The 173,897-nt window shown below is 60.9% G+C and carries 160 protein-coding genes, 1 other RNA gene, 3 pseudogenes and 1 riboswitch; of the genes and pseudogenes, 71 read left to right on the top strand and 93 right to left on the bottom strand.

From position 1 onward, the window contains the following. Positions 1 to 114 precede the first annotated feature (114 nt). From yaaA to HX839_RS12295, 15 genes are all read left to right on the top strand, one after another. Positions 115 to 894, top strand: coding sequence for a peroxide stress protein YaaA (gene yaaA, locus HX839_RS12365; protein ID WP_008435666.1), 780 nt, complete (start codon positions 115 to 117; stop codon positions 892 to 894). 868 nt (positions 895 to 1,762) lie between these two features. Continuing rightward, entirely contained in the window at positions 1,763 to 3,079 is a 1,317-nt protein-coding gene (locus tag HX839_RS12360) for a nucleotide sugar dehydrogenase (protein WP_003216295.1), read from the top strand. An 84-nt stretch (positions 3,080 to 3,163) separates the two neighbouring features. Further along, positions 3,164 to 4,645: a mannuronan synthase gene (gene alg8 / locus HX839_RS12355; RefSeq protein WP_003216294.1), complete on the top strand. Its 1,482-nt coding sequence runs from the start codon at positions 3,164 to 3,166 to the stop codon at positions 4,643 to 4,645. Between the two features lie 36 nt (positions 4,646 to 4,681). Further along, positions 4,682 to 5,851: an alginate biosynthesis protein Alg44 gene (locus HX839_RS12350; protein WP_003216292.1), complete on the top strand. Its 1,170-nt coding sequence runs from the start codon at positions 4,682 to 4,684 to the stop codon at positions 5,849 to 5,851. 135 nt (positions 5,852 to 5,986) lie between these two features. Continuing rightward, on the top strand, positions 5,987 to 7,366 hold the full coding sequence (algK, locus tag HX839_RS12345; protein ID WP_218173615.1) for an alginate biosynthesis TPR repeat lipoprotein AlgK: 1,380 nt from the start codon (positions 5,987 to 5,989) through the stop codon (positions 7,364 to 7,366). Next, positions 7,363 to 8,850 (top strand): alginate export family protein, encoded by a 1,488-nt coding sequence (locus tag HX839_RS12340; protein ID WP_003216288.1) that lies wholly within the window; start codon positions 7,363 to 7,365, stop codon positions 8,848 to 8,850. Before algK ends, HX839_RS12340 begins: the two co-directional genes overlap by 4 nt. Then, the gene (gene algG, locus HX839_RS12335) at positions 8,850 to 10,409 is read left to right on the top strand and encodes a mannuronan 5-epimerase AlgG (RefSeq protein ID WP_177067094.1); all 1,560 of its coding nucleotides are present in this window, start codon (positions 8,850 to 8,852) and stop codon (positions 10,407 to 10,409) included. Before HX839_RS12340 ends, algG begins: the two co-directional genes overlap by 1 nt. Before the next feature lie 11 nt (positions 10,410 to 10,420). Then, positions 10,421 to 11,869, top strand: a complete 1,449-nt coding sequence (locus tag HX839_RS12330; RefSeq protein ID WP_076014451.1) for an alginate O-acetyltransferase — start codon at positions 10,421 to 10,423, stop codon at positions 11,867 to 11,869. Positions 11,870 to 11,877: 8 nt separating this feature from the next. Next, the gene (locus HX839_RS12325) at positions 11,878 to 12,987 is read left to right on the top strand and encodes a mannuronate-specific alginate lyase (protein ID WP_177067093.1); all 1,110 of its coding nucleotides are present in this window, start codon (positions 11,878 to 11,880) and stop codon (positions 12,985 to 12,987) included. Positions 12,988 to 13,177: 190 nt separating this feature from the next. Continuing rightward, positions 13,178 to 14,743: an MBOAT family protein gene (locus tag HX839_RS12320; RefSeq protein WP_177067092.1), complete on the top strand. Its 1,566-nt coding sequence runs from the start codon at positions 13,178 to 13,180 to the stop codon at positions 14,741 to 14,743. Between the two features lie 11 nt (positions 14,744 to 14,754). Further along, positions 14,755 to 15,942 carry an alginate O-acetyltransferase gene (locus tag HX839_RS12315; RefSeq protein ID WP_008434178.1) on the top strand — a complete coding sequence of 396 codons (1,188 nt, stop codon included), beginning with the start codon at positions 14,755 to 14,757 and terminating at the stop codon, positions 15,940 to 15,942. Between the two features lie 16 nt (positions 15,943 to 15,958). Continuing rightward, positions 15,959 to 16,606: an alginate O-acetyltransferase AlgF gene (locus HX839_RS12310; protein ID WP_008434181.1), complete on the top strand. Its 648-nt coding sequence runs from the start codon at positions 15,959 to 15,961 to the stop codon at positions 16,604 to 16,606. 149 nt (positions 16,607 to 16,755) lie between these two features. Beyond that, positions 16,756 to 18,207, top strand: coding sequence for a mannose-1-phosphate guanylyltransferase/mannose-6-phosphate isomerase (locus HX839_RS12305; RefSeq protein ID WP_003216275.1), 1,452 nt, complete (start codon positions 16,756 to 16,758; stop codon positions 18,205 to 18,207). A gap of 154 nt (positions 18,208 to 18,361) precedes the next feature. Next, a complete protein-coding gene (locus HX839_RS12300; protein WP_003216273.1) occupies positions 18,362 to 18,826 on the top strand; it encodes a hypothetical protein in 465 nt (154 codons plus the stop codon). Positions 18,827 to 18,846: 20 nt separating this feature from the next. Beyond that, a complete protein-coding gene (locus tag HX839_RS12295) occupies positions 18,847 to 19,659 on the top strand; it encodes an SDR family oxidoreductase (protein WP_177067091.1) in 813 nt (270 codons plus the stop codon). A 60-nt stretch (positions 19,660 to 19,719) separates the two neighbouring features. Here HX839_RS12295 and HX839_RS12290 read toward each other — a convergent pair whose 3' ends face one another. Next, on the bottom strand, positions 19,720 to 20,583 hold the full coding sequence (locus HX839_RS12290; RefSeq protein WP_177067090.1) for a LysR family transcriptional regulator: 864 nt from the start codon (positions 20,581 to 20,583) through the stop codon (positions 19,720 to 19,722). A 111-nt stretch (positions 20,584 to 20,694) separates the two neighbouring features. On the opposite strand from HX839_RS12290, the gene HX839_RS12285 reads away from it, so the two are divergent. Both HX839_RS12285 and HX839_RS12280 read left to right on the top strand, forming a co-directional pair. Next, entirely contained in the window at positions 20,695 to 21,885 is a 1,191-nt protein-coding gene (locus tag HX839_RS12285) for an MFS transporter (protein ID WP_177049049.1), read from the top strand. Beyond that, positions 21,882 to 22,280: a DUF4440 domain-containing protein gene (locus HX839_RS12280; RefSeq protein WP_177021825.1), complete on the top strand. Its 399-nt coding sequence runs from the start codon at positions 21,882 to 21,884 to the stop codon at positions 22,278 to 22,280. The genes HX839_RS12285 and HX839_RS12280 overlap by 4 nt, the downstream gene beginning before the upstream one ends. A gap of 102 nt (positions 22,281 to 22,382) precedes the next feature. Here HX839_RS12280 and HX839_RS12275 read toward each other — a convergent pair whose 3' ends face one another. Genes HX839_RS12275 through HX839_RS12260 form a run of 4 tightly spaced genes read right to left on the bottom strand, consistent with a single transcriptional unit; the run spans position 22,383 to position 27,149 of the window. Beyond that, on the bottom strand, positions 22,383 to 23,243 hold the full coding sequence (locus HX839_RS12275) for an HlyD family secretion protein (RefSeq protein WP_177067089.1): 861 nt from the start codon (positions 23,241 to 23,243) through the stop codon (positions 22,383 to 22,385). A gap of 10 nt (positions 23,244 to 23,253) precedes the next feature. Beyond that, positions 23,254 to 23,454 (bottom strand): DUF1656 domain-containing protein, encoded by a 201-nt coding sequence (locus tag HX839_RS12270; protein ID WP_003216262.1) that lies wholly within the window; start codon positions 23,452 to 23,454, stop codon positions 23,254 to 23,256. Further along, complete coding sequence (locus tag HX839_RS12265) at positions 23,444 to 25,627, bottom strand: FUSC family protein (protein WP_003216260.1); 2,184 nt, start codon at positions 25,625 to 25,627, stop codon at positions 23,444 to 23,446. Before HX839_RS12265 ends, HX839_RS12270 begins: the two co-directional genes overlap by 11 nt. A gap of 10 nt (positions 25,628 to 25,637) precedes the next feature. Next, positions 25,638 to 27,149, bottom strand: a complete 1,512-nt coding sequence (locus tag HX839_RS12260; RefSeq protein ID WP_177067088.1) for an efflux transporter outer membrane subunit — start codon at positions 27,147 to 27,149, stop codon at positions 25,638 to 25,640. A gap of 182 nt (positions 27,150 to 27,331) precedes the next feature. Between HX839_RS12260 and HX839_RS12255 the strand changes: the two genes are divergently transcribed. Beyond that, positions 27,332 to 28,300, top strand: a complete 969-nt coding sequence (locus tag HX839_RS12255) for a LysR family transcriptional regulator (RefSeq protein ID WP_003216257.1) — start codon at positions 27,332 to 27,334, stop codon at positions 28,298 to 28,300. A gap of 13 nt (positions 28,301 to 28,313) precedes the next feature. Here the strand turns inward: HX839_RS12255 and HX839_RS12250 are convergent, their stop codons facing one another. The 4 genes from HX839_RS12250 to HX839_RS12235 are packed head-to-tail and all read right to left on the bottom strand — an operon-like array spanning position 28,314 to position 34,635. After that, the gene (locus tag HX839_RS12250) at positions 28,314 to 29,678 is read right to left on the bottom strand and encodes a heavy metal sensor histidine kinase (protein ID WP_003216256.1); all 1,365 of its coding nucleotides are present in this window, start codon (positions 29,676 to 29,678) and stop codon (positions 28,314 to 28,316) included. Continuing rightward, entirely contained in the window at positions 29,668 to 30,345 is a 678-nt protein-coding gene (locus HX839_RS12245) for a heavy metal response regulator transcription factor (RefSeq protein WP_003216255.1), read from the bottom strand. The genes HX839_RS12250 and HX839_RS12245 overlap by 11 nt, the downstream gene beginning before the upstream one ends. Positions 30,346 to 30,376: 31 nt before the next feature. Continuing rightward, complete coding sequence (locus tag HX839_RS12240) at positions 30,377 to 33,472, bottom strand: multidrug efflux RND transporter permease subunit (RefSeq protein WP_008434191.1); 3,096 nt, start codon at positions 33,470 to 33,472, stop codon at positions 30,377 to 30,379. After that, positions 33,469 to 34,635, bottom strand: coding sequence for an efflux RND transporter periplasmic adaptor subunit (locus HX839_RS12235; protein WP_003216249.1), 1,167 nt, complete (start codon positions 34,633 to 34,635; stop codon positions 33,469 to 33,471). The genes HX839_RS12240 and HX839_RS12235 overlap by 4 nt, the downstream gene beginning before the upstream one ends. Positions 34,636 to 34,849: 214 nt before the next feature. Here HX839_RS12235 and HX839_RS12230 point away from each other — a divergent pair, with 214 nt between their 5' ends. The 4 genes and pseudogenes from HX839_RS12230 to HX839_RS12220 all read left to right on the top strand — a co-directional run bounded on the left by HX839_RS12230 (position 34,850) and on the right by HX839_RS12220 (position 37,735). Beyond that, positions 34,850 to 35,092: a hypothetical protein gene (locus tag HX839_RS12230; RefSeq protein ID WP_003216247.1), complete on the top strand. Its 243-nt coding sequence runs from the start codon at positions 34,850 to 34,852 to the stop codon at positions 35,090 to 35,092. 169 nt (positions 35,093 to 35,261) lie between these two features. Further along, entirely contained in the window at positions 35,262 to 36,053 is a 792-nt protein-coding gene (locus HX839_RS12225; protein WP_008434195.1) for a transporter substrate-binding domain-containing protein, read from the top strand. Positions 36,054 to 36,160: 107 nt separating this feature from the next. Beyond that, a pseudogene (locus tag HX839_RS31845) lies at positions 36,161 to 36,442 on the top strand (PAS domain-containing protein); the annotation flags it as partial. A 246-nt stretch (positions 36,443 to 36,688) separates the two neighbouring features. Then, positions 36,689 to 37,735 (top strand): methyl-accepting chemotaxis protein, encoded by a 1,047-nt coding sequence (locus HX839_RS12220; RefSeq protein WP_371132889.1) that lies wholly within the window; start codon positions 36,689 to 36,691, stop codon positions 37,733 to 37,735. Positions 37,736 to 37,738: 3 nt separating this feature from the next. Here HX839_RS12220 and HX839_RS12215 read toward each other — a convergent pair whose 3' ends face one another. The 5 genes and pseudogenes from HX839_RS12215 to HX839_RS12200 form a co-directional block, all read right to left on the bottom strand. Then, positions 37,739 to 38,482 carry a YkgJ family cysteine cluster protein gene (locus tag HX839_RS12215; RefSeq protein WP_003216242.1) on the bottom strand — a complete coding sequence of 248 codons (744 nt, stop codon included), beginning with the start codon at positions 38,480 to 38,482 and terminating at the stop codon, positions 37,739 to 37,741. Positions 38,483 to 38,590: 108 nt separating this feature from the next. After that, entirely contained in the window at positions 38,591 to 39,073 is a 483-nt protein-coding gene (locus HX839_RS12210) for an N-acetyltransferase (RefSeq protein ID WP_008434201.1), read from the bottom strand. Between the two features lie 3 nt (positions 39,074 to 39,076). Then, entirely contained in the window at positions 39,077 to 39,979 is a 903-nt protein-coding gene (locus HX839_RS12205; RefSeq protein ID WP_102369883.1) for a chemotaxis protein CheV, read from the bottom strand. A gap of 51 nt (positions 39,980 to 40,030) precedes the next feature. Next, positions 40,031 to 40,129: pseudogene (locus HX839_RS31565) on the bottom strand (outer membrane lipoprotein carrier protein LolA); the annotation flags it as partial. A gap of 24 nt (positions 40,130 to 40,153) precedes the next feature. Further along, positions 40,154 to 41,128 (bottom strand): D-glycerate dehydrogenase, encoded by a 975-nt coding sequence (locus HX839_RS12200; protein WP_177067087.1) that lies wholly within the window; start codon positions 41,126 to 41,128, stop codon positions 40,154 to 40,156. 351 nt (positions 41,129 to 41,479) lie between these two features. On the opposite strand from HX839_RS12200, the gene HX839_RS12195 reads away from it, so the two are divergent. The 3 genes from HX839_RS12195 (at position 41,480) to HX839_RS12185 (ending at position 45,939) form a co-directional block, all read left to right on the top strand. After that, positions 41,480 to 42,802: an OprD family porin gene (locus HX839_RS12195; RefSeq protein ID WP_177067086.1), complete on the top strand. Its 1,323-nt coding sequence runs from the start codon at positions 41,480 to 41,482 to the stop codon at positions 42,800 to 42,802. An 86-nt stretch (positions 42,803 to 42,888) separates the two neighbouring features. Beyond that, a complete protein-coding gene (locus HX839_RS12190; protein ID WP_177027787.1) occupies positions 42,889 to 44,382 on the top strand; it encodes a sensor domain-containing diguanylate cyclase in 1,494 nt (497 codons plus the stop codon). Between the two features lie 51 nt (positions 44,383 to 44,433). After that, positions 44,434 to 45,939: a diguanylate cyclase gene (locus HX839_RS12185; RefSeq protein ID WP_177067085.1), complete on the top strand. Its 1,506-nt coding sequence runs from the start codon at positions 44,434 to 44,436 to the stop codon at positions 45,937 to 45,939. A 103-nt stretch (positions 45,940 to 46,042) separates the two neighbouring features. Here the strand turns inward: HX839_RS12185 and lpxC are convergent, their stop codons facing one another. The 18 genes from lpxC to rsmI all read right to left on the bottom strand — a co-directional run bounded on the left by lpxC (position 46,043) and on the right by rsmI (position 65,551). Continuing rightward, positions 46,043 to 46,954, bottom strand: coding sequence for a UDP-3-O-acyl-N-acetylglucosamine deacetylase (gene lpxC, locus HX839_RS12180; RefSeq protein WP_003216227.1), 912 nt, complete (start codon positions 46,952 to 46,954; stop codon positions 46,043 to 46,045). A gap of 112 nt (positions 46,955 to 47,066) precedes the next feature. Continuing rightward, positions 47,067 to 48,263 (bottom strand): cell division protein FtsZ, encoded by a 1,197-nt coding sequence (gene ftsZ / locus HX839_RS12175; RefSeq protein WP_003216225.1) that lies wholly within the window; start codon positions 48,261 to 48,263, stop codon positions 47,067 to 47,069. 65 nt (positions 48,264 to 48,328) lie between these two features. Beyond that, on the bottom strand, positions 48,329 to 49,591 hold the full coding sequence (gene ftsA / locus HX839_RS12170) for a cell division protein FtsA (protein ID WP_003216224.1): 1,263 nt from the start codon (positions 49,589 to 49,591) through the stop codon (positions 48,329 to 48,331). Between the two features lie 15 nt (positions 49,592 to 49,606). Further along, positions 49,607 to 50,473, bottom strand: coding sequence for a cell division protein FtsQ/DivIB (locus HX839_RS12165; protein ID WP_023659197.1), 867 nt, complete (start codon positions 50,471 to 50,473; stop codon positions 49,607 to 49,609). A gap of 4 nt (positions 50,474 to 50,477) precedes the next feature. Next, positions 50,478 to 51,434 carry a D-alanine--D-alanine ligase gene (locus tag HX839_RS12160; RefSeq protein WP_003216220.1) on the bottom strand — a complete coding sequence of 319 codons (957 nt, stop codon included), beginning with the start codon at positions 51,432 to 51,434 and terminating at the stop codon, positions 50,478 to 50,480. After that, the gene (gene murC, locus HX839_RS12155) at positions 51,431 to 52,876 is read right to left on the bottom strand and encodes a UDP-N-acetylmuramate--L-alanine ligase (protein ID WP_003216219.1); all 1,446 of its coding nucleotides are present in this window, start codon (positions 52,874 to 52,876) and stop codon (positions 51,431 to 51,433) included. Before murC ends, HX839_RS12160 begins: the two co-directional genes overlap by 4 nt. Next, positions 52,869 to 53,939 (bottom strand): undecaprenyldiphospho-muramoylpentapeptide beta-N-acetylglucosaminyltransferase, encoded by a 1,071-nt coding sequence (gene murG / locus HX839_RS12150; protein WP_177067084.1) that lies wholly within the window; start codon positions 53,937 to 53,939, stop codon positions 52,869 to 52,871. Before murG ends, murC begins: the two co-directional genes overlap by 8 nt. After that, positions 53,929 to 55,152: a putative lipid II flippase FtsW gene (gene ftsW, locus HX839_RS12145; protein ID WP_003216215.1), complete on the bottom strand. Its 1,224-nt coding sequence runs from the start codon at positions 55,150 to 55,152 to the stop codon at positions 53,929 to 53,931. The genes murG and ftsW overlap by 11 nt, the downstream gene beginning before the upstream one ends. After that, complete coding sequence (gene murD / locus HX839_RS12140; RefSeq protein ID WP_003216212.1) at positions 55,149 to 56,495, bottom strand: UDP-N-acetylmuramoyl-L-alanine--D-glutamate ligase; 1,347 nt, start codon at positions 56,493 to 56,495, stop codon at positions 55,149 to 55,151. The genes ftsW and murD overlap by 4 nt, the downstream gene beginning before the upstream one ends. Before the next feature lie 6 nt (positions 56,496 to 56,501). Beyond that, entirely contained in the window at positions 56,502 to 57,584 is a 1,083-nt protein-coding gene (gene mraY / locus HX839_RS12135) for a phospho-N-acetylmuramoyl-pentapeptide-transferase (protein ID WP_008434230.1), read from the bottom strand. Further along, positions 57,584 to 58,954 (bottom strand): UDP-N-acetylmuramoyl-tripeptide--D-alanyl-D-alanine ligase, encoded by a 1,371-nt coding sequence (gene murF / locus HX839_RS12130; RefSeq protein WP_177008739.1) that lies wholly within the window; start codon positions 58,952 to 58,954, stop codon positions 57,584 to 57,586. Before murF ends, mraY begins: the two co-directional genes overlap by 1 nt. Beyond that, a complete protein-coding gene (locus HX839_RS12125; protein WP_177067083.1) occupies positions 58,947 to 60,410 on the bottom strand; it encodes a UDP-N-acetylmuramoyl-L-alanyl-D-glutamate--2,6-diaminopimelate ligase in 1,464 nt (487 codons plus the stop codon). The genes murF and HX839_RS12125 overlap by 8 nt, the downstream gene beginning before the upstream one ends. Then, positions 60,410 to 62,152: a penicillin-binding protein 2 gene (locus HX839_RS12120; RefSeq protein WP_166742205.1), complete on the bottom strand. Its 1,743-nt coding sequence runs from the start codon at positions 62,150 to 62,152 to the stop codon at positions 60,410 to 60,412. The genes HX839_RS12125 and HX839_RS12120 overlap by 1 nt, the downstream gene beginning before the upstream one ends. Next, the gene (gene ftsL, locus HX839_RS12115) at positions 62,152 to 62,445 is read right to left on the bottom strand and encodes a cell division protein FtsL (protein ID WP_003216203.1); all 294 of its coding nucleotides are present in this window, start codon (positions 62,443 to 62,445) and stop codon (positions 62,152 to 62,154) included. The genes HX839_RS12120 and ftsL overlap by 1 nt, the downstream gene beginning before the upstream one ends. Continuing rightward, positions 62,442 to 63,389: a 16S rRNA (cytosine(1402)-N(4))-methyltransferase RsmH gene (gene rsmH, locus HX839_RS12110; protein ID WP_003216201.1), complete on the bottom strand. Its 948-nt coding sequence runs from the start codon at positions 63,387 to 63,389 to the stop codon at positions 62,442 to 62,444. The genes ftsL and rsmH overlap by 4 nt, the downstream gene beginning before the upstream one ends. Further along, positions 63,386 to 63,841, bottom strand: a complete 456-nt coding sequence (gene mraZ, locus HX839_RS12105) for a division/cell wall cluster transcriptional repressor MraZ (protein ID WP_003171868.1) — start codon at positions 63,839 to 63,841, stop codon at positions 63,386 to 63,388. The genes rsmH and mraZ overlap by 4 nt, the downstream gene beginning before the upstream one ends. 355 nt (positions 63,842 to 64,196) lie before the next feature. Beyond that, positions 64,197 to 64,550, bottom strand: an RNA gene (gene rnpB, locus HX839_RS12100) — RNase P RNA component class A. A gap of 95 nt (positions 64,551 to 64,645) precedes the next feature. Further along, complete coding sequence (gene rsmI / locus HX839_RS12095; protein WP_177067082.1) at positions 64,646 to 65,551, bottom strand: 16S rRNA (cytidine(1402)-2'-O)-methyltransferase; 906 nt, start codon at positions 65,549 to 65,551, stop codon at positions 64,646 to 64,648. A 176-nt stretch (positions 65,552 to 65,727) separates the two neighbouring features. Between rsmI and HX839_RS12090 the strand changes: the two genes are divergently transcribed. From HX839_RS12090 to HX839_RS12075, 4 genes are all read left to right on the top strand, one after another. After that, on the top strand, positions 65,728 to 67,539 hold the full coding sequence (locus HX839_RS12090; protein WP_017477693.1) for a penicillin-binding protein activator: 1,812 nt from the start codon (positions 65,728 to 65,730) through the stop codon (positions 67,537 to 67,539). Continuing rightward, positions 67,539 to 67,910 carry a YraN family protein gene (locus tag HX839_RS12085; protein ID WP_076014393.1) on the top strand — a complete coding sequence of 124 codons (372 nt, stop codon included), beginning with the start codon at positions 67,539 to 67,541 and terminating at the stop codon, positions 67,908 to 67,910. The genes HX839_RS12090 and HX839_RS12085 overlap by 1 nt, the downstream gene beginning before the upstream one ends. A 92-nt stretch (positions 67,911 to 68,002) precedes the next feature. Next, positions 68,003 to 68,596 carry a phosphoheptose isomerase gene (locus HX839_RS12080; RefSeq protein WP_003216190.1) on the top strand — a complete coding sequence of 198 codons (594 nt, stop codon included), beginning with the start codon at positions 68,003 to 68,005 and terminating at the stop codon, positions 68,594 to 68,596. After that, positions 68,593 to 69,174 carry a BON domain-containing protein gene (locus HX839_RS12075; RefSeq protein WP_003216188.1) on the top strand — a complete coding sequence of 194 codons (582 nt, stop codon included), beginning with the start codon at positions 68,593 to 68,595 and terminating at the stop codon, positions 69,172 to 69,174. Before HX839_RS12080 ends, HX839_RS12075 begins: the two co-directional genes overlap by 4 nt. A gap of 67 nt (positions 69,175 to 69,241) precedes the next feature. Here the strand turns inward: HX839_RS12075 and HX839_RS12070 are convergent, their stop codons facing one another. After that, entirely contained in the window at positions 69,242 to 70,012 is a 771-nt protein-coding gene (locus HX839_RS12070) for an OmpA family protein (protein WP_177067081.1), read from the bottom strand. A gap of 218 nt (positions 70,013 to 70,230) precedes the next feature. Beyond that, complete coding sequence (locus HX839_RS12065; protein WP_177067080.1) at positions 70,231 to 70,875, bottom strand: MBL fold metallo-hydrolase; 645 nt, start codon at positions 70,873 to 70,875, stop codon at positions 70,231 to 70,233. 179 nt (positions 70,876 to 71,054) lie between these two features. Here HX839_RS12065 and HX839_RS12060 point away from each other — a divergent pair, with 179 nt between their 5' ends. Genes HX839_RS12060 through HX839_RS12040 form a run of 5 tightly spaced genes read left to right on the top strand, consistent with a single transcriptional unit; the run spans position 71,055 to position 74,868 of the window. Next, entirely contained in the window at positions 71,055 to 71,651 is a 597-nt protein-coding gene (locus tag HX839_RS12060; RefSeq protein WP_003216183.1) for a paraquat-inducible protein A, read from the top strand. Beyond that, positions 71,648 to 72,292, top strand: coding sequence for a paraquat-inducible protein A (locus tag HX839_RS12055; protein ID WP_003216181.1), 645 nt, complete (start codon positions 71,648 to 71,650; stop codon positions 72,290 to 72,292). The genes HX839_RS12060 and HX839_RS12055 overlap by 4 nt, the downstream gene beginning before the upstream one ends. Continuing rightward, on the top strand, positions 72,273 to 73,928 hold the full coding sequence (locus HX839_RS12050) for an intermembrane transport protein PqiB (protein WP_003216179.1): 1,656 nt from the start codon (positions 72,273 to 72,275) through the stop codon (positions 73,926 to 73,928). The genes HX839_RS12055 and HX839_RS12050 overlap by 20 nt, the downstream gene beginning before the upstream one ends. A 17-nt stretch (positions 73,929 to 73,945) precedes the next feature. After that, positions 73,946 to 74,500 (top strand): membrane integrity-associated transporter subunit PqiC, encoded by a 555-nt coding sequence (locus HX839_RS12045; protein ID WP_008434246.1) that lies wholly within the window; start codon positions 73,946 to 73,948, stop codon positions 74,498 to 74,500. 23 nt (positions 74,501 to 74,523) lie between these two features. Next, positions 74,524 to 74,868: a hypothetical protein gene (locus HX839_RS12040; protein WP_177067079.1), complete on the top strand. Its 345-nt coding sequence runs from the start codon at positions 74,524 to 74,526 to the stop codon at positions 74,866 to 74,868. Positions 74,869 to 74,877: 9 nt separating this feature from the next. On the opposite strand, the gene HX839_RS12035 is transcribed toward HX839_RS12040, so the two are convergent. The 5 genes from HX839_RS12035 to HX839_RS12015 all read right to left on the bottom strand — a co-directional run bounded on the left by HX839_RS12035 (position 74,878) and on the right by HX839_RS12015 (position 83,963). After that, positions 74,878 to 77,607, bottom strand: a complete 2,730-nt coding sequence (locus HX839_RS12035; protein ID WP_177067078.1) for a LuxR C-terminal-related transcriptional regulator — start codon at positions 77,605 to 77,607, stop codon at positions 74,878 to 74,880. Between the two features lie 307 nt (positions 77,608 to 77,914). Then, on the bottom strand, positions 77,915 to 79,279 hold the full coding sequence (locus HX839_RS12030) for a DUF1329 domain-containing protein (RefSeq protein WP_003216172.1): 1,365 nt from the start codon (positions 79,277 to 79,279) through the stop codon (positions 77,915 to 77,917). 43 nt (positions 79,280 to 79,322) lie between these two features. After that, positions 79,323 to 81,185, bottom strand: a complete 1,863-nt coding sequence (locus HX839_RS12025) for a DUF1302 domain-containing protein (RefSeq protein WP_177067077.1) — start codon at positions 81,183 to 81,185, stop codon at positions 79,323 to 79,325. 331 nt (positions 81,186 to 81,516) lie between these two features. Further along, complete coding sequence (locus tag HX839_RS12020) at positions 81,517 to 83,199, bottom strand: fatty acid--CoA ligase (RefSeq protein ID WP_134327311.1); 1,683 nt, start codon at positions 83,197 to 83,199, stop codon at positions 81,517 to 81,519. A gap of 131 nt (positions 83,200 to 83,330) precedes the next feature. Beyond that, positions 83,331 to 83,963 (bottom strand): LysE family translocator, encoded by a 633-nt coding sequence (locus HX839_RS12015; protein ID WP_003216169.1) that lies wholly within the window; start codon positions 83,961 to 83,963, stop codon positions 83,331 to 83,333. A gap of 84 nt (positions 83,964 to 84,047) precedes the next feature. Between HX839_RS12015 and HX839_RS12010 the strand changes: the two genes are divergently transcribed. The 3 genes from HX839_RS12010 (at position 84,048) to HX839_RS12000 (ending at position 86,886) form a co-directional block, all read left to right on the top strand. Next, complete coding sequence (locus HX839_RS12010; protein ID WP_102604708.1) at positions 84,048 to 85,013, top strand: 2-hydroxyacid dehydrogenase; 966 nt, start codon at positions 84,048 to 84,050, stop codon at positions 85,011 to 85,013. Between the two features lie 30 nt (positions 85,014 to 85,043). Next, a complete protein-coding gene (locus tag HX839_RS12005; RefSeq protein ID WP_008434258.1) occupies positions 85,044 to 86,042 on the top strand; it encodes a class I SAM-dependent methyltransferase in 999 nt (332 codons plus the stop codon). Positions 86,043 to 86,093: 51 nt separating this feature from the next. Further along, positions 86,094 to 86,213: riboswitch (yybP-ykoY riboswitch) on the top strand. An 88-nt stretch (positions 86,214 to 86,301) separates the two neighbouring features. Next, positions 86,302 to 86,886 (top strand): TMEM165/GDT1 family protein, encoded by a 585-nt coding sequence (locus HX839_RS12000; RefSeq protein ID WP_003216166.1) that lies wholly within the window; start codon positions 86,302 to 86,304, stop codon positions 86,884 to 86,886. 160 nt (positions 86,887 to 87,046) lie between these two features. Here the strand turns inward: HX839_RS12000 and HX839_RS11995 are convergent, their stop codons facing one another. Next, a complete protein-coding gene (locus tag HX839_RS11995; RefSeq protein WP_003216165.1) occupies positions 87,047 to 87,865 on the bottom strand; it encodes a M48 family metallopeptidase in 819 nt (272 codons plus the stop codon). Between the two features lie 252 nt (positions 87,866 to 88,117). On the opposite strand from HX839_RS11995, the pseudogene HX839_RS31840 reads away from it, so the two are divergent. Continuing rightward, positions 88,118 to 89,398 (top strand): annotated as a pseudogene (locus tag HX839_RS31840) (HAMP domain-containing protein); the annotation flags it as partial. A gap of 15 nt (positions 89,399 to 89,413) precedes the next feature. Beyond that, positions 89,414 to 90,256 carry a methyl-accepting chemotaxis protein gene (locus tag HX839_RS31835; protein ID WP_371132336.1) on the top strand — a complete coding sequence of 281 codons (843 nt, stop codon included), beginning with the start codon at positions 89,414 to 89,416 and terminating at the stop codon, positions 90,254 to 90,256. A 133-nt stretch (positions 90,257 to 90,389) separates the two neighbouring features. Here HX839_RS31835 and HX839_RS11985 read toward each other — a convergent pair whose 3' ends face one another. The 3 genes from HX839_RS11985 to HX839_RS11975 are packed head-to-tail and all read right to left on the bottom strand — an operon-like array spanning position 90,390 to position 91,497. After that, on the bottom strand, positions 90,390 to 91,010 hold the full coding sequence (locus HX839_RS11985; RefSeq protein WP_003216163.1) for an SOS response-associated peptidase: 621 nt from the start codon (positions 91,008 to 91,010) through the stop codon (positions 90,390 to 90,392). Positions 91,011 to 91,046: 36 nt separating this feature from the next. After that, entirely contained in the window at positions 91,047 to 91,307 is a 261-nt protein-coding gene (locus HX839_RS11980; protein WP_017477710.1) for a putative signal transducing protein, read from the bottom strand. 10 nt (positions 91,308 to 91,317) lie between these two features. Continuing rightward, positions 91,318 to 91,497, bottom strand: coding sequence for a CPXCG motif-containing cysteine-rich protein (locus HX839_RS11975; RefSeq protein ID WP_177008734.1), 180 nt, complete (start codon positions 91,495 to 91,497; stop codon positions 91,318 to 91,320). Between the two features lie 144 nt (positions 91,498 to 91,641). Here HX839_RS11975 and HX839_RS11970 point away from each other — a divergent pair, with 144 nt between their 5' ends. Beyond that, on the top strand, positions 91,642 to 92,805 hold the full coding sequence (locus HX839_RS11970; RefSeq protein ID WP_029615884.1) for a 1-acyl-sn-glycerol-3-phosphate acyltransferase: 1,164 nt from the start codon (positions 91,642 to 91,644) through the stop codon (positions 92,803 to 92,805). A gap of 135 nt (positions 92,806 to 92,940) precedes the next feature. Here HX839_RS11970 and HX839_RS11965 read toward each other — a convergent pair whose 3' ends face one another. Further along, positions 92,941 to 93,198 (bottom strand): hypothetical protein, encoded by a 258-nt coding sequence (locus HX839_RS11965; protein ID WP_003216159.1) that lies wholly within the window; start codon positions 93,196 to 93,198, stop codon positions 92,941 to 92,943. Positions 93,199 to 93,379: 181 nt separating this feature from the next. Between HX839_RS11965 and HX839_RS11960 the strand changes: the two genes are divergently transcribed. Further along, positions 93,380 to 93,589, top strand: a complete 210-nt coding sequence (locus tag HX839_RS11960; RefSeq protein ID WP_008434269.1) for a hypothetical protein — start codon at positions 93,380 to 93,382, stop codon at positions 93,587 to 93,589. A gap of 102 nt (positions 93,590 to 93,691) precedes the next feature. On the opposite strand, the gene HX839_RS11955 is transcribed toward HX839_RS11960, so the two are convergent. After that, entirely contained in the window at positions 93,692 to 94,276 is a 585-nt protein-coding gene (locus HX839_RS11955; RefSeq protein WP_003216157.1) for a YajG family lipoprotein, read from the bottom strand. A gap of 184 nt (positions 94,277 to 94,460) precedes the next feature. Between HX839_RS11955 and HX839_RS11950 the strand changes: the two genes are divergently transcribed. Further along, on the top strand, positions 94,461 to 94,694 hold the full coding sequence (locus HX839_RS11950; protein ID WP_003216156.1) for a hypothetical protein: 234 nt from the start codon (positions 94,461 to 94,463) through the stop codon (positions 94,692 to 94,694). A 727-nt stretch (positions 94,695 to 95,421) separates the two neighbouring features. Beyond that, on the top strand, positions 95,422 to 96,930 hold the full coding sequence (gene mqo / locus HX839_RS11945) for a malate dehydrogenase (quinone) (protein WP_003216154.1): 1,509 nt from the start codon (positions 95,422 to 95,424) through the stop codon (positions 96,928 to 96,930). Between the two features lie 94 nt (positions 96,931 to 97,024). Here mqo and HX839_RS11940 read toward each other — a convergent pair whose 3' ends face one another. The 3 genes from HX839_RS11940 to HX839_RS11930 all read right to left on the bottom strand — a co-directional run bounded on the left by HX839_RS11940 (position 97,025) and on the right by HX839_RS11930 (position 98,625). Next, on the bottom strand, positions 97,025 to 97,312 hold the full coding sequence (locus tag HX839_RS11940) for a PA4642 family protein (protein WP_003216153.1): 288 nt from the start codon (positions 97,310 to 97,312) through the stop codon (positions 97,025 to 97,027). A 208-nt stretch (positions 97,313 to 97,520) separates the two neighbouring features. Further along, on the bottom strand, positions 97,521 to 98,006 hold the full coding sequence (locus HX839_RS11935) for a hypothetical protein (protein ID WP_008434279.1): 486 nt from the start codon (positions 98,004 to 98,006) through the stop codon (positions 97,521 to 97,523). 61 nt (positions 98,007 to 98,067) lie between these two features. Beyond that, positions 98,068 to 98,625 carry a hypoxanthine-guanine phosphoribosyltransferase gene (locus HX839_RS11930; RefSeq protein ID WP_003216150.1) on the bottom strand — a complete coding sequence of 186 codons (558 nt, stop codon included), beginning with the start codon at positions 98,623 to 98,625 and terminating at the stop codon, positions 98,068 to 98,070. 165 nt (positions 98,626 to 98,790) lie between these two features. On the opposite strand from HX839_RS11930, the gene upp reads away from it, so the two are divergent. Together upp and HX839_RS11920 are read left to right on the top strand one after the other, a co-directional pair. Then, positions 98,791 to 99,429, top strand: a complete 639-nt coding sequence (gene upp / locus HX839_RS11925) for a uracil phosphoribosyltransferase (RefSeq protein ID WP_003216149.1) — start codon at positions 98,791 to 98,793, stop codon at positions 99,427 to 99,429. 2 nt (positions 99,430 to 99,431) lie between these two features. Continuing rightward, positions 99,432 to 100,706 (top strand): uracil-xanthine permease family protein, encoded by a 1,275-nt coding sequence (locus HX839_RS11920; RefSeq protein ID WP_087692860.1) that lies wholly within the window; start codon positions 99,432 to 99,434, stop codon positions 100,704 to 100,706. Positions 100,707 to 100,835: 129 nt separating this feature from the next. On the opposite strand, the gene hisC is transcribed toward HX839_RS11920, so the two are convergent. From hisC to HX839_RS11870, 10 genes are all read right to left on the bottom strand, one after another. Further along, entirely contained in the window at positions 100,836 to 101,888 is a 1,053-nt protein-coding gene (gene hisC / locus HX839_RS11915) for a histidinol-phosphate transaminase (protein WP_003216145.1), read from the bottom strand. Positions 101,889 to 101,891: 3 nt separating this feature from the next. Further along, on the bottom strand, positions 101,892 to 103,217 hold the full coding sequence (hisD, locus tag HX839_RS11910; protein ID WP_008434283.1) for a histidinol dehydrogenase: 1,326 nt from the start codon (positions 103,215 to 103,217) through the stop codon (positions 101,892 to 101,894). 127 nt (positions 103,218 to 103,344) lie between these two features. Beyond that, on the bottom strand, positions 103,345 to 103,980 hold the full coding sequence (hisG, locus tag HX839_RS11905; protein ID WP_003188599.1) for an ATP phosphoribosyltransferase: 636 nt from the start codon (positions 103,978 to 103,980) through the stop codon (positions 103,345 to 103,347). A gap of 247 nt (positions 103,981 to 104,227) precedes the next feature. Beyond that, positions 104,228 to 105,493, bottom strand: coding sequence for a UDP-N-acetylglucosamine 1-carboxyvinyltransferase (murA, locus tag HX839_RS11900; protein ID WP_003216140.1), 1,266 nt, complete (start codon positions 105,491 to 105,493; stop codon positions 104,228 to 104,230). A gap of 23 nt (positions 105,494 to 105,516) precedes the next feature. Continuing rightward, positions 105,517 to 105,756: a BolA family protein gene (locus HX839_RS11895; protein WP_008434291.1), complete on the bottom strand. Its 240-nt coding sequence runs from the start codon at positions 105,754 to 105,756 to the stop codon at positions 105,517 to 105,519. Positions 105,757 to 105,870: 114 nt separating this feature from the next. Then, entirely contained in the window at positions 105,871 to 106,176 is a 306-nt protein-coding gene (locus HX839_RS11890; protein WP_003216137.1) for a lipid asymmetry maintenance protein MlaB, read from the bottom strand. Further along, positions 106,173 to 106,826 carry a phospholipid-binding protein MlaC gene (locus tag HX839_RS11885; protein WP_003216135.1) on the bottom strand — a complete coding sequence of 218 codons (654 nt, stop codon included), beginning with the start codon at positions 106,824 to 106,826 and terminating at the stop codon, positions 106,173 to 106,175. The genes HX839_RS11890 and HX839_RS11885 overlap by 4 nt, the downstream gene beginning before the upstream one ends. Positions 106,827 to 106,837: 11 nt before the next feature. Further along, positions 106,838 to 107,305 carry an outer membrane lipid asymmetry maintenance protein MlaD gene (gene mlaD / locus HX839_RS11880; protein ID WP_003216133.1) on the bottom strand — a complete coding sequence of 156 codons (468 nt, stop codon included), beginning with the start codon at positions 107,303 to 107,305 and terminating at the stop codon, positions 106,838 to 106,840. Next, entirely contained in the window at positions 107,305 to 108,102 is a 798-nt protein-coding gene (gene mlaE / locus HX839_RS11875; protein ID WP_003216131.1) for a lipid asymmetry maintenance ABC transporter permease subunit MlaE, read from the bottom strand. Before mlaE ends, mlaD begins: the two co-directional genes overlap by 1 nt. After that, positions 108,102 to 108,911: an ATP-binding cassette domain-containing protein gene (locus HX839_RS11870; protein WP_003216128.1), complete on the bottom strand. Its 810-nt coding sequence runs from the start codon at positions 108,909 to 108,911 to the stop codon at positions 108,102 to 108,104. Before HX839_RS11870 ends, mlaE begins: the two co-directional genes overlap by 1 nt. A gap of 292 nt (positions 108,912 to 109,203) precedes the next feature. On the opposite strand from HX839_RS11870, the gene HX839_RS11865 reads away from it, so the two are divergent. The 10 genes from HX839_RS11865 to HX839_RS11820 all read left to right on the top strand — a co-directional run bounded on the left by HX839_RS11865 (position 109,204) and on the right by HX839_RS11820 (position 116,253). Next, positions 109,204 to 110,178, top strand: coding sequence for a KpsF/GutQ family sugar-phosphate isomerase (locus tag HX839_RS11865; RefSeq protein ID WP_003216126.1), 975 nt, complete (start codon positions 109,204 to 109,206; stop codon positions 110,176 to 110,178). After that, positions 110,179 to 110,703: an HAD family hydrolase gene (locus HX839_RS11860; RefSeq protein ID WP_003216124.1), complete on the top strand. Its 525-nt coding sequence runs from the start codon at positions 110,179 to 110,181 to the stop codon at positions 110,701 to 110,703. Positions 110,704 to 110,711: 8 nt separating this feature from the next. Beyond that, entirely contained in the window at positions 110,712 to 111,284 is a 573-nt protein-coding gene (gene lptC, locus HX839_RS11855; protein ID WP_003216122.1) for an LPS export ABC transporter periplasmic protein LptC, read from the top strand. Then, a complete protein-coding gene (gene lptA, locus HX839_RS11850) occupies positions 111,271 to 111,843 on the top strand; it encodes a lipopolysaccharide transport periplasmic protein LptA (protein WP_023659193.1) in 573 nt (190 codons plus the stop codon). Before lptC ends, lptA begins: the two co-directional genes overlap by 14 nt. Next, a complete protein-coding gene (gene lptB, locus HX839_RS11845; protein ID WP_003216119.1) occupies positions 111,843 to 112,568 on the top strand; it encodes an LPS export ABC transporter ATP-binding protein in 726 nt (241 codons plus the stop codon). Before lptA ends, lptB begins: the two co-directional genes overlap by 1 nt. A gap of 184 nt (positions 112,569 to 112,752) precedes the next feature. Next, positions 112,753 to 114,246 carry an RNA polymerase factor sigma-54 gene (locus HX839_RS11840; protein ID WP_003216117.1) on the top strand — a complete coding sequence of 498 codons (1,494 nt, stop codon included), beginning with the start codon at positions 112,753 to 112,755 and terminating at the stop codon, positions 114,244 to 114,246. 75 nt (positions 114,247 to 114,321) lie between these two features. After that, entirely contained in the window at positions 114,322 to 114,627 is a 306-nt protein-coding gene (gene hpf, locus HX839_RS11835; protein ID WP_003216115.1) for a ribosome hibernation-promoting factor, HPF/YfiA family, read from the top strand. Positions 114,628 to 114,639: 12 nt separating this feature from the next. After that, the gene (gene ptsN / locus HX839_RS11830; RefSeq protein ID WP_003216114.1) at positions 114,640 to 115,104 is read left to right on the top strand and encodes a PTS IIA-like nitrogen regulatory protein PtsN; all 465 of its coding nucleotides are present in this window, start codon (positions 114,640 to 114,642) and stop codon (positions 115,102 to 115,104) included. A 2-nt stretch (positions 115,105 to 115,106) separates the two neighbouring features. Beyond that, positions 115,107 to 115,964 carry an RNase adapter RapZ gene (gene rapZ / locus HX839_RS11825; RefSeq protein ID WP_003216111.1) on the top strand — a complete coding sequence of 286 codons (858 nt, stop codon included), beginning with the start codon at positions 115,107 to 115,109 and terminating at the stop codon, positions 115,962 to 115,964. 16 nt (positions 115,965 to 115,980) lie between these two features. Beyond that, on the top strand, positions 115,981 to 116,253 hold the full coding sequence (locus tag HX839_RS11820) for an HPr family phosphocarrier protein (RefSeq protein ID WP_003216108.1): 273 nt from the start codon (positions 115,981 to 115,983) through the stop codon (positions 116,251 to 116,253). A 20-nt stretch (positions 116,254 to 116,273) separates the two neighbouring features. Here HX839_RS11820 and HX839_RS11815 read toward each other — a convergent pair whose 3' ends face one another. Continuing rightward, complete coding sequence (locus tag HX839_RS11815) at positions 116,274 to 117,275, bottom strand: SLAC1 anion channel family protein (protein WP_102369902.1); 1,002 nt, start codon at positions 117,273 to 117,275, stop codon at positions 116,274 to 116,276. Between the two features lie 114 nt (positions 117,276 to 117,389). Between HX839_RS11815 and HX839_RS11810 the strand changes: the two genes are divergently transcribed. Then, positions 117,390 to 118,340 (top strand): GlxA family transcriptional regulator, encoded by a 951-nt coding sequence (locus HX839_RS11810; RefSeq protein ID WP_177067075.1) that lies wholly within the window; start codon positions 117,390 to 117,392, stop codon positions 118,338 to 118,340. 13 nt (positions 118,341 to 118,353) lie between these two features. Here the strand turns inward: HX839_RS11810 and HX839_RS11805 are convergent, their stop codons facing one another. The 6 genes from HX839_RS11805 to pmbA all read right to left on the bottom strand — a co-directional run bounded on the left by HX839_RS11805 (position 118,354) and on the right by pmbA (position 123,623). Next, the gene (locus HX839_RS11805; protein WP_003216102.1) at positions 118,354 to 119,247 is read right to left on the bottom strand and encodes a ZIP family metal transporter; all 894 of its coding nucleotides are present in this window, start codon (positions 119,245 to 119,247) and stop codon (positions 118,354 to 118,356) included. 31 nt (positions 119,248 to 119,278) lie between these two features. After that, positions 119,279 to 119,890 carry a superoxide dismutase gene (locus HX839_RS11800; protein WP_003216101.1) on the bottom strand — a complete coding sequence of 204 codons (612 nt, stop codon included), beginning with the start codon at positions 119,888 to 119,890 and terminating at the stop codon, positions 119,279 to 119,281. Position 119,891: 1 nt separating this feature from the next. Continuing rightward, complete coding sequence (locus HX839_RS11795) at positions 119,892 to 120,335, bottom strand: hypothetical protein (RefSeq protein WP_003216099.1); 444 nt, start codon at positions 120,333 to 120,335, stop codon at positions 119,892 to 119,894. 27 nt (positions 120,336 to 120,362) lie between these two features. Next, a complete protein-coding gene (locus HX839_RS11790) occupies positions 120,363 to 121,739 on the bottom strand; it encodes an aspartate ammonia-lyase (RefSeq protein WP_008434316.1) in 1,377 nt (458 codons plus the stop codon). After that, positions 121,732 to 122,127 (bottom strand): FagA protein, encoded by a 396-nt coding sequence (locus tag HX839_RS11785; protein WP_087692868.1) that lies wholly within the window; start codon positions 122,125 to 122,127, stop codon positions 121,732 to 121,734. The genes HX839_RS11790 and HX839_RS11785 overlap by 8 nt, the downstream gene beginning before the upstream one ends. 149 nt (positions 122,128 to 122,276) lie before the next feature. Then, positions 122,277 to 123,623: a metalloprotease PmbA gene (pmbA, locus tag HX839_RS11780; protein ID WP_003216094.1), complete on the bottom strand. Its 1,347-nt coding sequence runs from the start codon at positions 123,621 to 123,623 to the stop codon at positions 122,277 to 122,279. A gap of 108 nt (positions 123,624 to 123,731) precedes the next feature. Between pmbA and yjgA the strand changes: the two genes are divergently transcribed. After that, positions 123,732 to 124,253 (top strand): ribosome biogenesis factor YjgA, encoded by a 522-nt coding sequence (gene yjgA / locus HX839_RS11775; RefSeq protein WP_003216092.1) that lies wholly within the window; start codon positions 123,732 to 123,734, stop codon positions 124,251 to 124,253. A 45-nt stretch (positions 124,254 to 124,298) separates the two neighbouring features. Here the strand turns inward: yjgA and tldD are convergent, their stop codons facing one another. The 8 genes from tldD to mreB all read right to left on the bottom strand — a co-directional run bounded on the left by tldD (position 124,299) and on the right by mreB (position 135,497). Continuing rightward, the gene (gene tldD, locus HX839_RS11770) at positions 124,299 to 125,741 is read right to left on the bottom strand and encodes a metalloprotease TldD (protein ID WP_003216090.1); all 1,443 of its coding nucleotides are present in this window, start codon (positions 125,739 to 125,741) and stop codon (positions 124,299 to 124,301) included. A 16-nt stretch (positions 125,742 to 125,757) separates the two neighbouring features. Beyond that, complete coding sequence (locus HX839_RS11765; protein WP_008437218.1) at positions 125,758 to 126,606, bottom strand: carbon-nitrogen hydrolase family protein; 849 nt, start codon at positions 126,604 to 126,606, stop codon at positions 125,758 to 125,760. Positions 126,607 to 126,654: 48 nt separating this feature from the next. Continuing rightward, complete coding sequence (locus HX839_RS11760; RefSeq protein ID WP_177067074.1) at positions 126,655 to 130,470, bottom strand: YhdP family protein; 3,816 nt, start codon at positions 130,468 to 130,470, stop codon at positions 126,655 to 126,657. A 76-nt stretch (positions 130,471 to 130,546) separates the two neighbouring features. Beyond that, positions 130,547 to 132,004, bottom strand: coding sequence for a ribonuclease G (gene rng, locus HX839_RS11755; RefSeq protein WP_003216085.1), 1,458 nt, complete (start codon positions 132,002 to 132,004; stop codon positions 130,547 to 130,549). Between the two features lie 70 nt (positions 132,005 to 132,074). Beyond that, entirely contained in the window at positions 132,075 to 132,671 is a 597-nt protein-coding gene (locus HX839_RS11750) for a nucleoside triphosphate pyrophosphatase (RefSeq protein ID WP_003216083.1), read from the bottom strand. A 50-nt stretch (positions 132,672 to 132,721) separates the two neighbouring features. After that, on the bottom strand, positions 132,722 to 133,210 hold the full coding sequence (gene mreD / locus HX839_RS11745) for a rod shape-determining protein MreD (RefSeq protein ID WP_003216081.1): 489 nt from the start codon (positions 133,208 to 133,210) through the stop codon (positions 132,722 to 132,724). Then, positions 133,210 to 134,319, bottom strand: coding sequence for a rod shape-determining protein MreC (gene mreC / locus HX839_RS11740; protein ID WP_080673268.1), 1,110 nt, complete (start codon positions 134,317 to 134,319; stop codon positions 133,210 to 133,212). The genes mreD and mreC overlap by 1 nt, the downstream gene beginning before the upstream one ends. 140 nt (positions 134,320 to 134,459) lie before the next feature. After that, positions 134,460 to 135,497, bottom strand: a complete 1,038-nt coding sequence (mreB, locus tag HX839_RS11735) for a rod shape-determining protein MreB (protein ID WP_002555108.1) — start codon at positions 135,495 to 135,497, stop codon at positions 134,460 to 134,462. 210 nt (positions 135,498 to 135,707) lie between these two features. On the opposite strand from mreB, the gene gatC reads away from it, so the two are divergent. From gatC to HX839_RS11705, 6 genes are all read left to right on the top strand, one after another. Continuing rightward, positions 135,708 to 135,995: an Asp-tRNA(Asn)/Glu-tRNA(Gln) amidotransferase subunit GatC gene (gatC, locus tag HX839_RS11730; RefSeq protein WP_003216077.1), complete on the top strand. Its 288-nt coding sequence runs from the start codon at positions 135,708 to 135,710 to the stop codon at positions 135,993 to 135,995. A gap of 16 nt (positions 135,996 to 136,011) precedes the next feature. Then, positions 136,012 to 137,463 (top strand): Asp-tRNA(Asn)/Glu-tRNA(Gln) amidotransferase subunit GatA, encoded by a 1,452-nt coding sequence (gatA, locus tag HX839_RS11725; protein WP_003216075.1) that lies wholly within the window; start codon positions 136,012 to 136,014, stop codon positions 137,461 to 137,463. A gap of 10 nt (positions 137,464 to 137,473) precedes the next feature. After that, positions 137,474 to 138,919, top strand: coding sequence for an Asp-tRNA(Asn)/Glu-tRNA(Gln) amidotransferase subunit GatB (gene gatB / locus HX839_RS11720; protein WP_177067073.1), 1,446 nt, complete (start codon positions 137,474 to 137,476; stop codon positions 138,917 to 138,919). A gap of 193 nt (positions 138,920 to 139,112) precedes the next feature. Further along, a complete protein-coding gene (locus HX839_RS11715; RefSeq protein ID WP_003216071.1) occupies positions 139,113 to 139,484 on the top strand; it encodes a septal ring lytic transglycosylase RlpA family protein in 372 nt (123 codons plus the stop codon). Between the two features lie 59 nt (positions 139,485 to 139,543). Then, the gene (locus tag HX839_RS11710) at positions 139,544 to 140,590 is read left to right on the top strand and encodes a calcium/sodium antiporter (RefSeq protein ID WP_256344707.1); all 1,047 of its coding nucleotides are present in this window, start codon (positions 139,544 to 139,546) and stop codon (positions 140,588 to 140,590) included. Beyond that, positions 140,587 to 140,967: a carboxymuconolactone decarboxylase family protein gene (locus HX839_RS11705; protein WP_003216068.1), complete on the top strand. Its 381-nt coding sequence runs from the start codon at positions 140,587 to 140,589 to the stop codon at positions 140,965 to 140,967. The genes HX839_RS11710 and HX839_RS11705 overlap by 4 nt, the downstream gene beginning before the upstream one ends. Here HX839_RS11705 and HX839_RS11700 read toward each other — a convergent pair. The 5 genes from HX839_RS11700 to kdgD all read right to left on the bottom strand — a co-directional run bounded on the left by HX839_RS11700 (position 140,964) and on the right by kdgD (position 147,641). Beyond that, complete coding sequence (locus tag HX839_RS11700; protein ID WP_003216066.1) at positions 140,964 to 141,905, bottom strand: AEC family transporter; 942 nt, start codon at positions 141,903 to 141,905, stop codon at positions 140,964 to 140,966. The genes HX839_RS11705 and HX839_RS11700 overlap by 4 nt on opposite strands. A 175-nt stretch (positions 141,906 to 142,080) precedes the next feature. Then, a complete protein-coding gene (gene garD, locus HX839_RS11695) occupies positions 142,081 to 143,634 on the bottom strand; it encodes a galactarate dehydratase (RefSeq protein WP_177067072.1) in 1,554 nt (517 codons plus the stop codon). A gap of 13 nt (positions 143,635 to 143,647) precedes the next feature. Next, on the bottom strand, positions 143,648 to 145,012 hold the full coding sequence (locus tag HX839_RS11690) for an MFS transporter (RefSeq protein ID WP_167662905.1): 1,365 nt from the start codon (positions 145,010 to 145,012) through the stop codon (positions 143,648 to 143,650). A gap of 217 nt (positions 145,013 to 145,229) precedes the next feature. Next, positions 145,230 to 146,675, bottom strand: a complete 1,446-nt coding sequence (locus HX839_RS11685; RefSeq protein ID WP_003216060.1) for an aldehyde dehydrogenase family protein — start codon at positions 146,673 to 146,675, stop codon at positions 145,230 to 145,232. A 54-nt stretch (positions 146,676 to 146,729) separates the two neighbouring features. Next, complete coding sequence (gene kdgD / locus HX839_RS11680) at positions 146,730 to 147,641, bottom strand: 5-dehydro-4-deoxyglucarate dehydratase (protein ID WP_003216058.1); 912 nt, start codon at positions 147,639 to 147,641, stop codon at positions 146,730 to 146,732. A 224-nt stretch (positions 147,642 to 147,865) separates the two neighbouring features. On the opposite strand from kdgD, the gene HX839_RS11675 reads away from it, so the two are divergent. Then, complete coding sequence (locus HX839_RS11675; RefSeq protein ID WP_003216055.1) at positions 147,866 to 149,020, top strand: hypothetical protein; 1,155 nt, start codon at positions 147,866 to 147,868, stop codon at positions 149,018 to 149,020. Between the two features lie 201 nt (positions 149,021 to 149,221). On the opposite strand, the gene HX839_RS11670 is transcribed toward HX839_RS11675, so the two are convergent. From HX839_RS11670 to rplM, 8 genes are all read right to left on the bottom strand, one after another. Next, positions 149,222 to 149,971 carry a FadR/GntR family transcriptional regulator gene (locus HX839_RS11670; RefSeq protein WP_008437251.1) on the bottom strand — a complete coding sequence of 250 codons (750 nt, stop codon included), beginning with the start codon at positions 149,969 to 149,971 and terminating at the stop codon, positions 149,222 to 149,224. Between the two features lie 170 nt (positions 149,972 to 150,141). Beyond that, the gene (locus tag HX839_RS11665; protein WP_003216051.1) at positions 150,142 to 150,561 is read right to left on the bottom strand and encodes a ClpXP protease specificity-enhancing factor; all 420 of its coding nucleotides are present in this window, start codon (positions 150,559 to 150,561) and stop codon (positions 150,142 to 150,144) included. Between the two features lie 17 nt (positions 150,562 to 150,578). Continuing rightward, positions 150,579 to 151,196, bottom strand: a complete 618-nt coding sequence (locus HX839_RS11660; protein WP_003216049.1) for a glutathione S-transferase N-terminal domain-containing protein — start codon at positions 151,194 to 151,196, stop codon at positions 150,579 to 150,581. A gap of 145 nt (positions 151,197 to 151,341) precedes the next feature. After that, positions 151,342 to 152,121, bottom strand: coding sequence for a cytochrome c1 (locus HX839_RS11655; RefSeq protein ID WP_003216044.1), 780 nt, complete (start codon positions 152,119 to 152,121; stop codon positions 151,342 to 151,344). Further along, complete coding sequence (locus HX839_RS11650) at positions 152,121 to 153,332, bottom strand: cytochrome bc complex cytochrome b subunit (protein ID WP_003216042.1); 1,212 nt, start codon at positions 153,330 to 153,332, stop codon at positions 152,121 to 152,123. The genes HX839_RS11655 and HX839_RS11650 overlap by 1 nt, the downstream gene beginning before the upstream one ends. Then, a complete protein-coding gene (gene petA, locus HX839_RS11645; RefSeq protein ID WP_003216040.1) occupies positions 153,332 to 153,928 on the bottom strand; it encodes a ubiquinol-cytochrome c reductase iron-sulfur subunit in 597 nt (198 codons plus the stop codon). The genes HX839_RS11650 and petA overlap by 1 nt, the downstream gene beginning before the upstream one ends. 266 nt (positions 153,929 to 154,194) lie before the next feature. After that, the gene (rpsI, locus tag HX839_RS11640; protein WP_003216038.1) at positions 154,195 to 154,587 is read right to left on the bottom strand and encodes a 30S ribosomal protein S9; all 393 of its coding nucleotides are present in this window, start codon (positions 154,585 to 154,587) and stop codon (positions 154,195 to 154,197) included. A gap of 14 nt (positions 154,588 to 154,601) precedes the next feature. Beyond that, positions 154,602 to 155,030, bottom strand: a complete 429-nt coding sequence (rplM, locus tag HX839_RS11635) for a 50S ribosomal protein L13 (RefSeq protein ID WP_003216032.1) — start codon at positions 155,028 to 155,030, stop codon at positions 154,602 to 154,604. Positions 155,031 to 155,278: 248 nt separating this feature from the next. On the opposite strand from rplM, the gene HX839_RS11630 reads away from it, so the two are divergent. Continuing rightward, the gene (locus tag HX839_RS11630) at positions 155,279 to 156,319 is read left to right on the top strand and encodes an NADP(H)-dependent aldo-keto reductase (protein ID WP_008437253.1); all 1,041 of its coding nucleotides are present in this window, start codon (positions 155,279 to 155,281) and stop codon (positions 156,317 to 156,319) included. A gap of 123 nt (positions 156,320 to 156,442) precedes the next feature. On the opposite strand, the gene HX839_RS11625 is transcribed toward HX839_RS11630, so the two are convergent. Continuing rightward, positions 156,443 to 157,579, bottom strand: a complete 1,137-nt coding sequence (locus tag HX839_RS11625) for an acyl-CoA dehydrogenase family protein (protein WP_003216028.1) — start codon at positions 157,577 to 157,579, stop codon at positions 156,443 to 156,445. A 220-nt stretch (positions 157,580 to 157,799) separates the two neighbouring features. On the opposite strand from HX839_RS11625, the gene HX839_RS11620 reads away from it, so the two are divergent. After that, positions 157,800 to 158,720: a GlxA family transcriptional regulator gene (locus HX839_RS11620; protein WP_173406101.1), complete on the top strand. Its 921-nt coding sequence runs from the start codon at positions 157,800 to 157,802 to the stop codon at positions 158,718 to 158,720. A 193-nt stretch (positions 158,721 to 158,913) separates the two neighbouring features. On the opposite strand, the gene zapE is transcribed toward HX839_RS11620, so the two are convergent. From zapE to HX839_RS11605, 3 genes are all read right to left on the bottom strand, one after another. Continuing rightward, positions 158,914 to 160,008, bottom strand: a complete 1,095-nt coding sequence (gene zapE, locus HX839_RS11615) for a cell division protein ZapE (RefSeq protein ID WP_177067071.1) — start codon at positions 160,006 to 160,008, stop codon at positions 158,914 to 158,916. A gap of 78 nt (positions 160,009 to 160,086) precedes the next feature. Further along, positions 160,087 to 161,442, bottom strand: coding sequence for a tryptophan--tRNA ligase (locus tag HX839_RS11610; protein ID WP_177067070.1), 1,356 nt, complete (start codon positions 161,440 to 161,442; stop codon positions 160,087 to 160,089). Positions 161,443 to 161,458: 16 nt separating this feature from the next. Beyond that, complete coding sequence (locus tag HX839_RS11605; protein WP_023659190.1) at positions 161,459 to 162,088, bottom strand: alpha/beta hydrolase; 630 nt, start codon at positions 162,086 to 162,088, stop codon at positions 161,459 to 161,461. A gap of 147 nt (positions 162,089 to 162,235) precedes the next feature. Between HX839_RS11605 and HX839_RS11600 the strand changes: the two genes are divergently transcribed. After that, complete coding sequence (locus HX839_RS11600) at positions 162,236 to 162,673, top strand: YhcB family protein (protein WP_003216019.1); 438 nt, start codon at positions 162,236 to 162,238, stop codon at positions 162,671 to 162,673. Positions 162,674 to 162,871: 198 nt separating this feature from the next. Here HX839_RS11600 and HX839_RS11595 read toward each other — a convergent pair whose 3' ends face one another. From HX839_RS11595 to HX839_RS11585, 3 genes are all read right to left on the bottom strand, one after another. Then, positions 162,872 to 164,596: an ABC transporter ATP-binding protein/permease gene (locus HX839_RS11595; protein WP_177067069.1), complete on the bottom strand. Its 1,725-nt coding sequence runs from the start codon at positions 164,594 to 164,596 to the stop codon at positions 162,872 to 162,874. Positions 164,597 to 164,695: 99 nt separating this feature from the next. Continuing rightward, positions 164,696 to 165,256: a response regulator transcription factor gene (locus HX839_RS11590; protein ID WP_003216016.1), complete on the bottom strand. Its 561-nt coding sequence runs from the start codon at positions 165,254 to 165,256 to the stop codon at positions 164,696 to 164,698. Next, positions 165,249 to 166,511: an ATP-binding protein gene (locus HX839_RS11585; RefSeq protein WP_003216013.1), complete on the bottom strand. Its 1,263-nt coding sequence runs from the start codon at positions 166,509 to 166,511 to the stop codon at positions 165,249 to 165,251. Before HX839_RS11585 ends, HX839_RS11590 begins: the two co-directional genes overlap by 8 nt. A gap of 206 nt (positions 166,512 to 166,717) precedes the next feature. Between HX839_RS11585 and HX839_RS11580 the strand changes: the two genes are divergently transcribed. The 4 genes from HX839_RS11580 to HX839_RS11565 all read left to right on the top strand — a co-directional run bounded on the left by HX839_RS11580 (position 166,718) and on the right by HX839_RS11565 (position 173,878). Continuing rightward, positions 166,718 to 167,431: an SIMPL domain-containing protein gene (locus HX839_RS11580; protein ID WP_003216012.1), complete on the top strand. Its 714-nt coding sequence runs from the start codon at positions 166,718 to 166,720 to the stop codon at positions 167,429 to 167,431. A 299-nt stretch (positions 167,432 to 167,730) separates the two neighbouring features. Next, the gene (locus HX839_RS11575; protein WP_023659189.1) at positions 167,731 to 171,078 is read left to right on the top strand and encodes a dermonecrotic toxin domain-containing protein; all 3,348 of its coding nucleotides are present in this window, start codon (positions 167,731 to 167,733) and stop codon (positions 171,076 to 171,078) included. Between the two features lie 119 nt (positions 171,079 to 171,197). After that, positions 171,198 to 171,509 carry a hypothetical protein gene (locus HX839_RS11570; RefSeq protein ID WP_177067068.1) on the top strand — a complete coding sequence of 104 codons (312 nt, stop codon included), beginning with the start codon at positions 171,198 to 171,200 and terminating at the stop codon, positions 171,507 to 171,509. Further along, positions 171,506 to 173,878 carry a hypothetical protein gene (locus HX839_RS11565; protein WP_218173609.1) on the top strand — a complete coding sequence of 791 codons (2,373 nt, stop codon included), beginning with the start codon at positions 171,506 to 171,508 and terminating at the stop codon, positions 173,876 to 173,878. The genes HX839_RS11570 and HX839_RS11565 overlap by 4 nt, the downstream gene beginning before the upstream one ends. Positions 173,879 to 173,897 lie beyond the last annotated feature (19 nt).

The raw sequence follows: 173,897 nt of genomic DNA, 5'->3' as shown, positions 1-173,897 counted from the left end.
CCGTTACCTAAATAACGGATATACACACAAACCCACAGGCATCTATCACCATCATAGGTGGAGTCAAACCGCCCTACCCCCTAGAATCCCCCCACGATTAAAGGAGACGACTTCATGCTGACGGTGATTTCCCCCGCCAAAACCCTCGATTTCGAGTCAAAGCCGGTCACCCCGCGCTTCACCCAGCCGCAATACCTCGACCACTCCCAGGAGCTGATCGAACAACTGCGCGAACTCAGCCCGGCGCAAATCAGCGAACTGATGCACGTCTCCGACAAAATCGGCGGCCTCAACGCCGCACGCTTCGGCAGCTGGACCCCCGCCTTCACCCCCGCTAACGCCAAACAAGCCCTGCTGGCATTCAAGGGCGACGTCTACACCGGCCTCAACGCCGAAACCCTCAAGGACGCCGACTTCACCTACGCCCAGGACCACCTGCGCATGCTCTCCGGCCTGTACGGCCTGCTGCGGCCGCTGGACCTGATGATGCCGTACCGCCTCGAAATGGGCACCAAACTGCCCAACGCCCGTGGCAAGGACCTGTACGCTTTCTGGGGCACCCGCATCAGCGAGTGGCTCAACGAAGCCCTGGCCGAACAAGGCGATGACGTGCTGCTCAACCTCGCGTCCAACGAGTACTTCTCGGCAGTCAAACGCCCGGCATTAAATGCGCGAATCATCAACACCGAGTTCAAGGATCTGAAAAACGGCCAGTACAAGATCATCAGCTTCTACGCCAAGAAGGCCCGGGGCATGATGAGCCGCTTTGTGATTGAAGAACGCATCAACGACCCGGCCCGACTCAAGGAGTTTGACGTGCAGGGTTATCGCTTCAATGCGGAGCAGTCGAAGCCGGATAACCTGGTGTTCCTGCGGGATCACGCCCCGGAATAACCTGACAACGAAGATCCAAATGTGGGAGCGGGCTTGCTCGCGAAAGCGGTGGTTCAGTCGATGCCTTTATTGCCTGACACGCCGCTTTCGCGAGCAAGCCCGCTCCCACATTTTGTTTGCATTCCAATTCCGGATTCGCCATTTATTTGGCGTCAAAAATAATTCTTCAGATTCCCTAACATTTATTTCACTCGACATTCGTCAATTTTTTTCGTAGTGGCACCACTTTTTTAAAACAGTAGTGGCACAAAACTATTTACCCCTCGCAACTCCCCGCAACTACTGGCCTAAATAGCAAGTGCTATCAGAATAGTACTAGTGCCATCTTTCCTAATATTTCAAGAAATTTCAGGAAACAGGATGAGTGGACAGGAACTATGTCCTAAAGCACCGCTCATACCACCGGTAACGATTATCTCTGAAGATGTAAGAGATGACTTACGTGGCGACCAAGGAAAGTAGCAAAGTTGTCATATAACTTTGACTCAATGGTCAAATCATCAACTGATTAGTTGAAGGCGGACGCAAAGGTTTCACTACTTTCTCCGACAAGGCCAAGGCTGAGCTCACCTGTATGGGTCAGTGAGACAACCCAAGCCGTTGATATATAAGGGCTAAAAGCCCCTGTCAACGCCTTGCGGCACTGGCGCCAGGCCCTTCCCCAGGAAGGCTGGCTGCATTTCAGGGCAAGCCCCAACAATAAGGCCAAGTTGCGCACAACTTGAGTGCATTAGTTAGTCACTCGACTTTTAGTATGCCTGCACTGGATATACCGACGTTTATTCGTCGCACTTTCCAGTGCCTGGGTGACGCTTCAAAACATGAACTCCGGCCATCTAGTGGCACGATTAACAATGAGGTAAATGCGATGCGCATCAGCATATTTGGTTTGGGTTACGTCGGCGCGGTATGTGCCGGTTGCCTGTCTGCACGGGGCCATGAGGTCGTTGGCGTAGACATCTCCAAGGAAAAGATCGACCTGATCAACGCGGGTAAATCCCCCATCGTTGAACCGGGTCTGGGCGAGCTGTTAAGCCAGGGCGTTCAAACCGGCCGACTGCGCGGCACCACCAATTTCGCCGAGGCAATCCGTGATACCGACCTGTCGATGATTTGCGTCGGCACGCCGAGCAAGAAGAACGGCGACCTGGAACTCAACTACATCGAATCGGTGTGCCGCGAGATCGGTTTTGTCCTGCGTGACAAGACCTCCCGTCACACCATCGTGGTCCGCAGCACCGTGCTGCCAGGTACCGTGGCCAATGTGGTGATTCCGATTCTCGAAGACTGCTCGGGCAAGAAAGCCGGCGTCGACTTCGGCGTCGCCGTAAACCCTGAGTTCCTGCGTGAAAGCACCGCCATCGCCGACTACGACCTGCCGCCGATGACCGTCATCGGTGAATTCGACACCGCTTCCGGCGATGTCCTGCAGTCGCTGTACGAAGAACTCGACGCGCCGATCATCCGCAAGGACATCGCCGTCGCCGAGATGATCAAGTACACCTGCAACGTCTGGCATGCGACCAAAGTGACCTTCGCCAACGAGATCGGCAACATCGCCAAGGCGGTAGGTGTCGACGGTCGCGAAGTGATGGAAGTGGTCTGCCAGGACAAGACCCTCAACCTGTCCCAGTACTACATGCGCCCAGGCTTTGCCTTCGGCGGTTCCTGCCTGCCCAAGGACGTGCGCGCCCTGACATACCGGGCAGGTTCCCTGGACGTGGATGCGCCGCTGCTCAACTCACTGATGCGCAGCAACGAGTCACAGGTGCAAAACGCCTTCGACATCGTCTCCAGCCATGACAAACGCAAAGTCGCCCTGCTGGGCCTGAGCTTCAAGGCCGGCACCGATGACCTGCGCGAAAGCCCGCTGGTGGAACTGGCAGAAATGCTGATCGGCAAGGGTTTCGACCTGAGCATCTACGACAGCAACGTCGAATACGCTCGCGTGCACGGCGCCAACAAGGACTACATCGAAGGCAAGATCCCTCACGTGTCGTCCCTGCTCAACTCGGACTTCGACGAAGTGATCAACAACTCCGACGTGATCATCCTGGGCAACCGCGACGAGAAGTTCCGTGCCCTGGCGCACAACGCCCCCCACGGCAAGCAAGTGGTCGACCTGGTGGGCTTCATGTCCAAGGCCACCAGCGTGAGCGGCCGTACCGAAGGCATTTGCTGGTAACAGCAACGGCAAGTTTCAAGCGGCAAGCGTCCTGATCCCCGGCGCTTGCTGCTTGAAGCCTCCTTCACCTGCGGAATGACGCCTATGTCCAAGTTAAAACACGTACTCCTCCAATCTGCCGGCTGGCTGTTTTTCCTGAGCCTGCTGATGGGACTCGCCCTGCTGTTGCCGGCGAGTACGTTCGACTCAGAGTCGAAGAATTTTATTTTCCTGATTGGCGCCGTCGGTATCTGGCGCTACTCGATGGGTGCTACGCATTTCTTTCGCGGCATGCTGTTCCTGTACGTGGTCTACCCGCACCTGCGGCGCAAAGTGCGCAAGCTGGGCAAGGCGGCAGACCCGTCCCACGTATTCCTGATGGTTACCAGCTTTCGGATCGACGCGCTGACCACGGCCCAGGTCTACAGCTCGGTGATCCGCGAGGCCATCGAATGTGGCTTCCCTACCACCGTGGTCTGCTCCCTGGTGGAAATGTCCGATGAGCTGCTGGTCAAGAGCCTGTGGGCCAGGATGAACCCGCCCGACCACGTCAAGCTGGACTTCGTGCGCATCGCCGGTACCGGCAAGCGTGACGGCCTGGCCTTCGGTTTTCGCGCCATCTCCCGCCACCTGCCGGACAACCGCGCCGTAGTGGCCGTGATCGATGGCGACACCGTGCTCGCCGAGGGCGTAGTGCGCAAGACCGTGCCGTGGTTCCAGCTGTTCGGCAATGTCGGCGGCCTGACCACCAACGAGTTCTGCGAAGTGCGCGGCGGCTACATCATGAGCGAGTGGCACAAGCTGCGCTTCGCCCAGCGCCACATCAACATGTGCTCCATGGCCCTGTCCAAACGCGTGCTGACCATGACCGGCCGCATGTCGGTATTCCGCGCCAACGTGGTCACCGACCCGGGCTTCATTGCCGATGTGGAAAGCGACTCGCTGCAACACTGGCGCCTGGGCCGCTTCAAGTTTTTGACCGGTGACGACAAGTCCAGCTGGTTCAGCCTGATGCGCCTGGGCTACGACACTTTCTACGTACCGGACGCCGCGATCCACACCGTGGAACACCCGCCGGAAAAGAGCTTTATCAAGGCCAGCCGCAAACTGATGTTCCGCTGGTACGGCAACAACCTGCGCCAGAACTCACGTGCCCTGGGCCTGGGTATGCGTCGCCTGGGCCTGTTCACCAGCATCGTGCTGTTTGATCAACGCGTGTCGATGTGGACCTCCCTGCTGGGGCTGACCGTGGCGATCATCGCCACCTTCAAATACGGCGGCGCGTTCATCCTCGCCTACCTGCTGTGGATCGGCATCACCCGCCTGATTCTGACCCTGCTGCTGTCGTGCTCCGGCCACAAGATCGGCCCGGCTTACCCGGTGATTCTCTATTACAACCAGATCATGGGCGCGCTGGTGAAGATCTACGTGTTCTTCCGCCTTGATCAACAGTCCTGGACCCGCCAGGACACCAAACTGACCCGCGATTTGGCCAGCTTTCAACGTTGGTTCAACACCTGGTCGTCTCGGACCATGACCTTCTCCGCCGGCAGCATTTTCGTCGCCGTGTTGCTGATGATGGTTTGACCCTGCCAAGCCTGAATTAACTAGGAACTAAACACCATGAATAGCCCAGTAAACGCCAACGTTGTCCACGAATCCGAAGCCCAGCGCCAACACGCCCGGGTCAAAATCCCGGCCAAGCTGCGCTTCTTCGGCGCCGATCAAACACCGATGGAAGTGCGGGTGATCGACCTGTCCGCCGGCGGCCTGGCCTTCAACGCCCCGCAGCAGCCGCTGAAAGTCGGCGATGTGCACAAGGGTCGCTTGCAATTCGTGATCGACAACCTGGGCCTGGCGATGGACGTCGAGCTGCAGATTCGCTCCTACGACCGCCAGACCGGCCGCACCGGTTGCCAGTTCCAGAACCTCGATGCACAAGACATCTCCACCCTGCGCCACCTGATCACCTCGCACCTGGCCGGTGACATCGTGACCATGGGTGACGTGCTGGCAACCCTGCAACGCGACAACTTCACCAAGGCGCGCAAGGTCAAGGACGGCGGCAGCAACATGAGCGTCGGTGGCCGCCTGCGGGCGGTGACTTTCAGCCTCGGGATCTTCGTGGTGGGCCTGGCGGCATTCGGCTTCGTGGTCAAATCGGTGTACGGCATGTACTTCGTCAGCCACGCCACCTCCGGCCTGGTGAGCGTGCCCGGGATGAACGTGACCATGCCCCGCGATGGCACCGTGCAAAGCCTGATCAAAGGCGATGCGGTCGCCGCCAAAGGCGCGCCATTGGCAACCTTCAGCACCAGCATGCTCGACGTGCTCAAGGGCCATCTGGACGAAGACCAGCTGCAACCGGCCAAGGTCGAAGAGCTGTTCGGCAAGCAAATGACCGGCACCCTCACCTCCCCTTGCGACTGCGTCGTGGCCCAGCAACTGGTCGCCGACGGTCAGTACGCCAGCAAGGGCGACGTGATCTTCCAACTGGTGCCACGCGGCAGCCAGGCCAACGTTGATGCGCGCTTCTCCTATCGCCAGTTTGCCGACGTTCGCCCGGGCACCCGCGTGAACTTCCAGGTAGCGGATGAAGAGCAGGTACGCACCGGCACCATCGTCAGCAGCACCAGCCTGAACAGCAGCGAAATGTCCTCCGACATCCGCGTGCAGATCAAACCCGACGCCCCGCTGGACAGCACCTACGCCGGTCGCCCGGTTGAAGTGACCAGCGATCGCGGCCCGTCCCTGAACTGGCTGATCGACAAAGCCATGGCCAACGGTCTGTAAGCAGAGGACATGCCTGTGATGACTCTCTCAAAAACACCGCAATCCCTGTGGGAGCGGGCTTGCTCGCGAAAGCAGTGTGTCAGCCAACACATGCATCAACTGACAGGGCCCCTTCGCGAACAAGCCCGCTCCTACATGGGAACTGTGGCGTTGCTGGCTGTTGCGGTCAGCCTCGCCGGTTGCGCCGGCCTGCCCGACCAACGCCTGGCCAATGAAGCGCTGAAACGTGGCGACACCGTCACTGCCCAGCAGAACTACCAGCAGCTCGCGGATTTGGGCTACAGCGAGGCCCAAGTGGGCCTGGCGGATATCCAGGTCGGCACCCGCGACCCCGAGCAAATCAAGCAGGCCGAAGCGACGTACCGCGCGGCTGCCGATACCTCGCCCCGTGCCCAGGCACGCCTGGGCCGCCTGCTGGTGGCCAAGCCCGGCGCGACCGAAGCCGAACACCATGAAGCCGAAGGCCTGCTGAAAAAGGCCTTTGCCAATGGCGAAGGCAACACCCTGATCCCGCTGGCAATGCTCTACCTGCAATACCCGCACAGTTTCCCGAACATCAACGCCCAGCAGCAGATCAGCAAATGGCGCGCCTCGGGTTACCCGGAAGCCGGTCTCGCCCAGGTGCTGCTGTATCGCACCCAGGACACCTACGACCAGCACCTGGATGAAGTGGAAAGCATCTGCAAGGCCGCACTGAACACCACCGATATCTGCTACGTCGAGCTGGCCACGGTCTACCAGAAAAAAGCCGAGCCGGAAAAACAGGCCGACTTGCTCAAGCAGATGGAAGCCGGCTACAGCCGCGGCACCGTCACCGCCCAACGGGTCGACAGCGTGGCTCGTGTACTGGATGATGCAAGCCTGGGCAAGACCGACGAAAAAACCGCCCAGGCCCTGCTGGAAAAAATCGCCCCCGGCTACCCGGCCTCCTGGGTCAGCCTGGCGCAACTGCTCTACGACTTCCCGGAACTGGGCGACGTCGACCAGATGATGAAGTACCTCGACAACGGCCGCGCCGCCGACCAGCCCCGCGCCGAACTGTTGCTGGGCAAGCTCTACTACGAAGGCAAGTGGGTCCCGGCTGACGCCAAGGCCGCCGAAGAACACTTCCAGAAAGCCGTCGGCCGCGAAGTCGCCGCCGACTACTACCTCGGCCAGATCTACCGCCGTGGCTACCTGGGCAAGGTCTATTCGCAAAAGGCCCTGGACCATCTGTTGACCGCTGCGCGCAACGGCCAGAACAGCGCCGACTTCGCGATTGCCCAGCTGTTTTCCCAAGGCAAGGGCACCAAGCCCGACCCGCTTAACGCCTATGTCTTCAGCCAGTTGGCCAAGGCCCAGGACACGCCGGAAGCCAACGACCTGGCGACCCAGCTCGAAGCGCCGCTGACCCCGGAACAACGCGCCGAAGGCCAACGCCTGGTGCAACAGGAGCTGGCCGTGCGCGGCACCCTGGCCCAAAGCACGCTGCAATTGCACGCCCTGCAAGAAGAAGACGGCGAGGAATCCCTATGAAGCTCAACCCATTCGTCAAGGCCGGTATCGGCCTGACCTTCGCCCTGCTGTGGTCGTGCCCGACCCTGGCGGCGCTGACCGAAGCCAAGAACTTCGGCCTGGAAGTCAAAGTCACCGGCCAGTCCGAAGATGACCGCGACCTGGGCACCCAGAAAGGCGGCGACGTCAACGGCATCGGCCTTGACCTGCGCCCGTGGATCTACGGTGAAAGCGGCAACTGGAGCGCCTACGCCATGGGCCAGGCCGTGACCTCCAGCGACATCATCGAGACCGACACCCTGCAACAGTCCTCGGATGACGCCACTCAACAGACCAGCAATGACGACCGCAAGAGCAAGAAGAACTACCTGGCGATGCGCGAGTTCTGGGTCGCCTATGGCGGCTTCACGCCCTACCCCGGCGAGATCCTCAAGCTCGGTCGCCAACGCCTGCGCAATGACGACGGCCAATGGCGCGACACCAATATCGAAGCGCTGAACTGGACCTTCGACACCACCTTGCTCAAGGCCAATGTCGGCGTCGCCGAGCGCTTCAGCGAATACCGCACCGACCTCAAGGAACTGTCGCCCAAGGACAAGGACCGTCAGCACCTGTACGCCGACGCCGCCTACCAGTGGACGCCAGGCCAGTGGATCGGCCTGCGCGCTCACCACACCCATGATGACGGCAAGCTCGACTACCCGGAACCGGGCGTGGCCACCGACTCGCTGGACAAGCGCGAGAACGGCGACCTGACCTGGCTCGGCATCGAAGCCAACAGCGACGCCTACAACTGGCGCAACACCAACACCGTCAACTACTGGGCGAGCGTCACCGGCATGCAGGGCGACCGCGACACGGTCAACGCCTTGAACGCCGACGGCACCCGCCCGGCCAACGCCAAGCGCAGCGATGACGTGAATGGCTGGGCCACCGATTTGGGTGTACGCCTGCGCCTCGACCCGCAGTGGCAAGTGGGCGCCGCCTACTCCCGCGCCAGTGCCGAATACGAGCAGAACGGCCTGCAAAGCAACCGTTCGAACTGGACCGGTACCCAGTCCCGCGTCCATCGCTTCGGCGAAGCGTTTCGCGGCGAGATGAACAACATGCAGTCCATGAGCCTGTTCGGGTCCTGGCAGCTGCGCGAGGACTATGACGCAAGCCTTGTGTACCACAAGTTCTGGCGCGTAGACGGCAACAAGCCGGTGGGCAGCAACGGCATCGATGCCGTGCAGAACAACACCGATGACGTGACCGGCGCGATCCTGTCCAGCACGTCCCTGCCGCTTGAAGACGGCAAGAAAGATCTCGGCCAGGAGATGGACCTGGTGGTCACCAAGTACTTCAAGAAAGGCCTGCTGCCGGCCGGGCTCAGCCAGTCGATCGACGAGCCGTCGGCCCTGGTGCGCTTCCGTGCAGGCGTGTTCAAGCCGGGCGACGCCTATGGCAGCCAGGTCGACTCGTACATGCATCGCGCCTTTGTCGACGTGATCTGGAAGTTCTGATGGGAGCCTGCGCAATGAAGCCTCAAAGCCTGCTCGTCGCGGCCATGCTGCTGGCCAGCGCCTCGGCCTTCGCCGACAAAGCGCCGACCATCGCCAAAGAGCTGCAACAGGCCAAGACCTACACCATCTCCAGCCCGCCGACCGAGCCGCTGGAGATGGCCAAGCCTGCGCTGCCGGACGTGTCCGGCTACACCGCGGCCAATATCGCGAAAAAGATCGTGCGTACCAAGCCAGGCAAAATCAGCATCCGCCGGATGATGCAGGAAGACGCCCTGAAGGATTTCATCGGCGGCGACAACAAGATGGCCGAATGGGTAGTGCGCCAGCACGGCATTCCCCAGGCGATCTTTGTCGACGACGGCTACATGAACCTCAAGGACCTGCTGAAGAAAGTGCCCAAGCAGTACTTCAGCGAAACTTCGCCGGGGGTGTTCCTGGCCAAGTTGCCGATCGTGGTGGGCCGTAAAGGCATCCTCGAAATCGACAAGCAGACTCAAGAGCTGCGCCTGTCCCAGGAAGCCGGTTCGTTCCTGATCAACGACGGCCAGTTGTTCGTACGTGACACCAGAATCACCGGCTGGCGCGAGAAGACCAACGGCCCGGCGACCTTCCAGTCGCCCAAGGAATTCCGCCCGTTCCTGCTGGCCTGGGGCGGCACCGAGACCTACATCGCCAACAGCAAGATGGCCAGTTTCGGCTACGCCAACAGTAAGTCGTATGGCGTGAGTATTTCCCAGTACACGCCGAACATGGCCAAGGTGCTCAAGCGCCCCGAGCCGACGGGCTGGATCGTCGACTCCGAGTTCTCGGACATGTGGTACGGCTTCTACTGCTACGAAACCACCGGCTTTGTGCTCAAGGGCAATACCTACAAGGACAACATCGTCTACGGCATTGACCCCCACGACCGTTCACACGGCCTGATCATCACCGACAACACCGTCTACGGCACAAAGAAGAAGCACGGCATCATCATTTCCCGGGAAGTGAACGACAGCTTCATCTTCAACAACCGCAGCTTCGACAACAAGCTCTCGGGCCTGGTGATCGACCGTAACAGCGTCAACAACCTGATCGCCGACAACGAGATCTACCGCAACCACACCGACGGCATCACCCTCTATGAGAGCGGCGATAACCTGCTGTGGGGCAACAAGGTGATCAGCAACCGTCGCCACGGCATCCGCGTGCGTAACAGCGTGAACATTCGCCTGTACGAGAACATTGCCATGGCCAACGGGCTGACCGGCGTGTACGGCCACATCAAGGATTTGACCGACACCGACCGCGACATCGCCCTCGACCCGTTCGACACCAAGGTCTCGCTGATCGTGGTCGGCGGTGAACTGGCCGCCAACGGCAGCGGGCCGCTGTCCATCGACTCGCCGTTGAGCGTCGAGCTGTACCGCGTATCGATGCTTGCGCCGACCAAATCCAGTGGCATCAGCTTCTCGGGCGTTCTTGGCGATCGCCAGGAAGAGATCCTCGACTTGCTGGTACGCCAGAAGAAAGCCGTGCTGATCGACCCTGTCGAACGCCAGACCGAAATGCAGGACTGAGGATGACCTTTATGCACCCACACATGATCAAACTGCTCAGCCTTTCGGGTTTGACCCTCGGCCTGCTTGCGGCCAGCCAGGGCGTGCGCGCCGACGAAATCAAGGCGCCAACCTTCACCGCCGAGCCGTGCTGCAGCCTGTGCCCGGCCGCCCACGACGCGAAGAACTACACCACCCGCTACCAGCAGAACTTCACCACCCTGGTGCAAGCCCAGGGCGACTGGCTGTTCCGGACCCAGGAAGACCTGCGCACCGAATTCGACACCAGCCCCGCCGGCTACAAACGCATGCAGCAGCTGCACGATGCGTTCAAGAGCAAGGGCGTGGAACTGGTGGTGGTCTACCAGCCGACCCGTGGTTTGGTGAACCGCAACAAGCTCAACCCTGAAGAGAAAGCCAGGTTCGATTTCGACAAGGCCCTGGGCAATTACAAGACCATGCTCGGGCGCTTCGCCAAGATGGGCTACGTCGTGCCGGACCTGTCGCCACTGACCAACGAGCAACTGCCGGATGAATTGCCGGCCCACGATTTCTACTTCCGCGGCGACCAACACTGGACGCCATACGGCGCCCAGCGCACCGCCAAAATCGTCGGCGCGAAAGTGCGGGCGATGCCTGAATTTGCCGGCATCCCCCAGCGCGAATTCGAGACCAAACGCTCCGGGCGCATGGGTAAGACCGGCACCCTGCATAACATGGCCGGGCAACTGTGCGGCACCAGCTACGCGATCCAGTACATGGACCAGTTCACCACCGAGCCCAAGGGCGAAGCGGCAGACGGCGACCTGTTCGGTGATTCCGGCAACCCGCAGATCACCCTCGTGGGTACCAGCCACAGTGGCAAGAACTACAATTTCGCCGGCTTCCTGGAACAGGAAATCGGTGCCGACATCCTTAACGTCGCCTTCCCCGGTGGTGGCCTGGAAGGCTCGATGATCCAGTACCTGGGCAGCGAAGAATTCCAGAAGACCCCGCCGAAGATCCTGATCTGGGAATTCTCGCCGCTGTATCGCCTGGACCAGGAGACCATCTACCGCCAGATGATGTCGCTGCTGGACAACGGCTGTGAAGGCAAGACCGCCCAGATGAGCGCCAGCACCACGCTGAAACCCGGCAAGAACGAATTGCTGGTGAACAGTTCGAACAAAGACCTGCGCAACAGCAGTCACCAGGTCGACATCCGCTTCGCCGACCCATCGGTGAAAACCCTGCAAGCCACCCTCTGGTACATGAACGGGCGCCACGAGGACATCAAGATCGAGAAACCCGAAACATCCGATACAGACGGGCGTTTCGCCTTTGAACTGCGCACCGATGAAGACTGGGCCACGCAAAACCTGCTGGCCGTGGAAGTGCAGGGCCCTGAAGCGGGCCAGGCCGCGCAGAAAGTCGAAGCGAAAATTTGCACACGCAACGTATTCCCCGCCGGTGGTCAACAGACTGCTTCAACGGGGCAATGAGGTTACTTATGCAGAAGTTATTGATTCCAACGCTGCTGGGCCTGGCGATGTTTGCCGGCCAAGTCAACGCCGCCGCACCACTGCGTCCGCCCCAGGGTTATTTCGCCCCGGTGGAAGCATTCAAGACCGGCGACTTCAAGAATGACTGCGACGCCATGCCCGCGCCGTACACCGGCTCGCTGCAGTTTCGCAGCAAGTACGAAGGTTCGGACAAGGCTCGTTCCACCCTGAATGTGCAGTCCGAAAAAGCCTTTCGCGACAGCACCGCCGACATCACCAAGCTGGAAAAAGACACCAGCAAGCGCGTGATGCAATTCATGCGCGACGGCCGTCCGGAGCAGTTGGAATGCACGCTGAACTGGCTCACGAGCTGGGCCAAGGCCGATGCATTGATGTCCAAGGACTTCAACCACACCGGCAAGTCCATGCGCAAATGGGCGTTGGGCAGTATGGCGTCGGCCTATGTGCGCCTGAAATTCTCCGATTCCCATCCGCTGGCCAACCACCAGCAGGAGTCGCAGTTGATCGAAGCCTGGTTCAGCAAAATGGCGGATCAGGTGGTGAGCGACTGGGACAACCTGCCACTGGATAAAACCAACAACCACTCCTACTGGGCCGCCTGGTCGGTGATGGCAACCTCCATCGCCACCAACCGTCGCGACCTGTTTGACTGGGCCGTGAAGGAATACAAGGTCGGCGCCAATCAGGTGGATGCCCAAGGCTTCCTGCCCAACGAATTGAAGCGTCAGCAACGGGCTTTGTCGTACCACAACTACGCCCTGCCGCCGCTGGCGATGATTGCCAGTTTTGCCCTGGTCAACGGCGTGGACCTGCGCCAGGAAAACAACGGCGCCTTGAAACGCCTGGGCGACAACGTGCTGGCCGGGGTGAAAGACCCGGAAATCTTCGAGAAGAAGAACGGCAAGGAACAAGACATGAAGGACCTCAAGGAAGACATGAAATTTGCCTGGCTTGAGCCCTTCTGCACCCTCTACACCTGCGCCCCGGATGTGATCGAGCGCAAGCACGGGATGCAGCCGTTCAAGACGTTCCGCCTGGGGGGTGACCTGACCAAGGTCTTCGACCCGGCGCATGAGAAAGGCAACAAAGGCAGCTAGTCGCTGATCGTTCCCACGCTCCGCGTGGGAATGCAGCCAGGGACGCTCCGCGTCCCAAAAGCGGACGCAGAGCGTCCAGTGAGGCATTCCCACGCAGAGCGTGGGAACGATCACATAGCCCTCTCATTTCGGTGGGGGGTTTGGGGGGGCCGTTGGCCCTTGACTGTTGGTTAAACATGGAGAGATCGGGATGGTTTTCTCGTCCAATGTGTTCCTGTTCCTGTTCTTGCCGATCTTCCTCGGCTTGTACTACCTGAGCGGGCAACGCTATCGCAATCTGCTGCTGCTGGTTGCCAGTTATGTGTTCTACGCCTGGTGGCGAGTGGACTTCCTGGCGCTGTTCGCCGCCGTGACGCTGTGGAACTACTGGATCGGCCTCAAGGTCGGTGCGGCAGGCGTGCGCACCAGGCCGGCCCAGCGCTGGCTGCTGCTGGGCGTGGCGGTCGATCTGTGCATCCTCGGCTACTTCAAGTACGCCAACTTCGGTGTCGACAGCATCAACCTGATGATGAAGTCGGCGGGCCTGGAACCCTTCATCCTCACCCACGTGCTGTTGCCAATCGGGATCTCGTTCTACATCTTCGAGTCCATCAGCTACATCATCGACGTGTACCGCGGCGACACCCCGGCCACCCGCAACCTGATCGACTTTGCGGCGTTCGTGGCGATCTTCCCGCATCTGATTGCCGGCCCGGTGTTGCGCTTTCGCGACCTGGCCGACCAGTTCAACAACCGCACCCACACCCTCGATAAATTCTCCGAGGGCTGCACACGGTTCATGCAGGGTTTCATCAAGAAGGTGTTTATCGCCGACACCCTGGCGGTGGTCGCCGATCATTGCTTCGCCCTGCAAAACCCTACGACGGGTGACGCCTGGCTCGGCGCACTGGCGTACACCGCGCAGCTGTACTTCGACTTCTCCGGCTACAGCGACATGGCCATCGGCCTGGGCTTGATGATGGGTTTTCGCTTCATGGAAAACTTCAAGCAGCCGTACATCAGCCAGTCGATCACCGAGTTTTGGCGGCGCTGGCACATCAGCCTGTCCACCTGGCTGCGTGACTACCTGTACATCACCCTGGGCGGCAACCGTAAAGGCACGCTGACCACCTACCGCAACCTGTTCCTGACCATGCTCCTCGGTGGCCTGTGGCACGGTGCGAACATCACCTACATCGTGTGGGGCGCCTGGCACGGCATGTGGCTGGCGATTGAAAAAGCCATCGGCCTCAACACCGCACCGCGCAGTTTCAACGTTGTGCGCTGGGCCTTCACCTTCCTGCTGGTGGTGATGGGCTGGGTGATCTTCCGCTCGGAAAACCTGCACGTCGCCGGCCGTATGTACGGCGCGATGTTCAGCTTCGGCGAGTGGTCGCTGTCGGAACTCAACCGCGCCAGCCTCACCGGCCTGCAAGTGGCAACCCTGGTGGTGGCGTACGCAACCCTGGCGTTCTTCGGCCTGCGGGACTTCTACAGCAACCGCCCATCGGAAAAAACCAAGCCTGCGGTGAACACCCAGGCCGATGGCCCGGCGACTGCGCAACCGGGCTTGATCAAGGCCGTACCGGGCGACAACCCGGGCAGCATCCATGAGCCCGGCTACACCGTGGGCACCGAGGCCACCGTGCAACCGGCCTACTGGAGCGCCACCTGGCCACGCTACGCCATGCGCGCCGCAGTACTGCTGCTGTTCGTGGCGTCGATTCTCAAACTTTCGGCGCAGAGCTTCTCGCCGTTCCTTTACTTCCAGTTCTGAGGGAGCCGACCATGACCCGTTCATTACGCGTCCTCTACATCGCCTTGTTCCTCGCCGTGCTGCTGGCGTTGGGCGCCTGGTCGATGCGCAGTTTCCTGGGCTTCAGCACCAACGCCGACGCCACCGTGCTCAACGGCCGCTGGACCAAGGCCGTCGAGACCCACTACGACGACCAGTTCCCGATCAAGCGCCTGGGCACCAACCTCTGGGCAGCGCTGGACTACAAGCTGTTCAACGAAGGCCGCCCTGGCGTGGTGATTGGCCGCGACCACTGGTTGTACAGCGACGAGGAATTCAACCCGATCGTCAACGAAGACCAGAACCTGCAAGGCAACTATGCCTTGGTGGAAGGCGTGCGCCAGAAGCTCAAGGCCCAGGGTATCCAACTGGTGATGGCGATCGTGCCGGCCAAGGTGCGGCTGTACCCGGAACACCTGGGTGAAGTGCAGCCGGCGAGCATCCACGCCGGTCTGTACCAGGACTTCCATGCCCGCATGGCCGCCGACAAGATCGTCGCCCCTGACCTGATGGGTCCGCTGCAACAGGCCAAGCTGCACGGCCAACAAGTGTTCCTGCGCACCGACACCCACTGGACCCCGGACGGCGCTGAAGTGGCGGCCAAAGAATTGGCCAAGACAATTGCCAACAAAACGCCCCTGAGCGGCGAGCCTCAACGCTTTGTCACCGAAGCCGAGAAGACCGAGCCACACAAGGGCGACCTGCGCCTGTTCCTGCCGCTGGACCCGCTGTTCGAAAACCTGATGCCGCCCAAGGAGCCACTGCAAAAACGCGTGACGCACCTGGCTGAAACCAAAGGCGACGATGCGCTGTTCACCGACAGTGAAACCCCGGTGGCCCTGGTGGGCACCAGCTACAGCGCCAACCCGAACTGGAACTTTGTCGGCGCGCTGAAGCAAGCCCTGGGCAGCGACGTCATCAACTACTCCGAAGACGGCCACGGCCCGATCCTGCCGATGCTCAGCTACCTGAAAAGCGACGACTTCAAGAACAGCCCGCCACAGGTGCTGATCTGGGAGTTTCCCGAGCGTTATCTGCCTGTGAACAACGAAATCGGCGATGCCGACCCGCAGTGGGTTGCGCAGCTCAAACAAGCCGGTATGCGCCAACAGAACATGGCTATCAACACCCCCACCGTTAAAAACATGAACTCCGAGACGCCCGACCGGGCGCAAAACTGAAAGAGAGGTAACTCACATGACTTTCACTACTAACCTCGCAAAAACTTTTGCCCTCGTCGCCGGCATGAGCGTTGTTTCGATGTCCGCCTTCGCCGGTGGCGACGCCGCCCTCTACGGTCCCGTCGCGCCAAAAGGCTCGAGCTTTGTGCGGGTGTACAACGCCAGCAACCAGGAAGTCAGCGCCACCGTTGGCAGCACCAACCTCAACGAGGTTGCACCGCTGGCCAGCAGTGACTTCAGCTTCATGCCGGGCGGTGACTACAGCGCCAAGGTCGGCAGCCAGACCCTGCCGGTCAAGCTCGCCGCCGACCACTACTACACCCTGGTCAGCAGCGGCAGCGGCCAGCCGCAACTGATCGAAGAACCGCCGTTCAAGAACAAGCAGAAATCCCTGGTGCGCGTGCAGAACCTCAGTGACAAGTCGCTGACCCTGAAAACCGCCGATGGCAAGACCGACGTGGTCCAGGCCGTGGCCGCCAAGGGCCGTGGCGAGCGCGAGATCAACCCGGTGAAGGTCAGCCTGGCGCTGTATGAAGGCGATAAAAAAGTCGGCGACGTGAAGCCGGTAGCTCTGGAACGCGGTGAGGCCGCAGTGCTGTACGTCACCGGCACCGGCGCCAACCTGTCGCCAGTGTGGGTGAAACGCCCTGTGTCGACCCGCTGATTAGATTTTCAGATTGACGCTGCCCCCTGTGGGAGCTGGCTTGCCTGCGATGCGGACAACTCGGTGTATCAGGTACACCGAGGTGATGCCATCGCGGGCAAGCCCGGCTCCCACAGGCTCTAACCAAATTTGATTCAAGGAGAAACACCATGATCCCAGTAATCCTTTCCGGTGGTAGCGGCTCACGTCTTTGGCCGCTTTCGCGTAAACAGTTTCCCAAGCAGTTCCTGGCCCTGACCGGCGAGCACACCTTGTTCCAGCAAACCCTGGAGCGCCTGGTGTTCGACGGCATGGACGCGCCCATCGTGGTGTGCAACAAGGACCACCGCTTTATCGTCAACGAGCAACTGGCTGCCCGCAAACTGGAAACCCAGCGCATCCTGATGGAGCCGTTCGGCCGCAATACCGCGCCGGCCGTGGCCCTGACGGCGATGATGCTGGTCAACGAAGGCCGCGACGAACTGATGCTGGTGCTGCCCGCCGACCACGTGCTGGATGACCAGAAAGCCCTGCAACGCGCCCTGGCCCTGGCCACTGTGGCGGCTGAGCGTGGCGAAATGGTGCTGTTCGGTGTGCCGGCCACCCGTCCGGAGACCGGCTACGGCTATATCAAGTCGACCAACGATTCGCTGCTGCCCGAAGGCGTCAGCCGCGTGCAACAGTTCGTGGAAAAACCCGATGAAAAACGCGCCGCCGAATTCGTCAAGAGCGGTGGTTATTTCTGGAACAGCGGCATGTTCCTGTTCCGTGCCAGCCGCTTCCTCGAAGAGCTGAAAAAACACGATCCGGACATCTACGACACCTGCCTGCTGACCCTGGAACGCAGCAACCAAACCGCCGACACCATCGACATCGACGAATCCACCTTCGCCTGCTGCCCGGACAACTCCATCGACTACGCCGTGATGGAAAAAACCCAACTGGCCTGCGTGGTGCCGTTGACTGCCGGCTGGAGCGACGTGGGTTGCTGGGCATCGCTGTGGGACGTGAATGAAAAAGACGCCAACGGTAACGTCAGCAAGGGCGACGTGGTGATCCAGGACAGCAAGAACTGCATGATCCACGGCAACGGCAAGCTGGTGTCGGTGATTGGCCTGGAAAACATCGTGGTGGTGGAAACCAAGGACGCGATGATGATTGCCCACAAGGACAAGGTCCAGGGCGTCAAGCAGATGGTCAACACCCTCAACGAGCAGGGCCGCAGCGAAACCCAGAACCACTGCGAGGTGTACCGTCCATGGGGCTCGTACGACTCGGTGGATATGGGCGGGCGCTTCCAGGTCAAGCACATCTCGGTGAAACCGGGCGCGTGCCTGTCGTTGCAGATGCACCACCACCGCGCAGAACACTGGATCGTGGTCAGCGGCACCGCCGAAGTCACCTGTGACGAGAACGTGTTCCTGCTCACCGAAAACCAGTCCACCTACATCCCGATTGCCTCGGTGCACCGTTTGCGTAACCCGGGCAAGATTCCATTGGAGATTATCGAGGTGCAGTCCGGCAGCTACCTGGGTGAAGACGATATCGAACGCTTTGAAGATATCTACGGTCGATCCACGCCAATCGAGCGTGGCGTTTCGGTGAAAACCATCGCGCAGTAAACAGAGCAGCACAACAAGCCCCCGCCCCACCGACTGCGTCCCCTATCCGCAGCCGGTGGGCCGGGGGCTTTTTCTTTGGGGCCGGGGAACCCGAAGATGGTCAACTCCACCTACGCTTGGTTAGGATGCCCGTTCCGTTTTCGAGGTTGTTGCCATGTTCTTTGGTGTCTTGCTGATTATCACCTGGCTGATCCTCTTGCTGCGCTACCCCGCCAGGGCGTTGCCGGTTTCCCTCGCGGCCGCCGTCGGCCTGGGCCTGGTGGCGGTATGGGTGGTGTGGCTGGACAACCGCGAGGCCCAGCAATTGGCACGCCTGGAACTGCGTACCGTCTACGCGCCGAAAGAATGCCCCGCAGACCGCCCGCTCAAGCTCACCTTGAACAACGGCAACAACGTACCGCTGACCGAACTGCGTTGGCGCATCGCCGCGTATGCGCCGGGCGATACGGTCAACCTGGCAGACAACGTGTACGCTGCCCCGCGCTATCGCGGCCCCGGCGAACTGCAGGCCGGCGCCACCTGGGAAGACTGCCTGCCAGTGCCGCCGCTGCGCCCCGGCTACCGCCCGCAAACCCTGGAATTTCGTGCCGAGCATTTGCAAGGCAGCTTCTCTGACTGATAACGACAAAGGACTGATCCATGCCCAACGTACTGATCACCGGGTGCTCCAGTGGCATTGGCCGTGCCCTGGCGGACGCCTTCAAGCAAGCCGGCTTTGACGTGTGGGCCAGCGCCCGGCGCAGCGAGGATGTGGCGGCACTTGCCAGCGCCGGCTTTAACGCGGTGCAACTGGACGTCAACGACAGCGCTGCACTGGCGCAGTTGGCCGGGCAGGTCGGCGAGCTGGATGTGCTGATCAACAACGCCGGCTATGGCGCCATGGGCCCGTTGCTCGACGGCGGCACCCAGGCGATGCAGCAGCAATTCGAGACCAACGTATTCTCAGTGGTCGGCGTGACTCAGGCGCTGTTCCCGGCCCTGCGTCGCCGTAAAGGGTTGGTGGTGAATATCGGCAGCGTGTCCGGCGTGTTGGTCACACCGTTCGCCGGTGCGTATTGCGCCTCGAAAGCCGCAGTGCATGCCTTGAGTGATGCGTTGCGCATGGAGCTCGCACCGTTTGACGTGCGGGTGATGGAAGTGCAGCCAGGCGCCATCGATACAAGTTTTGCAAAAAACGCCGGCACCCAGGCCGAACTGTTGATCAATGAAAAGTCGCCCTGGTGGCCACTGCGCGAAAGCATCCGCGCCCGGGCCAAGGCCTCCCAGGATCGGCCTACGCCCGCTCGCGATTTTGCCGTGGACGTGCTCAAGGCCGTGCAACAGGGCACGCCGCCGCGCCTGTTGCGCTCGGGTAATGGTTGCCGGGCACTGCCATTGATGGCGGCGTTGCTGCCCAAGGGCTTGCTGGAGACTGTCTTGAAAAAACGCTTTGGCCTGAGCGGCCAGCTCTAAGAGCCCCCGCCTCCCCGTGGCGAGGGAGCTTGCTCCCTCGCCACACGGTTTCTCGGCTGATCAGCCTTTCATGAAATCAATGAAGGCCCGCACTTTCAGGGGCAAATGCCGGGTATCCGGGTACAACGCGTACACCCCCTGCGGCGCAAATCGATACCCCGGCAGCAACCGCACCAAACGCCCCGCATCCAGGTCTTCCTGCACCAGCCACTGGGGCAGGATCGCCACGCCATGCCCGCGCACGGCAAACGCCTGGAGAATGGCGGCACTGTCGGCAACCAGTGAAGCCTTGCCGGGGCCTGGACGGTACAGGTGCTCATGGCCGGCCGGGTCGAGCACCGTCAACTCCGTCAGCCGCCAGTGCCCCAGCTTGGGCAGTTGCTCCAGTTCTTCCAGCGTGGCGACCCCGGCAAACCCCGGTGCAGCCACGGCGAGGATTTCGTAGCTCGACAGCTGCACCGCCCGATGATTGGAGTCGAGCATCCGCCCCAATCGAATAGCTACATCGAAGCGCTCGGAGATCAGGTCGGCGTGGCTGGAGGAGGTGGATAACTGGATGTTCAATTCCGGGTGCAGGCCGCGAAAGGTTTCCACTGCCGGCACCACCACCGCCAATCCGTATTCGACGGTGGTGGTGATCCGCAATGTGCCCTTGAGCTGGCTGTGCTCCGAACGGGCCTCTTCCACCGCCAGGCGCGCTTCTTCCAGCATGCGCGTGCAGCGCAGGTAAAAGCGTTCGCCCGCATCGGTCAGTGCCAGTTGCCGAGTACTGCGGGTCAGCAGGGTCACGCCCAGCTCGGCTTCCAGGCGCTTGAGGTTGAAGCTCACCACTGCTCGCGTCTGCCCGAGGACATCCGCGGCTGCCGTCAACGAACCGGCCTCGACCACGGCCTTGAAGGTGTCGAAACGATCCAGACTGACCATTGGTCACGCGCTCCTTTGTCAAAATATTTTTGACAAACTAACAGTCAAACCGCTGTTTCCCAAGTGCCCGCACCCGCCTACCCTGCCGCCATCCACAGCAGGAACTGCGCAATGACCTACCGCTCGAAAGTCACCTGGATCTTTCTACTGGGCTTCGCCCTCGACCTGGTGAACATGTTTGTCGCCACCATCGCTTACCCGGACATCGCCCGCGAGTTGCACGCCTCGGTCACGCAACTGGCATGGATCGGCAACGCCTACATGCTCGGCCTGACCGTCGTCATTCCCCTGAGTGTTTGGCTGGCGGCGCTGCTGGGTGAGCGCCGGTTGATTGCAGTCAGCCTGTTGCTGTTCGGCGTAGCCTCGGTGCTGGTGGGCCAGGCCGCCTCGATTGAAGCGCTGATCGGCTGGCGCCTGTTGCAGGGCTTGGGTGGCGGCTTGTTGATTCCGGTGGGGCAAGCCTTGGCCTATCGGCATTTTCCGCCGGCAGAACGCAGCCAACTGACAGCCAGGGTCATGCTGGTGGCGCTGCTGATTCCGGCGTTGTCGCCAGCATTGGGCGGCCTGGTGGTGGACAGCGTGTCGTGGCGCTGGATCTTTTTCGCCAACCTGCCGCTGGCGCTGATCACCGTGATGCTGACCTTGCGCTGGCTGGTGGCAGACACGCCCGCGTCCACACGCCCGGCGCTGGAGCTCGGTCACGTATTGGGCCAGGCTCGCCGCCCGATGCTGCGGGTCGCGATGCTGGTTTACCTGTTCATCCCGGGGGTGTTTATCGGCACCAGCCTGGTGGCGATTCTTTATCTGCACGGCCTCGGCTTTACCGCCAGCCACATCGGCGCGCTGATGCTGCCGTGGGCGCTGGCCTCGGGGCTGGCGATTGCCTTGAGCAAAAAACTGTTCAATCGCTGCGGGCCGAGGCCGCTGCTGCTGGCGGGCATGCTGCTGCAAGCCCTCGGCATCCTGTTGCTGATCGAGCCGCACCCGGTTGTCGTGGTGCTCGCCTACCTCCTGATGGGCCTAGGTGGCAGCCTGTGCAGCAGCACCGCGCAAACCCTGGCCTTTCTCGACATTCCGGCCGAGCGCATGGGGCATGCCAGCGCCTTGTGGAACATCAATCGGCAATTGAGTTTTTGCCTCGGTGCCGCCGTGCTCAGTGGGGTGCTGGCTGCGCTGGACTCGTTCACCGTCACCTTCGCGATTGCCGCAGCCTTGACCCTGTTTCCGTTATTTGCCGTACTGTGCCTGGATGCGTCCAAGGTACGGACACTGCTTCACCCTGCCAGCGAGCCCACACGATGATTGACTACCGCGATTTTTTTGATGAAGTGATCCAGGCCCATGTCGAGATCGAACAATGGTTTGCCGGCACAGCCCCCGAGGGAACACTGGAGGTTTTGCTGAAGCGTTTTTCGCCGGACTTTTCCATGATCACCCCGGCGGGCAAACAACTGGATTTTGCACTGCTCAACCAGCTGTTCAGCCAGGCTGGCGGCAAGCGGCCCGGGTTCAAGATCAGCCTCAGCGAGTTTGCAGGGATTGACCGACATGCCCGTGGCGCGACGGTGAGTTATCGCGAGCAGCAGGTGGATGGCAGCGGTGCCCAAACCGATCGGCGATCGACCGTGGTGTTTGAAAAGCAGGCCAGTGGCGCCCTGCTGTGGCGCCATTTGCACGAGACGTTTCTACAGGCCTGACACGGTCAAAATGTGGGAGCGGGCTTGCTCGCGAATGCGGTGGATCAGTCGATATTTTCGTTGACTGACACACTGCCTTCGCGAGCAAGCCCGCTCCCACATTCAGTTCTGTGTTTGGTTGACGATCACGGTGCAGGTGATCCCCGCCGCCAACAGCACACCTTCCGGCACTTCATCGATATGAATCCGCACCGGCACCCGCTGGGCCAGGCGCACCCAGTTGAACGTCGGGTTCACATCGGCGATCAACTCGCGGCTCTCCGGGTTGTCCCGGTCGTAGATGCCGCGCGAAATGCTTTCCACGTGCCCCTTGAGGGTTTCGCCGCTCATCAACTGCATGTCGGCCTTGTCCCCGACTTTGACGTGGGGCAGCTTGGTTTCTTCGAAGAAGCCGTACACCCAGAACGAGTTCATATCCACCACCGCCATCTTCGCCTCGCCAATACGCGCGTAGTCGCCACGGTGCACGTTGAGGTTGGTGACGTAGCCGTCCACCGCCGCCACCACCTGGGTGCGCTTGAGGTTCAGTTGCGCCGCTTCAAGCTGGGCCAGGGCATGTTGGTAGTCGGCCAGGGCCGAGTCGGCGATGTTACTGGCGTCGTCGCGGTTTTCCTTGGAGATCACCAGGGCGTCGAGGTCGGCGCGGCGGTGGGCGTTGACCTTGCGCATCTCCCAGGTGGCCTTGCGGGACGCCACCAGGGATTGCGCCTGCTTGACCGCAATCTGGTAATGCTCGGGGTCGATCTGCATCAGCAGGTCGCCCTTTTTCACCAACTGGTTGTCACGCACTGAGACATTGACCACCTCGCCCGTAACGTCGGCGGCGACGTTGATGATGTCGGCGCGCACCCGGCCATCGCGGGTCCAGGGAGTTTCCATGTAGTGCACCCACAACGTGCGGCCAATCCAGATCGCCAGGGCCAGTACCAGCAAGGTCGCGAGCAGGCTGAAAAACTTTTTCATCGGGGCATTCTCAACGGTAGACGGTCAGCGCCAGGGCGCCGAACAAGCAAGCGAACAGGCTCAGGCGCAGCAGCGCCGGGTGCCAGAAAAAACGGTACAGGTCAAAGCCGGCCAGGAACCGGTCAAGGGCCCAGGCCAGGCCCGCCGCGATCAGAAACATCAGGGTCATGGTGGGCATGTAGACGCCGTGGAAGGCGATTTCACGAGGCATGGGCGGGTCCTTCGGGCTTGAGGGCAGCCAGGGGTGATTGCGGGTCCAGCAATGAGGTGCGGATAAAGTGCAGGTAGCTTTTCACCCGGCGCAGGGCCGAGGTGTCGAAGTGCGGGGCGAAGGGTTCGTCGGTGGCCTGCACCCGGCTGATGGCGTGGTCCACGGCGACCAGGCTGCGCTCCAGGTTGCTGGCGCTGGGTTGCAGGAACAGCCGCACCAGCGAACGGCCCATCACCCGGATCGCCTGGCGCCACGGCTGGGACTCGGCATACGCCGGGTGCACCGGCAGGATCGCCTGTTCCTTGCGCAACTCGATGATCGCGTGGCCGACTTCCAGCACCACGAACATCCAGCGCAGCAGGTTGCGTTGCACCTGGGGTTGCCCGGCGGCAAAGCCGTAGGCCTGGTGCAGCAGGTCGCGGGTGCGGCTTTCGAAACCCGACGCCAGGCCCTTGAGTTTGCCGCTGATGGCGAACACCACTTGCTCGCGCAAGTCCTGCTCCAGCCGACGCCACAACCAGCGGCTGTTGGGCGGCAGGATGATCGCGCCCGCCGCCGCACACACCAGCATGCCGATGACCATGGCGATGTAGTCGTTGATGAAGGTATAGGGGTTGTAGATCGTGAGGTTGTCCGGCACCGAGCCAGTGCTGAAGAAGATCAGCAACCCGACGCCGACTCCCGCGTACTGCGGACGCGAAGCCAGGAACGAACCGAAGATGATCACCGGCGCGAGCATCACGCACAGCAACGGGAAACCGTCGATCCAGGGAAACACGAAGAACATTTCGACAAAGCCCACCAGCGCCCCGATCAAGGTACCGCAAGCCATTTGAAAGGCCATGCGCTTGGGGTTGGGGGTGGCGGCCGACAAACCCACCGTCGCCGCGGCGATCAGGGTCATGGTGGCGCCACTGGGCCAGGCCGTGGCCACCCAGTAACTGCCGAGCACGATCAGGATAAACGAGGCGCGAATCCCCGAGGCGGCGCAGGCCAGCCAGTTGGTTTTCGGGGTGTAGGGTTCGTCCCAGTGTTCGCGCTCGTGGCTGTGATCCGCCAGGGAGGCGTGGGTCTGGGCGTAGTTGTGCAAGTCGTCGACGAAGCGGTACAGCAGCTCATAGGCGGTGTGAAAGTCCAACAGTTCGGCGTCGCTGGGGGCGCTTTCCTGGAAGCGGGTGCGCAGGCTGCGCACCTTGGCGGGCAGGCCTTCCTTGTAGGCGTTCAACTGATTGGCCAGGCGCGCCGCATCGGGGCTGGTGAGCGCACGGCCGGAAAAACCGTCGAGCAGTTCCGCCAGGTCTTGCAGGCCCGGCTTGATCGCAGCCACCACGTGATCGGCCTCCTGGCTGCGCAGGCGCTCGAGCAATTGGTGCAAGGCGTTGAAGCGCGTGGTGATGCCCATGAACTCGCTGTTCAAGCGCGTCAGCCGGCCATTGCGCCGACGCATGTGCGGGTCTTCGAACACGGTGATGCTGCGCAGCCCTTCCAGGCCCACGGCTTCGGCGATAAAGCGCACGTTGCTGCGTTCAAAGCCTTCGCGCTCGCTGCGACCGCGCAGGCCGTCGGTGACGAACAGCGCGAACACACCGAAGCGCTGGTACAGGGCGTTGCGCATCGCAGCGCTGGAGGTTTGCGGCAGGATCGCGGCGCTGACCAGCGTGGAGCAGACAATCCCCAACGAGATTTCCAGGACTCGCCACACCGCCGCCATAAACGCGCCGTCGGGATGGGCCAGGGCCGGCAAGCCAACCATCGCCGCGGTGTAGCCGGCCAGCACAAAACCGTAGGCGCGAAAGTTGCGATTGCGGGTCGCGCCAGCAGTGCAGATGCCGACCCAGATCGCCAGCGAACCGAGGAACAGTTCAGTGTTCTGCGCAAACAACGCGATCAGGAACACCATCACCGCCGAGCCCGCCAGGGTGCCCAGGAAGCGGTAGAAACTCTTGGCGAATACCTGGCCGCTTTGCGGCTGCATCACGATAAATACCGTGATCATCGCGGTACGCGGTTGCGGCAATTCCAGGCGCATGGCCAGCCACAGCGTCAGGAACGCCGCGATCAGCACCTTGAAGATATAGACCCAGGTCACGCCATCACTGCGTGCCCAATCGAAGAAACCACGGCGCCACTCAAGCGAGTGCAACCAGCGCAGCGGTGCAGGCAAGGGAGTCATCGCATCCTACTCAGTGATCAAACACGGCGAGGGCCGCCGGGGTCTTGCTCGGTAAAGTCTGGCTGTCCTGAGGTACATCGCTGCCGGCACCGAGGCCACCGCCCAACGCGGTCACCAGTTCGGCGTGGGCACTCAGGCGTGCGGCCTGGACCTGCTGCTGCACCTGCTGCTGGCGGAACAACAGGCTCTGGGCATTCAGCACGTTGAGGTAGTCGGTGAGGCCGCGCTGGTAGGCGATCATCGCGATGTCATAGGTTTTCTGCGCCGAGGCCACCGATTCGGCGGCGAAGGCTTGCTGCTTGTCCATCGACTCGCGGCGGATCAACTGGTCGCTGATGCCCTTGAGCGCGTTGACCAGGGTCTGGTTGTAGTGCGCGACGGCGATGTCGTAGCCGGCGCTGGCTTCACCCAGTTGCGAGCGCAGGCGGCCACCGTCGAAGATCGGCAGGCTGATGGCAGGGCCGGCGGTGTAGTTGAGTTTCTTGCCGGTCAGGAAACTCAGCATTCCGCCGCCGGTGGCGACGTAGCCGAGGCTGCCCACCAGGTCGACGTTGGGGTAGAAACCGGCGTGGGCCACATCAATGCCACGGGCCTGGGCCGCCACTTGCCAGCGGCTGGCGACCACGTCCGGGCGCTGGCCGAGCAGTTCGGCGGGCAAGCTCGACGGCAGTTTCAGCGGTGCCGCGAGGGACAGGGTGGGCCGCTGCAACTGCGCGCCCGCCCCCGGCCCTTTGCCCGCCAGCGCGGCCAACTGGTTGCGACTCAGGGCGATCTGTTCATCCAGGGCGTCCATCTGGCGATGGGTTTCCGGCAGCGGCGTCTCGGCCTGGCTGACTTCGAAGTGGGTGCCGATCCCACCATTCAAACGCTTTTGCGCCAGGTCGAGAATCTGTTGTTGCTGGGCCAGGGTGGCGGCCACGATATCGCGCTGGGCGAAGTGCAACGACAGCTGGATATAGGCGCGCACCACGTTGTTCTGCAATTCGAGCTGCGTCTGGCGCGCTTCGGCGGCGCTCATGTGGGCCATGTCCACGGCGCGCTCGGTGGCGTTGCTTTCGCGGCCCCAGAGGTCGAGGGCATAGCTCAAGCCCAGGGACGCGTTGTTGTCCCAGGTGGTGGAATTGTCTAGCGCGCCTGGGCCGTAGAATTGGTCGCTCGGCCAGTTATGGCGCTTGAGCGCGGCGTCGCCATTGACCTGCAACGACTCGGCCGACTCGGCGATCCCGGCCATGGCCCGGGCTTCACGCACACGTGCAGCGGCCATGGCCATGCTCGGGCTGCCTTGCACGGCGAGGTCGATCCAGTGGTTGAGTTGCGGGTCGCCGTAGGCTTGCCACCATTGCGCGGTGGGCCAGTGGGCGTCCTGGGCGGCGCTTTTGATCGCTTCGTCGGTGGCCAATGTATTGGCGACGAGTGACTGGCCTTGAGGGGAGATTCCTCCGGTTCCGATGCAGCCGCTGATTGCTAACGATAAGGCCCAAACACTGAGAGTCTTCAGCTCTCTGCTGATGCGACGCGGCACTGCTGCGAATTCCTGAGAGGGTGTTGCGGGGAAGGTGGCGCAATTCTAAGGGGCGGGCCGGATGGCGATAAGGTGGGATTCTTGTGAATCTTTGTTACCGTTCAGGCGATAATCCGTTCGTAGGGATCACTGGATCCTGCAACTTCGTGTCACAATTTGCCATCTCCCCTGAGAGCACCTTAATGGACACCTTGCAAAACATGCGCGCCTTCAGTTGTGTGGCCGAAGCCGGCAGCTTCACCGCCGCCGCCGTGCAACTGGATACCACCACGGCCAACGTCTCGCGCGCGGTCTCCAACCTTGAGGCCCATCTGCAAACCCGTTTGCTCAACCGCACCACCCGCCGCATCGCCCTGACCGAGGCCGGCAAGCGCTATTTGCTGCGTTGCGAGCAGATCCTGGCGTATGTCGAGGAAGCGGAAGCCGAAGCCAGCGACGCCCACGCCCGCCCCGCCGGGCAGCTGAAAGTGCACACCATGACCGGCATCGGCCAGCACTTCGTGATCGATGCGATTGCCCGCTACCGCCGCACCCACCCGGACGTGACCTTTGACCTGACCATGGCCAACCGCGTGCCGGACCTGCTGGATGAGGGTTACGACGTGTCCATCGTGCTCGCCAGCGAGTTGCCGGATTCGGGGTTTGTCTCGCAGCGCCTGGGGATAACTTACAGCATCGCCTGTGCCTCGCCGGCCTACGTCAAGGCCAACGGCTGCGCGCAACGGCCCAGCGACCTGCTCAACCACGCGTGCCTGCGCCTGGTCAGCCCGGTGATTCAGCTGGATAAATGGTCGTTCAATGGCCCTGAAGGCCAGGAAAGTGTGGCGATCAACAGCTCACCGTTCCTGGTGAACTCGGCGGATGCGATGAAGACCGCGATCACCAGCGGCATGGGCGTTGGCCTGTTACCGGTGTATGCGGCGATTGAAGGGCTGCGCAACGGCACCCTGGTGCGGGTGATGCCCAACTACCGCTCCCAGGAGCTCAACCTGTACGCCATCTACCCGTCGCGCCAATACCTGGATGCGAAGATCAAGACGTGGGTGGAATACCTGCGCAGTTCCCTGCCGGAAATCATGGCCGCGCATCAGGCGGAACTGGCGGCCTATGAGCTAAGTGGCAGTTTGGGCGGGGTACGACTGAGTAACTGAGGGGGGGCGGCCGCTACACCGGCAGCGTAATGCCAAAGGTGTTGCCGCCGCCCTCGCTGCGCACAAACACATCTCCGCCGTGCATCAACGCGATCGCCTTGACGATCGCCAGTCCCAACCCGTGATTCGCCCCACTATTGCTGCGGGACGCGTCCACCCGATAGAACCGCTCGAACAACCGGGGCAGATGCTCGCTGGCAATCTCATCGCCCGGGTTGGTCACCCCGATCGCCACGTGGTCCTCCAGCACTTCGATCTTCACCTCGATCACCTGGCCAGGCGCCGTATGCTGCACCGCATTGCTCAACAGGTTGATCAACGCCCGGCGCAAGTGCGCCTTCTCGATCTGCACCTGGGCATCGCCGGTCACACGCACCTGCACCTGGGCGTCCTCGAGGATAAAGTCCAGGTAATCCAGGGTGGTCGCCACTTCATCCGCCAGCGAACTGGTGATCAGTTTGGTGGCCTTGCTGCCCTGGTCTGCACTGGCCAGGAACAGCATGTCATTGATGATCGAGCGCAGCCGTTCCAGCTCTTCGAGGTTCGATTGCAGCACCTCGAAATAATGCTCGGCCGAACGCCCACGGGTCAGCGCCACCTGGGTCTGGCCGATCAGGTTGGTCAGCGGCGAGCGCAGCTCATGGGCCACATCGGCGTTGAATGACTCCAGGCGCGAATAGGCCTGTTCTACCCGGTCGAGGGTCGAGTTGAAGGAGTTGACGAACTGCTTCAGCTCCGGCGGCAATGGCGACAATTGCAGGCGCCCGGAGAGTTTCGGCGGTGCAAGTTTCTGCGCCTCGTCCGACAGCTTGATCAGCGGCTTGAGACCGATGCGCGCCACCCAGAACCCCAGCAGCGAGGCCAGCAGCACGCCGACAAACGCCAGGCCGATCAGCGCCACCAGCAGTTGATGCTGGGTGGCGCGGAAGTTCTCGGTGTCGACCGCGATCAGGAAACGCAGCGGCGGGCGCTGCTCCTTGGCTGGAAACTGGCTGACCAATACTTTGAACGGGTAGGCATGGCCCGGCAGGCGCAAGTCGCGCTTGCCGGTCGGGCCGGCGGCAAAGGCGCGAATCTGCGCGTCCGGGTTGCCGTATTCGTAGGTCGGGTCGCTGCTCACCACCCAGAAGCGAATGCGCTTGTCTTCCTCTCCCAACAACTTGAGCTTGGCGGTGATCTTCGCCCAATGGTCCGGCGTACCGAAGCGATTGACCGAAGACTCCAGCACGCTGTAGCGCGCATCCAGCTCGGCCCCGGGCAGCAGGCCCAGGCCTTTGTCCACCTGCTGGTACAGCGCGCCGCCGATCAACAGGAAGATCAGCAGCGCCACCAGGGTGAACATGCCGCTCAGGCGCAGGGCGATGGAGTTAGCCGACACTGCGGTTCTCCAGCACGTAACCCATGCCACGGATGGTGTGCAGCAGTTTCTGTTCGAACGGCCCGTCGAGCTTGGCCCGCAGGCGTTTGATCGCCACTTCCACCACATTGGCGTCGCTGTCGAAATTGATATCCCAGACCATTTCCGCAATCGAGGTCTTGGACAGGATTTCACCCTGGCGCCGGGCCAATACGCTGAGCAGCGAGAACTCCTTGGCGGTCAGGTCCAGGCGAACGCCGTTGCGACTGGCCTTGCGGCTGATCAGGTCGATCCACAGGTCGGCGATGGTCACCTGCACCGGCTCATGCCCGCCACTGCGACGGGTAAGGGCTTGCAGGCGCGCCACCAGTTCGAGGAACGAGAACGGCTTGCCGAGGTAATCATCCGCGCCTTCGCGCAGGCCGCGAATACGGTCTTCCACGCGCTCGCGGGCGGTGAGCATGATCACCGGCGTCTGCTTGCGCGCCCGCAGCGCGCGCAATACGCCAAAGCCATCCAGGCCGGGCAGCATCACGTCGAGCACGATGACCGCGTAATCGTTCTCCAGGGCCAGGTGCAACCCTTCGACGCCTTCACGGGCGACGTCGACGGTATAGCCTTGCTCCGTCAGGCCGCGGTGCAGGTAGTCGGCGGTTTTTTCTTCGTCTTCAATAATCAGTACACGCATGAGCCTTTTGTTCCAGGACGGGGCCTCAGCCTCAGTGTGTGATTGCCAGCTGGGGAGCTGGTTTGGGTCTGTGGAAAAACTTCTCGAGGTACAAGTATATGACCGGTGTAGTGAACAGCGTCAGCGCCTGGCTCACCAGCAACCCGCCCACCACCGCGATACCCAACGGCTGGCGCATTTCCGCGCCGGGGCCGGAGCCCAGCATCAGCGGCACCGCACCCAGCAGGGCGGCCAGGGTGGTCATGATGATCGGCCGGAACCGCGTGACACACGCCTCATAAATCGCTTCCTCGGGCGGCAGGCCGCGTACGCGCTGGGCGTCCAGGGCGAAGTCGATCATCAGGATACCGTTCTTCTTCACGATCCCGATCAGCAGCACCAGGCCGATCAACGCCATGATCGAAAAGTCCTGGCCCATCAGTGACAACATGATCAGCGCCCCCAACCCCGCCGATGGCAAGGTGGAGATGATCGTCAGCGGGTGCACGAAGCTCTCGTACAGCACACCCAGGATAATGTAGACCGCCACCAGTGCCGCGAGGATCAGCCAGGGCTGGCTGGCCAATGAACTCTGGAACGCCTGGGCCGCGCCCTGGAAGTTGCCGATGATGGTGGTCGGCATGCCGATTTCATTCTTCGCCTGGTTGAGCAGGATCACCGCATCGCCCAACGCGACGCCGGGTGCCAGGTTGAACGACAGGTTGGCCGCCGGGAACATGCCGTCATGGCTGATGGACAAGGGCCCGACGGTGGGCGGGTCGACCTTGGCCACCGCCGACAACGGTACCATCTCGTTGGTCAGCGGCGAGCGCAGGTAGAAGTAGTTCAGGCTTTCGGCCTTGCCGCGTTGCTGGGTGTCCAGTTCCAGCACCACCTGGTACTGGTTGATCTCGGTCTGGAACTCGTTGATCTGGCGCTGGCCGAAGGCGTCGTACAGCGCCTGGTCCACATCGGTGGCGGTGAGGCCAAACCGCGCGGCGGCCTGACGGTCGATGCTGATGTGGGTGATGCTGCCGCCCAGCTGCAAGTCGTTGGACAGGTCGCGGAACGCCGGGTTGGCCCGCAGTTTTTCGGTGAGGCGCTGGGTCCAGGTATTCAGGGTCGGGCCGTCATTGCTCTTGAGCACGTACTGGTACTGGGCGCGGCTGGGGCCGGAGCTCAAGTTGATGTCCTGGCCGGCCCGCAGGTACAGGACGATGCCCGGCACTTTCGCCAGTTTCGGGCGGATCCGGTCGATAAACTGGCTGGCCGACACGTCGCGATCCCCGCGATCTTTCAAGGCAATCCAGAACCGGCCGTTGGCGATGGTCTGGTTGCTGCCGGTCACGCCCACCGAATGGGAGAACGCTTCCACCGCCGGGTCATCCTTGACGATCTCGGCGATTGCCTTGTGCTTGGCAACCATGTCCGGAAACGACACGTCGGCCGCCGCTTCGCTGGTGCCGAGGACGAAGCCGGTGTCTTGTACCGGAAAGAAACCTTTGGGGATAAACACGTAGCCGACCACGGCCAGGGCCAGGGTCACCATGAAGATCGCGGCCATGGTGCGTTGATGGGCCAGGGCGCGGCGCAGATTGCGCGCATAGCCGGCCAGCAGGCGTTCGCTGAAACCGGGTTTGTCGTGGGCATGATGGGTTGGCGCGCGCATGAACAATGCGGCCAGGGTCGGCGCCAGGGTCAGCGAGACCACCACCGAAATCAGGATGGTCGAGGTGGCTGTCAAGGCAAACTCCTTGAACAACCGCCCCACGACACCGCCCATGAACAGCAGCGGGATAAACGCCGCCACCAGCGAGAAGCTGATGGAGACCACGGTAAAACCGATTTCACCCGCGCCCTTGATTGCGGCTTCGCGCTTGTCGAGGCCCGCTTCCAGGTGGCGGTGAATGTTCTCCACCACCACGATCGCATCGTCCACCACAAACCCCACGGCGATCACGATCGCCACCAGGGTCAGGTTGTTCAGGCTGAAGCCCATCAGGTACATCAGGGCAAAACTGGCCACCAGCGACACGCCGAGCACGCTGGACACGATCAACGTGGCCGACAGCTGGCGCAGGAACAGCGCCATCACCGCCACCACCAGCAGGATGGCGATCAGCAGGGTCACTTCCACTTCATGCAGGGACGCGCGGATGGTCTTGGTGCGGTCGGTCAACACGCTGACCTGCACCGAGGCCGGCAGCATGGCTTGCAGGCGCGGCAGTTCGGCTTGAATGCGGTCCACGGTCTCGACGATATTCGCGCCGGGCTGGCGGGAGATCACCAGGTTGACGCCTGGGGTGTCGCCGGACCAGGCCTGCACGTAGGCGTTTTCCGAGCCGTTGATGACTTTGGCGATATCCCGCAGCTGTACAGGTGCCCCGTCCTTGTAGGACACGATCAGTTGGGCGTAATCCTCGGGGTGGAACAACTGGTCGTTGGTCGAGAGGGTCGACACGCTGTTCTCGCCGTAGATCGCGCCCTTGGCCAGGTTCAGGCTCGATTGCTGGATCGCCAGGCGCACGTCCGCCAGGGTCAGACCGATGGCCGCGAGTTTATCGGCCGACGCCTGCACCCGGATGGCCGGGCGTTGCTGGCCGGTAATGTTGATCTGGCCGACCCCATCGATCTGGCTGATCTGCCGGGCCAGCAGGGTTTCCACGTAGTCGCTCAGCTCGGTGCTGGGCATGCTGTCGGAGCTGACGCTGAGGATCAGCACCGGGCTGTCCGCCGGGTTGACCTTCTTCCAGGTCGGCAGGCTCGGCATGTCGCTGGGCAGTTTGCCGGACGCGGTGTTGATCGCCGCCTGCACTTCCTGGGCGGCGGTGTCGATGCTCTTGGTGAGGGTGAATTGCAGGGTCAGCAGGCTGGAGCCCAAGGCACTGCTGGAGGTCATCTGGGTCATGCCGGGGATGGCGCTGAATTGCACCTCCAGCGGCGTTGCCACGGATGAAGCCATGGTGTCCGGGCTGGCGCCGGGCAGCGTGGCACTGACCTGGATCGTCGGAAATTCCGCTTCCGGCAGTGGGGCGATGGCCAGGCGTGGAAAGGCAATCATCCCGAGCAATACCAAAGCGAAGGTCAGCAGCAAGGTGGCGACCGGGTGGTCGACGCACCAGGCCGACGGCGAACGACTGCCACTCATGGCTGCACCTTGGCATCAACGGTCTGGATCACCTGCGGCGGCTCCTTGAGCACATCGACCTGGGCGCCCGCCTTGAGCCGGGACTGGCCGTCGCTGACCAGCACATCGCCGGCCTGCACACCCTGGAGGATGTTCATGTCGCTGTTCTGGTACAGCACCTGCACCGGCACCACCTCAACCTTGTCACCCTTGAGCCGGTACACGAAGTGCGAATCCAGGCCGCGTTGCACCACGGTAGGCGGCACCACCAGGGCATTTTTGTGCAGGGCGGTCTGGATGCGGATCGTCACCAACTGCCCCGGCCAGAGTTTCTGTGCGCCGTTGCTGAACTCGGCCTTGGCGCGGATGGTGCCGGTGGTGCCGCTGATCTGGTTGTCGATCAGGCTCAGGCGGCCCTCCCCCAGCAGGTCGCCGGTCTGGCCGTCGGTGTCGGCGCCCATGTAGGCGTTGACGTCGGCGGGCAGTTGCGCGGCGATCAGGCCTTGCAGGGTCGGCAGCATCTGTTGCGGCAGGGAGAACTCGACGGCAATCGGGTCGATCTGGGTCACGGAGAACAAGCCCTGGGTGTCGCTCATGCGCAGGAAGTTGCCTTCATCCACCGTGCGAATCCCGACGCGACCGGTAACCGGCGAGCGAATCTGGGTGTACGAAAGCTGCACCTGGGCCGAATCAATCGCGGCCTGGTTGCCTTGGGCCGTGGCCTTGAGCTGGTTGACCAGGGCTTGTTGCTGGTCATAGGTCTGCTTGGACACGCCGTCGTCGATGCTCAGTTCCTTGTAGCGCTTGAGGTTGACCAGCGCGACTTGCAGTTGCGCCTGGCTTTCCCCGAGTTGCGCCTTGGCCTGGTCCAGGCTGGCGCGGATCGAGCGGTCATCAATGGTCGCCAGCAGGTCGCCGGCCTTCACCAGTTGACCTTCCTTGACCAGCAATTTGGTAAGGATGCCGTCGATCTGCGGGCGAATCACCACACTGTGCAACGACAGCACCGAGCCGATGCCGCTGACAAACCGCGGGATGTCCTGCTGTTTGACGCTGATCACCCGCACCGGGATCGCCGACGATGCGGTCAGTTTGGTCTTGGCCGGGCGGGTCACCACCCAGGCAACCACGGCCAGTACCACAAGGACGCCCACGATCAAGGCAGGTTTTCGTTGAATGTGCATGGGGTGAGGCGCCAGGGCAAAGGATCGGAAGAATGAAGGCTCTTTATAGCCCGCCAACCGGGTCAGCAAAGTGACTGCTAACTGACAGCGCCGTCAGTAAAGTCCGACCATTCGTACGAGCAGTGGTTAAAGATCCGAGGCGCGCAGGTATACTGCGCGGCGGTGTGGCCTGCAAGTCGGGCCCGCGTCATTTTCAGTACTCCCCGGAGCCACCATGAATTCCCCGACACAACCCGCTGTTGAAGCGGTCGACATCGACCAACAGGCCAACCCTGACAGCGTCGAAGGCGAAACCAAGGCCGAGATCCCGGCGTTCAAGTTTCCGTTCAAGCCGGGCGAACTGGCCGGGGCGAAAAACGCCAGCCAGCCGTGGTACAAAAACGGCGCCAAGAACGGCCACACCAAGAGCCCGGGCATGGCGCCTCCCGGCACCCGTCGCTCGATGGGCAAGCGCTGACCGGTAATAAATCCTCCGCAATGGAGATTTATGCCTACAACAGTTACTGACGTTTCGCCTTGTAGGCCTGCGGCCAATTCTTGAAAGCTTGCATGACACCCGCTTGCCCCGACTCTTTCGCTCGGGGCTGGACGTGGTAAAGCTGGTTTTCTGGAAAAGGACGTCCCCTGTGGTTCTGATACGCACCTGTGTCGTGCTGTTGTTGTCGCTGATGGCCAGCGTTTTCTCCACCACTGCGGCCAGCGGTCAACCACGGCATGAAATTCGTTTCGCCGTTGCTGCGCAATTTCCACCCTTCCAAAGCCGCAATCAACATGGCCAGCTTGCAGGGCTGAACATCGAGCTGGGCAATGCCCTGTGCATACAGCTCAATGTGCGGTGTACCTGGGTCGACCAGGTCCTTGTGGAAAACTTCCCCGCCCTTGAAGCCAGGCAATTCGACGCGATCATGGGCATGGCCCCTACACTGAAACGGCGCCAGCGGGTGAATTTCACCGATAACCTTTATCCGATCACCACGCGCCTGGTGGCCCGCAAGACATCAGGGTTGAAGCCGACCCCACGGTCACTGAAGGGCAAGCGCGTGGGCGTTCTGGTGGGCAGCAACCGCGAAGCCTTCGCCCTGTCGAAGTGGGCGCCCAAGGGGGTCATCGTCAAGGCATTCTGGCGCAATGACGAGCTGATCCGCAGCCTGCTGGCAGGCGACATCGATGCAACATTGCAAGGCACCGTGGAAATCCGTGAGGCGCTGCTCGACACCGCTGATGGTCAGGTTTTCGACTTCCTCGGCCCTCACGTCTCCACCGAACTGCTGGGTAACGGCGTGGCGATCGCACTACGCAAGCCCGACACCGCCTTGCGCAGCGCCCTCAATCACGCCCTCGAGCAACTGAAGCAGAGCGGCGAATACCAACGCATCATCGAGCCCTACCGCCTGGACGCGCCGCTCTCCAGACCGTAATGGCCAATTAATTGCGCGGAACATGAGCTGGATCAGTATTTGCCCAACCGGTGCGCTTAGAGTCGACGCCCTGCCGACTCCTCCAACAATCACGAGCGCGCTTTTCCATGAAGATCAATCTGCCGGTCACCGGTCGAAATGTGGATTTTGCCCCCGACGCCAATATCCTCTCGACCACCGACCTGACCAGCGCAATTACCTACGCCAACCAGGACTTCATCGATATCAGCGGCTACACCCGCGAGGAGCTGCTGGGCACGCCGCACAACCTGCTGCGTCACCCGGACATGCCGGCCGCGGCGTTTGCGCACATGTGGCAGGTATTGAAAAGCGGTCGCTCGTGGATGGGCATGGTGAAAAATCGCTGCAAGAACGGCGATCACTATTGGGTCAGTGCCTATGCCACGCCGGTCACCCGGGACGGCGTGACGGTGGAGTATCAATCGGTGCGCACCAAGCCCGATGCACGGCGGGTGCATCGGGCCGAACGGGCCTATGCCCGCCTGCGTGCCGGCACTCGGCGAGCACGGCCCGTGGTGGGCATGACCTTCAAGCTGTCGGCATGGGTCCTGGGGGCTTGCGCCGCAACCTGGGCATTGGGCCTTGGGCTGGCGACTTATCCGCTGACCTGGCAACTGCTGGCGGGAACGGCGGCCTGCGCCGTGGGGGTAGCGGGTGTGCATGGCTTGTTACGGCCCCTGGCACAGTTGAACCAGCGGGCACGGCTGATTGCCGATAACCCGCTGAGCCAGGCGATCTACACCGGGCGCAAGGACGAGTTCGGGCGTATCGAGTTTGCCATGCAGATGCTGGAGGCCCAGGTGGGCGCAGTGGTCGGCCGGATTGGCGATGCGTCGCAACGTCTGTCCGGCCATGCCGCGGCGCTGGTGCAACAACTGGACAGCAGCCACACCAGCAGCCTCGGCCAACAGACCCAGACGGATCAGGTCGCCGCCGCGATCAATCAAATGGCCGCCAGCGTGGCGCAAGTCGCCGAGCACGCGCTGCAGGCGTCCAGGGCCGCTGACCAGGCCGGCAGCGAAACCCGCGAGGGCCATCAACGGGTGGATGAAAGCCGCGACGCGGTGCTGCGTTTGTCCGAGGAACTGGCGCGGGCCACCGCAGTGATCCATCAACTGGAAAGCCACAGCGGCGATATTTCCGGGGTGCTGGAAGTGATCCGGGCGATTGCCGAACAGACCAACCTGCTGGCGCTGAATGCCGCCATCGAAGCGGCGCGGGCCGGGGAGCAAGGACGCGGGTTTGCTGTGGTGGCCGATGAGGTACGAGGCCTGGCCCAGCGTACGCAGGATTCGACCAATGAGATCCAGCGCATGATCAGCACCCTGCAAGGCGGCGCCCGGGATGCGGTGCAGGCGATGGCGCAAAGCAGCCAGCATGTGGAGGCCAGCGTCGATCAGGCCCAGCGCGCCGCTGCCGCACTGGATGGGATCAGCCAGCGAGTGACCCGAATTACCGCCATGAGCCAGCAGATCGCGGCGGCGGTGGAAGAACAGAGTGCGGTGAGCGAAGACATCAATCGCAACATCATCGGCATTCGCAATGCCGGGGAAGTGACGGTCAGCGCTGGCCAGCAGAGCCAGCTCAGCTCAGGGGACGTGGCGGGGCTGGCGGATGACTTGCGGCGGTTGGCGGAGGAATTCTGGGGCAAGCGGCGCTAGCGCTTAAGCCGCCCGCAATGAAATGAAGGCGTAGTTCGCCGGCACCTCGGTGGCAATCCGGGCGCCGGCATCCAGCAGTTGCTCGGCAATGTCCATCCCGGACACATGAAACACCCACTCATTGGCCTGCACGACTTCTTGCGTCGCCAACTCGATCGCCTGGGCAAACAGGCCCATGTCGGGCAAGTACGCGGTAAACCCATCGCCCTTGAGCGCCGTGGTATGGATGCCCAGCAACCCGCACACGGCTTCCTTGGCCTGGATATCATCGCGGTCAGCCTGGCGTGAGCGGCGGATCAACTCGGCCAGCTCCTTGTCCATCAACTCGCCCCCCACGATCAGCGCCGGCCCCTGCTCCCAGGATTCCGGCGGGCAGTCCTTGGCTGCCGGGTTCAACGGGATGTGCGGATTGATCTCCATCGGGTAGATGCGGCACACCAACGGCCGCCGCTCGTAAATGCGGCAACGGTCGTCTTCGTCAAGATTCCGGCAGCGCCCGGCGTTATAGGCGGCAAAGGTGATTGCCACATACGCCTCGGTATTGCCGCTGGGCACGATGGCGGAACGGCGTTGCGCGTGGTCACGTTGCAACTCGGGCAGCCCCAGGCCACTGCCCAGGAAACCTTCCACCAGCACGATGACATTACCGCCGTCAGCCGCCCAGCTGCGGGCTTCTTCGAGGGTCAAGGGCACATGGTGGTCGGTGCAGCATTTGCCGCAACCGACGCAGGAAAAATGGGTATTCATGGAGGATCTGTCACCAGGCAAGGTCAGAAGGCACTCATGAACGGTGGCGGGTTTTTGCCTCTGTTCACCGTTCTGCCTCTGTGCAAAGCAAGTTATGCGCCAGCGCCGTCAGTCCTCGGGGACAAGGTCGCGAAGCACAAACACCATGCCCGCACGTTCATACAGCTGCCGTGCCCGCAAGTTGGACTCCAGCACCTTGAGGTCGACAAACGCTTCGCCGCGTTGCTTGAACACCTGGAAGGTGTGCAGCAATAACGCACGGCCCAACCCCATGCCCTGGGCACAGGGGTGAATGGCCAGGTTCTTGATGTAGGCGCTGGTCCAGCATTGGGACACACCCAGGATGCCGCTGGCGTTACTCGCCACCAGGCACAGTTTGGGGTCGAACTCGGCATCGGTAACGAACTGCTGGCGCCAGTGCTCAAGGGAGCCGACCCGTCCGCCGCCTTGTTCCTGGGCCAGGCTCAATACCGCATGGATCGCCGGGGCCATGGCTTCGCGGTAATGATCCAGCTGGATATCCGCCGGCCACTGCGGGGCGGGCAGGCTGCCGGTGAGGTCGCGGCGCAGCAGCTGGAAATATTCACCCACCGGTCACAGGCCCTGTTGCGCCACGGTCTGGGCGGCTACCACCAGGCACTTGGTCAGTTCCGGCGAAGAAAACTTGGTGAGTACCGCATTGGCGCCGGCCAAGCGGGCTTTTTCGCTGTTCATCGCACTGTCCAGGGAGGTGTGCAGCAGCACATAGAGGTCCTGGAAGTCCGGGGTTTCCCGCAGGGTGCGGGTAAAGGCGTAGCCGTCCATTTCGGACATTTCGATGTCCGAGACCACCACGTTGATTTGCTCGACGGTGCCTTGCAGCTCCAGCAAACGGTCAATGGCTTCCTTGGCGCTGCGGGCGGTGTGGCACGTGAGGCCGAGGTTGCGCAGGGTGTGCACCGATTGCTGCAGGGCCACCTGGCTGTCGTCCACCACCAGGATTCGGGCGTTGCCCAGCACTTCGGCCTCTTCCATGGTCAGGTCGGTGGGCGCCGCTTCGATCTGCGCCGGGGCGATGCCGTGGATGACTTTCTCGATGTCCAGCACTTGCACCAGGGCGCCTTCGACCTGGGTCACGCCGGTGATAAACGAACGCGTACCGCCGGAACCAAACGGCGGCGGGCGAATGTCGGTGGTCAGGCAGTGCACGATCTTGCTCACCGCCTGCACATGCAGGCCCTGCTTGGAACGGCTGACATCGGTGACGATCAGGCAGCCGCCGTCCGGGTCTTGCAGGGGCATCTCCCCCAGGGCGCGGCTCAGGTCGATCACCGACAACGCGGTGCCGCGCAAGGTGGCGATGCCTTTGACGTGGGGGTGCGACTCCGGCAGCTTGGTCAGCGGTGGGCAGGGAATGATTTCACTGACTTTCAGCAGGTTGATCGCCATCAGCTTGCCGCTGCGCAAGGTAAAGAGCAGAAGCGAGAGTGAATCTGCGCGGGCTTTGGTGGTGGACATAAAAACCTTCTGTGGATCAGGGATGACGATCTATAGACCGTTATCGACTTGCACGCGAAAAACTGTAGGAGCGAGCTTGCTCGCGAAAAACCTGAGGGCGCTGTGTTTATCCAGGATGCCCGCGTTATCGTTGACGCTTTTCGCGAGCAAGCTCGCTCCTACAACAAGCAGTCGTCAGCCCTTCCACACCTGCGGGTTTACCAGATCCTGCGGACGCTCGCCCAGCAAGGCGCTGCGCAGGTTTTCCAGGGCGCGGTTGGCCATGGCTTCGCGGGTCTCGTTGGTGGCCGAGCCGATGTGCGGCAGGGTCACCGCATTGCTCAGTTGGAACAGCGGCGACTCGGACAGCGGCTCCTGCTCGTACACATCCAGGCCGGCACCACGGATTGTGTGGTTTTGCAGGGCCTGGATCAGCGCCGGCTCATCCACCACCGGGCCACGGGAGATGTTCACCAGGATCGCACTGGATTTCATCAGGCCCAGCTCGCGATGGCTGATCAGGTGGCGGGTTTTCTCGCTCAGTGGCACCACCAGGCAGACGAAATCGGCTTCGGCCAGCAACTGGTCGAGGCTGCGAAACTGCGCGCCGAGTTCCTGTTCCAGTTCGGTCTTGCGGCTGTTGCCGCTGTACAGAATCGGCATATTGAAACCCAGGCGACCCCGACGCGCGACGGCCGCGCCGATGTTGCCCATGCCGACGATACCCAGGGTCTTGCCGTGTACATCACAGCCAAACAACGGCGCGCCGACGCTGGCTTTCCACTGGCCGGCCTTGGTCCAGGCGTCCAGTTCGGCGACGCGGCGGGCGCTGCTCATCAGCAGGGCGAAGGCCAGGTCGGCGGTGCTTTCGGTGAGCACATCCGGGGTGTTGGTGAGCATGATCCCGCGCTCATTGAAGTACGCCAGGTCGTAGTTGTCGTAGCCCACCGACACGCTGGAAACCACTTCCAGTTTGCTCGCACCTTCCAGTTGCGCGCGGCCCAGTTTGCGGCCTACGCCGATCAGGCCGTGGGCATGGGGCAAGGCTTCGTTGAACTGGGCGTTGATGTCGCCCTGCTTGGGGTTGGGGGCGATGACATCGAAATCCTGTTGCAGGCGTTCGATCATTTCCGGGGTGGCGCGGCTGAAGGCGAGGACGGTCTTTTTCATGGAAGGCAGGCTCATCGACTACGTGGGAATGGCAAGCACGCTAACATTCTTGGGTAGGGCTTGTCAGGCCGGCCCTCACACCCCACAGCCAGACTGTTGCGATTTGGGCAACAGTCATTATCTTGTTACACTCTGTATCGCACCGCTCACCTGCGCTAATTTGTCGCATCGATGAGCGCAGCGGTTAAGACCGACCCGCTCTCCCCCGATTTCCCTCGACTTATTTCCAGGGCTCTACACTGGGAATCTGTCTTAAAGCCGCTGAGTTCAGCGGCTTTTTTTTGCGCTGAAAAAAGGCCAGGAACCCCAACAACACTGGCCGGTTTCGATTGACCCAAAGGAGCTCCACCGGTGAAAACCTCGCTGACGTTCACCCCGTTATTCCTCGCGATTGCTGCAACGATCGTTCCCCTTGCCCACGCGGCAGACACCCCGGCCACCGACGGCTTCGTCGAAGGTTCCAGCTTCAAGATCAACACCCGCAACTACTACATGAACCGCGACCGTCGCGACATTCACACCGATGACAGCAAGGAATGGGGCCAGGGCTTCATCGGCATCTTCGAATCCGGCTACACCCCCGGCATCGTCGGCTTCGGCCTGGACGCCAACGCCATGCTCGGCCTCAAGCTCGACGGCGGTGGCGGCACCGATGGCTCGAGCATCCTGCCGGTAAGCTCCGGCAACGGCAAAGCGCCCGGCTCGTTCTCCACCGCCGGCGCCACCCTGAAAATGCGCGCCTTCGACACCGAACTGAAAGCCGGCGACCTGTTCCTCAACAACCCGGTGATTGCCGGCGGCATGACCCGCATGCTGCCCCAGACCTTCCGCGGCGTGAGCCTGACCAACCACAGCCTGGACGGCTGGATGTTCGAGGGCGGCCAGGCCAGCTTCACCAAGCTCTACAACCAGAGCGGCCGTCGCCGCATCGGCACCAGCTACGGCGCATTGCCCAATGGCGAAGACAGCCGCCACCTGGACTGGGCCGGCGTGTCCTTCAGCGGCGTGCCGGGGCTGACCAGCAACCTGTACGCGTCCGAACTCAAGGACATCTGGAACCAGTACTACTACGACCTGGACTACACCTGGCAGTTGAACGAGCTGGTCAGCCTGAACCCGGGCCTGCACTACTACCACACCCAGGAGACCGGCAAAGCCTTGCTGGGCAACATCGACAACAACACCTACAGCCTGCATTTCACCGTGGGCGTGGGCAATCACAGCGTTACCGCCGCCTACCAGCGGGTCAACGGCAACACGCCGTTCGACTACATCAGCCAGGGCGACAGCATCTACCTGGACAACTCCCAGCAATACTCCGACTTCAACGGCCCCAACGAGCGCTCGTGGAAGCTCAAGTACGCCTATGACTTCGTCGGGCGGGGCCTGCCGGGCCTGACCTCGGCGGTGTCGTATATCAGCGGCAAGACCGACCTGACCACGGTCGATCCGGACAGCCGTGGTTACTCATCCTGGTACAGTGCCGACGGCAAGAACGCCAAGCACTGGGAACGGGACATCGACCTCAAGTACGTGGTGCAAGGCGGCAAGGCCAAGGACCTGGCCGTGCGCCTGCAATGGGCGACCAATCGCGGCGGCAATGGCTACGCGGCAGTGGACCGGGACGTGGATGAGTACCGCGTGATCGTCGACTATCCGATTGACGTTTTTTAACCTTCAGGCTTTCTTTTAGCGGCGACGACTTATTTTTCACAGCATGGAACTAAACTGCCAGCATCTTGAGTGCCGAAGCCAGTCCCATGAGTCAACGCCGCGCCTTCACCCTGCCTGCACGCCCGGAGCTTTTGCTGATTCTGGGCAGTGGCCTTACTGTCGTGCTGATCGTGGTCATCGTTGCCGTACTGCTGATCCGCGAACACGCCAGCGCCTTGCAGGCAGCCAAGCGTTCCACTAGCAATATCACCCAACTGATCAATGCCGATGTGCTGCGCAACGTCGAGCTCTACGACCTGGCGCTGAACGGCCTGATCACCGCAACCACTCGCGATGACCTGCCCCAGGTTTCCGCCGAAGTCCTGCATATGGTGCAGTTCGACCAGTCCACGGCCGCCCCTTTCAAAGGCGAAGTCCTGCTGCTGGACAAAACCGGCGCGGTCACCGCCGACTCCTCCACGCTGACCCCCACGCCACGTAATTTCGCCAATCGCGACTATTTCCAGATCCACCAGCAGAACCCCGATGCCGGGCTGTTCATCAGTCGGCCCTTCAAGATTCGTTGCGACTGCGATCAAGTCTGGCGCATCGCCTTCAGCCGCCGGGTGCCCGGGCCCAATGGCGAGTTTGCCGGTGTGGCGGTGGCAACCATGCGCCTGGCGTATTTCGACCAGCTGTTCAATAGCCTGACCATCGGCAGCGGCAGCAGCATCAACCTGCTGAATAACGACGGCATCCTGTTGGCCCAGCAGCCGCTGCTCGAAAGAGACATGATCAACAAGGACCTGAGCGCGCGGCCCAACTTCAAGCGAATGCTGCGCGAAGGCAGCGGCAGTTTCAGCGCCATCTCCGCCATCAGTGGCGCGCAACGGCTGTACACCTTCACCAGCGTCGGCGCGCTGCCGCTGATTGTGGTGGTGGCGTTGTCGAGCGATGACGTGTTTGCCGCCTGGAAGCGCGCCGCCCTGCTGATCAGTGGCGCCACCGGCGTACTGTGTGTGGGGCTGTTGTGGCTGACCTGGATGCTGCGCCTGGAACTGCGCCGCCGCTATCGTGCCGAGAAGGTGTTGTCGGAACTGGCGGCCACCGACGGCCTCACCGGCCTGGCCAACCGCCGCACCCTCGACCAGCGCCTGCGCCTGGAATGGGAGCGCGCGCAACGCTCAGGCGAGCCACTGGCCTTGCTGATGATTGATGTCGACCACTTCAAGGCCTTCAACGACCGCCATGGTCACCAGGGAGGCGACGAGGCCTTGCGCAACGTGGCCCGGGTCATCGGCAGCAATATTCGTCGCCCCGCCGACCTGGCCGCGCGCTACGGCGGTGAAGAGTTCGCGGTGATCCTGCCGGATACCGACGGCGAGGGCGCTAGCACCATCGCCGAACATATCCGCAGTGCGGTGGAGCACTTGCCACCGGCAGACGGCGACGCGCTGTCGGTCACCGTCAGCGTCGGGCTCAGTACCTGGGACAAACGCAGCCGTGGCTCGCTGGAAGAGCTGCTGCTGAGTGCCGATCGGGCGCTGTATGACGCCAAGCATTCCGGGCGCAACCGCATCGTTCACAGCCAGGCCACATAAGCCGTTATCAGCAACTACGCTAAGGGCATCCTCGAAGCAGAAGTACGCCCGATGAGCCCAGGCACTACCCGCCCGCCCCGCCCCACCCACCGTCCGGAGCTGCTGCTGATCATCGGCAGTTGCGTCACGGTGCTGCTGATCATGCTGGTGGTCGCGGTGCTGCTGATTCGCGAACACGCCAACACGTTGCAGGCGGCCCAGCGCACGGCCAATAACATCACCCAACTGATCGACGCCGACGTGCTGCGCAACGTCGAGCTGTACGACTTGTCGATCAAAGGCCTGATCGCCGCCACCGAACGCACTGATTTGGCTGGGGTATCGGCCGGCATCCGTCACCTGGTGCTGTTCGACCGTTCCGAAGCGGCGCCCTACAAAGGCGACATCCTGTTGCTGGACAAGGATGGCAACGTGATCGCCGACTCAGCCCTGCAGACACCCAAATCCGCCAACTTCGCCGACCGCGACTACTTCCAGGCCCATCGGCAGAATCCCGACCTGGGCCTGTTCATCAGCCGGCCCTTCACGGCGCGCTGCGTGTGTGACGACCAATGGCGTATCGCTTTCAGCCGCCGGGTTTCCGGGCCGGATGGGCGATTCCTCGGCGTGGCCGTGGCCACCATGCGCCTGTCGTACTTTCAGCAACTGTTCCGCAGCCTGAATATCGGCAGCGACAGCACCATCAACCTGATCAACCAACAAGGCATCCTGCTGGCCCAGCAGCCGTTGCTGGAACGGGACATGATCGACAAGGACCTCAGCCAGCGGCCAAACGTCGCGCGCATATTGCACGAGCGCGACGGCAACTTTCGCGGCACCTCCAGTGTGGATGAGGAGCACCGCCTGTATACCTTCTCAACGGTGGGCGATTTACCGCTGATCGTCGTCGTGGGGCTGTCCACGAATGACATATTCGCCCCCTGGAAGCGCGCAGCACTGGTGATCAGCGGCGCCACCGGGATTTTGTGCATCGGCCTTTTGTGGCTGACCTGGATGCTCTGCATGGAACTGCGCAGGCGCCACCGTGCCGAACAGGTGCTGTCAGAACTGGCAGCCACCGACGCGCTTACCGGCCTGGCCAACCGCCGCACCCTGGACCAGCGCCTGCGCCTGGAATGGGACCGCGCCCAGCGTTCGGCCGAGCCGTTGACGGTGCTGATGATTGACGTGGACCACTTCAAAGCGTTCAACGACCGACATGGCCATCAAGGTGGCGACGAGGCACTGCGCACGGTGGCGCAGGTGATCGAGGGCAATATCCGCCGCCCGGCTGACCTCGCGGCTCGCTATGGCGGGGAAGAATTTGCAGTGGTGCTGCCGCATACCGACAGCCAGGGTGCACGCGTGATTGCTGAACATATCCGCAGCAGTGTCGAACACCTGCCGCGAGTGAGCGGGGATACGGTGCCGATTACCGTCAGCATCGGCCTCAGTACCTGGACCAAAAACAGCCGCACCACGCTGGAGGAATTACTGCTCAACGCCGACCAGGCGCTGTATGAGGCCAAGCATACCGGGCGTAATCGCGTTGTTGATGCCGGCGCTTTAAAGCCGTGACGCGAAGCGTCACAGGAGGCGTTACCACGCAGAGCGTGGGAACGATCAAAAAAAAGGCCACCCGAGGGCGGCCTTTAAAAACAAAAGGAAAGAGAGTTGTTACTTACACCGCCGCGACGGGACGCATGTAAGAGATCGGTGCGGTGCTGGCATCTTCGAAGGTCACGACTTCCCAGGCATCTGTCTGTGCAATCAGCTTGCGCAGCAGTTGGTTGTTCAGGGCGTGGCCAGACTTGAAGCCTTTGAACTCGCCTATCAGGCTATTGCCCAGCAGGTAGAGGTCACCGATTGCATCGAGGATCTTGTGCTTCACGAATTCGTCTTCATAGCGAAGGCCGTCTTCGTTCAGTACACCATCCGCGTCGACCACAATGGCGTTTTCAACGCTGCCGCCGAGTGCGAGGTTGTGCTTGCGCAGGTACTCGATGTCACTCATGAAACCAAAGGTACGGGCGCGGCTGACTTCTTTTACGAACGAAGTGCTGGAAAAATCCACGCTTGCACTTTGGGTGCGGTCACGGAATACCGGGTGATCGAAATCGATCTCAAAGCTCACTTTAAAGCCTTCGAACGGGACGAAGGTGGCGCGCTTGTCGCCGTCTTCTACTGTCACTTCCCGCAGAATGCGAATGAACTTCTTGGCTGCGTCCTGTTCTTCCAGGCCGGCAGATTGAATCAAGAATACGAAGGGTCCGGCGCTGCCATCCATGATCGGGACTTCGGACGCGGAGAGCTCGACGTAGGCGTTATCGATGCCCAGACCGGCCATGGCCGAGAGCAAGTGCTCCACCGTGTCCACTTTGACGTCACCGTTGACCAACGTGGTCGACATCGTGGTTTCGCCAACATTTTCCGCGCGAGCAGGTATCTGCACCACAGGGTCCAGGTCGGCACGAACAAACACGATGCCGGTGTCGACAGGTGCGGGCTTGAGGGTCAGGTATACCTTCTCCCCGGAGTGCAGACCTACACCTGTGGCACGGATAATATTCTTCAGGGTGCGTTGTTTAATCATGGCTTGGACCGCTTCAGCGCAAATTGCGAACTGGTATCAACAAAGGCTGGCGATAATAGCAGACCAGACCTTTGCTGAACACCAATCACCTTCATAGCCCTGATACATTCCATTAATCGGCCTGACGACGCAGGAAAGCCGGGATGTCCAGGTAGTCCAGGTCATCTTGCGGATTCGGGCTGCGGGATGCAGCAGCACCGGCCTGAGCCTGGTTGCGCATCACGGTCGGACGATCCAGGTCACGATAGTTCACAGACGGCAGTTCCTGGCGCGAAGGCGCTGGAGCGGCAGCTTGCTGGCTGGCGTGGCTGGTATGGACGGTGTTGTCGATGACCTTTACAGGCTTCTCGATTTTCGCACCCAGGCCGGTCGCAACAACGGTCACGTGCAGTTCGTCGCGCATGTCCGGATCGATAACGGTACCGACCTTGACCATGGCGTGCTCGGAAGCGAAGGCTTCGATGATGCTACCCACGTCGGAGTACTCACCCAGGGACAGGTCAGGACCGGCGGTGATGTTCACCAGGATGCCGCGTGCGCCTTGCAGGTTCACGTCTTCCAGCAACGGGTTGCGGATCGCCGCTTCGGTAGCTTCACGTGCACGGTTCGGACCGCTGGCGCAGCCAGTGCCCATCATCGCCATGCCCATTTCGCTCATCACGGTACGTACGTCGGCAAAGTCGACGTTGATCATGCCCGGACGCTTGATGATGTCGGAGATACCGCGAACGGCACCGGCCAGTACATCGTCAGCCTTGGCAAACGCAGACAGCAGGCTTGCGTCCTTGCCGAGGATGGTCAGCAGCTTCTCGTTGGGAATGGTGATCAACGAGTCGACGCTTTCGGACAGCAGACGGATGCCTTCATCGGCGATCTGCATGCGCTTGCGACCTTCGAACGGGAATGGACGGGTCACGACGGCAACCGTCAGGATCCCCATTTCCTTGGCCACTTCGGCAATGATCGGCGCAGCACCGGTACCGGTACCACCGCCCATGCCCGTGGTGATGAACACCATGTTGGTGCCTTGCAGCACTTCAGCGATGCGCTCGCGGTCTTCCAGGGCGGCTTGACGGCCGACTTCCGGATTCGCGCCGGCACCCAGGCCCTTGGTCACGGCTGTGCCCAATTGCAGGATGGTGCGTGCACCGATGCTTTTGAGGGCCTGGGCGTCAGTGTTGGCGCAGATGAATTCAACGCCTTCAATGTTGCTCTTGACCATGTGGTTGACAGCGTTGCCGCCGCCACCGCCGACGCCGATCACTTTGATGACCGGGCTTGCGGGGATGTTGTCTACGAGTTCGAACATTTTCCCTCTCCTTTCATTTCTCTAGTTTTTTCGCCTACTACTTGAAACGGTGTTGCGGTAAATCTTTAGAAATTGCCTTTCACCCAAGCCTGCAACCGCTCGAACAACGGCGCTTTCGCTTCGTCGTCGCTTCTGTAGCTGTCGCGGTTGCTCGGGCCCGACAGGGAAATGCCGTCGGTCTGCTTTTGCAGCCCGTACAACAGCAAGCCCACACCGGTGGAATAAATCGGGTTGCGCACTACGTCGCCCAGGCCTTTCACGCCATGGGGCACGCCCAGGCGGACCGGCATGTGGAAGATTTCCTCGGCCAGTTCGACCGCGCCTTCCATCTTCGAGGTGCCACCGGTCAGCACGATGCCGGCCGGGATCAAATCTTCGTAGCCGCTGCGACGCAGTTCAGCCTGGATCAGGGTGAACAGTTCGTCGTAGCGCGGCTCGACCACTTCGGCCAATGCCTGGCGCGACAGTTCGCGCGGTGGACGGTCGCCCACGCTTGGCACCTTGATGGTTTCACCGGCACCGGCCAGCTTGGCCAGGGCGCAGGCGTAACGGATCTTGATTTCTTCGGCGTACTGGGTCGGTGTGCGCAACGCCATGGCGATGTCGTTGGTCACCTGGTCACCGGCAATCGGGATCACGGCGGTGTGACGAATCGCACCCTCGGTGAAGATCGCGATGTCCGTGGTGCCGCCGCCGATGTCCACCAGGCACACGCCCAGTTCTTTTTCGTCGTCGGTCAGTACCGAGTAAGCCGAAGCCAACTGCTCGAGAATGATGTCGTCGATTTCCAGGCCGCAGCGGCGCACGCATTTTTCAATGTTCTGTGCAGCGTTGACGGCGCAGGTCACCACGTGAACCTTGGCTTCCAGACGTACGCCCGACATGCCCAGGGGCTCGCGAACGCCTTCCTGGTTATCGATCACGTAGTCCTGCGGCAGGGTGTGCAGCACGCGCTGGTCAGCCGGGATCGCCACGGCTTGCGCTGCGTCGAGTACCCGCTCCAGGTCAGCCGAGCTGACTTCGCGGTCGCGAATCGCCACGATGCCGTGGGAATTCAGGCTGCGGATGTGGTTGCCGGCAACGCCGACAAATGCCGAGTGAATCCGGCAACCGGCCATCAGCTGCGCTTCTTCGATGGCGCGCTGGATCGATTGCACGGTGGATTCAATATTTACCACCACGCCCTTCTTCAGGCCCCGGGACGGATGCGTGCCGATTCCGACGATTTCCAGCGTGCCGTCGTCCGCGACCTCGCCTACCAGCGCCACCACCTTGGAGGTGCCGATATCCAGACCGACGATCATTTTGCCGCTTTGCACGTTTGCCATGGGTCCTGCCTCTTCTTAATTCTTCGCGACAGCAGGTTGCGCTGCCGTGGGCGCCGCAGGGGCCCGCCAGCCGACGGCAAGGCCGTTGGCGTAACGCAGGTCGATGCTCGCAATGTTCGTAATCTGTTCTTTCAAGGTCTTTTCATAGATGGCGATAAAACGGCGCATCTTTTCCACCAGGTTGCCGCGTCCCAGCAACAACTCGATGCCCGGGCCGGAACTGCCTGCACCCGTGGTCAAAAACCAGCTGCCCCGCTCGCGCAATTCCAGTCGCGCAATCGAGAAGCCCAAGGGCCGCAGCATCTGGCTCAACGCCTGGTACTGCTGCATCACTTGCTGCTGCGCCCGCTGCGGTCCGAACAACTGCGGCAGGTGCTCGTAATTCGCCACTTCGCGAGGTGCAAACGCCTGGCCCTGGTTGTTCAACAGCGCACCATCACCCCAACGGGCCACGGGCAGTTGTTCTTCCAGGCGGATCGTCACTTGATCCGGCCACACGCGACGTACTTCGGCGTGGGCAATCCATGGCATCTGTTCCAGCTCGGAGCGCATGCCTGCCAGGTCGATGGTGAAGAAGCTCGACGCCACAAACGGGGCGATTCGCTGCTGCACGGCTTGCTGGCTGATGTAGCTCAAGTCACCCTGCACGCTGATCTTGGTGATCGGCCGGTCGGCATACGGCAGCAGGCGCTGGGCGCCTTCATACGTACCGAACCCCAGGGCCACCAGGATCACCGGCCAGAACAGCGCCTTGAGAAAACCAAAGTTGGCTTTCGGCATGCGCGCCGACATCGGCTCTTTAGCCACCATTCGGCTGGCACCACGCGGCACCGGCTTGCGGCCGGGAGCGGGTTGCTGATGACGAAGCGATGCGCCGTTCATGGTCTTAGCCTCGTGGCTCTATGCTTGCTGCCAGGATCGCCAGCACCAACTGCTGGAAATCCAGGCCGGCGGCACGAGCGGCCATGGGTACCAGGCTGTGGTCGGTCATCCCGGGTGCAGTGTTGACTTCCAGGAACCAGAAGTTCCCCTGGTCATCCTGCATCACGTCTGCCCGCGCCCAACCGGCGATACCCAGCGCCTCACAGGCTTTCGCCGTGAGGTCCATCAATTCCTGTTCCTTGGCTGCGTCGAGGCCGCACGGGATCCGGTACTGGGTATCGGATGCCACATACTTGGCGTCGTAGTCGTAAAAGGTGTGGGGCGTGCCCAATGCGATGGGCGGCAATACCTGGCCACGCAGAGTAGCGATGGTGAACTCGGGACCTTGAATCCACTGTTCCACCAACACTTGCGAATCGTAGGTACTGGCCGCTTTCCATGCGTCAATCAATTCGGCGGCTGAGTTCACTTTAGCCATGCCGATACTGGAGCCTTCATGGGCTGGTTTGACGATCAAAGGCAGGCCCAGTTCCTTGGCTGCAGAAATACAATCGTCTTCGCTGCACAGCACGCTGTGACGCGGGGTCGGAATACCCAGGCTGTGCCACACCTGCTTGGTGCGCAACTTGTCCATGGCCAGGGCCGAAGCGAGGATGCCGCTGCCGGTATACGGAATGCCCAGGCACTCCAGCAGGCCCTGCATGCTGCCGTCTTCACCGCCACGGCCGTGAAGAATGATGAAGGCGCGGTCGATCTTCTCGGCCTGCAGGCGCGACAGGAAGTCATCACCCACGTCGATGCCGAACGCATTCACACCGGCACTTTGCAGCGCTTCCAGCACGGCATTGCCGGACTTCAGCGACACTTCACGCTCAGCGCTCTTGCCACCGAACAGCACCGCAACCCGGCCGAAGTCGGCAGGTTGAATGGTCGAGAACAGGGAGCCGTAGTCAGTGGTCATTTCGACTTCCCCTGTGCGGCGGCAAACAGCGGGCTTGCCAGCAATTTAGGGGCGAGGCCACCGATGTCACCGGCACCCTGGCACAGCAGGATGTCGCCGGCACGCAGCAGCGGCTTGACGATCGGCGCCAGGTCCACACCACGCTCGATGTAGATCGGGTCCAACTGGCCGCGTTGACGGATGCTGTTGCACAGCTTGCGGCTGTCGGCACCCGGGATCGGTTCTTCACCGGCCGGGTAGACTTCCATGAGCAGCAACACGTTGGCATCCGCCAGCACATTGACGAAATCGTCGTACAGGTCGCGGGTACGGCTGTAGCGGTGCGGCTGGTACACCATCACCAGGCGGCGTTCCGGCCAACCACCGCGTACGGCCTTGATCACCGCTGCCACTTCGGTCGGGTGGTGACCGTAGTCGTCCACCAGCATCACGTTGCCGCCGTCCACCGGCAGTTCGCCGTAGACCTGGAAGCGACGGCCCACGCCGGCAAAACCCGACAGGCCTTCGACGATGGCTTCATCGCTGACGCCTTCGTCGGAGGCGATGCAGATGGTCGCCAGGGAGTTGAGTACATTGTGGTTGCCCGGCATGTTTACCGAGACATCCAGCGGCTCGCGGTCAGGACGCAGCACGGTGAAGAAAGTCTGCATGCCTTGCTGGCGCACATTGATCGCGCGCACGTCACAGTCTTCGCTGAAGCCGTAGGTCACGGTCGGACGCTTCACCAGCGGCAGGATTTCGCGCACCACCGGATCGTCCAGGCACACCACGGCCAGACCGTAGAACGGCAGGTTGTGCAGGAACTCGACGAAGGTTTTCTTCAGTTTGTTGAAGTCACCGTCGTAGGTCGCCATGTGGTCGGCGTCGATGTTGGTCACCACGGCCACCAGCGGTTGCAGGTGCAGGAAGCTGGCGTCGCTTTCATCGGCTTCGGCGATCAGGTAACGGCTGGTCCCCAGTTGTGCATTGGTGCCGGCTGCATTCAGGCGGCCACCGATGACGAACGTCGGGTCCAGGCCACCGGCGGCGAACACCGAGGCGATCAGGCTGGTGGTGGTGGTCTTGCCGTGGGTACCGGCGACGGCGATGCCGTGGCGGTAGCGCATCAGCTCAGCCAGCATTTCGGCACGCGGCACTACGGGAATGCGGCGTTCAAGCGCGGTGGCCACTTCCGGGTTGGAGGTGTTCACAGCGCTGGAGACCACCAGCACGTCGGCTTCGGCAGCGTTCTCGGCGCGGTGGCCGATAAAGATTTTTGCGCCAAACGATTCCAGGCGCTCGGTGACCGGCGACATTTTCAGGTCGGAGCCGGACACCTGGTAACCCAGGTTCAGCAACACTTCGGCGATCCCGCACATGCCCACGCCGCCGATACCGACGAAGTGGATGCGACGGATGCGGCGCATTTCCGGTTGCGGCATGGCTTTCTGATTCTCAACCATGGGCCACCTCCAGGCAGATATCGACCACGGTGCGGGTTGCGTCAGGTTTGGCCAGGCGGCTTGCGGTGCTCGCCATGCTGTTCAGTCGTTCCGGTTGCATCAAAACCTCGGTCAGGCGTGCGGCCAAATCGGCGGCGCCAGTCGTTCTTTGCGGCAGCAGGAAGGCAGCGCCCTCCCCGGCCAAATATTCGGCGTTGCGGGTCTGGTGATCGTCGATCGCGTGGGGCAAAGGCACCAGCAAGGACGGCAAACCGGCGGCGGCCAGTTCACTGACGGTCAACGCACCTGCGCGACAGACCACCAGGTCGGCCCAGCCATAGGCTTGGGCCATGTCTTTGATGAAGGGCTGCACATTCGCCTCCACACCCGCATCGCGATAACGCGTGGTGGTCACTTCATCGTGGTTCTTGCCGGCCTGATGGAAGATCTCCGGGCGCAGCTCCACGGGGAGTTGCGACACCGCTTCAGGCAGCAATTTGTTCAACGGTTCGGCGCCCAGGCTTCCGCCCAGGATCAACAGGTGCGCCTTGCGACCGGCCAATGGCTGGCGGGCGATGTCCATGAACAGTTCGGTACGCACCGGGTTGCCGGTGGTACGCAACTTGTCCGCGGCACCAAAGGTCTTCGGAAACGCCTCGCATACCCGTGCAGCCAAGGGCACCAGCAGGCGGTTGGCAGTGCCGGCCACGGCATTCTGCTCGTGGACGATCACTGGCACGCCGGCGAGTCTTGCCGCAACACCGCCCGGGCCGGTCACGTAGCCACCAAAGCCCAGCACGCACACCGGCTTCACTTCGCGGATCACCTTGCGCGCTTGCCACACGGCCTTGAGCAACACGAACGGCGCCTTCAGCAGGGACAATTTGCCCTTGCCACGCAAGCCGGTGACGTTGATCAAATGCAGCGGCAAGCCGGCATTCGGTACCAGATCGTTTTCGATGCCGCGCGGCGTACCGAGCCAATGCACGGTGTAGCCACGATTCTGGAACTCACGGGCACAGGCCAGCGCCGGGAACACGTGGCCACCGGTGCCGCCTGCCATGATCAGCACGTTAGCGCCCATGGTTCGGCTCCTCGGCGAAGTCGCTTTCGCTGAACTCCATCTCTTCGCTGCCCAGGTGGGTCCGACTCTCCCACTCGATACGCAGCAACAACCCGAGACAGGCGCAGCAAATCACCAACGAGCTGCCGCCGTAGCTGAGGAACGGCAAGGTCAGGCCCTTGGTCGGCAGCAGGCCGACGTTCACCCCGATGTTGATCAGGAACTGGCCGATCCACAGGAACGACAAGCCGTACGCCACGTAGGCGGCGAAATATTGCTTGGCCTTTTCGGCCCACAAGCCGATGTACATGCCGCGAACACACACGAACACGAACAGCGCGACGGTGCACAGCGAACCGACCACGCCCAGCTCTTCGGCGAGTACCGAGAACACGAAGTCGGTGTGGGCTTCCGGCAGGTAGAACTGCTTCTGCACGCTATTGCCCAGGCCCACGCCCAGCCACTCACCGCGACCGAAGGCGATCAACGCCTGGGTCAACTGGTAGCCGGAACCGAACTGATCGGACCACGGGTCGGTAAAGGTAATCAGACGGGCCATCCGGTAGGGTTGCGCCTGCACCAGAATGGTCACGGCGGCCACCGCCAGCACCACCATCAAGGTGAAGCGGAACAGGCCGACGCCACCGAGGAACAGCATCGCCGCCGCCGCCCCCATCATTACAACGGTGGCACCGAAGTCCGGCTCCATCAGCAACAGGCCGGCCATGGGCAGCAGCACGATGAACGGCTTGAAGAAGCCCATCCAGCTTTCGCGTACTTCTTTCTGGCGCCGCACCAGGTAGCCGGCGAGGTAGATCACCACGAACACCTTGGCGATTTCCGACGGCTGCACGTTGAACGCACCGAAGCCGATCCAGCGCATCGAGCCGTTCACCTCACGCCCGATGCCGGGCAGGATCACCATCACCAACAGGCCGAAGGCGCCCACCAGCATCAGCCAACCCAGGCGCTGCCAGGTGGCGATCGGGATCATCATGGTGACGATGCATGCGCCAAGGCCAATCACCAGGTACACCAGGTGACGGATCATCATGTACAGGGTGTTGCCCGATTGCACCGCGGCCACTTCCGAGGAGGCCGAGGTGATCATCACCAGGCCCAGGCCCAGCAACGCGAGGCAACCGGCAAGCATCGGGAAATCAAGGTCGATACCGCGCCCGGTAATGATCGGCGACGGGTACGGCTTGATGATGTTACGGAAATTGATACTCATGCCAAGGCCTCCACGGCGCGGGCGAACAGCTGGCCGCGCTCTTCGTAGTTCTTGAACATGTCGAAACTGGCGCAGGCAGGCGACAGCAGCACCACGTCGCCCGGCTGAGCCAAGGCTTTGGATTGGGCGATGGCATCGTCCAGGGACTGCGCGCGCACCTGCGGTACGGCGTCGCCCAGGGCATCGGCGATCAGGCCGGAATCACGGCCCATCAACACCACGGCGCGGCAGTTGGCGGCGACCGGGCCTTTAAGGTCCTTGAAGTCGGCACCCTTGCCGTCGCCACCGGCGATCAGCACGACCTTGCCCTGAATGTCGGCACCCAAGCCTTCGATGGCAGCGAGTGCCGCACCGACGTTGGTGGCCTTGGAATCGTTGTAATAGCCAACACCAGCCAGCTCGCGAACCCACTGGCAGCGATGCTCAAGGCCGGCAAAGCTGCGCAGGGCCGAGAGCATGGCGTCGAACGGCAAGCCAACTGCGTGACCGAGCGCCAGCGCCGCCAGGGCGTTGGCCTGGTTGTGGGCACCACGGATTTTCAGTTCGCGCACCGGCATCAGGTTCTGGAATTCGAAGGCCAGGTATTTCTCGCCGTTCTCTTCCCGAAGGCCGAAGGCCTTGAAGTCAGGCTTGTTCAGGCCGAAGGTCCAGCACGGCAGACCTTCGCCGATCAGCGGACGGCTCAGGGCATCCTGACGGTTCACCACCACTTGCCGCGCGCCACGGAAGATCCGGTGCTTGGCCAGGTGATACGCCGGCAGGCCGCTGTAGCGGTCCATGTGGTCCTCGCTGACGTTAAGCACGGTGGCCACCTCGGCGTTGAGCTGGTCAGTGGTTTCCAGCTGGAAGCTCGACAGCTCCATCACGTACAGCTCGACGTCGTCGTTGAGCAGGTCCAGCGCCGGCGTGCCGAGGTTGCCGCCCACGGCCACGCGCTTGCCGGCCGCAGCCGCCATCTCGCCCACCAGGGTGGTCACGGTGCTTTTGGCATTGGAACCGCTGATGGCCACGATCGGCGCCTTCGCGTTACGCGCGAACAGCTCGATGTCGCCGGACAACTTCACGCCACGGGCCGCCGCCGCTTGCAGGGCCGGGGTCGCCAGGGCCAGGCCGGGGCTCACGTAGAGCTCATCGGCACGGCACAGAAACTCGACATCCAGCTCGCCACAACGCACTTCCACGTGCGGGTAGTCACGGCGCAGCGTGACCAGCTCCGGTGGATTTTCCCGCGTATCGGCCACGGCAAACGACGTGCCCCGGTTCGCCAGGAAGCGAACCAGGGACATGCCGCTCTTGCCGAGGCCGACAACGATGCGGAAGTGGTCTGAAGCGATCAGGGACACTCGTTTCTACCTCAGTTTCAGGGTGGCAAGGCCAAACAGAACCAGAATCACGGTGATAATCCAGAAACGGACAATCACCCGCGGCTCAGGCCAGCCCTTGAGTTCAAAGTGGTGGTGAATCGGCGCCATGCGAAATACTCGGCGCCCGGTCAATTTGAAGGAGGCAACCTGGATCACCACCGACAGGGTTTCCATCACGAACACACCGCCCATGATGAACAGGACGATTTCCTGGCGGACGATCACCGCGATGGTGCCCAGGGCCGCGCCCAGCGCCAGTGCGCCAACGTCGCCCATGAAGACTTGTGCGGGGTAGGTGTTGAACCACAGGAAGCCCAGGCCCGCACCGATCAACGCGCCGCAGAACACAATCAGTTCGCCTGCGCCCGGTACATACGGGATCAGCAGGTATTCAGCGAATTTCACGTTACCCGACAGGTAGCAGAAGATGCCGAGGGCACCGCCCACCATCACCGTCGGCATGATCGCCAGGCCGTCGAGGCCGTCCGTCAGGTTGACCGCGTTGCTGGAGCCGACGATCACGAAGTAGGTCAGCACCACGAAGCCGACGCCCAGTGGAATGCTGGCGTCCTTGAGCATCGGGATGATCAGGGTGGTTTCCACCGCGCTTGGCGCAGTCATGAACAGGAAGATCGCCGCGCCGAGGCCGAACACCGACTGCCAGAAATACTTCCAGCGGCTAGGCAGCCCCTTGGAGTTCTTCTCGATCACCTTGCGGTAGTCATCTACCCAACCGATGGCGCCGAACAGCAGGGTCACCAGCAGCACGGTCCAGACATAACGGTTATGCAGGTCAGCCCACAGCAGCGTACTGATGCCGATGGACGACAGGATCAACGCACCGCCCATGGTCGGGGTGCCGGACTTGGACAGGTGCGACTGCGGGCCGTCGTTGCGCACGGACTGGCCGATTTGCAGGTTTTGCAAGGTACGGATCATCCATGGCCCGAGGAACAGCGACAACGACAGCGCGGTCAGCACACCCAGGATCCCGCGCAGGGTCAGGTACTGAAAGACCGCGAAGCCTTTGTGGAACTGTTGCAGATACTCAGCCAGCAGCAGCAGCATTAATGTTTCTCCGTACTTGAGCCACACAAGGCCGCGACGACGTTTTCCATCACCGCGCTGCGCGATCCCTTGATCAAAATAGTGGTGTGTTTGTCTTGTTCAGCCGCACTCAGTGCCTGGATCAGTTCGGCCTGGCTGGCGAAATGCCTGGCGCCCGGCCCGAAGGTGTCCACGGCGTGCAGCATGTTCGGGCCAACGGCGTACAGGGCATCGACCTTGCCGGCGGCGTACGCGCCGACTTCACGGTGAGACTGTTCAGCCCACTCGCCCAGCTCGGCGATATCCCCCAGCACCAGCACCTTGCGACCGTCGAAGCTGGTCAGCAGGTCGATGGCGGCACAGATCGAGGACTGGTTGGCGTTGTAGGTGTCATCAATCACGCGCATGCCGTTGCTGGCCAATTGCGCGACGGTACGGCCCTTGACCGGTTGCACGGCACCAAGGCCGGTGGCGATGCCAAACAACGACACGCCCAGCACGTGGGCGGCGGCGGCGGCAGCCAGGGCATTGGCGACGTTGTGGTTGCCCAGCAGGTTCAGTTGTACGTGCTCGTCACCTTGCGGGGTATGCAGGGTGAAGGACGGGCAGCCACGGGCGTCGGCCTTGATATTCGAGGCATGGAAATCGGCAGCGGCGTTGTGCACCGCGAAGCTCAACACCTTGCGACCGGCGGCACGTACACGCCAGGTTTCGAAGGCCTTGTCATCGAGGTTCAGCACGGCAGTGCCGGATGCGTCGAGGCCTTCGATGATTTCGCCCTTGGCTTCGACGATCTTTTCAGGGCCGCCAAACTCGCCGACGTGGGCAGTACCGGCGTTGCTGATCACCGCGACATGAGGCTTGGTCATGGCCACGGTGTAGGCGATTTCGCCGATGCGCGAAGCACCCAGCTCAATGACGGCCGCCGTGTGTTCCGGGGCCAGTTCGAGCAGGGTCAGCGGAGCGCCGAAGTCATTGTTCAGGTTGCCACGGGTCGCCAGGACCGGGCCGCGCGTGCGCAGGATGCCGGCCAGCAGCTCCTTGACCGTGGTCTTGCCGCTGGAACCGGTGATCGCCGCAACAGGCTTGGTGAAGGCGGCACGGTTCAGCGCCCCCAGTTGGCCGAGGGCCAGGCGGGTGTCGGCGACCAGCAATTGTGGCAGCGTAGAGTCAGCGACTTCGCGCTGCACCAGAGCGCCGACAGCGCCTTTGGCAGCGACGTCATTCAGGTAGTCATGGCCATCGAAGCTCGGGCCGGCCAAGGCGACAAACAGTTGCCCGGGCTTGATCGTCCGGCTGTCGATGCTGACGCCATCAAAGCTGCAATCAGCCGACAGCACGCGGGCCGACAAGGCCTGGGTCAGTTCGCTGAATTTAAGCGGCTTAAGCATGGGCCACCTCCCACGCGGTCAGGGCGTGATCAGCCTCGACCAGATCGGAGAAGGCGTGGCGTTCGCCGTTGATTTCCTGATAGTCCTCGTGACCTTTACCGGCCAGCACCACCACGTCGTCAGCACTTGCGCCGGCGATCAATTGGGCGATGGCTGCACCGCGACCGGCAACGAACGTCGCCTTGGACGCGTCTTTAAAGCCGACACGAATGTCATCGAAAATCTGGCTTGGGTCTTCGCTGCGCGGGTTGTCGTCAGTCACGAGCACACCGTCGGCCAGGCGCTCGACGATTTCCGCCATCAGCGGGCGCTTGCCGCGATCGCGGTCACCGCCACAGCCGAACAGGCACAGCAATTTACCCTTGGCGTGGGCGCGCAGGGCCTGCAGGATTTTTTCCAGGGCGTCCGGCGTGTGGGCGTAATCGACCACCACCAGCGGCTGGGTGCCGCCGCCGAGGCGCTGCATGCGACCGGCCGGGCCTTCGAGCTTCGGCAACACCCGCAGGATTTCGTCGAGGGCGTAATCCAGGCCAAGCAAGGCACCCACAGCGGCCAATACGTTGCTCAGGTTGAAACGCCCGAGCAAGGTGCTGCGCAAATGGTGCTCGCCCTGCGGCGTAACCAGCGTGGCGCGCACGCCTTCGTCGTCAAAGGTGGCTTCACGGCAATACAGGTAGGCGCTGGAGTCTTCCAGGCTGTAGCTGATCAGGCGGCCGTCGCCTTTGGCGGCGGCCAGTTGGCGACCGAATTCGTCGTCCAGGTTGACCACCCGGCACTTCAGGTCATTCCAGGCAAACAGCCGGGCCTTGGTGGCGGCGTAGGCCTCCATGGTCCCGTGGTAATCCAGGTGATCGCGGGACAGGTTGGTCATCACCGCCACGTCGAACGCCAGGGCAGTCACGCGCCCCTGGTCCAGACCGTGGGACGAGACTTCCATGGCAACCGCCTTGGCACCGGCCTTTTTCAGGTCGGCCAGGGTCGCTTGCACGGCAATCGGGTTAGGCGTGGTGTGCAGCCCGCTTTGCAGCGCGCCGTAGAAACCGGTGCCCAGGGTGCCCACGATGCCGCAATGCTGACCCAGCAGGTCAAGCGCCTGGGCGACCAGTTGGGTCACGCTAGTCTTGCCGTTGGTACCGGTCACGCCCACCAGGTTCAGGGTGCGGCTCGGGTCGCCATAAAAGCGCCCGGCGATGTCCGACAATTGCGCAGCCAGGCCCTTGACCGGAATCAAAGGCACGTCGGTGATCGGCAGCACGGTGGCGCCTTCCACTTCATAGGCCACTGCCGCAGCGCCGCGTTGCAGCGCGTCGGCGATATGGTCACGGCCGTCGAACTTGCCACCCGGCACTGCCAGGAACAGGTCGCCGGCACGCACATTACGGCTGTCCAGGGTCAACTCGCGAATCAGCAGATCGCGGCCGGCGTGGGCAAAAATCTTGTTCAGGCTCAGAGACATCAGCCGCGCCCTCCATTGGCTTTTACAGCAGCGGCCGGCGGGCCGGCGTTCGCTTGTTGGGTAGCCGGCAGGTTGTCCGGCGTGATGTTCATCAGGCGCAACGTCCCGGACATCACCTTGCTGAACACCGGCGCCGATACCAGGCCACCGAAGTAACCGGCTTTGCTCGGCTCATCGATCACCACGACGATGGCGTAGCGCGGATCGCTCATCGGGCCGAAGCCTGCGAACAGCGAGCGGTAGGAGTTTTCGGCGTAGCCCTTGGTACCCACGGCGGTTTTACGCGCGGTACCGGACTTGCCTGCCACGTGATACGCCGGCACCTGGGCACGGAACACGCCACGTGGTGCTTCGATCACTTGTTGCAGCATGCCTTGCATGGTCTTCGCGACGTTTTCCGGGATCACCTGGGTCGCAGGCGGCGCCTCGTCCAGGTGGATCAGGCTCAGCGGCACCATGCGGCCGTTGTTGGCCAGCACCGAGAAGGCGTGGGCCAGTTGGATGGCTGTTACCGACAGGCCATAACCGTAGGAAAGCGTGGCGGTCTCGGCTTTTTTCCAGTCACGGTAGTTCGGCAGGTTGCCCACACGTTCGCCCGGGAAGTCCAGGCCGGTGGGTTGCCCCAGGCCGACTTTCTGCGCGAGGTGGTAGATGGCTTCGCCGCCGATATCGAAGGCGACTTTACTCATACCCACGTTACTGGAGTTGATCAGGATACCTGTCAAATCCAGCACCGGACCTTCGGTGCGCGACACGTCACGAATGGTGTATTTGCCCAGCTGCAATGTGCCCGGGTAAACCTCGACCTTATCGGCCGGTTTCCAGCGCCCGGTTTCCAGGGCGGCACTCATGGAAATGGCTTTCATGGTCGAACCCGGCTCGAACACGTCGATCATGGCGCGGTTGCGCATCATCGCCGGCTGCAGGTTGCGACGGTTATTCGGGTTGTAGGTCGGCTGGTTGACCATGGCGAGAATCTCGCCGGTCTTCACGTCCATGATCACCAGGCTGCCGGCTTTCGCACCGTTCTCGATGATCGCGTTACGCAGCTCACGGTTGGCCAGGTATTGCAGGCGCAGGTCAATCGACAACGCCAAGGGCTTACCGGCCTTGGCGTTTTTGGTGACCTGGACATCCTTGATCAGTCTGCCGCGCCGATCCTTGATGACCTGTCGTTTGCCGGGAACCCCGGCCAGCCATTCGTCGTAGGCGAGTTCCACGCCTTCGCGACCGTGATCATCAATGTCGGTGAAACCCACCATATGGGCGGTGGTTTCGCCGGCCGGGTAGAAACGCCGAAATTCCTCGATGCCGTAGACACCGGGGACTTTAAGGTCGAGTACTTGCTGGCCTTGTTCGGGGGTGAGCCCGCGAACCAGGTAGATGAATTCTTTATTGGCCTGGGCTTCGAGGCGTTCGCTCAGGGCTTTCGGGTCCTGGCCCAGGGCGGCAGCCAGTTCCGGCCATTTGTCCTTGGCGGTCTGCATTTCCTTGGCGTTGGCCCACAGGGTGGTCACCGGGGTACTGACGGCCAGGGGCTCGCCGTTACGGTCGGTGATCAGGCCGCGGTGTGCAGGAATCGGGATATGCCGCAGGCTACGGGCATCGCCCTGGCCGATCAGGAAGTCACGGTCCACCACTTGCAGGTCGATAATCCGCCAGGCAATCGCGCCCACCATCAGTGCCAGCAACCCCAGCACTACGCGGAAACGCCACGGGTAGAGTGCGCCCTCGAGTTTCATCATGGCGCCACCATGCGAACTTCTGCAGCGCCCGGGATGTGCATCTTCAGTTGTTCAGTGGCCAGCACTTCGATGCGGCTGTGGGCCGTCCAGGTACTTTGCTCGAGGATCAACCGGCCCCACTCCGCCTGCGCCTTGTCGCGCACGCTCAACTCCCCGTACAGGGTATTGAGCAGTTGGCGGTTGTAATGGGCGCTGTAGGACACCGCAATCGCGGACACCAGCACGCCAACAAATAGCAGCAACATAAAGAAGCTGCCGCCCGGGAGGGGCTTGGCGAAAAGCTTGCTCACCGCAACTTCTCCGCAACGCGCATGACAGCGCTACGGGCACGTGGGTTGGCCTTGAGTTCGGCTTCGGAAGCGAACTGCGCTTTGCCATGGATTTTGATTTTCGGCACAAAAGCTTCGTAACGCACCGGCAGGTTGCGCGGCAGGTTGTCGGACTCGCCCTTGACCAGGCGACGCATGAACAATTTGACGATGCGGTCTTCCAGGGAGTGGAAGCTGATCACCACCAGGCGACCGCCCACTTCCAGGGCTTCCAGGGCGGCTTCGAGGCCGGCTTCCAGGTCGCCCAATTCGTTGTTGACGTGAATACGCAGGCCCTGGAACGCACGGGTTGCCGGGTTCTTGCCCTTTTCCCATGCAGGGTTGGCGACTTTCAGCACTTCAGCCAGGTCGGCCGTGCGCTCGAACGGCTGGATTTCCCGGCGTTCGACCACGGCACGCGCCATGCGGCCAGCGAAGCGCTCTTCGCCGTATTCCTTGAACACACGGGTGATTTCTTCGTGGGGAGCGGTAGCGATGAACTGCGCGGCGCTGATGCCACGGCTTGGGTCCATGCGCATGTCCAGCGGGCCGTCGTTCATGAAACTGAAGCCACGCTCAGGGTCGTCCAGCTGTGGGGAAGACACGCCCAGGTCCAGCAGAACCCCGGCCACCTTGCCCGCCATGCCACGTTCGGCGACTTCTGCACCGAGTTCGGCAAAGCTGCGCTGCACAACGACAAAGCGGCCGTCTTCGGCCGCTAGCGCTTGCCCGGTGGCAATCGCTTGAGGGTCTTTGTCGAACCCGAGGAGCTTACCGTCCGGACCCAGCTGGCTGAGGATCAGCCGACTGTGCCCGCCCCTGCCGAAGGTGCCATCCAAATAGCAGCCATCCGCGCGTACGGCGAGAGCCTCAACGGCTTCGTCAAGCAGTACGGTGATGTGGTTAAAGCCGCTATCAATAGTCACAGGATCAAATCACGCAGTTCATCAGGCATGGCGCCCGGTTGTTGAATAGCAGCCAGGTCAGCTGCAGAAACAGCATCCCAGGCATCTTCGTCCCACAATTGGAACTTGTTCAGTTGGCCTACCAGCATCGCGCGCTTGTCCAATTTGGCGTATTCGCGCAGACGCGGTGGAACCAGGAAACGACCACTGCCATCGAGTTCGAGGTCGACGGCATTACCAATCAGCAAGCGTTGCAGGCGGCGGTTCTCTTCACGCAGTGAAGGCAGTGCACGCAACTTGGTTTCAATCAGCTCCCACTCATCGAGCGGGTACACACATAAACAGGGATCAACGGCATCGATGGTGATGATTAATTGCCCGGAACTTCGCGAAATGAGCTCGTCACGATACCGGCTCGGCATGGCGAGACGGCCTTTTGCATCGAGACTGATAGCGTTAGCTCCGCGAAACACAGATGCGTTTCTCCAAATTTTAGCGTTTTACGTTCAAAAAACCCACTTTGTGCCACTTTCCGCCACTTGCGCACACTATAGGAATGCGCCCACCACACCGTCAAGGCGCGGATTCAAGGAAAAGCCTTACAGAACGGAGATTTAGGAAGGTAAAGGGAGGAGAAACGAGAGTTTGACGGCGATTTTGACTCAACAACACCAAATAGCTCAAAGAGCTAAGGCTTAAAGTTAAAGTAATTTATTAAGAGTAAGATTTTTTCGGTATTACGAAGACGCATCTGCTGACGATTCAGCAGGGAGGGATTCTCGCGTTACTACCAGGTTCCTGCCCGAGATTCGGACAGAAGGAAAAAAGGTGGAGAGTCGATCTGTAAGCCGGGTTCTGTCTTGAACAGTCATTCGTCTACGATGGCCATCACTGGACATCTTTAGCAACCTACCCGGTCCCAGCGCGGGCCACGCCTTGGGACCCTATTTGGTCTTGCTCCAAGTGGGGTTTACCTAGCCACGAACTGTTGCCAGTCGTGCGGTGCGCTCTTACCGCACCTTTTCACCCTTACCGGTACCGAAGTACTTAGGCGGTTATTTTCTGTGGCACTTTCCGTAGGCTCACGCCTCCCAGGCATTACCTGGCACTTCGCCCTATGGAGCCCGGACTTTCCTCCCCCCTCTAATTTTCATAGAAGGCAGCGACTGTCCAATCGACTCTCCGCCGCGCAGGTTAACGGCACGGCGGCGTTAGAACAAGTATTAAAAGACACTAATGCCATCATGTTCAGACGGAGTGCAGGTTAGAACCCGGAACTATTCGCCCTTTTGTTTATCCAGCGCCACTTGATACAGGACGTTCTTGCGTACGCCGGTTATTTCCGCGGCCAATGCAGCGGCGCGCTTCAATGGCATCTCCTTGAGCAGCAGGTCAAGAATGCGCATTGCCTCGCTGCCCACGGCATCTTCGCTTTCCGGCGCCGACCAGCCGGCTACCAGCACTACGCACTCTCCGCGCTGCTGATTGCTGTCGCCCTCGACAAATTCGCGCAGTTCCTGCAGCGGCAAGCCCTTGAGGGTTTCGAAGGTCTTGGTGATTTCCCGCGCCAGCAGTGCCAGGCGATCGCCGCCGAACACCAGCTCCATATCCTGCAGGCACTCAAGGATGCGGTGCGGGGCTTCGTAGAAGATCAGCGTGCGTGGCTCTTCCTTTACCAGTTCCAGGCGCGCCCGGCGCCCGACGGCCTTGGCAGGCAGGAAGCCTTCGAAGATAAACCGGTCCGACGGCAAGCCGGCAGCAGACAATGCAGCAATCAGCGCGCACGCTCCCGGAACAGGCACTACATTGATACCAGCCGCCCGCGCCTGGCGAACCAGATGATAGCCAGGGTCGGAAATCAGCGGCGTACCCGCATCCGAGATCAACGCCACGTCATCACCCGCCAGCAAACGAGTGATAAAACGACTGCCTTCTTCACGTTCGTTGTGTTCGTGACAGGCGGCCAAGGGGGTCGGAATACCGAAATGCTGCATCAACCGCTGGGAGTGCCGAGTGTCTTCAGCCGCGATCAGTTTTACGTCGCGCAACACTTTCAGCGCACGCGCACTGATGTCGTCCAGGTTGCCAATGGGCGTCGCCACGACAAAAAGCGAGCCTGCAGTGGAATTCAAAGGACCTGGAGCAGTCAAAGCGCACACCTCGATGGTTGGCAAAAGCCACATTGTAGCGCGTAGACGCCTTGAATATATGCCCTCGGGGCGGGTTCGATTTCAGCCGCCTATTGGGTCCTGCAACATTTACACGACCTAAATAGACGGTTTCACGCCAGTAACATCGCGCCCCGGCCAGTGCTTGGGTACAATTCCACGCTAATTTGATCGGTATCAGGAACACTTACATGATCGCTTGCCTGCGGCTGTTCTCTGCCCTCTGCCTCGCTGCCCTGTTGGCGGCTTGCGCCAGCTCGCCCTCGTCCAGCCTTGGCGACCTCCCCCGGACTCCGGATGCCAGCATCGAGCAACTGCTCGAACAGGCGACTTCGGCCAAGACTCCGGAAAAAGCCGCGCTGTTGCGCTTGAGTGCGGCTGACCTGGCGTTCCACCAAAACAATCCGGGACGCTCGGCGCAGATTCTTGCCCAGGTGCCACTGGACGTCCTGAAACCGGCGGCGCAGGTATTTGCCAGCACCCTGTCGGCTGAACTGGCGATGGCCCGCAACCAGCCCAAGGCAGCGTTGACGGCCTTGAATCACCCGAGCCTGCAAAGCCTCAAGGAACTGCCGCCTGAACAGCAGATCCGCACGGGCACCGTGCATGCCCGCGCCTATGAGGCCGACGGCCAGACCCTGGCCGCCGCCCGCGAGCGCGTCGCCATGGCCCCGCTGCTGACGGGCGATGCCTACAACAGCAACCACGAAGCCATCTGGGCACTGATTGCCGCCTTGCCTGCCGATCAACTGCAAGCCAGCGGCAACCCGACGCTGGACGGCTGGATCAGCCTGGCCCAGGCAGTCAAGGGCGCCGGCACTCTGGAGCAACAGCAGGCGGCCATCGACACCTGGCGCGCCCAGAACCCTGGCCACCCGGCAGCCTCGCAATTGCCGCAGCCGCTGACCAAGCTCAAGGAACTGGCCAGCCAGCCGCTGAACAAGATCGCCCTGCTGCTGCCGCAGGAAGGTCCTCTGGCCGGCGTTGCCAAGGCGCTGCGCGAAGGCTTCATGGCCGCGCACTACCAGGCTGAACAAGCCGGGCAGAAGCCGCCGGTGATCGAGTTCTACGACAGCTCGCGCCTGACCTCCATCGACGACTTCTACGCCAAGGCCCAGGCCGCCGGCGTGCAACTGGTGGTCGGCCCGCTGGAGAAACCGCTGGTCAAGCAACTCAGCGCACGCCCGCAATTGCCGATCACCACCCTGGCCCTGAACTACAGCGAAGCCGACCAGAACCCGGCGCAACTGTTCCAGTTTGGCCTGGCCGCTGAAGACGAAGCCCGTGAAGTGTCCCGTCGTGCTCGCGCCGATGGCCTGCACCGCGCCGCCGCCATGGTGCCGAAAGGCGAATGGGGCGAGCGCGTCTACAAGGCATTCCGTCAGGATTGGGAAGCCAATGGCGGCACCGTGGTGGGCGTCGAGTACGTTGACCAGCCGGTAGCCCTGGCCCAGCAGATTGCCGACCTGTTCCAGCTGCGCAAGAGCGAAGGCCGCGCCAAGAGCCTGCAAAGCACGGTAGGTTCGGATGTTTCCGCCCAGCCATCGCGCCGCCAGGACATCGAGTTCATCTTCCTGGCCGTGACTCCGCAACTGGCCCAGCAGATCAAGCCGACCCTGAACTTCCAATACGCTGGCGACGTGCCGGTGTATGCGACGTCCCACGTGTTCAGCGCCAGTGGCGACAAGAACCAGTACCTGGACATGACCAACGTGATGTTCTGCGAAACCCCTTGGCTGCTGAACACCACCGACCCGCTGCGCAACCAGGTCGCTGCCCAATGGCCACAAGCCAACGGCAGCCTTGGCCGCCTGTACGCGATGGGTGTGGATGCCTACCGCCTGGCGCCGCGCCTGGGGCAGCTCAAGGCACTGCCGGACACTCGTGTCGACGGCCTGTCGGGCAACCTGGGTGTCAGCGCCAATCAGCGTGTCGACCGCCAGATGCCATGGGCGAAGTTCGTCGGTGGCGAGATCCAGCGCCTGCCTGATACCCCGCGCTGATGCCCGAGCGGTCAAGCGCACAAAGCGGCAAGGACGCCGAACTTCAAGCTCTCGAGTACCTGCAACAACAAGGTCTGCGCCTTCTGGCGCAGAACTGGTTATGCAAACGCGGCGAGCTTGATCTGGTCATGCTTGACGGCGATACAGTAGTATTTGTCGAAGTCCGCTACAGAAAACACGCACAATGGGGTGGCGCGCTCGCCAGTATCGACGGGCGCAAGCGCCAGAAGTTGATACTCGCCGCGCAGTTTTTCCTGCTCAAGGAGCGTCGCTGGGCCGATCATCCCTGCCGTTTCGATGTGGTTGCCATAGAAAGCACTCCCCGGGGAACAGCCGATCTGAACTGGCTGCAAGATGCCTTTGACAGCTGATTCGCCGGACATCTACACCGCACACTTTTGCTCTTTGCTTTGCGGGCTGCACATTCCTGTGCCAAACAGCCGCGCTACTTAAGGTCACACAGATGGACATGCAATCCCGAATTCGCCAGCTTTTCCAGGCCAGTATCGATACCAAGCAACAGGCGATGGACGTACTTGCACCGCACATCGAGCAAGCCAGTCAGGTCATGGTCAACGCCTTGCTCAACGAAGGCAAAATGCTTTCGTGCGGCAACGGCGGTTCGGCCGGCGATGCCCAGCATTTCTCCTCCGAGCTGCTCAACCGCTTCGAGCGTGAGCGCCCGAGCCTGCCGGCCATCGCCCTGACCACCGACACCTCGACGATCACCTCGATCGCCAACGACTACAGCTACAACGAAATCTTCTCCAAACAGATCCGCGCCCTTGGCCAGCCGGGGGACGTCCTGCTGGCGATCTCCACCAGCGGTAACTCGGCGAATATTATTCAAGCGATCCAGGCCGCACATGATCGTGAAATGATTGTCGTAGCATTGACCGGACGCGACGGCGGCGGCATGGCCTCGCTGCTGTTGCCCGAAGACGTGGAAATCCGCGTCCCGGCCAATGTCACCGCACGTATCCAGGAAGTCCACCTGCTGGCGATCCACTGCCTGTGCGATCTGATCGACAGCCAACTGTTCGGGAGTGAAGAATGACCGTTAAACGCCTTAGCCTATTGGCAATCACGCTGTGCCTAGGCATCAGCGGCTGCAGCTCGGTAATCGAAGCGAGCCGCGACACGCCCATCCAGGACGATAAAGGCACCCGCACTTTCGGCAGCAAAATCGATGACTCACTGATCGAGACCAAGGTTTCCGTCAACGTGTCCAAGGCCGCTCCAGACCTGGGCAACGGCGCGTCGCGCATCGTGGTCGTCAGCTTCAACGGCGTGGTGCTGCTCACCGGCCAAACCCCGCGCGCCGACTTGAAGGCCCAGGCTGAACAAGCTGCCGCCACTGTGCAGCGGGTCAAGAAGGTTCACAACGAACTGCAGGTGATGGACCCGATCACCCTGCTGGCAATCAGCAACGACGCCCTGCTGACCACCAAGATCAAGACCCAGATGCTGACCGACAGCGCCATTCCCGGCTCTCGGATCAAGATCGTCACCGACAACGGCATCGTCTACATGATGGGCCTGCTGACCCAGGCAGAAGCCACCCGCGCCGCCAACTTGGTACAAAGTGTGTCCGGCGTACAGAAGATCGTGAAGCTGTTCGAATACATCGACTGATTTATCGTCAGCCACAAAAAAGGGCGCCGTGCATGGATTGCACGGCGCCCTTTTTATTGACTACAGGTTACTGGTACTGCTGGTACGGGTTGCCCTGGAACTGGTTGTTCTGCTGCGGCACCTGTTGCTGCTGGGCGGCCGGCTGACCGTACTGCTGGCCAGGGATCGGGCCCAGGTTGACCTCCACACGACGGTTCTGGGCACGGCCATTGACGTCGGCGTTGCTGGCGATCGGGTTATCCGGGCCGGCACCGCGGGCACTCAGGTTGGTCGGGCTGACACCTTGGGAGGTCAGGTAATTGGCCACGCTCTGCGCACGACGCTGGGACAGGTCCATGTTGAGCTGACGGCTGCCGGTGCTGTCGGTGTAGCCAACGATCTGGATGGTGTTCTGGTTGAACTGCTTCAGCGAGTTCGCCAGGTTGTTCAGCGGCGTGTAGAAGCTGCTGGAGATCGCATCCGAGTTGGTGGCGAAGGTGATGTTACCCGGCATGATCAGCTTGATCTGGTCGCCCTGGCGCTGCACTTCGACACCGGTGTTGGCCATGCTGGCGCGCAGTTTCTTTTCCTGCTGGTCGGCGTAGTAGCCGTAGCCCGCACCACCGATACCGGCGACGGCAGCGCCGATCAGCGCACCCTTGCCGCGGTTGTTGTGGTCGATGGCTGCACCCGCCAACGCACCAGCCAGGGCGCCCAGGCCACCATACTTGGCGGTGTTGCTCACACCGGAAGAGCCACCACCCTGTGCCTGGCTGCCGTCATAAGGATTAGGTGAAGCGCAGCCCGACAACAGGGCTACGGCAGTAGCAACAACAAGCAGACGACGAGAAGTGAACATGAAGGAAGCTCCTACTTTTGCATTCGGTGATGCAGAGGACATTGGCATTGGACCTGTGCCGAGCTTGGAACACGACAAACGGTAAAAATTCCATCTCCACACAAGCCCGGCCACACTCAAACCCTAGCAGAGACTTCCTGAACGGTGATTGTCATTTTCTCTATATGTTTCGTTTGATAGTTGCCACTTGGTATCCGAAAAACTACCCACATTTTCCTTCACGCGCGGACAAACGGATTCTCACGCATTTCATCTCCCAGGCGCGTATCCGGACCGTGCCCAGTCACCACCACCGCCGCCTCATCCAGGGTGTAGAGCCGTTGCTTGATCGAGCGCACGATGGTCGCCTGGTCACCGCCCCACAAATCCGTACGGCCCACGCCGCGCCGAAACAGGGTGTCGCCGGCAATCAGCAACTTCGCATCGGCGAACCAGAAACTCATCGAGCCGGGTGTGTGTCCAGGTGTATGCAAGGCAACCCCGCAACCACAGGCCAGCTCTTCTTCATCCTCCAGCCAGCGATCCGGCGACGGCACTGGCGTATAAGGCACGCGGAACATCTGGCACTGCATTTCCAGGTTGTCCCACAGAAACTGGTCTTCCTTGTGCAAGTGCAGGGTAGCGCCGGTTTTTTCCTTCAACTGCCCGGAGGCCAGGAAGTGATCGAGATGGGCGTGGGTGTGAATAATGCTGACCACTTTCAGGCCCAGCGCATCGAGGCGCGCCAGGATCAGCTCATGGCTGCCGCCCGGGTCGACGACGATGGCTTTTTTGGTGACGGGATCGCCGATGATCGTGCAGTTGCACTGCAACGGGCCTACCGGGAACGTTTCGCGGATCAGCGCGGGAGACTGAATATTCATGGGTATTCCTGCAAATTCAAAGGCACACTCTTTTGTACTGCATTCCGGCGCACAGTATGTTCGACCCTGCACCCGATCCGAAAGCGCTCGCGAGCGCACGGCTGTCAAACCCGGCAACTGCTAAGCTACTCTGGCGCCAGTCATACAACGCGCAACGTATAGCGCATGGAGTGGGACTTATGGCGACCCTCAGCCCATTGATCATCTGCGAACACTGCGATTGCGTGTACGAAAAAGTCACGCTCGCCAAACATCAGAAGACCCTTTGCACCCGCTGCGCAGGCGTACTCCAGCGTTATAACGGGCTGTCGGTGGAACAACGCCTGGCCCTGACCCTGACCGCCACCGTGCTGTGGATTTTCGCCAACTTCTACCCGGTGATGAGCATCAGCCTGCAAGGCCTGAAAAGCAGCGCCACGTTATGGGATTCGGTGGTCGCACTGGCCCAGGGCCCGATCACCTTCATCGCGCTGGTGGCGGCGATTTCCATCATCATCGCGCCGGTGTTCCAGTTGCTGCTGTTGATCTGGGTGCTGGGCTTTGCGATGAAGGGCCAACGCTCGCCGGCGTTCAAGCTGTGCATGCGCTGGCTCGAAGCGCTTCGGCCCTGGAGCATGCTCGAAGTCTGCCTGCTGGGCGCCATGGTGGCGGTGTTCAAACTCGCCGGCATGCTGGATGTGTTGCCCGGCACCGGCCTGTTTGCCCTGGCCGCCCTCAGCCTGTTGCTGATCCGCATTGCGGGGCGTGATATTCGCGACCTGTGGGACATTTTATGAGCCGTCCACCGACCGCCAGCGAGCTGAACCTGTGCCTGTGCCACAGCTGCGGCCAGGCTTGCGACGTCAGCACCGCGCCCGACGAATGCGAGCGTTGCGGCGCGCCGCTGCACCGGCGCAAGGTCCATTCGCTGACCCGTACCTGGGCCTATATGCTGACGGCGCTGGCGTTTTACGTGCCCGCCAACTTACTGCCGGTGATGAACACCTCGATGCTCGGCTCGGGCGCCGACAGCACCATCATGAGCGGCGTGCTGGAGTTCTGGCAGCACGGCGCCTGGGACATCGCCCTGATCATTTTCATCGCCAGCATCGCGGTGCCGGGTATCAAGTTCGTCGCATTGACGTTGCTGCTGGTCACCGTGCAGCGCAATAACCAGTGGGCGCGCAAGGAGCGCTCGAAGCTGTTTCGCTTCGTCGAAGTGATTGGCTACTGGTCGATGCTGGATGTGATCGTGGTGGCCTTGGTGGCCGCCCTGGTGCGGTTCCAGGCCCTGGGCACCATCGAGCCGCGCCTGGGCATTCTGTTCTTTGGCCTGGTGGTGGTTTTCACCATGCTCTCGGCAATGAGTTTCGACCCGCGCCTGATCTGGGAAAACCCACACAACGAGGAGATGCCGGATGGCGTCGCAAACCACTGACAAACCGCAGCCTGCGGGCTCGCCTGCGATCAAGACGCGGCGCTTCAGCGTCTCGCTGGTGTGGATCGTGCCGATTGTCGCGGTGCTGGTGGGCATTTCGCTGGTGGTGCACAGCATCCTTCAGCAAGGGCCGAGCATTACCATTACCTTCAAGACCGGCAGCGGCCTGACCGCCAACAAGACCGACGTGAAATACCGCAACGTGGTGATCGGCCAGGTGACTGATGTGGAGTTGAGCGACGATCAGAAAAGCGTCAACGCCACGATCAAACTGTCCAAACAGGCTGAAAGCTTCACCCGTGAAGACTCGCAGTTCTGGGTGGTGCGCCCACGTATCGGCGCCGGTGGCGTTTCCGGTATCGACACGCTGCTCTCCGGGGATTACATCGGCGCCGATATCGGCCAGTCCGATACCCGCGCCAACCGGTTCACCGGCCTGGAAAACCCGCCGCCCATTACCTATGGCGAACCGGGCAAGCGCTTCACGCTGCACACCCAGGATCTGGGTTCGCTGGATATCGGCTCCCCCGTGTACTACCGCAAGATTCCCGTTGGCCAGGTGGTGGCCTATGCCCTGGACGCTGACGGCAAGGGCGTGAACATCGACGTGTTCGTGCATGCACCCAATGACGCCTACGTCACCGAGAACACCCGGTTCTGGAACGCCAGCGGGATTGATGTGAGTGTCGGCGCCAACGGGTTTGCGCTGAAAACCGAATCCTTGTCGTCCATGCTGGTGGGCGGCATCGCCTTCCTCGCCCCGCCCTACAGCCCAAACGACAAGCCGGCCGACGAAGAACACTCCTATGAACTGTTCGCCGACCAGCAAACCGCGCTGGCCCCGCCCAATGGCAAGGCGCAATACCTGAACCTGCGGTTCGACCAGGCCTTGCGCGGGCTTACGGTGGGTGCGCCAGTGGAGTTCCTGGGTATCGAATTCGGCAAAGTGGTGTCGATCAACCTGGATTTCGACGAGAAAAAACGCAGCTTCCCGGTCAACGTCGGCATCGTGATCTACCCGCAGCGCCTCGGCGAAGCCAACACCAAAATGCTCACGGTCTTGAAGCATGACCCCAACGACGAAGCCGGCGGTGTGCGCCTGATAGGCAGCTTCATCGAACACGGCCTGCGCGCCCAGGCCCGCAGCGGCAACCTGCTCACTGGCCAGCTCTATATCGCCCTGGACTTCTTCCCCAAGGCCGACAAAGTCGTGTTTGACCCGAACCTGCGCCCCGTCAGTATTCCGACCATCCCCGGCAACCTGGAACAACTGCAGGAAAAACTCGAAGGCATCGTCAACAAGATCAACCAGCTGCCGATCGAGCGAATTGCCGGCAACCTCGACGGCAGCCTGGTGGAACTGCGCAAGGGTCTCGGCCAGTTCAACGCCAAGACACTGCCGGGGGTGCAAAACACGCTGGCCGACGTGAGTAAAACCCTGCAATCCGCCAGTTCGACCCTGGCCGAGGATTCGCCGCAACGGGAACAGTTGACCCAGACCCTGGACGAACTGAGCCGCATGTCGCGCTCCCTGCGAGAGCTGTCGGACTACCTGGCACGCCATCCCGAATCGCTGATTCGCGGTCGCCCCGACAACGCCGCGCCCTCCGACCTGCAAGGGCCACCGCGCAAATGACCACAGGAGCAACCACCATGGCTTTGCCGCTGAAGATCACGCTGCTCACCGGGTTGCTGCTGCTGACGGCGTGCCGCAGTGAGCCCATTCAATTTCATACCCTGACGCCGGTGCAGCGCAGCAATGCGTCATTGGCCGCGGGGGGCGAGATCCGGATTGAAAGCATCACGGTCCCGCCACAGGTCGACCGGCCACAGATTGTCATCCGCCAGGGTGACAGCGGCGTGGCCATTCTCGAGACGCAATGGTGGGCTGCCAGCCTGGTGGATGAGTTGCGCAGCGCGCTGGTGGATCAACTCGCCAGCAGCCGGAAAAACCTGGCGGTGCGCATTGAGGTCCAGCGCTTTGACTCGATCCCCGGGCAGTACGCCCTGCTCGACGTCAAATGGCGGCTTCGCCAGACGGGCACGGACGAACGCACGCCGCTGACGTGTCGCACGGTGGTGCAGTCGCCATCCGGCCCGACCATTGACGACCTGGTGATCGCGCAGCAAAACAACGTCAAGCGGTTTGCCGCGCTGCTCAGCCAGGCCGCCGACAAGTCATCGAGTGAGTGCCCCGCCGTGCGGTAAACATTGATCCGGGGGATCGAGCCATGCGCACATTCTGGAAGTGGTATCAGCAACTGCTGGAGAATGACTTCAGCACCCAGGTCTTCGACAATGTGAAGAACCTGCTGGTATGCGCGCTGTTGTTTGCTGCGGGCACCAACGCACTGGCCGGGGAACATGAGCTGTTCCTCGGCATCCTGGCGTCAAGCGTGGCCGGGTGGGGCTTGATCGTCGTTTCAAGCTTGCTGATGGTGCTGAATGTGAGCGATGGCATCCGCCGGCTCGCCAAGCTGCGTTATCACCTGGTCCTTCAGCTGCTGCTTATCCTGATCTATGTACTGGTGGCAGCGCGCGTGGTGGAAATCGTCTGGGGCTTTCGATCCCATTGATCCAGGTTTCTACCCCAGCAATCCCATCTCCTGCGCCCGCGCCACCGCCTGTGTGCGCCGCTCCACCCCGAGCTTGCTGTTGATATGGCTGGCGTGGGTTTTCACGGTGTGCAGGGAGATAAACAGCTGATTGCTGATCTCCTGGTTTGAACAACCCTGTGCGATCAGGTGCAGCACCGCCAGTTCACGGGTGCTCAGGGTCTCCAGTGTGTGTGGGGTTTCAACTACTGCAACATCCGGCAAGAGTGCCAGCAGACCCTGGTTCATCAGTCCATGGGGATCCCGAGACAGCTGCTCCCGCGTCCACTCGGGATAGCGTTCCAACAGGCGCTGGAAAGGTTGCATCGCGCCACCGGCAGCCGCTTCGAGTGCGCGGGCAAACACCGGGCGGGCCTGGGCTTCCTGGCCACCGTCCAGCAGTAACAGTGCCTGCTGGGTCAGCGCCATCAGGCTGATCATCTGCCGGCCGCTGTTATGGGCCTGGCGTGCCAGTTCATCGAGCCGTTGCAGTGAAGCCGCCGGCTGATGACGGATGGCGTCGAGTGCCGCCTGTTGCAACTCGATATGTTGCGGCAGGTGCGGGTGGAACTCCGGTGCGGCAGCGGCCTGTTCACCGTTGTAGGTTTGCCCCAGCCGCGTCAGCCAGGCATCGGCCAGGTCCGTGCGCCCCTGAGCCAGCCATAGCTCGCATTTGACCAGGGTGATCATCGCCAGATAGAAAATCGGCGGCACGTCCCAGATATGCATCAAGCGCTCGGCCTCGGCCAATTCGGCAAAGGCCACGGAGAAGTCGCCACGGCGACCTTCGAAGCTGGCGATCACACAGTGGCCGATCAACACGCTGATATCCCGACAGGCTCGCGCCTCCGTCAATCCGGCACGCAGCCGAGCGAGCCCGGCTTCAGGCTGGCAGCGCATCAGCAGCAAATAGCCTTCGTACAACGCCAGGCGCGCGCGCACTGCGTACAGCCGTTGCGGCGCCAGGCCTTGCAAACGTTGCAGGCCCTGGCGCACTTCATCCAGTGACCGCAGGACCTCGCCACGGGCCTGCAGTACACGCGCTCGGTCGTAATGGGCCAGCGCTTCAAACAATGGATTGCCGACCCGCTGCGCCAACTCCAGGGATTCGCGGTTCAGGCCGCGGGCGCGCCACAGGTCGGCGTCGACAATGGCCAGGTTGGACAGGGTCGACAGGCACATCAACCGCTGGCCATAGCGTTTGTGCGGCAGGCTTTCCAGAGCCTCGCTGCAATACGACTGGGTCAGCTCACGATCACCACGGCCCCGGGCAATAATCCCGCTGAGGGCCAGCCATTGCGCCAGCATCGACTTTTGCGCGGTGGCCGACGGGGCCGGTAAAAAACGGCTGAGGTGGCTGGCCAGTTCCTGCGCCGCATCCAGCTGGCAGGCCAGGCCCAACGCCCAGCTGTAGAGCACGATCAGGCGTGGCGTACTCATCAGCAAACTGTCGGGCAAGTCCATTTTCCAGCGCAGCAGCATGCCGACATTCTGCTCCGCCAGCAGTTGCTCTTCGGACAGGTTCTGCACCAGGTTTGCCGCCACATCCAGGTGGCCCGCACGCAGCGCCTGCTCCACTGCCTCGTCGATCAAGCCCTGGGCATTGAACCAGCGGCAGGCCCGCAGGTGCAGGCTGGCTGCCGGCAACACGGCATTGCTCGCGCGGCGGGTGCGCAGCAGGTCGGAAAACAGATGGTGATAACGGTACCAATGGCCCTGCTCGTCCAGCGGCACCAGGAATACCTGGTGGGCTTGCAGGTAGCGCAGGATTTCCGTGCTGTCGTGGGCCTCGCGCACGGCGTCGCACAGCTCGCTGCAAAAGCGCTCCTGGGACGCGGTGTCGTAGAGGAACGCCTGGACTTCCGAGGGCAGGCAGTCGATGACCTCTTCGAGCAGGTAATCGCGGATCAGCCCTTCCCCGCCGTGCAAACCCTGGGGCAGCGTACCTTCGCTGCCGGCCTCGGAAGCCGCCAGCAGCCAGAAACGCAGGCCGGCCACCCAGCCTTCGCTGCGCCGGATCAGGTTATCCAGGGCTTCACCACGCAATGAACTGCTGTGGCGATCCAGCAGCGCCAGGGATTCGCCGTGAGTCAGGCGCAGGTCCTGCTCGTGCAGTTCCAGCAAATGCCGGGACAGGCGCAGTCGGGCCAGGTGCCAGTCGGGACGCTGGCGGCTGGTGACCAGCACCAGCAGGCCGTCGGGCAGGTGATTGAGGAAAAATTGCAGGCAGCGGTCGAGTACCGGGCCCTGGGCCAGATGGTAGTCATCCAGCACCAGCAACAGCGGCGCCTGGGTCGACAGGTGCACCGTCAGTTCATCCAGCAGGCCGTCGAGCCATTCTTCAAAGGCGAAGGGTTGGTGACGCTGGCGCATTTTCAGCAGGCCCAGGGATTGGGCGCCCAACTGCGGGAAGTATTGCTGCAAGCCGTCGAGCAGGCGTTCAAGAAAACGTCCCGGGTCGTTGTCCCGGGGACTTAGCCCCAACCACAGGCTTTGCCAGTGGGCCGGCAGGCTCTGGCAGAACTCCACCGCCAGCGAACTCTTGCCGAACCCGGCCGGGGCGCTGACCAGCAACAGACGCCCGGCCAGCCCTTCGCTCAGCCGTTCGCACAGGCGCGGTCGCAACACGTAGCCGTCAGGCAGTGGGGGTCGATAGAAGCGCCCTTCCAGGGTCGGAATCACCGTGCTGGCAGGCCCTTGAATTCGGGACAGATCAGTCATCGCCGGGCTCTTGTAGAAGGCTGTTGTCGGCATTGCAGATGTCCGCAGACTAGCGGTAAAAGCGGCAGCTTTGTAGATCTTTGCAACATTTGTCTGAAAAAGACTACAACAAAAAATATCCGGACTTCTTCTGTAACGACCGACACTCTGTGGCGAGGGAGCTTGCTCCCGCTGGAGTGCGCAGCGCTCCCGTTTTTGGGGCTGCTACGCAGCCCTGCGGGAGCAAGCCCTCGCCACAGTGGTCCGGCAAAAAAAAGCCCCGAACCAGTCGGGGCTTCTTCGAGGATGCGGCCTCGTTTACAGCAAGTTAGCGAACACCATCCTGGCGCAGGGCCGCCGGGGTGAAGTCGCTGGTGGTGGCGGTGAAACCGAAGTCATAGGCCTGTTTCTCTTCGTTCTTCATGCCCAGTGCCAGGTAGCGGCCGGACTGCAGGTCGTAGAGGGTTTCGAGGGCGTACCACGGCACTTGCTTGTCGTAGTAGTTCTCGGCATGGGCTTCAGCCACGCGCCACAGCTGGCCACGACCGTCGTAGTGGTCGATGACCGCGGCTTGCCAGGTGTCTTCGTCGATGAAGAAGTCACGCTTGGCGTAAATGTGGCGCTGGCCTTCCTTCAGGGTTGCAACCACATGCCACACACGGCGCAGCTCGTAGCGCGCCAGGTCCTGGTTGATGTGGCCGGCCTTGATGATGTCCACATACTTGAGCTTCGGATCGTCGAGTTTGTAGCTGTTTTCGGCGATGTACAGTTCCTTCTTGCCTTCCAGTTTCCAGTCGTAGCGGTCCGGTGCACCGTTGAACATGTCGAGGTTGTCGGAAGTCCGCAGGCCGTCGGCGGCGGTACCCGGGCCGTCATACGATACTTGCGGCGCCCGGCGCACACGACGCTGGCCGGCGTTGTAGACCCACGCCGAACGGGGTTCTTTCACCTGGTCGAGGGTTTCGTGCACCAGCAGCACACCACCGGCCAGACGTGCCGGCGCAGTCACTTGCTGCTTGAAGTAGAACAGGATGTTGCCCGGGTTTTTCGGGTCGTAGTCCTTCATCTTGTCGCGGAACACGAACTGATCGCGGAAGTACACCAGGCTGAACGAGCCGTTGGTTTGCGGCGTGGCCTGGGTCACCAGGCGGGTCACGCTGCCGCCGCGATAGCGGGTGATGTGGTTCCAGATCACTTCAACGCCGCTTTTCGGAATCGGGAACGGTACGGCGGTTTCAAAGTTTTCCAGGCCGTTGCCGCCGGACACCAGGTTGGTGCTGGTGGCGTTTTTCTTGATGGCGGCGAACACATCAGCTGGCACCGTGGCGCCGCGATGGGTCGGGTAGACCGGCATCTTGAAGGTGTCGGGGTAGCGCTTGAACATCGCGTACTGCCCCGGCGCCAGCTTGTCCTTGTACTGCTCGACGTTCTGCGCGGTGATGGTGAATTGCGGTTGTTCGTTGGCGTATGGGTTGGCCAGGAAGCCACGGGCATCCACGGCACCGGCGTTGGTTGGCAGCGGCGACCATTTAGGGATGGTGCCGGCCGCGTTACCGGCCATTTCAGCGCCCATCGGGGTCAGGGTCGTGCCGAGCTTGGCGGCTTCATCCGCCGAGACCGCCGCCATGACGCTACCCGCCATGATCGACAGCCCCAGCACACCCACCTGCAACAGATTTTTAGTTATTTTCATGTTCTGGTTCTTCCTTAAAACATACTGCTTAAAGAGAGTGTGCTTAGAAGTTCACGCCGACGCTCAAGGCGACAAAGTCGCGGTCGTCCACGGTGCTGTAGTCGCCACCAAAGAAGTTGGTGTAGGCCAGGCTCGCGGTGTAAGTGTTCTGGTACTCGGCGTCCAGCCCGAGGCTGATCGCCTTGCGGCCTTCCTCGAAGTTACCGCCAGGGCCAGGCGAGTAACCCTTAACGTCATGGGACCAGGCCACGTTGGGTTTGAGGTTGACGCCGGCAAACACATCCGGGTATTCCCAGATCGCACGGCCACGGTAGCCCCACGAAGTTGCAGTAGTGAAGCCGTCGTTGTTGCAACTGGTGTTCAGGCCGTTGGCATTGGGAAGGCCAGCACCTTGGGCGGTAGAGTTGTTCAATGCCGCACACGCGCCGTTAGGCAGGGTACCCGGGCCAAACACCGGATCACGGCCATAGCGAACCTTGGACTTGCTCTCCAACCCGCCGACATAGGTCATACCGACTTCGCCCACCAGCGTCAGGCGGCTGGCGCCCATGACCTGGTCAAAGAAGTGGGTGAACGTGGTTTGGAGTTGAGTGATTTCCTTACGGCGATAACCATGCAAATCCTGGCCTGGTACACCGCTTAACAACGAAGCATCCTTGAGCACCGGGAAGCCCAGAGGGCGAACGCCGGCAAACAGGATGTCGGTGGAGTTCAACTGCACAGGCGCGTTGGGCCGGTAGCTCAACTCGCCGCTCCATGCCGTGCCGGTAGGCAACGTGGTGGAGAAACTCAAGCCAAAGAGGTGGATGTCTTCCGGATACTCAACGAAGTATTGCGAGTTTCCCGCCACCACCAGTGCAGCTGCCTGACCCAAAGGCCTGGCTCTGTCGTAGACCGACTGAGGCGCGCCAGTTGCACTGAAAATCGGCGCACGGCTGTGGTAGTTCATGTAGTAGGCGCCGAACTCGGTGTCCAGCGGCTCAAAGTTGTAGTGCATTGCGACGCCGTATTGGCCGCCGTCACGTGCGTTACGGTTCGGACCGCGGCGCACCAGGACGCCCTCGTCATTAACGTCGACGCCCAAGGCGGCCAAGCTCGGCAAAGCGGCCGGGTTGATCGTGGAACGCTTGTTCAACACCCGCAAATTATCGTTACAGCCGGTGGTAATGATGTCGGGCTGCGAGAAAAACGTGCCGCAGTTATCGGTCACGGTCTTGTCCCAACCGATCTGATAGAAGCCTTCAGCCGACAGGTTGTCGGTCAGCGTTTGCGACACGTAGAACATGTTGACCGGAATCAGGCCCTCCTTGATCTCGGCCCCCGGACGACGGAATGCAGCCACGTCGATCGGGTTGATGGCGTTGATACCGCCACCAATGAACGTGCTCTCACCCCAGCTCACTACCTGCTTGCCCAACCGTACGGAACCCGGTTCATCACCAATCGAGTAGTTGTGGTAGACGAAGGCGTCGAGAATCTGCCCGCCAGAAGATCGGGCGCCTGTTGGGCGGTTGTTGTCGCTGATGTTCTTGAAATCGAGGTCGTCGTCTTTAAGCTTGAAGTCATACCAGTACTTGCCCCGGACAAACACGCCGGTGTCGCCGTATTTCAACTCAAGGTCATGAATGCCTTTGAAGATCTTCGAGAAGGAATCACCTTTGTCGAAGTTCAGGTGACCGTCATCCGAGGTTTGCGACAACCCCCTGCCACCGTTGTTGGCACCGATCAGGTCTTTATTGCGACCCGCCGTCGACCAACTGGCCCCGACCGACAGGGACGAGTCAAAGCTGCCTTCGATTTCACCGATGTTGAAACTGACGCCGAATGCAGGCCCGGCGAGCGTAGAGGCGAGGCTGACGGCCAAGGGCAGTTTTGCCCGGCGCCAGAACTGGTTTGCTGAGATCATCGACGCTACTCCATGTGCATTATTGTTATGGCAGTGAGTCGTTTCCAAGGGCTTGTAACGGCCGGAATACAACGATTCCAATGCCGGGCGAACACATGAACCCGCCGGGCTCACAGCACCGCACCTTGAAAAACTCTGGGATGAACTATAGCCAGCAGGGGGTACCGCTTGATCCCTCTAAAGTGTGATTTGCATCACCAACCCGTCTGCCACAGTCCTTTTCGCCATGCTGACGAAGGTCAGCGACGGAAGGATGGCTGAAAATTGGCAAATCACAAGTGAAGGCTTGGACTAGAGCGCTGCCGTGCCCGCGAGGGCACGGCAAGCAGCGTCAGAGGGTAGAGAGGAAGGTGCTGTTGTTGGCCTGCCATTCGATGATGTCGATACGGATACGTTTTTTGTCGAGCTTGCCGACACTGGTCTTGGGAATTTCCGTAACAACGGCGATCTGGCTTGGAATCGCCCACTTGCTCAGGTGGCCCAATTCCACGAATGGCTTGAGATGTTCCTTGAGCTCCTTGGCCCCTATCACATGGCCATCACGCACCACCAGCAACGCAAACGGGCGTTCGCCCCACTGCGGGTCGGCAATCCCCACCACCGCTACTTCGCGTACCGCCGGGTGGCGGCTGACCAGGTCTTCCAGCGCCAGGGAGGAGATCCACTCGCCGCCGGTCTTGATCACGTCCTTGATGCGGTCGCGAATATCGATCACGCCGAAGGCATCGAGGGTGGCCACATCGCCGGTGTGCATCCAGCCGCCGGCCCACAGCTCGGCGCCCTTCTGCGGCTCGTTGAAATAGCCTTCGCTGAGCCATGGCGCGCGCAGCACCAGCTCGCCCTGGGATTCACCGTCGGCGGGCAGGAAGTTGCCCTCGCCATCGATGATCGCCGCTTCCACCAATGGGCCGGGCACGCCGGCCTTGATGCGGTAGGTGGTGCGTTCGTCTTCGGTGCCGGCCATCAGTTCTTCATTGAGATGGGCGCAGGACACCAGCGGCCCGGTCTCGGACATGCCGTACGCCGCTGTCAGTTGGATCCCGCGGGCCTTGGAGGCTTCATACAGTGAGCGATTGAGGGCGCTGCCACCGATGACGATTTTCCAGCCGCCGAAATCCACGCCCTGGCCGGCCTTGGCGTTGAGCACCATTTGCAGGATGGTCGGCACACAATGGGAGAAGGTGACCTTCTCCTTGCGCCACAGCTCCACCAGGTATTCGGGGTCGTAGCGGCCTGGATAAACCTGCTTCAGGCCGAGCATGGTCGCCACATACGGCAGGCCCCAGGCGTGCACGTGGAACATCGGAGTGATCGGCATGTAGACGTCGTTGGTGCCCAACAGCCGCACGCTGTCGACGCTGCCCATGATGGTCGCCACGCCCATGGTGTGCAGCACCAGTTGGCGGTGGGTGAAGTACACGCCCTTGGGATTGCCCGTGGTGCCGGTGGTGTAGAAGGTGGTGGCGACGGAGTTTTCGTCGAAATCCTCGAAGTCGTAGCGGGGGCTCGCCGCCGCCAGTAATGTTTCGTACTCACCCACCAGGTTCGGCAGTTCGGCGGTTTTGTCCGCGCCGTCGGTGAGCAGCAGGGTTTTGTCGACAGTGGTGAGGTGGCCGGCAATGGCCTGGTAGAGCCCCACGAACTCGCTGTTGACCAGTACAAAGCGGTCCTCGGCGTGGTTCATGGTGTACAGAATCTGTTCCGGAGAAAGGCGCACGTTGATGGTGTGGATTACCGCACCAATCATCGGAATGGCAAACATGCATTCCAGGTAGCGGTGGCTGTCCCAGTCCATCACGGCCACGGTGTCACCGGCCTTGACCCCGGCCTCGGTCAGCACATTGGCCAGGCGGGCGACACGCTCGATCAGGGTGGGATAGGTGTAGCGCAACTGGTCGCGGTAGACGATTTCCCGGGTCTTCTCGTAGCGTGTCCCGGACATCAACAGGCGTTTGATCAACAGCGGGTATTGGTAGGCGCCTTCGGCGGGCGGGATAACACGAGTCTGCAACATACGAATCCCTTATCTGACTGCACGGTCTTGGCTGAAACATCTGCACTTTAGAGCGCTTATGTTTCAGCCAAATCAGCCAAAGGAATGATTTGCAGAACCCAATAAATGCTAGCTTTGAGCCAGCATCCGGCTTATTTCATGCTGGTAAAGGCCAGCTTCACACCGATGGCAATCAGCACCGCGCCCATGGTGCGGTCGAACCAGTGGCCCATGCGTGCAAAACCGGCGCGTACGCGTTGCTGGCTGAACAGCATGGCCACCAGGCAAAACCAGATCGCGGTCGCCACGGCCAGGTACACGCCGTAACCGGCCTGGACCGCCAACGGCGTGTGGGGATTGATCACCACGGTGAACAGCGACAGGAAGAACAGCGTGGCCTTGGGGTTCAAGCCATTGGTGACAAATCCTGAGGTAAACGCACCGCGGGCGGTGCGCTCGCCCGCTTCCAGGTGCAGGTCTTCTTCACTGGCAGGCTTGGCCGGCTGGGCGCGCAGGGCCTTGAAGCCGATGTACAGCAGGTAGGCCGCCGCCGCCCATTTCAGCGCATTGAACAGCACGATGGACTGGGACACGATCAAGCCGATGCCCAGCAGCGAATACCCCACGTGCAGGAAAATCGCCGAACCGACGCCCAACGCCGTCCAGGTGCCGGCCCGTCGGCCATGGGTCACGCTTTCACGTACCACCACGGCGAAATCCGGGCCAGGGCTGGCCACCGCCAACAGGTGAATCAGTGCCACGGTCAAGAACTCGGTGAGGTACATGCACACTCCAGGAAGTAACTGATTATTTCATCTGATAGGCTCGGCAGATTACGCCTTCGAATCCCGCCGCAAAAGGTACAGTTGATGACGAACAATCGCCGCGCCGTCTTCCTTGATCACCCTTCCCTGGACCTCGGGGACTTGGACCTCAGCGGGTTGCAGGCACTCTTCAGCGAACTGAGCCTGCACCAGCAGACCACACCCGAAAACATTATCGAACGCCTGCAAGGCGCGCAGGTGGCGATCAGCAACAAGATCGCGCTGAATGCCGAGACCCTGGCGGCCTGTCCCGAGCTGAAGCTGATCCTGGTGACCGCCACCGGCACCAACAACGTCGACCTCGCTGCCGCCCGCGCCCACGGCGTTACCGTGAGCAATTGCCAGGGTTACGGCACGCCATCGGTGGCGCAGCATACGATCATGCTGCTGCTGAACCTGGCGACGCGCCTGAACGACTATCAACGGGATGTGCAGGCGGGGCACTGGCAACAAGCCAAGCAGTTCTGCCTGCTGGACTATCCGATCGTCGAGCTGGAAGGCAAAACCCTCGGGCTGCTGGGCCATGGCGAATTGGGCGGTGCCGTTGCGCGCCTGGCTGAAGCCTTTGGCATGCGCGTGATCCTGGGCGCCATTCCAGGCCGTCCGGCCCGTGCCGATCGCGTACCGCTGGACGAGTTGCTGGCGCAGGTTGACGCACTGACCCTGCACTGCCCGCTCAACGAACACACCCGCGACTTTATCGGTGCCCGTGAACTCGCCTTGCTCAAGCCTGGCGCCTTCATCGTCAACACCGCCCGCGGTGGTCTGATCAATGAACAAGCCTTGGCCGATGCCCTGCGCAGCGGTCATCTGGGCGGCGCGGCGACCGATGTGTTGAGTGTCGAACCCCCAGTCAACGGCAACCCGCTGCTGGCCGGCGACATCCCGCGCTTGATCGTCACCCCGCACAACGCCTGGGGCAGCCGCGAAGCCCGGCAGCGGATCGTCGGCCAATTGATCGAAAACACTCAGGGCTTTTTCAGCGGCGCCCCGCTGCGTGTCGTCAGTTGATAAACTGCGCCCCTTTTCAAGGAGCAGACCATGGATCCGCGCAGTGAAGTACTGCTTCGCCAGGCCGAACTTTTTCAAGGCGACGTGCTGCTGGTGGGCTTGCCCGCCGACGACCTGCTGGGCCGCCTGCCCAATGCCCATGGCTGGAGCTGGCACGCCGGCGACCAGGCCGCGCTGGACGCACGTTTTGCCGAGCGCAGCCAGTTCGGTGTGAACGTGCCCGAGCGTTCGTTCGAGACCGCGGTGGTGTTCCTGCCCAAGTCCAAGGACCTCACCGACTACCTGCTCAATGCCGTGGCGGCGCGTTTGCCCGGCAAGGAGTTGTACCTGGTGGGGGAGAAGAAAGGCGGCATCGAAAGCGCGGCCAAGCAACTGAATCCGTTCGGCAAGCCGCGCAAGCTCGACAACGCGCGGCACTGCCAGTTGTGGCTGGTGACGGTGGCCAACGCCCCCGAGCCGGTAGAACTGGAGAGCCTGGCGCAGGTGTTCGAGGTGCCGCTGGCTGAGGGCCCGCTCAAGGTGGTGAGCCTGCCGGGCGTGTTCAGCCACGGTCGGCTGGATCGCGGTACCGCATTGCTGCTGGAGCATCTGGACAAGTTGCCGAGCGGTCACTTGCTGGATTTCGGTTGTGGCGCGGGTGTGCTCGGGGCAGCGGTCAAGCGTCGCTACCCGCATAACACGGTGACAATGCTCGACGTGGATGCCTTTGCCGCTGCCAGCAGTCGCCTGACACTGGCGGCCAATGGCCTGGAAGCCGAGGTGTTGACCGGTGATGGCATCGACGCTGCTCCGATGAATCTGAACGCGATTCTGAGCAACCCGCCGTTCCACGTCGGGGTGCACACCGATTATTTCGCCACCGAGAACCTGCTGCGAAAAGCGGCCAAACATCTGGCAAAAGGCGGCGAACTTCGCTTGGTCGCCAACAGCTTCCTGAAGTATCAGCCGCTGATTGAAGAGCATCTTGGGGTGTGCGCAATCAAGGCAGAAGGCCAGGGTTTTCGCATTTACCGTGCCAAGCGCGGCTGAGGTCTTTTTCCAAAAGAAGGCTTGCCGAATGGATTTTGCCTAGGCAGAATCCGCTCCGTCCTAGGGGAGTAGTCTCCCACGAGCGCCACGCTCGTCCGGCATACGTCAACATACTTGGTCAACAGGCCATGGCGTATGCGACCCAGGAGTCCGCACAGACGGACCGGGGTTTGACAAGACCTATGACACGAACACCTTACCCGGGGCGGGAAGGCTGTACGTGTCATAGCCGTGTCGACCCGCCCCTGGAACTTACCTGATGCTGGATTCTCTGCTCGTCCCTACTGCAATCGTTGCCTTGGCCGAAATTGGCGACAAGACGCAACTGCTCGCACTCATTCTCGCTGCACGCTTTCGCAAACCCTGGCCGATCATCGCCGGCATCGTTGCCGCGACCCTGGCCAACCATGCGGCCGCCGGTGCCGTGGGGGCCTGGTTCGGGAGTTTCTTCTCGGATGCGGTGCTGCACTGGATACTCGCGGCGAGCTTCTGCGCCACGGCGCTGTGGACCCTGGTGCCCGACAAGCTCGACGATGACGAAGCCAGCACTTCCCGCAAGTTCGGGCCCTTCCTGACCACGCTGATCGCGTTCTTCCTCGCGGAAATCGGCGACAAGACCCAGATCGCTACCGTGATGCTCGCGGCGCAATACCCGGAACTGTGGCTGGTGATTATCGGCACCACCCTGGGCATGTTGATTGCCAACGTGCCGGTGGTGCTGGCGGGTAATTTTGCCGCGGACAAATTGCCGCTGACGCTGATTCGTCGACTGGCGGCTACGGCATTCTTCATCCTGGCCATTGTTGCGGTGTACAAGGCCATGCAGAGCAGCGGCTGGATCTAAACGCAACCCCATATGAGGGCTGGGCTTTGATGGGAGCTGGCTTGCCTGCGATAGCATCACCTCGGTGCAACTGACGCACCGAGGTGCCTGCATCGCGGGTAAGCCCGACTCCCACACAAGCCGCGCCCCCACAGTCAGATTTGCATTTCAGCCTTATAAATCAGGATTTTTTCGCCTGCTGATACAACGGCATCACCTTCGGAATCGCCGCCTGCAACGAGGCGATCCGGCTGTCTGAGGCAGGGTGGGTGCTCATGAATTCAGGTGGCGAGCCTTCCGAAGCCTTGGCCATTTTGTTCCACAGGGTAATCGCCGCGTTCGGGTTGTAACCGGCACGCGCCGACAACTCCAGGCCGATCAGGTCCGCTTCGTTTTCATTGCTGCGGCTGTTGGGCAAGGTCATGCCGTAGTTGGCCACGGTATCGGCCAGCGCCAGGCTGTCCTGACCGAGGCCGAACAACGCACCGGCCCCCTGCTTCGCCATTTCGATACCGTAGGCCTTGGACATGGCTTCGCGGCCGTGTTCACGCAAGGCGTGGGCAATTTCATGGCCCATCACGGCGGCGAGTTCGTCGTCGGTCAACTTGAGATTGTCGATCAGCGCGCTGTAGACAAAGATCTTGCCGCCAGGCCCGCAGTTGGCGTTCATCTCGTCACTTTTGATCAGGTTCACTTCCCACTTCCACTGCGCCGCATCCGGACGGAAAGTGGGCGCCTGGGCGATCAAGCGGTTGGCAATGGCCTGCACGCGCTTGGCGTTGGCGCTGGTCTTGTCCACCAGGCCCTTGCCGCTGGCTTCACCCAGGGTCTGCTGGTAGGACTGCGCATACATCTGGTCGACTTCCTGGCTCGACAACATGCTGAACATGTACTGCTTGCGCTCAACCCCCACGGCGCCGCCGCTGGTGGTGTTGACCGACTGACAACCGGCGAGCAACAAAGCCGCGCCCAACGCACATACCGCCACTGTCTTTTTCATCAACCTGCTCCCTGAAAACATGGCGCGTATCGTAGTCGGCCAATTGTATCGACGCCAGATACAACAGACGTATAGCCACCTGATTTCAGATACATCCCACATTGCCGCAAAAAATTCACAAACGCTGGCAACCATTCCATTTACGACATTCGCCCATCCGGCACAGCCATTTTGAGGTAATGGCCCTCATGTCTCCCCCGCCCGCGGCCGATATACACAAGCAGCCAATCTCCCCCTGCGTTCGGAGCCGTCATGAAGTTCAAGTCGATTCAATTTTCTGTCGCGGCACTGGCCGGGGCCATTGTCCTGAGCGTGGTGGCGGTGTTGGTGCTGTATGCCTTGTTCGCCGGGGCGCGCACCCAGGAGATGGTGCAGGAACGCACCCAGGGCCAATTCGAACAAATCATCGAACAGCGCCTGACCGCCCTGGCGCAAACCCAGGCGACGCTGATCCAGCGCGAACTCGAAGCGCCTCTGGTGACGGCCAAGGGCCTGGCCACCGCCAACGCCCTGATGGGCATGAAAGACGCCAACGGCAACCCGCAACTGGCGGTCTCCCGCGAACAGCTGATCAACCTGATCCACGAAACCGTGGTGCGTAACCCGAAGATTCTTGGCGCCTATATAGGCTGGGAAGCCAACGCCATCGACCACAACGATGCTGCCTACGTCAACAGCCCGGTGGTCGGCATCGAAACCAACGGCCGCTTCCTGCCGTGGTGGTTCCGCAATGCCGACGGCAGCCTGGGCCTGGATAAACTGGCTGACGTGGCCGACCAGACCATCCTGTCCACCGGCGTGCGCGCCAGTGAGTACTACCTGTGTTCCAAGGAAAGCAAAAAGCCCTGCGCCATCGATCCGGCCCCTTATAAAGTCGGGAATGCGATGGTGATGCTCGCCTCGTTTATCGAACCAATCATGATCGACGGCACCTTCCAGGGCATCGTCGGCGCCGACCTGTCGGTGAACTTCATCCAGGAAATGCTCACCAAGGCCGATCAGAATTTGTACAACGGTGCTGGTGAACTGGCGCTGATTTCCAGCAACGGTCGCCTGGTGGCTTACACCAAGGACGCCAGCAAGCTCGGGGAAAAGGCCAGCGACCTGCTGGACAGCAACGAACTGGCCAACCTCGGCCAGCTGAAGATCGGCGAAGTGCGTTACGACGTGGATAAGGAACACGGGCATATCGAGTTGTTCCTGCCGTTCAACATCGGCCAGACCGATGCCCGCTGGACCCTGTTGCTGCAACTGCCCTTGAGCGCGGTGATGGCGGACTTGCAGGCGATGCAACACGACCTCGACGCCCAGCGCAAAACCGATATTTTCGGCATGGCCGTGGCCGGGCTGCTGATCGCCGGCATCGGCTTGCTGGTGATCTGGCTGGTGGGCCACGGCATTGCCCGGCCGCTCAAGCAAATGGTGGCGATGCTCAATGACATCGCCCAGGGCGAAGGCGACCTGACCCGGCGCCTGACCAGTGATCGCGCCGACGAACTGGGGGCGATTGCCAGCGGCTTCAATACATTCCTGGCCAAGTTGCAGGGGATGATTACCCAGGTGGTGAGTTCGGTGCAGAAGGTCAGCGACTCGTCGGAGCACACCGCCGACATAGCGATTCGTACCAACCAGGGCGTGCACAAGCAAATGGTCGAGATCGACCAGGTGGCTACCGCCGTGCACGAGATGACCGCGACCGCACAGGACGTGGCGCGCAACGCCACCCAGGCCGCACAGGCCGCCAGCCACGCTGATCAAGCGGCGAGCCAGGGCATGCAGATTGTGCGCGACACCTCCACCTCCATCGGCGCCCTCGCCGAGGAAATCGGCAAGGCGGTCGGTGTGGTGCAGGCGCTGGCCAAGGACAGCGAGAACATCAATGCCATCCTTACGGCGATTCGCGGGATTGCCGAGCAGACCAACCTGCTGGCGCTCAACGCAGCAATTGAAGCCGCACGGGCCGGAGAACAGGGACGCGGGTTTGCGGTGGTGGCCGACGAGGTGCGCAACCTCGCGCAGAAGACCCAGAAGGCCACCGAAGAAATCCAGGCCATGATCCAGCAACTGCAGCAGGGCACCCGCGACGTGGTGCGAGTGATGGAAGACAGCCAGAACCGCACCGATGAAAGCGTGCAGCACGCGGCCAAGGCGGCTCAGGCGCTGGAGACCATTACCCGGGCGGTGTCGGTGATCAACGACATGAACACCCAGATCGCCAGCGCCGCCGAGGAACAGAGCGCGGTGGCCGAGGACATTAACCGTAACGTGATCAATATCGGACAGGTGGCCAATGAAGTGGCCGGCGGAGCGGATGAGTCGAGCGCGGCCAGCGCAGACCTGACCAAGCTGGCGGAGCAGCAGCGGCGGTTGATCAATCAATTCAAGGTTTGAGTCAAGCGGCGCCCTTTCGGGCGCCTTCGCGAGCAAGCCCGCTCCCGCATTCGATCGCATTCCTTCAGTTGAAATGCAATCAAATGTGGGAGCGGGCTTGCTCGCGAAGAGGCCGGCCGATTCAACACAACGCTCAACCCGGCGTCAGGCACTCCGGTCCATTCAGCTTCGGATCGTTGACCATATTGGCCAGCACCCGCTCGCGCAACGCGGTGGGTTCACTGGCCAACAAGGCCTGCAAGGTGTGCAGCGGCGTCTCGGGGTTCAGCCAGGCTGCCTGCCCCGCCGCATCCAGAATCAACGGTCGGCGTTGACTCTGCGCCGCCTGGGTCACCACCGCCGTACTCAACCAAACCTGCTCCTGCACCGGATACGCCTCCCAGATCGCGGCAAAGAACAGCGTGCTGCCCTCCCCCGGCGTCAGCCAGTACGGGCGCTTGCGCTGGGTGCCGCGCCATTCGTAGAAACCATTGGCCGGCAGCAGGCAGCGGCGCTGGCGAAACGCTTCGCGAAACATCGGCTGTTCGGCAAGGGTTTCCGCCCGGGCATGGGCCGGTGTACGAGAGAGATCGGTCAGCCAGGGCGGCGTCAGGCCCCAGCGCGCCCGCGCCAGGGTGTGCTGGCCGTCGCTCAGGCGCTGGATCAGCACCGAGTCATTGGGAGAGATGTTCCACTGGGCCTGCTGGTCGGCCGGGAAGCCCGGCAAGGCAGCAAACGCGGGGTTCCAGCGAAACAGGGCATAACGTCCACACATGGGGCAACACGACTCTTGGAGAAACTGGCCGACAGCCTAACAGACCAGCACGTCGGGAAAGCTGTCGGGTTCATCACCGGGCAGCGGCTGCGCACCGTTGTAGGCAGTGATCAGCTCGCGGGCGTAGGCGGCCTGGTCGTTCTCCACCGCCAGCGCCAGCAGGCCATAGATCGGCAGTTCGCCGGTACCCCCGAGCAAATCGCGCCCCACCAGGTGCGCGGTGATGCCCTCGCTTTCGAGCATGCCTTGCAGCAGCTCGCCTTCCATCAGGTTTTCCGGCTCGTAGATTCGCTGCATGGGCGTACCTTTATTCGTTCTCGCTGCGCACGTTGAGCATCCATTCGTCGTCATGAACCTGCAGCTCGAAAACAATGGGCCGGCAGCACACCGGGCAGTCTTCTATATATTCCTGATCACCCCCGGACAGGTCCAGTAACGCCGTGACAACCTCCCCACAATAAGGACATTCGTACGACTCCTCTTCCATCGCGGTCTCCAAGGTGACTTGTGCGTATAATCGCCGGTCTATTTACAGGGCTATTTTTCGTCCCGGCCAATTGCCCGGACCACGCCCTGATATTTATTGTTCCAAACCTTTACTTACCCTAGCCGTTTCTAACAAGAGAGCATGATGGGCGAATTCGATACCATCCGACCTTACAACGACAGCGAAGTCCCGGCAGTGCTGGCCCGACTGTTCAGTGACAAGGCCTTTCTGGACATCCTGACCCACTTTCGCTTCCCGCGCTTTGCCGGCGCTTTCGGCTGGCTGCTCAAGCCGATGATCGCTCATAAACTGCGCCGTGAGTTCGCCGGCGTCACCACCGTGGCCACGCTGCAGGACAAAGTCGAGTTTTACGTCGACCACACCATCGAGCGGGCAACCGACGGCGTGACCTATACCGGCGTGGAGCAGTTCAAATCCGGCAGCGCCTACCTGTTCCTGGCCAACCACCGCGACATCGTGATGGACCCGGCCTTCGTCAACTACGCCGTGTATCACGCCGGCCTGCCGACGCCACGCATCGCCATCGGCGACAACCTGCTGCAAAAGCCGTTTGTCAGCGACCTGATGCGCCTGAACAAGAGTTTTATCGTGCACCGCTCGATCACCGGGCGCAAAGAGAAGATGGCGGCCTACCAGTTGCTGTCGGCCTACATCAACCATTCGATTCGCAACGACTGCCAGTCGATCTGGATCGCCCAGGCCGAAGGCCGCGCCAAGGATGGGGATGATCGCACCGAGTCGGCGATCCTCAAGATGTTCCACATGAGCCGCAAGGACGAGCCGTTCGCCGAAGTCATCCAGTCACTGAACCTGACGCCGGTGTCCATCAGCTACGAATACGACCCGTGCGACGCAGCCAAGGCCCGCGAGCTGTACATCCGCGCCACCACCGGCACCTACAGCAAGGCGCCGGGGGAAGATGACGTGAGCATTGCCCTGGGCATCACCGGCTACAAGGGCCGGGTACACGTCAACTTCGCGCCGCCGATCACCGAGGCGTTCGAAGACACCAAGCTGTTGGCGATCGAAATGGACCGGCAGATCCTGGGCGGTTATCGGTTGTTCCCGGTGCATTACCTGGCGTACGCCCAATGGAGCGATGCCGATCCGCAATTGCAGGTACCGACCGCAGCCGAGGTATTCCCGGCGGACGAGTTGGCCAAGGCGAAGGCAGAGTGGGAGCGGCGCTTGAATGCGTGCCCGGCCGAGCATCGGCCGTATCTGGTGTTGCAATACGCGACGCCGGTGAGGAATCAGTACCGGGTCAAGGCCGGGATTGCCCTGTAACCCGGTACCAGCAACAGCGCAAACCCAATGTGGGAGCGGGCTTGCTCGCGAAGGCGGTGGATCAGCCAATCATGTATTGACTGACACCGCGCTTTCGCGAGCAAGCCCGCTCCCACAGTTGTTTTTAGGGTGTTCCTACAATCGGGTACTAAGAAAGGACACCAGCAACGCCAGCCCCAGACAGGCAAACCCCAACCGGTAGAACAGGCGATAGGTACGCTGCGTCAACACGTCCAGATACAGCATTGGCTGATCAATGGCACGCAGTTCGCTTTGCGCGGCAAGGCGGGCCATCGCGCGCTGTTCATGCAGGCGCGTGACAAACAGCAGCCATGCCGCCGGGCAGGCCAGTAACAGGGCAAGGGAATTGAGCAGTAGTGCGGTCAGCGACATCGCAAACCTCGATGTATCAGTGTCTTGGTATCAATCCAGATACAAACCTGAATGATATGCGCCGCCTGCGCGTCATTACTCCTTCCCCATTGACGGCTAATGTATCCAGTAATTTACAGCGTCACCTGAACGTCACCTTAACAAGCCACTCTGTTGCCCTTCGAAAGCAAGGGAGCTTGTCATGTTGCACGCGCAGAACCAGGATCGGCTGTATCTGATTGCCCCAAGTGATGAGCAAGAGGCGCTGGTGGGCGGCCTCGCGTTCAATGTGCAGGACCGCCACTGGCTGGTGTATTGCGCCCTCGGCGGGCATCAACATGCCGACCTGCCGGAGTTGGACTTGCTCACTGGCGTGAGTGTGCTGGACTTTTATGTCGAAACGGCTGCATGAAAACGGCAGGCGTAAAAAAACCGGGCTCATCGCTGAGCCCGGTCATCGTTCCCACGCGCCGCAAAGGAATGCCGACTGGGGCGCTCCGCGCCCGCCTGACGGTTACTGCGAGCTGAGCAGCGAACCGATGCTCGGGTCCTTGAACAGGCGCGTCAGGGCATCGCTCAACACGTCGCTGACCAGCTTGGTGTTGGTTTCCTGGTTCGGCGCCATGCCGAAGCGCTGGTCCAGGGATGCGCCGTAACGGCCGCTGTAGCGACGGGTACCGGCAGTCACGTCGGACTTGAAGGTCGCGCCGATGGTGGCTTCAGTCACGTACAGGCCTTCCTTGGGCGACTGATACTTCAGCTCGGCCAGGGTGATGGTCAGTTGTGGCGCACCTGGCGAGTTGGAAGGGGTGAAGCCCAACAGGCGCACGGCCGCTTCGGCCTGGGCTTGCAGCTTGGGCAGCACGTCCGCACCGGTCACCGTGATGGCGCTGGTTTCCGGGTACAGGCCGCCACGGGTGCCGAGGGTCGGCGACGGACGCCCGTCAACCACACGCACCGACACCGGCTGGCCATGGCCGACAGGCGCCAGCTGGGTGGTGATTTTCGGTTGCGGGCTGAGTTGTTGCGGGCTGTGGGCGCAGCCAACCAGGGTCAAACTGGTCACAGTGATCAAACCGAACAACAGGCGTTGCAACATACTCATTTCTCCAGGACTAGATGCAAACAGGGCGCCAGTATAACGGTGAGCGCTCGCCACTCACCAGAATTCCTGAACGGCGCCTGAACTGTCGGCGAAATTACAATTTTCACACAGAACCGTCACCTCAATGTCATGCCAGACTGCCAACCTTCGCAGCATGTAACGAACCGGGTACACAGCCATGCGCCTTCTCAAATCTTTGTTCTTTTCCCACGCCAGCCATCGCCACTTTGCCCTGCTCGACGCCCAAGGCTGCTGCCAGGCTTTCAAGCAGTGCAGCCTGCCGCCCGTCGGTGAAGGCTGGGTCGAAGTCGAAGAGACCCGCCTGAGCTGGATGCACCGTCCGCTGCCCGCCAGCGCGCGCGTCAGCCCCCGGGTTTCGCAGCCACAGGCACGGCACGCGTTGGCCTCCTGACCAGACTGCTAATAAAAGTCATTAAACACGTCCATTTGCGCGCATTTCTTCGCTACAATCTCCCCCCGATTATAAGGACGTCTCCTGATCGGGCCTCGCAGCATCGCTAATGCACTTGTATTAGCTCCCCCGCACCGCCCACAGAGAGCCGCCCACACAGATCGTGTGAAGCTGGCGAGCTTGCTGTTTTCTCTGCAAACCATCGTCTTTACCCGAATCTGCCAGAGCTGCCATGCGCTCGGCCACTTGAGTTGTTTGCCCGTTTTGCCGCTTGCCGGCAGTGATTTCGGGCCAGGTGCCAGGCTGGGGCAGCCCTTTTTTGAGGTTCACGTCTTCAAAAGAGCGTGAAAAAAACGGGTTTTCACAACTTCACAAGAGTGTGGCGAGCAAATGAATAGTTTTGCGTTTGTACAAGCACCATCAGCGTCTGGAACAGCCCCACCACACAGGACCGAGCACTCCTCAAGAACCGGAGCTTGAAGCCTGTCCGCTACGGATTTGGTTGCACGATCGGACGAGCTTGACCATAAGTCGAATTGCCACAGGCGCCCTTAAATGCGTTCATACGCAGATCAGGCCCGGTCGGCAGCGTCCGCTTGCGATAAATTGCGAAGAATCGGACATGGCGATCCTGGCCATGGGTAACCTGGGGCATCACGTGAACCGCCCCGTCACTCCTGGCAGCCATGCCGTCAATTTGGTGCTGCAGATTTTGGAGACGCGTTAAATGGCGCATAACGAAGCAGTCGACGTAGTACTGGTAGGTGCGGGCATCATGAGTGCCACCCTCGCCGTACTGCTCAAAGAGCTCGACCCCGGCCTCAAGCTGGAAGTCGTTGAGCTGATGGATTCGGGTGCCGCGGAAAGTTCCAACCCGTGGAACAACGCCGGTACCGGCCACGCCGGGCTGTGTGAGCTGAACTACACACCGCAGGCCGCCGACGGCTCCATCGACATCAAGAAAGCCGTGCACATCAACACCCAATTCGAGGTGTCGAAGCAGTTCTGGGCCTACCTGACCAAGAAAGGCACCTTTGGCTCGTCCAAATCCTTTATCAGCCCCGTGCCGCACCTGAGCTTCGTACAGGGCGAGAAAGGCGTGTCGTTCCTCAAGAAGCGCTTTGAAACCCTCAGCCAGCACCACGCGTTCTCGGACATGCACTACACCGAAGACCGCAGCGAGATGGCCGAGTGGATGCCGCTGATGATGCCCGGCCGCCCGCTGGACGAAAAAATCGCCGCCACCCGCGTGATGAACGGCACCGACGTCAACTTCGGCGCCCTGACCAACCAGTTGCTCTCGCACCTGACCAGCGCCCCGGATGCCCAGGTCAAGTACAGCAAGCGCGTCACCGGCCTCAAGCGCAACGGCGCCGGCTGGACCGTGAGCATCAAGGACGTCAACAGCGGCAATTCCCGTGATGTGGACGCCAAGTTCGTGTTCCTCGGCGCCGGTGGCGCGGCCCTGCCGCTGTTGCAAGCCTCGGGCATCGAGGAAAGCAAGGGCTTCGGCGGCTTCCCGGTCAGCGGCCAGTGGCTGCGTTGCGACAACCCGGAAGTGGTCAAGCACCACCAGGCCAAGGTCTACAGCCAGGCGGCCGTGGGTTCGCCACCGATGTCGGTGCCGCACCTCGACACCCGTGTGGTCGACGGCAAGAAATCCCTGCTGTTCGGGCCATACGCCGGTTTCACCACCAAGTTCCTCAAGCACGGCTCGTTCCTTGACCTGCCCATGTCGATTCGTGCCGGCAACATCGGCCCGATGCTGGCCGTGGCCCGGGACAACATGGACCTGACCAAGTACCTGGTCAGCGAGGTGCGCCAGTCCATGGAGCAGCGCCTGGAATCCCTGCGTCGCTTCTACCCTGAGGCAAAAGCCGAAGACTGGCGCCTGGAAGTGGCCGGCCAACGGGTGCAGATCATCAAGAAAGACCCGAAGAAAGGCGGCGTGCTGCAATTCGGTACCGAACTGGTTGCGGCCAAGGACGGTTCGCTGGCCGCCCTGCTCGGCGCGTCTCCAGGTGCTTCGGTGACCGTGTCGATCATGCTGGAACTGATCGAACGCTGCTTCCCGACGAAAGCCGCCGGTGAGTGGGCCGCCAAGCTGCACGAGATCTTCCCGGCTCGGGAAAAGGTCCTGGAGACCGATGCCGAGCTGTATCGCAAGATCAACACGCAGAACAACATCAGCCTGGAACTGGTTGAGCAGAGCAGCGAGACCGAAAGCTACGCTTGAGCGTCGTGACGCAGAGCGTCAGTTGATGCATTCCCACGCAGAGCGTGGGAACGAAAAACGCCCCTAACGGGGCGTTTTTTTTCGTCCGCAACAATCAGCCGCGAGCTTGTTCGATCAGCTCGATGTACTCGGCGGCGTTGCGCTGGTCCTTGATCACTTCAACGAAGGTCAGGCCATGCTCATCCTTGCCATCGAGGTCCAGGCCGGCTTCCTTGAAGAAAACCAGGAAGCGTTCGAAGTCGTCGATACGCAGGCCGCGGTAGGCCTTGATCAGTTTGTGCAGGGACGGCGAAGTGGCGTCTACCGGCTCGAAATCCAGGAACAGCTTGATTTGCTCGTCGCCGATTTCATCACCAATCACCTGTTTCTTATCTTTACGCATTACCGACTCCAGCCTGCAGACATTTACACGGGAAAAGCAGTTTACCTGCGGCACCGCGGCTTCGAAAGCTACGCGAACCAATGTGGGAGCCGGCTTGCCTGCGATAGCGGTGCATCAGTAACAGATGGGCCAACGGACCCACCGCTATCGCAGGCAAGCCAGCTCCCACATTGACTGTATTTACACCGCCGAATGCGCGTCGGCTGGATTATTTGGCGCGCACCGCCCCGGTGTGCAAATCGGCCCAGATATGGCCGTTGGCGTAAGTGAGGAATTGCACATAGACCGTGTCATTGCGCAACAAGTCGACGATCACCCGATACTGGGTCACCGGATACGACAAGGTCAGGGTTTTGCTTTTGTCGTCGAACACCGGCTTTTTCAGGCTTTTGCTTTCAGCATCAAAGTTGAGGATCACCTGGGCGATGGTCGCGCCTTTGTTCAGGGACTTGCCCTTGAGGCGGATCATCAACGGCGAGGTCACCGGGATCGGCTGCTGGGTGGATTGGCGCTGGTTACCCACCACCACCGAATACTCGGTGACTTGCAGCAATTGCTGCTGGTCCGGGGTTTCGGCGCGCAGGGTCAGGTCGTCGGGCGGCAGGAATTGGCTGTGCAGCGGCGCCGGAGCAGCCGCCAGGGGCAAACTGAGGGTCAGCGCCAGGGCGGCGCAGGTGCGAATCAACAGGCTCATGAACAGCTCCAGACGCAGGGGCCAAGCACGATAGCATGACAACCCTGCGCCTGAATCCCGCTTACATCCCTTTGACGGCGTAGATCCCATTGGCGTTGCGCCAGTAGCCTTTGTAGTCCATGCCGTAACCGAAGATGTAACGGTCAATGCACGGCAGGCCCACGTAATCGGCTTTCAGGTCCGGACGGGCCTTGCGGTCGTGGTCCTTGTCGATCAGCACGGCAGTGTGCACCTTGCGCGCGCCGGCGTGTTTGCAGAAGTCGATGATCGCGCCCAGGGTGTGACCTTCGTCGAGGATGTCGTCGATGATCAGCACGTCGCGGTCGATGAACGAGACTTCCGGCTTGGCTTTCCAGAACAGGTCGCCGCCACTGGTTTCATTGCGATAGCGAGTGGCGTGCAGGTAGGACGCTTCCAGCGGGAATTGCAGGTGGGTGAGCAATTTACCGGCGAAAATCAGGCCACCGTTCATCACGCAAAAGACCACCGGGTTGGTGTCGGCCATTTCACGGGAGATGTGCGCGCCGACCTTGGCGATGGCCTCTTCGACTTGCGCTTCGGTGTACAGGCAGTCAGCCTCGCGCATGATTTGACGGATATGCTCGAGATCAGCGGACATGGCGCTCTCCAAGGGGGTGCTGTGGCAAGAAAAGCGGGCAAAGGTACGCATGTGAGGCCCAACGTTCAAGCCTTAATGGACTAACGTACTAGATGTCTATAGGACAACACCCTCGGATAGATTAATCTAGGCCGGTTTTTTTGCCCGCCGCCGGAGCCTTTCCCCATGCCCATCCGTGAGATCCGCCATCCGCTGATCCGACATAAACTCGGCCTTATGCGCCGCGCCGACATTAGCACGAAGAACTTCCGTGAGCTTGCTCAGGAAGTCGGAGCGCTGCTCACCTACGAGGCGACCAAAGACCTGCCCCTGGAAAACTACGAGATCGCCGGTTGGTGTGGTCCCGTCCAGGTCGAGAAAATCGCCGGCAAGAAGATTACCGTGGTGCCGATCCTGCGTGCCGGTATCGGCATGCTCGAAGGCGTGCTCAGCCTGATCCCGGGTGCCAAGGTCAGCGCCGTAGGCGTGGCCCGCAACGAAGAGACGCTGCAGGCCCACACCTACCTGGAAAAACTGGTACCGGAAATCGACGAGCGCCTGGCGATGATCATCGACCCGATGCTCGCCACCGGCAGCTCCATGGTTGCCACCATCGACCTGCTGAAAAAAGCCGGTTGCAAGGACATCCGCGCCATGGTGCTGGTGGCCGCTCCCGAAGGCATCGCCGCCGTCGAGAAAGCCCACCCGGACGTGTTGATCTACACCGCATCCATCGATGAACGCCTGAATGAACATGGCTACATCATCCCGGGCCTGGGCGATGCCGGCGACAAGATCTTCGGTACCAAGCAGAAGGACGCGTGACCATGCAGGATGAGTTCAACGACCCGCTTTGGCGCCAGATCCTGTCTGGCGCACAGATGCTCTTCGTAGCATTTGGCGCGCTGGTGTTGATGCCGCTGATCACCGGTCTCGATCCAAACGTCGCCCTGTTTACCGCAGGCTTGGGCACCTTGTTGTTCCAGGTGGTTACCGGGCGCCAGGTACCGGTGTTCCTGGCGTCGAGCTTTGCGTTTATCACCCCGATCATTCTCGCCAAGGGCCAGTTCGGCCTCGCGGCGACCATGGGCGGCGTGATGGCGGCCGGCTTCGTTTACACCTTCCTGGGCCTGGCCGTGAAGATCAAGGGCACCGGTTTCATCGACCGGCTGCTGCCGCCGGTGGTGATCGGGCCGGTGATCATTTCCATTGGCCTGGCCATGGCGCCGATTGCGGCCAATATGGCGATGGGCAAGGCCGGTGACGGCAGCGAGTTGATCCACTACCAGACCGCCATGCTGATCTCGATGCCGGCGCTGCTGACCACGTTGATCGTGGCGGTGTTCGGCAAAGGCATTTTCCGCCTGGTGCCGATCATCTCCGGCGTGCTGGTGGGTTTCGCCATGTCGTTCTACTTCGGCGTAGTCGACACCGCGAAGATCGCCGCCGCACCGTGGTTCGCCCTGCCCCACTTCACCGCGCCGGAATTCAACTGGCAGGCGATCCTGTTTATCGTCCCGGTGGCCCTGGCCCCGGCGATCGAACACATCGGTGGTGTGATTGCGGTGGGCAGCGTGACCGGTCGCGACTACCTGAAGAAGCCTGGCCTGCACCGCACCCTGCTGGGTGACGGGATCGCCACCACCGCTGCCGGCCTGTTCGGCGGCCCGCCCAACACGACCTACGCGGAAGTGACGGGCGCGGTGATGCTGACCAAGAACTACAACCCGAAGATCATGACCTGGGCGGCGGTGTTTGCCATCAGCCTGGCGTTTATCGGCAAGTTCGGCGCGCTGCTGCAAAGCATTCCAGTCCCGGTAATGGGCGGGATTCTGTGCCTGCTGTTCGGCTCGATTGCCGCAGTGGGGATGAACACCCTGATCCGCCACAAGATCGACCTTGGCGAAGCGCGCAACCTGGTGATTGTGTCGGTGACCCTGGTGTTCGGGATTGGCGGTGTGCTGGTAGGCACCGGCACTGGCCCGGATGACTTTGGCCTGAAGGGCATCGCCCTGTGTGCGGTGGTAGCGATTGCGTTGAATCTGCTGCTGCCGGGCAATGACGGCTGGAAGAACAGGAAGCCGGATGAGCCGCTGATCTAACTGCCAACGCAAAACCAATGTGGGAGCGGGCTTGCTCGCGAATGCAGTGTGTCATTCAGCACATCAGTGACTGAACCACCGCATTCGCGAGCAAGCCCGCTCCCACATTTTTTTGAGTTTCAGTGTGGCTTACAGCTCGCCCAACGCATCGATCAGCGCCTGGTTCTGCTCAGGCGTGCCAATACTGATCCGCAGGAACTGGGCAATCCGCTCCTGCTTGAAGTGCCGCACAATCACCCCCTGCTCCCGCACCTTGGCCGCCAGCCCGGCAGCGTCGTGCCCTGGATGCCGGGCAAAGATGAAGTTGGCCGCCGACGGCAGTACTTCAAACCCCTTGGCCTGCAGTTGCGCCACCAGCTTTTCACGGCTATCGATCACCAACTTGCAGGTGTTCCGGAAGTATTCGCGGTCTTCAAAAGCGGCGGCCGCGCCGACAATCGCCAGACGGTCCAGCGGGTAGGAGTTGAAGCTGTTCTTGACCCGCTCCAGCGCCTCGATCAGGTCCGGGTGGCCCACGGCCAGGCCCACCCGCAAACCGGCCAGGGAGCGCGACTTGGAGAGGGTCTGGGTCACCAGCAGGTTCGGGTAACGGTCCACCAGGCTGATGGCGGTCTCGCCGCCGAAGTCGATATAGGCTTCATCGACCACCACCACCGAGTCCGGGCTGGCCTTGAGGATTTGCTCCACGGCGTCCAGCGCCATCACGCAACCGGTCGGCGCGTTCGGGTTCGGGAAGATGATCCCGCCGTTGGGCCTGGCGTAGTCCGACACGCGGATCTGGAACTGTTCATCCAGCGGCACTGCGTCGAAGGCAATGCGGTACAGGCCGCAGTACACCGGGTAGAAGCTGTAGCTGATGTCCGGGAACAGCAGCGGCAGGTCGTGCTGGAACAAACCGTGGAAGATGTGCGCCAGGACTTCATCGGAGCCGTTGCCGAGGAACACCTTGCCCGCGTCGATCCCGTAGTACTTGGCCACCGCCTGCTTGAGCAGGTCGCTGTTGGGGTCCGGGTACAAACGCAGATTGTCGTTCAGCTCGGCCTGCATGGCAGCCAGCGCCTTGGGCGATGGGCCGTAGGGGTTTTCATTGGTGTTGAGTTTTACCAGCTTGGTCAGCTTCGGTTGCTCACCGGGCACGTAAGGCACGAGATCCTTGACGAGCGGGCTCCAGAATTTGCTCATGTTTCAGTTCCCCTGCTTATCGTCAACGATGCGGTATTCGGCGCTGCGGGCGTGGGCGGTCAGCGACTCGCCACGGGCCAGCACGGAAGCGGTCTTGCCCAACTCCGACGCGCCCTCTGGCGAGCAGAAGATGATCGACGAGCGCTTCTGGAAGTCATATACGCCCAGCGGCGAGGAGAACCGCGCAGTGCCCGACGTGGGCAGCACGTGATTGGGACCTGCGCAGTAGTCGCCCAGGGCTTCGCTGGTGTGGCGGCCCATGAAGATCGCGCCGGCGTGGCGAATCAGCGGCAGCCAGGCTTGTGGGTCGGCGACGGACAACTCCAGGTGTTCCGGGGCGATACGGTTGGCCACTTCGATGGCCTGCTCCATGTCGCGGACCAGGATCAGGGCGCCACGGCCATTGATCGACTTCTCGATGATCTCGGCGCGCTCCATGGTCGGCAGCAGCTTGGCGATGCTGGCGGCGACCTTGTCCAGGAATTCGGCGTCCGGGCTGACCAGGATCGCCTGGGCGTCTTCGTCGTGCTCGGCCTGGGAGAACAGGTCCATGGCGATCCAGTCCGGGTCGGTCTGGCCGTCACACACCACGAGGATTTCCGAAGGGCCGGCGATCATGTCGATGCCGACCTGGCCAAATACATGGCGCTTGGCCGTGGCCACGTAGATGTTGCCCGGGCCAACCACCTTGTCGACCTTCGGCACGCTTTCGGTACCGTAGGCCAGGGCCGCTACCGCTTGGGCGCCACCGATGGTGAACACGCGATCAACGCCCGCGATGCAGGCCGCTGCCAGCACCAGTTCGTTGATTTCGCCGCGCGGGGTAGGCACCACCATGACCACTTCGGTCACGCCGGCCACCTTGGCCGGAATCGCGTTCATCAGTACCGAGGACGGGTACGACGCTTTGCCGCCCGGCACGTACAGGCCAGCACGGTCCAGCGGCGTGACCTTCTGGCCCAGTACGGTGCCGTCGGCCTCGGTGTAGCTCCAGGAATCCTGTTTCTGTTTCTCGTGGTAGCTGCGCACCCGCGCGGCCGCCACTTCCAGGGCTTCGCGCTGGGGCGCGGTGATGCGGGTCAAGGCCAGTTCCAGGCGTTCGCGGGGCAGGATCAGGTCGGCCATGGAGGCGACATCCAGGCCATCGAACTGCCGGGTAAAATCAACCAGCGCCGCGTCACCGCGCTCGCGCACGGCCTTGATGATGTCGAGCACCCGCTGGTTGACCGAATCGTCGGACACGCTTTCCCAGCTCAGCAGATGATCCAGATGATGGGCGAAATCCGGGTCGGCAGCGTTGAGTCGGGCAATTGCAGTGGACGTGGTCATAGCGAGGGCCTCATAGGAATGGCAAAAATGCTCAGGCGCCGAAAGTTAGCAGTCGATCCGCTTGGGCACCTGAGAATTCTGGCTATGAGGCGGATAGACGGGCGCGGCTTGGGGCCGCGCGGGTGAGTCAACCGCGGTGTCGAGACTCCACTGCCTTGCGCAGGGTGTCGATCAACGCCTGGATACGGGCGTGCTGCATTTTCATCGAAGCTTTGTTGACGATCAGCCGGGAGCTGATGTCGGCGATAAAGTCCTGGGGCTCCAGGCCGTTGGCGCGCAGGGTGTTGCCGGTATCGACCACGTCGATGATCTTGTCGGCCAGGCCGATCAGCGGTGCCAACTCCATCGAGCCGTAAAGCTTGATGATGTCGACCTGGCGGCCTTGCTCGGCGTAGTAACGCTTGGCAACGTTGACGAACTTGGTCGCCACCCGCAGGCGGCCTTTAGGCTCGACGTCACCGACACGGCCGGCGGTCATCAGCTTGCACAGGGCGATACGCAGGTCCAGCGGCTCGTACAGGCCCTGGCCGCCGTATTCCATCAACACGTCTTTGCCCGCGACGCCGAGGTCGGCCGCGCCATGTTCAACGTAGGTTGGCACATCGGTGGCACGCACGATCAGCAGGCGAACGTCGTCCTGGGTCGTGGGGATGATCAGCTTGCGGCTCTTGTCCGGATTCTCGGTCGGCACGATGCCCGCTTCAGCCAGAAGCGGCAAAGTGTCGTCAAGGATGCGGCCCTTGGACAGTGCGATGGTCAACATGGGAAACGTCAGTCCTTCATCAGGCTATTGCTGTCCGGTCGCAATCGGCGCCAGACACAGATCGAGGCCATTACAGCCTCGACTTGAAACCAATCAGCTAATAGCATACATCGTCATGTGGCGAGGGAGCTTGCTCCGGCTGGGGCGCGAAGCGGCCCTGATCTTTGTTTAAAAAGACTGGGACTGCTGCGCAGTCCAGCGGGAGCAAGCTCCCTCGCCACAATGAACGTGTTTGCAGTTCCTGGAACTAGCCCGGTACGCGGCGGATTTTCGCGCCGAGCATCTGCAGCTTCTCTTCGATGCACTCGTAACCACGGTCTATGTGGTAGATGCGGTCGATGAGGGTGTCGCCGTCAGCGCACAACGCCGAGATCACCAGGCTGGCGGAGGCACGCAGGTCGGTAGCCATCACTGGCGCGCCCTTGAGCTTCTCGATGCCGGTCACGATGGCGGTGTTGCCTTCGACCTGGATCTTGGCGCCCATGCGGTGCAGCTCGTACACGTGCATGAAGCGGTTTTCGAAGATGGTCTCGATCACGGCACCGGTGCCTTCGGCAATCGCGTTCAGGGAAATGAACTGCGCCTGCATGTCGGTCGGGAACGCCGGGTACGGAGCGGTACGCACGTTAACGGCTTTTGGCCGCTTGCCATGCATGTTCAGCTCGATCCAGTCTTCACCGGTGGTGATCTCGGCGCCGGCTTCCTTGAGTTTTTCCAGGACGGCTTCGAGGATGGTCGGATCAGTGTCCTTGACCTTGACACGGCCACCGGTGACGGCAGCCGCGACCAGATAGGTACCGGTCTCGATGCGGTCCGGCATCACCTTGTAGGTAGCCGAATGCAGGCGTTTCACGCCATCAATGGTGATGGTGTCGGTGCCGGCGCCGGTGATGTTGGCACCCATGGCGATCAGGAAGTTGGCCAGGTCGACCACTTCCGGCTCGCGCGCGGCGTTTTGCAGCACGCTGCGGCCATTGGCCAGGGCAGCGGCCATCATGATGTTCTCGGTACCGGTCACACTGACGGTATCAAAGAAGAAGTTTGCGCCACGCAGGCCGCCTTCCGGCGCCTTGGCCTTGATGTAGCCGCCTTCGACGTCAATGGTTGCACCCATGGCTTCGAGGCCACGGATGTGCAGGTCCACCGGACGCGAACCGATGGCGCAACCGCCAGGCAGTGCGACTTCGGCTTCGCCGAACCGGGCAACCATCGGGCCCAGGACCAGGATCGAGGCGCGCATGGTTTTCACCAGCTCGTACGGTGCGATCAGGGTCTTGATGGTGCGCGGGTCGATTTCGACGCTGAGTTTCTCGTCGATCACCGGCTCGATGCCCATGCGACCGAACAACTCGATCATGGTGGTGATGTCATGCAGGTGCGGCAGGTTGGCCACGGTAACCGGGCCATCGCACAGCAAGGTCGCTGCCAGGATCGGCAGGGCGGAGTTCTTCGCCCCGGAAATACGGATCTCGCCATCAAGACGAGCACCGCCGGTAATAATCAATTTATCCATAAGAATCTCGACGCCTTGGGGGCTCAGGTGCGCTCGGCCCAGGCCGCGCGGCTGAAAAATTTCATAGTGACCGCATGGATGCTGCCATCGGTGATCCACGGGTTCAAATGGGCATAGATCTGCTGCTGACGCTTGACCGGGCTCAATGCCGCCAGTTCATCGCTAATCACGTTCAGCTGGAAATTGCAGCCTTCGCCCTCAACTTCAACATTAGTTTCGGGCAGCTTTCCTTCAAGGAAGCTTTTAACTTCTAGGGCCTGCATGATCAACCTCTATGGGCGCCCAGTGCGCGCGGGTCGCACATCATACAAAAAAGCCCCGCGCCTGCGAACCCCGCATAGCAGGACTCTGACGGGGGGCTTCTTTAATAATGTGTATTAAGGATGCGCCAACAGCTCGGTCAGACCGGAAACCTCAGCGATTTCACGCATGTCTTCGGGCAATGCACGAATGCTCACCGGCTTTTTGACGGCCTGCGCATCGCGCATGAAACACAGCAGCAACGACAAGCCGACGCTGCTGGACTTCACCACCGCCGAGCAATCCAGCACCAGCGCAGGAGCGGTACTGGCATTGATCAGCGCCTGGCCCTGCTTGCGCAGGGCGGGTCCAGTGCTGTAATCCAGCACGCCGCTGAGCAACAGCTCACCGGACTCGCCAAGGCGAATGGCCGACTCGGTCATTGGGCAGGCTTCCCGGCAGCTTTGTCGGTTTCTTCCTTGGCCTTGGCCACTTCACCGGCCCAACCGTTGATGGTTTTGTCCAGGTCGTTGCCATTGCGCTGCATGGCATCCGCGAACTGGTCACGGAACAGCTTGCCAATGTTGATGCCGTTGATGATCACGTTACGCAGTTTCCACTCGCCGTTGACCTTCTCGAGCGTGTACTGCACAGGGTAGACCGCGCCGTTGTTGCCCTTGACGCTCATGTTGACGCTGGTGCGGTCACCCGACTCATCCCCGGCAGGGGCGACGGTAATCCCCTGGTTGTTGTACTCCAGCAGGGCATTGCCGTAGAACTGGAACAAGCCCTTCTTGAAGTTTTCCTGGAATGTCTGCATCTGCGCAGGCGTAGCCTTGCGCGAGTACTTGACGGTCATGATGCTTTTGGAAATACCTTCAGCATCGACAACAGGCCCGACAATCGTGTTCAGCGCGTTATAGAACTGACTCGGGTCCTGCTTGTACTTTTCCTTGTTGGCACTCAGGTCAGCCAACATCTTGTTGGTGGTGTCCTGCACCAGGTCATGCGCAGAACCGCCGGCAGCGGCGTTAGCCATCAACGGCAGTGCCGCGAGCAGTACCAACAGGCCACGTCGCAAAGTAGAGATCATGAACACATTCCTCATTTGGCGTCTTTATTGACGGTATTGAGCAGGAATTTACCGATCAAGTCCTCCAGCACCAACGACGACTGTGTGTCATGAATGGTCGAACCATCCTTGAGCAGGGCAGATTCCCCGCCGACGCTGATGCCGATGTACTTCTCGCCCAGCAGGCCAGCGGTGAGGATAGACGCAGTGGAGTCAGTCGGCAGGTTATCTACCTTCTTGTCCACCTGCATGGTCACACGGCCGGTGAAGCTGTCGCGGTCCAGATCGATTGCCGTGACCTTGCCGATGGTTACACCCGCCATGGTCACTTTAGCTCTGACAGTCAAACCGGCGATATTGTCGAAGTAGGCGTAAAGTTTATAAGTATCGGCGGTGGGGCTGGCCGATAGGCCGCTGACTCGCAGGGCGAGCAACAGTAAAGCCAGGATGCCAGCCAGCAAGAAAAGGCCGACACCGATTTCCACAGTGCGGTTTTGCATCAGAAATCTCCAAACATCAAGGCGGTCAAAATGAAGTCAAGGCCCAGTACCGCCAGCGAGGCGTACACAACGGTCTTGGTGGTGGCGCGACTGATCCCTTCTGAGGTGGGCTCACAGTCATAGCCTTGGAATACGGCGATCCAGGTCACTACAAAGGCGAAGACGATGCTTTTAATGATGCCATTGAGCACGTCGCCGCTGAAGGTCACGCTGTTTTGCATGTTGCCCCAGTAGGAACCGTCGTAGACGCCCAACCAGTCAACCGCCACCCATGAACCGCCCCAGATCCCGACCACGCTGAATACCATCGCCAGCAGTGGCAGGGAGATGAAGCCGGCCCACAGGCGCGGGGCAACAATGTACTTGAGTGGATCGACGCCGATCATTTCCAGGCTGGACAGCTGCTCGGTGGCCTTCATGTTGCCGATTTCGGCCGTCAGTGCCGAACCGGCACGCCCGGCAAACAGGAGAGCGGTCACCACCGGGCCCAACTCACGCAACAGCGTCAGGGCAACCATCTGCCCAACAGCCTGCTCGGACCCGTAGCTGGAGAGGATATTGAAGCCTTGCAGCGCCAGCACCATGCCGATGAACACCCCGGAGACCACGATGATCACCAGGGACATCACGCCCACGGAGTGCAGTTGCTTGATCAGCAGGCCGAAACCGCCGCCAATACCGCCGCGGCCGAGCAAGGCATGAAACAGGAAAATCGTCGAACGCCCCAGCACACCGATGATATCGATGCCGGAGCGACCGAAAAGGCGAACCTTTTCGAGTAATGATGTCTTGCGCATCAGCGCTTCCCCAGAAGATCTGAGCGGTAGTCCGCTGCCGGAAAGTGAAAAGGCACCGGGCCATCGGGATCGCCGGTCATGAATTGGCGAATGCGCGGGTTGTCTGCGTTCATCAGTTCTTCAGGCGTGCCCTGCCCCAGCACCTGGCCATCGCCCACTACATATAGGTAGTCGGCAATGCTCGCGGTCTCGGCCAGGTCGTGGGAAACCACGATACTGGTGATACCCAACGCATCATTGAGCAGGCGGATCAGGCGTACCAGCACCCCCATGGCAATCGGGTCCTGGCCAACGAAAGGCTCGTCGTACATGAGAATCTGCGGGTCGAGGGCGATGGCACGCGCCAGGGCGACACGACGCTTCATGCCTCCGGACAACTCGTCGGGCATCAAATCGATAGCACCGCGCAGCCCGACGGCCTGCAATTTCAGCAACACAATGTCACGAATCATTTCATCGGACAGCTGTGTATGCACCCGCAGCGGGAACGCCACGTTTTCGAAAACATCGAGATCGGTAAACAACGCGCCGCTCTGGAACAGGACGCCCATGTGTTTGCGGGCATCGAACAGGTCACTGCGCGAAAGGGTCGGCAGGTTCTGGCCATTGACCCAGACTTCACCGGCGGAGGGGCGCAATTGCATGCCCATCAGGCGCAGCAGCGTAGTCTTGCCGCAGCCGGAAGGCCCCATGATGCCCGTGACTTTGCCGCGGGGAATGCGAATATCCACATTATTGAAGATGCTGCGCGTACCGCGCTTGAAGGAAAGGCCCTTCAGCTCGACCGCGTAGGCGTTATCGGCACTCATCTAAACTCCTTGGGATGCAGCCTTTCACTCAGACACTTTGTTTTCGACAAATGCTTGCGCCGAATAGACAAAAAGGCCGTGCGGACCGAACTGGCCGCGAACTATATCACTGCTGGTACAGCGCCCCCAAGGCCGGAACAGAGCTTGTTCAGAAACAGGACAGCTAAAAAATCCTGGCTGAGGTTCAATCTCAACCACGGGTGTATTGAATAAAGCCTGACGAACTTGTGTGAGGGAATTGATCATTACCGTTATAATCGCCGACTTTTCGTCAGGCTATACGATTTCAGACATGAGCCAATCCAGCGACCTTATTCAATCCGCACAACGCACCATCCGCCTCGAGCTTGAAGCCGTAGAAGGCTTGCTGGCCCATATCGACGCGGATTTCGTACGCGCCTGCGAGATGATTCTGGCCAGCAAGGGCCGCGTAGTGGTGGTCGGCATGGGCAAATCCGGGCATGTCGGCAACAAGATCGCCGCCACCCTGGCGAGCACCGGGACCACCGCGTTCTTCGTGCATCCGGCCGAAGCCAGCCACGGCGACATGGGCATGATCACCCGGGACGACATCATCCTGGCACTGTCCAACTCCGGCACCACCAACGAAATCGTGACCCTGCTGCCGCTGATCAAGCGCCTGGGTATCCAGCTGATCAGCGTGACCGGCAACCCGGACTCGACGCTGGCAAAAGCCGCCGAAGTGAATTTGAACGTGCACGTTGCCCACGAGGCCTGCCCGCTGAACCTGGCACCGACCTCCTCCACCACCGCTGCCCTGGTCATGGGCGATGCGCTGGCCGTGGCATTGCTGGAAGCCCGCGGGTTTACCGCCGAAGACTTCGCGTTTTCCCACCCGGGCGGCGCCCTTGGCCGTCGCCTGCTGCTGAAAGTGGAAAACGTCATGCACGCCGGCGACGAGCTGCCACAAGTGCCACGCGGCACCTTGCTGAAAGATGCCTTGATGGAAATGACCCTCAAGCGCCTGGGCATGACCGTAATCCTGGAGTCCGACGGGCGGCTGGCCGGGGTCTTCACCGACGGCGACCTGCGCCGCACCCTGGACCGCAACCTCGACATCCAGACCGCCACCATCGACGAAGTCATGACGCCTCACGGCAAGACCGCACGCCCTGACATGCTCGCGGCCGAAGCACTGAAGATCATGGAAGACCACAAGATCCTGGCGCTGGTGGTGGTCGACAGCGACGACCGTCCGGTTGGCGCCCTGAACATGCACGACTTGCTGCGTGCGGGAGTGATGTAGATGACCACCGACCTGATGCAACGGGGCAAGCACATCAAGCTGGCGATTTTCGACGTCGACGGCGTGCTGACGGATGGCCGCCTGTACTTTCTGGAAGACGGCAGCGAATTCAAGACGTTCAACACCCTCGACGGCCAGGGCATCAAGATGCTGATGGCGGCGGGCGTGCAAACCGGCATCATCAGCGGTCGCAAGACCCCGGTTGTGGAACGCCGCGCACAAAACCTGGGTATTCCTCACCTGTATCAGGGCCGCGAGGATAAACTGGTGGTTCTGGACGAGCTTCTTGGCCAACTCAACCTAAGCTATGAGCAGGTTGCGTACCTGGGTGACGATTTACCCGACCTGCCGGTGATTCGCCGGGTCGGCCTGGGCATGGCCGTGGCCAATGCGGCGGCGTTCGTTCGCGAACACGCCCATGGTGTAACCACCGCCCGCGGCGGCGAAGGCGCCGCCCGCGAGTTCTGCGAGTTGATTCTGCGCGCCCAAGGCAGCCTTGAAGCGGCCCACGCCGCCTACCTATAGAGCGTTTTATGCTGAGTAAAAAGATTCGCAATTTCCTGATACTTGCAGTCATCGCCGCGGTTTTCCTCGCGGTCGGCTACTGGAATATCAGCCCGGAGCGCTTCCTCGACAAGCCGGTTGCACAGGTTGACGAGAGTGCTATCGACTATTACGCCATCAACGCCCACAGCATCCAGTACCTGCCCGATGGCAAGGTCCAGTATGAAATGACCTCCGACAAGGTCGAACACTTGAAGGCATCCGAGGTCACTTTGCTGACCAAGCCGGACATGAACCTGTACCGCGGCGCCGAATTTCCGTGGCACGTCACCAGCGAGCGTGGCGAGGTCAACCCGGACGGCACCCAAGTGGAACTGATTGACTCGGTGCGGGTAGCCCGCACTGACGCCAAGAACCGCGACACCATTATTACCAGCAGTCGCATGACCGTATTCCCACAGAAGCAATATGCGCAGACCGAGCAAGACGTTAGAATTGACGGCGCTGGCGGTGTATCGACTGGCAAGGGAATGAAAGCGTATTTGAAAGAAAGCAGGATACACCTGCTATCGAACGTAAGAGGACAGTATGAGGCTCGTTAAAACCCTCCCTATTTTGCTCGGCCTGGGCGCAGCACTGGGAAGCGTGAGCGCCTGGGCTCTGCCGAACGATAGCCAGCAACCGATCCACATTCAGGCTGACGATGCGCAGCTGGATGACAAGCAAGGTATCGCGACCTACACCGGCAGCGTGATCATCACCCAGGGCTCGATGAAAGTGACGGGTAACACCGTGACACTGACTCGTACCCCGGCAGGCGATATCGACGTGGTCACTTCGGTGGGCAACCTGGCGTATTTCGAACAACTGCAGAAAGTGGGCGACCCTACGCCGGTCAAAGGCTATGGCAAGACGATCCAGTACCACGCCCAGCAAAACCGCATCGTGCTGATCGACCAGGCCCGGGTCATCAATGACGGCAACACCACCGACGGCGAAAAAATCGTCTACGACACGGTGAAGCAGATCGCCCAGGCCGGCCGTGCTACCGGCTCGAAAATCAGCACGCCGAAGCCGCGTATCGACATGGTTATCCAGCCGAAGCAGAAACCGGGCGCAGCCCAGCCGGCGCCGAAACCCGACGCGAAGAAGGCGAATTAATGGCAACCCTGAAAGCCCAGCATCTGGCCAAGGCTTATAAAAGCCGTCAGGTCGTGCGTGACGTCAGCCTGTCGATCGACAGCGGCCAGATCGTCGGCTTGCTCGGCCCCAACGGTGCCGGCAAGACCACCTGCTTCTACATGATCGTCGGCCTGGTGCAGGCCGATCAAGGCCGCGTCCTGATCGACGACCTGGACGTGAGCCACCAGCCTATGCACGGCCGTGCGCAGGCGGGTATCGGCTATCTTCCCCAGGAAGCATCGATCTTCCGCAAACTGTCGGTTTCCGACAACATCATGGCCATCCTCGAGACCCGCAAGGAACTCGACCGCGCCGGGCGCAAGAAAGAGCTGGAAAGCCTGCTGCAGGAATTCCACATCAACCACATTCGCGACAACCTCGGCATGAGCCTTTCCGGCGGCGAGCGTCGTCGTGTGGAAATCGCCCGCGCGCTGGCCACGGCGCCCAAGTTCATCCTGCTGGACGAACCTTTCGCCGGTGTCGACCCGATCTCGGTCGGCGACATCAAGCAGATCATCCATCATCTCAAGGCCAAGGGCATCGGTGTGTTGATCACCGACCACAACGTCCGTGAGACGCTCGATATCTGCGAAACCGCCTACATCGTCAACGATGGACAGCTGATTGCCGAAGGTGACTCTGCCACTATCCTGGCCAACGAACTGGTCAAGGAAGTGTATCTGGGTCACGAGTTCCGCCTGTAAACACGGTGGTATCAGGCCATTCGCCATGGAGCGCGGTAGTCAATAAAAACCTCAGTATTTTTATTGTTACCGCGCTCTAGGCAAAGCCCCCGATATCAGGCATATAATTTGCTTATGTTTGGCGCTCACGCGCCCTGTCGTGGATGGCGCATTGCGCCGGCGAATAAGGTGTTAAGCCCCTGCCATGAAACCATCGCTAGTCCTGAGAATGGGCCAGCAGCTGACGATGACACCGCAGCTGCAACAGGCCATCCGCCTGCTCCAATTGTCGACCCTGGACCTGCAACAGGAAATCCAGGAGGCCCTGGAGTCCAATCCGATGCTCGAACGCCAGGAAGAAGGCGACGACTTCGATAATGCAGACCCGCTGGCCGACAACATTGAGCAAAAGCCCAACCCCGACGTACAGGAACCCTCCTACCAGGAAACCGCCCCTACGGTGGATAACCTTGAGGAAGGCGAATGGAACGAACGCATTCCCAACGAACTTCCCGTGGATACCGCCTGGGAAGACGTCTACCAGACCAGCGCCAGCAGCCTGCCCAGCAACGATGACGACGAGTGGGACTTCACCACCCGCACATCAGCCGGCGAGAGCCTGCAAAGCCATTTGCTCTGGCAGCTGAACCTGGCACCGATGTCCGATACCGATCGCCTGATCGCCGTGACCCTGATCGATTGCATCAACAACCAGGGCTACCTGGACGAGACCCTTGAGGAGATCCTCGAGGCGTTCGACCCGGAACTGGACATCGAACTGGACGAAATCGAAGCCGTCCTGCACCGCATCCAGCAATTCGAGCCGGCCGGCATCGGCGCCCGCAACCTCAGCGAGTGCCTGCTGCTGCAACTGCGCCAATTGCCGGCCAAGACGCCTTGGCTGAGCGAAGCGCAGCGCCTGGTCACCGACTACATCGACCTGCTGGGCAGCCGCGACTACAGCCAGCTGATGCGCCGCATGAAGCTCAAGGAAGATGACCTGCGCCAGATCATCGAGCTGGTGCAGAGCCTCAACCCGCGCCCGGGCTCGCAGATCGAGTCCAGCGAAGCCGAATATGTCGTGCCCGACGTGATTGTGCGCAAGGACAATGAGCGGTGGCTGGTGGAGCTGAACCAGGAATCGGTGCCGCGCCTGCGGGTCAATCCGCAATACGCAGGTTTTGTGCGCCGCGCCGACACCAGCGCCGATAACACCTTCATGCGTAACCAACTGCAGGAAGCCCGCTGGTTCATCAAGAGCCTGCAAAGCCGCAACGAAACCCTGATGAAAGTCGCCACCCAGATCGTCGAGCACCAGCGCGGCTTCCTGGAATACGGCGATGAAGCGATGAAGCCGCTGGTACTGCACGACATCGCCGAGGCGGTGGGCATGCACGAATCAACTATTTCCCGGGTGACCACGCAAAAATTCATGCATACCCCACGGGGTATATATGAGCTGAAATACTTTTTCTCCAGCCACGTCAGCACCTCCGAAGGCGGCGAATGCTCGTCCACGGCGATCCGCGCGATCATCAAAAAACTGGTTGCCGCGGAAAATCAGAAAAAGCCGTTGAGTGACAGCAAGATCGCTGGTTTACTGGAGGCACAAGGCATTCAGGTCGCCCGTCGAACCGTCGCCAAGTACCGCGAGTCCCTAGGGATCGCGCCTTCCAGCGAGCGTAAGCGTTTGATGTGACGGGCGGGCCATAGCGTTCCAGTGGCGGGTATTCCTACCCGCCGCTTTATGCACTGGCAACGAAGGAGAAGCTGTATGCAAGTCAACATCAGTGGACACCATGTAGAAGTCACCCCTCCATTGCGCGAATACGTCGAGCTGAAGCTGAAGAAGCTTGAGGGCCATTTCGACAAGATCACCAACGTGCAGGTCATCATGAAGGTCGACAAGCTTCAGCAGAAAATCGAAGCGACACTTCAGATACCCGGTGGCGAAGTGGTCGCCAATGCCGAACATGAAGACATGTATGCATCAATCGACTTGCTCACAGACAAGCTTGACCGCCAACTTAAAAAGCATAAGGAAAAGCAGCAGAGCCTTCTTCAAGGCACTGGCCGCTAACACTCCCCACCCATGATCCGACTTGAAACCATCCTGACCCCCGGCCGTTCCCTCGTGAACGTGCCGGGCGGCAGTAAAAAGCGCGCCCTCGAACAAATTGCCAACCTGATCGGCCGCGAAGTGCCCGAACTGGATACGCAAGCTGTGTACGAGGCCCTGATCGCCCGTGAAAAGCTCGGCTCCACCGGCTTTGGCAACGGCATCGCCATTCCTCACTGCCGCCTGCAAGGCTGTGAGTCTCCAGTCAGCGCCCTGCTGCACCTGGACGCCCCTATCGATTTCGACGCCATCGACGGCGCGCCGGTCGACCTGCTGTTCGTGTTGCTGGTCCCGCAAGCTGCCACTGATGCGCACCTGGAACTGCTTCGGCAGATCGCCAGCATGCTCGACCGCAAGGACGTACGCGACAAACTGCGTAGTGCCTCAAGCAATGAGGCGCTCTACCAGGTTGTCCTGGATGAACAAAACGGGCATTAATCATGCGTTTGATCATCGTCAGCGGCCGTTCCGGCTCAGGTAAAAGCACGGCCCTCAATGTTCTTGAGGACAACGGCTTCTATTGCATCGACAACCTGCCCGCCGGCCTGCTACCGGAACTGGCGGAACGCGCGCTGATTCATACCGAGCTGGCGCAACCGCTGGTCGCCGTGTCGATCGACGCCCGCAACCTGCCCAGCCACCTCACACGCTTTCCTGAACTGCTCGAAGAAGTGCGGGCCAAGCATATCCATTGCGATGTGCTGTACCTGGACGCCGACGAAGAGACCCTGCTCAAGCGCTTCTCCGAAACCCGTCGCCGCCACCCGTTGAGCAGCCCTCATCGCTCCCTGGCCGAAGCCATCGAGGACGAGACCAAACTGCTGGGGCCAATCATTGACCTGGCCGACCTCAAGATCAACACCACCAGCCTGAACCTGTATCAACTGCGGGATGCGATCAAGCTGCGTCTGCTGAACCAGCCGGAGCCGGGCACGGCGTTCCTTGTCGAGTCGTTCGGTTTCAAGCGCGGCATGCCGGTAGATGCCGACCTGGTGTTCGATGTGCGCTGCCTGCCCAACCCGTACTGGAAGCCGGAACTGCGCGATCAGTCGGGGCTGGACCAACCTGTGGCCGAGTACCTGGCGGCGCAACCGGATGTCGAGGAAATGTACCAGGACATCTCCAGCTACCTGCTCAAGTGGCTGCCGCGTTTTGCGGCCAGCAATCGGGCTTATGTCACCATCGCCATTGGCTGCACCGGCGGCCACCACCGATCCGTCTACCTGACCGAACGCCTGGGCAAGGTGCTGCAACAAACCCTCAAGAACGTCCAGGTTCGCCACCGCGACCTCAGCTGAAAGGAACACCCCCGCGATGCCCGCTCTGGAAATTGAAATCATCAACAAGCTGGGCCTGCACGCCCGGGCCTCGGCCAAGTTCGTCGGCGTCGCCGGGCAGTTCCCTTGCCAGATCCGCGCCGGGCGCACCCCGGAATCCATGGTCGACGGCAAAAGCATCATGGCCATGATGATGCTGGCTGCGGGCAAGGGCACGAAGATTCATTTGAAGACCGAAGGCGAGCAAGAGCAGGAAGCGATGGATGCCCTGGTAGCGTTGATCAATAATTTCTTTGATGAGGGCGAGTAGGTAATCGCCCCTCCCCTGCGTCAGTTGGACAGCAGTTTGCCGTTGAACAGAATCTTCAACGTCTTGACCGTCAGTACGGCCAGGGCGATCGTCAGGAAAGCCAGGATCAGATAGGCAATCGCTTCCAGGATCACGCCTCCTTTGGCATCGGCATATTTCAACGCAGCGTTGCTCAATGCCGCAATCGGAAAGCTGATTGCCCACCAGGCAGGAGAAAAAGGCGCAGCCTGACGGAATACTTTGAATGCCAGCACCCCAAACAGGAACAGGCCAAAGTAGAAGAGCACGCTGGCAAAGTAGTCGACGCTGCCAAAGAAGTTGGTGTAAGCCAGAAAGCCGACTTCAAAGGGGGCGATAAGTATCATCAGCGAAGGTGTCATACCTTTGGCCATCACCGGCTCGTGAACCAGACGTGAAAAAATTCGCGTGAAGAACACCAGCGCAATCACACTCCCTACCGCCATCGCGAACAGATTGAACTCGTATGCCCACGCCATGGGCATGTGGGCACCTGTCACCGCGATGTCGAGCGCCGCCACCCCCGGGATCAGCCAGGCAGGCACCGCATATTGCGACTCCTGATTACCGGACAACAGTCGCGAGAGCACAATTGCCGCCAGGATCATGGTCAGCAGGCTACCCAGCATCCAAAGCCCCTGGCTGATCAGGGTGCTAGCTGAGCCTACGACTGCCGACAGCAGCAGCAACGCGATCGTCACCGTGCCAAAGAAATTTCCTGATATCGGGTGATTGAACTCGGCTTTGACCGCCGCAGGGTATTTAACCCATTTGGTGAGATACCCCGCCACCAGTGCGATAAACACCAGAATGGCAAACCCACCAATGACCGCTCCGATCATTTGCGCGTAAGCCACATATTCACTGGCAGACTGCCAGGCCAGGCTCAGGCCGGCCAACCCCATCACGGCGCCAAACAAATTGATGGGAAGATTCTTGATGGACCCCGACCGCTCGCTCGATTCGACAGCGAAGGGGGGAAGTGGCGCGTTACAGATGCTCATGCGGGTCTCCGGTTAACGATAAAGCACGTGACGGACAGTGTCGCCTACCTCCCCTCTGTCCTATAGTGTCGCTTAACGACGATTTCAGCCATTTCCACTACGGAGACCGACACCATGCGAATTGCCCTCCTGGCATTTCCCCGCGTGCAAATGCTGGATGTCGTCGGCCCTGCCGATGTGTTCGCTGAAGCGGCCAGGCAATTGGGTAATTCCCGTGCATACAAGATCTCGGTCATCGGTACCGTCGCCGGGCAGATCAAGGGAACCAATGGGCTTCGCCTGGCCACGGATGACTCCATCGAGACGTTCAAGGGGGCTATCGATACGCTGCTGATCGCTGGAAGCCCCAGCGTGAATGACGTGGCACACGACGCCCACCTGCGGGACTGGGTACGCTACCAGGCCACGCGCGTGCGGCGGATAGGCTCGGTTTGCAGTGGCGCTTTTGTGCTGGGGGCTGCTGGTTTGCTGGTCGGGCGACGCGTCACCACGCACTGGAATTCCAGTGCATTGCTGGCCAGGCAATACCCCGATGCCGTGGTCGAACCGGACAGCATTTTTATCCGCGACGGTAACCTGTACACCTCCGCCGGTGTGACGGCCGGTATGGATCTGGCGCTCGCGTTAGTCGAGGAGGACCACGGCCGGGATTTGGCGCTCAGTGTGGCCAGGGAGATGGTGATGTACTTCAAACGGCCGGGCGGCCAGTCACAGTTCAGCGCCCAACTGGCGGCACAGACCGCAGAGCGCACGAACATTCGCCAGATACAGACCTATATCGTCGACAACCTGGCCGCAGACCTGAGCGTGGCATTGCTGGCCCAGCGCGCTGACATGAGCGAACGCAACTTTGCCCGGGTATTCAAGGCCGAGGGTGGATTCACCCCTGCCGAGTTCGTGGAGCTGGCACGTATCGACCAGGCACGGCGGCTGATCGAAGGCTCGAATGTCTCGCTCAAACGCCTGGCCGATCAGGTCGGCTATGCCAATGTTGATGGGTTCCGGCGCGCCTTCGTTCGCCGCCTGGGCGTTACCCCCAGCGACTACCGCAAGCGCTTCTTGTAGAAGCGCGACAGCCTCAGCCCAACGCCGTATCCATCACCATCATCAAGCAAAACCCGATACACAGCCCCAGGCTGGCGAGCTTGTCATGGCCATTGCGCCGCGACTCGGGAATGACTTCGTGAGTCACCACCAGCAGCATTGCCCCGGCCGCCAGCGCCAGCCCCAGCGGCAACAGCACCTGAGCCAGGCTCACCAGCCAGGCACACAGCACCGCAAACACCGGCTCCACCAGCCCTGACGCTGCGCCGATCAGGAACGCCTTGACCCGCGACATCCCTGCCCCGGCCAGCACCAACGCAATCACCAGTCCCTCCGGCACATCCTGCAAGGCAATACCCATGGCGAGGCTGTCGGCATCCGGCATGCCGCCGCCTGCCGAGACACCCACGGCCATGCCTTCGGGAATGTTGTGGGCAATGATGGCGAACACAAACAGCCAGATACGCGGCGGTATCACCGGATGCTCCGGACTGCCCACGAGCATTTCCGGGGTGGCGCCGGAGACCTTGCGATCCACCAGATACAGCCCGAACGCGCCCAGCATGATGCCGAAACTGATCAATCCACTGGCGGCCCATGGCGTCAGCCCCAGGCTTTGGGCAGCCGCAATACCCGGCACGATCAGCGAAAACGCCGTAGCGGCCAACATCACCCCGGCACCGAAGCCGAGCAGCGTGTCGCTCACCGCCAATGGCATCCGGCGGATCACCAGTACCGGCACGGCACCCAGGGCGGTGCCGAGCGCGCAGATGGCCCCGCCCTGCAAGGCACGCAGGATGCGCGGTTCCAGGTCAAGCCAGGCCAGCCCTTGGGCCACCAGCAATGCAGTTCCTGCCAATAGCAGCAGCGAGCCAAACGCATAACGAAACATTCGCACGCTGCTGATCGCCAGTGTTTCAGTGCCCATAGTCGGCCTTAGATCTTGTTATAGAGGAGTTTCAGCCCAGCGCAGCCTGGTAGCGGCCGGCAACTTCCGGCCAGTTGATGACGCTGTAGAACGCATTGATGTATTCCGGACGACGGTTCTGGTACAGCAGGTAATAAGCGTGTTCCCAGACGTCCAGGCCGAGGATTGGCGTATTGCCGTTCATCAACGGGCTGTCCTGGTTGCCGCTGCTTTCCACCACCAGGGTCTTTTGCGGCGTCACGCTCAACCACGCCCAGCCGCTGCCGAAACGGGTCAAGGCAGCTTTGGTGAAGGCCTCTTTGAAGGCGTCGAAACCGCCCAACTGCTCGTCGATGGCGTTACCCAGCGCGCCGTCTGGCTTGCCGCCGCCCTTGGGCGACATGACAGCCCAGAACAACGAGTGGTTGGCGTGGCCGCCGCCCTGGTTGATCACCGCCGCCCGGAGCTTTTCCGGCAGTTGCTGGACGCTGGACACCAGTTTCTCCACCGGCCAAGCGGCAAACTCGGTGCCTTCGACGGCTGCGTTGAGGTTGTTGATGTAGGTCTGGTGGTGCTTGGTGTAGTGGATCTCCATGGTTTGCGCGTCGATATGCGGTTCAAGGGCATCGTAGGCGTAAGGCAAGGCCGGCAAGGTGTAGGACATATCAATGAGCTCCATAAAAAGGGCTGTTGCGGGTCGACGCATCCGATGGCGCCACGTTGCTGCCCAGCAGGCGGTGGGTACGTGGGTACTCACCGTGATCGCTGATGAAATTCAGCAGTTCGACGTAGGTCTTGCTGCTCTGACGCAGGGCCGCTTCCCGCAATAGCGGGTTAAGACGGGTGTCTTGCATGGTCTGCAACAGGCGCTGGTGAATGGCGCAGAGGTATTCCGCGCTTTCTTCCGGCTGGTTCAGGCGCAAGTGCAGATCGGCCAGGTTGTGATGGGAAATGACGCAAGCCGCCACCGCTTCGTCGGCATCCGCCCAGCGCTCAAACAACACTTGAGCCAGGGCCAGGGCTTGCAGGTAGGCCTCGCGGGCATCTACCAGCTCGCCCGCCATAAAGCAGCGATTGGCCCGTTCGATCGTGCGTTTCCAGTGCTCCATGGTGAGCCTCCAAAGCAGGGTCGGTGATTACACGCCGCCAGCCGTGAGCTTTTCCGGATCCAGCAGGATTTCCAGTTGGCTGCGGGGCAAGTCGGTATGTTCGAGCGCCACATCAATCACCGGACGGCCTTGTTGATAGGCCTTCTTGGCGATTTCGGCGGCCTTTTGGTAACCGATGATCGGGTTCAGTGCGGTCACCAGGATCGGATTGCGCGACAGCGCTTCCTTGAGCTTGGCTTCGTTGACCTTGAAGCTGGCGATGGCCTTGTCGGCCAGCAGTCGGCTGGAGTTGGCCAGCAACTCCAGGCTGCCGAGCAGGTTCTGGGCAATGATCGGCAGCATCACGTTGAGTTCGAAGTTGCCGGACTGGCCGGCGATGGTAATCACCGTGTCGTTGCCGATGACTTGTGCGGCAACCATGGCGGTGGCTTCCGGGATCACCGGGTTGACCTTGCCGGGCATGATCGAAGAGCCCGGCTGCAGGCCTTCCAGCTCGATTTCACCAAGGCCCGCCAATGGGCCGGAGTTCATCCAGCGCAGGTCGTTGGCGATTTTCATCAGGGACACGGCGGTGGTCTTGAGCTGCCCGGAGACCGCGACGGCCGTGTCCTGGGAGCCGATCAGCGCGAACAGGTTCTTGCCTGGGGTGAACTGGACGTGGGTCAGGCTGCTCAGTTGCTGGCTGAAGCGCGCTGCAAACTCCGGATGCGCATTGATCCCGGTGCCGACTGCAGTGCCACCCTGGGCCAGCGCCTGCAAGCTCGGCAGCAGGTCTTGCAGATGGCCGATATTGGCCTTGAGCTGCTGCGCCCAGCCATTGAGCACCTGGCTCATGCGCACCGGCATGGCGTCCATCAGATGCGTCCGACCGGTCTTGACGAAACGGTGCACCTCCTCGGCCTTGTGCTCGATCACCTGGACCAGGTGCAGCAGCGCCGGCAGGGTCTGTTCGTGCAGCACCAGTGCCGCGCTGACGTGAATGGTGGTGGGGATGATGTCATTGCTGCTCTGGCCGCAGTTGACGTGATCGTTAGGGTTGACCGGCTCGCCCAGCAAGCGGCTGGCGAGGGTCGCAATCACTTCGTTGGCGTTCATGTTGGAGCTGGTGCCGGAACCGGTCTGGAAGATATCCACCGGGAAATGCTGCATGAAATCGCCTTCCAGCAAGCCTTGGGCGGCATCAACGATGGCCTTGCCCTGGGCTTCGCTCAGTTGTTTCAGCTCGACGTTGGCTTTAGCGGCGGCAGCCTTGGCCAGGATCAACGCACGAATGAACTGCGCCGGCATGCGCTGGTGGCTGATGGGAAAGTTGTTCACCGCACGCTGGGTTTGCGCGCCATACAAGGCTTCGGCGGGCACTTGCAGTTCGCCCATGCTGTCGCGTTCGATACGGGTGTTACTCATCGGAAGATCCTTGCACCAGGTCAGAGTGAGAAATGGATGGAAGCAATTCGCAGGTCGCCAATTGCCAGGCAAAGGCCTGCCAGCGCTTTAGGCGGCAGGCACAGTGGGAAAGTTTTTCCAGGTCGCGCAACGGGCGCCAGGCCTGGTCCAAGCACATGGACCGCCAGTGCCAGGGCAAGGCGATGTCGGAGGCGGTGTCCAGCAGCAGGCGGAATGAGGTTTCGCCGATGGTCCACGGGTGGGTCGCAGTGCAACAGGCGAGGTACCGGCCTTCGGCCAGGTAATGTTCGATCAGGCGGGGCTCGTCGGGAGCAAGGCCGCAACGAATCTGACGACTCATCCAACGCCAGCTTTCCAGGTAGGGATCCTCATGCAGGACAGAACTCATGATCCACACTCATTCGGTAATGATATTTATTATTAAATGATATTGAGAATCAAAACAAGAGCCTGAGGGAATCACTCGGAATTCCAGGCACAAAAAAAGGCGCGCCACCCAATGGGTGGCGCGCCTTCTTTATGGCGTCTGTCGGCGGATTAGCTGCCGGCGACGGTCATCTTTTCGATCAACACCGAACCGGTGCGGATGTTGCTGCGCAGTTCCAGGTCATTACCCACCGCGACAATCTGCTTGAACATGTCACGCATGTTGCCCGCGATGGTCACTTCCTGCACGGCGAACTGGATTTCGCCGTTTTCCACCCAGAAACCCGCCGCACCACGGGAGTAATCACCCGTGACCATATTCAGACCATGGCCCATCAACTCGGTGACCAGCAAGCCACGGCCCATGCGCCGCAACAGCGCCGCCTGGTCTTCATCGCCATGGGTGATGAACAGGTTGTGTACGCCACCGGAGTTGGCGGTGCTTGGCAGGCCGAGTTTGCGACCGGCGTAGGTGCCCAGCACATAGGACACCAGCTCACCGTTCTCGACGAACGGCTTGGCATAGGTGGCCAGGCCATCACCGTCAAACGACGAACTGCCCATGGCGCGCATCAGGTGCGGGCGCTCATCGATGGTCAGCCATTCCGGGAACAGCTTCTGGCCAATCGCACCTTCCAGGAACGACGACTTGCGGTACAGGTTGCCGCCGGAAATCGCCCCAAGGAAACTGCCGAACAAACCACCGGCCAGTTCCGCCGAGAACAACACCGGCACTTCACAGGTCGGCACCGGGCGCGCGCCCAGGCGGCTGGCAGCACGCTGCGCGGCACGCTGGCCGATGAGTACCGGGTCCATCAGCAATTCGCCCTGGCGGTTCACGTCGTACCAGTAATCACGCTGCATCTGGCCGTTGGCTTCGGCGATCATCACGCAACTCAGGCTGTGACGCGTCGAGGCATAACCGCCGATAAAACCGTGGCTGTTGCCGTATACGCGGCAACCCTGATGAGTACTCAAGGTGGTGCCATCGGCGTTCTTGATCCGGCTGTCGGCATCGAATGCCGCCGCTTCACAGGTCAAAGCCTGTTCAATAGCCTGTTCCGGGGTGATGTCCCAGGCATGGAACAGGTCAAAATCCTTCAAGTCCCGAGCCATCAGGGCTGCATCAGCCAGGCCGGAGCTTTCATCTTCGGAGGTGTGCTTGGCAATCGCCAGCGCTGCTGCAACGGTTTCGCGAATCGCTTCCGGGCCGCTGGCAGAAGTGCTGGCCGAGCCCTTGCGCTGGCCCACGTACAAGGTGATGCCAAACCCCTGGTCGCGGTTGAATTCGACGGTTTCCACTTCCCGCTGGCGCACCGATGTCGACAACCCCTGCTCCAGGGACACCGCCACTTCACAGGCACTGGCCCCCTGGCGCTTGGCCTCGGCAATGATCTGCTCGACTTGTTCCTGCAGTGCCGGTAACGCTTGCGGACCGACGCTTTGGGCTGCACTCATGGTTTTCTCCACTCAAATTCTGCTTTCGGTTAAGGCCTTCTAGCGACCGGGCCGGACAAGCGGCCCCCGACTGGTTATCATGGCGGCGTTTCTTTGCGGACTGCCACCATGGTTGATTCTTACGACGACTCCCTCGATGGGGAGAAAAGCAAATCTCAGGTCAAACGCGAGCTGCATGCTCTGGTTGACCTCGGCGAGCGCCTTACAACACTCAAGCCTGACTTGTGTGCAAAACTGCCATTGACCGACGCCCTGCGCCGGGCTCTGAACGATGCGCCCAAGCACACCGCGAATATCGCGCGTAAACGGCACCTCATGTTCATCGGCAAACTGATGCGCGACCAGGACACTGACGCCATTCTGACGTTGCTCGATCAACTCGATGCCTCCACTCGCCAGTACAACGAGCGCTTCCATAACCTGGAACGCTGGCGTGATCGCCTGATCGCTGGCGATGACGCGGTACTGGAGAAGTTCGTCATCGAGTACCCGGATGCCGATCGCCAACAATTGCGCTCCCTGATCCGTCAGGCCCAGCACGAACTGGCGCAAAGCAAGCCACCGGCCTCCAGCCGAAAAATCTTCAAATACATCCGTGAGCTGGACGATAGTCAACGCGGCCTGCGCTGACCCTCTTCCCCGGGTGGCGGCCTTCGCCACCCGAAGCTCCCGTTCTTACGACCCCGTGCCACCCACGGTGATCGCATCGATTTTCAAGGTTGGCTGGCCGACACCCACCGGCACCGACTGACCATCCTTGCCGCACGTCCCCACACCGCTGTCCAGCGACAGGTCGTTACCGACCATCGACACCTTGCTCATGGCTTCCGGGCCGTTGCCAATCAACGTTGCACCCTTGACCGGCGCGGTGATCTTGCCGTCTTCGATCAAATACGCCTCGCTGGTGGAGAACACGAACTTGCCGCTGGTGATATCCACCTGCCCCCCACCGAGGTTGGCGCAGTAGATGCCGCGTTTCACCGAGGCGATGATTTCGGCCGGATCGCTTTCGCCGCCGAGCATGTAGGTGTTGGTCATGCGCGGCATCGGCAGGTGCGCGTAGGACTCGCGACGACCGTTACCGGTGCGGGCCACGCCCATCAGGCGCGCGTTGAGCTTGTCTTGCATGTAGCCCTTGAGCACACCGTTTTCGATCAGTGTGGTGCACTCGGTCGGGGTGCCTTCGTCATCGACGCTCAACGAACCGCGACGCCCGGCCAGGGTACCGTCATCGACGATGGTGCAGAGCCTGGACGCAACCATCTCGCCCATGCGCCCGCTGTAGGCGGAACTGCCCTTGCGGTTGAAATCACCTTCCAGGCCGTGGCCCACCGCTTCATGCAGCAACACGCCGGACCAGCCAGAGCCCAACACCACCGGCAACGTACCCGCCGGGGCCGGAATTGCTTCCAGATTGACCAGGGCCTGGCGCAACGCTTCACGGGCATACCCCATGGCGCGGTCTTCGGTGAGGAAATAACGGTAGTCGGTACGCCCACCGCCGCCATGGCCACCGCGCTCGCGACGGCCATTCTGTTCGACGATCACGCTGACATTGAAGCGCACCAGCGGCCGCACATCCGCCGCCAGGCCGCCATCGGTGGAGGCCACGAGGATGCGTTCCCACACCCCGGCCATGCTTACGGTGACTTGCTGGATACGCGGATCCAGGGCGCGGGTCGCCGCGTCAACACGCTTGAGCAGCTCGACCTTTTCGGCGCGGCTGATCACTTCCAATGGGTTATCCGGGGCATACAGCTGGGCCACGTCCTGGGTGCTGAACGCCTGCACCGTGCCGTTTTGCCCGGCACGGGAGATCGAACGCGCTGCACGAGCCGCCAGCCCCAGGGCTTCCAGGGTGATGGCGTTGCTGTAGGCAAAGCCGGTTTTTTCACCGGACTGCGCACGCACACCCACGCCTTGGTCGAGGTTGAAGCTGCCTTCCTTGACGATCCCGTCTTCCAGGGCCCAGGACTCGGAAATCTGCCCCTGGAAATACAGGTCGGCCGCGTCGATGCCTGGCCCGGCCAGATCGCCGAGGACCGTTTGCAAGCTTTCGATGGTCACGCCACCAGGCGCCAGGAGGTGTTCACTGACTGAGGACAACAACTCGCTCATAGGTTTGGCCTTAAATTCATCGTTCTGAAGCAGGTCGCTGTGCGCCCTGCGAGAAAAAGCGCCGGTGGCCCGCCACCGGCATGCGCGTCCGTATCGACGCCTGTTCGCTGCTATCGCGTTCGGCCAACAACACCGCCTCGCCTTGATCCTGTTGTGCCAGCACCCGCCCCCATGGGTCGATGATCGCTGCATGCCCGAAGGTTTCCCTGGGCCCCGGATGCACGCCACCCTGGGCGGCCGCCAGCAGGTAGCACTGGGTCTCGATGGCACGCGCACGGATCAGCACATCCCAGTGCGCGGCGCCGGTTACCGCTGTAAAGGCCGAGGGCGCGGTGATCAACTCGGCACCCGCAGCGCGCAATTCGCTGTATAGCTCCGGGAAGCGCAAGTCGTAACACACCGTCAGCCCCAGGCGGCCGACCGGCGTATCCGCCACGACCACCTGGCTACCATGAGCATAGTCATCGGATTCACGATAACGACCCCGGGCATCGGCCACATCGACATCGAACAGGTGCAGCTTGTCGTAGCGGGCAACGATTTCGCCCTGATCATCGATCAGCAGCGAGCAGGCATTGGACTTGGCGTTCGGTTGATCCTTTGGAGGCAGCGGCAAAGTGCCGGCCACTATCCATAAGGTGAGGTCGCGGGCGGTCTGTTTCAACCATGGCAGGATCGGACCTTCGCCCAAGGCCTCGGCGCGACCGATATCGGCCACATCGCGACGGCCCATGGCGGCGAAGTTTTCCGGGAGTACCGCAAGCCTTGCACCGCCCGCCGCCGCTTGCTCCAGCAGGCGCCGAGCCTGAGCCAGGTTGGCCAGCACATCGCTTTGGCTGACCATTTGAATTACCGCAAAGGACATGGGCCCACACTCCAGAAAAGGCATGCGGCCATGCTACTCCACAGGTACTCAGTTTGGCTTTTCAAATGGCTTGTCGAAGGTGATTTTCGGGTCCTTCCACGGGCCTTCTACCTTGTACTGTACGCTGGCGAAACGCGAAACACGGTCGCCAATCAGCTTGTCGATCAGGAACAGCGCCCCGCCAATGGCCGGCGCGCCGACGATCAATGCAGCAATCGGCAGGTTGTTGGTGACCGGCAGCGTCACCAGCAACTTGGCATCGACGCGGTCTGCCACCAGGTCCAGGGTGCCGTTGATCTCCAGGTTACTCGACGGGCCCGTCATGGTGATCGGCTCACGGGTTACAAACACGCCGTTACTGGCGGCCAGCAAGCCCTTGACCCGGTCATAACTCAAGCCCTTGCCAAGCAAGTCCGAGAAGTCCAGGCGCAGCCGGCGACCGATGGAGTTGAAGTTCAGCAAGCCAAACACCCGCAGGGCCTGCGCACCGCCGTCCACTTCAACAAACTGGCCTTTGCGGAAACTGGCGTCCAGGCTGCCGGAGAAACGCTTGGGACCTACCCAGGCCGGCGAACCCGGCCAGCGGCCGTCCACGTCCACGTGAAAATCTTCGCTGGTCACGCTCGGCGCAAATCCCCAGCCCTTGAGCACGTCGCCAATGTTCTTGCCATCGAGGCGGCCCTTGTACCAACTGCTGCTGGCACCGGGTGCACCTTCCCAACCGCCGGCGCCCTGGAGCACCATGCCCTTGAGCCCCAGGTTCAGGCTGTTGAACGCCATGCCCCTGGTGGTCGGACGAACTTTCAGAGACCAGGCACCTACCAGGTCCGGGCCCTGGAACAACTGGGCAATCGAGATATCCAGCGCGGGAATATCCTTGGGATCAACATCAGCCAATGGGTCCGGCGCATTTTCATCCGCCTGCACGGTCGGATCCACCGCAGGCAGCTTCACGTACTGCAGGTTGACTGCAATCGGCGCGCCCTTGGCGTCCGGCAACCCCACGGTACCCTTGGCCTGCTGGCTGTCGAACTGCAAGCCCCAGGCAGCGGGTTTGCGGTCCAGCTGCAAGCTGACCTGGTCGAACTGGGTGCCGAAACCGGTCAGCTTGCCGACCTTGAAATCGGCCCCGCTCAACAACTGCTTGGCACTGCCACCCGGGTCGTTGCCGGCGTAGCGGTCCACGAGCTTTTTCCAGGGGTCGATATCCAGCTCCGACAACACGCCGCGGATTCGCAAGCCCTTGCCGGCCGGCAACACCGCATCGCCATCTCCCAGGAACAGCTCACCCCGGCCGTCGGCGAAATTGTCCGCCGGGGCGGCGAAGGTGAAGCTGCCCAACTCGCCATAATCGAACCAGTAACGGCGCTCCTTACCCTGCAAGGTCATGCGGAACACACTGTCGCGGCCCTGGCTCGCCGGCATGCCGAACGGCGCCGGCAGGTCCACGGCCACGCCCTTGAGGTTGGAGCTGACCATCAACTGGCTGTCGGCGCCATCGAGGTTGAGCTGCAATTGGTAGGGGATATCGCCGGACACCGGCAACGGCTGGCTGACCTTCAGCCAGTCAGTCAGCCGCTTGACGGTCACCTGCCCTTTCGCGGTGACGCGGGTGTTGAGGTCGCCTGGCTTGCCATCGGCGAAAATCTGCGCGGTGATCGGTCGGTCGAAGGCCTGGGCGCTGATGTTCTGGCCACTCAGGCCCTTGGCGCTGTCGAAGCGGAAATCACCCTTGAGCTGGCTCAGGTCCAGCGTAGGCTCGGCCAGTTGCAGGCGGGACTTGTCGGTCTTGAAATCCACCACGATCTTGGGATCGGCGCCCTTGGCCAGGGGAATATCCAGGTCCAGCTTGCCTTGCAGGTCGCCCTCGCCTTTCCAGCCGGCGAAGGTCGAGGCGGTGCCGATCGGCGCTTCCTGAAGGATTTTCAGGCCATCGCCCAGGCCACCGGCAAAGTTGCCGGTGAGCAGCAGGTGGCTGTCCTTGCCTTCGGGGGCGTGGGGAATGTTGACGTAGATATCATTGACCTTGGTGTCGAGCAACTGGCCCTTGCTGGCCAGGATGCGCACGCCGCTTTCCTCGACAAACACTTCACCCTTGACCTTGCTCACGTGCGGCCAGCCCGGCTGGAATGCCAGCTCGGCATCATGCACCTTGAAGAACAGGCTGATATTGCGCGAGGCAGGCAGTGCGTCGTGGTTCAGCGAGCCTTGGTACTGGAAGAAGCCCTCGTCCACTGCCCCCTTGAGAATCGCAGTGCGCAGCCACTCATCGAGTGCCGGGCTCAACACCGCCGGCAGGTATTTGGGGGTGAAGCGCCCATCGCCGTCGACCATACCGACCCGCAGGTCCATGTAGTCTTCCTGGCTATGGTCGAAATGCAGGCGAATCAGGAAGTCGGCGGCGACCTTGCCCTCCTCGCCCAGCACCTTGATATACGGCGCGATCAGGGTGAAGCCTTCCTTGTCGAGCTTCCACGTCAGGCGGGCGTTGGCCTGGATGTACTGCCAGGGCTTGGCGAAGATCGGAAACAGGTGCAAGGAGAAATCCTTGCTGTCCATGCGCAGCTCACCCTTGCCCAGGTCACCGCTGATGCTGCCGCTGACATTGCGGGCTGCCGGCGCGCCGAAGTAAGCGTCGAAACCAATACGGTCGAGGTTGGCCGCGAAGCTCACGCGCTGGTCGGTGGTGTCTTGAGGCCGATAATCCAGCAACACGTTCCGCAGCGTGCCGGTGGCCTTCAGATGATCCAGGGTGGTGGCCACGGCTTCCGGCAAGGGTGCCAAGGCGTGCAGCAATGGCGTGATCGGCGTCAGGTCGAGGCGATCGGCCTGCAGGTTCCAGACTTCCTGGGCCTTGTCGGTGGCCAGGGTTTGCTGCAGTTGCAGGCGCGATTCCCAGCGGGTGTCGCCGAGGTTCATTGCGAGCGAGTCAAACAGCACCTTGAGGCCGCTGTCACTGCGTTGCAGGTACGCAGTGAGGGCCAGGTTCTCAATATGAGTCGGCTTGCGATCGGCATAGCTGCCCTTGAGCTGCGGGGCGTTGAGGCGCACGGCGGCGCTTTGCACGGTGCCCTTGGCCCAGGTCAGCCAGAATTCGCCGCCGGCCTTGAGTTCGGTAAGTTTCCATTGCTGGGTCAGTTTTGCCGGGATCCATTTTGCCCAGTCACTCTGGGGCAAGCTCAGGTAAGCCTCGGCTTCGCCGTCTTTCCACTGGCTGGCGCGGATTCGGGTGCGCAGGTTCAACGCCAGGGGCTGGCCGTCGGGCAGGGTCAGGCGCGCGTCCAGGCGCTGGCGGTTGGCGCCGGTCTGCAGGCTCACGCCGACATAGGTCAAGGTCAGCGGAGCCTGGTCGAACGGCTGCAGCGTCACCTGGCTGTCGAGCAATGAAACCTGCCCGACCATTTGCATGCGCGTCAGCAGTTGTTCGGGATCCAGCGGCTGGTCATCCTGCACCGGCAGGCCTTGCAGCGCCCAGTGGCCGTCCTGGTCTTCCTTCACGCTGACTTGCAGGCCGCTGACTTCCAGGTGGGCAATGCGCACTTCACGCGCCAGCAGGCTGGCCCAGATATCCGGCACCACTTGCACCTGGTCCAGGCGCAGGGCGCTGCTGCCCTCGCCGACCATCACGTCGTGAGCCAACAATACCGGCGCGAAGCCACTCCAGCGCCCTTCCAGGCTGCCGATGTTCACGGGCATATCCAGTGCAATACGCGCCTTGGCCTCGATTTCGCCACGGTATTCCGCCACCAACGGCGTCAATTCACGGCCCAGGCTCACGTACACCGCCGCCAATACCAGCAGCAAGGCGCACAGGCCGAGGCCCCAGCGGGTCAATGCGGCAAAAAAGCGTATCAGACGCTCCATGTCAGGCGACCCTCAAAGGCAATAGTCGGACGGCAGATCAAGGCCTGCCCGTCTCGTTGATAAGAACTAACGCGAATCAGAGCAGCACCACGTCATATTGTTCCTGGGAATACATGGTTTCGACCTGGAAGCGAATGGTGCGCCCGATAAAACCCTCCAGCTCGGCTACGTTGCCGGATTCTTCATCCAGCAAACGGTCGACCACCTTCTGGTTAGCCAGGACTCTATAGCCCTCGGCCTGGTAGGCGCGTGCCTCCCGTAAGATTTCCCGGAAAATCTCGTAGCAAACCGTTTCCGGGGTCTTTAACTTACCGCGCCCCTGGCAACTGCTGCACGGCTCGCACAGCACTTGCTCGAGGCTTTCGCGGGTGCGCTTGCGGGTCATCTGCACCAGGCCCAGCTCGGTGATGCCGATGATGTTGGTCTTGGCGTGATCGCGCTCCAGTTGCTTCTCCAGGGTACGCAGCACCTGGCGCTGGTGCTCTTCGTCTTCCATGTCGATGAAGTCGATGATGATGATCCCGCCCAGGTTGCGCAGGCGCAGCTGGCGGGCGATCGCGGTGGCCGCTTCGAGGTTGGTCTTGAAGATGGTTTCTTCGAGATTGCGATGGCCCACAAAGGCACCGGTATTCACGTCGATAGTGCTCATGGCTTCCGCCGGGTCCACTACCAGGTAACCGCCGGACTTGAGCGGCACTTTGCGCTCAAGGGCTTTCTGGATTTCGTCTTCGACGCCATACAGGTCGAAAATCGGCCGCTCGCCCGGGTAATGCTCCAGGCGATCGGCGATTTCCGGCATCAACTCGGCAACAAATTGCGTAGTGCGCTGGAAGGTTTCCCGCGAGTCGATGCGAATTTTCTCGATCTTCGGGCTGACCAGGTCGCGCAAGGTGCGCAGGGCCAGGCCGAGGTCTTCGTAGATCACGCTCGGGGCGCCGATGGTCTTGATCTGCGCGCCGATCTGGTCCCAGAGGCGGCGCAGGTAGCGGATGTCCATGAGGATTTCATCGGCACCGGCACCTTCTGCGGCAGTACGCAGGATAAAGCCGCCGGCCTCCTTGATGCCTTCCAGCGCCACGCAGTCACTGACCACCTTTTTCAGGCGCTCGCGCTCGGCTTCATCTTCGATTTTCAGGGAAATACCGACGTGGGCCGTGCGCGGCATGTACACCAGGTAGCGCGAAGGAATCGACAGTTGCGTGGTCAGCCGTGCGCCCTTTGAGCCAATCGGATCCTTGGTGACTTGCACCACCAGGCTCTGCCCTTCGTGCACCAGGGCGCTGATGCTTTCAACCGCAGGGCCTTCTCGCAGGGAGATTTCCGAAGCATGGATAAACGCAGCGCGGTCCAGGCCGATGTCGACGAACGCCGCTTGCATCCCCGGCAACACACGCACGACCTTGCCTTTATAAATATTCCCGACGATCCCGCGCTTTTGGGTGCGCTCGACGTGCACTTCTTGCAGAACACCGTTCTCTACCACCGCCACGCGCGATTCCATCGGCGTGATATTGATCAGAATCTCTTCACTCATGGCTGGGTCTCGTTCAGGCGTTTTCACAATAGTGACCGATCGCTTAAGGCTTGGCGCTGGAATACGGCGTTTAGCGCACGGTAAGGTTTTGCCAACAGGGTATGCCGAATTGGCCCAGCAGTTCTGCGGTTTCGCAGACCGGCAGGCCAACGACGGCAGAGTAGCTGCCATTGAGTCCGGCGACGAACACCGCCGCCAAGCCTTGGATAGCATAGCCGCCCGCTTTGTCCTGGGGCTCGCCGCTGTGCCAATAAGTGGTGGCTTCGTCCGCTGAAATCCTGCGAAAGCGCACACGACTGCTGACCAGCTGCGTTTCGCAACGCTGGCCGTCAATCAGGGCAATGGCCGTCAACACTTCGTGTTCACGCTCGGAAAGGGCCAGCAACATGGCCAGGGCATCGGCTTGATCCACGGGTTTACCGAGGATCCGGCCGTCGAGGATCACGGCTGTGTCCGCGCCCAGCACACAGGCGCCGGTGGCATCGGCCAAGGTCGCTCGACCGGCCGCAGCCTTGCCGCGCGCCAGGCGTTCTACGTAGGACGCGGGCGATTCATTTGTAAGGGGAGTTTCATCAATGGCGGCGCTGACGACGGTGAACGGCACGCCGATCTGTGTCAGCAGCTCACGCCGCCTCGGGGAGCCCGAGGCCAGATAAAGCGAATTCATGCAGACTCTCCCTGTAGGGTTCGATAACCAGGCAGAGCCTCGCGATCCATTCAATTGATTTTATAGCGACGACGCAATCCACGCAGGCCAAAACTGACCCAGGGCCACAACAGCGCGCTGACCAGCGCGGGCAACACCAGCGCCAGGGTCGGTTGGCGGTTGCCGGTCAAGGCGCTGAGCCACAGCTGTACCAACTGCGCCAGGCCGAAGATCACCAGGATCACCAGGCACTGTTGCCACATCGGGAACATCCGCAGGCGCTGCTGCAATGACAGCACCAGGAAGGTAATCAGGGTCAGGATCAACGCGTTCTGCCCGAGCAGGGTGCCGTAGAGCACATCCTCCATCAGCCCCAGGCACATGGCCGTGACCATCCCGACCTTGTGCGGCAGCGCCAGGGCCCAGAACGCCAGCAGCAAGGCGAGCCACAGCGGGCGCAGGATCTCCATGAATTGCGGCAGCGGCGAAACGCTGAGCAGCAAGCCGATGGCAAAGGTCAGCCAGACGATCCAGCCGTTACGCGAATGAGTACCGGCCATTATTCTTCCCTCTGCCGAGTGGTTGCCGGGGCCGCGGCCGGTGGTTTGGCGGCGGCGGGCGGTTTGGCAGCGGCAGGTGTTGCAGCCGCAGGCTTGGCCGGACGCGCGCTATGGGCCACAGGCTTGACCGGTGTCGCAACCGGCGCGGCTGGCGTTGCCGGAGCGGCTGCCGGGGCAGCAGGTGCCGCCGGTTTTGGCACGGTGGCCGGAATGATCGGCGCGGTGCCGTTTTGCTTGTCTTCCGCTTCCTGGGCCTGGGCGGCTTCGTTGGCACGCTCTTCCGGGGTGCGGTTGTCACTGAACACCAGCAACAGGTAACGGCTGCGGTTCAACGCGGCGGTCGGCACGGCGCGCACAATGGCGAACGGCTGGCCGGAATCGTGGATCACTTCCTTGACCGTCGCGACCGGGTAGCCTGCCGGGAACCGCTGACCCAGGCCGGAGCTGACCAGCAGGTCGCCTTCCTTGATGTCGGCGGTGTCTGCGACGTGACGCAACTCCAGGCGTTCCGGGTTACCGGTACCGCTGGCAATCGCCCGCAGGCCGTTGCGGTTGACTTGCACCGGGATGCTGTGGGTGGTGTCGGTCAGCAACAGCACGCGGGAGGTATAAGGCATCAACTCCACCACCTGGCCCATCAAGCCACGGGCATCGAGCACCGGTTGGCCAAGGACTACGCCGTCGCGCTCACCCTTGTTGATGATGATGCGATGGGTGAAGGGGTTCGGATCCATACCGATCAACTCGGCCACTTCGACCTTCTCATTGACCAGCGCAGAGGAATTGAGCAACTCGCGCAGCCGAACGTTCTGCTCGGTGAGGGCCGCGAGCTTTTGCATGCGCCCCTGCAGCAGCAGGTTTTCGGTCTTGAGTTTTTCGTTCTCCGCCACCAGTTCGGTGCGGCTGCCAAATTGACTGGCGACACCCTGATAGAGACGCTGCGGCAGGTCAGTGATCCAGTACGTCTGCATCAGGACCAGCGACATCTGGCTACGCACTGGCTTGAGCAGTGTGAAGCGGGCATCGACCACCATCAGCGCAACCGATAGCACGACCAGCACCAACAGGCGCACGCCCAATGAGGGGCCTTTGGAAAAAAGCGGTTTAATAAGCCGCTCCTCCCAGGCAAATGTTTTCTTTATTCATACGGCATCAAACCGGCCTGGATGCAGATTGAAGAAGATAAACGCCAACAGGCAGCACTGCAAAGTGCTGCCTGTGAGCGAAACATGGGCAAACCAGCAAATTCTTATTCGCTGGAGAGCAGGTCCATGGTGTGTTTATCCATCATTTCCAGTGCACGGCCACCGCCGCGGGCGACGCAGGTCAACGGGTCTTCAGCGACGATCACTGGCAAACCGGTTTCCTGGGCCAGCAACTTGTCGAGGTCGCGCAGCAAGGCGCCACCACCGGTCAGTACCAGGCCACGCTCGGCGATATCGGAAGCCAGTTCCGGAGGCGATTGCTCCAGGGCGCTCTTCACCGCCTGAACGATGGTGGCCAGGGACTCTTGCAGAGCTTCCAGCACTTCATTGGAGTTCAGGGTGAAGGCACGTGGAACGCCTTCGGCCAGGTTGCGACCGCGAACATCGACTTCGCGAACTTCGCCGCCCGGGTAAGCGGTACCGATTTCCTGCTTGATGCGCTCGGCGGTGGATTCGCCGATCAGGCTGCCGTAGTTGCGACGCACGTAGGTGATGATCGCTTCGTCGAAGCGGTCGCCGCCAACCCGTACGGATTCGGCATACACCACACCATTGAGGGAGATCAGGGCGATTTCAGTGGTACCACCACCGATATCCACCACCATCGAACCGCGCGCTTCTTCAACCGGCAGGCCGGCACCGATCGCAGCGGCCATTGGCTCTTCAATCAGGAACACTTCACGGGCACCGGCGCCAAGGGCCGATTCACGGATGGCACGACGTTCCACCTGGGTGGACTTGCACGGAACGCAGATCAGCACACGAGGGCTGGGCTGCAGGAAACTGTTTTCGTGAACCTTGTTGATGAAGTACTGCAGCATCTTTTCGCAGACACTGAAGTCAGCAATCACGCCATCCTTCATCGGACGAATGGCAGCAATGTTGCCCGGTGTTCGGCCCAACATGCGCTTGGCCTCGGTGCCAACGGCAACGACACTTTTCTGATTACCATGGGTCCGAATGGCCACAACCGATGGCTCATTCAGGACGATACCGCGCTCGCGCACGTAAATAAGGGTGTTGGCAGTGCCCAGGTCGATGGAAAGATCGCTGGAAAACATGCCACGCAGTTTCTTGAACATGGGAAAGGGACCCTAGGCAACGCGTGGGTAAAAAAGTGCGGCAAACTCTAACAACGACAGGGATTTTGGGCAAGGCGCCAATGTGCTAAATTGGCCGACTTTCTGTGCACCAACCCCCACAATCGCGGCCATATGACCGTAGAAATGCGGTAGTGTTCCTACAATCTAACACACGGATAGCTTCCGTTCTGTTTTCCACTGGAGAATCCCATGGCGCTTGAACGCTCCGACGTGGAAAAAATCGCTCATTTGGCCTGCCTGGGCCTCAATGAAGCCGATCTTCCACAGACCACCGCAGCCCTGAACAGCATTCTCGGGCTGGTCGACCAAATGCAAGCCGTGAATACCGACGGCATCGAGCCCCTGGCTCACCCGCTGGAAGCCAGCCAGCGCCTGCGCGCCGACGTCGTGACCGAGCGCAATAATCGCGAGGCTTACCAGTCCATCGCGCCAGCGGTCGAAAACGGCCTGTACCTGGTTCCGAAAGTCATCGACTAAAGGGAAAGAGCCTGCAATGCATCAATTGACTCTGGCCGAGATCGCCCGCGGTCTCGCCGACAAAAAGTTTTCTTCCGAAGAGCTGACCACGACCCTGCTGGCGCGTATCGCCGAGCTGGACCCTAAGGTCAACAGCTTCATCAGCATCACCGAAGAGCTGGCCCTGAGCCAGGCCAAGGCCGCCGACGTACGTCGCGCCAACGGTGAGAACGGCGCCCTGTTGGGTGCGCCGATTGCCCACAAGGACCTGTTCTGCACCCAGGGCATTCGCACCAGTTGCGGCTCGAAGATGCTCGACAATTTCAAGGCGCCCTACGACGCCACTGTGGTCGCCAAGCTGGCCGCTGCCGGGGCCGTGACCCTGGGCAAGACCAACATGGACGAATTCGCCATGGGCTCGGCCAACGAGTCGAGCCACTACGGCGCGGTGAAAAACCCGTGGAACCTCGAGCACGTGCCCGGCGGTTCGTCCGGTGGTTCGGCGGCCGCGGTTGCCGCTCGTCTGTTACCTGCCGCCACGGCCACCGACACTGGCGGCTCGATCCGCCAACCGGCCGCTTTCACCAACCTCACCGGTCTGAAACCGACCTACGGTCGCGTTTCCCGCTGGGGCATGATTGCCTACGCCTCCAGTCTCGACCAGGGCGGCCCCCTGGCACGCACCGCTGAAGACTGCGCAATTTTGTTACAAGGCATGGCAGGCTTCGATCCGCAGGACTCCACCAGCATTGATGAACCCGTGCCGGACTACAGCGCCAGCCTGAATACCTCGATCAAAGGCCTGCGCATTGGCGTGCCGAAAGAGTATTTCAGCGCCGGCCTCGACCCGCGCATCGCCGAACTGGTGCACAACAGCGTCAAGGAGCTGGAAAAGCTCGGCGCCGTGATCAAGGAAATCAGCCTGCCGAACAACCAGCACGCGATTCCGGCCTACTACGTGATCGCCCCGGCAGAAGCGTCCTCCAACCTATCGCGGTTCGACGGCGTGCGCTTCGGCTACCGCTGCGAAAACCCGAAAGACCTCACCGACCTGTACAAGCGCTCCCGTGGAGAAGGTTTCGGCGCGGAAGTACAACGCCGGATCATGGTCGGTGCCTACGCCCTGTCGGCCGGCTACTACGACGCGTACTACCTCAAGGCGCAAAAGATCCGTCGCCTGATCAAGAACGACTTCATGGCTGCCTTTAATGAAGTCGACGTGATCCTCGGCCCAACCACGCCGAACCCGGCCTGGAAGATCGGCGCCAAGACCGGCGACCCGATCGCCGAGTACCTGGAAGACCTGTACACCATCACCGCCAACCTCGCCGGTCTGCCGGGCTTGTCCATGCCTGCAGGTTTCGTCGATGGCTTGCCGGTGGGCGTGCAACTGCTCGCCCCGTATTTCCAGGAAGGCCGCCTGCTCAATGTGGCGCACCAGTACCAGTTGAACACTGACTGGCACACTCGCACCCCTACCGGCTTCTGAGGAGAACACTATGCAATGGGAAGTCGTGATCGGGCTGGAGATTCATACCCAGCTCGCCACCCAATCGAAGATTTTCTCCGGTAGCGCCACCACGTTCGGCGCAGAACCCAACACCCAGGCCAGCCTGGTAGACCTGGGCATGCCCGGCGTGCTGCCGGTGCTGAACCAGGAAGCGGTGCGCATGGCGGTGATGTTCGGCCTCGCCATCGATGCCGAGATCGGCCAGCACAACGTGTTCGCCCGCAAGAACTACTTCTACCCGGACCTGCCCAAGGGCTACCAGATCAGCCAGATGGAATTGCCGATCGTCGGCAAGGGCTACCTGGACATCCCGCTGGAAGACGGCACCATCAAACGTGTCGGCGTGACCCGTGCGCACCTGGAAGAAGATGCCGGCAAGAGCCTGCATGAAGAATTCAACGGCGCCACCGGCATCGACCTGAACCGCGCCGGCACCCCGCTGCTGGAGATCGTTTCCGAGCCGGACATGCGCAGCGCCAAGGAAGCCGTGGCCTACGTCAAGACGATCCACGCGCTGGTGCGTTACCTCGGGATCTGCGACGGCAACATGGCCGAAGGCTCCCTGCGTTGCGACTGCAACGTGTCGGTGCGGCCAAAGGGCCAGGCCGAGTACGGCACCCGCTGCGAGATCAAGAACGTCAACTCGTTCCGTTTCATCGAGAAGGCGATCAACACCGAAGTACGTCGCCAGATCGAGCTGATCGAAGACGGCGGCAAGGTGATCCAGCAGACCCGCCTGTACGACCCGAACAAAGACGAAACCCGCGCCATGCGCAGCAAGGAGGAAGCCAACGACTACCGTTACTTCCCCGATCCGGACCTGTTGCCGGTGGTCATCGAGGACTCGTTCCTGGCTGACGTGCGCGCCACGCTGCCGGAACTGCCACCGCAGAAACGCGAGCGTTTCCAGGCGCAGTTCGGGCTTTCGGTGTATGACGCAAGCGTGCTGGCGTCGAGCCGCGAGCAAGCCAACTACTTCGAAAAAGTCGTGAGCATTGCCGGCGACGCCAAACTGGTGGCCAACTGGGTGATGGTTGAGCTGGGCAGCCTGTTGAACAAACAGGGCCTGGAAATCGACGAAGCACCGGTGTCGGCCGAGCAACTGGGCGGCATGTTGCTGCGGATCAAGGACAACACCATCTCCGGCAAAATCGCCAAGACCGTGTTTGAAGCCATGGCCGCAGGCGAAGGCAACGCTGACGAGATCATCGAAAAGCGCGGCCTGAAGCAAGTCACCGACAGCGGCGCGATTTCGGCCGTGCTCGACGAGATGCTGGCAGCCAACGCCGAGCAGGTTGAACAGTACCGTGCGGCGGATGAAGCCAAGCGCGGCAAGATGTTCGGCTTCTTTGTCGGCCAGGCGATGAAAGCCTCCAAAGGCAAGGCCAACCCGCAACAGGTCAACGAACTGCTGAAAAGCAAACTCGAAGGCTAAACGCGGTGAAATGGTCGGAGCAGGACCTCACGTCCAACTCTGACCCCTTGTGGGAGCGGGCTTGTGTGGGAGCGGGCTTGCTCGCGAAAGCGGTGGATCAGTCAGCCTATTCGTTGCCTGACACACTGCATTCGCGAGCAAGCCCGCTCCCACCCAAGCCCGCTCCCACATCTGTAAGGGGGAAACCTTGAAAATGAAGCGTCTACTCGGCCTGTTGGCCCTGTTCTCTCTGCTCGCCGGCTGCGCCAGCGGCCTCATCGACCCCAACGGCTATGACGAAACCGGCTCCGCTTCCTACTACGGCGCCAAACACCACGGCAACCGCACTGCCAGCGGTGAACCGTTCAACCAGAATGCCCTGACCGCCGCCCATCGTCGCCTGCCCTTCGGCACGCAGGTGAAGGTCACCAATCTCGACAACAACAAAAGCGTCGTTGTCCGCATCAATGATCGCGGCCCGCATACCCGTGGGCGCCTGATCGACCTTTCACGCAAGGCCGCCGAACAGATCGGTATGATCGGCAGCGGCACCGCGCGCGTTCGCGTGCAAGCCCTCAGCAACTGACCGACGGAGCCCAGGCCATTTCCGCATTAACCGCCCTCTCGCCCTTTAGCCTGATCGAACTGATCAGCGGCCTGCTGCTGTTGATCTTCGGCGCAGAAGTATTAGTGCGCGCCGCTGTGCGCCTGGCGGCCAGCCTCAAGGTACGCCCGCTGATCATCGGCCTGAGCATCGTCGCCTTCGGCAGCAGCGCGCCGCAGATGGCGATCAGCTTGCAAGCGACCCTGGCGGACAATACCGACATCGCCGTGGGCAGTGTGATCGGCAGCAGCATCTTCAACACCCTCGTGACCCTTGGCCTGGCAGCCCTGATCATTCCGCTGCGGGTCTCCCGGCAACTGGTACGCCTGGATATCCCGATGATGATCATCGCCAGCCTGCTGGTGTTTGTGCTAGCCGCCAATGAAGAACTCACGCCGATCGATGGCCTGTTACTGCTGGTGGCCCTGGTGGCCTACCTCGGCGTGCTGCTCTACCAGACCCGCCACTCCCGCCGCCCGCGCACCCGGGACACTGTGGTGCAGGCGCCGTGGCTGAGCAGCGTGCTGCTGATGCTCGGTGGACTGTTGATCCTCGTACTGGCCGGGCACCTGCTGCTGGGCGCGGCGGTGGACGTGGCCTCTGACCTGGGCCTGTCGGAACGCATCATCGGTCTGACGCTGATTGGCGTCGGCACTTCCCTGCCCTGCCTGGCCACCTCGCTGATCGCCGCCCTGCGCGGCCAGCGGGAAATTGCCGTGGGCAACGTGATCGGCAGCAACCTGTTCAACCTGCTTGGGGTGCTGGGCTTTACCGCCCTCGTGGCGCCCTCGCCGTTGTCGGTGTCGCCCAATGCCCTGGATTTCGACCTGCCGGTAATGCTCGGCGTGGTCGCCCTGTGCCTGCCGGTGTTTTATTCGGGCTACCGCGTCACCCGGGCCGAAGGCCTGGTGTTCCTGGGCCTGTACCTGGTGTACGGGCTGCACGTGGTGTCGTTCACCTTCGGCATGCCGCTGGCCAACAAGCTTGAACAACTGATGCTGTATTACGTCCTGCCAGCGCTGGTGGCTTTCCTGTTGTTCACCTCGCTGCGAGCCTGGCGCCGCCAACACAAGAGGGAATCGCAATGACCGAACAGAAAAAGCCCGGCGTTGAAATGCGCCGCCAGGTGATGGGTGATGTGTTTGTCGATCGGGCGCTGGGCAATGCCACGGAGTTCAGCCAGCCGCTGCAGGATTTTGTCAACGAGCATGCCTGGGGCAGCGTGTGGAATCGCGAAGGGTTGCCGCTGAAAACCCGCAGCCTGATCACCCTCGCCGCGTTGACCGCCCTCAAGTGCCCGCAGGAACTCAAGGGCCACGTGCGCGGCGCGCTGAACAACGGTTGCACCGTGGAGGAGATTCGCGAGGCGCTGCTGCATTGTGCGGTGTATGCCGGTGTGCCGGCGGCGATTGACGCCTTCCGCGCCGCGCAGGAAGTGATCGACAGCTACCAGAAAGACGCCTAGATCCAGCCACCCGCCTGCAACACGAAAATCCCGATATTCGTGGTCACCGCCGCCATCAGGGTGGTGATCACGATAATCGCGGCCGCCAGTTCATGATTGCCCTCCGCCGCCCGCGCCATGACAAAACTGGCCGCCGCCGTGGGCGCGCCGAAGTACAGGAACAGAATCCCCAACTCCGGCCCGCGAAACCCCAGCAGCCACGCCCCCAGGGTCGCGATCACCGGCAGCCAGACCATCTTCATCAGGCTGGCACTCAGGGCCATGTCGCCGCTTTTACGCAGCGCCGCCAACGACAACGTGCCACCGATACAGATCAACGCCAATGGCAACGTCATGTCCGCCAGGTACTGCCCGGAGGATTCCAGCCAGCCAGGCAAGCCAATCTGGAAGTACGCGAAGGGCGCCGCCGCGATCACGCTGATGATCAACGGGTTGGCCAGCACGCTTTTGAAAATGCTCCACGGGTCGGACTTGATCACCGGGCTGTACACCGCCAGCACAATGGTCGACAGGGTGTTGTAGAACAGGATCACCAGCGCCGCGAGCACCGCGCCAAGGGAAATCCCGTAGTCGCCGTACATACTGGCGGCCAGGGCCAGGCCGATCACCCCGTTGTTACCGCGAAACGCGCCTTGGGCGTAGATGCCGCGATCTTCCCGCGGGCACCGAAAGATCGCCCAGCCCCAGGCCAGGGCGAAGCTCAGCAGCGTAGCGACGGCGAAGTAGATCAGCAGGCCCGGCTTGAGGGCTGAATGCAGGTCGGCATGGAGAATCCCGAGGAACAGCAACGCCGGCATGGTGACGTTGAACACCAGGGCCGAGGCGATGTGGATAAAGTTGTCGTTGATCCAGTTGATGCGCTTGAGCAGGACGCCCAGGAACAGCATGGCAAACACCGGCGCGGTGATGTTCAGGGTTTGTAGGAAGATTGCCAGCATGCCGGGGAGAACCTTGGGTGGGCGTCGGTAGGTGGCTAATGATAAGCCAGCATGGCCAGCTTCGTCTGGACTACCGCTTTCGCGAGCAAGCCCGCTCCCACATTTGACCGAGTTCTACCTTTGGAATGCAGTCAAATGTGGGAGCGGGCTTGCTCGCGAAGCAGGCGACTCGGTCTTAAGTAATCGGCGCGGGATTGAACAACGTAATGTCGTTATGCAGCTTGTGCTGCTCCGCCCATGTCTGCTTCTTGCCGCTGGCCACATCCAGGTAGAAGTGGAACAACTCCCAACCCAACTCCTCGATCGTTGCCCGCCCAGTGGCGATCCGCCCGGCATCGATATCAATCAGGTCAGGCCAACGCTGCGCCAGCTCGGTGCGCGTCGAAACCTTCACCACCGGCGCCATCGCCAGCCCATAGGGCGTGCCACGCCCGGTGGTGAACACATGCAAATTCATCCCCGCCGCCAACTGCAACGTGCCGCACACAAAATCACTCGCCGGCGTGGCGCAAAAGATCAGGCCCTTGCGATTGAACCGCTCGCCCGGGCCAAGCACGCCATTGATCGCACTACTGCCCGACTTGACGATGGAACCCAACGACTTCTCGACAATATTCGACAACCCACCCTTCTTGTTCCCCGGCGTAGTGTTGGCGCTGCGATCCGCCTCGCCCTTGGCCAGGTAGCGGTCGTACCAGTCCATTTCCCGCACCAGTTCCCGGGCCACGTCCTGGTTCTCGGCACGGGAAGTCAGCAGGTAGATCGCATCGCGCACTTCGGTCACTTCAGAAAACATCACCGTCGCGCCCGCCCGCAGCAGCAAATCCGAGGCATAACCCAGCGCCGGGTTCGCGGTAATCCCCGAGAACGCATCACTGCCGCCACACTGCATACCGAGGATCAACTCCGACGCCGGTACGGTTTCCCGCCGGCGCAGGTCGAGTTTCTTCAGGCGGGTTTCGGCCAGTTCCATGATCTGTTCGATCATTTCGGTAAAGCCGTGGCTGGAGTCCTGCAACCGATACAGCCATGGCTCGCTCAGGTCTACCGAGCTGTCGTTTTCATGCATCACCTGCCCGGCCTGCAACTTCTCGCAACCCAGGCTGATCACCAGGGCTTCACCGCCCAGGTTCGGATTGCGCGCCAGGTTACGCACGGTGCGGATCGGGATGTAGGCGTCGGTGGCCGTGATCGCCACGCCGCAGCCGTAGCTGTGGGTCAGCGCCACCACGTCATCGACGTTCGGGTACTTGGGCAGCAACTCGTCCTTGATGCGCTTCACCGCATGGTCCAGCACGCCCGTGACGCACTGAACCGTGGTGGTAATCCCGAGGATATTGCGCGTGCCCACGGTGCCGTCGGCATTGCGATAACCCTCGAAGGTAAAGCCTTCCAGCGGCGCCTGGGCCTCGGGCACTTCAGTGGACAGCGGCAAGCTGTCCAGCGGCGGCGCCGTGGGCATGCGCAGTTGATCTTCCTGCACCCAACTGCCGCGGGGAATCGGGCGCAGGGCATAACCGATGGTCTGGCCGTAGCGAATGATGCGGCCGCCTTCGGGGATGTCTTCCAGCGTCACCTTGTGGCTTTGGGGAATGAAATCCACCGTTACCAGGCCGTCGGGAAACTCGGTCCCCGTCGGTACGCCCTGGTCGTTGACCACAATCACCACGTTATCCAGCGCGTGCAAACGGATGGAGCGTGGCGAATCGGCATGTTCAATCAACTGCATGACGCGGGCCCCTTCAGGAATGCGCTTGGGAAAGTTTAGTCAGCTCGGGGCCTTTGGCCGGCGGCTCCTTGAGCACTACACGCTTGATCGGGCCAACGATTACCAGGTAGCTGAACACCGCCAGCAATGCGTTGGCACCGACAAACACCAGCGCCCACTTGAAGGAGCCTGTGGTGCTGATGATGTAGCCGATCACGATCGGGGTGCTGATGGAGGCCAGGTTGCCGAACATGTTGAACAAACCGCCACTCAAGCCAGCGATTTGTTTCGGCGAGGTATCGGACACCACCGCCCAGCCCAGTGCGCCAACGCCTTTACCGAAGAAGGCCAGGGCCATGAAGCCCACCACCATCCATTCGATATCCACGTAGTTGCACGCGACAATGCTGCTGGAAATCAGCAAGCCACCAATGATCGGCGCCTTGCGGGCGAAGGTCAGCGAATGGCCCTTGCGCAGCAGGTAGTCGGAAATCACCCCGCCCAACACGCCGCCGATAAAGCCGCAGATCGCCGGCAAGGACGCGATGAAGCCGGCCTTGAGAATCGTCATGCCGCGTTCTTGAACCAGGTACACCGGGAACCACGTCAGGAAGAAATAGGTGATGCCATTGATGCAGTACTGGCCCAGGTACACGCCGAGCATCATGCGGTTGGTCAGCAACTGACGGATGTAATCCCACTTCGGGCCGTCGGTTTTCTTGCCTCTGCCCTTGTCCTGGTCCATGTCGACCATGGCCCCGTTGGCAGCGATGTGCTGGAACTCGGCCTCGTTGATCATCGGGTGCTGGCGCGGGCTGTGGATAACTTTCAGCCAGATCAGCGAGAATACGATACCGATGCCGCCCATCACCACGAACACGTGCTGCCAGCCGAAGGTGTAGACGATCCAACCCATCAGCGGTGCGAACAACACAGTCGCGAAGTACTGCGCCGAGTTGAAGATCGCCGAGGCCGTACCCCGCTCAGCCGTAGGAAACCACGCCGCCACGATGCGCGCATTTCCGGGGAAGGATGGTGCTTCAGCCAGGCCCACCAGGAAGCGCAACATGAACAGCGCAACGATGGCCGTGGAAACACCGAACTCACCGACATAGCCTTGCAGCACGGTGAACAGTGACCAGGTGAAGATACTCAGGGCGTAGACTTTTTTCGAACCGAAGCGGTCCAGCAGCCAGCCGCCGGGAATTTGCCCGGCCACGTAGGCCCAACCGAATGCGGAGAAGATATAGCCGAGGGTGACCGCGTCGATGCCGAGGTCTTTTTGCAGGCTGGAGCCAGCAATGGCGATGGTGGCCCGGTCGGCGTAGTTGATCGTGGTCACCAGGAACAGCATGAGCAGGATCAAATAGCGGACATGGGTCGGCTTGGTCGCTTGCATGAAGATGTACTCCCACTAATTATTTTTTTTGCGGGTAATGTTTTAAAGCTGCTGGGTGGTCCGTTTTGTAGAGATCTGCTCTGTGTGGGAGCTGGCTTGCCTGCGATGACGGTGCATCAGGCGACAATTAAGTTGCCTGACACACCGCCATCGCGGGCAAGCCCGGCTCCCACATAAAGCAGCGCCCACACGAGCCGGCGCCTACAGATATTGCGTATTACGATCCGATGTAGCTGGTTTTCACCACGGTGTAGAACTCTTGCGCATAGCGACCCTGCTCACGCGAACCGTAGGATGAACCCTTACGGCCGCCGAATGGAACGTGGTAATCCACACCGGCAGTCGGCAGATTGACCATCACCATCCCGGCCTGGGAATGACGCTTGAAGTGGTTGGCGTATTTCAGCGAGGTGGTGGCGATACCGGCCGAGAGGCCGAACTCGGTGTCGTTGGCCATCGCCAGCGCCGCCTCGTAATCCGCCACGCGCACCACGTTGGCCACCGGGCCGAAGATCTCTTCACGGCTGATGCGCATCGCGGCTTCGCTGTCGGCAAACAGCGTCGGCGCGAGGAAGTAGCCTTCGGTGTCGCAGGTCACCAGCTCACCGCCGCTGACCAGCCGGGCGCCTTCGCTCTGGCCGATGTCGATGTACTTCAAGTCCTGGTCCAGTTGGGCCTGGGAAACCACCGGGCCGATGTCGGTGCCGGTTTTCAGGGCGTGGCCGACCTTGATCGACTTCATCCGCTCGGCCATGGCCGCGACGAACTGGTCGTGAATCCCGGCGGTGACGATAAAGCGGCTGGACGCGGTGCAACGTTGGCCGGTGGAGTAGAACGCGCTCTGCACCGACAGCTCGACGGCTTGCTTGAGGTCGGCGTCGTCGAGAATGATCTGCGGGTTCTTGCCGCCCATTTCCAACTGCACCTTGGCCTGGCGCGACACGCAGCTGACGGCGATCTGACGACCCACGCCCACCGAGCCGGTGAAGCTGATGCCGTCGACTTTCGGGCTGTTGACCATGGCATCGCCGACCACACGGCCGCTGCCCATCACCAGGTTGAACACACCGGCAGGGAAGCCGGCGCGGGAGATGATTTCGGCCAGGGCCCAGGCGCAGCCCGGTACCAGTTCAGCCGGTTTGAGCACCACGCAGTTGCCGTAGGCCAGGGCCGGGGCGATCTTCCAGGCCGGGATGGCAATCGGGAAGTTCCACGGCGTGATCAGGCCAACCACGCCCAACGCCTCACGGGTCACTTCAACGTTGACGCCCGGACGCACCGACGGCAGGTAGTCGCCGGACAGGCGCAGGCATTCACCGGCGAAGAATTTGAAGATGTTACCGGCGCGGGTCACTTCGCCGATGGCTTCCGGCAGGGTCTTGCCCTCTTCCCGGGCCAGCAGGGTGCCGAGTTCTTCGCGACGGGCGAGGATTTCGGTGCCGACTTTATCCAGCGAATCATGACGCGCCTGGATCCCGGAAGTGGACCACGCCGGAAAAGCAGCGCGCGCAGCGTCGATGGCCGCGTGGACCTGGGCGAGGTCAGCCTTGGCGTATTCGCCAATGACATCAGACAACTCCGACGGATTGATGTTGGCCGAGTAGTCGGCGCCGGCAACCCACTGGCCACCGATGTAGTTTTCAAAACGCTTGGCTTGGGACACGAATTCTCTCCTGACGCAAAAAGCCGCTGATTACTCAGCGGCCTTGGTGATGGGTTATTGCGCGCCTTGCTTGTCGATCAACGCGGCCAGGGCTTCGTATTCTTCCGGCAGCAGATCGGTCAGCGGCGTACGCACGGGGCCTGCGTCGTAACCGACGATTTTCGCCCCGGCCTTGACGATGCTCACCGCGTAACCGGCCTTGCGGTTACGGATGTCGAGGTACGGCAGGAAGAAGTCGTCGATGATCTTGCCGACGGTGGCGTGATCTTCCCGGGCAATGGCGTGGTAGAAATCCATCGCGGTTTTTGGAATGAAGTTGAACACCGCCGAGGAGTACACCGGCACGCCCAGGGCCTTGTAGGCAGCGGCGTAAACCTCTGCAGTCGGCAAGCCGCCCAGGTAGCTGAAACGGTCACCGAGGCGACGACGGATCGACACCATCAATTCAATGTCACCCAGGCCGTCCTTGTAACCGATCAGGTTCGGGCAGCGCTCGGCCAGGCGTTCCAGCAGCGGCGCGGTCAGGCGGCAGACGTTGCGGTTGTAGACCACTACACCGATCTTGACCGACTTGCACACCGCTTCAACGTGGGCGGCAACCCCATCCTGGCTGGCTTCGGTCAGGTAGTGCGGCAGCAGCAGCAGGCCTTTGGCGCCAAGACGCTCGGCTTCCTGGGCGTACTCGATGGCCTGGCGGGTGGCACCGCCGACACCGGCAAGAATCGGCACGCTGGTGGCGCAGGTATCAACGGCGGTTTTCACCACTTGCGAATATTCGCTGGCCGCCAGGGAGAAAAACTCACCGGTGCCGCCAGCGGCGAACAAGGCGGTAGCGCCGTAAGGGGCCAGCCATTCCAGACGCTTAATGTAGCCCGCCTGGTGGAAATCACCCTGGGCATTGAAATCGGTCACCGGGAAAGACAGCAGACCGTGAGAGAGGATGGACTTCAGTTCTTGTGGATTCATTATTCGAACACCCTGGGCGAAGACTTTCTGTTGTGAGATTACGGATGGTTATCTTGATGTCGTACGTCATCGTACAACTATAAAAATATTCGTCAACTGCAATTCATCGCCGCCCTTCTCGATTGCTGCTTTCTTGACGTAGGAAGTTTTTCCTCTATGCTCTGGATAACTGTATATACGTACAGTTATTACGGAAGATTCCTACGACATAGCAAGGAGCTAACATGTCAGATCTTGAACTCGCCACACCTGTGAAAACCCCGCCAACCCTGCGTTTTGAAGGCGGCGAACACACCGCCATCGGCGACGACACCCTGTTGCGTTTCGTCAAGGACGCCCCGCCGATTCCCGCCCGGCAGGTCGAATTGCACCTGCCCAATGGCCTGGCGCTGAGCTACGGCCAGATCATCGCCCTGGGCGGTGATTTCTATGGCATCCCCGGACGCCCCATCAACGAAGGTACATCGCCCGCTGATCGTGTGCAGCGCTTTACCGATGCGTTCAACTCGCTGGCGGTATTGCCAGCATCACGGGAAGAAGCGGGCAAGATCCTCGCGGTGATGCAAAAGGAGATCAATGCGGTCAACCAGGCGATCAAGGATGGCAAGCAACCCCATGAAGCGTATGACGCGCTGGGTGACACCTTGTCCGAGGAATGGAACCGCATCACCGGCGGAGGCAGTGCCGTCTCGGCGCTGATTCCACTGGGGCGCTACCTGAAACTGGCGGCAGACAATGCCGACCACTTTGGCGAATGGGCTTTGGCGGCCTATCTGGCGGGGCATACGGCAGCCTTGCAACAAGCCGTCGTGGCGCATCAGACCGGCACCGACCAGGCGCTGGAACTGGCCTATGCCATGAACAGCTTTGCTGATCACTTTTTGACCGATCTATTTTCCGCCGGGCACCTGCGGGTACCGCGCAAGCAACTGGCGGCGGTGGTGACACCGGGTGAACTGGGCTCGCTGATCAGCCGCTTCATGCACGATGAAGACAGCAAGTTCGGGCTCAATGTGCGCAACGCCCTGGGCGAGCAGTGGCATGCCTACGGTGATAAACGCTATTTCGACAGCAACGATGCGGCCAACCGCGCCATGGTCAAACGCGCCGTGCAGGCCTCGGCCGATGAGATCTTCGAAACGTTTATCAGCGGCATGGCGCCCTCCCCGGCCAACTTCAAGGCACCGCTGTATGTGCCGGACCTGAACGCCGCGCAGAACCCGGCGAACAACTTCTCACCGCTGTTCAAGGCTGAAGGCGACAAGGTGCTGCGACGCAAGGACGTCAACAACCTGAACGACAAGCAGTGGACCAATGACTGGTGGGGTTGGAGCACGTATCTGCTGCTCAAGGACTACAAGCCGAATCAGCCGGCCTGAAAGACTTGAGTTAAGCCTCGCGCACTAACCTGTGGCGAGGGAGCCTGCTCCCGTTGGGCTGCGAAGCAGCCCCGGCAAGAACACGGGGTTCTTTCAGACAGAACCCGGGGCAATGGATTTGGGGCCGCTGCGCGGCCCAACGGGAGCAAGCTCCCTCGCCACAATGAGCTTTCAAGCCACACGCTTACGTCCAGCCTGGAATCAACCGCGCTGCGCTTCCGCCTCTTCATGGGCATGGCGCAGCCGCTCACGGCTGTTGGTCAGGTGCAACCGCATGGCCGCCCGCGCCGCATCCGAATCCTGGCGCGCGATCGCCTCATAGATCTCTTCGTGTTCGCGGCTCAGGCGGCTCATGTAGTGCTGCTGGTCATCATGGGCCAGGCGTGCCGAGTTCAGCCGCGTGCGCGGAATGATGCTGGTCCCCAGGTGGGTCATGATGTCGGTGAAGTAGCGGTTGCCGGTGGACAGGGCAATCTGCAGGTGGAACTGGAAGTCCGACGCCACCGCATCACCGGCGTGGGCCGCACTTTCGTTAAGGGCATCGAGGGCAGCACGCATGCCGGCCAATTGCTCGTCGCTACGGCGCTGGGCGGCGAGCCCGGCAGACTCCACTTCCAGACTGATCCGCAGTTCAAGGATGGCCAGCACATCACGCAGGGTGACGACAGTGGCCGGATCAATCCGGAAACCGCTGGGGCTTGGCGTATCCAGCACAAAGGTACCGATGCCATGGCGGGTTTCTACCTGCCCGGCGGCCTGCAATCGAGAGATGGCTTCACGCACCACGGTGCGGCTGACCCCATGGGCGTCCATGATCGCCGACTCGGTGGGCAGTTTGTCGCCACGTTTGAGTTGGCCGTCGCGGATCTGCTCGGACAACACCGTGACCAATTCCTGGGCAAGGCTGCGGCGCTTGCGGGGAAGACGAGGGGCGGCGCTGGAGTTTTCCATGATGAATCATCTATCTCGGCGATCTGAAGCACGCATGATAGCCCATGGCGGTTGTACGATCACCGTCCTGTCATGACTTTCATCTATAACCGCCGGGGTTTTCGTCAGGCAAAAAAATGCCCCGGCATCGCCGAGGCATTTTCAACGCTGGCCCGAGGGCCCGCGCCTTGTTACTTCACCACTTTCAGACTCGGCCGACCGCTTGGACGCGGCGGCTCGGAATCCGGCGGCGGCACATCATCTTCGCCTTCGAGCTCGATCGCTTCGTCATCCTCAAGGGAAGACTCCAGATCAAACACCATGCCCTGGCCATTTTCCCGGGCGTAGATCCCGAGGATGGCACCGATGGGCACGAACAGCGTATGCGGCACACCGCCGAAACGCCCTTCAAAGCTGACCGCTTCATTGTCCATGTGCAGGTGTCGCACGGCACTGGGTGAAACGTTCAGGACGATTTGTCCGTCACTGGCAAAACCTTGCGGTACCTGAACCGCGGGAAACTCGGAATTGACCAGCATGTGCGGGGTGCAATCGTTGTCCACTATCCACTCATAGAGCGCGCGGACCAGGTAAGGTCGACTGGAGTTCATCAACGGCTCCTTAAGCCTTAGCGCATATCGCGTTCGACACCAGACAGACTCGCCTGGAAAGCCTCACGCGCAAACTGGCGCTCCATGTAGTCAAGCAGCGGCTTGGCAGGCCGCGGCAGTTCTATGCCCAAAATCGGCAAGCGCCAGAGTATGGGTAATAGGCAGCAATCCACCAGACTTTGTTCCTCGCTGAGGAAAAAAGGTTTGTCGGCAAACAACGGCGAAACACCGGTCAGGCTCTCGCGCAATTCCTTGCGCGCCTGAACCCGGGCCGCTTCCTTGCTGCGTGAATCCAGAATCAGGTCCACCAGGCCACACCAGTCACGCTGGATCCGATGGATCAGCAGGCGGCTGTTGGCACGCGCCACCGGATACACCGGCAGCAACGGTGGATGGGGATAACGCTCATCCAGGTATTCCATCACCACGGTTGACTCCCACAACGCCAGGTCACGATCGACCAGGGTGGGCAAGCTGCCGTAAGGGTTCACTTCGATCAGTTTCGGCGGGTGACGTCCCACCTCCACACTGATGATCTCTGCGCTGACACCCTTCTCTGCGAGCACGATGCGTACTCGGTGGGAATAGTGGTCGGCGGGGTCGGAGTAACAGGCCAACCGATTGGTCACGCCCATGGCGGTCCTCCTCGCTTGTTGAAATTATCGGAAGCTCAAAAACGAGCGCGCCCAGTGAGCATCTCCGTGATGCCTGGATAAACCAGACTTACCTTCAGAGATGCCGCTGGGCGCGCAAGATTAACAGCAATTACTTACGGTTGGATCAATGCACATCCTTCCAGTATTCGCGTTTCAGCAGATAGGCGAACACGAAGAAGAAGGCCAGGTACAGCAACACATAGGTACCAATGCGCTGATGCTGCAGCTTCACTGGGTTGGCCGAGTAGGCCAGGAAGGTCACCAGATTCTTGACCTTCTCGTCGAACTGCTCTTCGTTCAGCGTGCCGGTCTTCGGCACTATGGTCAGCTGATCGCACGCTTCATGAGTCAAAGGCGTACCGGTGAGCGGATCATACTGCTTCTTGCCGTCTTCGACGATTTGTACTTGCTTGCATCCTACCACTTGGCGACCTTGCAGGCCGACCAGAACGTTAGGCATACCGACGTTCGGGAACACTTTGTTGTTCACGCCGTAGGGACGCGTCGGGTCTTCATAGAAGGATTTGAGGTAGCCATAGAGCCAATCGGTGCCACGCACACGGGCCACCAGGGTCAGGTCGGGCGGTGCAGCCCCGAACCAGGTCTTGGCGTCGGCCGGTTGCATGCCGATGGTCATGTGGTCGCCGATCTTCGCCCCGGTGAACACCGAGTGGCTCAGCATCACGTCATGGGGAATGCCCAGGTCGTCGGCCACTCGCTCGTAACGCTGGAACTTGGCGCTGTGGCAGCCCATGCAGTAGTTGGTGAACGTACGCAGCCCGTCCTGCATTGCGGCTTTGTCCGACACGTCGATGTCGACTTTTTCCAGCTCTGGGCCGTGTTCAGCGGCGAAAGACAGCAGCGGCAGGGCCGCAAGAATGAATGCAACGAATAATTTTTTCATCAGCCAGTCACCCTTTCCGGTACCGGTTTGGTCTTCTCGAGCCGGGTGTAGAACGGCATCAGAATGAAGTAGGCGAAGTACAGGAAGGTGCAGACCTGCGACAGCAACGTACGCTCCGGGGTCGGCGCCAGTACGCCCAGCACACCCAGGATCACGAACGCAATGCAGAACACCCACAGCCAGATCTTGCTCAGCCAGCCCTTGTAGCGCATGGACTTGACCGGGCTACGGTCGAGCCACGGCAGCACGAACAGCACCGCAATCGCTGCGCCCATGGCGATAACGCCCATGAGTTTGTCGGGAATCGCCCGCAAGATCGCGTAGAACGGAGTGAAGTACCAGACCGGGGCAATGTGTTCCGGGGTCTTGAAGGCGTTCGCCTGTTCGAAGTTCGGTTTCTCGAGGAAATAACCGCCCATCTCCGGGAAAAAGAACACGATCGAGCAGAAGATGAACAGGAACACCACCACACCGACGATATCTTTCACGGTGTAGTACGGGTGGAACGGAATGCCGTCCAGTGGTACGCCGTTTTCGTCCTTGTGCTTCTTGATATCCACGCCGTCGGGGTTGTTCGAACCCACTTCGTGCAACGCCAGGATGTGCAGCACTACCAGGCCCAGGATCACGATCGGCAAGGCCACCACGTGCAAGGCGAAGAAGCGGTTCAGGGTGATCCCGGAGATCAGGTAGTCACCGCGAATCCACTGGGTCAGGTCGTTGCCGATGACCGGGATCGCACCGAACAGCGAGATGATCACCTGGGCGCCCCAATAGGACATCTGGCCCCACGGCAGCAGGTAGCCCATGAAGGCCTCGGCCATCAGCGCCAGGTAGATCAGCATGCCGAACACCCACACCAGCTCGCGAGGCTTCTGGTACGAGCCGTAGAGCAGGCCACGGAACATGTGCATGTAGACGACGATGAAGAACGCCGAGGCGCCGGTGGAGTGCAGCAGACGCAGGATCGAGCCGTACTCGACGTCGCGCATGATGTATTCGACAGAGGCGAAGGCTTCTTCGGCCGACGGCGTGTAGCTCATCGTCAGCCAGACACCGGTAACGATCTGATTGACCAGTACCAGAAGTGCCAGGGAGCCAAAGAAATAGAAGAAGTTGAAATTCTTCGGTGCGTAGTACTTGCTGAGGTGGTCTTCCCACATCTTGGTCGCGGGGAAGCGCGCATCCACCCAATCCATGAACTTGCTCATCAGGCTTTCTCCCCCTCGTCGACGCCAATGACAATGACACTGTCAGTCTCGTAGTGATGTGGCGGAACTGGCAGGTTCAGTGGTGCAGGTTGTGACTTGTAGACGCGGCCAGCGAGGTCGTAGTGAGAACCGTGGCACGGGCAGAAATAGCCCCCGACCCAGTCCTTGCCCAGGTCCGCGGGCGCCACTTCCGGGCGGAAGGTGGGAGAGCAACCCAAGTGGGTGCAGATACCGATCAGCAGCAGAATTTCCGGCTTGATCGAGCGAATTTCCTTATCGACGTAAGCGGGTTGGTCGGAATTCTTCGAGTCGGGGTCGGACAGCTGGCCCTCGATCTTCTTCAGATTTCCCAGGATTTCCTCGGTACGACGAACGATGAACACTGGCTGACCGCGCCATTCAGCAATCATTTGCTGGCCTGGATCGATCTTGCTGACATTCACCTTCACCGGTGCACCTGCGGCTTTCGCCTTGGCACTGGGAAACCATGACCCCACGAACGGGACCGCAGCCCCCACCGCTCCTGCAGCACCCACCACGGATGTGGCTGCTACCAAGAAGCGACGCCGGCCTGCATTCACGCCGTCATTGCTCATTCAGTCCTCTCCCATCAGCTTTGTGGCCTGTTAAATCAGGCGTCTACTAAGTGTTAAATCTGAACTTATAAAAATTTTGCCGAATGGTAATGAAAAGCCCCACGTCTGACAAGGTAATTACCCCCGGCACTGGCTCCAAGCCTTTGAGTATAGGGGCTCTACGGATGTGGCAAGTTGTCACACAGATTTTTTTACATAAATAGCAGGCAATAAAAAACGCCCAGCTCCGTGAGGAGGCTGGGCGTTTTCTGGAACGTAAAAGCGAATTAACGCTTCGAGTACTGCGGACGCTTACGCGCTTTACGCAGACCAACTTTCTTACGTTCAACTTCACGAGCATCGCGAGTCACGAAGCCAGCTTTGCGCAGAGCGCCACGCAGGGTTTCGTCGTACTGCATCAGAGCGCGAGTGATACCGTGGCGGATTGCGCCAGCTTGACCACTTACACCGCCACCGATAACGGTGACGTAGATGTCGAACTTTTCAACGGTCTCGGTCAATTCCAGCGGCTGACGAACTACCATGCGGGCAGTTTCGCGACCGAAGAAATTTTCCAGAGTGCGGTTGTTGATCGAGATGTTACCAGTACCCGGACGCAGGAAAACGCGAGCGGTAGCGGTTTTGCGACGGCCAGTGCCGTAATTTTGAGTCGCCGACATAATGAACTATTCCGTTAAAACTTCAGTTCTTGGGGCTGCTGAGCAGCATGAGGGTGAGCAGCGCCCGCATAGACTTTCAGCTTGCGATACATGTCGCGACCCAGTGGGCCCTTCGGCAGCATACCTTTGACCGCGATTTCAATCGGGGCTTCAGGCTTTTTGGAGATCAGGCCTTCGAAGTTCGAAGACTTGATACCGCCTGGGAAACCGGAGTGACGGTAGTACATTTTGTCTTGCGCTTTGTTGCCGGTAACACGTACCTGCTCGGCGTTGATGATGACAATGTAGTCACCGGTATCAACGTGAGGGGTGTACTCAGGCTTGTGCTTGCCACGCAGACGGCTGGCGACTTCAGTGGCCAGACGACCCAGGGTCTGACCAGCGGCGTCGACGACAAACCAGTCGCGCTGAACTGTTTCTGGTTTTGCAGTAAAAGTTGTCATTCTTTAATAGCCTCAGGGGCCGCCCTGTAAATTAGACGGCGGATCTTACTGAATAGTGCGTACTTTGACAAGTCAAAGGCAGCCGGATACAGACGCTATCGGGGGCTCGGGTCGGCGCGTCCGTTCAACGGCAAGATTCTTCGGCAGGCGGCGCATCACTTCCACTGCAGAAAGAGGTGGGCAATTATGCAGATTGCCAAAAAAATTTCAACCTGCTTTTATGATTGTTTTCCCCGAAGGAGTACCCGATGGACTATCGACAGCTGGGCCGAACCGATCTGAACGTGAGCGCGATAGCCTTGGGCACCATGACCTGGGGCGAGCAGAACAGCGAGGCAGAGGCCTTCGCACAGATCGAACGGGCCAAGGCCGCGGGGATCAACTTCCTCGACACCGCGGAAATGTACCCGGTGCCGCCCAAGGCCGACACCTACGCCACCACCGAGCGCTACATCGGTAATTACTTCAAAAGCCGCGGCGACCGTGCCGACTGGATCCTCGCCAGCAAGATCGCCGGCCCCGGCAACACCATCGACTACATCCGCGATGGCAGCCTCAAGCACAACCGCAAGCACATCGCCGAAGCCCTGGACGCGAGCCTCAAGCGCCTGCAAACCGACTGGATCGACCTCTACCAGCTGCACTGGCCCGAGCGCAGCACCAACTTTTTCGGCCAACTGGGCTACAAGCACAAGGCCGAAGAAGACCTGACGCCGCTGGAAGAAACCCTCGAAGCCCTGGATGAGCAGGTCAAGGCCGGCAAGATCCGCCACATCGGCCTGTCCAACGAAACCCCGTGGGGCACCATGAAGTTCCTGGCCCTGGCGGAAGCCCGTGGCTGGACCCGCGCGGTGTCGATCCAGAACCCCTACAACCTGCTCAACCGCAGCTTTGAAGTGGGCCTGGCGGAAATCGCCATCCGTGAACAGTGCGGTTTGCTGGCGTATTCACCGCTGGCGTTCGGCATGCTCAGCGGCAAGTACGAAGGTGGCGCACGCCCGGCCAAGGGCCGCCTGAGCCTCTATAGCCGCTTCAGCCGCTACTTCAACCCGCAGTCGGAAGCTGCATGCAGCCGTTATGTGGCACTGGCCCGTGAGCACGGCCTGGACCCGGCGCAGATGGCATTGGCGTTTGTAACCCAACAACCGTTCGTGACCAGCAACATCATTGGCGCCACGACCCTGGAGCAGCTGGACAGCAACATCGCCAGCGCCGACCTGAAACTGTCGGATGAGGTGCTGGCGGGGATTGAGGCGATCCAGAAGGATCATCCGAATCCTGCGCCTTGATTGATCTCTAGACCGCCTTCGCGAGCAAGCCCGCTCCCACATTCCACCGAGTTCCACCTTTGGAATGCAGTCGAATGTGGGAGCGGGCTTGCTCGCGAAGAGGCCCTCAAAAACACCAAGAATTCAAAGCGCCCGCGCAATAATCTCCTTCATGATCTCATTCGTCCCCGCATAAATCCGCTGCACCCGCGCATCTGCCCACGCCCGCGCAATCGGGTATTCCCACATAAACCCATACCCGCCGTGCAGTTGCACACACTCATCCAGCACCTTGCACTGCAGGTCCGTGGCCCAGTATTTGGCCATCGCTGCCGTGGGCACATCGAGCTTGCCTTCCAGGTGCAACTCCATGCACTTGTCGACAAACACCCGGCCGATCTGGGTTTCAGTGGCAATCTCCGCCAGCTTGAATCGGGTGTTCTGGAAGTCGATGATCGCCTTGCCGAAGGCCTTGCGGTCGCGGGTGTATTCCAGCGTCCATTGCAGCGCCGCCTCGGCTGACGACAACGCGCCAATCGCCACCGTCAAACGCTCCTGCGGCAACTCCTGCATCAGGTAGGCAAAGCCCATCCCCGCCTGGCCCAGCAGATTCTCCTTGGGCACCCGCACATCCTGGAAGAACAGCTCCGATGTATCCTGGGCCTTCATCCCGACCTTCTCCAGGCGCTTGCCCTTGTCGAAACCCGGCGTGTTGGCCTCCACCAGGAACAGGCTGGTGCCCTTGGCGCCGGCCTTGGGATCGGTCTTGGCCACGACGATCACCAGATCAGCCAGGAAGCCATTGGTGATGAACGTCTTGGAGCCGTTGATCACGTATTCATCGCCATCCAGCACCGCCGTGGTCTTGACCCCTTGCAGGTCGGACCCGGCCCCCGGCTCGGTCATGGCAATCGCCGTGACCATTTCCCCGGAGATCAGCTTGGGCAGGTACTTGTGCTTCAGCGCCTCACTGCCGTAATGCAGGATGTAGGGCGCAACAATGTCCGAATGCAGGGAGAAACCAATCCCGGTCAATCCCAGGCGACTGATCTCCTCGATCACCACCGCGCTGTAGAGAAAGTCCGCCCCGAGGCCGCCGTACTCTTCCGGCAAATGCGAGCAGAGCATCCCCGCCTCCCCCGCCTTGTTCCACAGGTTGCGGTCGATGTAGCCCTGCTTTTCCCATTGCCCGTGGAACGGCGCCGCGTCTTTTTCGAGGAAGGTGCGCACGCTCTGGCGGAAGAGTTCGTGCTCCGAGCTGAACAAGGTTCTGGGAATCATGGGTCACCTGTGTGAATTGTCGGACAAGACCGGGATCACAGAGCCTAAGCCGCGAAGGCGTCACGGGACACTGGACACATGCGACAAAAAATAAGACGATCCAGCCGTCTGGTGACCACTTTCCCCTATAAGAATAAATGAAATTATGTCTAACCAAATCTCCACGCCCTTGCGGCGCGTCAGCATTTTGGCCATTGATCGGGTATTCGCTTCAACCCTCATGCAAGCCAAGGATTTCTTCCACCTCGCGAGCCTGCGCTACGGCAAACAGCTGGGCCAGGGCCTCACTCCCGCCTTCGAAACCCGCCTGGTCAGCCCCGACGGGCAGTCGGTGCGCAGCTTCAGCGATGTGATCATGCCGGTGGACGGCGGCCTCGAAAACGCCGACATCATCGTGCTCCCGGCCTTCTGGGACGATTTCGACTCGTTGTGCCAACGCTACCCCCAAGTGCTGCCCTGGCTGCGCGAACAACACGCCCGTGGCGCGGTGCTGTGCGGCGAAGCCACCGGGGTGTTCTGGCTCGCCGAAGCCGGCCTGCTGGATGGCAAGGAAGCGACCACCTATTGGCGCTTCTTCAACGCTTTCACCGAACGCTTTCCCAAGGTGCAACTGAACCAGGACAAGCACCTGACCGACGCCGACAACCTGTACTGCGCCGGCGGCACCACTTCAGCCTGCGACCTCTACATCTACCTGATCGAACGCTTCTGCGGCGCCAACATCGCCCAGGCCGTGGCCCGCGACATCCTCTACGAAGTGCAACGCAGCTACGCCCCCGGGCGCATCGGTTTTGGCGGGCAGAAGCTGCACCAGGACGTGATCATCCTGCAGATCCAGCATTGGCTCGAAGAGCACTTCGCCGACAAGTTCCGCTTCGAAGACGTGGCCCGGGAACACGGCATGAGCATCCGCAACTTCATGCGCCGCTTCCAGACCGCCACCGGTGACAAGCCGCTGCACTACCTGCAACGGTTGCGCATCGAGACAGCCAAGGGCCTGCTGTCCGGCAGCCGCAAAAGCATCAAGACCATCAGTTACGAGGTGGGCTACGACGACGCGAGCTTCTTTGCGAGGCTGTTCCGCCAGCATACCGAGCTGTCGCCCAACCAGTATCGCCAGCAGTTCCAGCAGGCCGCGTAACCAAAGGGTATACGCAGTAAAAATGTGGGAGCTGGCTTGCCTGCGATGGCGGCGTGCCAGGCACCAGCGGCATCAACCGACAGACCGCTATCGCGGGCAAGCCCGGCTCCCACAGTTGCTTTCTGTTGACCTGGAAATTTGCATAAAAAAAGGCCCGCATCGCTGCGGGCCTTTTTCATTTCAAGCACATCGCTTACGGCTTGTGCGCCCGCGACAGAAACTCGTGGGACTGCATTTCCAGCAAGCGGCTCAAGGTGCGCTGGAATTCGAAGTTCAAGCGGCCGCCGGTGTAGAGGTCCTTGAGCTCGACTTCCGCCGAGATGATCAGCTTGACGTTGCGGTCGTAGAATTCGTCGACCATGTTGATAAAGCGCCGCGCGATGTCGTCGGTGGTGACGCTCATCTGCTCGACACCGCTCAGGATCACCGCGTGGAAGATCTTGCCCAGTTCGATGTAGTCGTTCTGGCTGCGAGGGCCGTCGCACAGTTCGCGGAATTCGAACCAGGCCACGTCATCGCAGGTGCGCAGTGCGATGATTTCGCGGTTTTCGATGATCAGCTTGTCGTTTTCAATCGCCTGGGTGCATTCCGGCGTCAGCGCGCGGAAGCTCTTGCGCAGGCTTTCCTGGGCCACTTCGTTGAGCGGGTAGTGGAACAGTTCGGCTTGTTCAAGGTGACGCAGGCGGTAGTCGACGCCGCTGTCGACGTTGACGATGTCGGTGTTCTGCTTGATCAGGGCGATGGCCGGCAGGAAACGCGCGCGTTGCAGGCCGTCCTTGTACAGGCCGTCGGGCATGATGTTCGAGGTGGCGACAAGGGTCACGCCGTTCTTGAACAACTCTTCCATCAGGGTGCCGAGGATCATCGCGTCGGTGATGTCGGACACGAAGAACTCATCGAAACAGATCACCCGGGCTTCTTCCGAGAAGCGCTTGGCGATGATGGTCAGCGGGTTCTTTTCGCCCGGCAGGGTCTTCATCTCTTCATGCACGCGCTTCATGAAGCGGTGGAAGTGGGTGCGGACCTTTTCCTTGAACGGCAGCGCTTCGAAGAAGGTGTCCACCAGGTAAGTCTTGCCCCGGCCAACACCACCCCAGAAATACAGGCCCTTGACCGGCGTATGGTCTTTCTTGCCAAACAGCTTGCTGAACATGCCCGGCTTGTTCTGCGAGGCCTGGACCAGATCGTCGTACAGGCGCTGCAAATGGCGCACCGCAGTTTCCTGGGCAGCGTCATGGAAGAATTCAGGGCGTTTCAGATCAGCTTGATATCGTTCTAGGGGCGTCATAATTCGTTAGCAAGGCAACAAAAACGGGCCGCCACTGTAACGACGGCCCTGAAGAATGGCAATCAACCCTTGATCGGGTCAATCCTCGATTGGGGTCAACGCAACGCGCAAGGCTTCGATCGCCGCATCCCGCGAGGCGCTGTCGGCGAACGCCGGGCTATCGGCGACGACTTCACCGTCCAGCCACACGCTGAAGCTCGAGGCTTCACTGCGTACATCCAGCGCCTGACCCGATTGCAGCTGCTTGGTTACGGCGCCTGCGGTTTTACCGTCGGCAAAGTTGCGCGACAGCAGCAGTTGCTCGCCTTCGGCCGCCAGCAAACGGAAGCGGAAGCTGCCGTCGTCTTCGCGGAAGCTGACAAAGCGCGCGGCTTTCGCAGCTTTCTTCTTGGTGGTGGGCGCAACGGCGACCGGGTTGACGAACGAGCGCAGGCCCACCGCTTCACGCAGCTCGGCCAGGAACGGCGCAGCCACGGCGCGGGCTTTGCGGGCGCCGACCAGCAGCAGGTCTTCCATGTCCGACGGGCGCGACATCAGCTGGTGATAACGCTCGCGCGCTTCGCCCAACTGGCCGTCCAGCAGTTGGAACAGACGGTTCTTCGCCTCGCCCCAGCCCAGGCCTTGCAGCAGTTCACCGCGGAACTCTTCTTCCTGGGTCTGGGTGGCAAACGCCTGGTACAGGGTGAACAGGTGCGAGTTGTCCGGATCCTTGGCTTCGCCCGGCGCGCGGGAGTCGGTGACGATCCGCGAGATCGCGTCCTTCATGTCCTTGGCGCTGGTGAACAACGGGATGGTGTTGTCGTAGCTCTTCGACATCTTGCGGCCATCCAGGCCCGGCAAGGTGGCGACGCTTTCTTCGATCAGCGCTTCGGGCATGGTGAAGAATTCTTTACCCTTGCCGAACAGGTGGTTGAAGCGCTGGCCGATGTCGCGAGCCATTTCCACGTGCTGGATCTGGTCACGACCGACCGGCACTTTGTGGGCGTTGAACATCAGGATGTCCGCGGCCATCAGCACCGGGTAGCTGTACAGGCCCATGGTGATCCCCGCATCCGGGTCTTCGCCGTTCTCCAGGTTCTTGTCCACCGAGGCCTTGTAGGCGTGCGCACGGTTGAGCAAGCCCTTGGCCGCCACGCAGGTCAGCAGCCAGGTCAGCTCGGGGATTTCCGGGATGTCGGACTGGCGGTAGAAGGTTACCCGGTTCACATCCAGGCCACCGGCCAGCCAGGTCGCGGCGATTTCCATGCGCGAGCGCTGGATGCGCTGCGGGTCATCGCACTTGATCAGGGCGTGGTAGTCGGCCAGGAAGTAGAAGGAGTCGGCGTTGGCGTCCTGGCTGGCAAGGATCGCCGGGCGAATCGCGCCGGCGTAGTTGCCCAGGTGCGGCGTGCCGGTGGTGGTGATGCCGGTGAGGATGCGGGTACGGGTCGTCATGGGTGATCGCTTGTCATCAATTCGAAAGACGTGGCAGCACAAGATCCTTGAGATCGGTCAGCTTGCCATGAAAAAAGTGTCCGCATTCTGCCACTTTCAGCAGCTCATGGGGGCGATTCAGGGCCGCGGACCAGTCGTAGACGAGTTGCGGGTCGACCACTTCGTCGGTTTCCGGCTGGATCACGGTCAATGGGCAGCCTTGTGGCAACACGTCGTTATCCCGCAGGCGCATCACGGCCGCGGCCACCATGAACAGGTGCGCGAGTTTTTCGCCCTTGGCTTCCAGGCGGCCGCCGAGGGTGGCCGCGACAAACCCGCCGAAGGAAAAACCCAGCAGGGTGATCGGCAGGTCGGGATGCTTTTCACGCAGCCAGGTGGCTGCCGCTTCGGCGTCGTCGACTTCACCGGTGCCCATATCGTGCGTACCGGCACTGGTGCCGACACCGCGATAATTGAAACGTAACGTGATCAAGCCGGCATCGCGCGCGGTGCGTTGCAGGGTCGATACGACTTTGTTGAGCATGGTGCCGCCCTGCACCGGGTTCGGGTGACAGATCAGCGCCAGGCCACGTGGCTCGGGGTGATCCAGATACAGGGCTTCCAATTGGCCTACCGGGCCATCGATCAAAACGGGGGTTTCACGCATCAGCAAGGAAGGAACTCCGTGACCTCTCAAGGGGTCGACTCGTCTAGCTAAAAGTCTGTGCATGGCATCATTGCGAGCTTAATCGCGGTATACAGCGCAGGTCCGAGCCGTTAACGTAAAGCAAAGCCGTTTATAGAGGAAGGACTCGTGGAACACTCGCTCTTAGTTTGGTTGTTGCCGACTCTCGCCTTGGTTGCCGGTGTCGCCATTGGATTCCTGGTCGCCCGCCTGCTGCCGAATGCCGCGCCTAACCGCACGCAGCGTCAGCTGGATGACATTCAGGAACGTTTTGACAGTTATCAGAACGAGGTTGTTACCCACTTCAACAGCACCGCGACCCTGGTGAAAAAGCTCACTCAGAGCTATCAGGAAGTACAGGATCATCTCGCCGAGGGTGCCAACCGCCTGGCCCTGGACGACATCACCCGCCAGCGCCTGCTGGCCGCGCTGCATTCCGATGCACCGCACGCTCCACGGGAACGCCTGACCCCTCCGCGGGAAAATCAGGAACCACCACGGGATTACGCGCCAAAAACGCCAAACGCCCCGGGGATGCTGGATGAGCATTACGGCTTGAAGAAGTAATAGCTTTTCAAGCGGCATGAAAAAGCCCGGCTGATCGATGATCAGCCGGGCTTTTTTGTTGGAACCAGGTCGACCAGACGACACTGATCCAATGTGCGAGCGGGCTTGCTCGCGAATGCGGTCTATCAGTCACCCTATGTATTAACTGACCCACCGTATTCGCGAGCAAGCCCGCTCCCACATTGACCGAGTCCGACTTCAGGACACTGGCTGTTCTTGTAGCTGCCCGTCCTGTATCCGCACATGCCGCCCATGGAAACGCTTGAGGCTGCTGCGGTGCCCGACGCTGACGATGCTCAACCCCGGCAACTCATCGATCAACGCCTGATACAGCGCCGCCTCATCTTCCTCGTCCATCGCCGAGGTGGCCTCGTCCATGTACAGCCATTGCGGTTCAAACAACAACGCCCGCGCAAACGCCAGGCGCTGTTGCTCACCCGGCGACAGCATGCGCTGCCAGTGATTGGCTTCGTCCAAGCGTGGAATCAGGTGCGCCAGGCGGCAGGTTTCCAGGACCTGTGCATAACGTTGCGCCGGGTACGCGCCCTCCTCCTGTGGATAACTCAACACACCCCGCAAGGTACCAATCGGCAGGTACGGCTTTTGCGGCAGGAACAGATAACGCTCGGCCGGCAAGCGGATGTTGCCGTGGCCGTTTGGCCAGAGATTGCCCATGGCCCGCAGCAAGGTTGACTTGCCGCTGCCGGAACGCCCGCTGAGCATCAATCGCTCACCCTCGGCAACCGTCAGGTTGGCGCCATCCAGCAGGTGACGACCATCCGCCAGATCGAGGCTGAGGCTGCTCATCTGCAAATTGCCGCCCTGGCGTTGCAACTCGATGCCCGTGTTGCGGCCTTCGTTTTCTTCCATCGCCTCGCCAAAGCTCAGCAGACGATCACAGGTCGCACGCCAGCTGGCCAACACGGTGTACGCGTCGACAAACCAGCTCAGGCTGCCCTGCACGCTGCCAAACGCACTGGCCACTTGCATCAGCACGCCCAGCTCTATCTGGCCGGAAAAGTAACGCGGCGCTGCCACCACAAACGGGAAGATGATCGCGATCTGCGAGTAACCACTGGTGAAAAAGTTCAGGCGCTTCTTGAGCTGCATGATGCTCCAGAAGTTGCTCCACACCCGCCCGAAACGTGCACTCAGTTGCTGGTGTTCATTCGGCTCGCCATTGAACAGCGCGATGCTTTCCGCGTTCTCGCGCACTCGCACCAGGCTGAAACGCAAGTCGGCCTCGAAGCGTTGCTGGCGGTTGCTCAAGCCGATCAGTTTTCGACCAATCAAGTGGGTCAACCAACTGCCCAGCACGGCATATACCAGTGCCGCCCAGAACATATAGCCGGGAATCGTGATGCCCCAAACCTCGATACTGCCGGACACGCCCCACAGGATCACCGAGAACGACACCAGGCTCACCAGGTTACTGATAAACCCCAGGCCCAGGCTCAGGGTGCTGCTGGTAAAGGCGTTGAGGTCTTCGGAAATACGTTGGTCGGGGTTATCGGTGTAGCCGCCATATTCCAGGTGGTAGTAGTTCTTCTCGCTCAGCCACTTGGCGAAGTAGGTTTCAGTCAGCCAGCGCCGCCAGCGGATGGTGAGCATTTGCTGCAAATAGGAAGTGAACACCCCGGTGACGATCGCCACCACGGCGATCACGCTGAAATACATCAGCAGGTGGGTGAAGGCGTCGTAGTCCTTCTTTTCCAGGGCGTTATAGAAGTCGCGGTTCCAGCTGTTGAACCACACCGACACGGCCACACTGAACAGCGAAAGCCCCAGCACCACCAGCAACAACAGCCAGGCCTTGAACTTCTCCTCACTGCGCCAGTAGGGGGTGATCAGCGCCCAGACTTTCCTTAAAAATTGCCCACGCACCGCGTCATTGACCGCGGAATACTCAGCGTTCTGATTCATTGTTCAGGCTCGGTAGGAAAAAATAACAGGCGTTTGAACCGATCATAAACGATCGGTTCAGGGCTCCGTGCGGCCTGAAGCAGATTGTTCAGTCGCCGTTCAACGTCGAACCGGGCGTTTCTGCAACTTGCGCTGCAACGTTCGACGATGCATGCCCAGGGCGCGGGCCGTGGCGGAGATGTTGCCTTCGTGCTCGGTCAACACCCGCTGGATGTGTTCCCACTGCAGGCGGTCCACCGACATCGGGTTTTCCGGCACCAGGGTGTCGAGGTCGGCGTGCTCGGAGAGCAAGGCGGCCAGCACGTCGTCGGCATCTGCCGGCTTGCACAGATAGTTGCAGGCGCCACGCTTGATCGCCTCGACGGCGGTGGCAATGCTGGAATAGCCGGTGAGGATCACCACGCGCATTTCCGGGTCCAGCTCCAGCAGCTTGGGCAGCAGCACCAGGCCGGAGTCGCCGTCCATTTTCAGGTCCAGGGCCGCGTATTCCGGCAGGTCGGCCGTGGCGATGGCCAGGCCTTCCTCGGCGGAACCTGCGGTGCTGACGCGAAAGCCACGACGGCTCATGGCGCGGGCCATCACGCGGGTAAAGGTGGCGTCGTCATCTACCAGCAGCAGGTGCGGCAGTTCTTCGCCTTCGACTTGGATCTCGTCACTCATCGATGTCTCCTCGTGCGACACGGGGCAGGCGCAGCTCGGTGAGCGTGCCGCCTTCCTCATGACTATAGAGTTTCACTGAGCCGCCCGCGCGGGTCACGCTGGCCTTGCTCAAAAACAGGCCCAGGCCGAAGCCTTTGCCCTTGGTGGTAAAGAAGGGCTTGCCGATCTGCTCGGCAATCGCCAGCGGCACACCGGCGCCGTGGTCGCGAATGCTGATGGTGAAGTCTTCCGCATCCCAGTCCAGGGTCACTTCCAACCCTTCCGGGCAGGCATCGGCGGCGTTGTTCAGCAGGTTCAGCAGCGCCTGGGTCAGGTCCGGCGGCGGTGCCATGCGCGGCACCGTGCCCTGGCCCAGCAGGTGGAACCGGTAACTGGCTTCGGGACGCATCAGGTGCCAGCGGTTCAGGGCTTCGTCCAGCCACTGGGTGACGTCTTGCATCTCCACCGCCAGGCGGCGATTGGCCTCGGCGGCGCGCACCAGCTGCTGCAAGGTCAGCTTGCACTGCTTGACCTGTTCCTGCAGCACACTCAGGTCGTCTTGCAGGGCCGGGTCGTGGTGGTCCTGGGTCATTTCCTTGAGCAGTACGCTCATGGTCGCCAGCGGCGTGCCCAATTCGTGGGCCGCGCCGGCGGCCTGGGTGGCGACGGCCAGCAGCTGCTGGTCCCGCAGGCCTTCTTCACGGCGAATGGCGCGCAGCTCTTCCTGGCGGCGCAGCTCTTCCGCCATTCGTGCGGCAAAAAAGGTGATGACCGCCGCCGACAGGGCAAAGCTCAGCCACATGCCGTAGATCTGCAGGTTTTCCCGGGCGATGGGGAAGGTCTGCAACGGGTAGAACTGTGCCAGCAGCAGGGTGTACAGGGTCAGGGCAATACCCGACAGCACCACCGAATAACGCCACGGCAAGGTCACCGCCGCGATGGTCAGTGGCACCAGGTAATAGGACACGAACGGGTTGGTGGAGCCGCCGGAGAAGTACAGCAACACACTGTGGATAAACAGGTCGCAGGCCAGTTGCAGGGCGTATTCCAGCTCGGTCACAGGCCACGTGGTGCGCAGCCGGATCACGGTAAATACACACAGCACCGTGGAGAAGCCGAGGGTCACGGCCAACTGCAACCAGGGCAGCGGCAGCAGCTTGAACCAATAGGCGAGCCCCACCGAACCGGCCTGTGCGGCCAGCACCAGGGTGCGGATGAACGTCAGGCGCCAAAGGTTCTGGCGGGTGGCGGAAGTCAGTTTTACGGCGGCGAGCATGAGCTCTCCCGATGAGCGCTGCAGGCGGATCGCACGGAGTATAAACGAAGCGACAGCGCTGGCACGGCGTGTGTGGCTCTTTGACGCAGGGGTCAGGATCATGACCGTTCGTCGGCATCCGCCAACTTGTAGCGAATGTGTAAACCCGAAGAACTGAAACCTTGCGTCTACAGTCTTACCGAACACGAACATCTCAAGGAGCTTACATGTCTCGTTTCATTCGCAGTGCAGCCACCCTCACCCTCGGCGCCGCTACCCTCGCCAGCCTGCCGGCCATGGCTGCTGACGAACTGCATTACAACCAGATTTCCCTGCGTGCCGAAGTCAGCCAGGAAGTGGCGCGCGACCAGATGATCGTCACCCTGTACACCGAGTCGCAGAACACCGACCCGGCCAAGCTTGCCGCCGAAATCACCACCACCATGAACAAGGCGCTGGCCCAGGCCCGCGAAGTCAAAGGCGTGACCCTGCGCCAGGGTAGCCGCAACAGCTACCCGATCTACGACAACAAGAACCAGAAAATCACCGGCTGGCGTGAACGCGCTGAGCTGCGCATGGAAAGTGCCGACTTCGCCGCCCTGTCCAAGCTCACCGGCGACATGCTGACCAACCTGAAAATGGACAGCATGGACTTCGCCATCGCCAACCCGACCCGCAAGGCCAGCGAAGATGCCCTGCTTAAAGAAGCGGTCACCGCATTCAAGGCCCGTGCCCAACTGGCCACCGATGCGCTGGGCGGCAAGGGCTACAAGATCGTCAACCTGAACTTCAACACCAACGGTTATCCACAGCCGTATGCACGTGGCGGGATGATGATGAAAGCCGCAGCGATGGATTCGGCACCGACGCCGGAAGTCGAAGCCGGCACCAGCCAGGTCAACATGACCGCAGATGGCGTGATCGAAGTCCAGATGCCTTGATCGAGTGGTACCCCAGTTGCAATGACGCTGCCCACGGGCAGCGTTTTTTTTGCCTGCGCACTTCATTCAAGAAGTATCAGCGGTAATAACCGGATATCAGCTTAAGAAAATACTCAATGGCTGAGAGTGTTCTGGTCCACACACCTTGAAGCGCACCGGCGATAAATCTTTTCAGCTTATAACCCGCGTAATGGCGAACTACATCTTCCCCATCAAAGAACGGAACACGCCTACACGCTGAACCACCTATGGCGGACATCACATCATTCCTGCACACCATGCACATCAGGATTTGTCATATGACCACCATAGGTTCCATCGCGGCAAACAACGGCTTCTTCCTTGATACCCCCTCCTCGGCAGGTATTGCCGAAGAACAGGGAAAACCCCGCCAAGGTACGGATACTTCACGGCAGACATATTCGCCAGGGCAGCCCGTAAAGGCAGCCGATCGGGCCACCGACACTCCCGCATCACGACCCCGCCGTCACACTCACGACGTGTTGATCCCGGGATTGCCATACAACAAGACAGTCGAAAACTACATTCGCAGTGCAACGACAGGGTTCGAGACGCCCCTGGAAAGCACCGCCAACCTTATCAAGGCCGAAATCAAGAAAAAGTGGGGCGAGGACGTTGATCCGGACAACACGTTTATTACTACCTTCAACTACGACCCGACACGGGGAAGGCCTCCTCGCAATGCAAAGGTACTGAACCGGATAACCTTGACCCAGGCGGCCCTGCAAGATGTGCAGAAAAAAAACAACACCGATGAACACCAGACGCCCGAGGAAAAAACACGCACGACCCTGCATACCTGGCTGGAACGGCTACTGACGTTTTCGCCGCTGGGCCAGGCGGGGCTTGCCATTGACTCTGCCGTCAATGCCCAGCAGACCTATGAGTTTATATACCGCGCCTCCCCGCCCGGCCAGCGCCAGCAATACAACGAGTCGATGCGGATCAAAAAGACCCCGGAGCAATTCAGGGAATTGGTGTGGAACACCGAACGCGCCGCGCCGTATAAAACATTCCTGGATACGTTCTGGCCCAGCCACGAAAGCAAATACACGGCATTGACCAAGGCCTCCTTCGTTGCCGCCATCCTGCTCCAGGAAAAGACCGGCAGCCTGAGCCCAAGCGACAAGGAACTGGCGCTACGCGCAGCGAACTTGACCACCGATAAAGACTGGTCGAACCTCCGCGTCGAGGACCTGAAAGCCTCTGCCGCCCAGGACCCAGGCCTGGAAATGGGTCTGCTCAGCATCAACGGTTTTCAATCTTCGGACCTGCTGTACATCACCGACAAAAACCCCAAGGTCACCGATGACGGCAAGATCATCAGCCCCACGCTTTTGTATATTCCCGGCAACTCGTCGCCTATTCATCGCTTTGACAGCCAGGCCCAGATGAAAAACTGGCTGGCTGAGCAAGCTGCCGACCCCACCAAGCGCGAAGCCCTTTCAACCCATTTCACGCTGCGTGACCAGGCCGACCGGACGTTCTCCGACGGCGTGAACCAGACACTGACCGGGCTGGGTGGCTGGCACCGCAAAGACGCGCCGGATGCCGATGTGTTGGAGCGCCTGAATGAATTCAACCCGCAGACTTTCATCACCACCGAACCCCTCGCCCAGGACCCATTCGAGGCCATTACTGCCCGCCAGAAAGATCGCTCGTACAAGGATGCCGAGACCCAAATCGTCACCGACAGCGACGTGACCAAAGCCAACATCCTCAAAGGCCTGGAAACCGCCACCAAGGTCGCGATGCTGATGACGCCGCTGGCACTGGTGATGCCCGAAGTCGCCGTGGCCCTCGAGGTGTTCTACGTCGCCTCCGGCGTAGCGGAGGCCGGTATCGGCATCGATGACGTCAAGCACGGCAAGAAAGGCGGGGCCGACCATATCGTGTTCGGAGTGCTCAATGCGCTGCCGACGGTGGCTTCGGGCGCAACTTCACTGGTGGAGAAAGGGATAGAGAGGGCCTCGAAAGCCCTTGAGTCCTCCACCCGCATCGCCCTCACGCGCGAAGTCGAGCCGGGAGCTGCAGGGGCAAGCGTGCTGGTACCTGAGGGCCTGTCCGCAGACCAGACCTTCCTGATCAAGCGTGCAACCCATACCGATGTAGTGGTCGGGGATGACGTTTACCGCTACGACCCCGCACAACCGGACGCCTTGACCAAGATGGGGCCTACCGAGCATGCCGAGCCGCTGGAGGATTTTGAAGCCGTTTGTGCGCCGGTTGGGCGCCGCGTAAAGCGCAACATTGACAGCTTGTGCTACACAAAAATGATCGAGGACGCCGATACATCGGTCGCTCAAGACGCCCAGGCACTTGAGCATCGGCGTCTCTTGCCGGGCGCCCCAACGCAGGAAGGCGCGCGGACCGTGGTGCATGAGCACAGGCTGTATAGAGTGAGCGACACATCCAGCCAGGAGCTGATGTCGGTGCCCGGGCACACGCCGGTTACCTACCGCAACCAAACCAGCGGGGTGGTGCTCAATGAGCCGGACTTCGGCTATGAAGATATCGGTCAACCACGGGCGCTCAACCAGGAAACCGTGGTTGTAAAGCTGGACCAGATCAGTGATCTCAGTGATGACCAGCGCGTCCTGAGGGGCATAAAAATACCCTACGCAGGAATAGATTATGTGGTGGTCGAGGGCGATACCGGCATTTACTACGTGGCCGAATACGACGGTTCGAACCCTGCGCTCAACTTTCAACGCATCGCCGCAAACACCGATCCGGCCAGCCGGGACATCATCAGGCTGCATGACGAGTACAAGGACCTCTATCGTGACATTTCCGGAAAAACCCACAATAACGATCTGGTGATACTGCCCTCCCTGGACTCACTGGCAAAAAAACTGAGCCTTGAATACAACTTCACACCCGATCAAGCCACCCAACTGGACCGAGTCCTGGCCGGACTGTCCGATGAAAAGAAACGTGAAGTTCTACTGGCAGTCTATGCCTGGGACAAGAAGGTAGAGGTGGCCGCCAAGACCATACAACTTGAGCCCCTTCAAAAGCCTCACTATTTCGGGCAGCTCACGGTCAACGAGCAAAACAAGGCCTACGCCCGTTGGGGCAAGAGAACGGTGGAGGAACAGTTCCAGACAACCGGTATACGGTCGGCCAACCAGAAAACCCTGGCCGATGCCGGTAACAGTCTGCGCAGCGACGTGGCCAATGAAATAGTGACCTGGCTATACACTCGAACCGGCGCGCCCAACTACTCGGAGGTCATCCTGAAAACGGGGGCCGGCAATTGCGACCAGATGGCCAGGGTCGCCACCGATACCGTTAACGCCAGTGGCGGCTTTGCCCGCATTGCACAAGTGCAGGGACACACCTTCAGCGTGGTCGGCGGCCCCGCAAGTCAGCCTAACCTCTTGACCGCTGGATTTGCCGAGCCCGAATGGGCTGATGCGTGGATAGTGGACCCATGGGCCGGTATCACTTGTCCGGCCAACGAGTACCACGGCCAATTCGCACAACGCATGCAGGAATGGAGCGACGAGGGCCGGCAAATCCTGATCGGAGATGGTGGTACGCCGCCTCGGCACGTCTGGAGCGATCCTATGGACCCGCGGTGGATACAGTCCACCGTTTATGGCGGCGCACAGGTGTTTTAAGGCGATCGCCGCGACGCAGGCGCTTATCTCAACCTGGGTAACCCGAACGGCGGCAACCGTGGTGACCGCCGTTCTCGTTCGCGTAGCGTTTACCTGCCATTTCAGGGAGCAGGACTGCAATGCCGCTGCCTTCGGGCAGCATTTTTTTTGCCTGGCACTTAATTCAAGAAGTTTCAGCGGTAATAACCGGTTACCAGCTTCAGAAAATGCTTAATCGCCGGGCGTGTGCTGGTCCGGACACATTGAAGTGCGATGGTGATAAATCTTTTCAACTTATAACCCGTGCAATGGACAACTACATCCTCACCCTCAACGAGCGGAACACGCCTGGACGCTTCACCACTCATGGCGTAAATCACCGTACTCCTCATCCACAGTTTATGGCGGCGCAGATGCGTGCAATCAACATCCAGCCAGGTAATCTGAAATGACAAGCTCAGCTCAACTTAACATTGTCCATTACCCAAAAACACCGCTACCCGGTACGACTCAAGAACAACGTACCGAGGCGCTGGAACGAATACCGCCAACGCCATTGAAGAGTACGGATATTTATGAAACGGACAACGTTGGCACTGCCGCCAGGAACGAGTCTGATATCTACAAGGCAACCATTTATGGACCCGACTTTGTTCACGCGCCAGGCGATGGGTATATCTACAATGAGCGAGAGGCTCATATCGATGCCTATGCCAATCGTGTAAAGACGCAGATCGAAAATATAGAAAGTGGCACTGAAGGCGAACGAAACGTCAAGTTCCAGAACGTGCGCCTGTTCATGGAACCCGCAGGATACTTCAGTGGGGGTTTATTGGCAGCCGGGTTCGACCCGCATGAAAAGTTCACGGTAACGTTCAATACCTATGTCGGTATGGGCACAGCACAAAATCTCTCTGATACCCAGACACGCACTTATTTCGCATGGGAAATTGCAGCGGGTGCTCTAGCGCACGACAGACCCGCACGTGGTGGGGTTTTAAATTTTCCTGAAATGGAAATAGAAAAAAAGGACCGGACAAAAATCAATGATCTGGAAGCGTTCGGCCGACAACTTCAAGCTCGCTGGGAGAAAGATATAGCCGCGCCGATGCGCGAGGGCTCCGGAACAATAGCAGAGCGATCGGGAAAAGCAGACGCCTATGTAACACGGGGCACGTTGCTGAGCCTTCGTAGTGACACGGAAAATTTCGCAAGGTTAAGCCCTGCCGGCCAGGAAGCGGTGAATCGCACGCTGGACAAGAATGGGCAAGTGATTATCCCCAATATTTATGGCTACCCCATGAGCGGGTATGCCTTCATCCCCTACACGCCTTACGATGGCAATCCCGCCAATCGCCCCAATCAGGGAGTCATGATCGACTTGAAGAACGGCGCTGTCCGCGAGATAAAAGGCGATGAAGAATTTGCGAACTGGGCCAAAGACAATCGTGATGAATTGATGCGCCGTTTCAATACCGGTGATATGCAAGGGGGACACAATGCCCACTGGCCACCGGCCGGGGCGGTGCTCGACAGCCTCATCCAGGATAATCGGTCGCGATATCCGGGGTACGAACACTGGTACAAAGATAAATCCGTGCCGGTACGAGAGCTATTCAACTACACCGAATCGCGAAAAGCAGGTTATGGGCTGCAATTTGGCGATCTGAACAAAGGTATCGCCCCCCACTATCAGGAGCAGAACGCCAACAATGCGGTGTGGGCCGACCAGACGGATGTGTTTGGTGCCTCGCAGCAAGCCTGGAAGTCGGTGAAAGACACCTGGGGCAAAAGCTTTGGTTATCTGCCCATTGTTGGCAATATAGGCAATATCGTGTTTGGCGTGCATGACAGCCTCTATGGCAAGACCGCAGGCGAGCGCACAGGGGGAACTGCTGCGGCCGTCATCTCAAGCCTGATGCTGGCACACGAAGTTGCACCCGGTTTGGTCGAGGCGAGCCTGGGTGAAACTCCGATCACGTTCAACTCCACCGTTACTGAAGACTACCGCTGGAACTATAATTCGCAGAAGAGCGAATTTGAGCTGACACGCGTTTCGAAAGTATCCGGTGATAGTCATCCGGACCCGTCGTTGAATGAAGTTGAGTCGAGTGGACCAGAGGTACCCCCGGCATCTATCAACGTAGACGGCGTCGAACTGCCGCCCCTGAAAACGGTTAAAAATCTGCCGGTCGGCGAGGGCCTTTTTTCTACTGCTGAAAAAACCAGTATTCTCAGTGGAGAAATAGATAGCCTGAACACTATCAACGATAAACTTTACACGTTCGTGGATGTGAACAAACAAGGTGCGGCCCAGCGATTGAACATACTGGTACACGGTAAAGTCGATGAGACTACCGGGGTCGCAAAAGTTTCTTACGATGGAAAGCTCAATAGTCCGGAAGAATTGCTGGATACGCTTCACAGCAAAGGGATCCATCCGGAAGAGTTCGACAACGTGCGCCTGCTGTCATGTGATTCCGCAACCGGTGGGGATGCTTCGTTTGCCGCTCAATTCAAAAAGTTGATTGGCCGCCCTGTCAAAGGTTATAGCGGTACCTTGACCGCCAACCTGTCCCCGGAACAAGTAAAAGCAGCCATTGATAAAGTAGAACACCTCTACCTGGAGAACTTATCCGCACAAAAAATCCCGATCACCGACAACGTCCGTACCGCAGTAAGAGCTCAGGCTGAACAGTATGTCAGCGAAGAAATGGCGCGGATCAAGAAATTCAAGCCGTCAAAGAACAACCCGTACTGGAATCCGCTCAAGTGGTGGGCGTTCACTTATAAACCCGAACACTTTCCGGCTAAATCGTAGCGACCTGGAATAGCCGAAT

The sequence above is a fragment of the Pseudomonas sp. I8001 genome, assembly GCF_013385345.1.
In the GTDB taxonomy this organism is placed as follows: Bacteria; Pseudomonadota; Gammaproteobacteria; order Pseudomonadales; family Pseudomonadaceae; genus Aquipseudomonas.
This window is presented reverse-complemented; position numbering and strand designations above follow the sequence as displayed.

Bases quoted from the DNA above. Each gene is read 5' to 3' on its own strand.
- yaaA (WP_008435666.1), top strand. From the start codon at position 115: ATGCTGACGGTGATTTCCCCCGCCAAAACCCTCGATTTCGAGTCAAAG.
- HX839_RS12360 (WP_003216295.1), top strand. From the start codon at position 1,763: ATGCGCATCAGCATATTTGGTTTGGGTTACGTCGGCGCGGTATGTGCC.
- alg8 (WP_003216294.1), top strand. From the start codon at position 3,164: ATGTCCAAGTTAAAACACGTACTCCTCCAATCTGCCGGCTGGCTGTTT.
- HX839_RS12350 (WP_003216292.1), top strand. From the start codon at position 4,682: ATGAATAGCCCAGTAAACGCCAACGTTGTCCACGAATCCGAAGCCCAG.
- algK (WP_218173615.1), top strand. From the start codon at position 5,987: ATGGGAACTGTGGCGTTGCTGGCTGTTGCGGTCAGCCTCGCCGGTTGC.
- HX839_RS12340 (WP_003216288.1), top strand. From the start codon at position 7,363: ATGAAGCTCAACCCATTCGTCAAGGCCGGTATCGGCCTGACCTTCGCC.
- algG (WP_177067094.1), top strand. From the start codon at position 8,850: ATGGGAGCCTGCGCAATGAAGCCTCAAAGCCTGCTCGTCGCGGCCATG.
- HX839_RS12330 (WP_076014451.1), top strand. From the start codon at position 10,421: ATGCACCCACACATGATCAAACTGCTCAGCCTTTCGGGTTTGACCCTC.
- HX839_RS12325 (WP_177067093.1), top strand. From the start codon at position 11,878: ATGCAGAAGTTATTGATTCCAACGCTGCTGGGCCTGGCGATGTTTGCC.
- HX839_RS12320 (WP_177067092.1), top strand. From the start codon at position 13,178: ATGGTTTTCTCGTCCAATGTGTTCCTGTTCCTGTTCTTGCCGATCTTC.
- HX839_RS12315 (WP_008434178.1), top strand. From the start codon at position 14,755: ATGACCCGTTCATTACGCGTCCTCTACATCGCCTTGTTCCTCGCCGTG.
- HX839_RS12310 (WP_008434181.1), top strand. From the start codon at position 15,959: ATGACTTTCACTACTAACCTCGCAAAAACTTTTGCCCTCGTCGCCGGC.
- HX839_RS12305 (WP_003216275.1), top strand. From the start codon at position 16,756: ATGATCCCAGTAATCCTTTCCGGTGGTAGCGGCTCACGTCTTTGGCCG.
- HX839_RS12300 (WP_003216273.1), top strand. From the start codon at position 18,362: ATGTTCTTTGGTGTCTTGCTGATTATCACCTGGCTGATCCTCTTGCTG.
- HX839_RS12295 (WP_177067091.1), top strand. From the start codon at position 18,847: ATGCCCAACGTACTGATCACCGGGTGCTCCAGTGGCATTGGCCGTGCC.
- HX839_RS12290 (WP_177067090.1), bottom strand. From the start codon at position 20,583: ATGGTCAGTCTGGATCGTTTCGACACCTTCAAGGCCGTGGTCGAGGCC.
- HX839_RS12285 (WP_177049049.1), top strand. From the start codon at position 20,695: ATGACCTACCGCTCGAAAGTCACCTGGATCTTTCTACTGGGCTTCGCC.
- HX839_RS12280 (WP_177021825.1), top strand. From the start codon at position 21,882: ATGATTGACTACCGCGATTTTTTTGATGAAGTGATCCAGGCCCATGTC.
- HX839_RS12275 (WP_177067089.1), bottom strand. From the start codon at position 23,243: ATGAAAAAGTTTTTCAGCCTGCTCGCGACCTTGCTGGTACTGGCCCTG.
- HX839_RS12270 (WP_003216262.1), bottom strand. From the start codon at position 23,454: ATGCCTCGTGAAATCGCCTTCCACGGCGTCTACATGCCCACCATGACC.
- HX839_RS12265 (WP_003216260.1), bottom strand. From the start codon at position 25,627: ATGACTCCCTTGCCTGCACCGCTGCGCTGGTTGCACTCGCTTGAGTGG.
- HX839_RS12255 (WP_003216257.1), top strand. From the start codon at position 27,332: ATGGACACCTTGCAAAACATGCGCGCCTTCAGTTGTGTGGCCGAAGCC.
- HX839_RS12245 (WP_003216255.1), bottom strand. From the start codon at position 30,345: ATGCGTGTACTGATTATTGAAGACGAAGAAAAAACCGCCGACTACCTG.
- HX839_RS12240 (WP_008434191.1), bottom strand. From the start codon at position 33,472: ATGAGTGGCAGTCGTTCGCCGTCGGCCTGGTGCGTCGACCACCCGGTC.
- HX839_RS12235 (WP_003216249.1), bottom strand. From the start codon at position 34,635: ATGCACATTCAACGAAAACCTGCCTTGATCGTGGGCGTCCTTGTGGTA.
- HX839_RS12230 (WP_003216247.1), top strand. From the start codon at position 34,850: ATGAATTCCCCGACACAACCCGCTGTTGAAGCGGTCGACATCGACCAA.
- HX839_RS12215 (WP_003216242.1), bottom strand. From the start codon at position 38,482: ATGAATACCCATTTTTCCTGCGTCGGTTGCGGCAAATGCTGCACCGAC.
- HX839_RS12205 (WP_102369883.1), bottom strand. From the start codon at position 39,979: ATGTCCACCACCAAAGCCCGCGCAGATTCACTCTCGCTTCTGCTCTTT.
- HX839_RS12200 (WP_177067087.1), bottom strand. From the start codon at position 41,128: ATGAAAAAGACCGTCCTCGCCTTCAGCCGCGCCACCCCGGAAATGATC.
- HX839_RS12190 (WP_177027787.1), top strand. From the start codon at position 42,889: ATGAGTCAACGCCGCGCCTTCACCCTGCCTGCACGCCCGGAGCTTTTG.
- HX839_RS12185 (WP_177067085.1), top strand. From the start codon at position 44,434: ATGAGCCCAGGCACTACCCGCCCGCCCCGCCCCACCCACCGTCCGGAG.
- lpxC (WP_003216227.1), bottom strand. From the start codon at position 46,954: ATGATTAAACAACGCACCCTGAAGAATATTATCCGTGCCACAGGTGTA.
- ftsZ (WP_003216225.1), bottom strand. From the start codon at position 48,263: ATGTTCGAACTCGTAGACAACATCCCCGCAAGCCCGGTCATCAAAGTG.
- ftsA (WP_003216224.1), bottom strand. From the start codon at position 49,591: ATGGCAAACGTGCAAAGCGGCAAAATGATCGTCGGTCTGGATATCGGC.
- HX839_RS12165 (WP_023659197.1), bottom strand. From the start codon at position 50,473: ATGAACGGCGCATCGCTTCGTCATCAGCAACCCGCTCCCGGCCGCAAG.
- HX839_RS12160 (WP_003216220.1), bottom strand. From the start codon at position 51,434: ATGACCACTGACTACGGCTCCCTGTTCTCGACCATTCAACCTGCCGAC.
- murC (WP_003216219.1), bottom strand. From the start codon at position 52,876: ATGGTTGAGAATCAGAAAGCCATGCCGCAACCGGAAATGCGCCGCATC.
- murG (WP_177067084.1), bottom strand. From the start codon at position 53,939: ATGGGCGCTAACGTGCTGATCATGGCAGGCGGCACCGGTGGCCACGTG.
- ftsW (WP_003216215.1), bottom strand. From the start codon at position 55,152: ATGAGTATCAATTTCCGTAACATCATCAAGCCGTACCCGTCGCCGATC.
- mraY (WP_008434230.1), bottom strand. From the start codon at position 57,584: ATGCTGCTGCTGCTGGCTGAGTATCTGCAACAGTTCCACAAAGGCTTC.
- murF (WP_177008739.1), bottom strand. From the start codon at position 58,954: ATGCTTAAGCCGCTTAAATTCAGCGAACTGACCCAGGCCTTGTCGGCC.
- HX839_RS12125 (WP_177067083.1), bottom strand. From the start codon at position 60,410: ATGTCTCTGAGCCTGAACAAGATTTTTGCCCACGCCGGCCGCGATCTG.
- HX839_RS12120 (WP_166742205.1), bottom strand. From the start codon at position 62,152: ATGAAACTCGAGGGCGCACTCTACCCGTGGCGTTTCCGCGTAGTGCTG.
- rsmI (WP_177067082.1), bottom strand. From the start codon at position 65,551: ATGTGGCTTTTGCCAACCATCGAGGTGTGCGCTTTGACTGCTCCAGGT.
- HX839_RS12090 (WP_017477693.1), top strand. From the start codon at position 65,728: ATGATCGCTTGCCTGCGGCTGTTCTCTGCCCTCTGCCTCGCTGCCCTG.
- HX839_RS12085 (WP_076014393.1), top strand. From the start codon at position 67,539: ATGCCCGAGCGGTCAAGCGCACAAAGCGGCAAGGACGCCGAACTTCAA.
- HX839_RS12080 (WP_003216190.1), top strand. From the start codon at position 68,003: ATGGACATGCAATCCCGAATTCGCCAGCTTTTCCAGGCCAGTATCGAT.
- HX839_RS12075 (WP_003216188.1), top strand. From the start codon at position 68,593: ATGACCGTTAAACGCCTTAGCCTATTGGCAATCACGCTGTGCCTAGGC.
- HX839_RS12070 (WP_177067081.1), bottom strand. From the start codon at position 70,012: ATGTTCACTTCTCGTCGTCTGCTTGTTGTTGCTACTGCCGTAGCCCTG.
- HX839_RS12065 (WP_177067080.1), bottom strand. From the start codon at position 70,875: ATGAATATTCAGTCTCCCGCGCTGATCCGCGAAACGTTCCCGGTAGGC.
- HX839_RS12060 (WP_003216183.1), top strand. From the start codon at position 71,055: ATGGCGACCCTCAGCCCATTGATCATCTGCGAACACTGCGATTGCGTG.
- HX839_RS12055 (WP_003216181.1), top strand. From the start codon at position 71,648: ATGAGCCGTCCACCGACCGCCAGCGAGCTGAACCTGTGCCTGTGCCAC.
- HX839_RS12050 (WP_003216179.1), top strand. From the start codon at position 72,273: ATGGCGTCGCAAACCACTGACAAACCGCAGCCTGCGGGCTCGCCTGCG.
- HX839_RS12045 (WP_008434246.1), top strand. From the start codon at position 73,946: ATGGCTTTGCCGCTGAAGATCACGCTGCTCACCGGGTTGCTGCTGCTG.
- HX839_RS12040 (WP_177067079.1), top strand. From the start codon at position 74,524: ATGCGCACATTCTGGAAGTGGTATCAGCAACTGCTGGAGAATGACTTC.
- HX839_RS12035 (WP_177067078.1), bottom strand. From the start codon at position 77,607: ATGACTGATCTGTCCCGAATTCAAGGGCCTGCCAGCACGGTGATTCCG.
- HX839_RS12030 (WP_003216172.1), bottom strand. From the start codon at position 79,279: ATGAAAATAACTAAAAATCTGTTGCAGGTGGGTGTGCTGGGGCTGTCG.
- HX839_RS12025 (WP_177067077.1), bottom strand. From the start codon at position 81,185: ATGATCTCAGCAAACCAGTTCTGGCGCCGGGCAAAACTGCCCTTGGCC.
- HX839_RS12020 (WP_134327311.1), bottom strand. From the start codon at position 83,199: ATGTTGCAGACTCGTGTTATCCCGCCCGCCGAAGGCGCCTACCAATAC.
- HX839_RS12015 (WP_003216169.1), bottom strand. From the start codon at position 83,963: ATGTACCTCACCGAGTTCTTGACCGTGGCACTGATTCACCTGTTGGCG.
- HX839_RS12010 (WP_102604708.1), top strand. From the start codon at position 84,048: ATGACGAACAATCGCCGCGCCGTCTTCCTTGATCACCCTTCCCTGGAC.
- HX839_RS12005 (WP_008434258.1), top strand. From the start codon at position 85,044: ATGGATCCGCGCAGTGAAGTACTGCTTCGCCAGGCCGAACTTTTTCAA.
- HX839_RS12000 (WP_003216166.1), top strand. From the start codon at position 86,302: ATGCTGGATTCTCTGCTCGTCCCTACTGCAATCGTTGCCTTGGCCGAA.
- HX839_RS11995 (WP_003216165.1), bottom strand. From the start codon at position 87,865: ATGAAAAAGACAGTGGCGGTATGTGCGTTGGGCGCGGCTTTGTTGCTC.
- HX839_RS31835 (WP_371132336.1), top strand. From the start codon at position 89,414: ATGATTACCCAGGTGGTGAGTTCGGTGCAGAAGGTCAGCGACTCGTCG.
- HX839_RS11985 (WP_003216163.1), bottom strand. From the start codon at position 91,010: ATGTGTGGACGTTATGCCCTGTTTCGCTGGAACCCCGCGTTTGCTGCC.
- HX839_RS11980 (WP_017477710.1), bottom strand. From the start codon at position 91,307: ATGCAGCGAATCTACGAGCCGGAAAACCTGATGGAAGGCGAGCTGCTG.
- HX839_RS11975 (WP_177008734.1), bottom strand. From the start codon at position 91,497: ATGGAAGAGGAGTCGTACGAATGTCCTTATTGTGGGGAGGTTGTCACG.
- HX839_RS11970 (WP_029615884.1), top strand. From the start codon at position 91,642: ATGGGCGAATTCGATACCATCCGACCTTACAACGACAGCGAAGTCCCG.
- HX839_RS11965 (WP_003216159.1), bottom strand. From the start codon at position 93,198: ATGTCGCTGACCGCACTACTGCTCAATTCCCTTGCCCTGTTACTGGCC.
- HX839_RS11960 (WP_008434269.1), top strand. From the start codon at position 93,380: ATGTTGCACGCGCAGAACCAGGATCGGCTGTATCTGATTGCCCCAAGT.
- HX839_RS11955 (WP_003216157.1), bottom strand. From the start codon at position 94,276: ATGTTGCAACGCCTGTTGTTCGGTTTGATCACTGTGACCAGTTTGACC.
- HX839_RS11950 (WP_003216156.1), top strand. From the start codon at position 94,461: ATGCGCCTTCTCAAATCTTTGTTCTTTTCCCACGCCAGCCATCGCCAC.
- mqo (WP_003216154.1), top strand. From the start codon at position 95,422: ATGGCGCATAACGAAGCAGTCGACGTAGTACTGGTAGGTGCGGGCATC.
- HX839_RS11940 (WP_003216153.1), bottom strand. From the start codon at position 97,312: ATGCGTAAAGATAAGAAACAGGTGATTGGTGATGAAATCGGCGACGAG.
- HX839_RS11935 (WP_008434279.1), bottom strand. From the start codon at position 98,006: ATGAGCCTGTTGATTCGCACCTGCGCCGCCCTGGCGCTGACCCTCAGT.
- HX839_RS11930 (WP_003216150.1), bottom strand. From the start codon at position 98,625: ATGTCCGCTGATCTCGAGCATATCCGTCAAATCATGCGCGAGGCTGAC.
- upp (WP_003216149.1), top strand. From the start codon at position 98,791: ATGCCCATCCGTGAGATCCGCCATCCGCTGATCCGACATAAACTCGGC.
- HX839_RS11920 (WP_087692860.1), top strand. From the start codon at position 99,432: ATGCAGGATGAGTTCAACGACCCGCTTTGGCGCCAGATCCTGTCTGGC.
- hisC (WP_003216145.1), bottom strand. From the start codon at position 101,888: ATGAGCAAATTCTGGAGCCCGCTCGTCAAGGATCTCGTGCCTTACGTG.
- hisD (WP_008434283.1), bottom strand. From the start codon at position 103,217: ATGACCACGTCCACTGCAATTGCCCGACTCAACGCTGCCGACCCGGAT.
- hisG (WP_003188599.1), bottom strand. From the start codon at position 103,980: ATGTTGACCATCGCACTGTCCAAGGGCCGCATCCTTGACGACACTTTG.
- murA (WP_003216140.1), bottom strand. From the start codon at position 105,493: ATGGATAAATTGATTATTACCGGCGGTGCTCGTCTTGATGGCGAGATC.
- HX839_RS11895 (WP_008434291.1), bottom strand. From the start codon at position 105,756: ATGCAGGCCCTAGAAGTTAAAAGCTTCCTTGAAGGAAAGCTGCCCGAA.
- HX839_RS11890 (WP_003216137.1), bottom strand. From the start codon at position 106,176: ATGACCGAGTCGGCCATTCGCCTTGGCGAGTCCGGTGAGCTGTTGCTC.
- HX839_RS11885 (WP_003216135.1), bottom strand. From the start codon at position 106,826: ATGATCTCTACTTTGCGACGTGGCCTGTTGGTACTGCTCGCGGCACTG.
- mlaD (WP_003216133.1), bottom strand. From the start codon at position 107,305: ATGCAAAACCGCACTGTGGAAATCGGTGTCGGCCTTTTCTTGCTGGCT.
- mlaE (WP_003216131.1), bottom strand. From the start codon at position 108,102: ATGCGCAAGACATCATTACTCGAAAAGGTTCGCCTTTTCGGTCGCTCC.
- HX839_RS11870 (WP_003216128.1), bottom strand. From the start codon at position 108,911: ATGAGTGCCGATAACGCCTACGCGGTCGAGCTGAAGGGCCTTTCCTTC.
- HX839_RS11865 (WP_003216126.1), top strand. From the start codon at position 109,204: ATGAGCCAATCCAGCGACCTTATTCAATCCGCACAACGCACCATCCGC.
- HX839_RS11860 (WP_003216124.1), top strand. From the start codon at position 110,179: ATGACCACCGACCTGATGCAACGGGGCAAGCACATCAAGCTGGCGATT.
- lptC (WP_003216122.1), top strand. From the start codon at position 110,712: ATGCTGAGTAAAAAGATTCGCAATTTCCTGATACTTGCAGTCATCGCC.
- lptA (WP_023659193.1), top strand. From the start codon at position 111,271: ATGAGGCTCGTTAAAACCCTCCCTATTTTGCTCGGCCTGGGCGCAGCA.
- lptB (WP_003216119.1), top strand. From the start codon at position 111,843: ATGGCAACCCTGAAAGCCCAGCATCTGGCCAAGGCTTATAAAAGCCGT.
- HX839_RS11840 (WP_003216117.1), top strand. From the start codon at position 112,753: ATGAAACCATCGCTAGTCCTGAGAATGGGCCAGCAGCTGACGATGACA.
- hpf (WP_003216115.1), top strand. From the start codon at position 114,322: ATGCAAGTCAACATCAGTGGACACCATGTAGAAGTCACCCCTCCATTG.
- ptsN (WP_003216114.1), top strand. From the start codon at position 114,640: ATGATCCGACTTGAAACCATCCTGACCCCCGGCCGTTCCCTCGTGAAC.
- rapZ (WP_003216111.1), top strand. From the start codon at position 115,107: ATGCGTTTGATCATCGTCAGCGGCCGTTCCGGCTCAGGTAAAAGCACG.
- HX839_RS11820 (WP_003216108.1), top strand. From the start codon at position 115,981: ATGCCCGCTCTGGAAATTGAAATCATCAACAAGCTGGGCCTGCACGCC.
- HX839_RS11815 (WP_102369902.1), bottom strand. From the start codon at position 117,275: ATGAGCATCTGTAACGCGCCACTTCCCCCCTTCGCTGTCGAATCGAGC.
- HX839_RS11810 (WP_177067075.1), top strand. From the start codon at position 117,390: ATGCGAATTGCCCTCCTGGCATTTCCCCGCGTGCAAATGCTGGATGTC.
- HX839_RS11805 (WP_003216102.1), bottom strand. From the start codon at position 119,247: ATGGGCACTGAAACACTGGCGATCAGCAGCGTGCGAATGTTTCGTTAT.
- HX839_RS11800 (WP_003216101.1), bottom strand. From the start codon at position 119,890: ATGTCCTACACCTTGCCGGCCTTGCCTTACGCCTACGATGCCCTTGAA.
- HX839_RS11795 (WP_003216099.1), bottom strand. From the start codon at position 120,335: ATGGAGCACTGGAAACGCACGATCGAACGGGCCAATCGCTGCTTTATG.
- HX839_RS11790 (WP_008434316.1), bottom strand. From the start codon at position 121,739: ATGAGTAACACCCGTATCGAACGCGACAGCATGGGCGAACTGCAAGTG.
- HX839_RS11785 (WP_087692868.1), bottom strand. From the start codon at position 122,127: ATGAGTTCTGTCCTGCATGAGGATCCCTACCTGGAAAGCTGGCGTTGG.
- pmbA (WP_003216094.1), bottom strand. From the start codon at position 123,623: ATGAGTGCAGCCCAAAGCGTCGGTCCGCAAGCGTTACCGGCACTGCAG.
- yjgA (WP_003216092.1), top strand. From the start codon at position 123,732: ATGGTTGATTCTTACGACGACTCCCTCGATGGGGAGAAAAGCAAATCT.
- tldD (WP_003216090.1), bottom strand. From the start codon at position 125,741: ATGAGCGAGTTGTTGTCCTCAGTCAGTGAACACCTCCTGGCGCCTGGT.
- HX839_RS11765 (WP_008437218.1), bottom strand. From the start codon at position 126,606: ATGTCCTTTGCGGTAATTCAAATGGTCAGCCAAAGCGATGTGCTGGCC.
- HX839_RS11760 (WP_177067074.1), bottom strand. From the start codon at position 130,470: ATGGAGCGTCTGATACGCTTTTTTGCCGCATTGACCCGCTGGGGCCTC.
- rng (WP_003216085.1), bottom strand. From the start codon at position 132,004: ATGAGTGAAGAGATTCTGATCAATATCACGCCGATGGAATCGCGCGTG.
- HX839_RS11750 (WP_003216083.1), bottom strand. From the start codon at position 132,671: ATGAATTCGCTTTATCTGGCCTCGGGCTCCCCGAGGCGGCGTGAGCTG.
- mreD (WP_003216081.1), bottom strand. From the start codon at position 133,210: ATGGCCGGTACTCATTCGCGTAACGGCTGGATCGTCTGGCTGACCTTT.
- mreB (WP_002555108.1), bottom strand. From the start codon at position 135,497: ATGTTCAAGAAACTGCGTGGCATGTTTTCCAGCGATCTTTCCATCGAC.
- gatC (WP_003216077.1), top strand. From the start codon at position 135,708: ATGGCGCTTGAACGCTCCGACGTGGAAAAAATCGCTCATTTGGCCTGC.
- gatA (WP_003216075.1), top strand. From the start codon at position 136,012: ATGCATCAATTGACTCTGGCCGAGATCGCCCGCGGTCTCGCCGACAAA.
- gatB (WP_177067073.1), top strand. From the start codon at position 137,474: ATGCAATGGGAAGTCGTGATCGGGCTGGAGATTCATACCCAGCTCGCC.
- HX839_RS11715 (WP_003216071.1), top strand. From the start codon at position 139,113: ATGAAGCGTCTACTCGGCCTGTTGGCCCTGTTCTCTCTGCTCGCCGGC.
- HX839_RS11705 (WP_003216068.1), top strand. From the start codon at position 140,587: ATGACCGAACAGAAAAAGCCCGGCGTTGAAATGCGCCGCCAGGTGATG.
- HX839_RS11700 (WP_003216066.1), bottom strand. From the start codon at position 141,905: ATGCTGGCAATCTTCCTACAAACCCTGAACATCACCGCGCCGGTGTTT.
- garD (WP_177067072.1), bottom strand. From the start codon at position 143,634: ATGCAGTTGATTGAACATGCCGATTCGCCACGCTCCATCCGTTTGCAC.
- HX839_RS11690 (WP_167662905.1), bottom strand. From the start codon at position 145,012: ATGCAAGCGACCAAGCCGACCCATGTCCGCTATTTGATCCTGCTCATG.
- kdgD (WP_003216058.1), bottom strand. From the start codon at position 147,641: ATGAATCCACAAGAACTGAAGTCCATCCTCTCTCACGGTCTGCTGTCT.
- HX839_RS11675 (WP_003216055.1), top strand. From the start codon at position 147,866: ATGTCAGATCTTGAACTCGCCACACCTGTGAAAACCCCGCCAACCCTG.
- HX839_RS11670 (WP_008437251.1), bottom strand. From the start codon at position 149,971: ATGGAAAACTCCAGCGCCGCCCCTCGTCTTCCCCGCAAGCGCCGCAGC.
- HX839_RS11665 (WP_003216051.1), bottom strand. From the start codon at position 150,561: ATGAACTCCAGTCGACCTTACCTGGTCCGCGCGCTCTATGAGTGGATA.
- HX839_RS11660 (WP_003216049.1), bottom strand. From the start codon at position 151,196: ATGGGCGTGACCAATCGGTTGGCCTGTTACTCCGACCCCGCCGACCAC.
- HX839_RS11655 (WP_003216044.1), bottom strand. From the start codon at position 152,121: ATGAAAAAATTATTCGTTGCATTCATTCTTGCGGCCCTGCCGCTGCTG.
- HX839_RS11650 (WP_003216042.1), bottom strand. From the start codon at position 153,332: ATGAGCAAGTTCATGGATTGGGTGGATGCGCGCTTCCCCGCGACCAAG.
- petA (WP_003216040.1), bottom strand. From the start codon at position 153,928: ATGAGCAATGACGGCGTGAATGCAGGCCGGCGTCGCTTCTTGGTAGCA.
- rpsI (WP_003216038.1), bottom strand. From the start codon at position 154,587: ATGTCGGCGACTCAAAATTACGGCACTGGCCGTCGCAAAACCGCTACC.
- rplM (WP_003216032.1), bottom strand. From the start codon at position 155,030: ATGACAACTTTTACTGCAAAACCAGAAACAGTTCAGCGCGACTGGTTT.
- HX839_RS11630 (WP_008437253.1), top strand. From the start codon at position 155,279: ATGGACTATCGACAGCTGGGCCGAACCGATCTGAACGTGAGCGCGATA.
- HX839_RS11625 (WP_003216028.1), bottom strand. From the start codon at position 157,579: ATGATTCCCAGAACCTTGTTCAGCTCGGAGCACGAACTCTTCCGCCAG.
- HX839_RS11620 (WP_173406101.1), top strand. From the start codon at position 157,800: ATGCAAGCCAAGGATTTCTTCCACCTCGCGAGCCTGCGCTACGGCAAA.
- zapE (WP_177067071.1), bottom strand. From the start codon at position 160,008: ATGACGCCCCTAGAACGATATCAAGCTGATCTGAAACGCCCTGAATTC.
- HX839_RS11610 (WP_177067070.1), bottom strand. From the start codon at position 161,442: ATGACGACCCGTACCCGCATCCTCACCGGCATCACCACCACCGGCACG.
- HX839_RS11605 (WP_023659190.1), bottom strand. From the start codon at position 162,088: ATGCGTGAAACCCCCGTTTTGATCGATGGCCCGGTAGGCCAATTGGAA.
- HX839_RS11595 (WP_177067069.1), bottom strand. From the start codon at position 164,596: ATGAATCAGAACGCTGAGTATTCCGCGGTCAATGACGCGGTGCGTGGG.
- HX839_RS11590 (WP_003216016.1), bottom strand. From the start codon at position 165,256: ATGAGTGACGAGATCCAAGTCGAAGGCGAAGAACTGCCGCACCTGCTG.
- HX839_RS11585 (WP_003216013.1), bottom strand. From the start codon at position 166,511: ATGCTCGCCGCCGTAAAACTGACTTCCGCCACCCGCCAGAACCTTTGG.
- HX839_RS11580 (WP_003216012.1), top strand. From the start codon at position 166,718: ATGTCTCGTTTCATTCGCAGTGCAGCCACCCTCACCCTCGGCGCCGCT.
- HX839_RS11575 (WP_023659189.1), top strand. From the start codon at position 167,731: ATGACCACCATAGGTTCCATCGCGGCAAACAACGGCTTCTTCCTTGAT.
- HX839_RS11570 (WP_177067068.1), top strand. From the start codon at position 171,198: ATGCCGCTGCCTTCGGGCAGCATTTTTTTTGCCTGGCACTTAATTCAA.
- HX839_RS11565 (WP_218173609.1), top strand. From the start codon at position 171,506: ATGACAAGCTCAGCTCAACTTAACATTGTCCATTACCCAAAAACACCG.